Origin of the sequence: Nocardia jiangxiensis NBRC 101359 (assembly GCF_000308615.1) — a bacterium.
Taxonomy (GTDB): domain Bacteria; phylum Actinomycetota; class Actinomycetes; order Mycobacteriales; family Mycobacteriaceae; genus Nocardia; species Nocardia jiangxiensis.
Map to the genome: position 1 here is coordinate 1 of NZ_BAGB01000172.1, position 193,727 is coordinate 193,727.

The window sequence follows — 193,727 nt, forward strand, 5'->3', positions numbered from 1 at the left end:
AGACGACCTATCCGCTTGGGGACCATTTGGGGACCACACGTCATTCACGCCACCGAACATCCGCAGGGCACACGAACATCCAGCGACCTATCCGAACACGCATGACGTGCGCAAACGCCTGGTTTCCAGTCCTGGGGGTCAGGTGGTCGCAGGTTCAAATCCTGTCAGCCCGACATCGAAACCCCCCTTCCGGCCAGCGCCGGGAGGGGGTTTTCAGTTTGTTACGGTCGCTACCACGGCGGACCTGGAATACGGTCCCTGCTCGATACGGCTGATCGCGCCCATCACTCAGCATCGACGCCGCCCCACGAATATGCTTGGGCAACAACGCAACCGAGATCGTGGCCGTCGTCGCGAAGTACTCGTCGGCACCTCACGTGCCCCGCCGCCACCGCGAAACTCCCCTCGCCTCAGAGTTCGTCCCTGCTGTCCACTCGGGACGTCATCGTGGGCCGGATTCCGGGATAACGTTGTTGCACTTCACCATTGGGTCGGGGCACTCGTTTGCTCCGGTGTCCAGTGCGCGGAGTACCCATTGGTCTTTGCCTCTGGCCTTGGCGCGGTAGAGGGCACGGTCGGCGGCGTCCACGAGGGCTGCGGCGGGGGTGTCGGCCGGGGTTGTCACGGCTCCGATGCTGGCCGAGACCTGGAGTTCGTATTCGCCGATGACGATCGGGGTGGACAGTGCGGACAGCAACCGGTCGGCGACGGCGGTGACGCGCAGGTCCTGGGCCGGGGGTGCGAGGAGGACGACGAATTCGTCGCCGCCGATGCGCGCGATCATGTCCTGGCCGGCGGGCAGGCTGTCGCGCATGCGGGTGGCGGCAGCGGCGAGGACTCGGTCGCCGATGCCGTGACCGTAGCGGTCGTTGATCTGTTTGAAGCCGTCGAGGTCGACGAAGCACAGTCCGATCCGGTCGTGATCGGTGGCCGTGGCGGTGAGCGTCTCGAGTTGTTCGAGGAAGTGGCGGCGGTTGGGTAGGCCGGTGAGCACATCGTGTCGCACCTGTCGGTGCAGTTCGGCATGTAGTTGGTGCCGGTCGGTCACGTCCTCTCCGACGGCGAGGAGATAGTCGGCTTGGTCGGCGGATCCCTTCACGTAGGTGATGGCGAACGCGGCCCAGCCGGTGCTGCCGTCGGTGCGGGCGAATTGCTGCTCCAGTTTCACGGTGCCCTCGCGCGCCGGGACCAGGGTGTCGAAGACCAGTGTGCAGATCTCGCCGCGGGCATCGGGGTGGGCGAACCGATAGACCGATGTGCCGCGCAACTCCTCGGCCGAGACGCCGATCATGGCGGCCAAGCCGGGGTTGACCTCCAGGAGGGTGCCCGCGGTGTCTGCGATGGCGATCGCGATCGCGGCGTTGTCGAAGACGATCCGGAATCGTTCGTCACCTGCGCGCGACGACTGCCGCTGCGCGGTGTCGACCGCGTGCGGCCACAGACTGCCCATCGGGTGACGTGGCGCCTGACAGCCCCGGATGACAGCAGCGAGCGACCCGACCACCCGTTGGGCGGCGGCGATCGGCAACCGGCAGACAGTGGCGAGTGTCCGCCACCGCCGCGATGTCGATGCCGTCCGGTCGGGTCCTGTTATCGAGATCGGCCCGCCACCGTGGCCCGCAACCGCAGGCACTCGCTCGGGTGAGGGGGATCTCAGCATGTCGTCCGCCGCGTTCAACTTGCGTCGGGAAGTGCGGTCGCGGAAAGCCTGCCGGTGAGCACCTGCTGGTGGAACTGCCCGAGCGCATCGATCGCGGCGCGGGCATCGGACAGCAGATCCGATCCGGCGTGGTGGACGTGCGGCGCACGGTCCCAGATCTGCAGCAGCGTCGGCACCTGAGCTTCGGCGCAACGCCGGGCCAGGATCTGCGAGTCCGGCAGCAGGCATTCGGTGGAGCCGACCTGGATCAGCACCGGTGGCAGGCCGGTGAAGTCGCCGTTGACCGGCGACCATGCCGGGTCGAGTGGCCCGTCGGTGGCGAAACCTCGGCGTGCGATGACATCCAGAGCCTGGGCCGGGATGTAGGCGTCGAGTTGCCGGTTGGGGTGGGCGTCGCGCACGGTCGAGTCCAGATCGGCCCACGGTGCGATCGCGGAGATGCCACCGGGCATCGGCAGCCCCCGCTCACGGGTGGCCAGCGCGAGCCGGAAAGCGAGCCCGCCACCGGCGGAGTCGCCGGACACGATGATCCGCTCGGGCCGGAAACCCTGCTCGAGCAGATATCGGTACGAGTCGACCGCGTCGTCGAGCGTTTCGGTCAGATGCGCCTGCGGTAGCTGCCGGTAATCCACGCTGAACGCGGGCATCGCGCTGGCCTGGGCGATCTTGGCCACCATGCGCCGGTGGGTGTTCAAACCGCCGCAGATGAACCCGCCGCCGTGGAAATACAGCAGCACCGAGTCCTGCCGCTGCCGGGGATCACGATCGCCCTGCCACAACCATTCGGCCCGGAACTTCTCGAATCGCACCATCCGGCGCCTGGTGCCCTTCGGCGCTGCCAGGGCCGCGGCCGGAAGATCGAGCAAGCTGCCCAGGCGCACCAGTTGCCGAAACCGGCCGTGGTCGGCGACACGGGTCAACGTCGACAATCCGAGCCCGACCGTGCCACGCAGCAGCGGATGGGCGATTCTGGTGCCGATACCGGCCCGGTTCGGCCGCTGCACAGTCAGCGTCGACTGCGGGGCCGACTCGGCGACCCGCGACTCGCCTCCGGCCCGGACACCACTGTCCGAGCCCTGTGCACACCCCGAACAGCACTGGACGGGTGTACGACCACTATCTTCTACACGGCGCAACGTCGATCCTTCGTCAGACGATCTACAACATGGCGATGGCCAATCCTGACCGAGCAGGGACATGCGCACAGCGGCGGAAATACCTATAGAAGTACCTATCCGCACACAACTCGCCCGTCACGGCAAGGGCAGAATGTCACCGAATGCGCCACCCACCGGCCCGGCCGTCTGCCAGCAGACCCCGCGAACTTCCGAACTCCGTCCCTGTTCGACACGCCGCCGACCCTCGCCCGCCACGGCGCCGCTCGACGTTCGCGTCTGTCCGATTCCTCGACAGGAGGACGATGGTGCCCATGCAGAGCATGGTGATCGACGTGAAGACCGGGCGCGAGGAAGTCGTCCACGACCTCACACCGCATTGTGCGGCCTTCCTGCGCGAGGCAGCGGCAGGGCGCGACGGTCTACTGCACGTCTTCGTCCCCCACGCCACCGCGGGCATCGCCCTGATCGAACTCGGCGCAGGCAGCGACGACGACCTCCTCGCCGCCCTACGGGATCTGCTCCCCGCCGACGACAGCTGGCGGCATGCCCACGGCTCCCGCGGCCACGGACGCTCACACGTCATGCCCGCCCTGATCGCCCCCTACGCGAGCATCCCGGTTCTGAACGGCGAAATGGCGCTGGGCACGTGGCAATCGGTCGCAATGGTCGACCTCAACATCGACAACCCCGTCCGGCAGGTGCGGTTGTCGTACCTGGCCGGATGACCACGCGATCATCCGAACAGCGAACCGGCACTCGGCTCGAAGCAGTCGAACCGATCCTCGATCCGGCCGCTGCGCCCGATCGTGCGCTCAGTCCAGCCCGGTCACGATCGGCCGGACATCGGATCCCAGTCGCAGCGACTCGAGGAACAGCACGATGGTCGCCGCGACGGAGCGGTGTGCGACATCGTTGAGCACGTCGTGTCGGCCGCCCTGTACGAGGCGGACATCGGTGTGCGTGGCCTGCGCGTATGCGTCGAGCGCCGATGCGAGCGGGGTGATGCGGTCGTCGGTGCCGTGCAGGGCGAGCGTCGGGCGGTTCTGCGCTCCGATGGTTACGGTCTTCCACGGCAGCGGCGAGGTTATCGCGCCGCGGGCGAAGCTCTCGTCCGCCGATATCACGGCGCGGTGCACCGGGCACGCGGTGCGGGCGTCGACCTCGTCCGCCCAATCGGCACCCACTGTGTCACTTGGTTGCGCAGACGCCGGGAGCGCAATCGCCGCCAGCACAACACCTTCCACGGGTAGCTCCGACTCGAATCGGGCCGCGAGCGCGGCACCGCTGTCCGAGCCGAGCAGGACTCGGGGCGTCGGCAGGGACTCGTCCGCCAACAGTTCTTCGACGGCTGCGCGGGCCCCGGCGACGTCCCCGAGTTCCACCGGGACGAATCGCACCCGGTACCCGTCTGCGGACAGTCGCCGACCGAGGCGCGCGTACGACGCGGCGGTCTCACCGCGCCCGGGGAGCAGCACGATGGTGCCGCGCGGGGTGGCGCCCTCGGACTCGTCCCAGACGCCGGTGGTCGTGTGTGTCTGCGCCGTTGTCATTCGCTCGCTCCTGCCGCCCACGCGGAGGTGAACCAGTGCACCGCACCGGTTTCCGGGTTGTAGGACCGCCGGGGCAAGGTCCCGATGTCCGCGCCGTACACGTGGATTCCGATCACCGGCTCGTCGCCGCCGCAGCGCACCTGGTGCACGTCGTCGTCGGTGGTGCAGCACACCGTCACCTGGCCGGTGGTCCACTCCGAGGTGCCCGCCTCGACCAGGGGCACGTTCTCGGCCGAGGGCTTCCGGAACCGGGTCTCGACCTCGGTGCCGCGATGGATTCCCACGACACCCCACGTTTCGTGGCCGTGCACCGGAGTCCCCTGGCCGACGCTCCACACCGCGCTGGCGATGGAGAATGCCCCGTCCGGGGCGACGTGCAGCGGGTACATGACGTAGTGGTCTGGATCGGGTCGCGTCTTGTCTGCGGGCAGGTCGAAACCCGTGGCCAGTACGGCGGCGAGTTCGTCGCGGATGGCTGTGGTCAGCGCGCGCTCGTCGGTGATGTCGTCGATCAGCTGCGCGACGGTGTCGGCGAACGCTGCCAATTCGGGTACGTCGGTCTGCACCGCGACGATCGGGGGTCGGGTCATTCCAGCTCCTGGTTGTGGGATCGGGAGGCGTGCTCGGGACTGGACCGCGGCGCGGTCGGGACGAGTTGCCTTGCGGTGGGCCAGTTCCTGCCGCACCAGCGGCAGCAGGTCCCGGCCGTAGTCGATCGCATCCTGGAGTGGGTCGTACCCGCGGATCAGTACGGTGTCCACCCCGATCTCGATGTAGTCGAGCAGGGCCGCGGCCACCGTCTCGGGGGAACCCACCAGCGCTGTGGAGTTGCCGCCACCGCCCACCGCCTTCGCGGTCGGGGTCCACAGGCACCGGTCGTGCAACTCGCCCTTCTCGGCGACGGCCAGCAGCCGCTGCGAGCCCGCGTTCTGCGGGTCGGCGCCGCGCGGGTGGAGTTGGTTGGCGCGCAGGTTGTGCGCCCCGCCGACGCCGGTGGTGATGGTGTCCAGGATGCGGTGCGCCCGTTCCCAGGCGGCGTCGTCGGTGGGCCCGAGGATCGGCCGGAACGACACCGAGATCCGCGGGCGGCGATCACGGCCTGCCGCCACCGCACGGTCGGCGACGGTGGCGATCTGCTCGGCCGTCTCACGCAGCGGCTCACCCCAGAGCATGTAGGTGTCGGCGTGCCGGGCGCCGACCGAGTACGCCGCCAGGGAGCTGCCGCCGAAGAACAGCTCGAGGTGCCTGCCCTCGTGCGGCTGGACCTGCGGGTGGAATCCCTCGAATCGGTAGTACCCGCCCGAGAAGTCACGAGGTCCGGTGGTATCCCATGCGGCGCGCAGGATTTGCAGGTATTCGTCGGTCCGCGCGTAACGCTCGTCGTGCGGGAGGAAGTCCCCCTCGCGACGCTGCTCCACGTCGGTGCTTCCGGTGACGATGTTGAGGGCCACGCGCCCGCCGGAGAACTGGTCGAGCGTGGTGAACATGCGTGAGGCCAGCGTGGGGTGCACGACGCCGGGCCGGTGCGCCACGAGCAGGCCGAGTCGTTCGGTGTGCGCGGCCACGGCGGCCGCGACCTGGGAGCCCTCGGGCCAGCCGGAGCCGTATCCGATGAGCACCCGGTCGAATCCGCCGTCCTCGTGGGCGCGGGCGAACCGAATCGTGTAGTCGGGATCGATCACCGCTCCGTCGCCCGCCCGCGTCTCGGAGGCGTCGGCGGTGCCGATCATGCCCAGGATCTCGACATCGTCGTAGCTCATCGGTCGCCCTTCGTGAGTGTGCCGGTGTCACCCGGCCGGATGTGGGTGTTCTCGGATGGCTCGTCGGGCCACCGGGCTGCGATGTGGCAGGCGGCGGACCACCGCTCCCCCACCTCGAGCAGCGATGGCTGGGTTGCGCAGTCGGCGAACGCGAATCGGCATCGGTCGGCGAACACACAGCCGTCGGGGTCCGGCGCACCGGTAGCGCGGTCGACGCGGACGTCGTCGGGCCGGATCGCGGACTGTTCCCCGAGGCTCGGCGCGGACGCGACCAGCAGCGCGGTGTACGGGTGGGCCGGGCGCGTCAGGACTTCGTGCAGATTTCCCTGCTCGACCAGCCGGCTCCGGTAGAACACCGCCACCCGGTCGCCGATACCGGCCAGCGAGGACAGGTCGTGCGCGATGATCACGACCGCGAGGCCGAGGTCGCGCCGCAACCGGTCCAGGAGGTTCAGCACCAGGTTGCGGTTGGAGACGTCCAGCGCACTGACCGGCTCGTCGCAGATGAGCAGCTGGGGTTCGGTCACGATGGCGCGCGCGAGGGACACCCGCTGCCGCTGGCCTCCCGACAGGTCGCGTGGGCGGCGATCACGCACCACGTCGGGGTCCAGCCCGACCTCACGCAGCGCGCGATCGATCCGCTCGCCGCGGGTCGCGTCGCGGCCACCCGCCACCTCGAGCGGCTCGCCGACCAGACGCGCGACGGTGAGATCGGGGTCGAGCGAACGCAGGGGATCCTGGAACACCAACTGGATCCGGCCCTGCCGCCGGAATTTGCGCAGTTCGCGGCCGCGCAGACTGGTCAGATCCCGGCCGTCGAACTCGATGGTTCCGCCCGCCGGAGCGGTCAGCCCGACGGTTGCGCGAGCCAATGTCGTTTTGCCCGAACCGGTTTCGCCGATGATCCCGACGATCTCACCCGGGTACACCTCCAGGCTCGCGCCGCGCAACGCCGCGCCGGTGCCCAGGCCCACTCCCCTACGCGGCACGCCGTAGGTGACGGACAGGTCGGTGACCCGCAGCAGTGGTGCGGTGACCGCGGTACTCATGCGGCCACCCGATCCCGGACGCACCGCGCGAGATGTCCGGGGCGGACCTCACGGAACGGGATCACGCCTTCGGCGCAGCCGGGCCCGGAATGCGCGCACCGCGCGGCGAAACGGCAGCCGGTGATCTCCTCCCCCGCGGCCGGTGGTTGCCCATCGATCGTCTCCAGGGTGCGCCGCGACCAGTCGCCAAGCGACGCGACGCGCAGCAGGGCCTGCGTGTACGGGTGGCGCGGATCGCGCAGGACCTCCTCGGTGGGCCCGCTCTCGACGAGTTCACCCGCGTACATCACCATGACGCGGTGACTCGTCCGGGCGACCACGGCCAGGTCGTGCGTCACCAACAGCAGGCTGAGCCGGTGGCTGCGCTGCAGCCGGTCGAGCAGGTCCAGGATCTCGGCCTGGACGACGGTGTCGAGCGCGGTCGTGGCCTCGTCGGCGATCAGCAGTTCCGGGCCGAGCGAGATCGCGATGGCGATCAGAACCCGCTGCAACATGCCTCCCGAGAGTTGGAACGGATACAGCCGATCCACGCGCTCCGCATCGTGAATCCCCACCTCGCGCAACAACTCTCGGCTGCGTTCCCGGGCGGCGCGGCGGGCCAGGCCCCCGCGTACGCGCAGCTGTTCGGCGACCTGGTGGCCGATGGTCAGCGAGGGGTTGAGATACGAGCCGGGATCCTGGAAGACGGCAGCGATCCGGTTGCCGCGCAACCGTTTCCAGGTGGCAGGGCGAGCGCCGGTGAGCTCGACCGCGGACTCGCCCGAGCCCAGCGTGACGGCGCCGCCCTCGATCGTGACGCCGGGCGGCAGCAGCCCGAGGACAGCGCGGCAGGTCAGCGTCTTACCGGACCCCGATTCGCCGACCAGGGCGACGGTCTCACCCTGCCGGATCTCGAAGGACACGTCCCGCAGGGCCCGCCGGCCGTCGGCGATATCGACGTTCAGGCCGTCGACGCGCAGCACCGGCCGGTCGATACCGATGGTCGGATCATCAAGCAGTGACACGGTCGAGCTCCTTGGTGGGGAATGCGGGATTCGCCGCGACAGCCGGGGTCGACGGAGTGCGGCCGAGCAGCCGCGCGAACAGGCCGCGCCGCGCGCGCGGCGCATCGGAGCCCGCCTCGCGGACGCAGTCGGCCAGGATGTTGAGGGCGCCGACGGTGAGCATCATCGGCCCGCCCGGCAGCAGCGGGGCCCACGGCTGCAGTTCCAGGTAGCCGAGGTCCGAGGACAGCATGCCGCCCCAGGTCGGGGTCGGCGGCGTCACGCCGACGCCGAGGAAGGCGAGCGAGGCGATGATCAGCAGCGCGGCGCCGGTGGCCTGTGCCGCCGCGACCGCGACGTTCGGCAGCACCTTGCTCCACATGTGCGTGCGCAGGATCCACCAGGTGGACGCACCCATCAGCTCGGCGGACTCGACGTACTGGGTGCTGCGCAGCCCGAGGGTGACGGCGCGGCTGATCCGGAAAAAGGTCGGTGCGGACAGGATTCCCACCGCGATCATGGCCTGGCTCATACCGTTTCCGAGAGTCGCTGCCACCGCGATCGTGAAAACGGTGAACGGCAGCACGGTCAGTGTCTCGGACATGCGCAGCGCGAACCACTCGCCGGCCCGCCCCGCCCACACGGACGCGAGTCCGGTGGGCACGCCCAGGCACAGTCCGACCAGGACCACCTCCAGCGCGCCGACGACCGACAGCCGCGTCCCGGCCATCAGGCGGCTGAGGACGTCGCGGCCGACGTAGTCGGTGCCCAGCAGATGGGCGGTGCTGGGGCCCTGCAGGATCTCCGGGGATTGGCGCAGCGCGTCGTAGGGCGCCAGCGCCGTGCCGAAGACGGCGAGGAACAACACCGCCGCGAGGATCACCAGACAGACCCGTGCGCTGGGGATCGAGAAGAGTCTGCGCAACGTCGTCATCGTCGGCCTCCTGAGGCGGTGCCGCGGCGTGCGGCGGGGTCGAGCAGGATCTGCAGCGCTCCGAGCGCCAAGGTGCCGAGCAGCACGACGGCGGAGGTGACCAGCAGCGTGCCCAGGACGACGGGCACGTCGCCGCGCTGGGCGGACTGCAAGGCCAACTGGGCGACCCCGGGCAGGTTGAACAGCTTCTCGGTCATCACGGCGCCACCCATGATCAGCGGGAGCGCATTGGTCACTACGGCGAGCGTCGGCGCGACGGCATTGCGCAGCACGTGGCCGAAAAGCACTCGGCCCCTGCTGTATCCGCGCATGCGCGCGCCGATGGCGTAGTTCTCCCCCTGTGCGGTCACCAGGGAGGTGCGCAGTTGGCGCGCGATGTTCGCCGCGACCTCGAGTGCCAGGGCGAGTGCGGGCAGCGTGGCGTAGCGCAGCCAGTGCACCAGGTCGATGGCGTACGGCGAGTAGCCGCCGGCCGGGAAGAGCCGGGCCTTCACCGCCAGCAGCACGATCAGCGCGATGCCGATGACGAAGGGCGGCATCGTGGCCAGCACCGAGCAGACGACGGTGACGATCCGGTCGGCCACTCCGCCGGGTCGCGCGGCAGCGGCGACACCGGCGCCGAATCCTAGGACGAGCGCAAGTACCAACGCGTACAACGCGATCGACAGATCCACCGGAAACGCGAGTTGCACCGACCGCGCGACGGGGACCGTGGTGAACCACGACTGTCCGAGGTCCCCGTGCAGCGCGGCCCGGACCCAATCGACGTAGCGCACCACGAGCGGCCGGTCGAGCCCGAACTGATGGTTCAGCCGCGCGATGTCCTGCGGCGTCGCGGTCTCGCCGAGCACCACGGCGGCGGGGTTGTTCTTGCTCAACGCACCCAGCGCGAACGTGATCACCGACGCGAGGAACAGCACGGTGACCGAGGTGAGGAGCAGGCGCGCGAACCTGCGGACCGGGGCCAACAGCCTGAAGGGCGTGCGCCTCGATGCGACCGGCGGATCGCCGGGCACCGATGTCACTGCCGTCATGCGGGAACCCCTTCCCAGCGGAGCAGACTCGGGTGTTGTTTCAGCGGCGCAAGCGATTTGCGTCGAGCGAGGATGCTCGGCACCTCGTACAGAAACGTGTTGGGGAACCGGGTGACCGCGATGCGCGTCGCCTCTTGCAGGGTCGCGGGGTACGACGGGGCGTCGGTCGGGGTCGCGGCGACTTTCGCCAACTGCGCGACCAGCTCCGGGTCGCCCGAACGCGCCGGATTCATCAGCCCGGTGGAGCTGAACAGGACCTGGAACGCCTGCACCGGCGACTCCCGGCCCGCGAAGCCGTCGTAACCGAGCGCTTTGCCGCGATTGAGGTAGACGATCTGCGTCCACTGCGACGTCGGCACCGGGTCGATGGTGAGCTCGATCCCGATCTCCGCGAGTTGGGCCTGAATCTGTTCCACCGCAGCCGGAATCGGGGCCGCCGCCGACAACGTGGAGCGCACCTTGCCGGACAGCCCGGCATCGGCGAGGATCTTGCGCGCCTTGGCGGGGTCGTAGGCGAACGCACCCGTCAGCGCCGGGTTGAAACCGACGTATCCCTGCGGGAAGGGCTGGTAGTCGACGTCGCCGATGCCGAAGTTGGCGATCTTCCGGATCGTCTCGCGGTCGATGCCGTACTTCAACGCCTCGACGACCGCGGGGTTGTCGAACGGCGGCTTCGAGGTGTTGACATCGAGCACGGCGACGTACATCGAGTCCAGCACCTGCACTTCGAGCCCACTGGCCTGGGCCGCCTTGATGCCCGAGGGCGGAATTTTCGCCACGTCGTACTGCCCCGACGCCACCGATGCGACGACGGTCGCCGGGTCGGCGGCCGGATAGAGCAGGAACCGGTTGATCCCGATCTGATCCGCGAGGTGGAAATGCTGGTTCTTGCGCAGTTCCGCGTGGTCGTTGTCGACGTAGGAGGTGAGCGTGAACGGTCCGGACCCGGCGGGCCGGGTCGCGAGAGCATGCGCGTCCTTCTCGAACACCGCGGGGTTGACCACCATGCCCGTCTTCCCGGCGAGCAGCAGCGGGTACTGGTAGTTGGTCCCGGTCAGATCGATCACGACATCCAGGTCTCCCTGCGCCGCAACCCTTTTCAGGTCGGCGATCTGCGGGGCGATCAGGGAGCCCGGCGCGGATCGGCCGCGTTGGATGGACTTGGCCACCGCCGTGGCGTCCAGTGGCGAGCCGTCGGAGAACTTCAGCCCCGGACGCAGCGTGAAGGTGACCTGGGTGCCGTCCTGGTTGTAGGACCACTTCTCGGCGAGCCAGCCGACCGCGTTGCCGTCGCCGTCCAACGCGGTCAAGGCGTCGTAGGCGAGCGCGAGCATCGTGACGTCGGACCCGGCGGAGGAGGTCACCGGATCCCAGGTGGTCGGCAGCTGCCAGGCCCACGAGATGGTGCCCGGACCGCCGCCGCCGACGGAACCTGCGCCGGCATCGCTGCAGGCCCCGAGGGCGAAGAGGGCCCCGGCACCGAGGCCCAGCCGGAGCATTGCCCGGCGGCTGACGGTGACGGGAGCGGAGCGATCGGTCCGCTGAACGCTGAGAGACATGAACGGAGCTGGTTCCTTCTCGGGAGGGCGACGGGTGTACCCGGCGGCGTCAGACGGCCGCGCTGTAGCGGTTCGGCGGGACCGGTAGGCCGAGGTGACCGCGAAGGGTCTGCGCGGTGTACTCGGTGCGGAACACGCCGCGCTCCTGGAGGATCGGCACGACCTCCTCGACGACCCGGCGGAAGTTGGCGGGGTGGTCGACAGCGATGTTGAAGCCGTCGCACGCACGCGCCTGCCACCACTCGATGAGCTTGTCCGCGACTGTCTCCGGGGAGCCGACGAACTCGCTCTTGCGCCGCTCGCGAGTGGCCTCCACCGCCTGCCGCAGTGTCCATCCGTTGCGCTGGGCTCGCTCGGTGATCGCCTTGGCCTGGGTGTAGAAGGAGCGTTCGCCGTGTACCAGCGCCTCGACGGGGAACGGCGCGTCGAGGTCGTAGCCGGTGAAGTCGTGCCACCCGAAGGGTCGCCCGAACTCCTCGAGCGCCGCGGTGAACGTGTGGTCCGCGGCGTGGTTCGCGGCCTCGATCTCCCGTGCGTCCGCGTCGGTGTCACCCACCACGATCTTCACACCGGGCAGGATCAGCAGATGGTCCGGATCGCGGCCGAAACGCTGTGCCGTCCTGCCCTTGATGTCGTTGTAGAACGCCTGCCCGGCGGGGATGTCGGCGGCGTGGGTGAAGATGCCCTCGCCGACGCTCGCGCCGAGGTCTCGCCCCTGATCGGAGTCGCCCGCCTGGAAGATCACCGGGTGCCCCTGCGGCGAGCGGACCAGGTTGAGCGGACCCTGCACCCGGAAGAAGGCGCCGTCGTGGTCCAGCCGATGTTGTTTGGCGCGGTCGAGGAACCGCCCGGTTGCCCGGTCCCGCACGAAGGCGTCGTCCTCGTACGAATCCCACAGTGCCCGAGCGAGTTCGACGAATTCCTGCGCTCGCCCGTACCGGGTGTCGTAGTCGTAGTGCTCGTCGAGCCCGTAGTTGCGCGCGGTGCCCGCATCACCGGTCGTGACGACGTTCCACCCCGCGCGACCGCGCGAGATCAGGTCCAGCGATCCCAGCCTGCGCGTCAGGTTGAACGGGCTGTTGAAACTGGTCGTCGCCGTGCCGACCAGGCCGATCCGGCGGGTCTGCACCGCCAGCGCGCTCAGCAGCGTCAGCGGCTCCAGGCGGTTGAGGTAGTGCGGCGGCGAATACGGCGTGATGAACTGGCTGTCGACGATGAACACCAGATCGAACAGGCCGCGCTCGGCCAGTCGCGCCACATCGGTGAACCAGTCGATGTTCACGCTCGCGTCGCCGGGGATTTCCGGATCCAGCCAGAGAGTATGAGTGCCCGGACCGCCGGTCCCGTAGGGAACGGCGCCCAGATGAATCTGCCGTCTGCTTCGCACGCCGCTCCATCCCATTGATTTCCTACGTCATCGAAATTACGGGAATTCGCGCGGCCTATCCAACGAGCATTCATGATGAGAACCATCACGATTCGTAATGAGAGGGCATAATCGTGAGAATCATGCAAAAGAATCTCGACATCGCTCCGTTGCGAAGCTTCGTGGCAATCGCGGATTGCGGCGGTTTCCAGCGAGCGGCGACACATCTGCACCTGAGTCAGGGGGCAGTCAGCCAGCACATGCGCCGACTGGAGGATGCGGTCGGCCGCCGGCTGGTGCAGCGGCACGGCCGCGGCTCGCGGTTCACCCCGGACGGCGACGAGCTCCTCGTCGTGGCCCGGCAGATCCTCGACCTGCACGATGACGCGCTGCGCCGCTTCGGCACCGAGGCCGAGGGCACAATCACGATCGGGTCGACCGAACACGCCGCCGCGCAGCTGCTACCGGCCCTCGCGGCCGCGATCGAACGCGCGGCCCCGCGGTTGTCGTTCCGGTTCCGGATCGACCGCGGCATGGCTCTGCGGGAGGGCCTCGCGAGCCGCCGGATCGACCTCGCACTGCTGCTCAACAGCGACGATCCGAGCGCGATCCGCGTCGGCGAACTGGAGCTGACCTGGTACTCCGCCCCGGGCTGGCAGCTCCCGCCCCGGCCGCATCCGGTGCCGATCGTCGCCTTCGACAGCCCCTGCGCACTGCGCAGCCGCGCCTTGGAAACCCTGTCCGAGGTCGACCTCCCCGCGTCGATCCGCGCCGAGGCGCCGCAGCTGGGCGGCGTGCACGCGGCGGTCGCGACGGGCGTCGGAGTGGCACTGCTGGCCACACTCGGACAGACGCCAGAAGGACTCGTTCCGCGCTCCGACCTCCCCGCCGCCAAACCATTGCACCTGTCCGTGGGTGCACGTCCGGGCCTGCCCGCGGCGACGGCGAAGATTGCCGCGGACGCATTACGCCCACTGCTTTCACCGCACCTACGTTTGGCCGCGGGAGCATGAGCCCTGACGCACGACCACTGTTGCAATCATGACGATTCGAATAAATCCGTCCTCGGACAGGAATTCCCGGGGCCTGAATTCGTTCGAATCGTCGTGATTTTATTTATTCTCCGAGAGAACCTTCCCATGTTCGCCCCTGGGTCGAAAGCCGCGCGAAGTTCTCGGAGTCGACGAAATCCCCCGGCATCGCCGTTTATCTCGCGCACCACGGGGTACCGCGGTCGATGAGGCGAATCGCCACCACATCGGATCTCACCGACACCACCGGCCGATCACCGAGGAGGACGAGATGAACGACGGCACGAACGGAACACCGAACATCCTGGTCATCACCTCGAACACCGGTGTCGAAGGGGACGAGCTGCTGCTGCCGCTGCAACGCCTGCGCGAACGAGGAGCCCGAGCGGTGCACGCCGCCCCCGACAAGGCCAGGGTGCAGACCTTCGTGCACGACACGGACAAGGATGTGACCGTCGACCCGGACATCGACCTGAGCGCGGCCTCCGCCGACGACTACGACGCGGTCGTGATCCCCGGCGGCACCGTGAACGCGGACAAGCTCCGCGTGCGGCCCGAGGCCGTCGAGTTGGTGCGCGCGTTCGCCGCCGCGGGCAAACCCGTCGCGGCCATCTGCCACGGCCCCTGGCTCCTGGTCGAGGCGGGACTCGTGGACGGGCAGGCCCTCACGTCCTACTTCTCCCTGCGCACGGACATTCTCAACGCGGGCGGCCGGTGGACCGACCAGAAGGTCGTCCACTCCTGCGTGGACGGCCACACCCTGATCACCTCGCGTAACCCCGGAGATCTCGAAGCCTTCTCGGCAGCAGTCGCGGGCGCGACCTTCGGCACGGTGTCGATGCTCTGAAGCGTCGTTTTCCAGCGCGCCGAAGGCGGCAGTGCCGCAGACGTTCTCGCGGCGGACGGTGCTGTGAACGGATACCCGCCCTCCCGGAGCCGGGTCACCTCGGCAGGTACTCGTTGGTCCAGTTGGTCGACGGTAGCTCGGCGCCCCGAGGGACCGCGTTCGTCTTCTTGATGAAGTCCATGCTGGTGTTCCATCCGTCGACGCTCATCGCGCCGGTCTCGGGCCAGTCCACCTGCCGCAGGCTCGCGAGCAGGATCGGATCGGCCATGCTGGAGAACGTCGACTTCACGATGTCGACCACGTCGGACTCGTGCCCGCGGATGTACGCGCCGCCCTGCTGGACCGCCCGCACGAAACGGCGCACCAGCGCGGCGTTCTGGGTGGCATAGTCCTTCCGCACCGCGACGATCTGGCCGTACCCGGTCCGGGTCACCGACCATGCGGGCACGGTGTCCGGACCCGCCACCACGACCCCGTCACCGTCGTCCTGCACCGCCAGCGGAGTGGGTTCGGAGGTGACGAACCAGTCGATCTGATTTCTGGTCAGTGCTGCTTTGTCGGCCGCCGGACTCGGCAGGGACACGTAGCGAACGGTGCCCGGGGACACCCCGTACTCCCGCAGGAAAATGCCCGCCTGTCCCTGCGTGGTGGTCGAACTCGCGCCGCCGGTGGATCCCCGCAACGCCTCGGCCACCTGCGCGGGTGGCGTGCTGCCGGTGAGATGGTGCGCCCGCGAGAATTTCGTGCTGAAGATCAGACCGAGCGGCGCACCCGCACCGTCCATGGACACGGCGAGTTGCGGGATCCTCCGGTTGACCGCGTTGATGAAGGTCGTCGGGCTGGAGTTGAGGAATTGCACGGAGTTCGATTCCAGCGCAGCAGCATCCAGCGACGACGGCAGGTCGACGAACTCGACCTTCAGCCCTGCCGCGCGGAAGTACCCCTTCGCGTCGGCCACCCGTAACGGCGCGTCGAAGATCGTGTCGGCGACGCCGACGGTCACCTTCGTGGTGCCGTCGGCCTCGCCGGAACCGCAGGCCGCGAGCAGGCTCGAGCACAGTGCGAGTACCGCGGGGATCACGATGCCCAGCCGGACGCCTCCGCCGCCGAGGCGTCGTTGCCTGTTCGTGTCGATGATGCCCATGGGCCGGCCTTTCCGTTGTTGCACAAAATAATCAGCTGAACTCGCGCGCCCACTCGGCGGCCCGGACCGTATTGGCCATGAGCATCGCGATCGTCATGGGGCCGACTCCGCCCGGCACCGGAGTGAGCCGATCGGCGTGGCCGACGAGTTCGTCGGCACGCACGTCACCGGCCAATCCGTCGGGTGTGCGGTGGATGCAGATCGCGCATGCCCAGCGTGCGCACCGTCCGTCGTTTGCTCGCCACGTACACCGCACTCGCCGGGTCCTGCCCCACCAGAACCGTGGCCAGCCCCGGCGCCGTATCCGGCGTGAACGACATCGTGATCTCCCGCGCGACCCGCTCGCGGATCCGTCGCGCCGCGCCCGTGCCATCGATCCATCGCGTCACCCGAACCCCCTTCACGCGAAGACGATCGTGTGGTTGCCCTGCCGGAAAACCCGGTCCTGCGCATGCCAGGCCACGGCCCGGGACAGCACCGCGCGCTCCACGTCCGCCCCGCGACGCTGCAGTTCCGCGGCACTGTCCGCATGCGATACGCGCACCACGTCCTGCTCGATGATCGGCCCCTCGTCCAGGTCCTCGGTCACGTAGTGCGCCGTCGCGCCGACGAGCTTCACCCCGCGTTCCTTGGCCTTCAGGTAGGGCCCGGCGCCGACGAAGGCGGGCAGGAACGAATGGTGGATGTTGATGATCGGGACGCCGACGCGGTCGATGAAATCTCCCGACAGGATCTGCATGTACCTGGCCAGGACGACGAAGTCGACGTTTCCGCGCAGCAGGCGCAGGTGCTCGGCTTCCGCGGCGGACTTGTCCGGCCCGGCGGAGGGCACATGGAAGAACGGGATCCCGAAGGCACGCGCCTCGGCCGCGGTATCGGCGTGGTTCGACACGACCATCGCCACCGATACGGGCAGTTCACCGCGCCGGTGCCGCCAGAGCAGATCCAGCAGACAGTGCTCCGACTTCGACGCGAAGATCGCCACCCGCTTGCGCACCGCCAGGTCGCGCAGGGTGAACTCGAGGTCGAATCCCTCGCGCAGCACCGTGTCCAGATCCTGCCGGACCGCGGGCAGCACGTCGGGCAGATCCCGCGCGGAGAACACCGTCCGCTGAAAGAACGCGCCGCCGCTGGGATCATCGGAATACTGGTCCAGCGACACGATGTTCGCGCCGTGCTTGCTCAGCACATCGGTCACCGCCGCGACGATGCCCGGCCGATCGAGCCCCTGCACCGTGAGCGACGCCAAGGGTTCCCGCCTGGCGGTCGTCGCAGTTGCGGGCCGGAGATCCTGCACCGCCGTCACGACATCGCCTCCTCGCCGAGGCATGCGGTGAAGTCCGCGATCCACTCCACCGTGGCTTCCACTCCTCCGAAACTGTAGAAATGGATCCGCAGGTCGCCGTGCCGTTGTGGTTCCCACCGCCGAGCCAGATCCCGCAGGAACCGGTCCGGCCCCGCGGTACCCATGAGGTTGGTGATCGAGAACCCGTACTTGCGCACGATCCCGGCACTCGTACCCACCCCGAACCGGGTCGCGTACCGCACCAGGCGGCGGATGCCCGCCGGGCCCGGCACACCCACCCGGATCGGCAGCGTGATGCCTCGCGACCGGACCTGTTCGACCCAGTCCAGGACCGCGTCCGAGTCGAAGCCGAACTGGGTGACCACCGAGCCCGCCAGCCCCGTCTCCGTCAGCAGTGCGGCCTTGTCCTGCAGCGCCCGCCACAGCACGTCGGCCGGGATGTCGGGATGACCTTCCGGATATCCGGCGATGCCCGCCTCGGCCATGCCGAATCGCTGCGGCACAGCGCTTTTCAGCACCGACAACGCGTCCGGGTATGGTCCGAGCGGGACGGCCGGATCACCGCCGACCACGAACAACCGGTCGGCGGCGGACACGTCGGCGAGGCCCGCCAGGAACTCCTCGAGCTCGTCGGGTGACCGCAGCCGCCGGGCTGCGACGTGCGGCACCGGGATCAGTTCGAGGGCGCGGCACACACCGGCCGCCTTGACCCGCGTCTCCAGATCCTCGCTGTCCAGGTAGGTCAGGTGCACCCGCGTTCCCCGGGGGATGTGCGCCGCGGCCGCGGTCAGCCGGTCGATGTCCTTTCCGGTGATCTCCAGGGAGAAATCCGTCAGCAACGAGATCTCGCGCCCGCTCATGACTGCGCGCCGCGGTAACGGGTGCGGGCGAAGCTGTCCAGTGGGGCGGCCTCGACGGTGGCGCGAACCTCGACCTGGTCGTGCGGCTCCACGGAAGGCTTGTCCGACACCGGATCCTCACCCCACACCACGCGTACTTCCGTACCCGGACGCGCGAACTCCTCGTCGATGACCGCGAGCGATACGACGGCCTGATCACGCACGACGTATCCGCAGTCCATCGAAATACCCACCCGCCGACCGCCGACCAGCACCTCGTCCATCTGGAACTGGCCGTACCGCGCCTTGGGCAGGGAGAAGTACTTGTAGGTCGGCCCCGGAGTCCACAGCGAGGAGAAGATGCGCCCGGCGTCCTCGGGGTGCCACACCAGAGTCACCTTGTGCCGCTGCGGTCCCTCGGCCCGAGCACGCAGAGCGTCCATCCCCACGAACTCGTGGTCGAATTTGACGTGTCGTCCGTAGCCCAGGTCGTAGGGCGTGACGTAGTAATCGGCCACATTCTGCGAAAAGAGGCTGCCCGCAAGCGAACCCGCGCTGTTCGCGGGGAGCCACTCGCGGTAGCCGGTCAGGCTCGGGTCGGTGGGCCGTCGACGTGGTCGAGCTGATCGAACTGCTCGGCAACCTCAACGAGGGCATCGACCGGCACGGCCTCCGCCTGGAAACCCCGACGCATTTCGACATCGGCGTCCGCATCCGCGCGGTTCCCCGGCTCACCGCCGCCGACCGGACCCGTATCCGCCGCAAGATCGACGCCGGCGCGCACTTCATCGTGACGAGCCCGGTCTACCGTCCCGAAGCTCTCGAACCGCTGCTCGACGTGATCGACGGCGACGTCCCGGTCGTCGCGACCCTGCACGCGCTGGGCTCGGCCGCCGAGGCGAATCTGCTGCGGCACGAACTCGCGCCGGACTGCATCCCGGACAGACTCCTCCACCGCCTGGAACGCGCGGCGGACGGTGCGGCCCAGGAGGGCGGAAACATCGCCGTCGAGATGGCGGCCGAAATCGCCACCGCAACCCAGGGCCTGCTCCTGTCCCGCTCCGACCGGCCCGATCTGGTCTCGCGCGTCAAGAACGTCCTGCCGCGTCCGGTGGTCAACTCACAGTGAGAGTGGGGTTCACACCGCCTCGTCGCTGTCGGGCTCCTCGTCGTCTTCGGTTTTCCGTCTCCGTTCGCCGACGGTTTCGCCGGTGGCCAGGAAGACGATGCGGCGGCCGACCTCGACGGCATTGTCGGCGAACCGCTCGTAGTAACGTCCGATCAGGGTCATGTCGACCGCGGCGGTGATCCCGTGATCCCACGCCGGGCCCAGGACCGTGGCCAGCAGTTCTTCGTGCAGGTCGTCCATGAGATCGTCCTGCCCCTCGAGCGTGCTCGCGGTCTCGGGGGTCGGGGATTCGAGCACGGTCGCCGCGCTGGTAGCGATCTGCACGGCCACCCTGCCCATCCGAATGATCAACGGCCGCACCGGCTCCGGGACCGTGGGCTCGGGATGACGACGGCGCGCGGCGGTGGCGATATGGGTCGCGAGCACCGCCATCCGCTGCAGGTTGCCGGTCAGCTGGGCCGCGGTCACCACCTGCCGTAGCTCCCCGGTCGCGGGAGAATCCAACGCCAGCAGCCGGATCGCTTCGGCTTCGACGTCCCGCGCCATGGCCTCGACGCCACCGCCGAGATCGATCGCGGCCTGCGACTGTTCCAGATCACTCGCGACGAGCGCGTTCGTCGCGGTCGCGATCGCGGCGCGATCCCGCAGGCACATCTCGTGCAGCAACTCGGCCAGCCGCTGCAGATCGCGATATCGGATCCGGACATTCGACTCGCCCCCGCCCGACCGGTCGGCGTCGGCCGGAACATGCAGCGGCAGAACAGATTCGGCGGCTTCCCCGGACGAACCGACCTGCCAGTCCGCGCGCACCGGCCAGCCGCCCGCCCGAAGCCGATCACGCACGCGCGCCAGATCCGATTCGCTGGGCAACTCCTGGGTGTGCCGGGTGATCGCCACACCGGCGTCTACCCGCTCGGCCGGCAGCGCCCCATGCACGATCAACTGGTCCACGACCTGATCGATCTCCTCGTCGCTCAACCGCCGCCCCAGCACCGCCAGCAACGGCACATAGTCCTGCGCCGGCACCCCCTGCGGATATCCGGCCCGAAGCCACGCCACGATCCGGGCCAGAAAATCCGACCATTCCACCACTGACCTCCCGTACCGTGCCCGGTCGTCTCGACGACGCAACGTCTTCGACGAGAAGTCTGCCGCAGTCACCGCATCCAGTACACCGGAGCGGCCTACGACGAGCCGATCACATCGCTCCCCGCTCCCGAACGACGATCACCGGACAGCGCACCGATTGCACCAATGCGGTGCTCGTGGAACCGAGCAGCAATCCGGTGAAGCCGCCGCGGCCGTGGCTGCCCGCGACCAGCAGTTGAGCGGAGTCGGACTCGGTGAGCAGGGCTCGGGCGGGGGCGTCCCGGACCAGGATTCGGCGGACGGTGACATCCGGATACTGTTCGCCCCAGCCGGCCAGGCTCTCCGCCAGCGCCGCGTCCTCGGATTGTTTGGCCGATTCCCATGCCGGAAGGGGGACATACGGTCCCGTCGTGTCGCTCCAGGCGTGCAGCGCCACCAATTCCACTTTTCTTCGGGACGCTTCCTCGAAGGCGAGGTGGAGGGCGGGCTCGCTGTTGGCGGTGCCGTCCACGCCCACCAGGACCGGGTACTCGAGCAATACCGGATCGGTCGCCGAATTCTCGTGGACGACGGCGACTCGGCAGTGCGCGTGGTGCAGCACCGCCGAGGAGACCGATCCCAGCAGCATCCGGCGGATGGCGCCCAGACCGTGGCTGCCGACGGCCATCATCCAGGCCCGGCGGGACGATTCGAGCAGGAACGGAATCACCGGCTCGGACACCACCGCGCTGGTGATCTCGAGGTCTCCGGGAACGACGGTGCTCGCGACGCGACGAGCCTTCACGACCACACGTTCACCCTCGCGCTGCAACTCGTCCAGATCGATACCGGCGACAACGGGTGCGGGGCCGAAACCGGCGCGCACGGCGGTCGAGGTGACCACGTGCAGTCGGCGGCGATGCAGCGATGCCTCGGCCGCTGCCCAGGCCACAGCCTCGTACGACGCGGCCGAGCCGTCGACCGCCACCACCACGGGGTCGCTCGATCCCGCTGTGTACGAATTGGATTCGGTGGTCATCGCGTGATCTCGCACGGCTATTCGCCGGACTTGACGTCGACCCTGGTGACCTTCTCCTTCGATTCGCCCACGGGAACGCTGACGGTCAGGATGCCCTTGGCGTAGCTCGCCTCGATGCCCTCGTCCTTCGCGCCTTGGGGCAGGGAGACGGTGCGTTCGAACACGCCGTAGTTGAACTCCGAATGTCCCTTCTCCTCGTGGGTCTCGGTGCGCTCGGCCTTGATGGTCAGCAGCCCGGCGTGCACGGACACCTCCACGTCCTTGGCCGGGTCGATGCCGGGGATCTCGGCGCGGACCACATAGTGGTCGCCGGTCAGGGACTCCTCCACCCGCAACATGTGGTTGCCGAACACCGGCGCGAGACCTGGGGTGAACGCATTCCACCAATCGGTGAGATCGGGTAGCAGCGAACCCGGACGGTGACGGGCAGGTAGCAGGTTCATGATCACTCCTCGGATAGGTGGCGGTACCGGTTCCTACCTGGTCGATTCCACCGTTCCGGAGCTCCCGCTCCTAGGGCACCGCGTCGGCACACCACAGTGACCGAAGTCCTCGAGTCCGGCACAACCGACATCGGCACGACCGATCGCCCATGCAGAGGCCACATGATGCACGGTCAAGTGACTTTCGCCCATCACGAAAACGACGACGATCGGCGAAGCTGGTGACGATGGAACCCAATGTCGCCTTCGCCGCGCTCGCCGAAACCCATTCGGCCGTGGTCGTACTCTTCGGGGATCAGGCGTACAAGATCAAGAAGCCGGTTCTGACCGACTTCCTGGATTTTTCCACCCGCTCCGCGCGCGAGGTCGCCTGCGCTCGCGAGCTCGAGCTGAACCGTCGATTCGCCCCCGACGTCTATCTCGGCATCGCGCGGCTGACCGAACCCGCCGACAGCGCGGGCGAGCCGGTCCTGGTGATGCGGCGGCTACCGGAGGCCACCCGCCTGTCGGACCGTCTGGCCGACCCGGACGTCATCCGCGATACGCTGCCGACCCTGGTGCGGCAGGTGGCCGCCTGGCACGACCGCGCTCCCCAGGGGGTCGACGTCGACAACGCGGCAACCGTGGACGCGGTGCGCAGGCGTTGGCGGTGGCTGCTGTCCGGACTGCGCTGTCCCCCGATCGAGCCCGCGGTGGTGCGGAGTCTGGCCGACTCGGCCATGCGCTATCTCGACGGCCGCAAGGCGCTGTTCGACAAGCGAATAGCCGCCGGTCGCATCGTCGACGGCCACGGCGATCTGCGCGCCGAGGACATCTTCGTCACCGACGACGGTGTGCGGGTGATCGATTGCCTGGACTTCGACGACGAACTCCGCCACGTCGACCGGCTCGACGACGTCTGCTTTCTCGCGATGGATCTCGAGCTGCGCGGCCACCCCGAGCTCGCCGCGAAGTTCGTCGACGACTATCTCGAGCTCACCCACGATCCCGCGCCGGAGTCGCTGCGTCACCACTACATCGCCTACCGGGCGACCGTGCGCGCGAAGGTCGAGTGCGTGCGCCAGTGTCAGGGCGGCGCGACCGATTCGGCGGCGAAGGCCGTCGCGCACGCGGAGATCGCGCTGCGGCATCTCGCCGCCGGTGCGGTCCGGCTCGTGCTGATCGGCGGGCTGCCCGGCACCGGAAAGTCGACGGTCGCTCGCCGCCTGGCGGACGCCACCGGCGCGGTCCTGGTGTCCAGCGACCGCATTCGGGCCGATGCCCGCGCCCGCGGCGTGCTGGCGGGCGGAAGCGGCGAATACAACCAGGGTGCCTACACACCCGTCGCGCGGGAACATGTCTACGCGGTCATGCGCGCCGAAGCGCAGGCACTGCTCGAGACCGGACGCTCGGTCATCCTGGATGCCAGCTGGATCGATGGCGAACAACGCCGCCACGCCAGCCGCATCGCGACCGAGACGTCCGCCGATCTGATCGAGATATGTTGCAGTGCACCGCAATCGATCGCCCACGCACGAATCGCCGCCCGCACCGGATCCGCCTCCGAGGCGACCCCGGCGATCTCGGACGCGATGGCCGAGGATCACGCGGCGTGGCCCGACGCGGTCGTTCTGGACACCACCGCATCGCCGGAGAACACCACCGCCGCGGCCCTGTGCGCCTATCGCCGAGCGGAGCGGAGAGGACCGTCATGACCGCGAGAACGCCCACGCCCGTGACGGGGTCCACCTTCCGCGGACTCATGCCCAGCGACGTGCGGAGGTCCTGCCCACGAACTCGACAATGATGCAGCTCTCGAGGGAAATCAATATGCCGATCGGTGTTCGGCGCGCGGACGGTGTGGTCAGCGTCGTTCCGGAGTTCGGCCGTGTATGAGGAGCGTGACGATGAGTACCGGAGTGATCCTGCCGTCCGATCAGGGGCCGGGCGGTGGTGAACCCTTCGAGACAGGACCCGATGCCGATGAACGCCTCGCCGTACCCGCCATCGATGTTCGCCTCGGTGATCGAGTACCACTCATGTTCGGCGACCATGCGCGACAACGCATCCGCAGAGCGGTCGATCGAGCGCCGTCGCCGATAACGTCGATTCGCGTGCGACTGTCCGACCATCATGATTCGGCGGTGGCCAACCCCTTCGTCGCGCAGGCGGACATCGCGACCTCGCGGGCGATCCGCGTGCAGGTGACCGGCATGACGCTACCCGACGTGGTGGAGGCATTGCAGGCACGCACGCGCTCACGGCTGCGCAGCCTGGCCTGCTCCGGCGCACTGGGTTGGGAACGCTGCCGGCCGCAGGCCTCGACCCTGCTCTACGTGCGGCCGGTTCGCCAGCGAACCGTGGTGCGCACCAAGTCCTTTCATCTGTACCGACGCACCGCCGCGGACGCCGCGATCGATATGGCTCTGATGGACTACCCCTTCGAGATGTTCCACGAATCGGGTGTGCGGACCGAGAGCTTCCTGTACCAGACCGCGAAGGGCGACTATCGACTCACCCGGCTGGATCCGCGGCCGCCCTCCATCATCCCCGGCGATCTCCCGATCACCGTCGACAAGGCTCCCGCTCCGGAGCTGGACCGGTACGAGGCTCTGGACCGACTCGCGTTGAGCGGATCGCCGTTCCTGTTCTACCGCGACCGCGCTCTCGCACGCGGCTGCGTCCTGTACCACCGCTACGACGGGTACTACGGATTCATCACCTCACGCCGGTGATCGGCGCGGACGAGCCGGAACGCGGGCGAGTGGGCCATTTCGCCGCCCGTTCGTCCGACGTGCCGCAGCGACCGTCGAGCGGCAACCGCACCGTGGCTCCGGCGGCGAGCCGGTGCCGCCGACCGTCGAATTCGATGGTCAGGGCCGCGGCCGGGCCGGGCTCGGAAGCGACTTCCAGGACGTCGGTATCGATGCGCACGGTGAGCCGGTGGCCGCGACAGCTCATCGGAAAGCTCAGTTGCCCGAGCGCCCGGGGCCAGCGCGGGTTGAAGATCAGCCGACCGCCCCGGATCTCCAGCCCGGTGAAACAGCGTTGCAGCAGATCGATACTTCCGGCCATGGCGGCCAGGTGGATGCCTTCGGCCGTGGTGCCGCCCTGGATGTCGTGCACATCGGAGTTCAGCACCATGTCGAAGAAGGTCATCGCCTGATCGCGGTTGGCGCGGGCCAGGACCCAGGAATGTACGACGGCGCTCAGGGTCGAGCCGTGTGAGGTGCGCGCCAGATAGTAGTCGACCGTGCGCGGGATCGCCTCGGGTGCGAGCCGATACCCCATGTGCCCCAGCAGATCTCGTAGCTCATCGGCCGAGAGCAGATAGAACAGCATGAGGACGTCGGCCTGTTTCGCGGCGCGATACCGGTTCACGTCGTCGCCTTCGGCCTCCAGGATTCGGTCCAGGCGGCCGATATCGCCGTACCGCGCACGATAGGCGGGCCAATCCAGTTCGCGGAGCCGGTCGTAACCGGCGAACTGGCTGATCACCCCGTCGTGGAACGGGACGCACATCCGATCGGCGACCGCGCGCCACCGCTCGGGATCCTCCGGGGGGATGCGCAGCGACCGCAGGAGTTCGGCGCGGTTGCGCGCGGGCATCCGGTGCAGCGCATCGCGGGCGCGCCGAATCACCCACGCCGCCATGACATTGGTGTAGGCGTTGTCGTCGATGCCGGGTTCCGGCGCGTCGGGATAGCCGGAATGGAATTCGTCCGGGCCGATCACTCCGCGGATGTGGTATCGGTCGTCGCGATGATCGTAGGTCGCGGTGGCGGCCCAGAACCGCGCGATCTCGACCAGCAGTTCGGCGCCCATCCGGACGAGGAACTCCCGATCGCGGGTGAGTTCGTAGTACTGCCACACGTTGTATGCCACGGCGATTCCGGCATGGTGTGCGCGTCGGCTGGGGTCCGGGGTCCAGTGTTCCGAGCGCGGATTCAGATGCAGGCGCTGACTCTCCTCGCGGCCGTCGCTGCCGGACTGCCACGGGAAAAGCGCGCCCGCACAACCTATTTCGCGGGCCAGTCGACGCGCCTCGGGTAATCGGTGATACCGGTATTCGAGCAGCGACCTCGCCGCGGACGGAAATCGCAGATTCAGCACCGGCAGCACGAACAGCTCGTCCCAGAAGACGTGGCCGCGATACGCCTCCCCGTTCAGGCCGCGCGCCGGGACACCGGCGTCGAGGAACGCGGTGTGCGGGGACACCGTCTGCACCAGATGCAGCAGGTGCAGCCGTAACGTGCGGGCCGCGGATGCGCTGCTGTCCAGGTCGATCCGCAAGCGTGCCCACAGATGTTCCCAGGCCAGGGCGTGGCTATCGAACAGCGCGTCGAGGTCGTCGTCGGTCTCGAGGGCGCGTCGCGCCTGGTCGCCGGGGGCGGAGATCGCGTGATCGCGGCCGGTGTAGAGGGCGGCGATCTTGTCCACCGTCACCGACTCCCCCGCGCTCAACTCGACGTCGCCATCGCTTCCGGACAGCCCCGCTTCCGCGCACGGATGCCACACCACCGGCAGGTCGATCCCGTTCGCGCGCAATCGGGTTCGCGTCCCGGTGGCGATCGGGATGCCCGACTGACGCGTCCGCACGAGGGCCAGCACGGTATCGGGTGCGGGCCGGAACACCTCGGCAGCGTCGAGATGACGTCCGGACAGGTTCCGGTACCGATCGACCAGCCCGTTCTGCACGGCCGTGTCGATACCCGAACGAATCGTCAGGATGCCGCTCCAGTTCTCGGCGGTGATCCGGATCCGCAGACCGCACAGGTGCGGTGCGTGCATGGCCGCGAACCGGCGCTCCGACACCGAGGTGACCCGTCCGGCACCGTCGCGGAACCTCAGGCGCCGGGTCAGGACGGCGTACCGCAGATCGAATTCGGTTCGGTAGGAAAGTAATTCGACCGCATCGAGGTCGTACCGGGGGCCGTCGTCGATGCGCCAGGTGACCGGCAGCCAGTTCGGCAGATTCACCAGGCTCTCGTTATCGATCTCCTGTCCGGCGATCGTGTCGCGCACGCGGTCGTAGATCCCGGCGGCGTAGGTGCCGGGATAGTGGTGCGGGCCAGCCGTGGAGTCTGGCGTGGCCCCGCGGACGCCGAGGTACCCGTTGCCGACGCTGCACAGCGCCTCGCGCAACTTCTCCGTCGACGGGTCGTACCCGTCGAAGGCCAGAATCCACGACTCCGGCGCGGCGGAGGTGTTCGACTCGCTCAGCAAAGTGGTGAGCCGGGCGAGCAGATCACGCACGCGGGCGGGGCCCTGGACACCGAATTCGGCCGCGGTCCGCCGGTCACCGGCGTCATCGTCGCGGACGCACACGGTGATTCCGGCCGCACCGATTGCGTCGAAGGCGTCCTCGTCGGTCAGGTCGTCCCCGGCGTAGACCGGAATGCCCGGTGCGACAAGGTGTTCCAGAATCCAGCCGACCGCGCGGCCTTTGTCCCAGTCCACCGGTGGACGCAGTTCGGTGACCTTGCGTCCGGCGACCACCCGCAGGCCCGCCTCGTGGCCGACGCGGTGCACGGCGGCCAGCACATCCGCGACCTGCTGCTCGGGGACCGAGCGGTGATGCACGGCCACCACGAAGCGCTTGTATTCGACGACGACTCCGGGAATCCGCCGCAACTCGTGGTCGAGCCGATCCGCAGCGCCGCCGAGGGTGGCTTCGGCCGCAGCACCCGCCGCATGCCGATGCCGACGTCCCTGCGGCGACATGAGTTCGAAGCCGTGACATCCCGCGTACCAGATGCCGGGAATGCCGACGCGGGCGCGCAGATCGTCCAGCTCCCGACCGCTCACGATGGCGATCGGGCATCGTTCGGCCAGTTTCGCGAGCACCTCCGCCATCCCCGCGCGAAGCGTCGCGGCCGCCGGGTCGGGGACGATATCGGACAGCGTGCCGTCGAAATCCAGCAGTACGACCGGCTTCCCGGTCTGCAGCTGATCCGCGATCCGCGGCCAGAACTCCAGTGCGTCAGGGATTTCCGACATCCGGGGGAATCCGCTCCGCAGCCGCACCTGCGCCAGGTCGGTCACGATCTCGTCGGCGCCGCACGCGCGCAGGCGGTCGGCACGTCCGATCCGATCCACGCCGATGACCAGACCGAAACCGCCGCGGCGCCCCGCCGTCACACCCGCCTCGGCATCCTCGACGACCACGGTCCGTTCCGGTCGCGCGTGCAACCGATCGGCGGCCGCGAGCAGGACCGCCGGATCCGGTTTGCCGCGCAACCCGAGTTCGTCGGCGACCACGCCATCGATCCGAACGGGAAACAGCTCCGCCAGACCCGCCGCGGCCAGCACCTCGGCGCAGTTGCGGCTGGCGGTGAACACCGCGGTCGCGATCCCGGCATCGCGCAGGCATCGGACCAGCGCGACCGTGGAATCGAACGCGGGCACACCGTTTCTGTCGATACGCGCGAGGAACAGCTGGTCCTTCCGCTTGCCGAGACCACAGACGGTCGCGGCGCCCGGCGGATCCGACGGATCCCCGCGCGACAGAACCACCCCCCGCGCCGCGAGAAAGTCCACGACCCCGTCGGAGCGCGGCTTGCCGTCCACGAAACGCTCGTAGTCGCTCTCGATGAACGGTGACCGGTTCTCTCCCGGCAGTACCGGGCGGCTGCCCAGGAACGCGTCGAACAGCTCGCGCCAGGCCGCCTCGTGCATCGATGCGCTGTCGGTGACGACTCCGTCCATATCGAAGATCACCGCGTCGTAAACACGGGAGTCGATCAGCGGGCCCGCCGAATCCTGCTCGTGCACCAGTCCAGCCTGATCCGCGCGGGAGCTCCCGGCCAGGGCCACAGGTCGACAATCGATGCGGCGATCACGAGGCCGACACCGCGACGGATTCGGACAACGGGGACATTGGTCCTCGGTGCAGAGGCTGGCCGGCCCTGCCTTTCGCACGCGCGTTCGCACAGGCTGTGTCCATGGACACGACCGCATGCCGAATCGTCCCCATCCGCGTTCACCGATTCCGCCCCCCGGAGCGCTGACCCATGTTGCACGGAACCATCCCCGTCGGCCGCATCGCGGGCATCCGGATCGGCGTGCACTGGTCGCTGCTGATCACCGCGGCGTTGTTCGCAGGAATTCTGCGCACCGAACTCCCGCACCGGGGCAGTCCGGTGACGAGCTGGGCCGTGTCCGTGGCCGGCGCGGTCGTGCTGCTGGCCTGCCTCGTCGCGCACGAGCTGGCCCATTCGGTCGCGGCCCGGCGACGCGGCGTCCATGTCGACCGGATCGTGCTGTGGCTCCTGGGCGGAGTGTCGGAGTTCGCCGACGAGCCCGGCGACGCGCGCACCGAGCTGCGAGTGGCACTGGCCGGGCCCGCGACGAGCATGTTGATCGGGCTGCTCTGGTATGCCGCCGCGGTGGTGACCGCACCCGTGGCCCCGTCCGGCATTCTGGCCGAGGCGTTCGGCTGGCTCGCGGTCATGAACATCGCTTTGGCGGTGTTCAATCTGCTGCCGGGTGCGCCGCTGGACGGTGGGCGGGTGGTCCAGGCCCTGATCTGGGCCCGGACCGGCGACCGACTGCGTGCGGCGACCACGGCCGCGCGCTGTGGCCGGGTACTCGGGGCCCTCGTGATCGCGGCGGGAGCGGTCGAGGTGATCGTGGCCCGGCATCCGGCCGGGCTGTGGTTGATCCTGCTCGGCTGGTTCCTGCGCACCTCGGCCAATGCCGAGATGTCCGTCGCCGGACTTCGACATCGGCTGGGCGACATCATGATTCGTGATGTCATGACGAGCCCGCCGCTGGCGCTGCCGATCCGCTGGCCGGTCGCGGACGTGCTGCGCTCGCACGCCGCCGACAGCGGACACCGCGTCTTCCCGCTGATCGACCCGGCGGGCCACCCGGTCGCGCTGCTGGCCTGGTCCGATCTGTCTCGCATCTCCCCCGCAGCGCGCACGACAACCGAGCTGTCCGCGCTGGCCCGGCGGCTGCCACCCGCCGCCGTGGTGCACGAGGACGAACTACTCGCCGACGCCGCGACCCGGGTGCTGCCGCGCCCCGGACTGGATGCGCTCGTCGTGGTCGACGAATCCGGTCACCCGACCGGGATCGTCACCGCCACGGACCTCGTCGCCGCGTGCGACCGTTCGACGCTGGGACTTCCGCTGCAAACGTAACCAAAGACACTGCGCCAGTACAGCTTCGGAAGATCGGACCGCGGCCGTCGGCACGGTCCGGAGCCACCGAACCAAAGGACCAACGCCCCTTCGACAAGCGACCACCGGACCTGCCCCGCACGCCCGACGCGTCGCACCATGAAAACACCTGCGGGAAAACCGGTGGGGCCGACCTGCGAACATCAGGTTCATCCGCTACCGATTCGGGGTATTCACCCCCCGATGACCCCGGTTTCGTGCGTCGGCCCGTGGTTCCGGTGCGCGGCTCTCTGTGAAGGGCACCGCGTACCGGCGAAGAAGTCGAGTACGACGAGGTAGAGGAAAGAGACGGTGCGCCATGGTGACGTCCGGGATAGATGGTGACCGCCGCCCACACCGCCCGATGCCCATCAGCGATTCGGAGGCCATGCAACTGCTCGCCACCACGTCCTACGGACGGGTGGTCTTCACCAGAGATGCGCTGCCCGCGATCCGGCCGGTCAACCACCTGGTCGAGGACGGCATGATCATCGTCCGATCCCGGATCACCTCCCGGCTCACCGCGGCCGTGCGAGCGGATCAGAAGGTGGTCGTCGCGTACGAGGCCGACGATATCGACCCGATCCGGCATATCGGCTGGTCGGTCGTGGTGACCGGTATCGCGCGCACCGTCAGCGAACCGGACCGGATCGCCCGGTACGAGGATCTGCTCGTGTCCTGGGTCGACCGGATGATGGACGTGGTGGTGGAGATCGAGCCGTCCATCATCAGTGGGGTGCGGCTGGACGGAATCGGTAACGGCAACGGAATCGGCAACGGCAACGGATTCGGCAACGGCACCCGCATCGCTGAATCCGGTTGATCCTCAACGATTCTCGCTCGGCGCATCCCCGCGCCGCCACCCGGTCGCAGGATGCCCGAGGACCGCACATCCGGTGACCTTCGGCCGTGCCGCGCCGGAGCGGCCGAAACGACGATGGGTAATCAAGGCACACCCTCGTCGACGGGACTCAGGAGGCCGCGATGACAGGCATACCCGGCAAACACAGGACGGCCCGGCTCGACGACGACATTCATCAGCTGGTCTCGGCGAAGGTGGTCGTCGGCATCGACGAATCCTCCGGTTCGGACACCGCGCTGCGGTGGGCGGTGCACTACGCCGGTATTCACGGACGCGGGCTGCACATCGCGCACGGCATGAACACCGCGGGCGTGACGACCGTCGGCGCCTATGCGGTGAGCAGCCCGTGGGTGCTCGACGAAGCCCGCGCCAACGGCGAATCCGTCGTCGCCCGCGCCGCCCAACTGGCCCGGCTGCTGGCCCCCGACCTGCCGATCACCACCGAATTGGTGGCGGACAGCGCGTCCACCGTGCTCATCGACCGCAGCGACGCCGCCTTCGCGGTGGTGCTCGGCGCGACCGGGTCGACCGGGACGCTCGGCCACCTGGGTTCGACACTGCTCGCGGTCGTCGCCCATGCCCACGGGGCCGTCATCGTGGTCCGCACCGACCCCGACGCCGGTGACATCGTGCACTACTCCGGGCCGGTCGTGGTCGGCGTCGACGGTGGGCCGCTCAGCGACGCGGCAGTGGCGGCGGCCTTCGCCGAGGCCGCCCAGCGCGGCACCGACCTGGTCGCCGTGCACGTGTGGAACGACCAGAACTTCGGCCATTACGCGGGGTACGACACGGTCCGGCTGCCGGACGGCAACCCGGGCGAGGCCGAGAACGCCGTGCTGGCCGAGCGCGTCGCGGGATGGCAGGAGAAATTCCCGGACGTCCCGGTGATGCGGGCGTCCTATGCGTTCGCACCCACGGTCCATCTGCAGACGTGGTCACAATCCGCACAGCTGGTGGTCGTCGGTAGCCGGGGTCGCGGCGGCTTCGCCGGCCTGCTGTTCGGCTCCACGGCCAATTCCCTCGTCCAGCACGCACGGTGTCCGGTCATGGTCGTGCATCCGTGAGTCTTTCAGCCGATGGTTTCATCGGCCTTGCGCTGCAACCATTCCGACAGCGGCGGCGCCTTCGCCTGTCCCGGCGCGGGCGGCGACTCCGGAACGGTGTGCGCGTCTTCGACACCTTCCACGGTCATCGCCAGCGCGGAGACGGTGCGCTGCTCGTCGGCGTCGGCGAATCGACCGCGAATACTCACCCGGCCGTCGGCGACGGCGATGGTCCACTGCCTGCGGCTGCCGGTGTAATTGTCCAGGCGGGCGCGAACTTTCGATTCGATCGAGGCATCGTCACAGATCAAGGCGCGCAACAGATCTCGTCGAGCCACGATGCCCACGAGCACGCCAGCCTCCACCACCGGCATGGACCGCAGATGCAACGCCAGCATCCGCGCGGCGATCACGCCGGTGAGGGTACCGGGTTCGACCACCATGGCCGGACTGGTCATCACCGCCTCGACATTCGTTCCGGTGCGCGCACTCTCCGCGGCGAGAGCATCGGATTCCGAGAGCATGCCCACCACGTGCTCACCGTCGTCGACCACCGGAAGCGCCGCGAAACCGTGCTCGGCCAGCAGGGCGGTCGCCTCCCGCAGCGGGGTCTGCGGTCGCACCGTCACCACGGGACGGCTCAGGATATCGCGAGCGTACATGGTTTTCCTCCTGTTTGCTTATGCCACAATGGTTTTCGAGAACTCTCGGCGCTCACGGCATGACCGTCCCGTTCCGATCGACCAACCGCCACTCGGCTTCCCACCGGACGCTGCGCCGCCAATCCAGCAGCCGGTCGACGCCCCACGTCGCGAACACGACGGCCGTGACGACCACGGCCAGCAGGGCGACCCCGGAGCCGATGCCGCGGAAGGCGGCCGCGCTGGTGGGCAGTGGACCGGCGGACGGCCTGCCGTCCGACCCGAGCCACACCTGCACCTGGCCGCCGCGCCGCGCCGTGGCCGGCACCGTGACCGTCGCCGAATCCTGCTTCCCGTCACGGATCCACACGACCGGCGCATGCCAGTCCTCGTCGACCACGACCCCGGAGCCGCGCGCCGCGGTACTGCTGACCGCATCCGCCGGATCCGCCTCGAGCGTCCCGGTCACCGCGGTTTGCGCGGCATTGCCGGCCTTGATCTGCGCGACCCCCTGCGTGTACAGAGCTGTGCCGAACGAGCAGGACACCGGCACCGCCCCGAGAATCACGAGTGCCGCGAGTATCCGGAGGACAGCCTGTAGCCGATCCGAGGACCGCAGCAGCGGGTTCCGGCCCCACGGCCAGGTGATGCGGTGCAAGCGTGGTGCGGAGGGTGTCCCGGTCGGGTGGATGCTCCACATGACATATGTCCTCTGCTGTACTAAGGCTCCAGTCTCAGCATTGCCTGCGCAGGCGCCATCCGGCACGGCCGAATGTCACCGGAGCGGCGGTGAATGGGAAGGTATCGGCGGCCCTGCCACTCGAGGCCCTAAGACCCCTCCCGCACGACCCGGCGCGGCAATAGCGTGAATCCATGACCGTGCTCGCCGCCGACGTCGTCGCGAAGGTGGTTCGTTCCGCCGGGCAGGCCCCGTCGCTGCACAATTCGCAGCCGTGGCGCTGGGTGTTCGGCGGCGACCATCTGGACCTGTACGCCGTACCCGAAAGGATGCTGCCCACCACCGATCCGACCGGCCGCCAGATGCTCCTGAGCTGCGGTATCACCCTCGGCCATCTCCGTACCGCCCTGACCGCGGCGGGCTGGCGCACGACCGTCGCGTACTGTCCGGATCCGAATCGCCGCACCCATGCCGCCACGGTCCGATTCGCCCGGCACCCCTCGGTCACCGACGACGAACGCGATCGGGCCGAGGCCATTCGCGAGCGATACACCGACCGCCTGCCGATGCGGCCGCCGACCGGCTGGGCGGACTTCGAAAAGGTCCTGCGATCGACCTTCGATCCGGCCGACGCGGTGCTGGATGTGGTCCCCGAAGCCGGTCGCGCCGTGCTGGCGCACGCCAGCAGCCTCACCGCCGCGGTGCGTTACCGGGACGCGGAGTACCAGTCCGAACTCATGTGGTGGACCGGAATCGCCGACCCGGACGCCGGAATTCCCGAGTCAGCGCTGTTGTCGGCGGACGAGCGCGCCCGCGTGCCGCTGGGCCGCACCTTTCCGCTCACCGAACACCGTCCGCGTCGAACCGCGCTGCCCGATGCGGCGACCGTGCTCGTGCTCTCGACCGATTCCGACCGGCGGGCGGATCTGTTGCGGGGCGGTGAGGTGCTCTCGACGGTCCTGCTCGAATGCACCGTCGCCGGTTACGCCACGTGCGTGCTCACCCATTTGACCGAATATCCGCGCAGCCGCGATATCGTCCGAGATCTCATCGGTGACACGGCGCTGCCGCAGGCCCTGATCCGCGTCGGCAGAGCGGCCCCCGACAGCGACCGGGAGCCCCGCACGCCACGCCTGGCGCTGGGCCAAATTCTGCACATCACCGGGTGATCTTCCCTGCCCCGCAACGGCATCGGCCACCTGCGGGGCAGCCGCAAGCATCCGCTCACATGCCGACTGTCGCGGTCGGCCTTGTTGGCTAGACTGTGTGTGTTCTCCGAGATCATCTATTCCGCCCGAGACCACAGAATCGCCAGCAGAAGGGGCGGCATGCCACAGTCCTCGGATGCCTACTTCGTGCGCGACACACTCTCGCAGCTACGGTTGCGGGAACTACTCGACGAGGTCAAAGACCGCATCGAGCAGATCAGTAATGCCCGCGAGCGGATAGACGGCCTCGTCGAGGCCATGCTGACGGTCACCTCCGGACTCGATCTGGACGAGACGCTGCACACCGTCGTGGATACCGCGAGAACCCTGGTCGGCGCCCGCTACGGCGCGCTCGGCGTGCGCGGGCAGGGACATGAGCTGACCCAGTTCATCTATCAGGGCATCGACGACGCCCAACGCGCCCTGATCGGCGATCTTCCGCAGGGACGCGGTGTGCTCGGCGTTCTGATCGATGAGCCGAAACCGATTCGGCTGGACTGCATCTCGGATCACCCGTCGTCGGTCGGCTTCCCGCCGAACCATCCGCCGATGAACAGCTTCCTCGGCGTGCCGATTCGCATCCGCGACGAGGTGTTCGGCAATCTGTACCTCACCGAGAAGCTCAACGCCCAGCCCTTCACCGAAGACGACGAGATCGTGATGCAGGCGCTGGCGGCCTCGGCTGGTGTCGCCATCAGCAACGCCCATCTCTATGAGTCGGCCCGCAGGAGACACGCCTGGATTTCGGCGACCCGCGACCTGACCGCCGAATTCCTCGCCGGCGCCGGCTACCACGAGGTGCTGGGTCATCTGGTCGAGCATGCGCGACAGCTGACCTCCTCGGAGCGGGCGATACTGGCTGTCAGCCCCGACCCGGAGGCACCTGCCGACCGGATCACCCACCTCGACATCACCGGACTCACTCCCGTCGCGCCGGTCCCGTCCAGGGTGCCGACCCCCGATACCGATATCGGCCACGTCTTCCGCACCAGAACCGCACAGCAGCTCGCGACCGGTTCGGGCGATGCCCTGCTCGGCGACGGACCGGTGCTCCTGGTTCCGCTACACACCGGTGACGCCGCACTCGGGGTGCTGATCACCACACGCCCGAAAGGAGCGGCGGCGTACACCGACGAGATCATCGACCTGGCGGCGGGTTTCGCCGTTCAGGCAGCAGCGGCGATGCAGATGGCCGCCACCCGAGAGCGGGTGGAGGAACTGAGCGTGCTCAGCGACCGTGATCGCATCGCCCGAGATCTGCACGATCAGGTCATCCAGCGACTCTTCGCCGTCGGCCTGCTGCTCCAGGGCACGGTGCCGCGCAGCAACAATCCCGAAGTGCGGCAACGGATCAACGAGGCAGTCGAGGAGATGCAACAGGTGGTTCAGGATATCCGCACGACCATTTTCGATCTGCACAGCAACGATCCCGTATTCGGCCAGTTGCGGCGGCGTGTGGATGAGATGATCCGACAGTACACGGCGGATGTACCGATCACGACCTCCGTGCGCGTCACCGGCTCGCTGTCGACCCTGGGCAGCGAACTGGCCGATCACGCCGAGTCGGTGATCCGCGAGGCGATCAGCAACACCGTGCACCACTCCGGCGCCGACCACCTCACGGTCGAGATCCACATGGGCGAGGACCTGAGCATCATCGTGGAGGACGACGGCCGGGGCATATCGCCCGACCGGACTCCCAGCGGTCTGGCCAATCTGGCAAACCGCGCGAAGCAGTGCGGCGGCTCGTTCGACATCAGCCCGGCGGAGCATCCCGGCGTGCTGGGGCCCGGCACCCGCATCCGGTGGACCGCGCCACTGCGCTGAGGTCGGCGACAGATGGACCAAGGGCACTGCACAACAGACGAAAAGCCCTGTCCTGCGCACGCGGTTGCGCGTTGACTGACCATTGTGCGGACATCGGTCACGGCTCCGCCGTCACAGCCGGTGAGCGGACCAGCCCCGGAGGCGGCCATGGAATATCGAGTGAACGTGTGCGAGTCGACCCCGCAGACCATGTTGCGCCTGTCCTGGGAACTGCGCCCGGACCAGCTCGGCGCGGATATCGCGGCCGGGATGCGCGAGTTGACCGCGACCAAGGATCGCATCGGCCTGACCGCCTGCGGGGCCCCGACGATCACCTATCGCGAGGACCCGGACTCCGACGGGAGCATCGAGGTCGCCTTCGGGGTGCCGGTGGATCTGGGCACGAGTCTGGGCCCGTGGTCTCCCGCCGAGGTCGTCGCGGAGCCTGGCACCTTGGTGGCGCGCACCTGTCACCGTGGCGGATACGATCGCCTGGACACGGCGTATCGGGTGCTGGACGAATGGATACGCGAGTGCGGATATCGACCGGCCGGTCCCCCCACCGAGGTGTATCTGATCGGTCCCGAAGAGACGAACGACCCGCGGCGGCTGGTCACCGAAATCCGGATCCCGGTGACCAGGTCACCGGTCATCGCCATACACATGGACAGGCCGTTCGACGAAGCGGTCGAATTCACCCGGCAGGCACTGGCACGGCTGGGTTTCGAGGTCGTCGCGGAGACCGATCTGCAGGCGCTGCTGCGCAGTCGGCTCGGCAAACACATCGAGGACCATCTGGTCGTGCATGCCTGCCATCCACCGCTCACCGCACGGGTGCTGGGCACCGATCCGGAGGCAGCCTGGTTGTCCTCGGTACTGGTGGTGGTGCGGGCGGACGGCGTCCGCACGCTGGTCGAAGCCCGCGATCCCACCGCCCTGCCGGCCGCCTTCACGGGCACCGCCCTCGCGGAGATCGCCCGAGAACTCCACGACCTGCTCGCCGACGCACTCGGCACTCTGCGACTGTCCGGGACGGTGCGATGAGCTGACGATCGAGAGAGGACCATCGGCCCGCCACCTGGCCCGAAAGGCCGTATCAGCGGCTGCCGCCAGCGCGGAGGCTTGCCTTATGACTGCAAGCGATCACCTCACCACCACACCCGATGTCCGCACGATCGAGATCGTCGTAAGCCGGGCCGCCCGTGCTCCGTCGCTGCACAACTCCCAGCCGTGGCACTGGATCTTCGACGGCGCCCGCTTGCATCTGCGCTCGGATCCCGATCGCCGACTCCCCGCCGCCGACCCGCACGGCCGGCAACAGATCATCAGCTGCGGCACCACACTGCATCACGCGCGCACGATGTTCGCGGCGCTGGGCTGGCACACCGACACCACCCGGCTGCCCGATCCGGATCGCCCCGATCATCTCGCCGTCATCGACTTCCGGCCCTGGGCCGACCCACCCACCGGTATCGCGCGACGCGCGGCAGCGATCGAGCACCGGCACACCGACCGGCTGCCCATGCTGCCTCCCGCAGGGTGGACCGATCTGCTTCCGGCGCTGACCCGCCTGGTCACACCGCACGAGCTCAGCTTCGATGTGCTCGACGACGAGATCCGCCCCCGCCTCGCGGAGGTATCGGAGCAGTCCGCGGCGGCCCGCAGGTACGACATGTTCTATCAACAGGAATTACGTTGGTGGTCAGGACATTCCGGGCCGTCGGAGGGCGTGCCGACGACCTCGCTGACCTCCGATGCGGAGTTCGCCCGCGTCGACGTGGGGCGCTCCTTCCCGCGGGCCCCGCATTCCGAGCGGCGCGCCGACATCCGTGATCACTCCAGGCTCGTGGTGCTCAGCTCGTACGAGGATTCGATGCCGCAGTGGCTGCACACCGGCGAGGCGCTGTCGGCGGTGCTGCTCGAATGCACGGCGGCCGACCTGGCCACCTGCCCGCTGACGCACATCACCGAACTGCCCGCGGGACGTCAGGTCGTCGCCGCGCTGCTGCCGCACCCGGCGTCGCCGCAGGTGATCATCCGCATCGGCACCGCACCCGATACCCAGCCGCAACAGCCGACCCCGCGACGCCCGCTCGCCGAGATATTCGAGCTGGGGACACCACAATGACCACGGTGTTCCTGGTCGACGATCACGAGATCGTGCGGCGAGGATTGATCGATCTGCTCGAGCAGGATCCCGAACTCAGCATCGTCGGCGAGGCGGGCGATGTGACCCACGCGCTGGCCCGGATCCCGGCATTGCGTCCGGACGTCGCCGTACTGGATATGCGGTTGCCCGACGGCAACGGCATCGAACTGTGCCGGGAACTGCTGTCCAGAGTCGATGGGCTGCACTGCCTGATTCTGACCTCGTTCACCGACGAGCAGGCCATGCTGGACGCGATCCTGGCCGGCGCCAGCGGTTACGTCGTGAAGGACATCAAGGGTATGGAGCTCGCGGCGGCGATCAAGACGGTCGGGTCGGGGCGCTCACTGCTGGACAACCGGGCCGCGGCCGCGCTGATGGACAAGCTGCGCCGCAACACCCGCCCCGACGGCCCGCTGGCGGATCTCACCGAGAAGGAACGCACACTGCTGGATCTGCTCGGCGAGGGACTGACCAACCGGCAGATCGCCCAGCGCATGTACCTGGCCGAGAAGACGGTCAAGAACTACGTGTCGCGCCTGCTGTCCAAACTGGGCATGGAACGCCGCACCCAGGCCGCCGTTCTGGCGACGAAACTCCGTGCGGAGGAATCGGATTCGCGCTGAGCCTCAGCCCTCTTCCGCCCGGACCACCAGGATCGGGCAGCCGACCGAGTGAACCAGCGCATTGCTGGTGGCGCCCAGCAGCATTCCGGCGAAGCCGCCGCGCCCGTGACTGCCCACGACCACCAACTGCGCAGACTCCGCCTGCTCCAGTAACGCCCGAACGGGCCTGTCCTGCACCATGATCCGCCGAACGGACACGTCCGGATACTGTTCGGACCAACCGGCCATGCTCTCGGCCAGCACCATCTCCTCGCTGTCGCGCATCGCGGTTTCCCAGTCCGCCGACATCGGGCGGGTCACCGGGATATCGCTCCAGGCATGCACCGCGGTGAGACCGACCTTGCGCAGTGACGCCTCCCCGAAGGCCACCGCCAACGCGGGCCTGCTGTTACCGCTCCCGTCGACACCGACCAGCACCGGTCGGCTCGCGACCGTCGGATCCACCGTCTGCCGGTAGTGGATGACGCCGACCGGGCAGTGCGCGTGCCGGAGCACCGCGGTGGTGACCGAGCCGACCAGTCCGCGTCGCAGCGCGCCGAGTCCGTGGCTGCCCAGCACCAGCATCCGCACCGTGCGGGATCGCTCGAGCAGATCCGGAATGATGCGCGACCAGCTCACCTCCGTGCTGATCGGCGGCTCCTCGCCCGGTGCGGCGGTGCGTGCGGCTCGGGCCGCCTCGGTGAGTATCCGTTCTCCGTCGGACCGCATCCAGTCGGTGTCCGCATCGGTCAGCAGCGCTCCGGGCCCGTACTCCGCGGGCAGCGCGATCGAGGTCACCAGGTGCAGCCCGCAGCCGTGCAGAGCCGCGGCGTCGGCGGCCCAGGCGGCAGCCTGATACGACACCGCCGAGCCGTCCACCGCCGCCAGGATCGGCGGGTTCGGCTGATGCGGCCGCACGACCGGTCCACTCATGATGTTCTCCTCACGATGTCGGCGCCATGGCATCCGACGCGCCGCAGGGCCACTGCCAGTCCCGGATCTCGGGCGGATCCGTACCGAACCGGCGCGCGTAATCGTGTGCGCGGGAAGACCATTCGAGCAGTTGCTCACGCAGATGGCCGATCCGATCGGCGACCCGGGGCACCTGTTCCAGCGCCGCCAAGGCCAGGTGGTACCGATCGATCCCGTTCATCGCGCACATCTGGAACGGCGTGGTCGTGGCGCCGTTGTCGCGGAAACCGAACACGTGCAGGTCGTCGTGTCCCGGACGCCGGTAGGTGAGCTGATGGATCAGCCACGGATAGCCGTGATACGCGAAGATCACCGGCCGGTACTGCGGGAAGATCTCGGTGTAGGCGGTATCGGATATGCCGTGCGGGTGGCGATCGGGCGGGAACAACCTGGTCGGATCCACCACGTTGACCACGCGCACCCCCAGGGCCGGGGTCAGCTCCCGCAGCAGCGCCGCGGCGGCCAGGGTCTCGCGGGTCGGCACATCACCGGCGCAGGCGAGCACCACGTCGGGGCTGCCGTGCAGGTCCGAACTCGCCCAGCTCCACACGCCGAGCCCCTCGGCGCAGTGGCGTCCGGCCTGGTCGGCATCGAGGTACTGCAAGGCGGACCGGCCACTGCCGCCGACGACGACATTGACCCGGCCGCGGCTGCGCAGGCAGTGCTGGAGAACGTGCAGCAGACAGTTCGTATCCGGCGGCAGGTAGACCCGGCAGACCTCGGGCCGTTTGCTCAGCACGTGATCGATGAAACCCGGATCCTGATGGGCGGGGCCGTTGCGGTCCTGCTGCCACACATGCGGGGTCAACAGGTAGTTCAGGCTCGGAATCGGTTCACGCCAAGGGAATTGCGCGGACTGATGCAACCACTTCGCGTGCTGGACGACCATGGAATCGACCACGTGGGCGAAGGCCTCGGAGGTCGAGAGCACCCCGTGTCGTCCGGTGCGCAGATATCCCTCGAGCCAGCCCTGGCACAACTGCTGGGACAGCACGTCGAATACGCGGCCGTTCGTCTCCAGCCGGTCCTCGCTGTCGCGGGTCCCCGCCCGCCAACGGCGGCCGGTGACCTCGAGGATGGCCTCGAGCCGCTCGGACGGCTGTTCGTCCGGCGAAAAGTACAGCAGCTCATATGGATTGGCCACCAGCGCGTCCCGAAGGTATTCGCCGAGCGCCCGGGAGCCGTGCTCGGCCGGGCTGCCCGGTGCGCGCACCCGGACCGCGTGCTCGTGCACGGCCGGTAGCCGCAGATCCCGCTGTGTGCGGCCGTGCGCGACGGGAGCGGCACTCATCCGGAAATCACCCTCGGGGTGCAACTGCCGAATCTGTTGCGCGGGTGCGCCATCCGGCTCGAACAACTCCTGCGGCCGGTAGGAGCGCAACCAATCCTCCAGCAGCGCAAGATGTTCGGCATTGTCTCGCACCCCCGGCAAGGGCACCTCGTGCGCCCGGGCCGTACCTTCCACCGGAAGTTCGTCGACGGTCACCGGACCGGTCCAGCCTTTCGGCGTGGACAGCACGATCAGCGGCGGTCGGGCATTGCGCGCCCCGATGTGCAGCCTGGCATGTTCCCGGATCTCGTCCAGCCGATCGAAGACCTCGTCCAGCACCGACCGGTACCGCAGGTGGACCGAGCGCGGATCGTCGCCCTCGACATGGATCGGATCCCAGCCGTATCCGCTCAGCACCCCGTCCAGATCCCGCCGCGGGACCCGCGCCAGGAGTGCGGGACCGGCCGCCTTGTACCCGTTCAGATGCAGGATCGGCAGCACGACGCCGTCGTGGACCTGCCGCAGGAACAACGGTGCATTCCAGCTCGTCGCCAAGGTGCCGGTCTCGGCCTCCCCGTCGCCGATCACGCAGGCGGCCACCAGATCCGGATCGTCCAGCACCGCGCCGGTCGCGTGCGCCAGTGAGTAGCCCAGCTCGCCGCCCTCGTGGATCGAGCCCGGCAGGTGCGGCGAGGCGCATCCGGGTACTCCGCCGGGAAATGCGAACTGCCGGAACAACTCCCGCATACCGGCCGCATCCTCGGTGACCTCCGGATGACGTTCGCTGTAGCTGCCCTCCAGCCACGCGGCCGCATTCAGGCCCGCCGCACCGTGTCCCGGACCGCAGACGAACAACATCCGACGACGACGGTGCATGATCACCCGATTGAGGTGCGCGTAGGTCAGCGTGATGCCGGGCACGCTGCCCCAGTGCCCGATCAGCCGTGGCTTGATGTGTTGCGGCAGAAGCGGTTCGGTGAGCAACGGGTTGTCCAGCAGATAGATCTGCCCGGCCGCGAGGTAGTTCGCCGCCCGCCACCAGGCATCCAGATCCGCGACCGACCCGGTGGTTCCGGCTGTCGCGGAGGTCGGCGCCGCGGTCATGAGCGATCCCGATCATCGGGGTGCGCGACCATCACCGGGCACCGGGCATGCTGCACCAGCGCATTCGATGTCGAGCCCAGCAGCAGACTCGCGAGCCGGCCGCGCCCTCGGCTGCCGGACACCACCAACCGCGCGGACCGCGACCAGGCCAGCAGGGTCGCCGCCGCATCGGTGGGATAGACCCGGCTGTTCACCAGGACGTCGGGATATTTCTCCCGCCAACCGGCCAGCCGTTCGGCGACCAGCGCCTCCTCACGTATTTCGACGTTCGGCGGCGGATACAGCGAGTAGGACTCACCGGCGTACCGACCGAAATTCATCTCGTCCCAGACGTGCACCGCCACCAGCTCGGACCTTCGCTCGGCGGCCTCCTCGAACGCGACCGCCAGCGCGCGCTCCCCCGCCGGGCCACAGTCCAGGCCGACCACGACCGGTCCTTCCCGGCGGACGTGCCCACCGGCTTCGGGGTCACCGCGCACGACCACCGTGATGCCCTCGGCGTGCGAGGTCGCGGCCAGCATCGTCGAACCCGCGTGCGCGGCCAATCCGGTCGCCCCGGACGCGCCGATCACCACCAGATAGGCCATCCCGCCGTACCCGAGCAGCATCCGCACCGGATCCGACTTGGACACCTCGGTCCGCACCCGCAACCCCGGCGCGGTGTCCAGCGCACGCTGCGCGCAGCGCGTCACCAGTTCCGCGCCGCGGGCCCGCAGGGTGTCGAATACCGACGGTTCCAGGACGTCGTACGGCTCGAATATCCGCCGCATCTCCGCCAGATCCAGCCCGTGCACGATACGCAACTCTCGCCCGCGCTGCGCCGCTGTCTCCGCGGCCCAGGTCACGGCAGCGTCGGCGGCCTCGGAGCCGTCGACACCGACCACGACCGGCGCCGTCGCGAGGTGGCGCGTGTCATCCTCGAATCGAATGCTCATCACCGATACCCCGATCGATCACCGGACGATGTACCTGTTCCCAGCGTCACCCCCGACAGGCTCGCGCCCACAGGGCCGAAAGACCCGGCGCACCGGGCACACCAGCCCCGTGTCCGGCAAACCGGGCTCCGTCCGGGACGCTTCGGCAATTCGGTCGTTCGAGAAGCCGACAGGCGAGACCGCGCGGTCCGGCCACGCACGACGTCACGACCCGCGACCGCACGACCAGCAAGCACTCGAGCCGACCTCGGGCAGCGAAATTTCCTCGGCCACAACGCTTTCGAGCCACACGCGGATTCCGTGCGGTGTCGGACGGGCGATCGACATTCGTCCCCCGCCCGCGGCTATGCCATCGGCCCGGGGCGCGGGAGGTCACCTCACATGGACGGGTCGAGTTCGGTCCAGTCGAACGTGCCGTTGGTGATGTGCCGGGACAGGACCGAGATCGGCAGACCCTGCGCGCGGGCGTGGCCGTCCAGGATGGCCCCGGCACGGTCGGCATCGACATTCAACCGCCCGGATGTCAGTCCGAGAGCGTGCTCGTAACGGACCCGATCATCCAGGATGGCGAGCGTGCGCCGGGCCAGCAATTCCTGCCGGGTCTCGTCGCTCTCCTGGCACAGCGACAGAGTTGTCAGATCGGCGAGAGTTCGCACGAGTGCGCGGTGGTCGGCGTCGAGGGTGCGATGCTCGCGATAGAACAGGGCCAAACTACCGACCGGACTGTCGCCCAGCACCATCGGCGCCGCGTAGCACGCGCGATAGCCGATCGCGATGGCATCTCGGGTCAGGGCGGGCCACTGACCGTTGTCGCCGCCGCTCCCCGAACCGACGACGTCCATGGTGGCAACGCTGTCGTTCCAGGGGCCGCGCTGAGCGTGGTCCTCGAGCAGACGAACCACCCGCGACCGATCGTCCGCGGTGGACAGCACCTGCATCCCGCCACGCGGATCCATGATCATGACCGCCGAGGTGGCGGTATGCAGTGTCTGGGTGCATATCCGATCGACCAGTCGCAGTGCGCTCGCCAGATCGGCGTCGCGAACGAGGTTCGCGGTGATCTTCGAGAGCGGTTCCACCAACTGCTCCTGTGCACCCCGTTCTTCCGCCACACCAGCAAGCTTACGATTCCGCGTCGAATCGGTGTTGTCGTCGTTCACTCGGCAGCCCCATCCAGGTTTACGCGCCGTTCGAGGACGTCTCGCGCGACGTCCAGGAGTGGCCGTTCGGCGGCGAAAGCGAATGCTCGCAGACGCACGAAGGCCTCATCGATCGCGATACCCATCTGTGCGGCGATCATTCCCGTCGCGACGTTGATATCTCGACGAGTTGTCGCGAGCGGGGGAATGTCGAGCCCGGTGACGGCGCCGTCGTTCACGGCGGCGGCTTCTTCGATGAGGGCGTAACTGATCAACGCCGCGAGCAGCGCCGCATCGGTCGTCGATCTGGTCGACAGGGCGCCCGGTCGACGGCGGTAAAGATCCAGCACACCGAGCCGGATGCCACCGACCTGGAGCGGAAACACGAACATCGCGCCGATCCCGAGACGAGCGGCTTCGGGCACGAACACCGGCCACCGTTCGCCCTCCGCTTCGAGGTCCTCGACCATTGCGGTGGCGCCGGTGCTGAATGCCGTCCACCCGGGTCCTTCACCCACGACGACCTGAGTGTCCTCGATCAGTTCGGCGAACGCGTCACTCACCCCCAGCAGGTCCATGGACCTGTTCGCGTCGTACAGCACCAATGCCGCCGAATCGATGCCCGGTACGGCATCCCGACAGGCCGCACACACTTGGCGTGCCCAGTCGTGGTGTCGGCGTGAACGTCGGATCGCGGCTACCGCCGTACGCAGCCGCCCCCGTACTCGTTCGTCCACTGGTCCCTTCCTGGGTTCCCACGACACCGGCCGCAGAGTGTGGAGACCCGACAGCCACTTCGTTGCCCGGATATCACCATGAGGCTAACCGAATCGCCGCGCTGAGCTGCACCGACCACGCAACTTCGGCCGAACGGAAAACATGCGGCGACCGCCGACGCGTTCATCATCCCAACGCGAGCCCGTCGCCCATAAGGGCCGAAAGGCATCCCGCGGCCGGGCGATGACGCCGGGCGGCGGGCAACACGATGGCATACATGAATGCTCGTCGAAATTACCGAGCGGATGAATCATCGTCGCGAATTCACAGCCGATTCATAGTCACCGGAAGAATTCACAGCTGGAGCATATTCACGGCAACGGTGATGCACAGTCGAATCGGGCACGGTGAATTACCTACAGCATTTCCGTCGAGGCTTTCACATTCCGATATCGACGTGACCTCGGTCACGCTCCTCGCGGACTGCGAGGAACGAAACACGCAGGCGGGCGACCTGCGGAAATGTGCAGCCCGCCTGTTTCACAGCGTGCGCACAGGTGCGGGATAGCTGACGCAGAGGTTGCGTCCCCAGAATGTCCCGCGTGTACGCGACTGGCATCCCCTTCCCGACCGAACGCTCGGCTGCGCACGACGCCGAGCGTGATCCCGTGACGGTGCTACTCGTCGATGACGAAGCGATGCTGACCGAAATGATGGGGATGGTGTTGCGCTTCGCGGGGTGGGAGGTCGTGACGGCCGCCGACGGGCGCACCGCCGTCGCGAAGGCCCGCGAATTGCGACCCGACGTGGTGATCCTGGACGTGATGCTGCCGGATATGACAGGTCTCGAGGTGCTGACCCGGATGCGGGAGCACCAACCCCACCTACCGGTGCTGCTGCTCACCGCCAAGGCCACGGTCCAGGACCGCATCGCCGGTCTCACCGCCGGCGGCGACGACTACGTCACCAAACCGTTCAGTGTCGAAGAGGTGGTGCTGCGGGTGCGCGCGCTGCTGCGCCGTTCGGGAGGCGAATCCCCGGAGCCCGGCGCCCGGCTGCTGGTCGGTGATCTGATGCTCGACGAGCACAGCCGCGAGGTGCACCGCGACGGCGAGCCGGTCACGTTGACCGCCACCGAATTCGAGTTGCTGCGCCTGTTCATGCGCAACCCGCGACGGGTGCTGAGCAAGACCCACATCCTGGAACAGGTGTGGAGCTACGACTTCGGCGGCCGAGCCAATGTCGTCGAGCTGTACGTCTCGTATCTGCGCAAGAAGATCGATAACGGCCGTGCCCCGATGATCCACACCATGCGCGGCGCGGGCTATGTGCTCAAACCGGCGTGAGTCCCGGCCGCGCACACGCTGGTCGCTGCGTACGCGCCTGCTGACCGGACAGGGGCTGCTGCTGGTGGCCGTGGTGGTCGGCATCGGCGTGGCCAGCGAGATCGGGCTGCAGAGACTCGTGCTGGATCAGCTGGACGCGCAGGTGGTCGACCTACAGGATCGGGCGCTGCTGGAGCTGGGTGGCGGGCCTCGGCTGGGGCCGCCGCCCGCGCAGGCCACCCCCTCGACGTCGCCCGTCACCGCCGCACCGCCTGCGGTGACCGTGGCGCCCACCGCGCAGCAGATGCCTTCCAGCAGCGATGCTCCGGAGCCGAATACCGTTGCACCCGAACGCGAACCGAGACCGACGGCCCCGGGAGCGCCCGGTGGCCCTGGTCGGCATCCCGGCGATCCGGCGAGCGGACCGGTGTCGCCGGGCAACGCCCAGTCGGATCAGCCCTCGACCGACACTCCCGCCGCGCCCGGAGGGGGCGGGCACGACGGCGGGCCGCCACCCGGTCCGGGCGGTTCGCCGCAACATGCCGGACCAGCGGGCGGGGGTGGGACCTCGACACACTCGGCGCAGGTGTCCCCGCAGCCGGACACACCGGCCCCCGAACCGAGCCCGGTCTTCCTGGGCCGCGGCGGAATTCAACCGGGCGCCCTCGGCGCGATCATCGATCACGGCGAGGTCGTGGCCGCCGGGCGGATGGGATTCGACGGGACACCGAGAAACCTGTCGGATCGGGCCCGCAGCCGCCTCGCGTCGCTCGCGGTCATCGGTCACCCGACCACCGTGACCCTCGACGGTGTCGGGAACTACCGGGTGATGGTCGATCCGACGTGGCGGGGCACGACGGTGGTCACCGGACTGCCGATGGCGGCGGTCGACGCGACCCTGATGCGCGGGCTGATGATCTCCGGCGGCATCACCGTCGTCGCCCTGATCGTCTCGATCACGGTGGGGGTCTTCGTGATTCGACGGGCCCTGGTCCCCCTGGAACGAGTCGCCGGAACCGCCGCCCAGGTGGCCGATCTGCGATTGGACCACGGCGAGGTGGCCCTGCCGGTCCGGGTCCCGGCCGCCGACGCCGCCTCGAATACCGAAGTGGGCCAACTGGGTTCGGCGGTCAACAAGATGCTCGACCACATCGCGAACGCACTGTCCGCGCGCCACGCCAGTGAGACCCGGGTGCGGCAGTTCCTCGCCGATGCCGGCCACGAGTTGCGCACCCCGCTGGCCGCCATCCGCGGCTATGCCGAACTGGCGCAACGCAATCGCAGCCTGGTGCCCGCGTTCATCGGCACCGCGATGGTGCGGCTGGACGCCGCGGCCCGGCGAATGTCGGATCTGGTCGAGGACATGTTGCTGCTGGCCCAACTGGACGCCGGACGCCCGCTCGGACACGAACCGGTGGATCTGTCGCGGCTCACCGTGGACGCGGTCGCCGATGCGCACATCGCCGCCCCGGACAAGACCTGGGATCTGGACCTGCCGGAGGATCCGGTCGTGATCCACGGCGACAGCATGCGACTGCACCAGGTCCTGGCCAACCTGCTGACCAACGCCCGGGTGCACACCCCGCCCGGCACGATGGTCACCATCTCGCTGGGGACCGACGAACGGGCCGGTGCGGTGTGGTGTGTGTGCGACAACGGGCCCGGCATCCCCGACGATCTGCGACCGGAGATCTTCGAGCGGTTCGCCCGCGGCGATTCCTCCCGATCCCGGCACGCGGGCAGCACCGGACTCGGCTTGTCCATCGTCGCCGCGGTGGTCAAGGCGCACGACGGGACGATCACCGTCGACAGCGCCCCCGGATGCACGGCCTTCACCGTCCGCCTCCCGGTCGGCGATACTCATAGCTCAGCCATAGATCGGCCACAGCTCGCACCGAAATAGCACCGACAGGGTGACTGGCGTTCGAATGCTCAACCTGGAAGGTCACCACATATGTTTCCGCACGGTTCCCCGGTCCCGCCCCCGTTTCCTCCCTTCGGCACCGGCAGCGCCGTGATCAACGGGCTTCACGGTCTGCTCGGCTTGTTGTTCACCGGTTCGTTCGGGCACGGAGGCTCGTTCTGATCGCACCGGCACAGACCGGACGCCCGATCCGTGGACGGCGCTGTCCACGGATCGGGGAACCGGCGGAGATGCTCAGGTCGTACGCGTGTCCAGCATCGTCGCGCGAACCTCGCCCTTGAGGATCTTGCCGACTTTGGAACGCGGCAGCTCCGACCAGATCTCCACCTCCTTGGGGGCCTTCACACTGCCGATCCGCTGCTTGACGAAATCGATGATCTCCTCGCCCACGACCCGCTGACCGACGCGCAATTCGACTGCGGCGGTGACGCGTTCGCCCCATTTCGGATCGGGGAGCCCGACCACGGCCGAATCCTTCACCGCGGGATGGGCCAGCAGAGCCTGTTCCACCTCCGCCGAGTAGACGTTGAACCCGCCGGTGATGATCATGTCCTTCGCGCGGTCCACGACGAACAGCAATCCCTCGTCGTTCAGATAGCCGATATCGCCGGTGTGGTGCCACCCGAAGGCGCCGACTTCCGCTGTCGCCTTCGGATTTTCGTGATAACCGTCCATGACCAGCGGTCCGCGCACGACGATCTCACCGCGCTCGCCCCGGGGAAGCAGCACACCCTGCTCGCCCATGATGGCGACCGTGGTCAGCGGCGTCGGCCGCCCCGCCGAGGTGAGCCGCTCGGTCGCCACCGACCCGTCCGGGCGGAAGTGCTCGCCCGGCGCCAGTGTGGCGATCATGTTGGGCGCCTCGGTCTGTCCGAACAGCTGGCCCAGCACCGGTCCGATCCGCCGCAGCGCCTCCTCCAGCCGGGTCGGCGACATCGGAGCCGCCCCGTACCAGAGGCATCGCAGCGAACTCAGGTCCCGCTCGTCCAGATCCGGATGATCGAGGACGCCGTAGATCACCGTCGGCGGCAGGAAGGCGTGCGTGATGCGGTGCCGCTCGATCAATGCGAGGAACTCGCCGATATCGGGCGCGGACATGATCACGACCTCACCGCCGAGGCTCAGGATCGGAAAGGTCAGCACGCCCGCCGAATGGGTCAGCGGCGCGAGCGCCAGATACCTCGGCCGATCCCCGAACGGATAGCTCATCAGCGCCAGCGCCGTCGAGGTCATCATGTTGTCCTCGGTCAGGCGCACACCCTTCGGCCGTCCGGTGGTGCCGCCGGTGCCGGCCAGCATGCACAGACCGCCCTCGGGTCGGCGCGACTCGTCGGGTTCCGCGGGATGTGCGGCGACCCAATCCTCGAATCGCGTCGCCCACTCGACCTCACCGTCGAGGCAGACCAGCCATTCCAGGCGTGGCAGATCTCCGCGGATCCGGTCCACGAGCCCGGCGAACTTCTCCTGGAAGAACAGCAGCCGACAGCCGAACAGATCGAACAGCTGCCGGTTCTCGTCGGCCTCGTTGCGAGGATTGACCGGGCACCACACCGCACCTGCCCGGGATATGCCGAATACGCAGGTGAGTGCGAGGGGGTCGTTGGCCGCCAGCACCGCCACCCGATCGCCCGCCCCGACGCCGGTGTGCTGCAGCGCACCGGCGATGCGGACGGATCGATCCTGGACTTCGCCGTAGGTGGCGGTCACGCCGCCGGTCGTGAGGCAGGGTTCCGCACGACCGAGCGACGCGCCCTTGTCGAGATAATCCGCGAGACGCATCGTCGACCTCAGTGGTGAACGGTGACAATCGGATCCAGCACGAGCCCGAACGCCCGCAGCGTCCCGAGCAGTTCGCGGTGTCCGAAAGCCTGGCAGCTGGAAGCGAATCCGACGCGCCGCGGCGCAGCCTGCACCAGTGCGGCGGCGGCGTGTGCGTTGAGCAGGGCCGTCTGCTTGTAGTTGCAGTTGCCGTGAATCACGCAGTGCGCGCGTCCGAGCGGACCCGACGCGTACACCGAATCCAGCGAGGTGTTGATCCGCGGATTCTCCCGCGGCGGCATCTCGCTGCGGATCGCCGCGGACTGCTCGTCGATGATCCGGTACTTCTCCTCCTCCGACTTGCCCTCCATCTGCTGCAGCGCCGCGGCCACCAGCACCGGAACACCTTGCATCAGTGGACGATTGAACACACCGCCCAGCGCGCGGGCGTTGGCGACGCGCGGATCGTTCTTGAACCACACCGGGTGCGAGGTGCCGCCCCACGGCAGCGCCAGGCCGAGTTCGTGCTGTCCGGGCACGCTGACCGTGTACAGCCCCTCCTCGGGAGGCCACTCGACGTACTCGTTCTGCTCGAGGTAGTACGCCTTGGCGAAGGCTGCATTGGTGAGGATGGTGTTGGTCGAGGCCACGGTGGGGTGGCCCTTCCAGAACACCTGGATGTCGAGAGTGTCCAGGCCCGGATTCTCCAGACAGATGTTCGCGGCGATCTCACCGATCGAATACATCTGCGCCAGGCCCGGGGTGAGAAGCAGTCCGCGCGAGGCGAAGTCGGCGCCGTACCGAGCCTCCGCATCGATCATCCAGTTCTGCTCACCGTTGGTATCGGTGTAGTGGGCCCCGATCTCCAGACAGGCCTGCACGACCTCGTGGCCGTAGCGGGCGAAGGGGCCGACGGTGTTGAGCACGACGCCCGCGCCACGGAACGCCTCGGCCAACGCGGCGGTGGTGTGCTCGACCTCGACGATCTCGTGGTCGACGGTGTCGATGCCGGGGACGGCGTCGACCGCGGCCTTGACGCGCCCGTGGTCGCGCCCGGCGGCCAGGAACGGAATGTTGTACTCGCGCAGGTACTCACAGATCAGACGGCCGGTGTAGCCGGAGGCTCCGTAGACGACGACGGGCTTGTCGGTAGGCATGGCTGAACTCCTCGGAGAATTCTGGTGTCGGTGAAAGTTGTTGCAGTAAAAGGCAATTGCCGAGCTACATGCCCATCCCGCCGTCGACGGGCAGGCCCGCTCCGGTGATGAACTTCGCCGCGTCCGAGGCGAGGAAGACCACGGCGTCGGCCATATCGTCGATCTGGCCGAGGCGGCCGAGCGGGGTCAGCTCGGCGACCGCCTGCGCGGCGGCCTCGGGCGAGGGGAACAGACCGAGCTCGGCGCAGTCGACGGCGAGCTTGTTACCCATCGCGGTCGGGGTCAACGCCGGGTAGATGCAGTTGACCCGGACGCCGTACCCGAGCTTGCCGGATTCGGCTGCGGCGACCCTGGTCAGACGATCGATACCGGATTTGGTCGCCGAATACATGCTGATGCCGGGGAATGCGATCGTCGCGGCGACCGAGGCGATGTTGACCACCGCTCCGCCGTTCCCGGCCGCGCCGCCGGGACGCATCGCACGAAAGGCGTGCTTGATGCCCAGGGCCGTACCGAGCAGGTTGACCTCCAGCATCTTCGACGCCGCGACGGGATCCAGGTCGACCAGCAGATCCGTGACCTCGATACCGGCGTTGTTCACGACGATATCCAGCCCGCCCAGGGCCTGCACCGTCGTGCCGACCGCAGCCTCCCAGGCCGCGTCGTCGGTGACGTCGAAGGCGACGAACTCTGCCTTGACCCCGGTCTTACGGAGGGCCTCGACGGCCTGCTGACCACCGTCGACGTTGACATCGCCGATCGCCACCGAAGCGCCCGCCGCCGCCAGCGCCTGCGCCATACCCGCCCCCAGGCCCTGCGCCCCGCCGGTCACCAATGCGGTTCGTCCGGCCAGGTTGTAGCTCGTCATATCGATACCTCTTCATTGAGATCCGCAAGCGTCGCGGGCTTGCGAGTGCGATGTGAGACACAGTCACCGAGCAATGTGTCGCAGGCCACACTAGGTGGAAGTCTTGACAGTCGTCAAGACTTTCCTTGACAGTCGTCAAGAGTTTCTTGGACACTCGTCAAAAGGATGCCGCTCCGACACCGCTACACTCACAGGACAGATATGACGTGACCCGGCCGACAGGAATCGACGTGACGCAGGTCGCCGACCCCAAAGCCCGTGTGGAAGAACGCGCTCGCGACAAGTTCCAGGCACGGCGTACCGAGCTGGCCAGGGCAACCCTGCACACGCTGGCCGAACTCGGCTATGCCCGCACCAGCCTGCGGGAGATCGCGCAGAACTCCGAGTACTCACACGGCGTGCTGCACTACTACTTCTCGGACAAGCTCGACCTGATCGCCCACGCCGTGCGCGAATACGAGGCGGTCTGCGTCACGCGATACGACGAGGTCGTCGCCGCGGCCGACAGCGCCGATGAGTTGCGCACCGAATTCGCCGCGACCTTCTTCGGCACGCTGCAGGCCGACGCCGCCGTCCACCGCCTCTGGTACGACCTGCGCAACCAGAGCCTGTTCGACGACTCCTTCCGCGCCGACGTGCTCGACATCGACGCCCGCCGGGAACAGATGATCTGGCGAGTGGTCTCGCGCTACTGCGAATTCTCCAGTGCCGCACCCGCGTTGAGTTCGGCCACCGTCTACGTCACCATCGACGGGATCTTCCAGCGCGCGCTGCTGCACCACATCGCCGGGCGCACAGCGGAGATCGACCAGGCCCGCGATCAACTGGACGCGGTGTTCACCCTCTTGACCAGCGCTGCACCCGGATCCAGCGATACGTCGAGTTGAGTCATTCCTCGAGGTTGCGGGCGACCTGTTGGTCGGCTTGGTCGACGGTCGCGGCCCAGGAGGCCAGGAGCCGCAGGCCGTCGGCGGACGGAGTGCCCGCGGGCGCGGTGTAGACCAGCAGCGTCAGGCCCGGGTGCGCGGGGAATTCCATGGCTTCGAAGTCCAGCTCGAGGCGGCCCACTTCGGGGTGGCGGAGGTTCTTGTGGCCGGTGCGGTGGAAACGGACGTTGTGCGCGGCCCAGCGGGTCCGGAATTCCGCACTGCACGTGGACAATTCGCCGATCAGCTCGATCAGTTGCCGGTCGTGCGGGTTGTGTCCGGCCTCGGAGCGCAGCATCGCGGCGATATCGTCCGCGGCGCGATCCCAGTCGTCGAAGAACTCGTGCGAGGCGGGGTCGAGATAGATGAAGCGCGCGTTGTTGGCGGGGCGGCGCGGGTCCGCGAGCATCGGCGCGTAGAGCGCTCGGGCGAGGCGGTTGGCGGCGAGCATGTCGTGGCGCGCGTTGCGCACCCAGGCCGGGGCGTCGGTGATGGCGTCGAGGAGTTGCCGCAGGCCCGGGGTGATGCCGGTGGCGGGTTTCGAGCGCCGCTGCCGGGCCGGCGTGGGGGTCGCGGCGCGGGCGAGATCGAACAGGTGGGCGCGTTCGGCATCGTCGAGTTGCAGGGCTCGCGCGAGGTTGTCCAGGACGACATCGGAGGCTCCGGCGAGGTTGCCGCGTTCCATCCGCACGTAGTAATCGATGCTCACCCCGGCCAGCAGGGCGACTTCCTCGCGACGCAATCCGGCAACCCGGCGGTTTCCCCCGTAGGCGGGTAGTCCGGCCTGTTCGGGAGTGATGCGGGCACGACGGGAGGTCAGGAACTCCCGAACCTGCACTCGGTGATCGTCCATGGTCTCCACGGTAGGCGGCCCACGGCCGGTCGAGGGAGGTACTGCGATTACCTGGAAGATCCGTAACTCCCACGACCGTGGTTCAGGGCGTGTACTCGAAGTGTGATCACGACCGATGCGCCGACCTTCGCCCGGCAATGCCGCGGCGATCGGAGTGAACATCGGCTCGATCCTGCCGGACAGCTGCAACACTGAAGGTTGCTGACGTGTAGCTGCCCTCGGTGTCCGGATCACCGACCAGCAGCACAACCAGCCCAGAATCGCGGCCGCGAGATCCGCGCACGCCGCTGTTCACCACAGCGACAACGACATACATCCGAACACCATCAGGAGACTGATCATGCGAGCGACCTACATGTACGGCCCCGGCGACGTCCGGGTCATCGACGTCCCCGATCCGATCATCCAGAACCCGACCGATGCGGTCGTGCGCGTGGTGCGCAGCTGCATCTGCGGCTCGGACCTGCACCCCTATCACTCGATGCCGCCCACTCCCGAGGGCAGTTCCATGGGCCACGAATTCGTCGGCATCGTCGAAGACATCGGCAGCGATGTGCACACGGTGCGTAAGGGCGATTTCGTGATCGCACCGTTCGCGTGGTCGGACGGCACCTGCGACTTCTGCCGCGAGGGTCTGCAGACCTCGTGCCGACACGGCGGGTTCTGGAACGCCGGCGACGTCCACGGCGGCCAGGCCGAAGCGGTGCGCGTACCACTGGCCGACGGCACCCTGGTCCCGGTCCCGGTCGCCGAGGACTCACCGCTGATCCCGTCCCTGCTGACCCTGTCCGACGTCTACGGCACCGGCTACCACGCCGCGGTCAAGGGCCGCGTCGGTCCGGACACCTCGGTCACCGTGATCGGTGACGGCGCGGTCGGGCTGCTGGCCGTGCTGTCCGCCAAACAACTCGGCGCACAGCACATCATCCTCATGGGCCGCCACAAGGACCGCACCGACCTCGGACGGGAGTTCGGCGCCACCGACATCGTCGCCGAACGCGGCGAGGAGGGCATCGCCGCCGTCCGCGAACTCACCCGCGGCGACGGCACCCACGTGGTCATCGAGGCCGTCGGACATATGCCCGCCTACCAGCAGGCCATCGGCGTCGTCCGCCCCGGCGGCGTGATCAGCCGCGTCGGGGTCCCCCAATACTCCGACGCGCCGATCGGCTTCGGCACCCTGTTCGGTCCGAACATCACCCTGACCGGCGGTCCCGCGCCCGCCCGTGCCTACATCGACACCCTGCTGCCGGGCGTGCTCGACGGCAGCGTCCACCCGGGCAAGGTTTTCGATCGCGAGATCGACCTCGACACCGTCCCCGAGGGCTACCGCGCCATGGACGACCGCGAAGCCCTCAAAATCCTCGTCCGCGCCTGACCCGCACCGGCCGTCGTGAACGGGCGGCCGGTTCGATCCCCAAGTCCCCCAGTCGATTCGAAGGAGAGCCGCGATGACCGCATGGACCCGAGAGCAACTCGACACGATCACCCGCGTCGACGAGATCGAGATCTCCTCCCGCCGCGACGACGGAACACTCACCAAACCGCGGATCATCTGGGCGGTCCGCGACGGCGACGAGGTCTACATCCGATCGGTCAACGGACCGGCCGCGACCTGGTACCGGTCCACCCGTCCGCACCACGAGGGCCGTCTGCGGGCCGCCAACCTCGGCGTGGACGTCACGTTCGTCGACGCCGACGACACGGTCGGCGATCGAGTCGATGCCGCCTATCGCGACAAGTACCGCCGCTACGCCACCTCGATCGTCGACTCGATCAACAGCCCACTCGCCGCCGGCACCACCATGCGCGTGGTTCCCCGGTGAAGGAGAACTCACCCATGACCGAACGCACCTGGCTGATCACCGGCGTGAGCAGCGGCTTCGGCCGCCGCCTCACCGAACAGCTACTCGACCGCGGTGACCGAGTCGTCGGGACGGTCCGCAAACCCGACGCCGTGGCCGACCTGCGCACCGCACATCCCCACCGGTTCCACGCCGAACTCCTCGACGTCCGCGACACCACCGCACTGCGCGCAGCGGTCGACCGCACCGTCGAGGACTTCGGCCGCATCGACGTCGCGGTCAGCAATGCCGGTTACGGATTGTTCGGCGCCGCAGAGGAACTCGCCGATCAACAGATCGACGACATGATCGCCACCAACCTCACCGCCTCGATCCAGCTGATCCGCGCCGTCATCCCGCACATGCGCACCGCCGGAGGCGGACGGATCATCCAATTGTCCAGCTACGGCGGACAAGTCGCGTTCCCCGGCAACTCGCTCTACCACGCCACCAAATGGGGCATCGAGGGCTTCGCCGAAGCCGTCGCCCAGGAAGTCGCGCCCTTCGGCATCGGCGTCACCATCGTCGAACCCGGCGGCGCGCGCACCGAATTCCGTTACAAGGGAGCACAAATCGCCGATCCGCTGCCCGCGTACGACGACAACCCCGCTCACGCGTTCCACCGCATGCTCGACCCCGCCAACGGCCTGGCTCCCGGCGATCCCGCCCGCATGGCCGCCGCCATCATCGACAGCGTCGACACCACACCCGCACCCCAGCGCCTGGTACTCGGCTCCCAAGCTCTGACCAGCACACTCGAAACCCTCCGTCACCGCATCGCAGGCTTCGAAGCCCAGACCGACCTGGCCGCCGCCACCGACTACCCAGCCGGACAATGACATGCGACGGCGGCGATATCGAATTCCTCGCCGCCCGAGCGGATCGCCGATGCCGTTCGATGGTTGCTGACCGGGTATCGACCGCATCCACTCCTGGTGATTCCAACGATGGCCACCGTTACCGGCTCCGAGGACACTGCCCGATGTGCACGAGTGCGAGTCGCTCGTCGGGAGGTCGGCGCTTCGTCCGCTACCGTCCGATATGTTGCACTACAATCTATTTCGGGGAGGTCTACCAGTGCCGGACGACCAGGCGCCCATCGAGTTGCGGGTGGCGACGAGTCTCGACGACATCCGTTCGGCTGCGGCGATATTCCGCAGCGCGATGGTCGGCCTGCCGCCGCTGCCGCCGGATGCCGAGGACCTGAGCGAGCCGGGCCGCACGCTCACCGCCCGCCTGGACGGTCGGCTGGTCGGCGCGGCGGACTCCTATACGAGCGGACTCGTGGTGCCGGGCGGGCATCGGATCCCGCATGCCGCGGTGACTCATGTCGGCGTGCTGCCCACGCACACCCGCCGCGGTGTGGTCAGCGCATTGCTGCGTCGTCAGTTGGGCGATATCGCCGCGCACGGGGAGGCCGTCGCGACCCTGCGCGCCACCCAGGGCGGGATCTACGAGCGGTTCGGCTACGGCGTGGCCAGCTCGTACGCCACGGTCGAGGTGGATCGGCGGCGAGCCCGGTTGCGGGAGAGCGTGCCGGACGGTGGACCGGTGCGCTACCTCGACACGGACGAGCAATGGGAGCAGTTGGCGAAGATCTACGACTCCACCGCGGTCTCGTGGACCGGGGCGATCGACCGGCCCTCGTATTGGTGGCGGCTGCAGGAGCTGTGGACCCGCGATACGAGCTGGACCGTAGTGCACGGCGAGCCCGGCGCCGAGGACGGATTCGTGCGGTACCGCCCCCTCGACTCCGCGGGCTGGCCACGTAATCCGCAGCGCGCCATCGTCGTCGACGATTGGGTCGCCACCACCCCGGCCGCGTATCACGGCCTGCTGCGACATCTGCTCGCGCACGACATCGTCGATCGGATCGTGTTCACATTCACTCCGGTGGACAGCCCGCTGCGGCACATGTTCATCGACGAACGTGCCGTCACGGTGACGGGAATTCACGACGAAACCTGGCTGCGTCTGGTCGATGTGCACACCGCGCTGGCCCGGCGCGACTACCGACAGGGAGATGCGGTGACCCTCGCGATCACCGACCCGATCCTGCCCGCCAACACCGGCGCCTACCGCATCGGCCCCGAAGCAGTGTCGCGCGTCGACGCCCCCGCGGACCTCACCACCGACGTCGCGACACTGGCGACGATCCACCTCGGCGGATCCACCTGGCGGCAACTGGCACTGGCCGGTCGGGTCACCGAGAACCGCAGTGGGGCAATCGAAGACGCGGACACGCTGTTCACCACCGGAGTGCAACCATTCGCGGGAACATATTTCTGAGCACCGCGTCGACTCGGCTCACTGCGCGATCGCCGCGTCGGCCGCCACCCGGTACCGATTCTCCGGACGCGCCAGCCCGTAGTGTCCGCGCAGGGTGGACTCGGTGTACTCGGCCCGGAACAAGCCGCGCTCCTGCAGGATCGGCACCACCCGATCCACGAAGATGTCCAGCCCGGAGGGCAGCGCGGCCGGCATCACGTTGAATCCGTCGGCAGCACCGTCGGTGAACCACTCCGCGATGGTGTCGGCGACCTGTTCCGCGGTGCCCGCGAAGGTCCGGTGACCGCGGCCGCCGCCGAGACGGGCGATCAACTGCCGCACCGTGAGTCGCTCGCGGCGAGCAAGATCGACGATCAGCGTGAACCGGCTCTTGGCACCTTGGATCTCCTCCTCGGTGGGCAGGTCGGCGGGCAGCTCACTGTCGAGATCGAGTGCCTCGACGGGCAGGTTGAATCGCTCGGCGAGGGCGCGGCGCTGGAACTCCGGCCGGATCAGGTTGGTGAGCTGGTCGTCGAGCTCGCGCGCATGCGCCTCGGTATCACCGATGACGGGGACGATTCCGGGCAGAATCTTGACCGTGTCGGGGTCGCGGCCCAGTCGGCGAGCCCGGTCCTTCAAGTCGGCGTAGAACTGTCTGCCGTCCTCGAGGGTCCGCTGCGCGGTGAAGACCGCCTCGGCGTAGCGTGCCGCGAATCCCTTACCGTCATCGGACGAACCCGCCTGCACCAGAACGGGATACCCTTGCGGCGAACGCGGCACGTTGAGCGGCCCGGCCACCCGGAAGAACTCGCCGACATGGTTGATCTCGCGAACCTTGTCGGAGTCGGAGTGGATGCCCAGTTCCTTGTCGCCGATATAGGCGTCGTCGTCCCAGCTGTCCCAGAGTTTCGTTGCGACGTCGACGAATTCGGCGGCCTTCTCGTAGCGCAACCGGTGGTCGGGAACATCGTCGAGGCCGAAGTTTCGGGCGGCGTCGGCACCGGCGGTGGTGACGATGTTCCAGCCCACCCGGCCACCGGATACCCAGTCCACCGAGGCGAATCGACGGGCCAGGTTGTAGGGATCGTTGTAGCTGGTCGAGGCGGTGGCAACGAGTCCGATCCGGCTGGTGCGCAGCGCGATCGCGGTCAGCAGGATCGTCGGCTCCAGTTTCCCGACCGGCCGACGGCCCGGATCTCCTTGCAGCACCGGAGAATCCGCGAAGAAGATCGAGTCGAACCTGCCTCGTTCGGCGGTCTGCGCCAGCCGGATGTAGTGCTCGATATCCAAGTGCGCCAACGGGTCCGACTCGGGTAGCCGCCACGACGCCTCGTGGTGGCCGGTGGACATCAGGAACGCGTTCAAATGCAGGGTTCTGCTCATCGGGAGAGGAAATTCCTTCCGGTAGTGGGTGAATCGGCGCTCACGCCGCGATCGGATCGGCGCCCAGCGCGCTCAGCAGCGAACGCCGGAGCTGTTGGAACTGCCGCTGGGCCGGGTCGCGCGGGCCGTCGATATCGATGTCGATGTCGACGCCGATGCGCCCGCGGTCCAGGATCAGCACCCGCTCGGCCAGGGTGATGGCCTCGTCGACATCGTGGGTCACCAGCAGGACGGTCGGGCGATGGGCCGCGACCAGGCGATGCAACAGCGCGTGCATGCGCATGCGGGTCAGCGCGTCGAGGGCGCCGAAGGGTTCGTCGGCCAACAGCAATTCCGGCTCGCCGACCAGCGCGCGAGCGAGCGCGGCCCGCTGCTGCTCGCCACCGGAAAGTTCACCGGGCCAAGCTTTTTCACGTCCGGCCAGGCCCACTTCACCCAACAGCGCCGAGGCCGCTGCCCGGCGCGAACGAGGCTGGCCGAAAAGGATGTTCGGCAGCACCCGCTTCCAGGGCAGCAGCCGCGAGTCCTGGAACACCATCGATGTCCGCGAGGGCACCCGCAGCAGGCCCTCCCCCGCGACGCCGTGGTCGATGCCGGCCAGTGCCCGCAACAGCGTGGACTTACCGGACCCGCTCTTACCGAGCAGCGCCACGAACCGGCCCGCGGGAATCGTCAGATCGACGTTGTCGAGTACGGCCCGGCTACCGAACCTGCGGGTCAAACCGTCCAACTGCACACCCGCACCGACATCCGCAGGTCGTTCGGCCGATATCAGTCGGCCAGAGTCTGCCGCCACGACAACACCTTTCGCTCCAGGATCCGGATTCCCGAATCGCACAGCAGGCCGAAGATCCCGTAGACCGCCAGGGCGACGAGGATGACGTCGGCCTGACCGTAGTTCTGGGCGTCCTGCATCATCTTTCCCAGACCGTCGGTCGCATTGACCGACTCGACCACCACGAGCACCAGCCAGGACGTATTCACCGCCAGCCGCAATCCGAGGAAGAATCCCGGTAGCGATCCGGGAATCACCACCTGCCGGATGAAGTCGAATCGGGAAACACTCTGAATCTCCGACAATTCGACGAGCCGCCGATCGATGCCGATCAATGCCGAATGCGTCGGCACGTAGAGGGTGACCGCGGCGGCGAGCATGATCAGCACGACCTTGAAGCCGTCGCCGATGCCCAGCCACAGGATCATCAACGGCACCAATCCCAGGGTGGGGATCGAGCGTTTGAGCTGGACGACACCGTCCACCAGGGACTCTCCGACGCGCGAGAGTCCGGCGATGAGGGCGAGGGTCGTACCGATCAGCACGCCCAGCACCACCCCGGTGGCCACCCGCTGCACGGACACCGCGATATTGCTCAGCAGCTGACCGTCGGTGACCAACTCCCATGCGGTCGCCACGACCGTCCACGGCGCGGACAATTTCCGCGGGTCGAGCAACCCGAGGTATGCCCCTGCCGACCAGGCCGCGAGCAACAGCACCACGCCGAGCAACCTGGCGAACGGGACCTGCCGACGCAGGCCGAGGCGGCGGCGGGCAGGTCGCGCGGTGAAACCGGCTGCGGGCGCGGGCAGCGCGGATAGATGTGCGGAGACGACGGTCATCAGGTCACCCCTGTGCCTCGGTGCGATACTGCGGAGCCACCGCTTGCGCGGCGATCTTCTCGAATCGCCGGTCGAACAGCTGGTGAGCGTCGAAGGATTTCCCGAACGCACCCGAGCCGGTGATCAAGTCGATCGTCTTCTGCTCCCAGTCGATCGATCCGTCCCAGCTCTCCGGAAAATACGGGCGTTCGGTCGTGGCCATGATGCGGCGGCCGTCGGACTCGCTGACGCCCTGATTCCGGACGTAATAGTCGGCGATCCACCGGTCCTGGTTCTCCCATTCCCAGACCTTCGCGCGAGCCCAGAACTTGACGAATTGCGTTACGGCCGCCAGCTTCTCGTCATCGCCGAGCACCGAGGTCGGCGCCCACAGCACGCTCAGTGCGTCGACCGCGTCGGACTGCACCGTGGTAGCGCCCGCGGACCGGTACTGCGCGAGGTATTTCGTCAGCGATGGTTCGGCCAGCGGCGCCACATCGACCTGTTTGCCCTGTAGCGCGGTGAGGAACTGCGGGCTGTTGAGTCGAACGAGCGTGACGTCTTTCGTGCCGAGCCCGGCCTGTTGCAGACTCCGCAGCACCACACCACCCTGGGCCTGGCCGGGTGAGAAGGCGATCTTCTTACCGCGCAGATCCTGCAAGGTGTGGACAGCGCTGCCCGGGGCGGTCGCCAGGCCGTAGTTGGGGGTGCTGCGCCAGAGCACGGCGACGATACGGGTGTCCAGACCCTGTGCGTGCGCTTGGATGGAGGGAATTCCGGCGTTACTTGCCAATTCCACCGCGCCGCCCTTGAATGCCTGGATCACATCCGGCCCGGCCGAAACATTCGGCCAATCCGACACGGTGAACGGCAGTCTGCCGATCTGACCGCTACTGGTCAGGGCGACCTGCATATCGGTCGCCGAGATCTTCAGCGACGTACCGGGCGGGACGCCGGCCGGGAGCGGCTTGCTCAGGTCGGACGACCCGCCGGAAGTTGCACAGGCCGAAGTGGCACAGGCTGCGATCGACACCACGAACAACGCCGAGCCGACCCTGCGGATCAGGCGTGTCCTGCGCGTCGACCGTCGCGGTTCGATGAGCTTTCTCATCTGTCGATCGTCGCGAATTATGTTGCGGCCCACAATATTCGACCGACTTAAAATTACCGGGACTCGAACTGCGGCGCCGTCGCCGCCACTCGGTGCGTACCGAAACCGTCCGCTGCGACGGCGAGCGGATCGGTGTAGAGGCGATGCAGCAGTACCGTCGCGGCAGCAGTCTCCAATGAGCGTCCCGGGAACGATGTGCCCGTGATGCGGTGCCGGGCGGACGAACGCATCTGCGCCCGTGCGGCGATGGCGTCCAAGTAGGTGGCGCGCACCGCGGGCAGGCCGGTGAAGGCCCGGTCGGTGATGATGAGCGTCTCCGGATTCAGCACGTCGAGCAGGGCGGCGGCCACCGCGGCGAGCCCGCGAGCACGTTCCTCGAACAGGGCATGCGCCCGCGGGTCGGTTTCGGCCGCGGCGATCAGCGCCGGAATCGTCGGGCTTTCGACGAGTCGCAGTGCGGCAGCGCGTCTTTCGAGCGACCGATCAGAGTAGGCGTCGAGCAGGCCCGTCCCCTCGGATCCGACGCCGGACGGTACGAGGGTGGCCAGCGACCCTGCGGAGGAGCCGGGGCCGTAATGGACTCGGCCGTCGACGGCGAAGGCGGCATCGATGACATTGCCGACGAACAGCACCGCCGCCGAGGCATCCGAGCCCAGGACGCCGAACAGCTGTTCCGCGTGCACCATCGCGCGAGCATGGCTGTCGAGTTCGACCGGTAGTCCGGTCAGCCGCACCAGCAGGTCCCGAATGGGCGTGTCCTGCAAACGCAGCAGCGGATGCGACAGCACCACACCGGCTTCCGGGTCGACCCAGCCGCCGGTCGCGACGCCGACGCCGAACAGTCGGATGGCGCCGGGGAGTTCGCGGCGCAGCGCAGCGAGCGCGGTGGCCGCATCCTCGACCAGATCGTCGCCCTCGAGCGTGCGGTGCGGAACCATCGCGTCGGCCACGATCGTCCCGGCGATGTCGATCACCGCGACCCGGGTCTGACTGGCCGCGAAATGGATGGCCGCCACCGCATTTCGCCGGTCGAGCTCCAGGGGCGAATGCGGCCGTCCCACTCGCTGCGAGCGGTCCGCCGGGGGCGATTCGCGCAGCAGACCCGCATCGAGCAGCGCCCGGGTCCGACTCGTCACCGTCGCCGGGGACAGGCCCGCGTGCGCGGCGATCACCGAACGCGATGCGCTGCCCGATTTCAACAGCGCGCGTAGCACCGCGCCCGCGGCCGTCGGCCACTGCATCGCCGGTCTCATAGGCCTCCGGTTCCGTCCGGTCCCCACTCGTCTCGGCCCGACCATACGAGACCGGGCGGCATTCGGGACCGTTCCGCCTCAGCGTGATCCGAACTCGGGCGAATCGGGCGATCGACGGCCGCCCGGCCGTCCGGGATGCCATTTCGGAACCGGTCCGAATTAATTTGCCGAGAAAAATAAATATCGCGGATATTTGAAATCACAGCGAAGGCAACGAGTGCGGTTCAGGAGTGGGCGGAATTAATATCCATTGCACTGCGGAGGTCGAACAAGCTGTCCCCCAAGGTATTCCGGCACAGGTCGCGACGGTCGACCGGATGCATCCCGAATGGAGCACAGAGATATGACAGAAACCATCGAACATGTGGATACCCTCACCGTGCGGCGGGTTGCCGGACATATCGGTGCGGAAATTTCCGGTGTCGACCTGAGCCGCCCCCTCGACGACGAGACCGTCGCGCGGCTGCGCCGCAAACTGCTGAAGTACAAGGTGCTGTTCTTCCGCGATCAGCATCTGGGCCACGCCGAGCAGATCGAGTTCGGCCGTCGCTTCGGTGAACTCACCCACGCCCACCCGCATGAGGACGCGCCGCCGAGTGACGCTCCGCAGATCCTGACCATCGACCCGAAGAACTACGAGAAGCGGTACGGCAAGCCGCAGGCGGAATACCAGCAGCGCCAGTACACCTACTACGGCGGCTGGCATACCGATGTCACCGCAGCGGTGAACCCGCCGGCCATCTCCATCCTGCGCGCGGAGGTGGTACCGGACTTCGGCGGTGACACCACGTGGACGAATCTCGTTGCGGCGTACGAAGGTTTGTCGGAGCCGCTGCGCACCTTCGTCGACGGACTGCGCGCGGTGCACCGATTCGGCGCGAGCCGCACAGCGACCGACGACGACGCCCAGTCGCGCCGGATCCGGGACAATCTGCTGATCTCCGAGCACCCGGTGGTGCGGGTCCACCCCGAAACGGGTGAGCGGGCCCTATTCGTCAACCCCGGCTTCACCGATCACCTCGTGGGGCTGTCCCCCGCCGAGAGTCGCAAAATCCTCGAGCTGCTGTTCGAGCACCTCAGCAGTGCCCAATACACGGTGCGGTTCCGCTGGGATCCGACCAGCCTCGCCGTCTGGGACAACCGCGCCACTGCCCACCTCGGCCCTCAGGACCTCGGCCACCTGGACGTGCCCCGGACCCTGCACCGGGTGACGGTGGTCGGCGACCGCCCGGTGGGACCGGACGGATTCGTCTCGCAGATCATCGCGGGCGAGGAATTCAAGACCGAAGCGAACGTCAGAGTCTCGTGAGCGATCGAGTCTCGTGAGCAATCGGCGGCCCACCGCCCCGGGGCCGCCGCTTTCTCATACCACCACTCGTACCGGGGCCGCGGTGGCGGCGAGTACCTCGTCGACGGTGATACCGGGCGCGGTCTCGACGAGTTCCAGACCCTCCGGGGTCACGTCCAGTACGGCGAGATCGGTGATGATGCGCTGTACGCAGTGCTGACCGGTGAGGGGCAGGGTGCAGTGGGACACGATCTTGGGATCGCCCTTGCGGGTGCGGTGCTCCATCATGACGATCACCCGGCGCGCGCCGTGCACCAGATCCATCGCCCCGCCCATACCCTTCACCATCTGTCCGGGGATCATCCAGTTCGCGAGGTCGCCCGCGGCGCTGACCTGCATGGCGCCCAGGATCGCCACATCGACCCGCCCGCCGCGGATCATCCCGAAGGAATCCGCGGAATCGAAGAAGGACGCGCCGGGAACGACGGTGATCGTCTCCTTACCGGCGTTGATCAGTTCCGGGTCGACATCCTCGTCCAGCGGATAGGGGCCCACGCCGAGCACGCCGTTCTCGGAATGCAGTACGACGGTGATGTCCTCGGGCAGGTAGTTCGGCACCAGGGTGGGCATGCCGATGCCGAGATTCACGTATTCGCCGTCGTGCAACTCCCGCGCGACCCGCGCGGCCAACTGGTCGCGGGTCAGCCCGGCCTGTGCCCGGTCTACAGAACTCTGAGTCATGCTCGCACCGTTCGGTTTTCGATACCCACCTGCACCGGTCCGACGGGGACGACGCGGTGCACGTGGATACCGGGGGTATGGATGGCTTCCGGATCCAGTTCGCCGGGTTCGACGAGATGTTCCACCTGGGCGATGGTGATCCGGCCCGAGGCCGCGGCCGCCGGGTTGAAGTTGCGCGCGCTGCGGCGGTAGACGAGATTGCCGTGCCGGTCGCCCTTCCAGGCGTGTACCAGCGCGAAATCCGCGACGATGGCGCGCTCGAGCACGTGGGCCACACCGTCGAATTCGCGGGTCTCCTTCGGCTGGGTCGCCACCGCGATGCCGCCGGCGCCGTCGTAGCGCAGCGGCAGACCGCCCTCGGCGACCGGAGTGCCGACACCGGCCGGGGTGAAGAAGGCGGGGATACCGGCGCCGCCGGCGCGCAACCGCTCGGCCAGGGTGCCCTGCGGGGTCAGTTCCACCTCCAGCTCACCGGCCAGGAATTGGCGCGCGAACTCCTTGTTCGCGCCGATATAGGAGCTGATGGTGCGGCGGATGCGGTGTTCGGCGAGGAGGACGCCGAGGCCGAATCCGTCGGTACCGCAGTTGTTGCTCACCACCTCGAGCTCCTTGGCGCCCTGCCGTAGCAACGCGTCGATGAGTATCTCGGGCACTCCGACGAGACCGAATCCGCCGACGGCCAGGGTGGCGCCGTCGGGCACGTCGGCCACCGCCGCATCCGGGGAGGAGATGACTTTGTCCAGCACGCCGTCCACCCTACAGTGGTTCGTGCGTATTGTGAACACCTATCCGCATGGCGAACATTTCCGGGCCTGAACTGTTGCCCGGGGCACATCGCCGGATTATCGTGTTCACATAGCGATCAATCGTCCACATACCGAACAAGAGGTCGTGATGCTTCACCTCCCCCCGGGCTATCGACGGCCGGACGCCGCCGAGTCGACACCCGCCGACTTTCCCGATTACCGGACCACCGGATTGCGCTCGCCGCGCCGCCCGCTGACCGTGCTGCCGCACCGGCTCACCGAGCTCACCGGCCCGGTGTTCGGCGAGGACCGGGTGCGGCCCGGCGATGCCGATCTGACCCTCGCCAACGGCGGCGAGGCGGTCGGCCAGCGGATCATCGTGCACGGGCGGGTGCTGGACACCGACGGAAAGCCCGTGCCGAATACACTGCTCGAGGTGTGGCAGGCCAATGCCGGCGGTCGCTACCGCCACACGGTCGACAACTGGCCCGCGCCGCTGGACCCGCACTTCAACGGCGCCGGTCGCTGCGTCACCGACGCCGACGGGCACTACCGGTTCACCACCATCAAGCCCGGCGCCTACCCCTGGCGCAACCACGACAACGCCTGGCGGCCCGCGCACATCCACTTCTCGCTGTTCGGACGCAGTTTCACCCAGCGACTGATCACCCAGATGTACTTCCCGGACGATCCGATGTTCTTCCAGGATCCGATCTACAACTCCGCGCCCGCCGCGGTGCGCCACCGCATGGTGAGCGTGTACGACCACGAGGTCACCACCGACCACTGGGCGATGGGGTTCCGCTTCGACATCGTGCTGCGCGGGCGCGAGGCCACCCTGTTCGAGACCGAGGAGGACGACGATGACGAGTAGCGCCACCCCCGGAATCGGTTCCGGCACCGACACTTTCACCTATCCGGTCACGCCGGGCGATTTCACGACCGCCTCGTTCGGCCCGACGCCGTCGCAGACCGTGGGACCGTACTGGCATATCGGGCTGCCCTGGTCAGACGGCCCCGACGCCGCCCCGGAGGGCACGCCGGGCCGGATCACTGTGCGATTCACCGTGCTGGACGGTGCGCGCGAGCCGGTCGCCGACGTCATGGTCGAGACCTGGCAGGCCGATGCGGAGGGGCGCTTCACACATCCCGACGATCCGCGCGGCGCGGTGCCGCCGGTACCCGAGGGCTTCCGCGGATTCACCCGTGCCGCAGGCGATTCCACCGGCACGGCCACCATCCACACGGTCAAGCCGGGCGCACTGCCCGCCGAGCAGGATCGGGTCGAGGCGCCGCACATCGACGTGTCGATCTTCTCCCGTGGCATGCTCGATCGCGCGGTGACAAGGCTGTATTTTCCGGAGGACACCGCAGCGCACGCCGGCGACCCGGTGCTCTCGGCGCTGCCGGAGACACAGCGGCGCAAGCTGATCGCCGAACGTACCGACGACGGCTACGCCATGACGATCCATCTGCAGGACAGCGACCCCGACGGCGTCGAGACGCCGTTCTTCCTGGTGTGAGGTTTCCTGGCATGAGGCTCTGTGAACGAAGTACGCATGGGTGAGCATCGCGGCACTCGCGGGGACCTGTTCGATCCGCTGTTCGGAGCGGCACGTTCCGGCGAGGCGGTGTCGGATCGAGCGTTCGTGGCGGCACTGCTGGAGGTCGAGGCGGCGCTGGCCGTGGCGGCGGCCGAATGCGGCGTCATTCCCGCCGATCAGGCCCCGGTGATCGCCTCGACCGCACGGTCCCTGGGCGAGGACATCGATCTCGCCGCCCTCGGGACCGCGGCGATCGCGGGGGGTAATCCGGTGATACCGCTGGTGCGCCTGCTGCGCGACCGCTGTGCCGCCGCGGGCATCCCCGCGTCGTCGGTGCACACCGGGGCGACCAGCCAGGACATCACCGATACCGCGCTCATGCTGCTCGCCGGGCGTGCGGGCCGGATCGTCGTGGCCGATGCCCGCGCGGCCGCCGAGGCTGCCGCCGGGCTGGCCCGCACCCATCGCGACACGCTCATGGTCGCGCGGACGCTCGGGCAGCAGGCCCTGCCCTCGACCTTCGGCCTGCTGGCCACCACCTGGTTCACCACTCTCGATGCCGCCGCCGACCGACTGGAGACGGTACTGACCGGCCTGACCGTCCAATTCGGCGGCGCGGCAGGCACTCTCGCCGCCCTGTACCCGCGCGGGACGGCGGTCGCCGACACTCTCGCGGACGAGCTGGGCCTGGCGCGCCACCCGATCCCCTGGCACACCGACCGCACGCCGATCGCCGAATTGGCCTGTGCACTGGGTGTTCTCGCCGGGGCGGTGTCGAAACCCGCGACCGATGTCGTGGCGATGTCGGCGATCGAGCTCGGCGAGGTCACCGAGGGAACGCCGGGCGGGTCCTCGGCCATGCCGCACAAGCAGAATCCGGTCGCGGCCATCACCGCGCGCGCGGCGGCCCGACGCGTACCCGGACTGGTGTCGACCGTGTTGTCGTCGATGGACCACGAATTCATGCGGGCGGCGGGCGGCTGGCACGCGGAATGGGAGACCATCACCGATCTGCTGCGACTGACCGGCGGGGCGGCGCACCGGCTGGCCGACAGTCTGCGCGGGCTGCGAGTGCACCCGGAGGCGTTGCGGCACAACCTCGATCGCACCGGCGGTCTGCTTCTGGCCGAGCGGGTCACCCTCGCCCTCGCCGAACACACCGACGACGCGCGAGCCATCGTCACCGCGGCCGCGACCTCGGGCAAACCGCTCGCGGACGACGAGACGATCGCGGCATACCTCTCCCCTGAACAACTGCGCGAACTACTGGATCCGGCCAATTACCTCGGCCACGCCGGTGAATTGGTGGACCGCGCGCTATCCGGCAGGAACATCGCGCCGACCGGCCACTCCCCGTCCACCCCTAGCACCGGAGGTCCGCGATGACGGCCGATCTCGCCTACCGCGAATACGGCGATCCGGCGAACCCTGCGGTGGTATTCCTCGGATCCATCGGCTCCGATGCCACCATGTGGGCCCCGCAGGCACATGCGCTCTCGAATCGTTACCGCGTGGTGTGCGCGGACCACCGCGGGCACGGCGGTTCGCCCGCCCCGCAGGGGCCGTACACCGTCGCCGAGCTCGGCGGCGATGTCCTGGCGCTGCTGGACCGCCTCGAACTCGGCGCGGTTCATCTGGTCGGCCTGTCGCTCGGGGGCGCAGTGGCGCAATGGCTCGCCGCACGGCACCCGTCGCGGGTGCGTACGCTCACCCTGCTGTGCACTTCCCCCGCGTTCACACCCGCGCAGGGCTGGATCGATCGCGCGGAAACCGTTCGCACGCAAGGTCTTTCGTCCATCGCCGAACCGATCGTGGAGCGCTGGTTCACCGCGGGCCTGGCCGAGCGCGATCCCGAGCTGATCCACCGTCACCTGGAGATGGTCCGCGGCGTCTCCGACGAGGGCTACGCGGGCTGCTGCGAGGCCCTGGCCGACTGGGACGGCCGCGGCGATCTCGCGCGAATCGTGGCCCCCACCCTCGCGATCGCCGGAGAGCAGGATCCCGCCACTCCCCCGGCCACACTGCGCACGATCGCCGAGGGCGTCGCCGACGCACGACTGGAGGTGCTGGATCCCGGCGCGCATCTGGTCAGTGTCGAGCAGGCAGGCCCGGTCACCGCCCTGATCGCCCGCCATATCGCCGCCACGTCCACCTCCGGATACACCGCCGCGACGGTCCCTGCCGTGCCCGCACCCACCGACCGCGCCGACGCCCACGCCGCCGGAATGCTGGTCCGCCGCACGGTGCTCGGCGACGCGCACGTGGACCGCTCGATCGCCGCGACCACCGAGTTCACCGCTCCCTTCCAGGATTTCATCACCCGCACCGCGTGGGGAGATGTCTGGAACAGGCCGGGGATGGATCACCACACCCGGCGATTGCTGACCCTCGCCGTCCTCACCGCCCTCGGCACCGAGCACGAACTGGATATGCACATCCGCGCGGCCCTACGGGCGGGGACGGACCCCGGCGAACTCGTGGAAGTATTCCTGCACACCGCGATCTACGCGGGAGTACCCCGAAGCAACCGGGCCTTCGCCCTCGGGCAACAGGCCCTGGCCGACCTAGGAGAGCCATGAGCCGAGCGAACGATCGGGTGCGGCCGAGCCGCGCACTCACGCCGGAACCGACCACCGGTGAGGTGACGGCATGAGTGAGCCCGACTTCGTGCGTGTCCCGCCGGTGGAGGTCACCCCGTCCTCGGATTACGTCCAATCGCTGGCGCGTGGACTGGCGGTGATCCGGGCCTTCGACGCCGACCATCCCCGCCGCACCCTCAGCGAGGTCGCCAAACACACCGACCTCACCCGCGCCACCGCGCGCCGATTCCTGCTGACGCTCGCCGAACTCGGCTACGTCCGCACCGATGGATCGGTGTTCTGGCTGACCCCGCGCGTGCTCGAGCTCGGCTACAGCTACCTGTCCAGCCTCTCGCTACCCGAACTGGCCGGACCGCACCTCGAAGCCCTGGCGGAGCAGGTGCGCGAATCGTCGTCGGTGTCGATCCTGGACGACGGCGACGTCCTCTACGTCGCCCGAGTTCCGGTGCGGCGCATCATGACCGTCTCGATCAACATCGGCACCCGCTTCCCCGCGTACGCCACCTCGATGGGTCGTGTGCTGCTGGCCGGGCTGCCGCCGCACGAGCTCGACGCCTACCTCGACCAGGTGCACCTGAACATGCTCACCGAGCACACCGTGCTCACCGCGGAGCAACTTCGCGCCGAACTCGACCGGGTGCGCGAGGCCGGGTACAGCATCGTCGACCAGGAGCTCGAGGCCGGGCTCCGATCACTGGCCGCACCCATTCGCGACGAGTCCGGCGCGGTCATCGCCGCAGTGAACATCTCCACCCAATCCGCGCGCTACACCGCCGCGCAGATCGAGGCCGATCTGGTGCCCGCGGTGCGGGCCACCGCCGACGCGATCACCGCCGATCTGACCCGAACCCGATCCCAATCCCCAACGCACCCAGGACGTTCCCTTGTCTGATGTAGTCATCTGCGAACCGTTGCGCACGCCCGTCGGCCGATTCGGCGGCGTATTCCGCGATATTCCGCCGGAGACGCTCGCCGCCACGGTCATCACCGAAATCATCTCCCGCACCGGCATTTCCGGCACCGACGTGGACGATGTCATTCTCGGACAGGCCGGTCCGAACGGCGAGGCGCCCGCCATCGGCCGGGTCGCCGCGCTCGACGCGGGCCTGGGCATCGACGTCCCCGGCCAGCAGGTGGATCGGCGGTGCGGCTCCGGATTACAGGCGGTGATCACCGCGGTGGGCCAGGTGCAGTCCGGCGGTAGCGATCTCGTACTCGCCGGCGGCGTGGAGAGCATGAGCCGGACCGAGTTCTACACCACCGGTATCCGCTACGGCGTGCGCGGTGACGACGCCGGTCTGGTGGACCGGCTCGCCCGCGCCCGGATCACCGCGGGCGGGCACGACTTCCCCGTACCGGGCGGGATGATCGAGACCGCGGAGAATCTGCGCGCCGAATTCGGCATCAGCCGCACCGATCAGGACGCACTGGCGGTCCAGTCCCATCAGCGCGCGGTGGCCGCGCAACGCGACGGCAGGTTCGCCGAGGAGATCGTCCCGGTCCCCGTCCCGCAGCGTCGCGCCGAACCGATCCTGGTCGACACCGACGAACATCCGCGCGCGGACACCGATCTTGCAGCGCTGGCCAAGCTGAAAGCCATTCGCGCACAGCTGGATCCGGAGTCCACGGTGACCGCGGGCAATGCCAGCGGGCAGAACGACGGCGCCGCGCTGTGCATCGTCGCGACCGCCGAGAAGGCTCGCGCGCTCGGACTGAAACCGCTTGCGCGCCTGGTGAGCTGGTCCGCGGCCGGGGTGCCGCCGCGCACCATGGGTATCGGCCCGGTTCCCACCACCGAACGCGCCCTGAAGCGCGCCGGGCTGACGCTGAGCGATATGGGCGTCATCGAACTGAACGAGGCATTCGCCGCCCAGGCGCTCGCGGTCACCCGAACCTGGGGTCTGGCAGCCGATGACGCGCGACTCAACCCGAACGGTTCGGGCATCTCGCTCGGGCACCCCGTCGGCGCGACCGGCGCTCGCATCCTGACCACGCTGCTGCGCGAGATGCATCGCCGCGAAGCCCGGTACGGGCTCGAGACGATGTGCATCGGCGGCGGGCAGGGTCTGGCGGCGGTCTTCGAACGTATCGGCTGACTCAGCAGCCTGCCCGCAGGTGTGCGGCCACCCGCACCGCGGAATTCAGCTCGCCCTGGCCGCGGTAGTCCCCGACGCGCTGGACGATCTCGAAGAACAGGTCCGCACCGACGGTCTCGGTGAACAGCTGAAAGTACTCCCCACCGCCGTCGGCATCGTAGAGGATGCCGAATTCACGCATCTGCCAAAGGATTTGGGGATCCAGGTCGAAGCGGGTGACCAGGTCGTCGTAGTAGTTCGCGGAGATCGCCGGACGGCGATGCCCGAGCGTGACGAGTTCGGCGGCGGTGGCGAAGATATCGGCGCAGGTGAACGCGACATGGCTGACACCGCCCCGGCGGATCGCGGTCGGGTGCTCCGGCCCGGCCGGGCAACCGGGCACCATGTTCAACGAGATGCGCAGCGGCGACGCGGATCCGGTGCCGGTCATGGTGAGCGACTGGCTGCGCAACTGCCCGACCGAGTCGGGAATGTCCACCCCCTCGTTCGGCTGCATACCGAACACCGACCGCAGCCGGAGCATGATGCCGTCCCAATCGTCGGGCCGCACCGCCAGGGCCACATGATCGACGCCGGTCAGCAGGGACGGCAGCGCGAGCGGCTGTGACTGCGGCTCGAATGCCTCCCGCCAGGCGGCCCGGCTCGCCGGTCCGCGCAGATCGATCGAAGTGGCCTCGGTCACCCGCAGCCGCACCACATCGGCGGCTGGGTCAGCGGATTCAATGACCGCACCGGGCAATTCGACCTCGTGCGCAGGCACCTCGAGGGCCAGCGCCCGCGCTTCCCAGGCATCCGGATCGGCGGAGCGGATGCCGATCTGCGAGAGCACCGGCAGCGGCGTCCCCGCCGCGGGCGCGGTCCACGCCGTGTCCGAGGTGGCGTCCACGGCGACGGTCAGCTCGCCGTGCCGCCACAGTTCCAGCTCGTGTTCGCGATGCCGCCCGGCGTATCCGAAACCGATACTGCCCAACATCGTGCGCAGTTGCGCGGCGCGGTCGGGACCGGCGGCGATGCGCAGCGACACGACCCCGTCGATATCGGGACGGGCGGGAGGCACGAAAAGTCCTGCGCTGCCCGGCATCCGGGTGGCGACCTGTTCCTGCAGATGTCGCAGCGAGCGGTGTGCGTCGGCGGCGGTGCGTCCGGTCGAGGACTGCCGGAACACGTCGTTGAAGATCTCCAGCGACCAGGGCCCGGCATAGCCGGTGGCGTGCACGTGCGCGCCGAATGCGGCCAGATCGAAGGTGCCCTGCCCGGGGAACTTGCGGTAGTGCCTGCTCCACTGCAGCACATCCATCGCCATCGCCGGGGCGTCGGCGAGTTGCAGGAAGAAGATCTTCTCCCCCGGGATGTCGCGAATCCCCGCGGGATCGTCGCCGCGCGAGAGGATGTGGAAGCTGTCCAGGCAGGTACCCAGCGCCGGATGATCCACCGCCGCAACGATATTCCAGGCATGCCGGTAGGTGTTCACATGCGCGCCCCAGGCCAGCGCCTCGTACGCGACGCGGATTCCGCGCCGGTGCGCACGTTCGGCGAGGCCGTGCAGCTGGGCGGCGAGACGGTCGTCGTCGCGCACCGCGCTCGGCAGCGGCGACGAGCAGACCAGGATGGTGTCGCAGCCGAGCTGTTCCATCAGGTCGAATTTGTGTTCCGCGCGAACGAGATTGCGCGCGTACTGGGCCTCGTCGGTCGAGTCGAGGTCCCGGAACGGCTGGTACAGGTCGATGCTCAGGCCCAGATCAGCGGCACGGGACGCCAGCGCGGCCGGGGTGAGCGCGGAGCCGATGAAATCGGGTTCGAAGATCTCGAATCCGTCGAATCCGGCCGCGGCGATCGCGGTCAGCTTCTGCTCGAGCGTTCCGCTCAACGACACGGTGGCAATGCTGGTGCGGATCATTTCGCGGCCATCGCTTCCCGCGACAACAGCGCGTCCATGTGTGTGGCCATCCGGTCGGCGTCCGGCGCGATGCCGGTGAAGATCTCGAAGGCGTCGGCGGCCTGATACACCGCCATCCCCGCACCGGTCAGCGTGCGCGCCCCGGACGCGCGGGCCGTGCGCACCAGTTCGGTCTCGACCGGGCGGTACACCACCTCGGCCACCCACAGATCCGCGCGCAGCAGTTCGGCGGGCAGTGCCATTCCCGGATGCTCGGCCATGCCCATCGGCGTCGCGTGCACCAGTCCGTCCGCATGCTCGAGCACCTGGGCGAGCCGATCGGGTGCGGCGACGGACAATCGGCGGTCCGGAAAGTGCGTGCCGAGCGTCTCGGCCAGTTCACCGGCCCGGCCGGGATCGGCGTCCACGAGAGTGAGCTCCCGCGCACCGCGGTCCAGCGTGGCGTAGCCGACCGCTGCACCCGCGCCGCCCGCACCCAGCTGCACCACCTGCTCGAACCGCGCGTCGGGCAGGCCCCGGTCCAGCGAGCGCCGGAATCCGGACCAGTCGGTGTTGTGCCCGATCGCCCGATCCCCTTCGAACAGCACGGTATTCACCGCGCCGAGCCGCGCGGCCTCCGGCGACAGCTCGTCGAGCAGTTCGATGACGCGCTGTTTGCACGGGTGGGTGATGTTCAGGCCCCGGCATCCCGCACCCCGCACACGTTCGAACAGCTCGGGCAGATCGTCGACGCCCAGCCCGAGCTCGGCCAGATCCAGGATCCGGTACTCGTAGTCCAGACCATGGTGAGCGCCCTCGGTCATATGCAGCGACGGCGTCAGCGATGCGCCGATTCCGGTTCCGATCAACCCACAGAGCAGCGAAGACATCCACACCTTCTTATGTACGGAATAGTTAGTTAATTGGAGCGTACTACGTCACGCCGGTTCGCGACAGTGCCGCGGCCGGACCGGGCCGACGCCGGATACAGTGACGGAATGTCGCCGAACCGGACGGAAACCGCGCCCGCACCGAAGCGGCGGCGCAACAAGGACCTCACCCGCGAGGACATCCTCGACATCGCCACCGCCGAATTCGCCGACAAGGGCTATTCCGGTGCGCGCGTGGACGATATCGCGCAGCGCACGCACACCACCAAGCGGATGATCTACTACTACTTCACCGACAAGGAAACGCTCTACCGTGCCGTCCTGGAGCGCTCGTACCGGCTGATCCGCGAGCTGGAACAGACGCTGGACATCACCGGACTCGAACCGATCGCCGCGATCCGCGCCCTGGCCGAACTCACCTTCGACCACCACGAGCAGCACCCGGAGTTCATCCGGATGGTGGCGAACGAGAACATGTTGCGCGGCGAGCACATCCAGCGCTCACCGGCGCTGGCCGGACTCGGCGCACCGGCGGTCGATCTGCTCACCCACATCCTGCGCCAGGGTCAGGACTCGGGCCTGTTCCGCACCGACGTCGACGCCCTCGACATCCACATGCTGATCAGCAGCTACTGCGTGTTCCGAGTGGCCAACCGATACACCTTCCAGGCGCTGTTCGACCGCGACCTGACCGCACCCGACCTGCGCGAACACCTGCGCACCATGCTCGGCGACGTCGTGGTCAGCTTCCTGCTGACCCGGCCCGACTGAACTCACCCCGCCGACGCCGCGAGCCCCATCGACCCGTCCCCTGTGGGGCTCGAACCGGTGAACAACCGACCCGCCTCTACCCGTTATGAACTATTTAGTTAATACTATTGCAGAACCCGAGTGACGGTGGTTACAGTGCTTACGATCGCATGACGAACATGTGTTTGCATTGCGAACACATGCGCCCACGCGGCACCCCGCAGAGTGCATGTGCGACAACCCCGGACCCGAACGGCCGGGCCGAGCAATACCCGGCCGGACACTGCCGAACATCGCACCGCCCACGCCGTACCGAGTCCGCACAGCACCGAGCCCCAGCAGCGCAGTGCACCGCACAGCGCAACAGCGCTACACAACCGAAGTGCAGCGCAGATAGATCAGGAGTCAGATATGTCCGCCAGCGTCGACGCGCACCGCCCAGCACCCACGCCGCCCGACACCCGGCGCGTCACCCGGGCCGCGATCGCGAGTTTCCTTGGCAGCACGCTCGAGTACTACGACTTCTACATCTACGCCTCGGCGTCGGCGCTGGTCTTCGGCAAGGTGTTCTTCCCGGCGGCGAATCCGGCCACGGGCACGCTGCTGTCTCTGGCGACCTTCGGCGTCGCCTACATCGCCCGCCCGGTCGGCGCGGTGATCCTCGGACATTTCGGCGATCGCGTCGGTCGCAAGCGGATCATGCTGCTGACCGTGACCGCGATGGGATCGGCCACCTTCCTGATCGGCTGCCTGCCGTCCTATCGGACCGCCGGTGTGCTCGCGCCGATTCTGCTGGTGATATTGCGTGTGCTGCAAGGTATTTCCGCGGCCGGGGAGCAGAGCGGCGCCGGATCGCTGACCCTGGAACACGCACCTGCGGGCCGCCGCGCCTTCTTCACCAGCTGGACGCTCACCGGCACGCAGGCCGGATTCATCCTCGCGACGATGGTGTTCCTGGTCGTCGCGGATCTGCCCGACCGGCAGCTGATCAGCTGGGGTTGGCGAATTCCGTTCTGGTGCAGCGTCGTCGTGGTGGTCCTGGCCTATGTCGTGCGCAGACGACTCGAGGAGCCCGAGGTGTTCCGGGCCGAGCAGCGTAGTGACGCGATCGCGAAATTTCCTGTCGCACAGTTGCTTCGGACCCAACCGGCCGATCTGCTGCGCGTCGTGCTGTGTTCGTTCATCGCGGTGGTCAGCACGGTGTTCGCGGTGTTCGGCCTGGCCTTCGCCACCGGACACGCGGTAGGGGTGTCCAAGACCACCATGCTGCTGGTCGCGGTGGCGGCCAACGTACTCGCGCTGATCATGCAGCCGTTGCTGGCGATACTGGCCGACCGGATCGGACGTCGCCCGGTGTTCATCAGCGGTGTGATCGGTTGCGGCATCATGATTTTCGTCTACTTCACCGCGATCATGTCCGGTGACACCCTGCTGATCTACCTGGCCGCGCTGATTCTGATCGGTGTGTGCTACAGCGCGCCGAATGCCGTGTGGCCCACGTTCTACGCCGAGATGTTCGCCACCCGCGTCCGCTTCTCCGGCATGGCGATCGGCACCCAGATCGGTTTCGCCCTGGCCGGATTCGCCCCGACGATCGCCTGGACGCTGGTCGGCAACAGCCGCACCCACTGGCTGCCGGTGGCGATACTGGTCGCGGTCGCCTGCGCCCTGTCCGCCGCAGCGGCGTTCACCGCCCGGGAGACCTACCGCACCCCGCTCACCGAACTCGGCACGCCGAGCGCTCGCGGCGAATAGCCCGCAACGGGTCGAATTCACTTCTTCCACTGTGCGATGTGCCGTTCGGGATATCCTGGGTGAGCCTCTGGCAAACCGATATTCCTTGGTGAGGCTGATGGGCTCGGACAGTGGAATGCAGAACAACGACCCGTTGACGACTCAGCGGGCGATCATTCCGAAGGTCGCCGATGAGTTGCGAGCGGCCGGATTCGACGACGCCGAAGAGATCGGACGGGGTGGGTTCGGCGTCGTGTACCGCTGCACCGAGATCAGCCTGGACCGCACCGTTGCCGTGAAGATCCTGACGACCGACTTCGACGAGATCGACCGGGCGCGGTTTCTTCGCGAGCAGCGGGCGATGGCCCAGCTCACAGCCCATCCGAACATCGTCGGTGTACTACAGGCCGGGGTGACCGAAGGCGGACTCCCCTATCTGGTGATGCCGTATCACTCCCACGGCTCGCTCGAGTCGCAGATCCGGCAACGCGGCGCGCTGCCGGTCGCGGCGGGGCTGCGGCTCGGGGTGAAGATCGCGCGCGCTGGAAACCGCGCATCGGGCGGGCATCGTGCATCGCGACGTGAAACCGGCGAACATCCTGTGGACCGATTACGGTGAGCCGGCCCTGGCCGATTTCGGTATCGCGCATATCGCGGGCGGTTTCCGGACGACCTCCGGCGCCGTCACCGGCTCCCCCGCCTACACCGCGCCCGAGGTGTTGTCCGGCGATCCGCCGAGTCCGGTATCCGATGTCTACGGCCTCGGCGCGACGCTGTTCACCGTGCTGTCGGGGTACGCCGCATTCGAACGGCACAGCGGCGAACAGGTGGTCGCCCAATTCATCCGGATCACCGGTCAACCGGCGCCCGACCTGCGCGGGCACGGTATGCCGGAGGAGGTCGCCGCAGCGGTCGAGGCGGCCATGTCCGCCGACCCGCGCGACCGCCCGACGGCCGAGGCGTTCGGCGAGCGGCTTCGAGATATCCAGTCGCTGCACGGCATTGCGACCGATGCGATGGCCCTGCGGGCAGATCCACCGGCCGGGAATGCACTGTCGCCGCTGCCGTTCGCGGCGCGGCGGTCCGGACCGGTGGCTCGCCACGGCGACGAAGCGCTCCCGGTCGAGCTGACCAGTTTCATCAACCGCCGCAGCGAACTGTCCGAGCTGAAGAACCTGCTGTCCGCATCGCGGCTGGTGACGCTGACCGGCACGGGCGGTGTCGGTAAGACGCGGCTGGCGTTGCGGGCGACTTCGAGTATGCGACGGGAATTCGCCGATGGAACCTGGCTCGTCGAGTTGGGTGAGCTGCGAGACGCCTCCCTCCTGATGAATGTGGTGGCGACTGGAACGCCCAACCGATGCAGGATGTCCTGCTCGGCTTCTTCGGCGAACGAAAGAGCCTGCTGATCCTGGACAACTGTGAACACGTCGTCGCGGCCGCGGCCGACCTGGCGACGACACTGTTGCGCGCCTGCCCCGAGTTGCGGATCGTGGCGACCAGCCGCGAGCCGCTGGACATCCGCGGCGAAGCCGTGCTGCGCGTGCCGCCGCTGACGGTCCCGGCCGAGGACCGGGAGGCATCGCTGCGCGGGCTACCCCGATACGATGCCGTGTCGTTGTTCGCCGAACGCGCCGCCGAGACCGTGCCGGGCTTCGAGATCACCGAATCGAACAAGGCCGACATAGCCGGGATCTGCGCCCGTCTCGAAGGGCTGCCACTGGCGATCGAACTCGCCGCGGCTCGACTGCGGGCGATGTCGCCGGCCCAGATTCTCGAGCGATTGACCGACCGCTACGCACTGCTCACCCGAAGCAGCCGGGATGCGCCCGTGCGGCAACAGACCCTGCGGTGGAGCATCGACTGGAGTTACGAGCTGTGCACCGAGGCCGAACAGCTTCTCTGGCAACGACTCTCGGTATTCGCCGGTGGCTTCGAACTCGACGCGGCCGAGCAGGTGTGTGGGCGCGACCCCGCCGCGCAGAGCACCCTCGACACGCTGAGTTCCCTGGTGGACAAGTCGATCGTGATCCGCGAGGAGACGAGCGGTGTCGTGCGATTCCGGCTGCTGGACACGCTTCGCGAATACGGCACGGACAGGTTGCGGCACGGCGGGCACTATCCACGCCTGCGAAGCGCCCACCGGGACTGGTACGCGCGGATGGCGTTCGACGCGGAAGCCGGGTGGCTCAGTGATCGGGAACTCGACTGGATCGAACGCATCGACCGAGAGCAGTCGAATCTCCGCGAGGCGCTCGAGTGGTGTCTGACCGATCGCGGCGAAGAGGCGGCCGATATCGGATTGCGCATGGTCAACGCGCTGATCCTGTATTGGCAGGCGCGGGGCCGCTACGACGAGTGTGGACGGTGGATCAGCCGCATGCTGAACCACCCCGGACCGCAGTCCCCGCCGGACCGGGTCGAAGCCCTGTTCTCCGCGAGTTCGATGGCCGCACTGCAGGGCGACCTCGACTCGGCAGCAACCCTGATCGCGCAGGCTCGAACGATCGGCGACCGGACATCGAACCCGATGTCCCGCGCCTTGGCCGATATGGGCGAGACGCTGTGTGCCCTGCTGCGAGGTGAGTTCACCGATGCCTGCCTGACATTGGAGTCGGCCGCCGAGGTATTCTCCTCGCTCGGCAAACGCCGTCTCCAGGTTTCCGCCGCGATCATTCGCGGACTCGCGTACCAGGCAAGCGGCGATTCCGAGCGAGCGATAGCGACACTGCGCGAGGTGATCGCCGTCACCGCGGCCTGCGAAGAAACGGTTCAGCAGTCGTACGCACTGCTGCTCATGGGCCAGGTCGCCTGGCAACGCGGCGACGCGGACCACTCGAGACGATCGCTTGAGCAGGCGCTGCGGCTCGACTCCAGAATGCACAGCCCGGTCACCGCTACCACTGGTATCGAATTCCTGGCCTGGATCGATGCCGGTCAGGGTCGCGCCGAGCGTGCGGCGACGCTGTTGGGAGCCGCCGAACACCTGGGCCGATCGGCGGGCATCGGTTGGATCAACACCCCCGAGATGGTGTCCTGCCACGAGCAATGTGTGCAATCGGCGCGGCACGACCTCGGAGATCGCGGATTCGACCGGGCCGTCCGCGCCGGGCACGCGATGACCAGGGACGCAGCAGTCGGTCTCGCGCTCGGCGATCCGCCCTCCCCCGGCGGTACTCCCGCACCGGTCTCCACCGCGCTGACCAGACGTGAGGAGCAGGTTGCGCAACTGGTCGCCCAGGGCATGACGAACAAACAGATCGCCGCGAAGCTGGTGATCTCGCAGCGCACCGCGCAGGGCCACGTCGAGCACATCCTGACCAAGCTCGGATACACCTCACGCGCGCAGATCGCGGCCTGGGTCGTCGGGCAGAACGACAACGGCTGACCATTACGTCCTCCCCGGCGCGTGATCCGAACATACGCATGCTCCAGAAGCAGGTATGTAACCGGTAGTTCTACCGATGTGCGGATGTGTTCTGGATCGCATTCTTTTTCTGGATATTTTGTCGCCGCGCTCACTGCAGGACCCCTGATGGAACATCACGAACCGAACCAGCCACGATCCACCGATGATGCTGCCGTTCGGCACCGTGACGGAGCATTGCTGATCCGGCACTGTCTCACCTGCGGATTGCGGCTCGCTCCGATGATCGTCACCTGCACGGGGTGCCGGTCCACCGCGCTGGAATGGGTGATCTCATCCGGCGAGGGCTCGATCGTGTCGTGGAAGGTCGTGCACCGGCCGCGCAACCACGCCGATTCCGACGAGTGGGAGACATCCACGATGGCCATCATCGAACTCGACGACGGTCCGTGGATGTACACGACGATCGACGGCGAAGTCCCCGCGCCGTCGGAGGGGCCGGTGCGAGTGCAGTTCACGCCCGATGCGGCCCGCGACCGATTCCCGGTGTTCACGATCCGTTCGACCGACCCGGCCGTGCCGGACGAGCCCGATGAACCACCGATCCGACATACCGACGTTCGAAAGGGAAACACACCGATGACCGAGATGACCGGCGAGAGACCCTGCGACCCGATCTGGGTCCGATCCTGCCTGCACCAGTGCGATTTCCTGGCGAAGTCCAGATCGCTCGACGCCGATGCGAAGGCATTGATCCGCTTCGCGATCCAGTGGGCACCGTTCGGCGGAGCGAGCGCCGATGAGCTGCTGGTGAACTTCGGCATCACCCGCTGGCGATTCGTGCAGGTGATTCGGGAAAACCTGCGACCCCGCGCCGGCGACAGCCGCACCGCGCGCACGTTCAAACGGAATCTGCTGGACGCGTTGTCTTTGGGGTGGCAGATCTTCCCGGACTCCGCGACTGCCCTTCCGTAACGTCGGCGCTCGACGCGCGCTGGAAGCGATCGGCCCAATTCTGTACGTGCGCAATCAGTTCCGGGGGATGCAGGATACGGAACTCGGCGTCGACCACACCCAGGGCCATGGTCGCCCAGTCCAGCGAGTCGGCGGTTATCGAGATCCGGCAGTGCTCGGGATCGAGTTCTTCGATGGTGCACCAGCGGCCGATCCGTTCGCGGATCGTGTCGGCGGGGGCATCCACCAGCGCCTCGACCCGATGGAGTCCGGGCAGATTGTCCATGCCGGACCGGACGAACTCGGCGGCGTCGGCCGCCGGGAGATCGCGGGGCAGGAAACGGGAACCGTCGGTTTCGGAATCGGCGACCCGGTCCACCCGGAAACTGCGCCAGTCGTGGCGGGTCAGGTCGTAGGCCACGAAATACCACCGCCGACCCAACGAAACCAGCCGATGTGGTTCCACGTGCCGATCGGTCCGGCGGCCATCGGCGGCGGTGTAGCCGAAACGGAGCCGTTCGGTGTCGCGGCAGGCCAGGGCGATCGTGGTGAGCACACCGGTATCGACGGCCGGACCGGGCTGACCGCTCCAACCGCCCGCGATGGTCATCGCCCGGACGGCCTGCACCCGGCGGCGCAGCCGCGGCGGCATCACCTGCACCAGCTTGGCCAGCGCGCGCACCGACGCCTCCGCCACGCCGGGCGCGGTCGTCCCCGTGGCGGCCTGCAGACCGACCACCAGCGCGACCGCCTCTTCGTCGTCGACCATCAACGGCGGCAGCGCGGCGCCCGCGGCGAGCTGATAGCCGCCGTCCGACCCGCGGCGCGCCTCCACCGGATAACCCAGCGCCCGTAGCCGATCCACGTCCCGGCGCAGGGTTCGCGCCGACACCTCGAGCCGCTCGGCCAGTTCGAGGCCGGGCCAGTACTTGTGCGTCTGCAACAGGGACAGCAGGCGGAGCGTCCGCGTGCTCGTATTCGCCATATTTCGATTATGGGTTTCCTTTAGGTCAAAAAGTGACCGCTATGGGTCATAGCGTTGTCCTCGAACCGAACAACACCGATCACACGGAGGACGAACACCATGGCCGACCACGCCACCCTGAGCACCCCGAAGACCGGCAACGCACTCACCGGCGAGCGCGTGGACCTGCTCGCGGAGCTCGCCCAGGCTCGGTACTTCCTGCGTTTCACCGTTCGCGAGCTGTCGGACGAGCAGCTCGCGCTGCGCCCGACGTCCAGCGAGTTGTGCCTGGGCGGCCTGATCAAGCACGTGTCCGCGGTGGAACGCGGCTGGGCGGACTTCATCGTGCAGGGCAGGTCGGCGATGAAGGATTTCGAGGATATGACCGAGGAGGACTTCGCCCGGCGCGCCGACGAGTTCCGGATGCTACCGGGTGACACCCTGGCCGATATTCTCGCCGCCTACGCGGAGGCCGCCGCGCACACCGACCAAATCGTCGCCACCGCACCCGATCTGGACGCCGTCCACGAACTGCCCGCGGCGCCGTGGTCCCAGGAGACCCATTGGACGGTCCGGCGGGTGCTGCTGCACATCATCGCCGAGACCGCCCAGCACGCCGGCCATGCCGACATCATTCGCGAGGCCATCGACGGCGCCAAGACGATGGGCTGACGCGGGCACCTGGACCTTCCGGTCGAGACCGAGCGCCGGGGCCGTCATCGGCCCCGGATCACCTCACGGTCGAACCGGCTGGGTCTTCCAGCAGGTCGCGAGGAAACGGCGGATCTCCCGGGTGCGTTCGTCGTCCTCCGGGGCGCGGCCCAGGAAACCGCCGTGTCCCGCGGCTTCCCAGACGTGCAGGTCGGCGGGGATGTCGGCGGCGCGCAGGGCACGATGCAGGCGGACGGTGTCGGACAGCAGCACGTCGCGGGTGCCCGACAGCAGGAGGGTCGGCGAGAAGCCCCGGTGGAAGTCGGCGAATACCGGCGACAGATACGGGTCGCGCAGGTCCTGACCGGCGGCGTACAGCTGTAGAGGCATGGCCGAGCCGAGCAGATTATCCAACCCCAGGTTGGTCTGCCAGGTGTCACCGGATCCGCTCAGATCCGATGGGGGCGTTGCCAATACGACTCCCGCGGGCCTCGGCAGTCCCTCGTCGCGGGCGCGCAGCACCGTCGCGGCGGCCAGGTTCGCGCCCGCGGAGACGCCGCCGACCACGATCTCCTCCGGCGACCGCTGCGCCAGCAGGGCACGGTAGGCAGCCAGGCAGTCGTCCAATGCCGCGGGGAAGGGATGATCCGGCGGCATCCGGTAATCCACCGACCACGAACGAACACCCACCCGATACGCGTTGTCGATGCCACGGATCCGGCAGATCTCACCGCCGCCCTGGACGAATCCGCCACCGTGGATTTCCAGGTAGACGCGACGGTCGTCCGGTGCGATGCCGTCCGGGGTGATCGCGTACACCCGGGCCTGCCCGACCGTGATCTGCTCGACCTCGGCGGTCGCACCCGACCCGGGCGCCATCCGCAGTGTGGCGCCCTCGAGTTCGGCGATCAGTGCCCGCCAGGCATCCGGATCGTCCAGTGGCGGCCACTGCGGTTCGGGTGCGATCCGGCCGAGCGCCAGCACCGCCTGCGCCTGCGCGCTGACCGACTCCGGCACCGGGATCTCCCGGGCCGGCAGCCGCAGCACCGGCCGGGTATCACCAGCGGTCATCATCGAACTCCTCGGTAGCGACGATCTTCGAGCCCCGTCATGCGCCGGTCCACCGGTCAGCGCCGGATTCGAACTCATTCATGGTGCGGCACTTCGATACCCGCCACGATGACCGCATTGCAATCGGCCGCGGCCTGCCGCAGCGGCTTGGCCTGCCGATAGCTCTCCGAGTCGTACCAGGCGTGCGCGGCCTCCACCGAGGCGAACTCCAACACGACCGTCCGGGTGCCGTGCCACGAGCCCTCCAGGACCTCCGGATTCGAATCGACCGACAGCACCGAGACACCGCCATCCATCATCGATGCTCCCGCTGCCCGCTCGTACGCGGTCATGCCCGCCTCGTCATGCACGTCTTCGGTCACGATCACATACGCCTTGGCCACCGAGCCATCCTTCCTTCGACCCTCCGCGCGATGAGCGGAGATTCATGATCCTGATTCTGGATGATTTCGGAGCCGAACACCAGAGATCAAGCATTTATCGAAGAGGTGGGCGACTGCAGGCTCGACAACCCAACACAATCAGAGTACTGATCTACAGAAAATGGCAGACCATAGCAGCGGTCGACAGGCGAATCCACCCTTGCACCTATGCATGATACATGTAGCGTGCATATGACACACCGGTTCGGATCGGCCGACGGACGACCCGTCCGACCCGACACCGCCTCGTCAGCAGCCACAGACCTCCGAACCATCGAACAGATGAGGACCGACATGGACGATTTCGCACACCGCTACGGACCGGTCGCGGTGATCACCGGCGCATCCTCGGGCATCGGCCGCTCGTTCGCGACCCAATTGGCAACGCGCAAGCTGGATCTCGTGCTGGTCGCTCGCCGCCTGGACAGATTGCAGCAGCTCGCCGAGGAACTGAGCAGCGCGCACGGCGTCCGGGTCACGGCGCAGCAGGCCGACCTGGCCGATCCGACGGCCGCGGCCGGGATCGTGGACGCAGTCGCCACCCTCGACGTCGGACTGCTGGTCAGCAACGCCGGATTCGGAGTGAAGGGCGCGTTCGAACTCGGCGAGGCCGGAACCCTCACGGACATGATGACCGTGAACTGCCACACTCCCACCCAACTCGCGCACGGGCTCATCCCGCACCTGAAACAGCGCGGACGCGGCGGAATCCTGTTCACCAGTTCGGTCGAGGGATTCCTCGGATGCCCGTTCTCCGCAGGCTATTCGGCGAGCAAGGCGTATATGACCGCGCTCGGCGAAGCCCTGTGGGGTGAGCTGACTCCGCTGGGTCTGGACGTCCTGACGCTGTGCCCCGGCGCGACCGACACCGAGGCTCCGCGACTGCAGGGCATCGATCCCGCCGACCTGCACGATCTGATGTCCCCCGACGACGTCGCCGCCTCGGCACTGGAACACCTGCGGCACGGGCCGACGCACGTGCCCAGCGAGCACTACCGGCGACAGTTCGAACAACTCCTGGCCATGCCGCGCGACCAGGCGCTCACGGCCATGGCCAAGGCCGTGAGCAGTGTATGAAACACGCTGCCGGGGTGAATGATTCGATCATCACCCCGGCAACGTGGCGAGTCACCCGAGTACGATGGCGCGCTCCGGACAGCCGCGCTCGGCCTCGCGAACCGCATCCTCGAACCCGGCGTCGACCTCCGCGGTTGGGCTCCCTGGTGGGCCGCCGGATGGCCGACGGCGAGGGCGGCTCGATCATCAACATCTCCTCCTCGGGTGCCCTGTTCCCCCAGCCCAGATTCGGCCCGTACGTCGGCGCCAAGGCCGCACTCAACGCCCTGACAACGGTTTTCGCCATGGAGTACGGCCCGAAGGTCCGCGTCAACACCATCTCCGCCGGACCGTTTCTCACCGATATCTCCAAGGCATCGGCCCCGAGAAGCGGCAAATCACCCGCAGCGCCCTGGGACGCCCAGGTGATCCCTCCGAAATAGTCGGCACCGCACTGCATTTGGCGAGCCCGGCCTCCAGTTACACGACCGGATCGCTGATCCGGGTGGACGGCGGGCTCTACTGGTCCGTTCGTCATTCGTTGTGCCGGTTGGGCAGCGGTAGCCCAGCTACCGAGATCGGGCCCGGCCGGTACTTCGATCCTCGGCAATTCCCACTACCGGGAAGCGTATTCCCACTGTCGGCGATGATCCCCTCGGCCGACTGTACGGTATGTCCCCAATGCACAATTTCACGACCAGTTGTTGGGGAGTATGTCGAGATTCACGAAGCTACTGACGGTTGCGGCCGCGGCCGCGGCTCTGTCGCTGGTGGTGGCGCCGGTACAGGCCCAAGAGGATAAATCCGGATACGCGCCGACGATGCTCGTGCTGGACGCGTCCGGCTCCATGCAGGCGGCCGACCCCGGTGGTGGCACCAAGATGGATGCCGCCAAGGCGGCCGTGCACACATTCGTGAGCGCGGCGCCGGCCGAGGCGAAGGTCGGCCTGACCGTGTACGGGACCGGAACCGGATCCTCGGATGCGGAGAAGTCGGCCGGTTGCGCGGATGTGCGGACGCTGCGCGACGCCGACACCATCGACAAAGCCGCATTGAATTCCGCGGTCGACCAGATCCACGCCAGCGGATACACCCCCATCGGGACCTCGCTGCGCAAGGCGGCCGAGGCGCTGCCGAAATCGGGTCCGCGTTCGATCGTGCTGGTGTCCGATGGCGAAGACACCTGCGCCCCACCGGATCCGTGCGAGGTCGCCCAGGAGCTGAATCGCCAAGGCGCGACAATCGTCGTGCACGCCATCGGATTCGGTGTCGACGCGGCATCGCGCGACCAGCTGACCTGTATCGCCCAGAAGACCGGCGGTACCTACACCGACGCGATCGACGGCAAATCTCTCGAACGGATACTTCCGCGCGTCACCCAGACGGCCTTGCGCACCTACAAACCGATCGGCACGCCGATTTCCGGCACCGCGACCTATCGGGACGCACCGACCGCGACACCCGGTCAGTATCTGGACACGATCGGCCAGCGCGAGACCAGGTTCTACGCCATGGATGTCCCGCAGGGCGCAATGGCGTATTTCAGTGCGACGACGGCGTTCCCCCATGTTCGGCAGCCGAGCGGCGCCAACGACAACAGCGTGCTGTATCTGCGGGTCTACGGCGCCGATGGCCAGGACTGCAACGTATTCCAGTTCGAGCAGGTGGTGAACACCGGCAACGGAGTGGCTCTCACCGTCACCAAGGCTTGGGACGGCGCAACGAAGACGAAGTCGGCGACCGGCGGTTCGGCGGACCAGTGCCGTGGCGGCGGGCGCTACTACTTCGCGCCCGAGTGGCACGGCGTCGCGGACAACATGCCCCAGCGGGTGCCGATCGAGCTGCTGTTCGGAATCGAGCCGGCCGTCACCGATGCGGGCGCGGCGTCCTCGACGACACCCACGGTCTTCACCGCGCCCACCGGAACGCCCGCGCCGGTCTCAGGCGGTGGATCATTCAATGCCGCAACGATATTGAACGGTTCCGGCAGCTACACCGATACCGTGCAGCGCGGGGAGTTCGTGTTCTATCGAGTCGAGCTGGATTGGGGGCAGGGCCTGGCGTACCGGGTGAACTTCCTCGACTCGGGCAGGCACGGGCTCGATGGCGTATCCAATATCACCTCCACGCTGTACACACCTGTACGCGAGAAGATCGACCACGATTTCGGCTCCTTCGACGGTGACCCGGACAGTCTGCCGACAGTTCATCCCGCTTTCGCAACCCTGCCCGTGCGCTACCGCAACCGCGACGCAAGGCCCACGGCCGGCAAGGAGCAGAGCCTGGCCGGCTGGTACTACATAGCCGTCTCCGTCGGCCCGTCCCGAACCGAAGGAGTCGGCGGGCCCGTGCCGATTCGCTTGGACCTGACCGTGGCAGGGCAGCCCGAACCGGGACCGCATTACGAATCATCCACGGCAAACGGCACTTTCGGCGAGAATGCGACGCACTCGTCGACCGATCCCGCCAAGTCGGGCGGCGGGAGCGGGCAGTCGACGGTGTCGGCGTCGCCGGAGTCCGACGACGGAATATCGCCGGTGATCCTCGCTGTCCTCATCGCGGTCCCGGTGGTGTTGCTGGCACTGATCATCGGCGCGGTATTCGTGCTGCGCAGCCGTAAGTCCCGGCGCAATCCGGGGAACTCGCGGTGAACCCGAACAGCGCACTGAGGCGGTTCCAAGCTCTGTACGAGCGGTAGAAGGATTCGGTGTGGCGGCCACCTGCCGCCACACCGATGTCGTCAGGACTTGCCTGCCTCGATCGTCTTGGCGGAATCCCCGGCTCCGGTGATGCTGATCCGGCGGGGTTGGGCTTTCTCGGCGATCGGCAGGGTCACCGACAGGACCCCGTCGTTGTAGGTGGCGCTGATGTTGTCGGTGTCGATACCGTCGCTGAGCGACAGTTGCCGCATGTAGCTGCCGGCGAAACGCTCCGATGCCACCCATTGCACATGTTCGTCACTGGGCAGACTGCGTCGGGCCTGCAACGTCAGCGTGCCGTTGTCGACATTGACATCGATCGAACCCGGGTCCACACCCGGCAGGTCGGCGTTGAGCACATAATGATCCCCCGCTTTGAACAGGTCCATCGGCATGAATCGTGGAGCACGCGTGGATCCGACGGTTTCGCCGAGAAGTTGACGAGCGACGGTGTCGATGTCGTGGAATGGATCGAACCTCAGCACAGAAATCACCTCCGTGGCGACGATGGCGCCCACCACGGCGGTGAGCGCCGTGAGCTGTGCACCACCCAAGTTAGCACTCACCACAGTCGAGTGCCAGACCGATCGGGCCCGGGCAGCGCATCGCCCTGGAAGCCAAGTCCGGCGAGCACTTTCTCGCTCTCGATCCACAGTTGGGCCGCGGCGGCATCATCCTGCGCGGCGGGAGCAGGTGTCTCCTCGGCCTCGTTGTGGAAGTACCGCCCGCCCGCGCGGCCGCCCTCGTCCGAGGTGGCCAGCCACACCAGCGTGCGCGCCGGCTCGTCGGGCGAGACGGTATCGGCCGCGGCCATGTGCGCCTGCATTCCCGCATTCCCGTGCGCGGCGAAATTGCTCGCTACCACGCCGGGATGCATTGCCTGCGCGACGATTCCGGCCGCCCGCTCGCGACGGGCCAGCTCGCGGGTGAACAGGATGTTGGCGAGTTCGGCCCGGCACAGCGTCCCGGATCACGGCCGACGCCGATCACCTGCCAGCCGAGTGCGGCCAGCCGCCCTGCGGTGGACCTGCCGATCCCGGAGCTGGCACCGGTGACGACCGCGACGGGAAGAGTCGAATCGATGGGCAAGATGTTGTCTCCCAAATACTTTCAGCACGATCTCGGGCATCGCGCACAGTGACGAAGCAGGTTAATGATACGCTTCAGTCGTCATTTTTGGCACGCTTCACTCGCCTCGTCGAGGCGCCCCCGCCGAGTGGATTGCCGAGCGCGCCGATGGGCGTGCCGCCCATGTGCAGGAAGGTCACATCGGTGCCGCAGATTCCGATCCCATGTCGCGGTCATGGAGACGGTCGGCGAGGGCATCAACCAGATCCAACGAAATATCATCGCGCGCAACATCCTTCGCGCCGTCCCGCACCGGGCGTAGTGCGGATCAGGCCGGGCGGGCCCGGCGCAGCCACAGCGCCGACCCCGCGCCCAGCGCGACCGCACCCATGCCCGCGCAGGTGACCACCTGCTGGATCCCGGCCGCACCGACGGCCTCGGCGACCGGGGCGAACCCGACGGCCAGGGCGACCGCGGCGTTGAACAGGAACAGGAACCAGAGCGTGGACTTCTTGGCGAGCAGCGATTTCATGACGGGTCCTTCGGAATCGAGGGTGGTGAATGTCTGCGGTGAACGATTCCGTTTCTCGCCTCGCGCGACGAGGGAGCGCGATCCCGAGTCCGTGGTGTAGCGGGCTACACCTCCGGTCGGTACCGGACTTCACCGGATTGCGGCTCGCGCTCGCATAGCCTGAGCTCATGCGAAGGACAGTGCGACAGGCGGCGCGGGCAACCCTGCAGCTGGCCGATGCCGCCGCGCTGGCGATCGGCAATTATCTGTTCATCACCGTCCTGCTGCTCACGGTGGCCGGCGCGGTGGTGATCGTCGGCATCGGCATATTGCCGGTGACCGTCACTCTGGTGCGGCGGTTCGCGGGCGCCAAACGACGGCAGGTCACGGCGTGGACCGGCACTCCGGTTCCGGAGGCGTATCAGCCGATCGAGGGCTCGCTGCGGGAGAGCCTGCGCGCGGTCCGCCACGACTCCACCGCGTTCTCGGATCTGCGGTGGATGGTGGCGTACTACGTCTACGGGCTGCTGGCCGTCGTGGTGATTCCGCTCTGGATAGCCGGGATCCTCGTCGACGGCGTGTGGTGTGGACTACTCGGCCGGACGGCTGTCGTTCTGCCGCTGATCAGCCGGGTGGCAGATCTGGATGCCGAATGGTCGCGGCGGCTGCTCCAGCCACCGCCCAAAGCGCTGCTGGCCGCACGGGTGGCCGAACTGACCCAGACGCGAGCGGGCGCGATCGCCGCCCACGAGGCGGAGCTGCGGCGCATCGAACGCGATCTGCACGACGGCACCCAGGCCCGGCTGGTCTCCCTCGGCATGCGGATCGGCCTGGCCGGACGCGCCCTCGACAACGACCCGGTCGCCGCGCGAACCATGCTCGATCACGCACAGCAGCAGGTCGAACAGGCATTGGCGGAACTGCGCCACATCGTGCGCGGCATCCACCCGCCGATCCTCACCGATCGCGGTCTACCCGGCGCGGTCCGGGCGCTGGCAGCCGACAACGGACTGGAGGTCACCGTGGACGCCGATCGCGCACTCGACACCGCACGCGCACCCGCGGCACTCGAAGCTGCCGCGTATTTCGTTGTCGCAGAAGCGTTGACGAACGCGGCCAAACACAGCGGGGCCAGGCATGCCGAAGTGACCCTTACGCACGTGCCGCGCGGATTGCAGGTGTCGGTGCGCGACGACGGCGTCGGCGGCGCGCAGGAGAGGCCGCCGGACACCGGCAGCACGCCGGGCGGCTCCGGCCTGGCCGGGATGCGCCGTCGCATCGCCGCGCTGGACGGCACGTTTTCGCTCACCAGCCCCGACGGGGGCCCGACCGTGATCGAGGTGGAGTTGCCGTGCGTGTGGTGATCGCCGAGGACAACGCGCTGTTACGTGAAGGTCTGGTGTTGCTGCTGACCTCCGCCGGACACGAGGTGGCGGCTGTCGCGGGTAGCGGTCCGGAGATCCTGCCCGCGCTGCGCGAACATCGGCCCGATATCGCGGTTCTCGATGTGCGCATGCCGCCCGACTTCCGAGACGAGGGGCTGCGCGCCGCACTCGCCGCCCGATCCGAACTGCCGGAGCTGCCGGTGCTCGTGCTGTCCCAGTACGTCGAACACGCTTATGCCACAGAGCTTCTCGGTGGCGGCGCGGCCGGGATCGGCTATCTGCTCAAGGACCGGGTCGGCCGGGTCGACGAATTCCTGGACGCGCTCGAACGGGTCGCGGCCGGGGGCACCGCGCTGGATCCGGAGGTGGTGAGCCAGTTGCTCACCCGACGCAAGAACTCGCCTTTGGACTCGCTGACGCCGCGCGAACGCGAAGTGCTCGAACTGATGGCCGCCGGACACGACAATACGACCATCGCGACAACCCTGGTGGTCACCGAGCGTGCGGTCAGCAAACACATCGGCAACGTCTTCCAGAAGCTGGGACTGCCACCGACCGACAGTGGGCACCGCCGCGTCCTGGCGGTGCTGGCCTATCTCGAGAACGCCTGAACTCAGGCCGTCGCGGAGGTCTGCTCGAGCAGGGCGAGGATCTCCTCGGTAGTCCCGGTTTCGCCGAGGGACGGGAAGATCCGGCTGACGCTGCCCTCGTGCGCCTCGACGCTGAAATCCGTCATCGCATCGGTGGCCAGGGTGACGTGGTAGCCGTGCTCGTACGCCTGGCGCGCCGTGGACTCGACGCCGAAACTCGTCGCGATACCGATCACCACGACCTGGGTGACCTCCAGTTCCCGCAGCAGCCGGTCCAGTTCCGGGTTCATGAATGCGCCCCAAGCCTGCTTGACCAGCTCGTAGTCGGAGTCCTGCCGATTCAACTCCGGGATGAGGTCCGCCGCATCGGCCGGTGGGCGCGGACCGTCGGGCCTGCTCAGCGATCGTTCGGTGCGTCCCGGAGCCATGCCGGTGGCGCGGACCAGGATCACCGGCAGCTTCCGCGACCGGAACGCCTCGGCCAGCCGAGCCGCATTGCCCGCCACCTCGGCGACCGGATGTGCCAGGGGCAACGCCGCGACGCCCTTCTGTAGATCGATGACGATCAGGGCCGAATGCGGATCCAGTACAGTCAGCGACACGGTGACTTCCTCTGCGGGACTTGGGAAAAGACTGATCCGACGGTCACTCTACGGCAATCGCCCGCTCGGGACGTGCCAACAAAGTCCTCCCGGGCCGCGCCGGCCAGCTCAGCGGGGACCTCGCCGTCGTAGGCGAACGCGTGGCCGTCGTCGAGTTCGACCCGAACAGTCATCTCGGCCCGGCGAAACAGTGGCCCGTAATCCAACTCGTCTCACCAGCGGACCACACGTCACGCCCGCCTCGGTCGCTCCGCTGACTACACTGAGCATCCGCAAACCACCCCGAGGAGTGTCCATGGCGACTGCCATCGAGACCGAGCCCGCAGACGGCGAGCCGCGTGTCGAGACCGAAGCCGTGGGCGGCAAGCTGGCCGCCCAGATCGCGCACCGCATCGAGGAAACCGTCATCCGGCAGGGCTGGCCGGTCGGCGAGACGCTGGGTTCGGAAGTCGGGTTGCGCGAGCAGTTCGGGGTGAGCCGGTCGGTGCTGCGCGAGGCGGTGCGGCTGGTCGAACACCATCAGGTCGCCCGGATGCGGCGCGGACCCAACGGCGGCCTGTTCATCTGCGCACCCGACGCCGGTCCCGCCACCCGGGCCATCGTCATCTACCTGGAATACGTCGGCACCAGCGTCGCGGATCTGCTCGAGGCCCGGCTGCTGCTGGAGCCCATCGCGGCGGGCCTGGCGGCCGAGCGGATCACCGAGGAGAGCATCGAAACCCTGCGCGCGATCCTCGCGCAGGAGTCCGCACGCCGGGAGGATCCGGGGGTCTCCTCCGAGGACCCGCTGCATCTCATGCTGGGCACATTGTCCGGAAATGCGGTGCTGCAGTTGTTCATCGACGTGCTCACCCGCCTGACCGCCCGCTACGCGCACACCTCCCGCAGGCTGTCGAAGGCGGAGGTCGCGGAGTCCAAGACGGTGGCGCACGAGGCGCACCGCGCCGTCGCCGACGCGGTGATCGCGGGAGACGGCGCACGCGCCCAGACCGAGCTGACCGCGCACCTGGAATCGGTGGCCGCGTGGATCGAGAAGCATCGCGTGCGACGCACCTCCCGGATCAAGGGCGCGGTGGTCGAACCCCAGGTGGTGGAGGGGCCCGGGGCCAAGCTCGCGGAAATCGTCGCGGGCCGGATCCATGAGGACATCGCCGCGCGCGGCTGGCAGGTCGGCATGGTGCTGGGCTCCGAGGCCGATCTGCTGGCCCGCTACGGCGTCAGCCGCGCGGTGCTGCGGGAGGCGGTGCGGCTGCTGGAGTACCACTCGGTGGCCCGGATGCGCCGCGGACCGGGGGGCGGGCTGATCGTCGCGGAACCCGAAGCGCAGGCCAGCGTGGACACGATGGCGCTGTACCTGGAGTATCAGGGCGTCACCGCCGCGGATCTGCAGACCGTGCGCAACGCCATCGAACTCGGCGTCGTCGCCCGGGTGACCGAGCGCCTGGCCGAGGGCGATCCGGAGGCCGCCGAGCGGCTCGGCCGGGCCGTGCGCTGGCCGTCGGAGGGACCGCCGGAGGATCCGCGCAAGGCCGATCGGTTCCACACCGAACTGGCCGCGCTGGCGGGCAATCCGGTGCTGTCGCTGTTCCTGGCGATCCTCACCGAACTGTTCCGACGGCACGCGGCCGGAAACGAACAACCGCTGCCCGGTGCGCGGGCCGCCGACGAGGTCGAACAGGCGCACGGCCGCATCCTCGACGCGATCCTGCAGGGCGACGCCGGGATGGCGCGGCACCGCATGCGCCGTCACCTCGACGCCCTCACTCCCTGGTGGCACTGAAAATCCTTGTGGCACAAACATTGGCGAACCATCACCGAATCCGATCGGCCGACCATACCTGAGCTGCGTCGCGGATCCGTCCGGAAATCCGGCAGGGTTCCGGCCACGCCCTACCGCTGGATCGGCATATCCAAGCGGCCGAACGCTTCTCGCACGATGTGTTCGGCGATGGCCAGCGCGGACGTCGCGCCGGGCGACGGGGCGTTGCGCACGTGCACGGTTCGGGCGGTGCCGCTGATGGCGAAATCGTCTTCCAGACTGCCGTCGCGGTTCATCGCCTGGGCCCGGACTCCTCGCGGTCCGCGGTGCACATCCGACGTCGTGATGGCCGGGACGTAGGCCCGGGCCTGTTCCACGAAGGATCGGGTGCTGAACGCGGTGCGCGTCTCGCGGATCGCGGCGGGGATGTTGCTCGCCGCGAATCGCCAGAATCCGGGAAATCCGATGGCACTCACGGTGTCCGGGAACGAAATCCGGCCACGGCGGTACGCCTCGCGACCGAAGGACAGGAACGCGTTGGGGCCCAGCACGACGGTGTCGTCCACAGTGCGGGTGAGGTGTACGCCAAGGAACGGGTACTTCGGGTCGGGGACCGGATAGATGAGCCCGTTCACCAGATCCGTCTTCGCGGCATCGAGCACGAAATAGTCACCGTAGAACGGCACGATCCGCGGATAGGCGGCTTCACCGGAGGACACCGCCAACCGGTCGGATTGCAGTCCGGCACAAGCGATCACGAGATCGAACGATTCCGCCGAGCCGTCGCTGTGCACCAGAACCTCACCGGAGCGCTCCTGAATCCGGGTCACCCGACGACCGAGCCGGACGGTACCGCCGGGCGTCTCGATCTCGGTGGCAAGGGCCCTCGCCACCGCCGGGTAATCCACGATGGCCGTCTCGGGTGAGTGCAGTGCCGCGAGGCCGCGTGCGTTCGGTTCGATGTCCCGGATTTCCTCCCCCGAGATCATCCGGATCCCCGGAACACCGTTGGCCACAGCACGTTCGTGGATGCCCCCCAGCCGCACCTGCTCCTCGGTACTCTGGGCGACCACGAGTTTCCCGCACTTGTCGTACCGGATGTCGTGGCGGTGTGTGAATTCCTCGAGGAGTCCTACCCCGCGACGGCACAGCGCGGCCTTGAGACTCCCCGGCTCGTAGTACAGACCCGCGTGGACCACACCACTGTTGTGACCGGTCTGATGCGTGCCCACCGCCGTCTCCTTCTCGAAAACGGTGACCTCGGCGTCGGGAGCGTTGCGGACGATCTCACGTGCCACGGCCAGACCGATGATGCCCCCGCCGACGATCGCGGTCTTGTGCACGGACATGCAGCTGCTCCTTTCTCTCCGAGCCGGAGGAGTCTCAACGGTATCTCCTGTTTCCCCCTGCCGTATCCGCACCCGGCGAGCACCGCACCGCCGCCCTGCGGGAACACGTGATCTGGTCAGCTCCGGACCCGGGCGTCGACCACTCCGGGCTGATTGTCGTTGTGTCCGACCGGATTCGGTTGGGCGGGCGGCCGAACTCGGTGCAGGACCCCATAGCCCGGTGTGGCGATGACCAAGGCGACGAGAATCCCGAGGTCGCTGTTGCCCAGACTTCCGGCGCGAGCCGTCGGGGTGAACAGATAGCCGAGCAGCGGGCCGATCTGCGGGTCGGGAGAGGAGTACAGGCCGATGATGGAGCCGGACACGAAGCCGACCAGTGCCAGGATCAGGTACGGCACGAGAAACCAGGTCGGCAGATGGGTCGACAGTGCGGCGATCGGATCGGTTTCGGCCATGGCCGCGATCTTCGGGTCACCGGAGGCGAGCAGTGTTCCGAATCCCATCGACACGACGGCGGGTGCGGTGCCTCCGAAGGTGGTCCAGCCGACCAGTGCACGCTTGCCGGATTCGCGTGGCAGGTATCGGGTGTAGTCGGCCGCGGTGTTGACCCAGCTCAGGCCGAGCAGGCTGGCGATCAGCAGGACTCCGCCCGCGAACGCGCCCACGCCGGCTCGACCATGGGTCTCGAACGAGATATTCGGCATCGTCAGCGCCATGTAGACGACGGTCAGTGCGGTGAACGTCAGCGCGAACCACTTCCGGATCCGCAGGATCACGTGGCAGCCGTACATTCCGACCACCGCACTGGCGAGGATGACCGTCACGAGGATGGCCACCATCAGCGGCGTGGTGGACATGTTCGGATCGAGCCGCCGCGCCACTGTCGCGCGCCGCGAGGGTTCACGTACGTGCCGCCAGTCCCATTATGCGCTCTTGTTCATCGTGCTGTTAAACAACGACTCATTATATGACGGCCTATGCACCGTTGACATGATCGTTGACGTAACATCGTTGCGCCACAACGAATCCGGCAATGCTCGAAAACGCCGAGATCGGTGTAATGGCAGCGGCACTCGTCGCTGCCGTCGCCTCGGCCGTAGCTCTGACACCGACCGATCGCCATATCAGGATCTGAACCGTCACGGACGTCGCCACATCCGGTCGCGAGGACGAGGATGGACGGATGTCGCAAACCACGAATCCACTGCCCCGAGAGGTCGCCGACGCCCATGTCGACGAGCTCATCGTCCTCGATCCGGTGACCGGCACTTACCTTGGCGTACAGGAGAGTTCGAGCAGACTGCCCGATCTGTCGCCCGCGGGTCAGGAAAAGCTCGCCGACCTGGCGCGGCGGACGCTGGCCCGGCTCGACGAAGCCGAGCGAGCGCCCGGCGCCGACAGTGACATCGAACGCCGGTGCGGTCGTCTGCTGCGGGAGCGGCTGACCGCGGAGTTGGCCGTGTACGAGGCCGGAGAGGGCCTGCGGCAGGTGGGCAATATGGCCACGCCCGCACATTCGGTGCGCGAGGTGTTCACCGTGACGCCGACCGAGACCGACCAGGACTGGGTCGCCATCGCCGAACGGCTGCGTGCCGTACCCGACGCGTTCGCGGGCTATCGCGAATCCCTCGCACTCGGCTTGGAGCGCAACCTGTTCGCGGCACCGCGCCCGACCGCCACCTTCGTTCAGCAGCTCACCGAGTGGTCGGATCCGGACGGCACCGGCCGCGGCTGGTTCGAGGACTTCGCCTCGGCGGGCCCGGAATCGCTGCGCGCGGACCTGGACGCCGCGGCCCGCACCGCGACCGCCGCCGTCGTCGAGCTGCGCGACTGGATGCGCGATGTGTACGCACCGGCGATCGAGGGCGCGCCGAACACCGTGGGCCGCGAACGCTATGCGCGCTGGGCGCGCTTCTTCAACGGCGCGGACCTCGACCTGGACGAGGCGTATGCGTACGGCTGGTCCGAATTCCATCGCCTGCTCGACGAGATGAAGCGCGAGGCGGAGAAGATCCTGCCCGGCGCCGAAACCCCGTGGGTCGCACTGGCATACCTGGACGAACACGGTAAGCACATCGAGGGCGTGGACGAGGTCCGCACCTGGCTCCAAGGTTTGATGGATCAGGCCATCGACGAGCTCGACGGCACGCACTTCGACCTCGCCGAACGAGTGCGGAAGGTCGAGTCGTGCATCGCGCCTCCCGGCGGAGCCGCGGCGCCCTACTACACCCAGCCCTCGGAGGACTTCTCCCGGCCGGGCCGCACCTGGCTGCCGACCATGGGGCAGACCCGTTTCCCGGTCTACGACCTCGTCTCGACCTGGTATCACGAGGGCGTCCCGGGACATCATCTGCAGCTCGGGCAGTGGGTGCACGTCGCCGAGAACCTGTCCCGCTACCAGGCCACCATCGGCGGCGTCAGCGCGAACCTCGAAGGCTGGGCGCTGTACGCCGAACGACTGATGGACGAACTCGGCTACCTCACCGACGCCGAACAGCGACTGGGCTATCTCGACGCCCAGATGATGCGCGCCGCCCGGGTCATCGTGGACATCGGCATGCACCTGGAACTGCCGATCCCCGCGGACTCCCCCTTCCACCCGGGCGAACGCTGGACCCCCGATCTGGCCCAGGAATTCTTCGGCGCACACAGCAGCCGCCCGGCCGACTTCGTGGAAAGCGAACTGACCCGCTACCTGACCATGCCGGGCCAGGCGATCGGCTACAAACTCGGCGAACGCGCCTGGCTCACCGGCCGGAACAACGCCCGCACCCGACACGGCGAGGACTTCGACCTCAAAGCCTGGCACATGGCCGCCCTCTCCCAGGGGTCCCTGGGCCTGGACGATCTGGTGGACGAGCTCTCCAAGCTCTGAGTCCGCAGTGCCTGCGCACCTCGATCACTCGAGGTGCGCAGGTCCGCCTCGTCCGGGCGGCGAGGCGAATCACCTTGCGCCGCTACGGTTCCGCGGTCAGTCGATCGTCCGTTGCCAGTTCGGTCAATTCGTCACGAAGCCGATCGGCACCCGGTGAGCCCAGCACCGCGACGACGCGGTCCTGGGCGGAGCGCCACAGCTCGAGTGCTCGCTCGAACTGCCGCCGCCCCTCCTCGGTGAGCGTGACGTTGACGCTGCGCCGATCCGCGGCGTCCTTGTCCAACCGCACCAGACCGTCGCGCTGCAACGGGCGCAACGAGTGCCCCAGACCCGAGCGGTCGAGTACGAGAGTCCGCGCCAGTTCGTTGATCGTGACCGGCTCGCCGTCGGCGAGTTCGGCGAGGATGGCGTACTGCGTCGAACGCAACCCCGCCGGGGCCAGCACCTCGTCGTAGAGCGAGGTCAACCGGCGCGATGCCTTGCGCAGCGCCGTGGCATAGCACTCGCGCGTCACCGAAGCTCGCGGATCCACCATCTGCACACCTCCGGTCCGTCGCGGATCCGCTGCGGATCCGGTCCTCGCGTACCAGGTCAACGTCGCGTATCCCAGCCGCATGCCCAAAGTACGGGCATGTGCCCCTGATAACAACGGGCATATGCCCCTATCTCCCGGCGTTACACGAGTCGGTTGCTCAGTCATCCACTCTCGGAAGGGACTCCGTCATGACCGGCCACATCCTCATCACCGGCGCCACCGGCAAGACCGGCGCGTACGCCGCGACCACACTCCTGGACCAGGGACAGCACGTTCGTGCCCTGGTACACCGCGCCGACACCCGGGCCGACCGGCTCGCCGACGCCGGCGCCGAGATCGTGGTCGCCGATCTGCTCGACATCGATGCCGTCAGCGCGGCCGCCGCAGGCATGGACGCGGCCTACCTCACCTACCCGATCGCGCCGGGCCTGCTCGAGGCCACCGCCACCCTGTTGCAGGCCGCCGAGGAGAACGACCTGCACGCCATCGTCAACATGTCCCAGATCTCCGCCCGACGCGATGCCGTCAGCAATGCCGCCCGCCAGCACTGGCTCGCCGAACGCATCCTCGACCACTTCAGCGGTGCGGTGACGCACATCCGGCCCACCTTCTTCGCCGAATGGCTCACCACCTTCTACGACCCGAAGACCGCACAACTGCGCCTGCCGTTCGCCGACGCCCACCACGCCCCCATCGCGGCCGAGGATCAGGGGCGCGTCATCGCGGCCATCCTCACCGACCCCGAACCCCACGCCGGGAAGACCTATCCCCTCTACGGCCCCGTCGAACTCGACCACCACCGGATCGCCGCCGCCATGAGCCGCACCGTGGGTCGCGAAATCACCTACGTGCCAATCGAACTCGACGAATTCCGAGCCGAACTCGAACAGCGGGGCATGCATCCCCATCTGGTGCAGCACCTGGTGAACGTCGCGGTCGACTACCGCAACGGCATCTTCTCGGGCACCGACGACACCGTCCGCAAGATAACCGGCATCGATCCGCTCACCGTCGAAGCGTTCACCGAACGAAACAAGCAGCACTTCGAGCAGACGTGAAGGCCGGTCAGCTCCCCGAAGTTCGGTTGCGGGACGAGCGAACCGCTCGCCCGTCCCGCAACGTGATCTACCGCTCCTCGACTCCGTCCTCGTGCGCCATCCAGTGCACGAACCGATGTAGCGGATACATCGCGTCGTGCGGGTTGCCGATGGTGCTGGGGCCCGCTTCGCCCAGGTGGACGATGCGTTGCGCACCGCCGCTGGCCAGCCGGTCGCGGTAGTCGGACATGCGGTCGAACGGGTAGAACCCGACCGTCTGCGTGGCCACGTCGACGTACCGCATCGCATCGTCGAGCGAGTCGACCCGAACCACGTTGGAGATCTTGTTGATCGGATGGAAGTCGACCGGTTCGTCCGAACGGATCACCAGACCGGTGCCGTCGGTCTTGCCGAACACCCGGAACTCGTCCAGCATGGTGAGCATGTCGACCTGATCCCGCAGTTCGCCGTCCAGCGGACGGGCGTCGCCGGAGGCCGCGGCCTTGGCCACGATGCGCGCGTGCAGCCGCTGCCCGAACCGGTCCACCTCGTCCGCGCCCGCCTCGACGAATACGAAACGGCTTGCCACACAGGCCTCTTGGTTGAGCACCATGACGTCGGAGGCGGCGAGTTCGGCGGCGATGTCCAGCGACTCCTCGGACTCGAACGCCTCTCGCCCCACCATCGAGATCGAGGTCTTCGGGTCGAAGGACACCAGCTGGAAACCGGGGCCCAGGTACTTGATCACGTTGTCGATGGCGTCGCCGCCGCCCCACGCCACGATCTTGTCGAAGTACTGCGGACGGTACAGCGCCCGCTCCACGGTATCGTCCCCGCCGCGCCAGTAGGCCGCCGACATCGATTGCACCACAGCGTGATCCGGATCGATATCGGCCATCGTGCGCAGGATCGCGACGGTGGTGAACGGGTCACTGGAGGACATCTTGAACAGGTTGACCGCCTTGACCAGCGCCCCCTGCGCGATCGACTTCACCGCGGTGCCGGGCGAATTGCCGGGCAGCACGTGCACCAGCCGCGGGGCGAAGGCCCGCACGAAACTCTTGCGGCCGGTGAAATCCCGCTTCGGAATCCACTCGTCCAGCGCCCGCGGATCGGGGAAGTTCTGCTCCACAACGGTTTCCAGCAGCCGCTTGTCCAGATAGTAGGCGGCGCCGGTGACCTGCGCCTGTAGCACCGAGCGCGGCAGTACATGGGTCGAGGTCATCCGGTCGATGCAGTCCTGCACGAACGGATTGTTCGGGTCGCGCAGGCGATCACCGGTCGCGACCAGGAAATCGATGATCTCCGCCAGCGGCACGTTCAGCAGCGGCGGCACCTCGGTGCGCGGGTGCACAACCTTGTTCAGATCGATGGCCGGGGTGGCGAAGGTGACGCCCAGATCGCGCGAACGATGCCGCGCAGCACCGCCCTCGACCAGCTCGCCGCGCAGGAAGAACGGTGCGGAAACAACGGGCTCGGAAGCGGTTTCGCGAATATCGGCAGTGGTCACGACAGTCCTCGCACATAGGCATCGACGGTTCCGGCGCAACCGATCTTGTCGTCACCGGCGATGTCCGCGTAGCGGACGATATTGTTGCGCACCGACGGACCCTTTGCCCCACAGGCACATTGATCGAAATCCAGCGAGATCTTGTCCCCGGTGATGACTCCGCCCCAGCGTCCGTCCAGGGACAGATCGAAGAATCCGGCCCGGCCCTCGACCTCGCCGGAGGCGTGCGGCACCAGGGCATCACCGGACTCGTCCAGGATGATCGGCACCACCCACGGCGGCACGTGGTACCGATCGCCCTTCTGGCACTTGGGCATTCCGGAGTTGAGCTCCTGCATCGAGTAGTTCTGGAAGTCCCGGTTGTGCGGGATGTTGAACGTCTCGTGCACGAACTGCTGGTAGTCCGGCGGCAGCTGAGCACGTTTGAGACCGCCGCCGACGTAGATGCAGTTGTCCGGATGGAAATCCGCTGCCGCATAACCACGTTCGCGCACCAGCTTGGCGACCTGGTACAGCGCGTTCCACATCCCGCCGATGTAGAGCTTGTCCGCGCGGTATTCGATGAACGCCTCGGCGGCCGCGACCAGCGCGTTGTCCAGCGACTCCTGACGCTCCTTCGAGGTGCGTTCGAACGCCACCAACTCGGCGGGCGTGGCGGTGCCGTCGGCCATCTTCTTGCGCAGCACCACCATCATGGTGAGCGCGCCGACGGTCAGCGGCGAGATCGGCAGCCGGAACCGCTTCTTGTCCGGATCACCGAACGCCGCTTCCTGGGCCTCGCCGCTGATCAGATTCTTCGGCACCGCGGCAGTCGGCGCGACGCCCATCATCCGGCGGTCCCGGCCCGGCTGCACGCCCGAACCCCAGGAGAAGACATTGACGGTGTCCTTGCGGGACCACGCCATATCGCGCTCGGAGGCCAGCAGCATCGCGGATTTGCCGGTGGTGCCGCTGGAGCAGGAGACGTAGTGACCCGCGGCCTGCAAGCGCGCGATCCACTCATCGATGTCGCCGATATCGGAGGTCTCGATCGGCGCGATCGGATACGGGGAGATGGTGCCGAGCCATTTACCCAGCCGGTCCCACCGCTCATCGATCAGGAAGCTCTCCGGATAGCTCTTGTAGGCGGTGTGCGGAAACAATAGCGGCACAACATCTTCGAAGGCGTCGACCGCGGTGACACCGGCTTCGGCGGCCCGGTGGCCGAGGAGCCTGATCCGGTCCTTGCGGTCCTGGAACCGCTCGTCGATCGCCTCGATCTGCGTCTCGCGCAGATCGGCGTGCGAGTGGTCGAACCGGTCCTCGGCATCGACGAGTCGCGTCAGTTTTTCTATAGCTGAGCCCACAGGGAGCGTCCTTCCTCTGTTGCCGTCGGTACGCGTCACACCAGGTTCAGTAAATGGCATCTCATGCGTATCATTATTCGCGCAAACTGGGTTTCGGCGCAAGAGGCAGCGCGAAAGGGCTGTGCCGGAACGGATCTCGTCGACGACGGTGTCAGGCAGGCAGATTCGCGAGGAGGCTCCGCGCTGCTCGCACACACGGCGCGAGTCGTTCCTCCGGTCCCATCCCGGCCGTCATCCGACTACGCAGGGGGACCTCGAGTCCGAACACCCGGTCTGCGGGCAACGCCGCCAAGACCTCCGACAGACCCAGCTCCCCTTCGCCGGGCACCATCCGCTCGCACATCGCCTCTTCGAAGTAGTCCTCGATCCGGGGCGTCCACAGCGCGTCGGACACCTGGACGTAGCCGATCAGGGCGGGGTCCAGGGCCGCGAGGTCCTTCGGGCCCGCCCCGGAGCGGACCAGATGCATGGTGTCCACGAGCAACCGGAACCGAGGGTCATCGACGTGCTCGATCGCGGCCAGCGCGATGGGCAGATCACACACGGCCAGGCACGGCGCGAATTCGAGTGTCGTTTCCAGATCTCGCCGGGCGGCCATCGCGTGCAGCGCGGCGAACTGGTCGAAGCTGCGCACCAGATCGTCGTCCATGCTCACGACATTGATGCGGGGCGCGCCCAGCTCGCAGACGATGTCCAGATCCTTGTCGTACCGGACGGCATCCACCCCCGGCCGCACGACGAATCCCTCCGCCAGCGATATCGACACCCCTGCCGCGTCCATCGCATCGATCATCCGCCGCCGCAGCGCACGATCCTCGCGCAGCGAATACTCCGGGTAGTAGCGCTGCCCGTACGGGAACGACGCCAGTCCGGCCGAGATGTGCCGACATCCGAGTCGTGCGGCCAGTTCCACGAATTCGACCGGCGGCAGGTTGAATACGCTCGCCTTCTCGATCCCCAGCTCGGCCATCGGGCCTCCTCCAGCACGGGCGCGCTCACGCGCCCAGCAACTGCAACCCTCCGTTGACCGCCAGCAGCTGCCCGGTCATGAAACGCGCGCCGGAACCGGCCAGGAAGACCATCACCGGCCCGAGATCCGCACGCGGATCACCGAGTTCGCCGCGCAGCGGCATGGTCTGCCGCAGGCGGTCCCGGAACGCAGTCGCGGCGTCCGGGCCCAGGTGCTCCCACAGCCGTTCCGCACCCGGGGTCGCCATCGCGGGCGCAAGCGCGTTGACCGTCACACCGTGCGGACCCCAGGCGGTGGCCGCCGATCGGGTCCACGCCTGCACACCCGCCTTCGCCGCCGCGTAGTGCGGAGCCATCGGATTGCCCCGGATCGCCTCGCCCGAACCGAGATTCACGATCTGACCGCCGCCGCCCCGCATACGCGCGAATGCGGCTTGATTCGTCAGGACGGTCGTGCGCAGGTTCGCGTCCAGGACGAGCGTCAGCTCGTCCTCGGTGAGCGTTTCCGGTGTACTGGGCCGCCACACCCCCGCCGCATGCAGCAGCACGTCGAGCCCGCCGAGGATCTGCACGGCCGCATCGAAGGCGTCCTCGACCGAACCGCGATCCCGGGCGTCGCACTGCACCCACGCGCACGAGCGCTCCAGCTCGTCGGACGGACGCGTGTGGTGGAACAAGCCGACGACCCGCGCTCCGGCTTCGGTGAAACACGCCACCGCCGCCGCACCGATCCCGGTCGCGGCTCCCGACACGATGATCCGCCGACCGGCCAGCGGCCCGTCCGGGCTCGCGGGCAACCCCTCGTCCACCACTGACCGGCTCCCTTCGACATCCTGCCGACATATTGCCGCGCGAAGTCTCACGGCCAATTCATTGCACTATATCAGTGCGTCATCGAGGGTAGATCGATCAAAATCGACACCAGAGCCATATTAGGTGCCCTTTATATCCTCCACTGTCGCGGAGTTGAACTCACGCCACTCGACACCGGTCGCAACGCCCCACACCCCTCCGGTTGCGGGCTCGCGGCCGTGACACACGAATAACAGTCGTCTGGAGGCCACCTGTGCCGCGGACGCGGCTGGGTCACCAGTGACGGCGGTCGCGAAACCTGCCCGGACTGCCATGCGCAGGCTCTACCCGGAACTCGGAACTACCCCGAACAGCTCGCGCGCTGGTGACTATCGCGGGTGTTCGATCTGCTCGCGCAGGATGTCGGCGTGGCCGCAGTGTCGCGCGAGGTCCTCGATCACGAACAGGTAGATGAACCGCAGGTTGACCTCGCCGAGGCCGGGGTGCGTCCGGATCTCGTCGAGCTCGAATTCGGCGGCGATCGCGCGCGAACGCTCGTTGACCCGCTCGAATTCCGCGATCACGTCGGCCACGGTCTCGTCCTCGCCGACGACGAAACTCGCATCCCCCGACGTCGTGCCGCCGTCGCAGTCCGGCTTGGGGATTCCGGCCAGAATGTGCTGAAACCAGATCCGCTGGGCGACCGCCGCATGTTTGACCAGTCCGATCGGCGTGGTCACCGACGCGACCAGCCGACGACGGGCATCCGCCTCGGACAGCCCGCGCAGCGTGTTCGCCAATTCGGCCCGATTGCGATCGAGTACCCCCTCCAGCAATCGACGCTCACCACCGATGGTGACCACCGGTCTCGTCCAGGTCATATCCACTCGATTCTCTCGGCGTCGTGGATCGGCAGGGGCGGAGGCGAATTCACCGCGGCCGAACCGGACCGTCCTTCGTGTGCACATGATCGCAGATCCGATTCCGGGACAGGGCGCTGACCGGGGCGAATGCCACTCGGCGGGAATGTGTCGGTGCTCGGGCCTATGCTCGGTCCCGCACACGGATATCGGCCCGCGCACGAGCATCGTGTTCGGTCGCCGAGATCGGGCTTGCGGCAACAGCTTTCGCCGAGCCATGGGTATGTCGTCGTGCCGCCGTGGACTTCGTTTCGGCGTCCGGATGTGATGAGGAGGATCGGTGGGGTCGGTGTCGGATGAGGTGTCCGCGTTCGCATTTCGGATGTGGCGGCGTGCCCGGGGGTCCACGCGATGGGAGCCCGCGGCACGGCTGCTGGTGTGGGTGGGCGACGACGATCGCGCGGTGCCCGCACGGCTGTCCTGGGTCACTCGGGACGGGGCCCGCTCCGCGCTGGGTTTCACGCCGGACATGGCGAGCTGCTACGGGCATCGACAGGACGGCGGCGAGGTGCAGGAGTTGCGGGGCGAACTCGACGACCGGCCCGCACCGGCTACCTTTGCCGCGCGTGGGTACGAGTTCGACACCGAGACAACGGATCTCGACAATGCAGACGCGGCCGGGCGGTTACGGATCCTGATCGACGACGGCAGCGCGGCCGAGCCGGGCTCGGTGGAGTGGTCGAGCGGATCGGGTCACGCTTGTTCGATCGTGCTGTTGTCGCGGGATGTCGGCGACCTCGTCTCGGGCGTTCGGGCCAGTGCCGAACATCGTGACGCCGACGAGGTGGCCGCGAATCTCCTTCGCGACTCGACCGACAAATGGTTCGCCGGGCAGCGCCGGGCGACCCTCGAGTTCCAGCTGTCCGAGCCGATCGCGGTCGATCACTACATGCTCACCTCCGCCAACGACGCACCCGACCGCGACCCGTCGGCGTGGACGCTGCGCGGTTCGGCGGACGGGCGGCGCTGGCGCATCCTCGATACCCGCTCCGGCCAATCGTTCCCCGAGCGGCACCACTCCAGGACCTACCGGATCGCCGAGCCGTGGTCCTGCACGCACTATCGCCTGGACATCACCGGCAATCACGGCTCACCACACCTCCAGTTGGAGACCGTGCGATTCCTGGTCGACGACGGTTTCGTGGGCTTTCGGCACCCCACCGGGCACATCCCTGCCCCCTACCGCGGCACCGCCAGGGCGCGAGCGTCGTCGGCGGCATCTGCTGCGACGCTGCTCGGCGGGTCGGCGGCAGCGAAATCCGGCGGCACGGCGGCATCCACGCTGAACAACGCGACAGCAGCACTGGCGGGCGATGCGACGGGATCCACGCTCAGCCGCGCGGCAACCCCCTTCGCCACACGGGTGCTGCAGCCGCTCTCCCAGCGATCGGAGCAGGAGCACACACCGATGCAGGTGCAGGAGAGCCTGCCGACAACGCACGGCTCAGCACCGTCGACACCCGCTCAGCTGCACTCGGCCCCGGCGACACCGGCTCAGCTGGACTCGTCACCGTCAACTCCCGCTCGGGCGGACGCCGCACCCGAGATCCGGCCGGGCGAGTCGTCGCAATGGCAGCAGGGAGACTCGTGGCTGCCGTTGGGGGGCGGCCTGTCGATGCAGTCACTGACCTCCCCGTCGGGGCGATTCACCGCACTGCACTCACCGTATGAACCGTCGTTCGCGGTGCGGGACAACCACACTCGCGATCGGGTGTGGATCAGCGATTCACCGTCGTCGAGCTTGCTGTGCCTGGGGCCCGACGGCGACCTGGTGGCCTGGGACCACCACGGCAACCACGTGTGGAGCACCGGCACGGCGTGGCTGGGGGTACAGCGGCTGGAGCTGCGCGACAGCGGTGAGCTGGCCCTGATCGATGCGGACGGTGCGGTGGTGTGGAGTTCGGGAATTCCGGACGTACCCGCGGGCTACGCACCCCGCCCGGCGCCCCGGGGATCGACGTTGCGCCGCGGCGAGAGCCTGTACGGCCAGTCACTGACCAGCGACGACGGGTCGACCGTACTGTTTCACGACGGTCGCGTGGCACGGATCATCGTGCACGGACGCACCTCGCACTGGGACGAGTTCCCCGGCACCGAGAACGTCCTGATCCTCGACGACGACGGGTTCCTGTACCTGCGCGATCTGAACGGCACTGTGCTGCACCAGATTTCCGGGCCCGGCACCGAGCTCGTGGTCGAACGCGGCGCGGCCGAGCTGCGCGACGACACGGGGAACCTCGTGTGGACCTCGTGCCCTCGCTCGCAGCGACCGGGCCCGGTCCGGGCGCCGGGGCTGGCGCAGGAGGCGGCCCTGACAGCCTGGTTCAGCGCGCTGATCGGCGACGGTCACTGCATAGCGGTGGCACGGGACACCGCACCACAGGAGATCCTCGGGCAGCTCGGTGTCACCCCGGTGACGGGAACCTGGACCGATCTCCAACGGCACAGGGACGCAACGTATCCGGACGGCGGAACCATCGTGGCGGCCCTCGCGGTGGACTCGCACGTTCTGCTGCTGGCCGACGATCCGGATCTGCCGGTGACGGCACTGGCGCCGTGGGTGGCAACCGTGCGACAGCAGGACGAGGACTGCGGTTTCGCGGCGTTCAGCGTCCATCAGGACGGTGAACTCGTCACCGAACTTAGGGAATTCCCGCATCGCCGCAAGGGAATCCGGACGCCGGAGGTCGCCACCGCACTGACGGAGCTCGTGCACGATCTGGACCTGCGCACGCTGCTGTTCCGCACGGCCGGAATCGTCCCTGACGCAGCCGAATTGGGCGGCGAGCTGCTCGGCGGCGTCCTGTCCCCGAAGCCCGAGCCCGAGTCCACGAGCGCCGCGCCGCTGTTGGTGATCGACGGATGGGAGAGTATGACCCCGTTGGTGATCCGCACCGACTTCACCGACGACGATGCCTGGAATCGCGTGATCGAGCAGATGCGCTCGCCGTGGATGGACAACGATCCGGTGGACCCGCACCCGATCACCGATCCCCGATTGGCCGGAGCCCCCGCCGAACAGGTGCTGCACGAGGTGTGCGAAGCACTACCCCAACCGGCTACGCCGGGAGCGATATTCATCGCCGACGAGGTCACCATGCGCGAGCCCGGACACCCCCTGCTGGCCGTGACGACCGAGTGGGACGGCCGGCCCTTCGAGGACGATGACGAGGAGTTCATCACCCAGTTCCGCCTGTTCCCCGACGCCGCGATCGAGATCAGCACGAACCTGGACCTGGCCAATATGGACTTCGAGGACTTCGCCGACGAGGGGGTGTACGAGCGCATGACGTGAGCGCGGGGTCACCTGGCGTCTGATGTCGAACTCAATTGGTGGGCATCGTGATTCCCCCGTCTGCGACCATGCGCTCACTGAGTTCCCAGAGCCGCCGGGCCGACTCGTCGTCGGTCGCGGCCGCGGATGCGGTGGCGGGCTTGCCGTTCGCCCAGTAGCCGCCATTGGTCGATACGACGTCGCCGCTGGTGGCAACCTGGATCACCGTCTCCGCGCCCTGTTCGGGCGACCTGCCGAAAATCCGTGCGATCGGAATCGTGAGGATGCTCATCACGCCGCCCATATGACTGTTGTGGTAGAAGTTCGACGCGACGAAGCCGGGATGCACCGCGGAGGCGTGCAGCCCGGATTCGCCGAAGCGGTGCGCGAGTTCGCGAGTGAACAGGATCTGCGCGAGTTTGGCGTTCGCGTAGGCGGGCAGGCCGCTGTACCCGTGCTCGAAAGTCGGGTCCTCCCAACGGATTCCCTTGGTGTACTTGTGCCCGTTGGAGCTGACGTTCACCACCCGGGCCGGCGGATCGCGCCGCAGGTGAGCCAGCAGCAAGCGAGTCAGCGCGTAGTGCCCGAGGTAGTTGGACGCGAAGGTCTCCTCCACTCCCTGCGCGGTGAGCCTGCGTTCGGGCACCGCACCACCGGCGTTGTTGACCAGCACATCGATGCCGTCCGTACTCGCGATCAGCTCACCCGCACACCGCTCGACGCTGCGCAGATCGGCCAGGTCGAGTTCCACCGACCGCACCGAATCGTTACCGCTGAGCCGCCGCAGTTCGGTCACCGCATCGCGCGCCTTGACCGGGTTGCGGCAGGCGAGAATCGTCGTCGCGCCCCGGCCCGCCAGATCCGCAGCCACCGCCCGCCCGATACCGCTGTTGGCCCCGGTAACCACCACGACCCGACCTGCCCAGCCCTGTTCGTCCGCCATCATCACCCTCCTACGCGCCCACATCGTTCGGCTGCGAACGCCCTGCCGACCGACGCAGGATAGCGCAACACCGAATCGCACGCAGACCCCGAAGACAGATCATCTGCACTCGAATTACTTAGCAGCCCAACAGATCTGGATGCCCTGGAACAACACTTCCGCCCCAGCGCCCGACGCCCCCGCTCACCAGCGACCCCGGCCGCACGCGACGAGCACACCTCGACGCACCACCCCGTGACGAATCCGGACCACCGTCGAGCAGGTGGCGAGCAGCACCGGGACTCCCTACCTTGGTCGGTGGCGCCGCACCTTCCCACGGATGACAAGGATCCCGATATGAGCAATACCCTCACGAGTTCCCCCGCCGCCGACGTACTCGCACGGCTGTACACGAACGCCGAACGCAGCCATCGCGAGCATCAGGAACGCCTCGCCGCCGTGCCGCCCGAGCAGCGGCCGCAGACCACCAACTCCCGCGAATTCTTCGCCGCCGCAAAAGATCTGTACATGGCGGTGCGTCCCGACACCAGTCGGCTGCTGTACATCCTGACCCGCACCCGCCGAGCCCGCACGATCGTGGAATTCGGCACCTCGTTCGGGGTGTCCACACTCTGCCTGGCCGCCGGGCTGCGCGACAACGGCGGCGGCCGGGTGATCGGCACCGAATACGAGCCGACCAAGGCCGCCGCCGCTCGGGCGTCCCTGGCCGAGGCTGGCCTGGTGGACCTGGTGGAGATTCGCGAGGGCGACGCGCTCGAGACCCTCGCCGGCGATCTGCCCGATCAGGTCGACATCCTTTTCCTGGACGGGGCGAAGGAGATGTACCTGGATGTCGTGAAGCTCGTGGAACCGAACCTGTCCCCCGGCGCACTGCTCGTCGTGGACAACTCCAACCGCAGCCCGGAATTGCTCGCCTACCTGCGCGACAGCGAGGACTACCTGCCCACCGCCGTCGCCGACGACGTCACCGTGGCACTGCGCACCACACCGTAATCCCCCGTGCACCTCGATGACCCGGCAGCAGATTTACGTCAAACGTTTGACTTAGAACGAGCCCGACACGTTTACTGGTTGTAGGGACAACCTGGAGGAATCCGATGCCGGGTATCGAGGCGCGGACGACACGAGCCGACAGGACGCGGGAGTCGATCCTCACCGCCGCCGAGCGGCTGCTCGCCGAGCAGGGAGTGGCGGCGGTATCGAGCCGCCGGGTCAGTGAGGCTGCGCGACAAGGGAACAACGCGGCCGTGGGCTACCACTTCGGCAGTAAGGCCGACCTGCTGCGGGCGATCGTGCGCAAGCACACCACGGCGATCGAGCAGATCCGATCGGACCTGCTCGCCGCTGCCGCGGACTCCACCGAACTGCGCGACTGGGTGGCGTGCCTGGTCCGCCCGTACACCGAACACCTTGCGGCACTGGGTAATCCTACCTGGTACGCCCGCTTCGCCGTACAGGCGATGACCGACCCGACGTATCGGGAGATCATGACCGACGAGGCGTTCAGCGCACCGTCGTTCCAGCAGACCGTCGAAGGCTTGAACCGGTGCCTGCCCACGTTGCCGTTGCCGGTGCGCCTCGAACGTCAGGAGATGGCGAGCCATCTGCTGCTTCAAGTTTGCGCCGAACGCGAACGATCGCTCGCGCGCGGCGTGCCGCCGACCCGCCGCAGTTGGGCGGACGCGGCGACAGGTTTGATCGACGTGCTCGTGGCACTCTGGTCGGCGCCGATCACCGAATTTTCCATTGAATAAAAATTGCTGGGAGACAACAGAATCCGGGAGACTAAAGCATGACGAGCACCATCAACTCGGTCGAGGACGGCACGCCGGAACTGTCGATGTTCCCGATGCCGCGCGCGGCATCGGCCCCGTTCGATCCACCACCCGAACTCCGCACCTTCCAGCAGGCAGGTCCGCTCCGCAAGGTCAGGCTGTGGAACGGCGAGTCCGCATGGCTGGTGACCCGGCACGCCGAACAGCGACAGCTGCTGGCCGATCCACGGGTCAGTGCGGACATCAACAGCCCCGGCTACCCCCACCAGACTCGGCTCGACACGACCGCCGGGCCGCGCAGGGGGCTCAGCTTCATCTCCATGGACGACCCCGAACATATGCGCCTGCGGCGCATGGTCACCGCGCCGTTCATGATCAAACGGGTGGCGGCGATGCGTCCCGCGGTACAGCAGATCGTGAACGAACTGATCGATGACCTGTCGGCGAGCCCGCACCCGGTCGACCTGGTCGACGCGTTCGCGCTGCCGGTGCCCTCGCTGGTGATCTGCCGACTGCTGGGCGTGCCCTACGCGGACCACGATTTCTTCCAGACCAACACCAAGATCGTGATCAAACGCGACACGCCCCCGGAGGAACGGTCCGCGGCCACCCTGCGGCTCCAGGAGTACCTCGATGACCTGATGGGTAGGAAGATCGCCGACCCGGCCGACGATCTGTTGTCGGAGTTGGCCATCGAGCGGGTCCGCACCGGCGAGTTGTCCCGCGAACAGGCCGCCGACATCGCACGCCTGCTGCTCATCGCCGGCCACGAGACGACCGCGAACATGATCGCGCTCGGCACGCTGGCGTTGCTGCAGCACCCCGACCAACTCGCGCTGTTGCGCAACACCGACGATCCCGCCACGGTCGCCGACGCGGCCGAGGAATTGTTGCGCTACTTGAACATCGCGCACACCGGGCGACGCCGCGCGGTGACGGCGGATATCGAGATCGCCGGTACGGTCATCCGCGCGGGCGAAGGAATCATCCTGGTCAACGAGATCGCCAACCGCGATCCCGCGGTGTTCACCGATCCGGACCGTCTCGACATCCGACGTAAGTCCAAGCAGCACGTGGCCTTCGGCTTCGGCGTCCACCAGTGCCTCGGACAACCGTTGGCGCGCATGGAATTACAGGTCGTCTACGGCACCCTGTATCGCCGCCTGCCCGGCCTGCGGCTGGCGGTCGATTTCGATCGCATCCGGTTCAAGCACGACGGATTCGTCTACGGCGTCTACGAACTCCCCGTCACCTGGTGAGATGATTGCGCGGCGGAATGCGGGGTAGCCGCCGACCATGACTCGCCCGTTGCCACCGACTCCCGACCCCGCGCCGCCACAGCCCGTCCCGGACCCGCCCCCGGAGCCGCCGATCCCGGCCCCGCCGCCCCCGGACCCGTACCCGTCGCGGCCCGAACCCGAACCGCGCCCGGTGCTACCGCCGGTGCCCGACCCGGCCCCACCCGCCTGGTCACGGCGCACCGACCCGCCCTGCTTCCACCAGCGTCGGATACCCCAACCGACGTAGCGCGGGTCCAGGCCGTGTGATCGGTCGTGGCATGTGTCGATCGCCGATGAGCGGGTAGGCGGGCGGTAGTACCCCGGCGGACCCGATCCGCGGGTCCTGCCACGACAGGAGGTGTGTCATGCCCAAAGCCTGGACCGACAAGCAGGAACGCGAGTACGAGCACATCCGCGACTCGGAGCAATCCCGGGGCGCGAGCACCCGGCGGGCGAAGGAGATCGCCGCGCGAACGGTCAACAAGAACCGCGCGCAATCCGGCCGGACGCGCACCGCAAGCCGCTCCACGATCCAGGACATGTCGCCACAACGCCGCGGCGGACAGCGCTCCCACTCGGGCGCACAGGGGCCCACCCGCGACCAGCTCTACAACGAAGCACGACAGCGCAAGATCCAGGGCCGCTCCAAGATGAACAAATCTCAGCTCGCGCACGCCCTGGACCGCGACTGACCTGCTACGGCGGCGATGTGCCGGACCGGATCACCGCGACCGGGCCAGCCGCGGGATCAGCCCACCGGCCAGCACATCGCCCACTTGACAAGCCGACCAGCGATGACCGACGCGGAACGAACGCCCCTTTCGGCAGGTTGCGCACCGCCAGTGTGTCCCGGGCGGGCAGTGCCAGGACACCGAAGTTGGCCAGGTTCTGCCAGTGGATGCGGGCGAAGGGTACCGCGATCACAGCTTCACCCGGATCGATGCGTCGTATCCGGAACGGGCACAACAGATCACGGATTCGGGCCATATCGTCGTCCCCGATCGTCGTCCTTGGCCGAACACCATTGGCCGAACACCATTGCGGCAGTTCACCTTCCAGCCGCACACCTCACACACGAGGCATCCGCCGCCGGAGCGGGTGGCCCGAAATCGCCAGCGCCACTTCCAATCCGCCCACACCGATCGCGAGCATTCCCAGTGCACCGGCGGCGGGCGTGTGGGAATCCGAGCCCGCCATGGTCTTTCCCGGCACACCGAACCGTTGCATGTGGGTCGGTTGCCCGATCAAGGTCGAGCGCCTCCAACTCCTGCATCACCACTGTGCCGCTTGCGTCCTGGGTCAGCGCTTGATCGGTGCGGATCGCGATCTCCGCACCCGGCGTCATCTCACCGGACACCAGGTGCGATCCGATCAGCTCGTGCGCGCGAGTGTGGCGCCCATGACCGCGGCTCCTTCCCTTCCCGGGTGGGCTGTCAGCGGGCGCCGTGGCTGTGTCTGCCACCCTTGGACTTGGCTTCGGCGGGCTGCGCCTGGGCACCCTTGCGACCTGCCTCGTGCGGGTCGGCGCCATTGCGCTGACCGAAACTCCCGCTGCTCGCCCGGCCGCCGCGGCGGGCCTGTTCCTCGGTATCCGAACGGTTCCCGAACTGACCGGGATTGTTCTGGTCTGCCATTACGGAACCTCCTTCAAGGTCGGAATGCGACGCGGTGACGAACACCGCGCCCGTGGCTCCGATTGCCACAACCACGCGCTACCCGACCGCTCCCGAAGTTATGCACCCGAATACCGACCCGAATCAGTCGAGCTGTTCATGGCTGGCTGGGACATCCGGCGTCGTCACCCGAATATCGTTGTGCACCAGCAGTTTCGGTGCATGCTCCCGCACGATGTCCTCGAGTTGCCGACATCGTCGCGAACTGGCCACCTCACCGCACAGCACCACCGCGTTGTCCCGAACGCTCACCCGGACACCGAGTTCGGCCGTTCGGGGGTCCTCCGCGAGGGCTCGGCGAAGGTTGGCCGCCGAGTACTGGGGCGAGAGGTCGTCGGTGGTGACATCGCCACCGTGGCCGATGTGCAGATCGTCGAGCAGGCCCAGGAACGCTCGCGCACACGGCGACATCCCGGCCCGCTCGGCCACCCGCGACCAGTCCACCTGCTCTCGCAATTCGCGGGCGGTCCGCAACAGTCCGGTGTGTTCGAGCCGGGCCGCGCACCCCCGCGCGACAGCGAACGGAATCTTCGCACTCAGCAGGGTCTTCGCGACCCGGGTGGCCGAGTGCAGGAGCCGATCGATCCCTGTGTGCATACCCGCCTCCTACCCTTCGGGGACCGGGTTGTTCGCCGGGACGCACAGCCCGCTATCCGCGATTGACCTCCCGGCTCAGACCACGCCACTCGCGAGTCCAATCGGCGCGGCGGCGGATTTCGAGCAGTGAGTACAGCACGGCCAGCACCGCGCCCACGACGAGGGCGACGCTGCCGAAGACCTTCATGGCCCGGTCCACGCCGTCGCCCAACGCCAGATCCGTCGGTGACAGATCGTGCAGCGGACGGCCGTCTCCGCCTACTCGCACCGGAAACCGATCGCCGGGCCTGGCAGTCGAGGGGACGTCGATCGTGGCCGTGTGGGTGTGCCCGGCCCGAGTCCACACGACCTGTGTCTGCCATGTCCTGACGGCGGCGACACTGTCCTGGCCGACCACCGTGGGACGTTCGGTGACGGTTCCGGCGACCGTGACCGCCGAGGCGATCACCGCGCGTTCGTGCACGAGAGCTTCATCGTAGCGAGCCGTTCCCGCGTGCACAGCGAATGGGATGGCGGCGAGCAGCAGCACGACCGCGACGATGCGGGCCCCCGCCTCCCAGCGGTCCGAGGCCCGCATCAACGGGTTGGCGCTCCAGGGTGCGGTGCGCCATAGTCTGCGTGGCAGAGATGGGCGGTTCGTCACGTCGATTCCCATCTATTCGGATTTTCAGTTCATGCTGGGTGGCCCCCGAAACCACCCGCCGACACGCCCCCGGGGCCTCGCCATTGAGCACCTTCGTCATCATCGACGATAGCGACGGCGCATTCGGCCTCGGCACCCGCATACCCCGGCCGACGATGCGAACACAGCGCGACATCACTCCGTCGGCACCCGCTCGTGCGCTGTGAGCAACCGGCGGGCGAACCGGGTGCGCGACTGCACGGTGACCCGTTGCTCGATGTAGCGCCCGTCACAGCCGGGCTGACGTAGCGGGCGCTTTCGGCCATACTGGAGGCCGCGACGTTCTGATGTGGTGACGTTCAAACCAACAGCGCTCCGAACCGCAAGCGACCTCGTCGCCCTGGAGGTACACCATGACCTCACACCTTCCGACCAGCTCAGCGCGCTCCCACCGGGGAAACGACCCGTACGACGGTATCGAGCCGTGGCTGGAGAAAATGGCCGCCCTGCCCGATGACGATCCCGAACGTGCCCGGCTGCGCGGCGAGATCATCGACCGGTGCCTGCCGCTGGCCGAGCACATCGCCCGCCGCTACATCCGACGCGGGGAAACCTACGAAGACCTCTATCAAGTGGCAGCGCTGGGACTGATCCTCGCCGTCGACCGCTACGACCCGGCGAAGGCCGCGACGTTCGTATCCTTCGCGGTGCCCACGATCATGGGTGAGGTGCGTCGCCACTTCCGCGACCGCACCTGGGCCGTGCGCGTGCCACGCCCCGCCAAGGAATTGCAGGCCGATATCGGGCCTGCCGTGGAACGCCTGGCACACCGGCTGCACCGCATGCCCACCAATTCGGAACTGTCCACCGAACTCGGTGTCGATCGCCTGGACATGACCCAGGCGCTGCTGGCAGCCAACGCCTATTCCGCCGACACGATCGACACCTCACCCACCGACGCCGACCGCGCCACCACCCGCATCACCGACGAACTCGGCAGCGAGGACACCGGGTACCGGATCACCGACGAAGCACTCACCGTCGCCCCGCTCCTGGCCGATCTACCGTTCCGGGAACGCGAGGTCCTGCGGCTGCGGTTCTTCGAGAACCGGACCCAGACGCAGATCGGCGAACAGATCGGCCTGTCCCAGATGCAGGTGTGCCGCATCCTCACCCACACCCTCACCAGGCTGCGAGAACAAGCAGTCCCGAGTTGAGTCCGGACGCGCACCGCCGCAACAGATTTCACCGATGTCGCCGCTGCCACCACGGATACACCACCCACAGACCGGTGAACAACGCCGCGAATCCCACACCGGCGATCACCCCGGCGACCGGTCCGACGACCGTGTCGAAGATCAGCACCGCCACCCCGGTCAGCGCGACCCCCAGCAACAACAGACCGGTCAACGCGTAGTAATGGGCGGCGGCGACCACACTCTCGAGCCGATGCCTGCGGAACAACAGCCGATGCGCGGCCACCGGAGCGGTCAGGAAAACCGTGGCCGCGATCGAGGCCACCACGACGACCAGATACACCACCCGCATCGCAACCGACACGGATTCGAATCGCGCCTGGAACGGCAGCGTGAGCAGAAAGCCGGTAAGTAGCTGAACACCGGTCTGGACGACACGCAATTCCTGGAGCAGCCCGGTCAGATTCCGATCCAGCTGCTCGGGTCCGGTCTCGCCGCGAACCCGCCGATCCCACTGTGAATCGGGTGCGGCCTCGTCGTAATCATCCCGTGCCATCGATATCCTCAACCTGTCGAGGGAATACGAGCCACCATGGGAAACAATTCATTTCACGGTTTACCCAGTAGTTGCCACAGTATTATGGAACTGGTTTTTCCCACGTATCCACACCGTAATGCGGGGCACGACGGCACCCCGCAAACGCACTGAGCCGAGGGAGAAAAACAATGTCGGACCAGGGAACACCCACCGCGCAGGTACCACCGGTGGACCCGAATGCCGGAACCGAGCCCGCCGCCCCGCGAGGCCGCCACGAGGGCGGCGCCTCGAACCTGCAGCAGGGCGCCGCGGCCGTGGGCACGATGGCCGCGGTGGTGTTGATGCTCGTCGCCGGAGCGCTGCAGATTCTGGAGGGGATCTCGGCGATCGAATACGACGACATCATCGTGGTCGGCCCCCGGTACACCTACCAGTGGAACGCCACCGGCTGGGGCGTGGTCCACATCGTCATCGGCGCACTGCTGGTACTCGCCGCGCTCGCGCTGTTCACCGGCAGGCTCTGGGCACGAACCCTGGCGATCGTGCTGGCCGCGGCATCGATCGTGGCGAACTTCCTCTGGCTGCCGCACAACCCGTGGTGGTCGATCCTGCTCATCGCCCTGGATGCATTCCTGATCTGGGCAATCGCGACCTGGCACCATCCCGGACAGGGCGCGGCCACACACAGCGCGTCCTGAGGCGGGATCGCGACAGGACCCGGCACGGAGGTGTGAGAATCAGCCGCCGAAGGGCCACCATGCCCGTTTCGAGCTATCGGCGGCACACGCACAGCGCTGGGCCGGGGGCACATCGCCGAGCACTTGCTCGACGTGCTCGCCACAGCCGGTGTAACCGGGTTTGCCGCATTTGCGGCAGACGATGCGTTGGCACATTGCGTCGATTTCCTCGTCTCTGGAAGGGGTCAGGGGTGCGGCGCTGCGGTGGCCGCACACCAGGTCAGATATCCGCCGTCGAGATTGACCGCATCGTGGCCGAGCTGGGTCAGCAGACGCGTGGCACTGTTGCCGCGCTGGCCGACCCGGCAGAAGACCAGCACCGGGCCGGCAGGTATTTCGGCGGCCCGATCGCGCAATTCGTCGAGGGGAATGTTGACCGCGCCCGGTATCGAGCCCTCGGCGTACTCCTCGGGTGAACGCACATCGAGCAGACAGGTTCCGGCCACGATCGCATCATCCACCTCGGACCACTGCGCCGTGCGCAGCACCCCGGTACGCAGATTGTCGGCCATATAACCGAGCATGTTCACCGGATCCTTGGCGGAGCCGAACTGCGGAGCATAGGCCAGTTCCAGATCCATCAGCCGCGAGGCCGTGATGCCACCGGCCATGGCCGTGGCCAGCACATCGATGCGTTTGTCCACGCCGTCCGCACCGACGGCCTGCGCGCCGAGAATCTCATCGGTGTCCGGGTCGACCAGCAGTTTCAGGGAGATCCCCCGTGCGCCGGGGTAGTAACCGGCGTGCGCGAGCGGATGCGAATGCAGCGCGCGGAATCGGCGCCCCGCGGCACGCAGTCGCTTCTCGCTCCATCCGGTCATCGCCGCGGTGAGACCGAAGACGCCCAGGATCGCGGTCCCGGAGGCGGGCGGGTCCACGGCCGGGAGCCCGGCGATGACGTCGGCGACCAACCGCCCCTGCCGATTCGCGGCATTGGCCAACGGGACCGGCATCGGCTCCCCGGACAACGCGTCGGTCTTCTCCACCACATCGCCGACGGCGTACACGTGCGGCGCCGAGGTTCGCAGCCGGTCGTCGACCACGACTCCCCCGGCCGAACCGATGTCGAGACCGGCTCCACGAGCGAGGGCGCTCTCGGGGCGCACGCCGATCGCCATGATCACCAGATCCGCCGGGACCACGCGCCGATCGGCCAGGGTCGCGGTGTCGGCACCGATGCGCACCAGCTCGGCGCCCAGCTCCAACTGGATCCCGTGCTCGCGCAGTTCGGCGGCGACGGGCGCGGCCATCTCGGTGTCCAGAGGCGCGAGCACCTGCGGGCCGCGTTCCACCACCGTGGTCGAAATCCCGCGCCGCACAAGGTTTTCGGCCATTTCCACCCCGATGAACCCGGCCCCGACGACGACCGCCGAGCCGACCTCGGAAACAGCGGCGGACATGCGGTCCACATCCGCGACGTCCCGCAGCACCAGAGCGCGGTCCGCACCCGGCAGCGGCGGCACGATCGCGCTCGCTCCGGTGCTGAGCACCAGTTCGTCGAAGGATTCGAGATACTCCCGACCGGAATCCAGTTCGCGCACCACAACGGTCCGGCTTTCCGGGTCGAGGGTGATCGCTTCGCTGCGCACCCGCACATCGAGCCGGAACCGCGCCGCCAGCGATTCCGGCGTCTGCAGCAAGAGCGATTCCCGTTTCGGGATCACACCGCCGACGTAGTAGGGCAGCCCGCAGTTCGCGAACGACACGTGATCGCCTCGTTCGAGGACGATGATCTCGGCCGTTTCACTCAGCCGCCGCAGACGCGTCGCGGCCGACATGCCACCGGCGACTCCACCGACGATCACAACCTTCATTCCACACCTCCCGACAAGCCAGATACCCATGGGGGTATCTTGGATTCGAGTACGAATATACCCCATGGGGTATCTAAACCGCCCTGTCGACCGGCTCACACACGGAAATTCACACGCGTCCACCAGGTGTGTCGATCTTCACAAAAGATCTCGACTGTGATAGTTCAGGCGACCGAAATGGTTCCACGCAGTACATTCAGAGACGTTCTATCGTGAAAAGACCGCTGGGTCGCTCTCGGAGCGGGGTTGTCCGCGAGCAACCCGACTGCCGAGGGGATTGTGGGTGAACGACGTCGCGGAAGTACTCGCCAGGGCGTGGTTGAACGCCCTGGCTCCTACTACTGCGGTGTCCGAGTCCACTACACAGGCCCGGTATCTGCTGCGCGGTCTGATCATGGATCTGCTCGCCGCCGTGCGCACCGATCCCTTCGACGTATCGGCGGGCATGCAGATCGGGCGGGCGCTGGTCGCGGCACACTGGGTCGACGAGCAGGTTCCGTCGGTATCCGCGCAGGTGTTGCATCGACTCGGCGAGCATTGCGACCACCCCGACGCGGCTGCCCGGTCGGCGGCATTGCTCGCGGCGCTCGGACAGGGCCACCAGGCCGGGCTGGACGATCTGCGGGACCGGGATCGCCAGCACACCACGGCCCCGCACGAGTCCAGCAACGATCATGATTCCCGGTTCCGGATGGTGTTCGACAACATCGCCGCCGCGGTCGCCATCGGCGATACCGAAGGCAGGCTGCTCGAGGCGAACAATGCGCTGGCGGACATGATCGGCGTCCCGGTCTCCTCACTGCAGGGGATTTCGGTCTACGACTTCGCACACCCCGACGACCGGGAACATATCCGCAAACTGCTCTACGACGAGCTGGTTCCGGCCAGATCCGGCACGGTCGCTCTGGAGCGCAGACTCGTGCGCGCCGACGGCACGATCGGGTGGATGTCCTTCGCCATCACCTACGTGCAGGGAATCAACGACCACCAGTCCGACTACCTGCTGGCGGTGGGCGCGGACGTGACCGAAATACATCAGCGGCACGAGGAACTGCACCGCGAGGCCCGGCACGACCCGCTGACCGGGCTACCCAATCGCCGCCTGCTCACCGAACGGGTCGACGAACTGATCGCTACCGCGCACCCCGACGATCGGGCCGGATTCTGTTTCGTCGATCTGGATCATTTCAAGGCGATCAACGACCGTTACGGCCACAATGCCGGGGACAAGGCCCTGTCCGAGGTCGCGGCCCGGCTGCGCAACAGTGTGCGTGACTACCACTGCCTCCTCGCCCGCATCGGCGGCGACGAATTCGTCGTACTCATCCCGCCGCCGGCCGGTATGTCCCGCACCACGGTCATCGCCGACCGGTTGCTGTCGGCGCTGGCCGATCCGATCATCATCGATGGGCGTCCGCTGCGGATATCGGCCAGCATCGGCGTGATCGTGACCCCCATCGCCGACGCCGACACCGAATCCCTCCTGGCCGCCGCCGACACCAGCCTCTACAACGCCAAATCCAACGGCAAGGGCCACTGGGTCCTGCAGATCCTCGGCGCACCCGTCTGACCGACGTTCGCCACGTCGACCACGAGCCGGAGCGATCAGGGACCGAGGAACAATCGCTCGTTCGGCAGACGGGTCTCCGGCAGACATCCTTCACTGGTGTGCGCGATCAATTCGATTGCGCACCAGCGCTTTCGATGCCAATCGCGGATCAGGTTGCGCGCCACGCCCTGTGCGGCGCGATAGTCGAAGGCCATTCCGTTCACCCAGACCCGCACGTGCATATCTTCGCGGGTCAGGACTGCGACCCCGGCTCCGGCTGTCATAGGACCGGGGCGGTCGGGGGCGCCTCGTCGAACCGCCATGCCGACCTCAACGCGTTCAACAGTGTCCGCTTGCGCAACCGGATTTCCGGGGTGTCGGTTCGGCGCGGCTCCAGACCGGTGCTCAGCATCTCGACGAACCGGCGGCGTCCGACACCGAAGACGACGAGCAGTTCGCCGGTGCTGGCGCCGCCGAACGGCGCCCAGCGGATGGCAAATGCGATCACCTGCGACGCGTCGATGTCGACCGCGTGGGACCTGCGGAAAGAGTCCAATTGACGCAGCGACGACCGGACCCACGACGAGCCGTAGTCCACCCGGGCCGCCGCGGGGTCCGGCCCTGTCCTCGCGGTCACCTCTCGCCCCGGCAGCAGCGGCTGCGGTCTCCCCCGGGCCTCGCGAACCACGCGGGACCAGCCCCGTTGTCGATCGTGTCGATCCATGAGTGTCCTTGCACGAGAGTTCTGGACTATCGCGCAAAGTATTCGTTGCGCGCGCACGATCCGGCGACCGGAAAACTACCTACTCGTATACCTGTTCCGCCCGGCACCGCGGCGGCGGTGACACCGATACGACCGAGGGGTCGGCGAGGGGCCTCGACCTCCACACCGCCGCGACGGCGATATCCTGTAGCCACATGGTAACGAGGTGACTCAACAGATGGCCGTCCGCGATCCATTCCAGGAGACCCAGCGTGATGTCTCACCGACGGTCGCGGCGGAACTGCACGCGGCCGGGTTCGACGACGCGCAGGAAATCGGGCGCGGCGGGTTCGGGGTGGTGTACCGCTGCGTGCAGCCGGAGTTGGGCCGCAGTGTCGCGGTGAAGGTGCTCACCGAGGATTTCGACGACGACAACCGGTCGCGATTCCTGCGCGAGCAGCAGGCGATGGGTCGGCTGACCGGGCACCCGAACATCGTCGGCGTCCTGCAGGTGGGCACCACCGAGAGCGGCCGGCCGTACATCGTGATGCAGTTCCACCCGCAGAATTCCCTGGAAGCGCTGATTCACCGGGACGGACCACTCGACGCGGCCGGAACGCTCCGGCTCGGCGTGAAGATGGCCGGCGCGCTGGAAACCGCGCATCGCGCCGGCATCATTCATCGCGACGTCAAACCCGGGAACATTCTGATCACCGATTACGGCGAGCCGGCGCTCACGGACTTCGGTATCGCCCACATCGACGGCGGATTCCGGACCAGCACCGGCACTGTCGCCGGATCTCCGGCATACACCGCACCCGAAGTGCTGGAAGGTAACCCGCCGAGTCCGGCCGCCGACATCTACGGCCTGGGCGCCACACTCTTCTGCGCGCTCACCGGTCACGCCGCTTTCGAACGGCGAAGCGGTGAGCAGGTCGTCGCCCAATTTCTGCGAATCACCACGCAGCCGGTCCCGGACTTGCGCGGGAAGGGAGTGCCCGCGAACGTGAGCGCCGCCATCGCCTGGGCGATGTCGCCCGATCCGAAGGATCGCCCCGCCTCCGCCGCGGAGTTCGGCGCCGAACTGCGGCGGCTGCAATCCGTCAGCGGGCTTCCCGCCGACGAGATGGCAGTGCTGGCAGTGCCCGCGGCAACTCCTCCTGCGGACGATGCGTCGCACTCACCTAGCTCGATGACGGGGCCCGCCATGGCCGAGGCGCTCTCCGGACCCCTGCCGACCACGGTGGGCATGCTCCCGCTCGAACTCACCAGTTTCGTGGGACGACGCCGCGAACTGGCCGAGCTCAAGGAGCTGCTGTCCTCGTCGAGACTGGTGACCTTGACCGGGTTCGGCGGGGTCGGGAAGACGCGTCTGGCCTTGCGTGCGGCCGCGGAAATGCAAAAGCGGTTCAGTGGCGGGGTGCGACTGGTCGAGCTGGGCGAGTTGTGGGATCAGGCCGTGGTCGTCGATGTGGTGGCCACCGCCCTGGGCGTGCGCAATCGACTCGTGCCATTGACCGAGGGCGCCGAGACGTCGGTGGAGCAGGTGGCGACGAGCCTGGCCAACCGGCATCTGCTGCTCGTGCTGGACAACTGTGAGCATGTGGTCGACGCGGTCGCCGCACTCGTCGAGACATTGCTGCACCACTGCGTGAAGCTGCAGGTCCTGACCACCAGCCGCGAGCCGCTGGGCATCGGCGGCGAGGTGGTGCTGCAGGTCCCGCCGCTGACCGTCGCCGACGCGGAACCGCGATCCGGGCGGCACGACGAGCCGCTCGACGACGCCGTCTCCTTGTTCGCGCAGCGGGCCGCGGCGATCGTGCCGGGATTCGCGATCACCGAGTCGAACCGGGAAACGATCGAACAGATCTGCCGACGACTCGACGGGCTGCCGCTGCCGATCGAATTGGCCGCCGCGCGCTTACGCGTCATGTCCGCCGAGCAGATTCTCAAACGGCTCACCGACCGGTACCAACTGCTCACCCTCGGCCCGCGCGGCGTGCCTCCGCGGCAACAGACCCTGCGCCTGTCCGTCGACTGGAGTTACGAACTGTGCGAGCCGCGCGAACAGCAGCTGTGGGCTCGGTTGTCGGTCTTCGCTGGAAGTTTCGAACTGGACGCGGCCGAAACCATCTGTGCCGGAGATCTGACGGCCGACGAACTACTGGACACCCTCACCTCCCTGATCGACAAATCCATCCTGCTCCGGGAGCAGGTGGACTCGGCCGTACGCTTCCGAATGCTGGAAACCCTGCGTGACTACGGCCGGGAGAAGGCCGAACAGGCCGGAGAGTACGCGGCCCTGCGCGCGAAGCACCGCGACTGGTATCTCGCGATGGCTCTGCGGGCGGACGCCGAGTGGATCGGGCCCGACCAGGTGGAGTGGATCGCGCGGCTCGGGCGGGAGCAGCCGAACTTCCGGGAGGCGATGACGTCCTGCCTGGCCGTCGCCGGCAGTGCCGACATCTCGGCCTGCCTGCAGATGGCCGCCGCCCTGTACCCCTACTGGCTCTCCCACGGACAATTGCGCGAGGGGCGGAGCTGGCTCGACCGCGCGCTGGCCCAGCAACCTCGCTCGGACACCAACGCTCGCGTCAAAGCGCTGGTCGCCGCGACCTTGCTCGCCGGTACCCAGGGAGACCTGCCCGCGGCGACCGCCCTGCTCACCGAGGGACAGGCCCTGGTCCGGAACATGACCGACCCCGACGCCCACGCTCGGATCGGACTCGTCACGGGACTGCTGGGCCTGCTGTCCGGCGACGTCGGTCCGGCCTGCACCCAACTGCAGGAGGCCCTGGCCGTCCTGGATACGCAGGACGACACCTCCCAGATCCGGATGGGAATCCTGCAAACGCTCGGCTGGGCCTACGAACTGCAGGGACTCACCGAACAGGCGACCGCCTACAACGAGCAGGTCCTCGCGATAGCGGAAGCGCACGGGGAGGCGGTACACCGGTCGTACACGGTCTGGGCGATGGGAGTCACCGAGTGGCAGCAGGGTCATCTCGACCGAGCCGTCGAACTCATCCAACAGGGCCTGCACCTCACCCGGCTGGTGGACGACCCGTTCATGACGGCCGTGGATCTGGAGGCCCTGGCCTGGATCGCGCGCGAGCAGCAGGATGCCGAACGAGCCGCCACGCTGCTGGGCGCCGCCGCATCGCTGCGCGGTGTCACCGGCGGCACCACGGTGTTGTTCCCCCACTTGCTCGTTCACCACGAGACCTGTGAGCGCCTCACCCGGGAGATGCTCGGCAAGCGGGCCTTCACCGCGGCGCGGCGCAAGGGCCAGGCCCTGCAGTTCGACGAAGCGATCGCGTACGCCCTCGGCGAGACGACGACACCGGCCGCGGATGCCGCACCGACGCTCACCACACGTGAGATGGAGGTCGCCGCCCTGGTAGCCGAGGGATTGACGGACAAGGCCATCGCCACCCAACTGGTGATTTCACAGCGAACCGCGCAAGGCCACGTCGCGCACATCCTGACCAAACTCGGTTTCACCTCACGCGCCCGAATCGCGTCCTGGGTCATCGAACAACGGAACTCCGAGCCCGGTTGACAGCGGCGGGCCGACCTCGACCGGCCACCGCTGCTTGTTTCGGCTCCCCTTCCGTAGCACTGTCCGTACAGTTGTCCGACATGACCGACAACCTCGTACTCGTCGAGAGACCGCGGCCGCACACGGCGCTCATCACATTGAATCGGCCGGAGCGAATGAACTCGATGGCTTTCGATCTGATGCTGCCGCTGAAATCGGCGATCGAGGAGATCCGGCACGACAATTCGGTACGAGCGGTGGTGCTGACCGGCGCCGGGCGAGGATTCTGTTCCGGCGCGGATCAGAAGGCCGCCGGCGCCATCCCGCATCTGGAGGGGCTGACAGCGCCGACCATCGCGTTGCGTTCGATGGAAATGCTCGACGAGGTCATATCGGCGTTCTGCCGCCTCCATCAGCCCGTCATCGCCGCGGTCAACGGCCCCGCCATCGGCGGCGGCCTGTGCCTGGCCCTGGCGGCCGACATCCGTATCGCCGGTGACGAAGCGTATTTCCGCGCCGCCGGGATCAACAACGGACTCACCGCCAGCGAACTGGGCCTGTCCTACCTGCTCCCCCGATGCATCGGAACATCCAGAGCGTTCGAAATGATGCTCACCGGCTGCGATGTCGACGCGCACCAGGCCGAACGCATCGGCCTCGTCTCGCACTGCGTCCCCGGTGCCGAGCTCCTCGACTACTGCTACGACATGGCGGACCGGATCGCCGCCTTCTCCCGGCCCGGAATCGAACTGACGAAGCGAACCTTGTGGAGCGGGCTCGACGCCTCCTCGCTCGAGGGACACATGCAGGCAGAAGGCTTGGGACAGCTGTTCATTCGCCTCCTGACCGACAACTTCGAAGAGGCCGTCGCCGCGCGCGCGGAAGGGCGCCCGGCGGTGTTCCGCGACAAGAAGTAGTTGTAGAATAGTCGTTAACTTAACAGGTACGATCGGTCACCATGAACGATCCAACGAACATCCCGTAAGAGAGAACACCCGATAACTTACAGATGACTCCGAGACCGGTGAGTCCGCAGGCAGAGAGCACGATATGCGCACGACGACCGACCACCGATTCATCACCGACGTGGCACCCGACCGAATACTGCAAGCGCTCCTGGCGGTCGAGCGAATCCCGGATTGGTCTCCCGCACACCGCGACGTGCGCGTGGCCACCCGCGACGAACTACATCGCCCTCGCCGCGTGTATGCGACGGTGACGCCGCTGAACAATTCCGACCGACAGGTCCTCGAATACACCTGGGCCCCGGACCATATCGCATGGGAGGTCGTGGAGAGCGCGGCAGGCGGCGGAGGCAAGGGGTGGTTCGACATCGAGGAGATCGACGAGGGCACGGAGGTCCGATACCACTCGGAGGTCTACCTCCCCATCCCGGTGCCCGGCCTGCTACTCAAACGCACCGTCTCACGAGTCAACCACCGAGCGATGCAGAACCTCATCGAATACCTCGGGGAATTCCGCTCCGAACAACAGCCCGACCCGACCTGAGTGGGCTGGTCCCGGCATCGACCAGCGCTCTCACCACGGCCCCGGCGTCGACCGAGCCTGTCAGGCGCCTGCCGATACCAGCTGAATGGGGGAACGGGTGTGTGCCGGATCGGGTATCGGCACCGCGTCGAGCAGCCGGCGGGTGTACTCCGTGCCGGGATGCGCGAATACCGCTGCCGCCGGACCGGTTTCGATCATCTCGCCGCCGCGCAGCACGACGACGCGGTCGGCGACCTGATGGACCACCGCCAGATCGTGGCTGATGAACAGGCAGGCGAAGCCGTACTCCTCACGCAGATCGGTGAACAGATTCAGGATCTCGGCCTGCACCGAGACATCCAGGGCGCTGGTGGGTTCGTCGGCCACCAGCAGGCGCGGTGCGAGCACGAGAGCGCGGGCCAGGGCGACGCGCTGCCGCTGTCCGCCCGACAACTCGGCGGGGCGACGCGTGGCGTAATCCCTTGGTAGACCAACTGATTCGAGCAGTTGCCCCACTCGGGCACGCATCAGCGAGCCGGTGGCGACGCGGTGCACCAGCAGTGGTTCGCCGACGGACTGTTCGATCGTGCGGCGCGGATCGAGGGATGCGGTGACATCCTGATGCACCAGGGCCACGTTCTTGCGGACCGCGCGCAACTCCCGGGCGTTCAGGCCCCGCAACGAGGTGCCATGCAACTCGACACTTCCCGCGGACACCGGCACCAGGCCGAGCGCTGCCCGGCCGAGAGTGCTCTTGCCGGAGCCGGATTCGCCGACCACACCGATCACTTCCCGGGGCGCGACCGCCAGTGACACCTCGTGCAGGGCGCGAAAGCGCTTGCCGCGCGCGCGATAGACGACCGTGAGACCGCCCACCCGCAGAACCGGGTCCGATTGTCTCGGCACATCCGGCCCGGAGTCCACGGTCGAATTCGAACGCGGATCATCCACCGAGACAGTGGGATCCGGATCCCCCGACGGCTCGGGCAACCGTGGCACGGCCGCCAACAGCGTCCGCGTGTAGCTCTCTCCTGGCGTGTGGAACAGCTCGCGCACCGGCTGCTGTTCGACGACGCGACCCGCGCACATCACCACGACCCGGTCGGCCAACTCGGCGACCACCCCCAGATTGTGACTGATGAACAGAATCGCAGTTCCCCTGCGCTGCTGCAGGTTTCGCAGCAGATCCAGGATCTCGGCCTGCACCGTGACGTCGAGGGCGGTGGTCGGCTCGTCGGCGATCAGCAGATCGGGGTCACCCGAGAGCGCCAGTGCGATGACCACACGCTGCTTCTGGCCGCCGGACAGCTGATGCGGATACCAGTCCAGGCGGTGCCGCGGCTGGGGAATATCGACCAGCTCGAGCAGTTCCACGGCACGGTCACGGGCATCGGCATGCGAGATCGGACCATGTGCCCGCAATGCCCGCACGAGCTGAGTGCCGATCTTCTGCACCGGATTCAGCGCGGTCTGCGGATCCTGGAACACCACGGCCGCACCGGTACCGCGCAGCGCGCGGAGCCGAGCTTCCTCGGCCCCGACGACTTCGACGCCACCGAGCAGGACCGAACCGGATGCCCGCGCACCCTCGGGCAGCAGTCCCAGAACGGCCCGAGCGGTCAGCGATTTGCCGGAGCCGGATTCACCGACCAGGGCGACGATCTCACCGCGCCGGATATCGAAGCTGACCTCGTCGACCACCGTGCGGCACCCGAAAGTCACCGAGAGCGAATGGATATCGAGAACAGTCGAGGCGGGCTCGGGCCCCCGGGCGGACGATGGCGCAGCGGCGGAACTCATCCGATTCTCCTCGCTCGGCCCAGCGCCTGGGCGATCAGCAGGAATCCGAGGGTCAATCCGCCGACGACGACCAGCGGCCCGACAGCCAGGGCCCAGTTGGCGTCCATATTCGACATGGATTCCGAGAGGATGGATCCCAGCGACGGATCGGGCGGGCGCACGCCGATGCCGATGAAGCTCATGGCGCCTTCGATGAACACCGCCAGCGACATCGACAGGGCCAGCTGCACGGCGAGCGGTTCGATCACGTTGGGCAGCACGTGCTTTCGCAACGTCCACCAGGTCCCCGCCCCGATCACCGCGGCCGCCTCCACGTACGGTTGCTCACGCACCTGTAGGACCGCGGTACGGATCTGGCGGCCGAACACCGGCACCTCCGCCGCCACGACGACGATGAAGACCGCATGGACACCCGGGCCGGTGATCGCGGTCAGCGCGATACCGAAGATCAGGGCCGGGAAGGCGAGAATCAGATCGAACACCCGCTGTGCCAGCACATCCGCGACCGCGTTCGTACTCGCGAGCAACCCGGCCAGCGACCCGATCAGCGCCGCGAGCGGCACCGCGCCGAAGACGATGAACGCGTCGATGCGGATGCCGTGGAGCACACGCGAGAACACGTCCCGGTTCAGATCGTCGGTGCCGAACCAGTGCCCGGCACCGGGACCCACCAGATTCGCGCCCGGAATCTGTTCCAGCGGACCGTATTTCGTCAACCACCCGGCCAGTCCGCCCGCGACCACTATGACGACGACGAGCAGCAGCCCGGCAAGTCCCTGCCCGCTGCGGAACGCACGCGTGACCGTGGAACGTTGTCCTGCTTCGGCTTCGGGCGCGTCCTGATCGGCGGCACGGGCCTGCTGCTCGGCCGCAACGGCGAGGTCGGTCATCAGCGTCCTCCGATCCGGAGACGTGGATCCAGCCACGCGTGTCCGACATCGGTGAGCAGTTGGATCGCCACGAACGCCGCCACCGACAGCAGCAGCACCACCTGCACGACCGGATAGTCCCGGCGACTGATGCCCTGCTCGATCAGCTGTCCCAGGCCGGGCCAGGCGAAGATGGCCTCCACCAGTACCGCACCGCCGAGCAGCTGCCCGGTCTGAATCCCGAGTGCGGTCAGCACCGAGGGCAGCGCGTTGCGCAGTGCACCACGAATCACGATCTGCCGGTGCGATATTCCCAGGGCGGTCATCGTGAGGATGTAGGGCTTGCCCAGTTCGGTGCGCAGGGCCTCGGTCAGGAACCGCGTGAGCGCCGCCGAGACGGGCAGTGCCAGACACACCGCGGGAAGTATCAGGTATTGCACCGCGATATCGGGCCGGGCGATGAACCCGGCGGGCGGCACACCACCGGCGGGCAGGATCGGCCACGCAATGGCGAACACCAGCACCAGCAGTACCCCCGTCACGAAGGTCGGCACTGCCACCGCCACCGTATTCGTTGCCGCCACAACAACATTCAGCCATCTGTTCCGCAACGTCACCGAGGCGACGCCGACGACCAGGCTCACCACCACCGCCAGCGACAATGCCGCCACGGTCAACACCGCGGTATTGGCCAGACCGTCGCCGACGAGTTCGGTGATCTGCCCGCCGATGATGTAGGAACGGCCCAGATGGAAGGTGAACAGACCACCGAGCCAGCTCACATACTGCGCGGGAATCGAACGGTCCAGACCCAGCTGATGACGGATGGCGGCGACGGTATCGGGCGTCGCGTCCGCACCGGCCAGGGTGGTCGCCGGATCCCCGGGAACCAGCCGTAGCAGCAGAAAAATCAGTATCGATGCGGCGAACAGGATCAGCACAGCGGAAGGCAAGCGGCGCAACAGGTATCGGATCATGCCAGGAATGCCTCGCTGAGTAGGGTTTCGCGGCTCTTGGTCCAGGCGTAGCCGTGCACTCGCTTGGTGGCCGCGTACTGCTGTATGTGAGCACCGATTTCGATGAGGAACAGCCCGTCGAGCAACTGGTCGCTGAGCTCGAGATAGGCACGCTGCGCGTCGGGGCCGATGCCCTGCTTCACCTGCCACGCCGCATCAGCGGCGGCGACATACCCACCGGATTCGAAGTGCGAGGCATTCTTTCGCGCATTGAACGGATACGCGCTCACGGTGAGCGTGGACGGCACGAATTGCGCCCACGAATGGTCGAGGATCCACAGACCCGGATATCGGCCGCCGATCAGTTTCTTCACCGCGGTGGCGGGATCGTTCGGATCGAGGATCACCTCGATGCCCGCCTCGGCGAGGTTGGCCTGCACGATCTGGGCGACAGCCTGGTAGGAGGGGATGTCGGTGCCATAGGACAACGTCAGCTTCGGCGGTTTCCCGGTCTGCGCCACCAACTCTCGCGCCTTGCCGAGATCACGTGCGTAGCGGGTGTTGCGGACGCTGTCATAGGCCGGAGAGTTCCTGGGCCACGGCAGATTCAGCGGGTAGCCGGTACCGCGGTACACCTCGGTGATGATGCGATCCCGGTCTATCGCATGGGCGATCGCCTGACGCAGCCGCACATCGGCGAGTTCGGGGTTCGTCACGTTCACGCCGACGTAGATCTGCAGTTCCGCCCCGTCGAAATCAACGGTCTTGAATGCCGATGAGCGGGCGAGACTTTCGTTGTCGCGATAGGTCAGGCTCGTGGCGACCTCGATCCGCCCGGAGCGCAGCGCGTTCAGCTGGGCCTGACTGTCGGGAATGATCGACAGCTCGACCCGGTCCAGGTACGGGCGGTCCGGGATTCGATAGTGCCGATTGCGTTCGAACACGATGCGAATGTTGGGGTCTCGCTGCGTCAGTCGGAACGGGCCGGTGCCGACGAAGGTGTTCTCGGTCGTCACGGCGCCGAGCGTCTCGCTGTCCAGGATCGGCACGGTGTCGAGCAGATCGAAGATATTGCCCAGCGGGTGTGCGAAGTGCAACACGATCTGATGCGGTGTGCTGGTGTCGAATCCGGTCACCGCCGCGGCCGTGCTCTTCATCTGCGCGGACCACTTCGGGTCGGCGTAGGTGCGCAGCGAGAACTCCACATCCGCGGCGGTGAACGCGCGGCCGGTGTGGAAGACGACATCGTCGCGCAACTGCAGCGTGATCGACAAACCGTCGTCGGCGAGCGTCCACGACTTCGCAAGCAGCGGTGCGGGTTCCAGGCTGTCGTGCGGATATCGCACCAGCGTCTCGTACACCAGCCCGATGACGAATGGCACGGCGCCGGTATTGGTGAGCAGCCCCGCGGGCGACAGGTCGACCGGAGCGCCGATCTTCAGCGTGCCGCCACGCACTGGTTTCGCATTCTCGTCCGCGGCTGCCCGCTGCTCCCCGACCGCCGAGGTGCACGCCGCGAGCGTGCCGGCGCCGAGAATCGCCAGCGCGGTAACGCTCGCGGCGCGCAGGAGATGCCGACGATCGAAGCCGGGAGGTGAAGTCATCGAACAGTCCTTGTGACAACGAACCGCTCGGAGCGGAACAATCGGATGCGGGCGCAGAAATAGCGTCAGCGACAGCGCATACCTGCCCGGCAGGGCAGACGGAAGCCACCGGTGATCATGCCGTCGACGTTATCCACGGCGGCGTTCCACGACATCTGTTGCGCGCACCGTGCGTGAAACCCTGGCGATCGGGGCGCGCCGCCGGATTGGGTGGGCGCATGCCTGTGCCCGAGTACGCCCGCGGATACGAACACTTCACCGGTTCGGTCGGCCGCACCACCGCCGATTCCACCCCGCAGTGGACCTACCCGCCGACCGCGCCCGCTGGTGCGCCGAACATTATCGTGGTGCTGGTCGACGACATGGGCTACAGCGACATCGGACCGTTCGGATCCGAGATCGAGACGCCCACGCTGGATCGGCTGGCCGCGCGGGGCATCCGGCTCACCAACTACCACACCACTCCCCTGTGCTCGCCCTCACGCGCCGCGCTGTTGACCGGAATCAATTCCCACCGTGCGGGTTTCGGGTTCGTCGCGAATGCCGATCCTGGCTATCCCGGGCTCCGGCTGGAACTGGCCGACGATGTGGCTACTCTCCCGGAGATCCTGCGCGACAACGGATACGCCACCTACGCGGTCGGCAAGTGGCATCTGGTGCGCGATGCCACCATGAACCCTGCCGCACACCGGGATTCGTGGCCGACGCAGCGCGGTTTCGACCGCTACTACGGCTCGTTGGAGGGCTTCAACTCCTACTTCCATCCGAATCAGATCATCTCCGACAACTCGGTGGCCGACGTCGAGGAGTATCCCGAGGGCTACTACGTCACCGATGATCTCACCGACAAGGCGATCTCCTATCTGAGGGATCTTCGCGCGCACGACGCCACCAAACCGTTCTTCCTGTACTTCGCCCACGTCGCGCTGCACGGCCCGCTACAGGCCAAGGAGGTCGACCTGGCGAAGTACCGCGGCCGCTATGCCGAGGGCTGGGATCGGGTGCGGCAGCGGCGTTTCGACTCGCAGATCGCACAGGGCCTGTTCCCCGCGGGCACCCGGCAGAAGCCACGCAACACCGAGCCGGGATACGAAGCGCAGGAATGGGATTCGCTCACCGACGCCGAACAACGCCGGTTCGCCCGGTACATGGAGGTGTACGCGGCGATGGTCGACAACATCGACCAGAGCCTGGGTCGACTGCTCGATGTGCTGGAACAACTCGGCGAGTTGGACGACACCATCGTGGTGTTCACCTCCGACAACGGTGGCACCGCGGAGGGCGGCCCGGTCGGAACCCGCAGTTACCTGGCGGAATTCGCGCACGTCGACGATCCGGACTGGGTCGGTGACGTGCCACACGACGAGGAGTTGATCGGCACCGCGCGGCTCGGCGTGCACTACCCGCGCGGCTGGGGGCAGGCATCGAACACGCCGTTCCGGTTCTACAAGGGACAGACCTTCGCCGGTGGAGTGCGGGTGCCGTTCGTGGTGTCCTGGCCGAGGGGGCTGCCCGCCGGGGAGATCCGCACCGAATACACCTACGTCACCGATCTCGCACCGACGTTGCTGGAGCTGGCCGGCCTGAACCGATCCGGCACGCGAAACGGTCTGCCCGCCAAGGAATTCGATGGCGTGTCGGCAGCAGAGGTGTTGCGGGATCCACAGGTGCGCTCGCACCACGTCGAACAGTATTCGGAGATGACCGGGCACCGCGGCTTCTATCGTGACGGCTGGAAGCTGCTGGCTCTGCACGAACCCGGCGCCGATGTGGACGATCCACGCTGGCAATTGTTCGACGTGCGCACGGATCCGACGGAGTTGCACGATGTTTCGGCGGCCTTCCCGGACAAGGTGGCCGAACTGGCCCGCGCCTGGGACGAATCGGCCTGGAAGAACACCGTTTTCCCACTGATCACCCGCAAGGATCTGGCACAGCGGCGGCCGGAGGAGGCTCGCCTGTCCGAACCGGTGCGTATTCTGCCCGGGACGCCGACCCTGGAACGCTATCGCTCGCAACGGTTGATCGCGTACCGCGATTTCACGATCACCGCCGAACTCGGCGAGTACGAGCCCGGGAACGAGGGAGTACTTGTCGCACACGGTGATCCGCAAGGCGGCTACCTGTTGTACATCGAAGATGGCCGAGTAATGTTCGGTTTCAACAGCTATGGGCGGTACGCCGCTGTCGAGACACCCATTTCATCTGGCGCACAGCGGATCACCGTGTCGGCACTGGTACGTCCGCGACTGCGGTGGGACTTCACCGTCGGCATCGACGGCGACACCGCCGCGCAACTGCCCGATCAGGTGCAGCTGGCCGGAATGTCGCCGTGGACAGGCATTTCGGTCGGCGTGGACGCACGCGGCCCGGTCTCCTGGGATCTGCGCACGCGCCGGGGACCGTTCCGCTACACCGGTGACCTGCGGGCCGTCGTCTACACCCCGGGCCGCCGGCGGGTTCCCGAACAGACCGCGCACGCGCTGGAAGCCGCCGCCGAACTCGTCGCCGAGTAGGTTTCAGCCTCCTGCCGGAAACGGTCGATTCGGCCGAGCGAGGAACAAAACGGAGGTCTGGCCCCCTTGCACCGAATACATCGACCAGAAGGAGTCCTGTTGTGACCGAGCTGCTTCCGCTCACCCCGGACGAGTTGCTGACCACCACCCGCGCCGTGCGCCGCAGACTCGATCTGACCCGGCCGGTGCCGCTGGAGGTGATCCGCGAGGCGCTGGAGGTGGCCCTGCAGGCTCCCTCGGGAGGTAACCAGCAGCGATGGCACTGGATCGTGCTGACCGATCCGGCGATCAAGGCGAAGGTCGCGGAGCACTATCGGCGCTCGCATCTGGCCTACCGCGAGGCGGGGGGCGAGCCGGCCGACGAGAGCGCCGCACGGATCGCCACCAGCTCGGACTATCTGCGCGAGGTGATGGCCGAGGTGCCGGTGCTGGTGATCGGCGCGATCGACACCGGAAGCACCGCCGAACTCAGCGGCAATCAGGCCGGACTGTGGGGTTCGCTGCTCCCGGCCGCGTGGAGCCTGGCGCTGGCGCTGCGCGCGCGGGGCCTCGGGACCACCTGGACCACACTGCATCTGCAGTACGAGCGTGAGGTCGCCGAAATCCTCGGCATCCCCGACAACGTGCGTCAAGGGGTGCTGCTGCCGGTCGCCTACACCAAGGGCACCGACTTCCGGCCGGGCCCGCGCGTCGACCTCGACTCGGTGCTGCACATCGACCGCTGGTGAGGCTCACCCGTGCCCGGTGGCCGACGAGGTGGTCGGCCACCGGCGCGGAGTGCGCCCCGCGCTATTCGGTCCCGGTGTGACGCCGAGTGATCACGACCGGTTTGATCTCGTCGGGGATCTGGTCGAACGCCGATACCGACACGCCGAACGACGCGGCGAGCACCGAGCGGGGCAGGCTGTTGAGCGTGCCGACGATCCCGATGTCGTCATTGGGCTCCTGGGTGCTGGTGTTGAACACCACCAGCACATCCAAACCCTCTGTATCGCTGGCATTTTCGAAGTAGTGGAAGAATCCACGCGGAGCGAACACCAGGTCGCGCGGGCCGGCTTCGAACAGGTCGTTGTGGTAGGTGCCGTCCGGATGCGTACCGAGCATGGTCCATCGGGCGAGCCCGGAGATCACGAAGTTCAGCTCCCAGGCCGAGGGGTGCCAGTGCGGTTCGCGGATTCCGCCGGGCTCAAGATGGATCAGATACACCGATCCTTCCTGATCCCGCAGAACGGGAAAGTTCTGCTCGTGCGCGCCCTGCAACTCGCCGCCGTCGAATCTGTTCGGCTCGGACGCCGAGAAACGGAAGACATAGGGGTGATCGGTTGTCATGCCAGGCTCCTTGAATGTCGAAACCGCATGGGGGCAATAGCTTTCGCAGTCACGCGCCCGAGGTCACCGACCGCGGATGCTCAGAGTGCGGCCTTCTCCGGTTGGGTGGTCACCACGATGACGGTGGTGGCGCCGGATTCCAGCGCGAGCCGGAACTCCTTCTCGAGGTCGCCGGCGGAGCTGACGTCGACCGAATGGCAGCCCAATCCTCTTGCCACCGAAGCGATATCGAGACCGGGCAGGTCGAGTCCGGGCACGCCCGGCGTCTGTTCCAGATCGGCGAAGGATTTGAGGATGGAGTACTCGTGGTTGCGCATCACCACGTACACGATCGGCACCTCGTGTTGTACCGCCGTCCACAGCGCCTGGACCGAATACTGGAAGGAACCGTCCCCGATCAGGCCGATCACCGGGCGCGAGACACCGCGGTCACGATCACCCAGCGCGACCCCGACCGCCGCCGGCGCGGCCCAGCCGATACCGCCACTGGCAGTGGCGAACATCGAATCCGGCTCCACGGTGGGCAGCCACTCGGCATGCTGGGTCATCGTCGAGGTGGACTCGTTCACGAACACGGCATGTTCGGGACGGACTTCGCTCAGAGCCGCGTAGACCTCGTCAGGGGTCAGCGTCCCGTTCGACGCTTCCGGCAGGCTCCGCCGGCGCGGCATCGGCTTCGGCATCTCACGGCCTGCCCCGTCGCCCACCAGTCCGGTGAGCAGCTCGATCGACAGTCGCGCGTCACCGAGGAGGCTGTCACCGGCACGGGCGGCCGCGGCAACCGCCGGGTCGTCGGTGATCTGCAGCAATTCGGTTCCGGCAGAAAGGATCTCGCCGGGCACGTAAGGGTAGTAGCGGAAGACCTCGGCCCCGATCACCACGACGAGGTCGTGTCCGGCCAGGCGCTCGCCGATGGCCTTGACCGACATACCGACCGAGCCCTGGAACAACGGGTGGTCCTCGGGGAAGGCGGCACGATCCGGGAGCGGAGGTGCGTACACCGCGGCCCGCATCTTCTCCGCCAACGCAATCCCGGCGTCCCATCCGCGGGCACGGTCCACATCCGGCCCGAGAATCAGGGCCGGCCGCCGACTCATCGCGATGCGCTCGGCGAAGATTCGCAGCCGCTCCGGATCGGGCGCATACCTCGTACTGACATCCCGCACCACCGCCGGGCCTTCCAACGGCTGATCCCAGTCATCGAGCGGAACCGACAGGAACACCGGCCCGGCGGGAGGCTGCACGGCCATCGCATAGGCCCGCATGAACGCCTCGGGCACGGCCTCGGCACGTGCGGGCTCGTAGGACCACTTCACCCACGGCCGCGGCATCGCCACCGCGTCGCGGTTACTCAGGTACGGGTCGCCGATCAACAGTTCGCGATGCTGCTGACCGGCCACGATGATCAGCGGCGTGTGCCCGTGATAGGCCGCGACCAGGTTGCCGATGCTGTTGCCCAGCCCCGCCGAGGAGTGCAGGTTCACCAGCGCCGGACGCCGCGTGGTCTGAGCGAAGGCATCGGCCATGGCGATGACGGACGCTTCCTGCAGCCCCAGGACATACGTGAAATCATCCGGGAAGTTCTTGAGGAACGTCTCCTCGGTCGACCCCGGATTCCCGAAGATCGTGGTCAGACGTAACGACCTCAGCAAATCGTATGTAACGCTCTGCACGGACGATTTCGCGGTCATCATGATCGGTCAACTCCCTTCGCCGGTGGGAGTCGGCAATCGAGCGAGGAGTGTCCGTGTGCGCACGGAAATGATGCCAACGACCTTGTCGGCCAGGAATGCCACACAATCCACTACAGACTGCCGACTGCGGGGTGTAGCGCTATGACGAAGATCGATGATACCCACTCCGAGCGCAATTCTGAACAATTCCAACCATTGTCAGCAACCATCCAGCGACAGTTCTGCACACCTCGCTGCGCGACAGCTACCATCGGCGAGGACGCGCTGCGCGATCACACGGCGACGGTCCGGCAACGGCTCGGGACGTGATCGAATGCGACAGAGGAGTCGACTTCCATGTTCGATGACACCATCGGAATTCTCGGAGCGGGAAATATCGGCCAGGCGGTCGCGGACAAGGCCGTACGTCATGGCCACGAGGTACTCATCGGCAACAGCCGGGGCCCGGACACGCTCCGGGCCGTGGTGGAGCAGTTGGGGCCGAAGGCCCGCGCGGTGACAGCTCAGGAGGCAGCGCAGCCGGATCTCGTATTCCTCGCGGTGCCGTTCTTCGCCGTGCCGGATCTGACCGGCCTGACCGATTGGTCCGGGAAGATCGTCGTCGACACGACGAATCAGTTCGCCACGGCGAACCCCTGGCAGGGCCGCTACGACGTCGGTGATCGTACGGGCAGCGAGTGGGTCGCCGAGCACCTTGCGGGCGCGCGGATCGTGAAGGCGTTCAACACGTTGTTCGCCGCGTTCATCGCCGCGGACCCCCGGCATGCCGAGGGGCGGCAGGTGGTCTTCTATGCGGGCGACGATGCCGATGCGAAAACCGAAGTGGCCGCGCTGTTGGACGAATTCGGGTTCGCCGCGCTGGATCTCGGTGGTCTGCGGGCGGGCGGACAGCTCATGCAGCTGGACGGTCCGCTCAATGCGAAGCACTTGCTGCTTCAGGATGTCGGTTGACGCCCTGGCCATCTCGGTCGACTCGACAGGTCGCGAGGCGCCTGCCCGAATGCACTGATGTCGACCACTCCGCACGGAAGGACTCGTTATGACCAGCTCCCCCGCCGAGCTCATGCGAAGCAACTTGCTCGAAGTCTTCGACGAGCCCGATGCGAACCGCCGGGCCGCGGTCATAGCCGCGAACTATTCCGACGATGTGCTGTGGCACGAACCGGATCGAATTATCCACGGGCGCAAGGAATTCGAGATTCGCGCCGCGGAGTTGCGGGCCGAGCACCCGGACTGGGTCTTCCGGCCCGCGGGCCCGGCGTCCGAGCTGGACGACATCGGCCACCTCGGATTCCGGTACGGTCCTCCCGATCAACCGCCGGTCGTCAGCGGGATGGACATCGCCCGGACCAGGGACGGCGTCATCATCGAGCTCTACACCATCGTCACCGACATCCGTCAGCTGTCCTAGCTGGTCTGCCGAGCTGCCCGGACCGAACACGGTTGTTCTCCGGTCGGCATACGCGACCATCCGGATGCACTGCCGCGCCGTCGGTCAGGCAGCGGGCAGCCTGACCGACCGAGGTGCGCGCTGGCGCCCGTTCAGCCGGGCGGCGGCGGGATCGTGCCGTGGATGCGGCCGATGAAGGTGGCGAAATCCGCCATGAACCCGGTGAGGAACCGTTTGGTCGAGTCGTCGAGGACATCGCCGTCCGGGGTGAAGACGTCCGGGTGGAACTGGATGTAGGCCTCAGGGGAGGTCATCTGCGGGGAATTGCAGTAGCCCAGGACACTGCGCAGACTGAGCTGAGCGATCGCGGTGCCGAGCTTGCCCGGCGAGGCGCCGATGACCGCGGACGGCTTGAGTGTGAACGAGTTGTCGCCCCACGGGCGGCTGCCCCAGTCGATGGCGTTCTTCAGCGCGCCCGGGATCGACCGGTTGTATTCCGGCGTCACGAACAGCACGGCGTCGACCGAGGTGATGGCCGCTTTGAGCGCCCGGCCCTCCGGCGGGTAGTCGGTGTCGTAGTCGTGGTTGTACAGCGGCAGATCCTTGATCGGAATCTCGGTGAACGTCAACTGCGGTGGCGCCAACCGGATCAGGGCCTTGGACAAGGTCCGGTTGATGGATCGGGTGGACAGACTGCCGATGATGTAGCCGACCGTGTAGGTACTCACGCGATGCCTCCTGAACAGCGGGTTTCCGGTGCTTCACGGAGCGTGCGGCGCCGTCGACGCGCGGCGGTTCGCCGGGAGTGCCTCGTCAACGTAGCACGTCCCAGCGGTCGCATGGCCCGGTCTGCCAGCAGGCGACGTCGTCACCGGCTCCCATCAGTCGGCGGGGAGAGCGACCGGATAGTTCTGGTCGAAGTCGGCGGATCGGCTCACCGCCGCCCACTCGGCCGCTTCCTCGAGCTGGCCGCGCGAATACGCCTGCGCCATGTCCACGGCACCGGCTCCGAGTAGCAGGTGGGCGGGCGGATTCTGGCTCTGGACCACCCGCACCAGGATCTCGGCGGCGCGTTCCGGGTCACCGGCCGCTGCGCTGTTGCGGAACCGCCGCACCATCGCGGCGACGGTCTGGTCGTACTCCGCGGGGATCTGATGAATCTGCATCGACGAGCCGGCCCAGTCGGTGGCGAATCCGCCGGGCTCGACGACGAGGTTCCGGATGCCCAGCGGTGCGGTTTCGGCCTGAAGTACCCGGGTGAAGCCGTCGACTGCGAACTTCGCCGCCTGATAGGACCCCAGGCCCGGGGTCGCGCCGACGCGGCCCCCGATGGAGGAGAACTGGACGATGGTGCCCGCGCCCTGGGCTTTGAGGACCGGCAGGGCTGCGGTCGAGACGTTGTAGACGCCCCAGAAGTTGGTGTCGAACTGTCGACGGAAATCGTCCTCGGACATGGTCTCCACCGGCGCCACGTTGGCGTACCCAGCGTTGTTGACCACGACGTCGATCCGGCCGAAGGCGGCGACACCCGCCTCGACAGCGGCGACCGCCGCGGTTCGATCGGTGACATCGAGCGCCACCGGCAGCACCCGATCGCCGTAGCGGCGGACCAGTTCGTCGAGTTGCTCGGGTTTTCGTGCCGTGGCGACGACTTGGTCGCCGGCCTGCAGGGCCGCGACCGCGAGAGCGTGACCGAAGCCGCGCGAGGAGCCGGTGATGAGCCAGGTTCGTGTTGTCATGCTTTTAGCAAAACACTGTTTCGCTATTAACGCAACCGCGTTGCACTACACTGTGGAGTATGAGTTCGACCTCACCTCAGCGGGCACGCAGTACAGAAGCCAAGCAGCAGCGCGAGCAGACGATCCTGGCTGCCGCCCGGTCGTTGGGCGCCCAGCACAGCGTGCGCGAGGTCACCCTCACCGACATCGCCACCGCTGTCGGCATGCACAAGTCCGCCATGCTGCGCTATTTCGAGACCCGCGAGCAGATTTTCCTGATGCTGACCGCCGAAGGCTGGCGAGAATGGGTGCAGGCGTTGCGCATACGGCTGTCCGCACTCACCGATGTCGAGCCGGAGACGATCGCCGGAGCTCTCGCACAATCGCTCACGGCCCGGCCCCTGTTCTGCGACCTACTCGCCCAGGCGCCGATGAACCTGGAACGCAACGTGTCCCTCGAGGCCGCATACGCGTTCAAGATGGCCGTGCTCGCCGAGGTCGACACCCTGAACACCGCACTGCGACAACAGATCCGCATCACCGAGTCCGCGGCCGTCGACGTGATCTCCACGGCGACGGGCATGGCCGGAGCGCTGTGGCAGATGGCCGCACCCGGCACCGGTCTGCGCACGCTCTACGAATCCCACCCTGAACTGGCGCATGCGGTCGTCGACGTCGAACCGAGACTGACGCGCATCCTCACCGCCCTGCTGACGGGAATGGCACCGACCTGACCGAATCACCAAGGCCGCCCAGGGAATCCGGACCGGAGGTGGCGACCTCCCGGTCGCCCGCCCGAGACTCGGCCTTCGGCAGTAGCGCCAGGAAGTTGCGAACGAGAGCTCGATCGTCATCGGCCCGGTGAGCCACATAAACCGTTGTCGTGGAGTCTGTTTCGGTGAGTGGCACGATGCGGACGGTCGGCGGCGCGGTGAACGTCGCGCTGCGCGGTGCGATGGTGACGCCCAGCCCCTCACCCACCAGATACAGGACGGTGGTCCAGTTGTTGCCTTCCTGGACGATGCGGGGCCGGTGACCGGCTTCTACCAGGGGTTGCAGGTTCTTGTCGTGGGCGTGGGCCCCGGCAGCCCGGGGGAAGAACACCAGCGGGTCGTCGGCGAGGTCGGGGCCGGTGAGGGCGGGGCGGTCCGCCAGCGGGTGATCGACCGGCAGCACCGCCATGAAGGGCTCGGTGACCAGCGGGAATACCACGGTGTCGGGCTGTTCGTCGGGGTCGCGCACGATCGCCATGTCCAGCGCACCGTGGCCGAGCCGCGCCATCATGTGGCTGGTGTAGCCCTCGATCAGGTCGATCTGCACCAGCGGGTAGCGGTCCCGGAACTGCCGCACACTCCGCAACGGCTCGAGCGGCAGCACCGATGGGACGAAGCCCAGGTAGAGCCGCCCCTGGCTACCCTGGCCGATGCGCGCGACCTCGTCCAGATCGCGGGTCGCGTGCGCGAGGATCGCCGCGGCCCGCTCACGCAGCACCTCACCCGCCGGAGTCAGCGCGACACTGCGCGAGGTGCGGTCGAACACACGGGTTCCCAGAAGCGTTTCCAGCCGCTGGATCTGCTGGGTCAGCGCGGGTTGAGCGATGTGCAGCCGCCCGGCCGCCCGGCCGAAATGCAGCTCCTCGGCCACGGCCAGGAAGTATCGCAGATGCCGTAGTTCGACCCCATCAGCCATAAGTTCAACGTATCAATCGGACCCGTCAAGTATTGGACGTGATCATTCGCCACCGGGCATGCTGACGAGGTGACACCGCAGACCGCATCCGTTACCGCCGAACAGATCAACACCATCGTCGTCGAGCCGATGTCGGGCCCGGCCGACGCACGCGCGTTCAAGGACCTCAACGAGGAATGGATCGTCGAGCTGTTCACCCTCGAACCCGCCGACTCGGTCAAACTGGACGATCCGGAACGCGAAATCGTCGCCAAGGGCGGACACGTACTCATCGCCCGCGACGGCGAGGACATCGTCGGATGTGTGGCACTGGTGGCGGAGGGCGACGGCGTGTTCGAGCTGTCGAAGATGGCCGTGGCACGCAACCGGCGCGGTAACGGCCTGGGCCGGATCATCCTGCGCGCAGCCATCGACTACGCCCGACGCCAGAACGCCACCACGCTGTTCCTCGGCAGTAGCACCAAACTGGCCGACGCTGTGCACCTCTACGAATCGATCGGCTTCGTACACGTCCCCAGCGACCAGATCGGCCCCGTGCCCTACGAGCGCGCGGATGTGTTCATGCGCTACGAGCTGCACTGACAGCTACACCTTACGCGGCTGGGACGACCGGATAGCCAAGTGCGCGAAGATGTTCCACGTCGCGGCGCGTGACATCGGCCGGCCGATTCACGAGATCTGTTGCGCCCGTTGGATCAGGAGTGTGCGTACGGCCTGTACCGCGGGCCGGAACCCGGCCTCCTCGCACCAGGGCGTAAGCAGATGGGTCACCGTCTCGCCCGCGATCCACTGCTCGTCGCGCAGGTCGGCGATGTCGATCGGACTTTTCGGTGCCGGATCCGATGATGTTCGGGCAGAACGAGTTTCGAGTGGTCGGTGTACAGCCGCTCATGATGTGGTTCGGGCGGCCGCGGTGCGGCGACACGATCCCGGCGACCGCGCGAAGACGGTCAGCCCCGGCTAAAGCCGGGGCTGACCGGTATTTCTGTGTTCCGCCAGCTCCGGGACCTACTTGGCCGGGTTGACCGGGGGCTGATTGATGGTGGTGAAGTACTGGACCGCGGCAGCGATCGCCGCCGGGGCGGTGATCAGGATCTGGCCCGCGAGGGTACCCAGCGCGCCGACGGCGACGATGCCGCCGAGGCAGCCGATGGCCGCCGCCGGAATGAATGCGCCGAACAGACCGACGATCGTCGCTGCGGCCACGGTCGCACCGGCGATACCGCCGAGCACACAGCCGACGGCGCCGCCACCGAGGCCGCCGACCAGGGTGCCCAGCGTGGCGCCCATGGTGATCGTGCTCGTCAACCGCGACCAGGCGGCCTGCTCACGGTCGTACGGGGTCTTCCACGGCGCAGTGTTCTCGTACGGCAGGGAGACCGGTTTGTAGGTCGCGTGCGCCCTGTCGAACTTCGGCGTCAGGGTGGCCGTGCGACCGGCGATGTCGGCCGCGATCGGGAACTCGAAGTCATCGACCCGGAAAGTCAGCGGCATGCCGGCGACCACGGTGCCGTTGGCGGCCTTGACCTTGAAAATGCCGTTCTGCACGACCATCGATCCGGCATCGGTTGTGACGATCGACTGGGTGTCGGTGGCGTGGGCGGTGAAGCCGACCGCGTGCTGCGCCGGGGGCGCAGCGCCGGCGGAACCGGACGCGATCCCGACCGCGGCCACCAAACCCGCGGTCACGGTGACGATTTTCCTCATCTTTTTTCTTTCCTCTCGGCTGCTCTCTTGGACGACGCGCCGAGTGCGCCGGATGCCCGGCGCGAGAGCGCCGGGCGGATCTGTCCATCGATGCGCTGTCCGGTCTCCGTGAGACCCACATCACTTCCGGGTAGGAAGTGCTGGAACGGTGCCCCACCGCGTCGCGCGATGTCAATGGATCGGGTCCGCTCAGCTGACCGGCCGACTTCAGGGGCTGGTCGACTTCGCCTCCGGTTTGCTCAGCGGACCTCATTCGTTTTCAGAACCGGGCGGCTGCTCGATACTCACTCCTCGACCGTTCCCGCACATCGAGATAGGCACCGAATGCCCGAGAAGACCGGACAGGTCACCGGATTCCTCCGACCGGAGATATCGGACGGGGTTGGGACCGTCACGATCGACCGCCCGCCGGCGAACGCTTTCGATCCCGCGTTGATCGCGGAATTCCTGGCGGTGCTCGCGCCGCTCGTGCAGGACCCCGACGTGCGGTGCATCGTCCTGCGAGGTACCGGCAGGTTCTTCGTCGCGGGCGCCGACATCACGGTCATGCGTGAACTCACCGAAGCCACCCAGCGTGCGATGCGTCCGTGGGTCGAGGTGCAGCGGATGCTGGAAACCGCACCGAAGCCCGTCCTGGCGGCCCTCAACGGGCATGCGCTGGGCGGCGGAGCCGAACTGGCTCTGGCGTGCGACATGCGGGTGATGACGGAGTCCGCGACCATCGGCTTTCCCGAGATCTCGCTCGGCTTGTTTCCCGGCGCGGGCGGCAGCCAGCGCTTGCCCCGGCTGCTGGGCGCGCATCGAGCCAAACTGCTCATGATCGAAGGCGCCCGGCTCACCGCCACGGACGCGCTGCACATCGGGCTGGTGGACCGGGTGGTTCCCGACGCCGAATTCGACGACTGCGTCCGCTCGACCGCACATGCTTTGGCGGCCAAGCCGACTCGCACGATCGGTCTGCTCAAACGCGTTGTGCGCGAGGGCGCTTCGTTACCGCTCGAGCAGGCACTCGACGTCGAGTTCGCGGCGGTGCTCGAGCTGATCCGGACAGCCGATGCCGCGGAGGGCCTGCAGGCGTTCCTCGACAAACGTCCGCCCACTTTCACCGGTCGCTGACCCGAGAATCCGAAGGGATCCCACACATGATCAGAGTTCTCCGGCGATACGGGGTCGCCGTTGTGGCGACAGTCGCGGCGATCACGATCGCCGCCACCGCCTGCACCCGGCCGGCCACGCAGGCTGTCGGCAACGCGGGCGACCTGGTTCGCATCTCGGTCGGCGTCGACCCCTCGTACGCGCCGATCTTCCTTGCCGACAGCGAGGGCATGTTCGCCGAGGCAGGGCTGCATGTACAGGTCATCCAGACCGAGGGCGGCGCGGCCGGGGCGCAGAACGTGGTGGCGGGCACCTCGGAACTGTCCGGGAACGCGGACTCCACCGCGCTCACCGTCATGGCCGGCAATCCCGGACTCCGGGCGCTCGGTGTGTACGAGGATTCCGATCGATACTTCCGAGTGGTGCTGCGCAACGGCGTCACGCCGAAGTCCATCCGGAAGATGGGCGTCTTCCCGGGTATCGGGCTGTACTTCACCGATCGCTACCTGCGCAGCGTGGGTCTGGATCCGGCGTCGGTGGCCCTCGTGACGACCAGTCCTCCCGAGCAGCCCGCCTTGCTGGCACGCGGCGATATCGACGGGTTCATCTCCTTCGATCCCTGGGTCTCCCGAGCAGTGGCCTCGGACGGGCAGATCGCCGGGACGACAGGCAACTTCGGCGCGAAATACTCGCAGTGGCTGCTGGCGTCACAGAGCTGGCTCTCGGGCCACGAGAAACTCGCCGGACAGGTGTTCCGCGTGATCGCGCAGGCCGCGGACATCATCGCGGCGGATCCCGACCGGGCGGCGAAAGCGGTGGCGAATGCCATCCACATGGCTCCGGCCGAAGCGCGCGGCCAGCTGACCCAGATCGATTTCAAGGGACGCGATTTCACGTCCGCCGATATCGAGCAAGCACGAGAACTCGTGAACTTCTTCCGCGGTCAGGGAAAGCTGAGCGGGCAGATCGATCCGCAGGGGGTCATGCTCAGCGGCTGGTTCCCCCGGAACGCGCAGTAGGCCCCGGGCGAGGCCCGGCCGGCAGCACACAATCATGACCCTCCACCGGCCCCGGCCGTCGCGCCCGGTGCAGCGCCGCGGGAGGCTCGCACACCATACGGATTGGAGTACCAGTGGCCGAATCCACTGTCCGCGTCGTGGAACTGTCGAGCCCGTTCACTCGATTCGCCGGGCGAATACTCGTCGGTCTGGGCTACGAGGTCATCCTGGTCGAGCCCCCGGATGGCGACCCGGCCCGCCGTGAACTCGACGGATACGCGTTCGCCCACTGGCACGCGGGTAAGCGGTCGGTCGTGCTGGATCTGGCCGCCCAGGACGATCGGGACGCGCTCGAGCGTCTGGTCGCGGGCGCGGACATCCTGCTCGACGGCACCGATGCTCGATCGGAAACTCCTGCCGCCCAGCATGATTCACCGGTACACGTGCGCGTGACGCCATTCGGCGTGTCCGGCCCGCACAGCTCCTGGGCGGCAACGAATCTCACGGTCGCCGCGATGGGCGGCATGATGGCGCAGGTCGGTACGCCCGACGCTCCGCCGCTGTGCTTGCCCGAAGGACAGGCCGAGCAACTGGCCGGGGTCAACGCGGCGATCGGCGCGCTGCTCGGCCTGCGCGCCCGGCGTTTCGGCCCAGCGCCGTTCGTCGACATCTCGGCGCAGGAGTGCGTCGCGGCGAGCCTGGAAGCGGGCGCCCTGGCATACCTGCACGAGGATCGTGTTCCCGGTCGGCCGGGACGGGTGCATCCACTGGTGCCACACGGATTGTTCACCGCCGCAGACGGTTTCCTCGGCGGCGGACTCGGCGGCAGCCCACGGATGTGGGACGAAACGCTGCGCTGGCTGATCGAAGAGGGAGCGCAGGAGGACCTGGACGACCCGCGCTGGCGCGATCCGGTGGAACGGAAAATCCACCAGGATCACATTTTCGCTGTCCTGCAACGCTTTCTGGCGAAATGGCCGAAAGAGGAGTTCGCCGTCCGCGCACAGGAGCGCAAACTGCCCTGGGCCGCGGTGGACGGTCCCGCCGAACTGCTCGTCAATCCGCAATTGAACGACCGCGACTTCTTCCTGGATGTGGTCTCCGGCGACGAGGTGACTCGTGATCTGGGCTTCGGCTTCGCGTTCCCGGAAGGGCGCCGGGTCCGTGAACTCGTGGTACCCCGGCTCGGCGCCGACCAATCGCTGATATCCGAAAAACGCACTGTCACAGGTTCATTCCCGAAACAAGAGGCACAGTCCGGCAGACGCAGCCTCGACGGCATCCGGGTGCTCGACCTGACCTGGGTCCTGGCCGGCCCCTACTGCACCAGAATTCTCGCTGATCACGGCGCCGAGGTCATCAAGGTCGAATCGCTGGGCCGCCCGGACCCGACGCGCTTCTCCCCCGCCATGCACCTGTCCCGCGGCCCGCACGACGATCCCGACACCAGCGGCTATTTCAACGACGTCAACCGCAACAAGCGCAGTATCACCCTCGATACCCGTACACCCGAGGGCCTGGCGGTACTCGCCGACCTGATCGCCGCCAGCGATGTCGTGATCGAGAACTTCAGCTCGTCGGTGCTGAAGAAGATGGGGCTGGGCTACCAGCGGCTTCGCGAACTACGCCCCGACATCGTGTACGTCTCGATGTCGGGCATGGGCCACACCGGGCCGCGCAGCAGCTGGGTGTCGTACGCGGACATCGTCTCGGCCAGTACCGGTCTGACGGCGTTGACCGGTTGGGATGCCGATGACGTGGTCGGCGTCATCTACGGCCACGGCGACATCGTGGCCGGACTGCAGGCCGCGACGGCCACCCTGGCCGCGCTGGAACACCGCGACCGCACCGGCCGCGGCCAGCATGTGGACCTCTCGCAGCTCGAGGCGATGGCCGCACACATGGGCACCGCGGTGATCCGGTCGACCGGGACCGGGCAGGTTCCCGAACCCAAGGGGAACACCGAGGACGCGTGGTCACCACACGGCGTGTTCCGCTGTCTGGGCTCCGATCGCTGGGTGACGATCGCGGTGCGCCACGAGGCCGACTGGCTTGCTCTGTGCGAGCTGATCGAACGCCCCGAATGGGCGGATGCCGACGAGTTCCGCACCGCCGAGCAACGGCGGGCGCGTGACTCGGAGATCACCGCGGCGATCACCGCGTGGACCAGAACGCTGCCCGTCCAGACGGTCACCGAGGCCCTGCAAGGCGCGGGCGTGCCGGCGGGCTCGGTGCAGGACGGCCGGGATCTGGTCGAAAGCGATGTCCATCTGCGCGCTCGCGGCTTCTATGTGCGGCGCGCACACCCTCGCGCGGGCACCTTCCTGCACGAGGGCGCACCCGTCCGGATGAACCGTACGGTCAGTGAAATCCGTACCGCCGCACCACTTCTGGGTGCCGATACCGATGCGGTACTGCACGACGTGCTGCGGTACCCACCTGACCGGATCGCGCAGCTGCGTGCGGCGTCGATCCTCTCCTGAACCACTCACCCGCACACGAAGGAGATATATGCGCGCCGCGCGGCTACACAGTTTCGGTGAGGCACCGGTCCTCGACGACATCGACATCCCCGCTCGGAAGGCGGGCCAGACGCTGGTGCGGATCGACGCGGCGGCGCTCGGCCACCTCGACATGACCGTGGCGAGCGGCACATTCGACATCAAGCCACCGCTGCCGCACATCGGCGGCACCGACGGCGCCGCGACGGTCGTCGAGTCGGACACCTTCGCGGCGGGAACGCGGGTGCTGGTGCGGGGCGGCGGCATCGGGCTGACCAAGAACGGTTGCTGGGCAGAGTATCTCGTCGCGGCGGACCGAGCATTCACGCCGTTCGACTCCGATCTGCCGCCCGAGGTGGCGGCGACCTTCTTCCTGCCCAGCACCACCGGGTACGTCGCCGTACACGACGTCGCGGAGGTCCGTGCCGGAGAACGCGTGATCGTGTCCGGCGCATCGGGCGCGGTCGGCTCGATGGCCGCCCAATTCGCCCTGCTCGCCGGTGCTGCGGAAGTGATCGGCGTGGTACCCCGGCAGGATCAGGTGGAGTTGCTGCCCGACGGGGTACGCCCGGTCGTCGGCCGGGGCTCCGTACTGGCCGAGCAACTGGGTGAGAAGCCCGTCGCCGAGGTCCTGATCGACACCCTCGGGGGCGATGTGCTGTCCCCGCTGCTCGGCCGCGTCGTGCCGGGGGGACGAGCCGCGCTGATCGGCTACACACTGGGCACCGAACTGGCTCTCGATCTGCCCAACTGGCTGCTGAGCGACGTGAAGATCCTGCCGGTCAACATGATTCGCAAGGGAGCCCGGCAGGCCGAACTCGCTCCCGAGCTGATCGGCAAGCTCGCCGCGGGTGAGGTGCGGCTGGCGGTGCAGCAGTTCCCGCTCGATCGGATCGCCGACGCCCTGCAACTGATGCGCGAAGGCAAGGTGGCCGGGCGCGCCGTCGTCGTGCCATGACCAGCGAGGCGCTGCACGCCGAACCGGGACTTCCCGCGGCGATGACCATTCCCGCACTGCTCGTTCTGCGGGCCGAGGAGTGCGGGGAGCAGATCGCGGTGCGTGCCGGGCCGGTCGCGGTGAGCTATCGCGAGCTTCTGGTCCGGGCAGCGTCCATGGCGGAAGCCCTGCACGCGCAAGGAGTTCGAGCCGGAGACCGGGTCGCGGCACTGCTGGACAATCGCGTGGAGCTCGTCGACCTGTTCCTCGGCTGCTCCTGGCTGGGAGCCGTCGTGGTGCCGTTGAATGTGGCTTTGCGGGGCGAGGGTCTGCGCCACGTGCTCGTCGAGTCGGGGGCGCGTCGGCTGCTGACCGAGCCACGGTATGCCGCACAGGTCGAGGCGACGCGGTTCGCGGGCGTGTGCTGGCTGGTCGGCTCGGATACGGCCCCCCGGGTCGATTCGGCGATGACCGATCCGCCCCGCGACCCGGCATCGGTGACCGATCTCGATCTCGCCGCGGTGCTGTTCACCTCGGGCACCACCGGCCTGCCCAAGGGTGTTCGCTGCCCGCACGCCCAATTCCTCTGGTGGGGTGGGGGAGTCGGGCGCTCGCTGGGTCTGCGTGCGGGCGACGTCCTGTACAACTGCCTGCCGCTGTTCCACACCAACGCCCTGGGCACGCTGTTCCAGGCGCTGGTCTGGCGTGGCACTTTCATACTGGGAGAACGATTTTCGGCAAGCGGCTACTGGTCTGCGGTGCAGGAGTCCGGTGCCACCGTGACCTATCTGCTCGGCGCCATGGTGCCCATGCTGATGAACCGCCCGCCGTCCCCGAGCGAGCGGGCCCACCGGGTCACCCGGGCGCTGTCGCCCGCCACGCCGGCGCACCTGTACGAACCGTTCCGCAAACGCTTCGGTATCGACCTCATCGACGGATTCGGTACCACCGAAACGAATCTCGTCCTCGGGTCGCTGCCGGGACGGCGTCGGGACGGCTTCATCGGCACCGTGATGGACGGCTACGAAGCCGGGGTCGTCGACCAGGACCGTCCCGTCGCCGACGGCGTTCCTGGCGAATTGCTGGTCCGGAGCCTGCGCCGCGGTGGATTCGCGGCCGGGTATCTCGGTGACGCCGTCCCGGCGGAAGGCGCCTGGCTGCGCACCGGAGACCGGGTGATCCGCGGCCCGGACGGCTGGTTCCGGTATGTGGACCGGCTCAAGGACGTGATTCGTCGGCGCGGGGAGAACATCTCCGCGACCGAGGTGGAGTCGGTACTGTCCCGGCACCCGCACGTCGCGCAGGTCGCGGTCTTCCCGGTGCCGTCCGAACTCGCGGAGGACGAGGTGATGGCCGCCATCGTGCCGCGCGAGGCCGCCGTGCTCGACCCCGCGGACCTGTTGCGCTTCGCCGAGGCCGACCTCGCCTACTTCGCGCTCCCCCGCTACGTCGACCTGGTGACGAGACTTCCGCTCACCGAAACCGGCAAGGTGCGCAAGCAGGAATTACGCGCTCGCGGGGTCGGGCCGGACACCTGGGACGCGCAGCGCCAGGGCTTCCGGCCGACCCGGACGCGATGAGCGGAGTCAGCGCCCGCACCCGTTGAACGAACACATCGCGGCACTGCACGCACTCTCGCGCGGCGTCGTCTCACCCGCGGTATGTGTGCAGCGCATCGCCTGCAAGGTCCGCGTGATACCCACGCCCGCGGTCCGCAGGGCGCCGGTGATGCGGCTGACGTTGAGCCGGGCGGTGGGCGCGGTCACCGACAAGGCGCCCGCGAGCACGCGCGGGCCGCTGAACACCGGCACGGCGACGCTCATGTAGCCGAGCCGGGTCTCCTCGACCTCGACCGCCAGTTGCTCCTTGCGCATCCGCTCGAGCTGGGTGCGCAGCACGCCCACGGACATCGTGGTGCGGCGGGTGAGCGCAGTGAACCCCTGCTCGACGACCTCGTCGAACACCGACGGGGGCGAGAACGCCAGGATGATCTTGCCGGTGGCCGTGCAGTACAGCGGCAACCGGCCCGCCACCCGCGACTGCTGGTTGAGCCCGCGGTGACCGACGATCTTCTCGATGTAGAGCACGTCGATACCGTCCCGAACCGCGAAATGCACCGTTTCCTGCGTGGCCAGCAGTAGATCCTCCATATACGGCAGCGCCGCGTCGCGCAGGATCCGCTGCCGGGGCACGAGCTGACCGAGTTCGAACAACCGCAGACCCAGCCGGTACTTGGTGCCCGCTCGTTCGAGCAGGCCCCACTCCACCAACTCGCCGGCCAGCCGATAGACCGACGCTTTCGCCACGCCGCTGCGGCGGGTCAGTTCGGTCAGGGACAGATCGCTGCATTCGCTGTCGAACGTGTCGAGAATCAGCCGGGCTTTGCCGAGCACGGTGGGCATGTCGGCGCCGGACTGCTGGGCTTGCGCAATCGGCACCACCGGTCCGATTCCACCGGGTCCTCGAGTAGCTGTCGTCAAGGGATACCTCCTGGTGGGCCGTGGCGAGCGGAACTTGTCGATTCGGCCGACCACGGCGGCACGCTCACCTGATGTCGTCACGCTACGGGCCGGATGCCATGAGAGGCACGTCACACGGTTCGCTCAGTGGACCCGTTTCACAGTGTTTACATCGGCCCTGGTGACCTCGGTCGATGCCAGGAACTCTCGCGTCACCGCGGCTATGGCCGCGGCCTCGCGCTCGATGAGCGCGACCGTACCGTTCTCGATCGTCGCGCTACGGACCGAGCGGGCCGCGGTGAGGTGGGCGCTCAGCACCGGGAGGTTGGGCATGGAGAACGGATCCTCGCCCGCGCCGATCAGGAGTACGGGGGCGGTCACCGAACCGATCCGGTCCTCCATCCGGTAGCGGGCGCACGCGCGGTGCCCCTCGGCCGGGTCGACGCCGGGGGCGAGGGCGTCGCGGACGAACCGGTCCAGCAAACCCGCGACCGGCGCCGGATAGTACGGTCTGCGCAGTTCCCAGAGAGTCCGCAGATGCGCCCCGTCCTCACTCTGCTGCGCGCGGTCCACACCGGCTCCGGTGGCGTGGTCGGTACGGTAGCGCTCGTCGGTCCACGGACAGGACGACAGCACCACCGCGGCGATCCGTTCGCTGCCGGTGGCAGCCAGCTCGAGCGCCACCGCGGCGCCGGTGTGATGCCCGAGAACCGCGGCATGGTCGACGCCGATCGCGTCGAGCAGTTCCCACGCACCCTGGGCGTAGAGCTCGATGGTCTGCGGCGCAAGGAGTTTCGCGCTCGCGCCGAAACCCACCATGTCCATCGCGATCACGCGGTGCTCGTCGGCGAGCAGCGGGATCAATTCCCGGAATTCGTCCCAGGAGCGAGGCGTCTGGTGCAGCAGGAGCAGTACCGGGCCGTCCCCTTGCTCGGCGTAGTGCAGCTGACCGAAAGACGTGTCCGCGTAGGCGAATCGGAGATTCGCGCCCATCAGTACGCCGCCACCATCGGTGTGTCGACGCCGACCGCATCGATCTTCGCCGCGCCGCCCGGATTGCCCACCGGCTCGGTCCGGGTCGGCAGGATGTCCAGGAAGAACCTCTTGTTGTCCTCCTTGAATTCCGGTGCGGCCTTGCGGTCCACGGTGATCGCCTCCACCGGGCACGCCAATTCGCATGCGCCGCAGTCGATGCACTCGTTCGGGTTGATGTACAGCTTGCGCTCGCCCTCGTAGATGCAATCGACCGGGCATTCCTCCATGCACGAGCGGTCGGTGTAGTCGATGCAGGCCTCGCCTATCACGAATGCCATCTGTCAGTCCTCCTGTTCGGTGGAATGCCCCGGGAAGATCTCCGCGTCCGGATCCAGGACGGCCGCCGCGTTGTTCACCGCGGTGGCGGCCTCCCCGAAACCGACCGCGATGAGACGAACCTTCCCGGGATAGTCGGTGATGTCGCCGGCCGCGTACACGCGCGCGAGATTGGTTTCCATGCGGGTGTTCACGACGATGTGCCGAGAATCGATGTCGAGTCCCCATTCGGTCAGCGGACCCAGATCCGCGGTGAAACCCAATGCGGCGATGACGGATTGGGCCGGCAGAGTGGTCATCGAGCGGTCGAGTTTGTGCGCGACGTCGACCTCGGCGATCCAGCCGTTGCCGCGCACGGCCGCGACGTCGGCGTTGACCAGCACCCGCACCGAGCTGTCGGACACCTTGGCCACGGTCGATCTGTGCGCCCGGAACCTGTCGCGTCGATGGACCAGGGTGACCGAGTTGGCGATCGGCTCGAGATGGACGGCCCAGTCGAACGCGCTGTCGCCGCCGCCGACGATCACCACGTCCTTCCCCTCGTGCACCGACGGGTCGGGAACGAAGTAACTCAGTCCCCGATCGAGGAAGTCCAGGCCCTTCGTCAACGGCCGGGGTGTGAAGGTGCCGATACCGCCGGTGACGACGACCGCGCCCGCGGTGATGGTGCGTCCCTTGCTCGTCGCGACGACCGCATTGCCGGACGCGTCGTGGGACAGGCTCAGCGCCTGCTCCCCGAGCAGGTAGATCGGGTCGAACGATGCGGCCTGCGCGAGCAACCCGTCGATCAGGTCACGACCTCTGACGGACGGGAATCCCGCGATATCGAGAATGGACTTCTCCGGGTACATCGCGCTCACCTGCCCGCCCGGCTCGGCGAGCGCGTCCAGCACGGCAACGCGCAGCCCGCGGAAACCCGCGTAGTACGCGCCGTAGAGTCCCGCCGGGCCCGCGCCGACGACAAGGATGTCGACGTCGAGTTCGGTGGTGGTCGAGAGGAGGGGCGATTCGTTCACAGCGCGAACGCTAATCAGCTTACGGCCCTTGATAAATGAACTCGGTCCGGTCAGCAGACTCCGTCCGGATCGAGTTCGGCGCACGAAACGGGCCCGGCAGCCACACGACGTGGCCGCCGGGCCCGGCGGATGGAAATGACGGATCGCGATTCAGGCGGCGAACAGTTCCGGTTCCTCCGCCGCGATCTTCTGGATGATGGTCGAGTACGCGAACCAGCCGACCTTCTCGGTGCCCACCGCCTCATAGGTCCGAGCCGCGATCTTGTCGTGCAGGACAACGGGTTCCCCGGCCGCGCGAGCGGTCAGTTCGGCCTGCATCGAGCGTTCCATCGACACGTACCACCACACGGCGCTCTCCACCGAGGTGCCGACGGTCAGATGTCCGTGGTTGGTGAGTATCACGGCCTTGTTGGCGCCGAGCGCCTGCGCGATACGGCGACCTTCCTCCTCGTCGAGTGCGACGCCGTGGTACTCCTCGTACATCGAGTGGTCGTCGTGAAATGCGCAGGCGTCCTGCGTGATCGGGGACAGCAAGCGGTGCAGCGAGGAGAACGCCTTGCCCTGCAATCCGTGGGCGTGCACGGCGCCGATGACCTCCGGCCTGGCCTCGTGCACTTTCGAGTGGATCACGAACGCCGCCCGGTTCAACGGGCCTCGGCCGGACAGGATCGTGCCGTCCGAGGCGACGTGCAGCAGTTCGTCGGGCATCACCGTGGAGAAATGCCGGCCGAAGGGCGCGGTCCAGAAAGTGTCCGGGCGTTCGGGGTCGCGTGCTGTGATGTGCCCGGAGATGCCTTCGTCGAGCCCGAACCGCGACAGGATGCGATAGCCGCCGATCACCGCGGTTTTGCGGCGGCGCCGTTCCTCGTCGAGATCATCCGATTCCGGGCGGCCCGGAATCCCGGCCAGCTCGGTGATTGTGGGAGGCTGATCCATTGTGGCCCTTTCTATTTGACGCCGTACCGGGACAGGAATTTCGCCGAGAGCAACCGCAGTACGCGGTCGAAGACGAACCCCATGATGCCGAGCACGATGATCCCGACGAACGTCCAGTCGATCCGGCCGTAGTTGCGGGCCTGCCAGATCATCGAGCCGATACCGCGATCGGCGGCCACGATCTCGGCGGAGACGATGGTCAGGAAGCTGTTGCCCATCGCCAGCCGGGCTCCGGTGACGATGCCCGGGACCGCCGAGGGCAACACCACGGTCTTCATCAGTTGCAGCCGGTTCGCGCCCAGATTCGTCGCGGCTTGGAGTTTGTTCTCGCTGATCGCCACCGTGGCCGCGATGGTACTCACGGTCACGATGAACACCGAGGTGTAGAAGATCAGCACGATCTTGGAGGTTTCGCCGATGCCGAACCACACCACCGCCAGCGTGACGAAGGCGATCGGCGGGATGAAGCGGAAGAACTCGATATAGGGATCCAGCAACTGACGCACCAGGTTGACGCGCCCCATCAGGATGCCGATCGGGGCGCCGATCACGACGCCGAGGCTCCAACCGAGCAGGATTCGCTGCGCGGACGCCGAGACGGACGCCCACAGCACGCCGCGCTGCGTGAGTTCGACCGCCGCCGACCACACCTCCCCCGGAGAGGCGATGGTCGTCGGCCCGTACCACCACGCGAGGAAGGACCACACCGCGAGCCCGAGCACCCCCGAGGCCACCCACAGCAGCGCGGTGCGGGTCACCCGCCCTGCCGCCGCGAGCGATTTGCGCTGTGTCCGTTTGGCATTCGCATTTCCAGCCGACGCTGCGGGGCTCTGCACGATGGCGGTCACAGCTCGTCCTCCTCGATACCTTGGTTCCGCAACGACGCCACGACCTCGGCGCGGATGTCGTCGCGCAGTTGCTCGTACAGATCGATCACGTCGGGATGGGCGCGATCGCGCGGGCGGGGCGCGTCGACCTGGTAGATGCTCTTGATGCGGGCCCGCGGTCCGGCTGACATGACCACCACGCGGTCGGCGAGCGTGAGCGCCTCGTCGATGTCGTGGGTGACGAACACGACGGTGCAGCCGGTGTGCCGCCAGATCTTGTCCAATTCGATCTGCAGGACCTGCCGGGTCTGCGCGTCGAGAGCGCCGAACGGCTCGTCCATCAGGACCAGCGAGGGCTGATTGGCCAGCACACGGGCGATCTGAACGCGTTGGCGCATACCGCCCGAGAGCTGCGAGGGAAATTTGTCACCCGAGTGCGGCAGGCCCACCATGGCCAGGTATTCCGCCGCGATCCGTACCTGTTCGGCCTTGCTCGCCCCGTGCATGCGCGGTCCGTAGGAGACGTTCCCGCTGACGGTCATCCATTCGAAGAGCGCCTCCGAACTCTGGAAGACCATGCCCGCGTGCGGGTTGCTTCGCCTGACTGTCGTACCGTCACAGCGGATTTCCCCGACGGTGGGTTCGATGAAGCCCGCCATCGACGACAACAGGGTCGACTTCCCGCATCCGCTCGGGCCGAGGAGACAGACGAATTCGCCCTCCCGCACCTGTAGATCAATTCCCGAGACGATATCCGCGGCACCGAAACTTATTCCGAGGTTTTCGATTTCGACGGGAACGCCCTTGATTGCTGTCACACTCATTACGCACTCTTCCTGTACCAGTCGGTGAGCATCGCCGACTGCAGGTCCGGTTGGTCGCGCAGGGCGCCGATCTTCTTGTAGAAATCGACGACCGACTGTGCCGACACGATGTCCTGCGCGGTCAGATTGTGGACACCGAAGTCGATTTCCTTGATCGCGGTGATGGTCTGGTCCTCGGCCACGTTCACCGCGGATTTCGTCGCCGCCGCGGCAGCCGGCGGATCGGATTCGACGAGCTGCGTGGCCTTGTCGAGAACCTGGGCGACCTTGCGCGCGGTGTCCTCGTGCGCGGCCAGCCACGGCTGTGTCGTGATCGCCCAGTGGTGGTAGAGCCAGTTGTAGTCGCCGGTCCGGGCGACGACATGTCCGGTGTGCTGGCTCAGCGCCGCGGCGGGCCACGGCTCCCACAGCACGTACCCGTCGATGTCGCCGCGGCTCAGTAGCGCGGGCATGTCGGTCGGGGTGGCCGTGATCATCTTGACCGAGTCCGGCCGCACACCGTGCGCTTCGAGATACTTCTCCGTGGAGATCTGGCTCAGGCCGGGAACGATGCCCATTTTCTGCCCCGCGGCCGGCGCATCGATCCCGTTGCGCAACACGACTTTGATGTAGTCGCCGGAGGACTCGTAGGAGTACATCGCCCGCAGCGAGGGATTCTCCCGCAGCTGCGCGATGGTGGTGGTGTCGGAGCTGCCCGCGATCTGGACCTGTCCTGTCGAGAGGGCGTCGACAGCCTCACCGCCCCGACCGAACTGCACCAGCTGCACATCCAGACCTGCCTGCTTGAACAGTCCCTCGTGGTCGGCGACGAAGAATGGCGCGTAGGAGGCATCGATGCCCACCGCGATCCGGATCGAACCGCCCGCCGAATCGGCGGTGCTGTGCGTGGCCGGGCGGCTGCACGCGGCGGCCGCCATCGTGGCAAGGACTACCGCTGCGAGGGCAGCGCTACGGAATTGAGATCGCCAGGCCATATACCGACACCTTCGTTCTGTGATCTGGGCCGCATTCGTGCGGTGGTGTGAAGCAACTTAGCCATGTACGTCAGGGCTGGAAATCATCTCGGTCCGCCGAATGAACCCGCAGCGACAGCCTTACCCCGACGCAACATCCAGCGCGTCACGGGCACCGGTTCCGGAAACATCGCCGCAATATTCCATTGCGGCCGAAGTATTTTCACAGGGTCCAGTGCATGTGCCGCAGCCGTGAACGGGCGGTGGCCGGTCATGCACCACCATGCGTGACCGGCCACCGATATCGGCATCGCCCTGTCTCAGGCCGGTGCCGTGGCTTTCGCGGACGCCTCGGCCAGGAAGTCCAGACTCAGCGGGTTGTACTGCTCGGCCTGCTCGTGCTGCGGCCAGTGGCCGCACTCGGGGTAGAGCTGCAGCCGCGCGCCGGGGATGTCCTCGGCCATCTTCTTGGCCTCCGGGACGTCACCGAATGGATTCTCGTGGCCCCAGACCACCAGCGTCGGCGCCTGGATACGCGCGAGCCGGTCCGGTCGCAGCAGGTTGCGCTGCCGAGTCTCCATCTCCTGCAAGGACAGCAGGTTGTGGATGTTCGCGACGAAATCGGGCTGGTGATAGATCCGGTGCCGGACTTCGACGAGTTCCTCGGTGGCATCGGCCGGATCGTGCATCAGCAGCCGCAGCCGCTCCCGCGTCAGTTGAATGTCATTGCTGCGCACTGCTTTCGTGGTCGATGTCTTGATGCGATCCATGACGGCGGGGTTCGCGACCGTGCCACCCGCGGCGAGCAGTTGCAGCGACAGCACGCGCTCGGGCAGCTCGCTCGCGAGATGGGCCGCCACCCAGCCGCCGAGCGACTCACCCACCAGATGTGCCCGCTGGATTCCGACCGCGTCGAGGTAGTCGACCAGATGCTCGACGTAGCGCGGGATTTCGTAGGGATAGTCCGGTTTGCCGGTGTAGCCGTGTCCCAGCATGTCGATGGCGTGGCATTGGTACAGCGGCGCGTGCGCCGGGATGTTGCGCGCGAACGCCTCGAGATGGCCGCTGGTGCCGTGCAGGAACACCACCGATTCCTCACCCGTTCCGGCGCGCAGCGCGCGGGTGGGAATGCCGTTCGCATCGACGGTCGTCAGGCTGAAGTCGAGCCCGGCCAGTTCGTTCCAGATTGTCATGATCGTGTCCTTCGTGATGACGAGTTGCGATGAGAGGGGTCGAGAACGGCGACGCCCATTCCGGTGAGCCATTCCGGAATGGCCTCGTAGGCAAGGCGTTCCGCCGGGATGTAGTCCAGGATGGCGGCCATCATGAGCCAGGTGCGCAGCTCCTGCGCGCCGTTCCCGGCCGCCTGCTGGACGTAGGTCGTGGTGTACTCGGCGAGTTCGGCCGCCTTGCCCGCCGCGAAGAGGTCGAGCAGGTGATCGTCGAACTCGGGCGTGATGGCCGCCTGCGCGGCGCGGATGATCTCGCGGCGGCGCACGTCGTAGTCCGACCAGTTCTCCCGGCCGTCCAGCCACGCTCGGACCATGAAATCCTCGTCCTCACCGTGCGGGTCGCGCCAGTCCGGCCAGGGCAGCCGGTGCGAGAGCCCGCCCGACGCGATGACGACGACTCGCTTGTCCGCCGGGAAACTCGCGATCGCCGCGCGAATCGCGGCGGCGAGTTCCGCGGACCGCGCGAAGGTGGGCAGGGGTGGCGCGAAAACGTTGACCACCAGCGGCACGATCGGCACATCGAGTCCGTCGAGCAGGTACTGGATCGCGTGGGACTGCCCGTGATCGATCTGCAGCCGCGCCGAGTACGCCAGATCGAAACGGCCACTTTCGATCACGGTGTTCGCCAGGTAGCGGGCGAACTCGACATCGACCGGCTGCGGCCCCTTCGGGGTTCCGGATTCGCCGCTCGAAACACATTCCCCCACACCGAGAGTGAAGGCCGGAATGAGGTCCAGCCAGAATCCGCGGAAGTGGTTGGAGCCGATGATCAGCGCGACGTCCGGTGCGGCGGCCGCGATCCGTTCCCGCGCGGTGTACAGGGCGTTGCGGAAACGCTCGGCTTCCGCCTTGTGCGTGGTCTGCTCCCAGTGCGTGTTCATCAGAGTGCTGTGCGAGGCTCCGACCCCCAGCACGATCGTCGCCATCAGACCATCCCTACTTCCTCGAGGCTGCGGGTGACCGTGTCGAGTGCGACACGGACCAGATACTTGGTGAGCTTCTCCGCGTCCCGCAGGTCCACCGTGTTCATGCCCATCGCGAAGTCGACCTCGAACGGGGCATCCACGACCTTCGGCATGCCGACCCGCACGGTGGGAATCCCGCGGCCGCGCAGGATGTTCGCGTCGGTCGCGCCACTCGCGTCGCGGAACTCCCGGTGCGGAACGCCTTCGGCCGCTTCCCACGCCTCGACGGCCTTGCGGCACAGCCACATCCGGGGATCCGAACCCTCACCCGGGATCGCCAGTATCTGCTCCACGTCGAGGCGGATGTCCAGTTCGGCGGCGATCCGCCGCACGGCCGCGACCAATTCGCGTTTGGCCGCGGTGGGCGTGGTGCGCGGGCTGAGTCGCAGATCGACCATCATGCGCACGCAGGCCGGTGTGAACGACGCGGTGCGCTCCCAGCCGCCGCGGATGTTCGCCACCATGCCCTGTGGCTCGACGAGCCCGTCGTCGTGCGCTCGCGAGTACTGCGGAAACCACTCCTCGAGCCGGATGGCCACCGCCCCGGCCAGGGCCACCGGGTTCCGGTACGGCAACCGGTGCCGCGAGCCCACGTACGTGTGACTGCCGTGCACCGTGATCTCGAACCAGGCGAGCCCGACCTCCTCCCACGAGACGGTCCACCCCGGTTTGGCGATGAGGGCGTAATCCGCCCACACCCCCTGTTCGAGCAGGAAGGAGCAGCCGACGCCCTGACCGGTGTTCCGCCGCGGATTGCCCACGCCGGGACGGGCATTGGTCGGCATCCCACCGGCCCCGAAACCCAACAGCAGGTCTCCGGTGAGCGGCACGCCGGCCGCCCGGATCGCCTCGCCCGCGGCCAGCACGCAGGCGGCGTGACCCTTCGGATTGGAGGCGCCCAGCCCGATGACGTAGTCCTGGACCGTCGTGGCTCGCGCGACCATGTCGGCGCGCAGCGATTCACCGACCCACGGCAGATCCTCGTCGGGGTCGCCCGTGGTCACGGTGTCGATCGGTGCGTACAGTAGCAGGTCCGGTCCGGTGCCGTCGCCGCGCACCCGGCCCCACGAATTGGCTTGGCGGTCATCGAGATACATCGTCTGCGATTCGATGTCCGCCCCGGCCAGGGTGGTGGTGATGTGCCGGGCCAGCGGCGCCTCGTCACCGGTGGGACTCGCGATGTCGACGAGGCCGGTCAGCAAATCGCGCAACCGGTTCCGGTCCACCCGTGCGCAAGCCGCCTCGACCCAGCGACGTCGGCGGGGATCCAACCCGGCCAGCGCATCCGCTCCCGCGACGGTCATCGACGAACCTGGTGTACCTGGGTATTGCTGTGCCGCGCGAGGATCCGCCACGCGGCGGGCGCGCCCACGACGGCCGCGCCACCCGCGACGAAGGCGATCAGTGTCTTGAGCATGTACTTCCCCTATTCACTGGACGGGACGGATTGTGCGGAGGCCGCCTCGCCGGTGCCGTTCTGTTTCGCCGATGCCCGGCGCGCACGCGTATGCGCCACCGGTTGCTTGACGAATTCGACAGCGGCCGTGAGCTTTTCGGCGTACTCCTCTTCGGCGAGATTGCGCCAGGCGGTCAGGGAGACATCCGGCCGGTACAGTTTTTCCGGCGGCGCGTCGGTGACCTCGACCATCCACGCGTCCTGCCCGGAGAACTGGCCGTGGAACAACCAGCGGATCGCCCCGAGGTACTTCGCGTAGAAGCCGAGCTTGTGCACCCCGGTCACGAAATTCACCATCAGACCGACATATCGGTGATTGTCGTCGTCGACCGGCACGTAGAACTCGTAGTGGATGAAGTTGGGGTAGGAGATGCGCAGCACGCCGGGCATGGACAGGGACGCGAAGCCCGGGAAGTTCTGCGCCGCGATGACCGGATTCACCTCCAGTCCGGCGCCGACGTTGCCGATCTGCGAGACCTTCGTCTCGTCCGGCCGCTTCTTCCACCACCGCTTGTTGGTCCACTTCCCGACGCCGGGGAATTCCGCCTCCCAATACACCTCGTCCTGGACGCGGTAGATCCATCGGCCCTCGCGCACGATGCGGGTGATGTTCCAGGTCGGCATCGGCTTGAACAGCCGCCACAGCGAGGTGCGGTGCAGATATTTCGCGTGTCCCTCGTCGAAGCCGTTCTCACAGGCGAAACGCCAGTTACCCGCACGCGGCTGAATACGACCGCCGACGATGCCCTCGTTCTCGACGAGTTCGCGCGGCAACTGCTCGTCCAGCGGCGGGGCGGGCTCGCGGGTGATCGGGATGTAGACCCAGACCAACCCCAGTCGCTCCTGCGCCGCGTACGTCTGCACCTCGACCTTGCCGCAGATCTTCGAATCCGGGCCGTCGGTGATGACTGCGACGAGCTTGCCGTCGGTCAGGCGATAGGTCCAGCCGTGGTAGGGGCAGCTGACCGTGCCGGGAAACTGCTGGTCGCCTTCCGACAGCGGCACCCCACGGTGCGGGCAGCGGTCGTGCAGCGCATACACCTTCCCCGCGTCCCGGATGAGTGCGAGCTTCTCGCCGCAGATCGTGTAGCTCTGCGGGGTCCCGGTGATGTGGCTGGACCAGGTGACGGGATACCAGTAGCCGCGGTACCCGCTGCCGGCCGCGTTGTACTTGGGCCAGGCCGTCCAGTCCTGCCTTCCGGCCGCACGCGGACGCTCAGGCACCTCCTGCGCGGCGTTCGGCGCCTCGACACCAGTCATGTGAAGTCCTCCCGAGACGAGATGAGTGATAGTGCGAATACTCGGCGAGTCCTGGCCGGACGCCAACGGATTCGGTTTGCTCAGCAGACCCGTTCCGCGTTTGCGACCACCACGGCCTCGCCTTCGGCGCACAGCACGCCGTCCTCGGTGTGCTCCCGCAATTCGAGCGTGACGAGCCCGTCGGCGATCTCGCGGACGACGCCGGTCACGACGAGCTCACACCCCACGTACGCGGGCGCGCGGTTGCGCCATCCCACGGAGACCACGCCGCTCGGCCCGCCGGCGAACTCGGCCGCCGCTCGGAACAACAACGCACCGTGTAGCTGGGCCATCACCACGGGCGCGTCCAGGCCCTCGCTCGCGGCGTGGACCGGGTCGTAGTGGATGCGGTGCGCGTTGTGCGTGACAGCGCCGAAGCGCAGCAGGCGCACCGGGTCGGTCCGCAGCACGACAGGGTCGATCTCCTGGCCTGTGACGGCGTGCGCACTGTGCGGGGCCGTCATCGGACGATGAACCTTTCGGTGACGGTGGCCAGTGCTCCGGCCCGCGCGGCTCGAAAGACCTTCGACACCGTCATCAGGAGAAACTCCGAGCCAGGCCGACCTTTGCACGCCACGTCATCGAGCGTGCGCCGCACCGCGATCGGATCCCCGAGCGGCGTCTGCCGGTGGAAGGCGATGCTCTGCCCACCCGCCATCAGGCGCACATCCAGTCCATCGGTGCCGGGGACCTCGTCACGGAACATGCCGTCTTCGCGGTAGTCACCGTCGACGCCGCCGTCGGGCCCGCGCAACAGGCTGGGCAGGTACAGAGGATGTACCTGGAAGCCCGTCGATTCGGGGTCCAGCAGGCGGGGGTCGCGTTCGCCGCACGCGCGCGCGAAGGCCACCGCCTCGGTAACTCGCAACGGGCCGAGATCGCGGTGCTCGACGGCGCCGAGGAGGGCGCGAGCCCGATCCTGGGCCGTTCGCAGATCTGATCGCATGCGCCGCAAGCTAACCGCGCGCACAGGGCGCGGCCACAGACTGGGACCGCCCAGCGGACCCTGATCCTTCACACCGCTCGCGAAATGACGTCAAGTGTGCGCATGGCTCAACTACCGAACAGCTTGTACGCCGATGCGGCGGGCGTGAAGTTCCACTACCACGACCTCGGCGCCGGGAACCCCACGATCTTCCTGCACGGCGGCGGACCGGGCTGCACCGCGTGGTCCGACTTCGGTCCTGTCGCACCGCTTTTCGCGCGTGACCGCCGGGCGATACTGGTCGACATCCTGCAGTACGGCCGGTCGGAGAAGTGCACGATCACCGGGCCGATGTGGGATTTCCACGCGGCGAAGATCGTCGCGCTGCTCGACGAGTTGGCCATCGACCGAGCCGACTTCGTCTGCAACTCGTGGGGCGGGACGATCGCGCTCAACCTCGCGGCCAAGTACCCCGACCGGGTGCGCGCGCTCGTGATCACGGGCAGCATGCCGGTGTTCCACGGCCCGCTCGCTCCGCTACCGGAGAACGGTCACCGCGGCCGGACGGCCCGGGACGTCTACTACGGCGGAGAGGGTCCCACCCGGGAGAAGATGCGTCAGCTGATCACCCGCCTCGAGTGGTTCGACGGCGACAAGCTCCCGCGCGAGACCCTCGACATGCGCTACGAACAGAGCCTCGACCCGGAGGAAATGGCTCTCGCGGCAGCGTCGGACAACCCCCGGGGTGACTGGCAGGATCTCACCGCCGAACTCGGGATGATCACCGCGCCGGTGTTGTTCGCCTGGGGAATGTACGACGCCTTCCTCACGCCGGATTACCCGTTGATGCTGGCCAGAATGATCGAGCACGGGCACCTGTACGTGATGGACAAGGCGTCGCATCACCTCCAGGAGGAACGGCCGCACGACTACTACTCCGTGGTGACCGGCTTCCTCGACCAGCAACATTCGTGACGACCAGCAACATTCGCGACGCGGTTCCGGTGAGCCCGCCCGAAGGCGCGAACCGGATTCGACTCGTGCTCGTCCTCGGGATGCTCACCGCGCTCGGGCCGTTCACCGTGGATATGTATCTGCCTGCGCTGCCGACGATTTCGGCACATTTCCGCACGACCGACACCGCCGTGCAGCTCACCTTGACGGGCACGTTGGCGGGACTGGCGATCGGCCAGCTCGTCGTGGGCCCGTTGTCGGACAGCTATGGGCGGCGCAGACCACTGCTCATCGGCACCGCTGTGCACGTCTCGGCCTCGGTGGCATGCTTCTTCGCACCTTCGGTCGCGGCGCTCGGTGCCCTGCGTGCCCTCCAGGGTTTCGGGGCCGCCGCGACGGGGGTGATCGCGATGGCGGTCGTGCGTGACCTGTTCGCCGGTCGCGCCGCGGCGGTCGTGCTGTCCCGGTTGATGCTCGTGATGGGCGTCGCGCCCATTCTCGCGCCGTCGGTCGGCGGGCTGGTGCTCAGCGCGGTCTCGTGGCAGGGAGTGTTCCTCGTACTGGCCGGGCTCGGTGCGGGCATGATGCTGCTCGGCACCTGCGCCCTTTCCGAGACACTGCCGCCCGACGCACGAGCCGAACGCGGAATCTCACACGGGCTCAACGGATATCGCACCCTGATCGGCGATCCGCGGTTCCTCGTCCTGGTACTGGTGTGCGGCTTGGGCCGCTCGGTCCTGTGGGCCTACATCGCCGGGTCGTCCTTCGTGATGCAAGGCCAGTTCGGGCTCACGTCGCAGACCTACGGTTTCGCCTTCGCGGCGGGAGCGGTGGTGTTGATCGGCGCGTCCCAGCTGAACGTCGTGCTACTGAAGCGATGGTCCCCGCTGCGGATCAGCCTGGTCTCGCTGCTGGTGAGCACGACGGTCGGTGTGGCGTTCATCGTTCTCGCGGCAACCGCGACCGGCGGGTTCGCCGGTTTCGCCCTGCCGGTCCTGGCCCTGCTCGGCGCCACCGGATTCGTGATGCCGAACGCGCCCGCACTGGCGTTGTCGCGGCACGGCGCGATCGCGGGCACGGCCGCCGCGATGGTCGGCTTCGCACAGTTCGGCGCGGCGGCCGTCGTCGCACCGATCGTCGGGCTGCTGGGAAATACCAGTCTCGCGGTGGCGATCGTGACGACCGCATCGGCTGGGCTCGGTTTCGCCGCCCTGGGCGCGGTGAGCAGACGGCGTCCGCCCGTCCCGGGCGCTACGCCGAGCGCGCGAGCGAGCCCAGTGTCCGGGTGATACCGGCGCCGGCGGTCTTCAGCGGGCCGGACATCCGCTCGAGTCTCATCCGTGCGGTGGTGGTGGACATGCCGACCGCTCCCACCAGCACCGAGTGCGACCCGAACACGGGCACCGCAGCGCTCACCACACCGGGGGCTACTTCCTCGGCCTCCACCGCAAGCATGTTCCGCCGGATCGTGACGAGTTGGCGGTGCAGATGCGCCGCCGACGCAACCGTCCGCCGCGTGAAGGCCGGCAGCCCGTTCTCGACCACCCCGGTGACCACATCGGCGGCGGACAACGCGAGGATCGCCTTGCCCGTCGCGGTCGCGTACAGCGGCAGCCGTCCCGCGACCCGAGACGGCATCTCGATCGCGCCATGGCCGACGATCTTGTCGATATAGAGCACGTCGAAACCGGCCCGAATCGCGAAATGCACCGTCGCACCGGTCGCGGCATGCAGTTCCTGCAGGTACGGCAGGGCGGCATCGCGCAGCACCCGTTGCGTGGGCACCAGCTGGCCGAGCTCGAACAGACGCAGGCCGAGACGGTAGCTCGTCCCGGATCGTTCGAGAACACCCCACTCGACCAGCGCGGTCGCCAGCCGGAACGTCGTAGCCTTGGCGACCCCGCTGCGCCGGGACAGTTCGGTCAGTGACAGCTCCCCCGCCTCGGCATCGAATGCCTCGAGCAGCAATTGCGCCTTACCCAGTACCGTTTGCATGATCGCCTCCACGAACCCGGGCGGTCCACTCTCCAGACCAGGTCTGCACACCATACCGTTTGCCCGCATTGCGATCCATGGGGGATTTCGCCGGACAAAAGTAAGGACAGGCTGCGTGGAAAGTCAGCGCGGCGAAAATTGCTGACGGATTCCCGGGTGTCCGGTCGCCACCGCCCTGCCGCTGTGGCCGCACCAGGATGCTCCTACACGGGGTGCGATCGAAGGTGTCTCGGCCCGCTCCGAGGGCGGTACCCCCGACCTCGGACGGTCTCGCCGCTCGCAACCGAAAGGGCAGGTCCGATATGCGGAACCTGGCCATCGACACCCGCGACGTCGGCTGGACAGTACACCCGGGGCTCCCATGGCCATATCCGTCCCGGTCAGCTACTCGGCAGCCGCTACCCCGTCCTCATGCGCCATCCAGTGCACGAAACGGTGTAGCGGATACATCGCGTCGTGCGGGTTTCCGATCGTGCTCGGGCCTGCCTCGCCCAGATGGACGATGCGCTGGGCACCGCCGCTGGCCAGCCGATCACGGTAGTCCGGCATACGTTCGAAGGGGTAGAAGCCGACGGTCTGCGTAGCCACGTTGACGTATCGCATCGCGTCGTCGAGTGAGTCCACGCGAACCACGTTGGAGGTCTTGTTGATCGGATGGAAGTCCACCGGCTCCTCCGAACGGATCACCAGACCTGTCCCGTCGGTCCTGCCCCAGACACGGAACTCGTCGTCGAGCATTGCGAGTGCGTCGATCTCCTCGCGCAGGTCCAGGTCGAGCGGCCGGGAGTCGCCCGAGGCGGCCGCCTTCGCGACGATGCGCGCGTGTACTCGCTCGCAGAACCGGTCGGCCTCTTCCTGATTCGCCTCCAGGAAGGTGAATCGGCTTGCCACACAAGCCTCTTGATTCAGCACCATCACATCGGTGGCGGCCAGTTCCGCGGCGGTGTCCAGCGCCTCCTCGGAGGCGAACGCCTCCCTGCCGACCATCGAGATCGAGGTCTTGGGGTCGAACGACACCAACTGGAAGCCTGGACCGAGGTACTTGACGACGTTGTTGATCGCGTCGCCACCGCCCCAGGCGATGATCTTGTCGAAGTACTGCGGCCGGTACAGCACCTGCTCGACCGCATCGTCGCCGCCGCGCCAGTAGACCGCCGACATCGATTGCACGATGGGATGATTCGGATCCATATCGGCCATGGTCCGCAGAATCGCGACGGTCGTGAACGGATCGCTCGACGACATCTTGAACAGGTTGATAGCCTTCACCAGCGCGCCCTGTGCGATCGACTTGATCGCCACACCCGGCGAATTGCCGGGCAGCACATGGACCAGCCGCGGCGCGAACGCACGCACGAAACTCTTGCGACCGGTGTAGTCCTGTTTGGGCAGCCACTGGTCCAGCGCCCGGGGATCCGGAAAGTTCTGCTCGACGACGGTCTGCAACAGCCGCTTGTCCAGATACGATGTCGCGCCGTGGACCTGCGCTTCCAGCACCGCGGGCGGCAGCACATGCGTCGAGGACATCCGATCGATGCACTCCTGGACGAACGGGTTCTTCGGGTCGCGGATCCGATCGCCGGTCTCGACCAGGAAGTCGATGATCTCCGCGAGGGGAACGTTCAGCAGCGGCGGCACCTCGGTTCGCGGATGTACCGCGCGATCCAGGTCGATGGACGGCGTCGCGAATACGACACCGAGGTCGCGTGAGCGGTGCGTGACCGACTGCTCTTCCACCAACTGACCGCGCAGGAAGAACGGCGCGGAGACAACGGATTCGGTCATGGTCACGACAGGCCCCTCACGTACGCGTCGACCGTACCGGCGCAGCCGATCTTGTCGTCGCCCTTGATGTCCGCGTAGCGAACGATGTTGTTGCGCACCGACGGTCCCGCGCAGCCGCAGGCACAGGGATCGAAGTCGAGCGAGATCTTGTCGCCGGTGATGACACCACCCCACCGGCCGTCCAGGGAAAGGTCGAAAAACGCTGCGCGCCCCTCGATCTCACCGGATTCGTGCGGCAGCAGAGCCTCGCCCGCCTCATCGAGAGCGAAGGGCACGATCCACGGTGGCACGTGATATCGGTCGCCCGCTTGACATTTGGGCATCCCGGAATTGAGCTCCTGCATGGAGTAGTTCTGGAAGTCGCGGTTGGCCGGGATGTTGAACGTCTCGTGCACGAATTCCCGGTAGTCCGACGGCAGTTGGGCACGCTTGAGTCCACCGCCCACATATATGCAGTTGTCGGGGTGGAAGTCCGTGGCCGAGTAACCTCGATCGCGAACGATCTTCGCCACCTGGTACAGCGCATTCCACATGCCCGAGATGAACAGTTTGTCGGCGCGGTGCTCGATGAGCTCGTCGGCGGCCAGCACCATCGCCTTGTCCAGGGCCTCCTGCCGCTCGGCCGAGGTCCGATCGAAGTCGGCCAGTTCCTCGGGACGCGCGGTACCGTCGGCGATCTTCTTGCGCAGCACGACCATCTTCGTCAGCGAGCCCACTGTGATCGGTGGAATCGGCAGGCGGAAGTCGGCTTTGGTGGGATCGCCGAACGCCGCGGCCTGTGCCTGGCCGATGATGATGTTCTTGGGCACCGCGGCGACGGGCGCGACGCCGATCCTGCGCCGATCCTGCGCCGGAGAGACGCCCGAACCCCAGGCGAAGACCTTGACCGTGTCCTGGCGGGACCAGTCCATATCCTTGTCCGAGGCCAACAGCATCGCCGACTTGCCGGTCGTGCCGCTGGAGCAGGACACGTAATGCCCCTTGGCCTGTAGCCGCGCGATCCACTCGTCGATATCGGTGATGTCCGAGGTTTCGATCGGGCTGATCGGATAGGGCGACACGGTCCCCAGCCACTTACCGAGCCGGTCCCAGCGCTGCTCGGTAAGGAGGCTTTCGGGGTAACTCTTATAGGCGGTGTGCGGGAACAGCAGTGGCACCATATCCGCGCGGTCGCGTATCTCGGTGGCACCTGCCTCCCGAGCCCGATGGCTCAGCAGTTTGATCCGGTCCCTGCGCTCCTGGAAGCGCTCGTTCAGCGCGGCGACCTGCGTCTCGCGCAGCTCTGCGTGGGAGTAGCGGAAGCGATCCTCAGTGGTGATCAGCCGAGTCAGCTGCTCCGTGGGTGAGTTCACCGGGTGTCCCTTCGGTTCGATGCAGGCAATAATGGCGTCTCATAGGTATCATTAATTAAGTACCCTCATAATGAACGAAGGATCGGTGCCGTGCAAGAGGAACTTCCGAGAGGCCGACGTGACGAACGCGACTTCGCCCCGCCACAGGGCCGGGCGACCTACCCGCGAGCAGGCCGAGGCGCGCCACGGTGAACTGCTCGACACCGCACTGGAGCTGTTCCTGCAGAACGGCTTTCAGATGACAACCGTCGAGATGATCGCCACTCGCCTCGGCATGACCAAGCGCACGGTCTACGCGCGATACCCGGACAAGGCCGCCCTATTCCTCACCGCGGTACAACGTGCTATCGAACACAGAATCGTGCCCCGAAAGGTGCTCGAGAGCCTGGACCGGGGCGATCTGGCCGAGACACTGGAAGCGATCGCCCGGCTGCGCATCAACGAGGTGATGACGCCCGAGGGACTACGTCTGCAGCACATCATCAACATCGAAAGCCACCGCTTCCCAGACATATTCAGCGCCAACTACGAGCAGAGCGCCAAGCCCGTGCTCGAGTTCGTCGCCGACCTGCTCGATCGGGCCGTCGCGGCCGGTCGGATTGCACCGACCGATACCGAATCGGCCGCCACCGCGTTCATGAGCATGGTCGTCGGCGGCCAGGTGCGCTCGATCGTGAGTGGCGAAACCCCCACTGCGGAAGAGGTGGACCGAAAGGTGCATTTCACCGTTCATCTACTGCTCGACGGCCTCCAGCCGCGCTGAACAACCAGGAGTAAACCTTGCACTTCGATACGAACAAGCCCGTCGCGGTAGTCACCGGAGCCAGCTCGGGCATCGGCCGATCGACCGCCCGCGAACTCGTGACGCGCGGCTGGCAGGTGGTCGGCGTCGGCCGCGACCCCCAGCGCAGCGCCGCCGCCGCCGTGCAGATCACCGAGGCGGCCCGCGCAGGCGGTGAATTCACCATGGTGCGTGGCGATTTCACGCTGATGTCGGAAGTCGACCGGGTGGCCGGGGAGATCGCGGCGCTGACCCCGCGCGTGGATGTGCTGATCAACAACGCGGGCGGGGTGCGGGATCGGCAGGTGGTCACGGCCGAGGGCACCGAGGCGACCTTCGCCGTCAACCACCTCGCCCCATTTCTGCTGACGCGCCGGTTGTCACCGCAGCTGAGCAAGGCCGCGGCCGATCGGCCGGACGGCGCCGCGCGGGTGATCGCCGTATCGTCGAACGCGCACCGGATGATTCCCGAACTCGACTGGGCGGATCTGCAGAGCCTGGGCGAGGTCGAGTCGATCGTCGCCTACGGCCGCGCGAAACTGGCCAACATCCTGTACACCCGCGAGCTGGCGCGACGTGGCCGCGTCGACGGAATCATCGCCCAGGCAATGCATCCCGGCGTGGTGGCCACCAACTTCGCCTCACACGGAACCGAATCGCTGCAGACCTACATGAGCACCGCGGACACCGTCTCCCCCGACGAGCCCGCGCAGACCCTGGTTTGGCTGGCAACCGATCCCGAGGGCGGACGCGAGAGCGGACGCTTCTTCCACGCCAAGGCCGAGCAGGAACCCGCGCAGCCCGCACAAGACGACGCGGCCGCAGGTCGCCTGTGGGCCGAGAGCGAGCAACTGCTGGCGAAACTCGGCTTCTGACACCAGCTCTCAACGCTCGCGGCGCGGCCGTAACCGACGGCCGCGCCGAGTTTCTCGCCGCCATAAGGTATTCCGAGCGGCCAACCCCTTCTCCGCAGACCGTCCCGGCGGCAAATCCCCGGTCCCCCGGCTGTTCCCGAAGGCTCGACCGGACACGAGCGCACAGCCGGGCCGCTGTGGCCGCGCACGGCCGCCCCATCGATCACGTTGCGGTCATGCGCCGTTCGCGCCGCGACCCGGCCGCCGGAGACCACCTCGACGGCAGGACTTCCGCACTCCAACCGGCCCTGCCATCGAGAGCTCGGCAGTGCACCGACGCACGGCGGCCGAGCAGCGTCCTCGAATTTCCAACTGCCGCTTCGGTTACCGCTCCGGCCGGGGCAGGACTTCGCGGGCGACCTGGCCGGCGGCGGCGGCGGCCGGGAAACCCGCGTAGGCGGTGAGGTGGTAGACGACCTCCTCGAGTTCTTCGATCGTCAGGCCGTTGCGCAGGGCGATCGGGAAATGGAATTTCAGCTCCGAGTCGGCGCGCAGGGCGATCAGAGCACCGAGGGTGACCAGGCTGCGGGAGCGGCGGTCCAGGCCCGGGCGGGTCCACAGTGCGCCGAAGACGTGGTCGATGCTCAACTCGGCCAGCTCCTGGCCGAATTCGCCATTGCGCAGTTCGGCGGGATCCTGCGAGATCAGGTCGGGGATCAGCTCTTTGAGTACCTCGATGCCCTCGGTGCGTGGGTCGGTCATGGGTGTGGTCCTTTCAGCGTCCTGCCGGTTCTGAAGTCGATCGTCTGCACTTTAAGACACTTGACTCTAACTCCTCGGCATGTTGTCATCACTCTCGGGCATGACTTGCAGCCCGCGGTCGAAGGGACGAAATGGTGAGTACGCATCTTGCGGACACGGTGGCCGTCATCACCGGCGGTGGCAGCGGGATCGGCCGGGCCACGGCACACGCGCTGGCCGCGCGGGGCGCTCGAATCGTGGTGACGGACATCGACCTTCAGCGCGCCGAGACCGTCGCGGGCGAACTCGGCGATCAGGCTGTCGCAGCCGCAGCGGACGTGACCGATATCGCGGATCTCGAGCAGGTTCGCGATCTTGCCCTGGCACGGTTCGGGCACATCGATGTGGTGATGAACAACGTCGGCGTGCTCGCGGTCGGCACGGTCGAGGATATTCCGCTCGAGGCGTGGCAGCGGGTGATCGACCTCAATCTGCTCAGCGTGGTGCGCAGCAACCTGGTATTCCTGCCGACCCTGCTGGAACAGGGTTCCGGGCATATCGTCAACACCGCTTCGACCGCGGGATTGCTGCCGTACGGCTTCGATCGGCTGCCCTATACCGCCACCAAGCACGCCCTGGTCGGGCTGTCCGAATCGCTCGCGCTGTATCTGCGGCCGCGCGGTATCCGGGTATCGTGCCTGTGCCCGGCGGGGGTGGCCACCAATATCTCCGAGCAGATCACCTTCTACGGCGAACCCACCACGCCCATCGGACCGAAGCTGCCGATCGTGGCCGCCGAGGAGGTCGGCGAATCGGTGGCCGAGGCCATCGGCACGGACCGGTTCCTGATTCTCACCGCGCCCGAGGTCATCGACGAATTGCGCGAGCGCGCAGCCGATCTCGACGGCTACCTGGCCCGTATCGCGGCCGACTACCAGAAGTAGTGATGTCGCCGATCGTCCCGCCCTCGACGAAGGAGGCGATCGTGCTCGCGGCCGAGCGACTGTTCGCCGAGCACGGTATCGAGGGAGTTTCGTTGCGCCAGATCGGATCCGCGGCCGGAAACGCCAACAATTCGGCGGTGCGGTATCACTTCGGTTCCAAGGACGCGCTGATCCGGGCCATCCTCGGTTACCGGCTGCCTGGGCTGCACCAGCGCCGCATCCAGCTGATCGAGCGGCGGCCGCCCGAGGATCTGCGCGCCTGGGTGAGCTGCCAGCTGACCACGATCATGGAGCAGAGCGAGCAGCCCGGCAGCCACTATCTCGGCTTCATCGCGATGCTGCACCGGCACGGCCGTCGCGACGTATTCGAGGATCTGCCAGCGGATTTGCGCGAATCAACCCGCGCGTTCCACAACCGGCTCGACACCCTGTTGGACCAACTGCCCGACACACTGCGCGCCCGCCGGGCCGCCCAGGCCAATATCTTCATTCTGCACGCGGCCGCCGATCGCGAACGAGCCCACGCGCACGGCACACCGCTGCTGCCGTTCGACACCGAGGTCGCCGAACTCACCGACGCGATGACCGGATTCCTCCAGGCCCCCGCCTCACCGCAGTCGCGCACCGCACCGGAGCGAGCCGGGCTCGCACTCTGGCCGCCGCTGCTGTGAACGCGTCGCTGCCGGAGCGAAAGCTCCGGCAGCGCAACGAGTTACCGATCACACCAGGACGACGCCGCCCTCGACCTGATGCACCTGCCCGGTGACGAACGCCGCATGATCGGAGGCGAGATACACTGCCGCAGCGCCGATCTCGGACGGATAGGCATGTTGGCGCGGCAATGCGGTCGGCCGCCCGATGGAGAGCATCTCGTCCGGGCGATCGCGCCGGGCGGTGAAGAACACTCCGGACTCCGGATTGAATCTGCTGCCCGAGCTGAACTCCTCGGTCGGATCCTGCGGCCGGGTCCCGTACGGCGCAACGGCATTGACGGTGATGCCGGTCTCGCCGAGCTCCAGGGCCAGCACCCGGGTGAAGGAGTGCACCGCGCCCTTGGCCGCGGAGTAGACCGCCAACAACCTGTCACCGATGATCGCGGCCATGGACCCGATGTTGATGATCCGCCCACTGCCTCGCTCGAGCATGTTGGGGAGTACCGCGTGCGTGCAGTAGAGGGTACTCATCAGATTCACGTCCAAATCGAAACGCCAATCGTCCGGCTTGGTGAACGCGAACGGCCTGATATCGCAGTTGCCGCCCACGTTGTTCACCAGGACATCGATCCGCCCGAAATGCTCCAGGACCACCGCCACCATTGCGCCCACCTGATCCTGGTCGGTCACATCGGCGGCGCACCAGAGCACATCGGCCGCACCGCGCTCGCGCACGAGCTCGCACACCCGCTGCCCGGCCCGCTCATCGCGGCCGACCACGACGACCTGCGCACCCTCCTCGGCGAACGCCATCGCAATACCGCGACCGATATTCGCCGTGGCGCCGGTGACGATGACGACCTTGCCTGCCAATCCGGTTTCCATCGGCTCCGCCTACCAGCCCGTCAGCGATTCGTCCGGCCGAGATCCACCGGCAGCTGGATGCCCGTGACGTGCCTGGCCTCGTTCGAGGCCAGCCAGGCGATCGCCGCGGCGATGTCCTCGACCTGACTGACCTGATCGGGCAGCGTGGGCAAGAAGTGCGCGCCCAGGGCCGGATCGGCCTCGATGATCGAACGCATCCCGGGAGCCAGATCCGTGTCGACGCCGTGCGGGTGCACCGTGTTCACCCGGATCCGGTACTCACCCAGCTCGTTGGCCAGCGACTTGGCCAGCCCGGTCACACCGTGCTTGGCCGCGACGTAATCGGCGATCAACGGCAGACCCCGAAGTCCGGCAACCGAACTGGTGAAGATGATCGCACCGCCCTGAGCCTGTTCGATCATGATCGGGATGGCGGCCTTGGCGGTGTGGAACGCGCCGGTGAGGTTGATGTCGAGGGTGGCCTGCCAGTGCTCGGCATCGATCTCCCACGCCCGGCCCGATGTCGTCATGCCGGCGTTGGCGACGACCACATCCAGGCGTCCCAGCTCCGCGACGCTGGCGTCCAGCGCCTGCTCGAGCCCCTCGTAGTCGCGGGTGTCGACCTTGTGCGTCAGGATCTTTCGACCTTGCTTCTCGACCAGGCGCGCGGTCTCGGCCAGATCCTCCTCGGTCGCACCCGGATACACCGTGGTCGGCAGGTCCTCGCAGATGTCGAGCGCGATGATGTCCGCGCCCTCCGCGGCGAACCGCACGGCCTCGGCACGGCCCTGTCCCCGGGCCGCGCCGGTGATGAAGACGACCTTGCCCTGGAAGCGCCGGGCCTCCGGATGGGCGGGCAGCGGCGCTTCGGGAATCGCGCTGGTCATCAGTTCTCCCGTCGTAGTGGAACACGGTGGCGCACCTTCGAAGTCCTGGCCACCAACCTTGCTAAGAGTGGACTCTATACACAAAGCTAGAGCATAAAGGCGCTTCATCAATACCCATATGCGAAAAATTGGTACACTTATTCCTGCTTCCACCCGCTCGAACGAGCTGCGCTGCACCGGTTCACGCAGACAGGCCGGAGACATCGATGTCCGAAACCCTTCCCACCTCCCCTGCGATCACACAGATCGCCGCCGCAGGCCAGAGGCCCCGGCAGGTCGCCATCGCTGGGCTGCTCGGCACATTCATCGAGTTCTACGACTTCACCTCCTACGGTTTCCTGGTCGTCTATCTCGCGCCGCTGTTCTTCCCCGCGCGCAACCCGACCACCGGAATCCTCGCCACGCTGGGCGTTTTCGGAGCCGGATATCTGGCAAGACCGTTGGGCGCGTTGTTCTTCGGCCGCCTAGGCGACCGGCGCGGACGCCGCTTCGCACTGCTGGCGACCATCATCGGAATGGGTACCGCGACAACGGTTCTGGGGGTGCTGCCCACCTACGCCACCATCGGCGTCACCGCGCCGATCGCGTTGACCCTGGTCCGGATGGTGCAGGGCTTCTGCGCGGGCGGCGAGATCAGCGGGGCGTCGACCTTCGTCGCCGAATCCGACGGCGGACGCAATCGCGGCAGGTTGCAGGCCCTGATTCCGCTCGGCTCCAGCCTCGGCGTCGCCATCGCACCCGCGGTGGTCGGGCTCGCGGTCGTCCTGGTGGGCACCCACACGATGGGCACCTGGGGATGGCGGCTGCCGCTGCTGCTGTCCGCGGTGATGACGCTGCTCGTGGTGATCTACCGGGTCCGGATCGATGACTCCACCGAATTCCGCTCCATCGCGGAGGCCGAGACGATCGAACGCTCGCCGGTGCGCGTCGCGATCCTGGGCCACTGGCGGATGATCCTGGCCACCGCGGCGCTGAACCTGGTCGGCACGATGATCCTGGGCGTGCTGGTCAACTACATGAGCGTCTACCTGATCACGGTGCTACACCTCCCGGCCAAGACCGTGTACTGGCTCTCCGCGATCTGCCTGCTGCTGGGCTCGTCGACCTTCCTGGCCGGTGGCTGGCTGACCGACCGATTCGGCAGGCGCGCAACGGCATTCGTCGGCTGGGCACTGTGCGCCGCACTGATCTTCCCGGTGCTGTACGGGATGGCCGCGATCGGCTCCGGCGGAGTCTGGGCGCTGCTGGGCGTCGGTGTGCTGTACGTGCTGGCACTGACCTTCAGTTATCTGCCCATGCCCGCGATCTTCGTGACGATGTCCCAGAGCTTCCCGACGCAGGTGCGATTCACCTGTACCTCACTCGGCTACAACATCGGCGCGGTCCTCGGCGGCGGCGTGACCCCGTATCTGGCGGCCCAGCTCAGCGATTCCTTCGGCACCAGAGCGGCCGGTTGGCTCGCGGTCGCCGCGGCCATCGTCGGCATCCTGGTCATGGCCCGACTCACGACCAAATCCGGTAAGGCACAACAGGTCTGAGGCCGACACTCGTGCCCGCGGCATCGGCCGCCGCGGGCACGAGCACTCAGTCGAGCGTCTCATCGGGATCGGCCGGGGGCTCCCGGTACGGTCCGGCGAGATGACCCCCGTCGACCGTGAATTGCGCTCCGGTGCAATAGGATGCCTCGTCCGAAGCGAGGAACAACGCCATCGCCGCGATCTCCTGCGGCTCCCCCATCCGGCCCAGCGGCTGGCGACCTACTGTGCGCTGCAACCGTGCGATCCGCGCCGGGCCCACCGTCTGCACGAGCGGGGTGGAGATGATCCCGGGATGAATGGAATTCACCCGGATTCCCAACGGCCCCAGATCGATTGCGATCGAGCGGGTCAGCCCGGTCAGGGCGTGCTTGGACGCCACATAGCTGGCCATCGAGCCGACTCCGGCCAAACCGTCGATCGATGACACGTTGATCACCGAGGCGCCGTGCCCCAACTCGAGCAACGGCAGCATCGCGCGAATCCCGTAGAACGCGCCGTGCACGTTGACATCGAACAACCGCAGATGTGCGGCCAGGTCGATCTCGTCGAACCGGGCCGGCCGGGGTGGGGCGATCCCGGCATTGTTGACCAGAATATCCAAGCGGCCGAACGACTCTCGCACGAACGCCGCCGCCTGCTCCCAGTCCGCAGGCGCGGAGACGTCCAGATGGAGGTACTCCCCGCCCACCGCACGCGCGGTCTCCCTGCCCGGATCGTCCAGGATGTCGGCCACGACCACGCGAGCGCCCTCGGCGGCGAACAGTTCGGCCTCGCTCGCCCCCTGCCCTCGCGCGGCCCCGGTGATCAGTGCCACCTTGTCGGCAAGTCTATTCATCTCACTCCAGTCCCTCCCGCGGCACGAGCCGCGAGCGTGCCGTCGAACGACGAAAACCGCCCTCGCAGAGGGCGGTTCACGTACTCAGTTGGTGTTCACTTCAGGGCGATGGGTGTAATCGGAGAACCGACCGCGCCCGTCACCTTCAGACCCGTGGCGTTGAGCATGAATTCCCACACGCCGTCCTGCTCGCAGTCGGCGGCCAGTTCCTCGAAGTTGAACATCTCGCCCAGGGTCAGGCCCATATCGCGGATGACGACCTGGTGGAACGGGATGACCGAGCCCTCGATCGGGCACGGCCACGCCTCGCCGGTGGAGTTGTCCACGGCCAGCGCCGCGACCTCGCGCTCGTGCAGCCAGCGGCACATGTCCAGGTACGGGCCGGGGTTGTTACCGAGGAACCGCTCCCGGTCGCCCTCGAGGAACCACTTGTAGGTGCCGGTGCGCAGACATACGATATCGCCGGATTCGACGCGCACGCCCTGGCGTTCCTCGGCGGCGAGCACGTCAGCCTCGGTGATCTCGTACGAATCCTCCAGGCGGTCGACGCCTTTCACGGCAGCGATGTCCAGCAGCACGCCACGCGAGATCAGCCTGTCCACGACCTGGGGGAAGTCGTTGCGGGCGGCGCCGGCGAAGTTGTTCACCGCGGCGGAGGGCATGTTGTTGTAGAACTTGTGGCCGTAGCCGACATGGGCCAGGCCGTCCCACTGGGTCGCGGACTGCAGACCGGTGATGATCATGTCGTCGGCCGAGATCTGGCCGTCGGCCACCATCGCGGTGTCCGAGGGCAGCAGCGTCATGACGTGGATCGGGTTGTTGCGGAATCCACCGGCCTTGAACGGGCCGTCGCTGCCGAACGCCATACCCAGATCGAACGCCTTACCGGTGCGGACGAGCTTCGCCGCCGCGACACGCTTTTCCGGCGTCACGAAGTTGAGCGTGCCGACCTGGTCGTCATCGCCCCAGCGGCCCCAGTTGCTGAGTTCCTTGCCGAGTTCGTGATGCGGCCAGATCTTGTCGTCACTCATTGTTCTCTCCTGCTCGATGTGCCATGTAGTGCCCCACGCAATCCAGCAGGCTGGTGGGGACGTAGAACCCGGAGCGGTCCTTGATACGATCCAAATTCGCGACGACGTCCTCGACGGTCGCGGAATACGGGTCGGGAGGCAGATATCCGTCGGTCACGCCGACGAACAGATGGGCAAAACGCCCACCGCCGGCGAGATACGCCTCCCCGCTGACATCGCATACCTCGTTCGCGAGATATCCGACCATGGGGGCCACCAATTCCGGATCCATGATGTCCGTGGTATTGCGGCCCTCTTCGCGCAGCGTATCCATGCCCTCGGATTCGCCGCCCGCCATTCTCGTCATCGCATTCGGCAGGATGACATTGATCTTGATGTCCTTGTCACCCGCCGATTGCGTCATACTGCGCGCCATGCCCAGCACGGCCGATTTGGCCGTGGCGTAGGCCAGGTTGTCCGGCAGGCCGAACATACCGATGGAGCTGGTGATCACGATGCGGCCGTAATTCTGCTCGAGCATGTGCGGCCACGCGGCGCGAATCGTATTGAACGCGCCCTTGACGTGCACCGAGAGCAGGCTCTCCATGATGTCCACGTCGATTTCGGGCAGTCCGGCGAACCGCACGTTCCCGGCATTGTTGACCACCACATCGATGCGCCCGAAATGCTCGAGCGCCGCCTCGACCGGCGCACTGCCACCGGCGACGGTCGAGATGTCACTGGTATCGGCGATCGCGGTGCCACCGGCCTCGTTGATCTCCGTGGCGACCAGCTGCGCGGGTCTGCTGTCCGCGCCGGACCCGTCCATGGCCCCACCCAGGTCGTTCACGACGACCTTCGCACCGAGTTGACCGAGCAGCTTGGCGTAGGCCCGCCCGATCCCCCGGCCCGCGCCGGTCACGATCGCGACGCGATCGTCGAATCTGTATTTCTCCACTGTCTTCGTCACCTCACGCCAGGAAGCCCTGGTATTTGTTTTCCAGGACCGCGCCGATCATTTCGCGCAGCATCGGCCGACCGGCGGGATTCAACAGGAAAGCCTTGGGCTTTCCGGCGATATTTGCGCCGTAGAAATAGCTGTGCTCACCGAACGAGGAATATGCGGCCATCTCCGCGACCATCCGATTCCACTTGTCCTCGACATCCTCGGGGACCTCGATCACCCGATAATCCCGTTCCCGTGAGTACTGGATCAGATCGTCGATGAATTCGACCTGGTCGCCGCCGTAGCGCGGGTTGTTTCCGGCTGCGCCGTGCGGACCCGCGGGGAAGAAGAAGTTCGGGAAACCATGCGCCATGACACCGGCGAAGGTGTGCGGGCCATCGGACCAGTAATCCTCCAGGGCCAGGCCGTTGCGACCGCGGATACCCATCCGGTTCAACGCACCGGTGCCGAAGTCGAATCCGGACGCCCAGACGATGATGTCGAATTCGCGCAGGCCCTCCGAGGTCTCGATACCCGTTTCGGTCACCCGGGTGATCGGCGTCTCGCGCAGATCGACCAGCGAAACCTTCGGATCGTTGTAGACCTCGAAATAGTTGGTCACGAACGGCGGGCGCTTTCCGGCCCACCCGTGATCGCGCGGAATCAGCTTCTCGGCGGTCGCGGGATCCTTCACGATGCCGCGGATCTTCTCGGCCATGAACTTGCACCAGTCGGCATTGGCCGCCGGGTCGGTCATCATGTCCCCGTAGTGGCTGATCACCTTCGAGAATCCGGGGCTGACCCACATCTTCTCGTAGAATTCGCGGCGCTGTTCCTCGGTGGCATCGAAGGTTTTCTCTTCCCGCAACTGATGCAGGAACCCGCTCACGGACTCATTCAGGGTTTCGCGCATCTGCTCGAAGCCGGCCTTGAGCTCGAGCTGCTGCTCGGCGGTGATCGGCTCGTTGCCCAGCGGCGTGCACCAGTTGGGCGAGCGCTGATACACCGTCAGCGAGGCAATCTCACCGGCCACGGCCGGAATCACCTGCACGCCACTGGATCCGGTGCCGATCACGGCCACGCGCTTGCCCCGGAAGTCGACCGGCTCGTCCGGCCACAGGCCGGTGTGGTGCGCGATGCCCTTGAAATCCGTGCGGCCGGGCACGTCCGGGAAGACCGGAATCGACAGCACGCCGGTGGCCGCGATCAGGAAGTGCGTCCGCAGCTCGGTCCCGTCACCGGCCTTGACCAGCCACGTCGCTGACGGCTCGTCGTAGACCGCGGAGGTCACCCGCGCGCCGAACGTGATGTACGGCCGCAGCCCCATCTTGTCGACCGCGTAGTTGAAGTAGCGCTCGTTCTCGGGCTGGCCCGCGAACCGTTCCTGCCACTCCCAGCCCTCGAACAATTCCTTCGAGTCCAGGTAACCATAGGTGTAGCTCTCCGAGTCCAGGCGCGCGCCCGGGTACCGGTTCCAGAACCACACGCCGCCGACGCCGTCTCCGGCCTCCAGCAGTCGCGCGGAGAATCCCGCCTTCAGTGCGCGGTGCAGCTGTTCGATGCCCGTAACACCGGCCCCCACCACCAACACATCAACGTCGATGTCCTTGGCAGCTTCTGTCATTTCGCGCTCCGGGGGTCGCCGGCGGTCAGCCGGGTGGTGAAGCCCCAGGGGATGCCGAGGCTGGTCTCGGGGTCGGTGACGATCGTGTCGTCGGTCCGCTTGGCGATCGCGACGCTCTGCGATTCCAGATGCCGGGCGACGCGATCGAGATCGACCACCTTGAAGGTGATCGAGTGGTAGGTGTCGTTCGGCGCGGTGGCGCTCCAGTCGGCGTGCGCCGCGGTGCCCGCATCCGGGACGGCGTATTCGTAGACGGCGTCGGCGAGGTGCACATACGTGCTGCTCGCACCGAGCACCTCGTTACGGCCTTCATGAATCACCTTGCCGCCCAGCGCATCCACCACCAGGCGCAGGGCACGCGCGGGCTGATCGGTCAGGATGCTGTGGTGCGAGGCCTGCTCGATGCCCAGCGGGTCGTCGTCGGAGACCGGCGGCAGCTGCCAGCCCTCCACGAGCCGGTGATCGAGCGGGAACGGAATCTGCGGCAGGAATTCGTACCGCAGTCCGGCACTCTCGGGGGTGGTGAAGAAGATCGGCATCGGCGAGCCGGGGGCGGTAGGCGGATCGTCGCTGTCGGCGACCTCGTCCTGCTGTCCGACCATCTCGATATTGTGCCGCCGCAGCGACCGGTACGCCGCGACCGCGCCCTCGAGGTACCAGCCCAGGCCCTTCAGGTGCGGCTTGTCGACGGTGGCGTAACGCTGAATCCCGTTGAGCACGTACAGCTTCGGGTCGATCGTGTCGAACAGGACGTCGTTGATCGGGGTGAACTGCGAATAGTTCGTCGGATAGCCGGGGCTGGCCGGCTGATCCTTGGTCATCTCGGCCATCGGCCGGGTGGCCCGGCCGAACACCCGCTGGAAGAAGGCGTCGGCCTCGCCGAGGTCGGTCACGTGATGGCTCGGGTGATACAGCCGCGTCACGTGGAAATCTTGATCGGACACAGAATTCTCCAATTCCTCACTGGCGCATGCTGCCGGACAGCCATTGAATGTACCGACCGATAGGTCGAAACAACCGGATATATGCGCCCACTTCATTTGCGGCACAACCGATGCCGGAATCCGATGCCGGTCCGGCAGCGCGCGCCGCGACTACCAGGTAACCGGGAGCTCGTAGATGCCGTAGGCCTGCGAGTCCTCCTTGAACTTCAGATCCTTGACATCCGCCGCCAGCGCCAGGGTCGGAATCCGCCGGAACAGCGTGCCGAACACGACGTGCATCTCGATCCGCGCCAACTGCTGCCCGACGCACTGGTGCGCGCCCCAGCCGAACGCGTGATGATGTGCCGCGGGACGAGTCAGGTCGAGCACACCCGGCTGCGGGAACGCCTCGGGATCCCAGTTCGCCGCCGGCAACGAGGCGATGATGCCCTCGCCGGCCTTGACACTCTCGCCACCGAACTCGAAATCCTCCGCGACCGCGCGCCGCGCCAGCAGATGCGGCAGGGTCAGATACCGCAGCAGCTCCTCGACCGCGTTGACCACGAACTTCGGATACTCGGAGTTCTCCCGCAACTGGGCGAGCTTGTCCGGATGCTGCAGCAGCAGCGCGGTGCCGAGGGTGATCATGTTCGCGCTGGTGTCATGCCCGGCGACGAGCAGGATGAAGCCCAGCGGCGCGGCCTCCTCCATGCTGAGCACGCCCTCCTTGACGCGCGCGCCCAGGTCCGAGAGCACATCCTCGTCCGGCTCGTCCATCTTCTTCTCGATGAGCTCGGCGATGTACTTGCGCAGCGTGGCGTTGGTGGCGGCGGCCTCCTCCGGAGTCTTGTTCACCGCGTTGACCACACCGGCGTGCTCCTGGAAGAAGTCGTGGTCCTCGTAGGGCACGCCGAGCAGCGCGCAGATCATCAACGACGGCAGCGGCAGCGACAGCGCTTCGTTCAGATCGACCGGCTTGGGACCGGCCAGCATCTTGTCGATCAGGTCGTCGGTGATCTTCTGGATCTCCGGGCGCAGCTTCTCCATCCGGTGCCGGGTGAACGAGCTGGTCAGCATCCGCCGCCAGCGCGCATGCTCGGTGCCGTCGGTGTTGTTGATCGAAGGCTGCATCTCGTTGGCATGCGCCTTCATCGCCTCGGTTGTGTGCGGATAGCCGGGCTTCCAGATGCCGGCGCTCAGGCGCGGATCGGTCAGCAGCTTGCGCTGGGCGGCGTGGCTGGTGATCAGCCACGGCGTAGTGCCGTCCCAGATCCGCACGCGCCGGATCTCTTTGCCGTCCTGGGCCACCTCGAGCAGTCCCGGCGGCGGCTCGAACGGCCGTTCCTTGGATCTGGGCGCGGGGAAGTCGGGAATCGCGGCCTCGGTCGCGGTTTCGGTCATTTTCATCACCTCTGCGGGTTCAGTACACGATGCAAGAATGTCATATTCAGTACAATCAGTACAATAATTTCATGATGAGCGACGGTCGTTTCCGAACTCTGCTCCGATGGAGCGGATCAGACGAAATACCGTCCGCCGTTGACGCTGAGCGTCTGTCCCGTGACGTAACCGGCCTCGTCCGAAGCCAGGTAGTTGACCGCGTACGCGATGTCCTCGGGACGGCCGACACGCTTCATCGGCATCGCGGCGGCGAGTTGCTCGGGGTCGTAACCCTCGCGCAGCAGCGGAGTGTCCACCGTCCCCGGCGGGACGTTGTTGACGGTAATTCCCGTCGCGACGAACTCCGTCGCGAGCGCCTTGGTGAAGCCGATGACCCCGCCCTTGGATGCGGCGTAGTGAGCCACCGCCGGACCGCCGGTCTGCGCGGAGGAGGACGAGATGTTGACGATCCGACCCCATCCCGCCTCGAGCATATCGGGCACGAAAGCCTGCGTGACCAGGAACGGACCCTTGAGGTTCACCTCGATGATGTTGTCCCAGTTCTCCTCGGTCAGATCCATGAAGGCCGAGTATTTGGTGATTCCGGCATTGTTCACCAGAATCGTCACCGGACCGAGTTCCGCGCGCGTGCGAGCCGCAGCCTCCTTCACCGCAGTCGTCTCGGCCGCATTCCCGACGACGGCGATCGCCTTACCGCCCGCCTCGCGAATCTGTGCGACGGTCTCCTCGGCATTGGCCGCGTTGAGATCCCAGACCGCTACCGCCGCACCGTTCGCCGCGAGTACCGTCGCGATGGCGCGGCCGATCCCGCGACCACCGCCGGTGACGACGGCGTTCCTGCCTTCGTGTGTCATAGCAGTTCCTCTCTCTTCGAAAAGTGCACTCAATCAGCCAAGGCTGATGCTCTCGCCCAGTGCCCCCCGGGCCGCCTTCCTGGCGGCCATCGCCCGGGGGTACCCCGCGTAACCGCTGGAGTGATAGATGACCTCGGCGATCTCGTCCTTGGTCAGGCCGTTGTTCAGACCGATCCGCACATGGCTGCCGAATTCGTCCTCCGCGCCCAGCGCGATCAGGATGCCCATCGTCACCAGGCTGCGCTCGCGCCGGGTCAAACCCTCGCGAGCCCAGAGCTGAGCCCACACGCCCACCAGGCCCATCTCGACGATTTCGTCGGCGAACAGACCGTCCCGCAGTTGAGCGGGCCCGCCGGGGAACTCAACGCCTATGACCGACCCCATCGTCGCCAGCCCCAGGGCGGGCAGGTCGGCGGTATCGACGGCGGCTCCGGACTTGTTGTCGGTCATGATGCAAGACTCCTGTCGCAGACCGCCGCCCGCGCCCGAGCGGCGATGCCCTGGTCATTATTGTACTGATCGGTCAGAATAACTATTGCCACAGTACACCGCGGCGCCGCTGATAGGTATCAATCAGTGTACTTTTTTTGCCAAAAAATCACGGCGCGGAGATCTTGAACCGCCGGACCTTGCCGACACTGGTTCGCGGCAAACTGTCGATGACATGCCAGCGGCGGGGACGCGCCTGCGGCGTCAAGTGCGAAACCGCCCATTCGGCAAGCAATTCGGCCTCCGGCGGCGCGGCCGGGTCGCGGGGCACGACGTAGGCGATGAGCACCCGATCGCGGATCGGATCGGGTTCGGCCAGGACCGCCGCCTCGAGTACCCCAGGAGCCTGCGCGAGCACCGACTCGATCTCGGTGAGGCTGACGTTCTCCCCCGCCACCTTCACCACATCGTCGGCGCGGCCGACGAACCGCAACACACCCTCGCGGTCGATGGTCACGAGATCCCCTGTGGCAAACCATGTTTCACAGCCGTCGTCAGCGAAGGACGCGGCGGTGACCTCGGGATCGTCGAGATATTCCGAGAACAGGTCCACACCCCGGGTGCCACGCACCAGCAGCAGTCCCGGACCATCGATGACAGTGCCGGTGCGGGTGCGGGCATCGACGACCGCAACAGCCCGCCCGTTGAACGGCCTTCCGATGACATCGTGGCGCAGCGGCTCGCTGACATCGGCGGTCACCGCGGCGACGGTCTCGGTCATGCCGTACAGCTGGCGCGGTCGGCAGCCGACGAGCCGGGTGAACTCCTCGTGGTGTTCGACGCCGAGGCTCTGGGCGAACCAGACGTGCTCCAGCGCGAGGGCCGGGATACGAGCGGGGGTCCGGGCCAGGATCATCCGGATCGGTGCGGCGAACAGGCTCGCGTGGGTGGCCCGCAGGTCGGCGGCCTGCCGAACCCATTGCGATGCCGAGAATTTCGCGGTCAGGGCCACACTCGCCCCGACCGCGATGGCCGGGGCGAAGCAGTAGTACTGCGCGTTGGCATGGAACAACGGCAGCGTGACCAGCCAGCGATGTTCGGCCCGGAGTGCGATCACAGAGCTCATGTCCTGCGCGACGCGCACGTAGTTGTTCTGTGTCAGCACAACACCTTTGGGCTGCGATGTGGTGCCCGAGGTGAACATCACCGCCAGACGATCGCCGGGCGACACCCTCGCCCGCGGCGGGGATGCGAGATTCCGGGCAGCCGCGGTCAGTGGGCCGTTGCCGAGATCCGCTGCGGTTTCGGACAATTCGATGATCGGGAACTCTCCGGCCGGTGCGCCACTGCGATAGGTCTGGGCGCGTGCGGCCGCGCAGATCCCCAGCGCCGGGCGAGTGCGCTGGACCTGATTGGCGATGTCGCGAGCGGATGACGCCGGGTCCGCGGGCACGAACCACGCACCGAGACGGGCGGCGGCGAGCCAGACGGCGAGGAAGGCGGGACAGTTGCGCAATGCCAGGTGGATCGCGGTACCGGCCCGCACGCCGTGGTCGGCCAGCGCGCACGATGCGCGTTCGACGACCGCATCGAATTCACGGTAGGTCCACTGCGAGGTCGTTCCGTCCTCATCTTCGAACACGAGGAAGTTTCGGTTCGAATGATTGCTGACCGTGGCGTCCCACAGCGCGCTGAAGGTGTCCGAATGTTGTTCCATATCAATACTTCTCACGGTCGGCGGGATCAGTCCCGGTACGACGGATCGAGCCGGTCGAGCCTGCGGACCAGGTGGGGCCATTCCCGGTCGTTCGAGACGCCCAGGTCAGCGATCCACTGTCGAGCGGTCAGCGCGACGACCGCAGCGTCGGGGATCCGCAGCGGACGTCCGGTTGCCAGCGCCTGAAGCTGGGTGCGGGCCGACTTCTCCAGATAGAACATCTCCGTGAACGCGTGTCCGACGCTGCGGCCGACCGTGATGGTGCCGTGGTTGCGCATGACCAGCGCGGCGTTGTCGCCGAGGTCGGCGATGATGCGCTGCTGTTCGTCCAGGGTCAGCGCGATCCCCTCGTAGTCGTGATATCCGATGCGCCCGTGAAACCGCATCGCGTGCTGCGTCAGCGGCAGCAGACCCTCTTCGAGGATGCTCAGGGCCATCCCGGCTTCGGTGTGCAGGTGCATGACGCACTGCGCGTCCTCGCGGACGCCGTGAATCGCCCCGTGGATGACGAACCCCGCGGCGTTCGGCCGATACGGACTGTCGCCGACGATGGCGCCGTCGAGATCGATCTTCACCAGACTCGATGCGGTGATCTCGTCGAATCCCAAGCCGAGCGGGTTGACCAGAAAATGATGCTGCGGACCAGGGATGCGGGCGGAGATGTGCGTGTAAATGAGGTCGTCCCAACCGAATTCGGCACACAGCCGATACGCCGCGGCCAGCTCCCGGCGCAGGGTGAGCTCCTCCTCGGTCAGGGGACAGGTGTCCGCGACCCGCTCGGCCGGCATATCGAAGCTGGTGAAGTCGGATGTCGTCGTGCTCATGGTTGTCTCCCGAGACTCCGGTAGCGATGTAATCCGAGTCATATACTGAACACATAGTTCACTTAATGTCAATGCTAATCTGAACCGATCGTTCACGTCATGAAGGAGTAGGCGGTGTCGGCCGTGGATGAGGCGCGACCCAAGCGCGGTGCACCCAAACGAGGCACGCCTCGATCCGAACGGGCCATCCTCGACGCGGCGTACGAACTCCTCACACAGGAGGGCCTGGAGGCCACCACGGTCGAAGCGATCGCCGCGCGCGCGGGCGTCAGCAAGGTGACCATCTACAAGTGGTGGCCCAACCGCGCCGCCGTCATCACCAGCGCATTCCTGAGCAGATCCGAGGACACGCTCCCCTACCCCGAACGGATGACTCGGGACGAGATCGGTGCGGCACTGCTCCGGATGGCGGACTCGTTTCGCGGCACGACGGGTGCGGTGATTCGCGCCCTCATCGCCGAGGCGCAGGTCGATCCCGGTGTGGCGCAAGCATTCCGCGACGGATACCTGAACGCACGGCGCGAACACGGAAGACAGATCATCCGTACCGCCATCGCTGCCGGTGTCATCCGGCAGGCCGATCCCGATGTCATCCTCGACCTGCTCTACGCGCCGTTGTACTTCCGGCTCATGGTCGGCCACCAGCCCTTGACCGACGAGGCGGTCCGCGCCCACGTCGAACTCGCACTCGACGGACTGCTCACCGAATGATCGCAGGCGCTAGCTCTCGCCATGCTCGGCGAGCCAGCGTTCGGCATCGATCGCCGCGCGACAACCGGTGCCCGCGGCCGTGATGGCCTGGCGATAGGTGTGATCGACCAGGTCACCTGCGGCGAATACGCCGGGAACCGAGGTATGGGTTCCCTGTCCATCGACGAGCACGTAACCCGCATCGTCCAGGTCGACTTGGCCGCGCACCAGTTCGCTGCGCGGATCGTGGCCGATGGCGACGAACAGTCCGGTGGCGGTCTGCTGCGCGGTCTCGCCGGTGCGGGTGTCGCGTAGCGTCAAGCTCGTGACGCTCGAATCCCCCTTCACCGCAACGACTTCCGAGTTCAGCAGGAAGCGGATCCGGGCGTTGCTCTTGGCCCGCTCCAGCATGATGCGTGACGCGCGAAACTCCTCACGGCGGTGGACGACTGTAACGCTGGAGGCGAATTTGGTGAGGAAGGTGGCCTCTTCCATCGCCGAATCACCACCACCGACCACCACGATGTCCTGGCCCTTGAAGAAGAACCCGTCGCAGGTCGCGCAGGCGCTGACGCCGCGGCCGAGCAGGTCTTGCTCACCCGGCACGTTCAGATAGCGCGCTGCCGAGCCCATCGCCAGGATCACCGCGCGCGCATCGAAGGTCCGGCCACCCACGATCACCGTCTTCACCGGACCCGTCAGATCGACGGCTTCGACGTCCTCGGTGCGGATGTCGGCGCCGAAACGCTTGGCCTGCTCACGCATTTCATCCATCAACTCCGGGCCCATGATGCCGCCGCGGAAACCGGGGAAGTTCTCCACCTCCGTCGTGGTCATCAGCGCGCCGCCGAACTGGGTGCCCTCGAAGATCAGCGGCTGCAATTCCGCGCGTGCCGCGTAGACGGCCGCGGTGTAGCCGGAGGGACCGGAGCCGATAATGATCAGGTCGTGCACGGATGTGGTCATGGTGTCCTTCGTCGGTCGAGGGGAAATTCGGCCGGGATACGATCCCGGCCACGGCGCAGGCAGGGCCGGTTGCGCGGATGGCCTGGGCGACAAGGCGACTCGGCCCGGTCGGTGGATGCGGCACGCGGCCGCCGGCGGGTACCGACCCGCAGTCTCGATTACAGCAGTGAATACCCACCGTCGACCGTTATCGTGGCACCGGTCACATATGCCGCCCCCGCGCCCGACAGGAACAGGTAGACGCCCGGAAGATCCTCGGCGACACCCCAACGGCCCAACGCCGTATGCCCGACGATGTCACTCTCACGCTCGGTATCTCGATGCCAGTGCGCACCCATCCCGGTGTCGAACCAGCCGAGCGCGACGGCATTGACCGTGATCGCCCGTGGCCCGAGTTCCTGTGCCAACGTCTGTACGAGCGCCTGGACTCCGCCCTTGGAGGCGGCGTACGCGGCCAGACCGGGACGCGGCCGCTGACCGATCACCGAACCCGTCACGATGATCCGGCCGCCCTCCCCCAGCACCGCGGCCGCCGCCCGCGCCCCGAGGAACGCACCGGTCAGGTTCACATCGATGATGTCGCGCCACACTTCGGGATCGGTCTGCTCGACGGTGGAAACCTGGGGAGACACACCAGCATTGGCGATCCAGACGTCGACGCCGCCGAACCGTTCGCGCATGTTCTCGGCAACCGACTCGTTGAACCCCGCCGCGCGCACATCCCCGGGGCATACCAGCGGATCACCGTGTAGCGAGTCGGCGACCTCGCGCAGCGATCGCTCCGAACGCGCCACGAGCCCCAGGCGCGCACCCGCCGCGTCGAATGCCGTCGCCAGCACGCGCCCCAGGCCACGGCCCGCGCCGGTGATGACGACTCGCCGTCCCGATATGCCGGGATATCCCAGATCCATCCGACCACTCCATGATTCATCGACTGTTCGAGCCCGTCTTCGCCGAGCCGGAGCGGCACACCGCCCGCCATTGATTGTACCGACCGATTGTTCTAATATTGAGACCCGGCCCGGACAGCCCGTGATCCGTACATGTCGCACACCCCCGGCGGAGATCACCTGATCCGATTCCCCGTAGTGATGAGGGCGGCCGGATGGACTCGCCTCCGGGCGAGCGTGCACGCACGCTCTCACCCCGGCAACGGCGCCGCCGGTGGTCCCCGACGATGTGGAGCCGGAGGCGAGTCCGGGGCCGCTGAGCACGAGCGTGAAGGAAATAATGAGGATCGGAATCGTCACCGAGTCGGTGCCCGAGGAAACGCGGGTCGCCGCAACGCCTGCCACCGTCGGCCAACTCGCGAAGTTGGGATACGACATCGCGGTCGAATCCGGTGCGGGCGCTCGGTCGAGCTTCCCCGACGAAGCCTACATCGCCGCGGGCGCCGAGATGGTCTCGGCCGGACAAGCCTGGGACTGCGACATCGTCCTCAAGGTGGACGCACCGACCGATAGCGAAATCGCCCGGCTGCGTGCCGGTTCCACGATCGCCGGATTGCTGAGCCCGGCCCAGCGCCCCGAACTGCTCGACGCGCTCGCCGCGCAGTCGGTCACCGCCCTGGCCATGGACGCGGTGCCGCGCATCTCGCGAGCCCAGTCGCTGGACGTGCTCAGCTCGATGACCAATATCGCGGGTTACCGCGCCGTCATCGAGGCCGCGCACGAATTCGGCCGATTCTTCACCGGACAGGTCACCGCGGCAGGGAAGGTGCCGCCTGCCAAGGTGCTGGTGGCGGGCGCGGGCGTCGCGGGCCTGGCCGCGGTCGGGGCCGCGAGCAGGCTGGGCGCGATCGTGCGCGCCACCGACCCGCGGCCCGAGGTGGCAGAGCAGGTCGAATCCGTCGGCGGCACATATCTTCCCGTCGAGGTAGCCGAACGCATGGACTCCGCCGACGGGTACGCCAAGGCCACCAGTGAAGCGTACGACCGCCGCGCCGCGGAACTCTACACCGAGCAGGCGCGCGAGGTCGACATCATCATCACCACGGCCCTGATTCCGGGACGGGCCGCACCGCGCCTGATCACCGCCGCCGATATCGCCGTCATGCGGCCCGGCAGCGTGGTCGTGGATATGGCTGCCGCACAAGGCGGTAACGTCGAGGGCACGGTCCCCGGGCGCAAGATCGTCACCGACAACGGCGTGACCATCATCGGATACACCGACCTCGCCGGGCGCCTGCCCGCGCAGGCATCGCAGCTGTACGGGACCAATCTGGTGAACCTGATGAAGCTGCTCACCCCGGGACAGGACGGCCTGCTGGTTCTGGATCTCGAGGACCCCGTACAACGCGGCATCACCGTCACACACAGCGGCGAAAAGTTGTGGCCGCCACCGCCGGTGCAGGTGTCGGCGACACCGCAGGCCGCACCGGCCGCGGTCGCCGCACCCGAGCCGGAACAGGCGAGCACCGCCCTGGGCACGCGGGCGAAGTACGCGCTCGGCGTGGTCGGCGTCGCCGTGCTTTTCGCCATCATCGCCCTCGCCCCCGCACCGCTCCCCCAGCACTTCACCGTGCTCATGCTCGCGATCGTGATCGGCTACTACGTGATCGGCAAGGTGCACCACGCGCTGCACACCCCGCTCATGTCGGTGACCAATGCGATCAGCGGCATCATCATCGTCGGAGCCATGCTCCAACTCGCCACCGACAACGTGGCGATCCGGGTCCTGGCGTTCGCCGCCGTGCTCGTGGCAAGTATCAACGTCTTCGGCGGATTCGCCGTGACCCGGCGCATGCTCGGCATGTTCTCGAAGGGCTGATCGGCATATGACCACCTCGGATGCGGCCACCGCCGCGTACATCATCGCCGCCCTGCTGTTCATTCTCAGCCTGGCGGGCCTGTCCAAGCACGAAACCGCGCGGCGCGGACTGACATTCGGCATCGTGGGCATGATCATCGCCCTCGCTCACCCTCGTGCTGGTCATCGATGCCTCCGGCGCGCTGGCCGTCTCCCTGCTGATCGTCGCGATGGCCCTGGGCGCGGTCGTCGGGCTGGTGCGCGCGGCGCGCGTGGAGATGACCGGCATGCCGCAGCTGATCGCGCTGCTGCACAGTTTCGTCGGCCTGGGCGCGGTCCTGGTCGGCTGGAACGGCTATCTCGACAAGGGCGGCGTCGCGGCGAATCTCGTGCGGATCCACCACGCGGAGGTGTTCATCGGCGTCTTCATCGGCGCGGTGACCGTCACCGGATCGATCGTGGCATTCCTGAAGCTGTCGGCGCGGATCGGCTCCGCGCCGCTGACGCTGCCCGGTAAGAGCGCGCTCAGTCTCGGTGCACTCGTGGTGTTCGTGGCGCTCACGGCGTGGTTCGTGGCTAGCCC

Annotated in this window: 178 protein-coding genes and 5 pseudogenes; 75 read left to right on the top strand and 108 right to left on the bottom strand. The window is 67.4% G+C overall.

The genetic code is table 11. The features are described 5' to 3' along the window. Window positions 1-442: 442 nt before the first annotated feature. The gene (locus ON40_RS44545; RefSeq protein WP_051194551.1) at window positions 443-1,450 is read right to left on the bottom strand and encodes a sensor domain-containing diguanylate cyclase; all 1,008 of its coding nucleotides are present in this window, start codon (window positions 1,448-1,450) and stop codon (window positions 443-445) included. A 224-nt stretch (window positions 1,451-1,674) separates the two neighbouring features. Then, window positions 1,675-2,664 (bottom strand): alpha/beta hydrolase, encoded by a 990-nt coding sequence (locus ON40_RS44550; protein ID WP_245568269.1) that lies wholly within the window; start codon window positions 2,662-2,664, stop codon window positions 1,675-1,677. A gap of 425 nt (window positions 2,665-3,089) precedes the next feature. Here ON40_RS44550 and ON40_RS44555 point away from each other — a divergent pair, with 425 nt between their 5' ends. After that, complete coding sequence (locus ON40_RS44555; protein ID WP_040832061.1) at window positions 3,090-3,503, top strand: secondary thiamine-phosphate synthase enzyme YjbQ; 414 nt, start codon at window positions 3,090-3,092, stop codon at window positions 3,501-3,503. An 87-nt stretch (window positions 3,504-3,590) separates the two neighbouring features. Here the strand turns inward: ON40_RS44555 and ON40_RS44560 are convergent, their stop codons facing one another. From ON40_RS44560 to ON40_RS44595, 8 genes are read right to left on the bottom strand one after another with little or no spacing between them, the layout of a single operon-like run. Continuing rightward, entirely contained in the window at window positions 3,591-4,328 is a 738-nt protein-coding gene (locus ON40_RS44560; protein ID WP_040832062.1) for an alpha/beta hydrolase, read from the bottom strand. Then, a complete protein-coding gene (locus ON40_RS54185; protein ID WP_063713229.1) occupies window positions 4,325-6,088 on the bottom strand; it encodes an LLM class flavin-dependent oxidoreductase in 1,764 nt (587 codons plus the stop codon). The genes ON40_RS44560 and ON40_RS54185 overlap by 4 nt, the downstream gene beginning before the upstream one ends. Continuing rightward, the gene (locus ON40_RS44570; protein ID WP_063713230.1) at window positions 6,085-7,137 is read right to left on the bottom strand and encodes an ABC transporter ATP-binding protein; all 1,053 of its coding nucleotides are present in this window, start codon (window positions 7,135-7,137) and stop codon (window positions 6,085-6,087) included. Before ON40_RS44570 ends, ON40_RS54185 begins: the two co-directional genes overlap by 4 nt. Beyond that, window positions 7,134-8,141: an ABC transporter ATP-binding protein gene (locus ON40_RS44575; RefSeq protein ID WP_245568270.1), complete on the bottom strand. Its 1,008-nt coding sequence runs from the start codon at window positions 8,139-8,141 to the stop codon at window positions 7,134-7,136. Before ON40_RS44575 ends, ON40_RS44570 begins: the two co-directional genes overlap by 4 nt. Beyond that, window positions 8,128-9,054: an ABC transporter permease gene (locus tag ON40_RS44580; protein WP_040831872.1), complete on the bottom strand. Its 927-nt coding sequence runs from the start codon at window positions 9,052-9,054 to the stop codon at window positions 8,128-8,130. The genes ON40_RS44575 and ON40_RS44580 overlap by 14 nt, the downstream gene beginning before the upstream one ends. Further along, window positions 9,051-10,088 carry an ABC transporter permease gene (locus ON40_RS44585; RefSeq protein WP_040831874.1) on the bottom strand — a complete coding sequence of 346 codons (1,038 nt, stop codon included), beginning with the start codon at window positions 10,086-10,088 and terminating at the stop codon, window positions 9,051-9,053. The genes ON40_RS44580 and ON40_RS44585 overlap by 4 nt, the downstream gene beginning before the upstream one ends. Further along, window positions 10,085-11,647 carry an ABC transporter substrate-binding protein gene (locus ON40_RS44590; protein WP_051194552.1) on the bottom strand — a complete coding sequence of 521 codons (1,563 nt, stop codon included), beginning with the start codon at window positions 11,645-11,647 and terminating at the stop codon, window positions 10,085-10,087. The genes ON40_RS44585 and ON40_RS44590 overlap by 4 nt, the downstream gene beginning before the upstream one ends. Window positions 11,648-11,696: 49 nt before the next feature. After that, window positions 11,697-13,034 (bottom strand): LLM class flavin-dependent oxidoreductase, encoded by a 1,338-nt coding sequence (locus tag ON40_RS44595; RefSeq protein WP_245568271.1) that lies wholly within the window; start codon window positions 13,032-13,034, stop codon window positions 11,697-11,699. Window positions 13,035-13,156: 122 nt separating this feature from the next. On the opposite strand from ON40_RS44595, the gene ON40_RS44600 reads away from it, so the two are divergent. Further along, window positions 13,157-14,026, top strand: a complete 870-nt coding sequence (locus tag ON40_RS44600; protein WP_040831877.1) for a LysR family transcriptional regulator — start codon at window positions 13,157-13,159, stop codon at window positions 14,024-14,026. 289 nt (window positions 14,027-14,315) lie between these two features. Continuing rightward, window positions 14,316-14,891, top strand: a complete 576-nt coding sequence (locus ON40_RS44605) for a type 1 glutamine amidotransferase domain-containing protein (protein ID WP_040831878.1) — start codon at window positions 14,316-14,318, stop codon at window positions 14,889-14,891. Between the two features lie 94 nt (window positions 14,892-14,985). Here ON40_RS44605 and ON40_RS44610 read toward each other — a convergent pair whose 3' ends face one another. The 6 genes from ON40_RS44610 to ON40_RS44630 are packed head-to-tail and all read right to left on the bottom strand — an operon-like array spanning window position 14,986 to window position 18,698. Then, on the bottom strand, window positions 14,986-16,035 hold the full coding sequence (locus tag ON40_RS44610) for an ABC transporter substrate-binding protein (protein WP_083896416.1): 1,050 nt from the start codon (window positions 16,033-16,035) through the stop codon (window positions 14,986-14,988). 31 nt (window positions 16,036-16,066) lie between these two features. Beyond that, the gene (locus ON40_RS53620) at window positions 16,067-16,198 is read right to left on the bottom strand and encodes a hypothetical protein (protein WP_245568272.1); all 132 of its coding nucleotides are present in this window, start codon (window positions 16,196-16,198) and stop codon (window positions 16,067-16,069) included. Between the two features lies 1 nt (window position 16,199). Further along, complete coding sequence (locus ON40_RS53625; RefSeq protein WP_040831879.1) at window positions 16,200-16,424, bottom strand: tetrahydrofolate dehydrogenase/cyclohydrolase catalytic domain-containing protein; 225 nt, start codon at window positions 16,422-16,424, stop codon at window positions 16,200-16,202. 11 nt (window positions 16,425-16,435) lie between these two features. After that, the gene (gene purU, locus ON40_RS44620; protein ID WP_040831880.1) at window positions 16,436-17,341 is read right to left on the bottom strand and encodes a formyltetrahydrofolate deformylase; all 906 of its coding nucleotides are present in this window, start codon (window positions 17,339-17,341) and stop codon (window positions 16,436-16,438) included. Beyond that, complete coding sequence (locus ON40_RS44625) at window positions 17,338-18,201, bottom strand: methylenetetrahydrofolate reductase (protein ID WP_040831881.1); 864 nt, start codon at window positions 18,199-18,201, stop codon at window positions 17,338-17,340. The genes purU and ON40_RS44625 overlap by 4 nt, the downstream gene beginning before the upstream one ends. Continuing rightward, window positions 18,198-18,698, bottom strand: coding sequence for a hypothetical protein (locus ON40_RS44630; RefSeq protein ID WP_051194553.1), 501 nt, complete (start codon window positions 18,696-18,698; stop codon window positions 18,198-18,200). The genes ON40_RS44625 and ON40_RS44630 overlap by 4 nt, the downstream gene beginning before the upstream one ends. A gap of 95 nt (window positions 18,699-18,793) precedes the next feature. Between ON40_RS44630 and ON40_RS44635 the strand changes: the two genes are divergently transcribed. Continuing rightward, window positions 18,794-19,309, top strand: coding sequence for a methylenetetrahydrofolate reductase (locus ON40_RS44635; RefSeq protein WP_040831882.1), 516 nt, complete (start codon window positions 18,794-18,796; stop codon window positions 19,307-19,309). A gap of 9 nt (window positions 19,310-19,318) precedes the next feature. Here the strand turns inward: ON40_RS44635 and ON40_RS49020 are convergent, their stop codons facing one another. The 3 genes from ON40_RS49020 to ON40_RS44650 all read right to left on the bottom strand — a co-directional run bounded on the left by ON40_RS49020 (window position 19,319) and on the right by ON40_RS44650 (window position 21,859). Beyond that, window positions 19,319-20,398 carry a DUF3349 domain-containing protein gene (locus ON40_RS49020; RefSeq protein ID WP_157186819.1) on the bottom strand — a complete coding sequence of 360 codons (1,080 nt, stop codon included), beginning with the start codon at window positions 20,396-20,398 and terminating at the stop codon, window positions 19,319-19,321. A gap of 109 nt (window positions 20,399-20,507) precedes the next feature. Beyond that, complete coding sequence (locus ON40_RS44645; RefSeq protein ID WP_051194578.1) at window positions 20,508-21,416, bottom strand: universal stress protein; 909 nt, start codon at window positions 21,414-21,416, stop codon at window positions 20,508-20,510. Between the two features lie 17 nt (window positions 21,417-21,433). Then, a complete protein-coding gene (locus tag ON40_RS44650) occupies window positions 21,434-21,859 on the bottom strand; it encodes an Hsp20/alpha crystallin family protein (RefSeq protein WP_040832074.1) in 426 nt (141 codons plus the stop codon). 227 nt (window positions 21,860-22,086) lie between these two features. On the opposite strand from ON40_RS44650, the gene ON40_RS44655 reads away from it, so the two are divergent. Further along, entirely contained in the window at window positions 22,087-23,553 is a 1,467-nt protein-coding gene (locus ON40_RS44655; RefSeq protein WP_040831883.1) for a bifunctional aminoglycoside phosphotransferase/ATP-binding protein, read from the top strand. Between the two features lie 192 nt (window positions 23,554-23,745). Continuing rightward, entirely contained in the window at window positions 23,746-24,573 is an 828-nt protein-coding gene (locus ON40_RS44665) for a sigma 54 modulation/S30EA ribosomal C-terminal domain-containing protein (RefSeq protein WP_169542016.1), read from the top strand. On the opposite strand, the gene otsB is transcribed toward ON40_RS44665, so the two are convergent. Next, window positions 24,557-28,654, bottom strand: coding sequence for a trehalose-phosphatase (gene otsB, locus ON40_RS44670; RefSeq protein WP_281033127.1), 4,098 nt, complete (start codon window positions 28,652-28,654; stop codon window positions 24,557-24,559). The two genes, ON40_RS44665 and otsB, sit on opposite strands and share 17 nt — an antisense overlap. 197 nt (window positions 28,655-28,851) lie before the next feature. Here otsB and ON40_RS44675 point away from each other — a divergent pair, with 197 nt between their 5' ends. From ON40_RS44675 to ON40_RS44685, 3 genes are all read left to right on the top strand, one after another. After that, window positions 28,852-29,985, top strand: a complete 1,134-nt coding sequence (locus ON40_RS44675) for a site-2 protease family protein (protein ID WP_040831887.1) — start codon at window positions 28,852-28,854, stop codon at window positions 29,983-29,985. 382 nt (window positions 29,986-30,367) lie between these two features. Beyond that, window positions 30,368-30,826 (top strand): pyridoxamine 5'-phosphate oxidase family protein, encoded by a 459-nt coding sequence (locus ON40_RS44680; RefSeq protein ID WP_063713231.1) that lies wholly within the window; start codon window positions 30,368-30,370, stop codon window positions 30,824-30,826. A gap of 161 nt (window positions 30,827-30,987) precedes the next feature. Next, on the top strand, window positions 30,988-31,929 hold the full coding sequence (locus ON40_RS44685) for a universal stress protein (RefSeq protein WP_051194555.1): 942 nt from the start codon (window positions 30,988-30,990) through the stop codon (window positions 31,927-31,929). A 5-nt stretch (window positions 31,930-31,934) separates the two neighbouring features. Here the strand turns inward: ON40_RS44685 and ON40_RS44690 are convergent, their stop codons facing one another. Both ON40_RS44690 and ON40_RS44695 read right to left on the bottom strand, forming a co-directional pair. Then, the gene (locus tag ON40_RS44690; RefSeq protein WP_063713232.1) at window positions 31,935-32,570 is read right to left on the bottom strand and encodes a CBS domain-containing protein; all 636 of its coding nucleotides are present in this window, start codon (window positions 32,568-32,570) and stop codon (window positions 31,935-31,937) included. A gap of 52 nt (window positions 32,571-32,622) precedes the next feature. Next, complete coding sequence (locus tag ON40_RS44695) at window positions 32,623-33,249, bottom strand: Rv1733c family protein (protein ID WP_157186820.1); 627 nt, start codon at window positions 33,247-33,249, stop codon at window positions 32,623-32,625. A 173-nt stretch (window positions 33,250-33,422) separates the two neighbouring features. On the opposite strand from ON40_RS44695, the gene ON40_RS44700 reads away from it, so the two are divergent. The 5 genes from ON40_RS44700 (at window position 33,423) to ON40_RS44725 (ending at window position 39,014) form a co-directional block, all read left to right on the top strand. Further along, window positions 33,423-34,397 carry an Acg family FMN-binding oxidoreductase gene (locus tag ON40_RS44700; RefSeq protein ID WP_040831889.1) on the top strand — a complete coding sequence of 325 codons (975 nt, stop codon included), beginning with the start codon at window positions 33,423-33,425 and terminating at the stop codon, window positions 34,395-34,397. A gap of 159 nt (window positions 34,398-34,556) precedes the next feature. Next, window positions 34,557-36,263, top strand: a complete 1,707-nt coding sequence (locus ON40_RS44705) for a GAF domain-containing sensor histidine kinase (protein ID WP_040831891.1) — start codon at window positions 34,557-34,559, stop codon at window positions 36,261-36,263. Window positions 36,264-36,410: 147 nt separating this feature from the next. Next, window positions 36,411-37,286, top strand: coding sequence for a DUF302 domain-containing protein (locus ON40_RS50955; protein WP_051194556.1), 876 nt, complete (start codon window positions 36,411-36,413; stop codon window positions 37,284-37,286). Between the two features lie 85 nt (window positions 37,287-37,371). Beyond that, a complete protein-coding gene (locus ON40_RS44720; RefSeq protein ID WP_040831893.1) occupies window positions 37,372-38,370 on the top strand; it encodes an Acg family FMN-binding oxidoreductase in 999 nt (332 codons plus the stop codon). Beyond that, on the top strand, window positions 38,367-39,014 hold the full coding sequence (locus ON40_RS44725) for a response regulator (protein ID WP_040831894.1): 648 nt from the start codon (window positions 38,367-38,369) through the stop codon (window positions 39,012-39,014). The genes ON40_RS44720 and ON40_RS44725 overlap by 4 nt, the downstream gene beginning before the upstream one ends. A 3-nt stretch (window positions 39,015-39,017) precedes the next feature. Here the strand turns inward: ON40_RS44725 and ON40_RS44730 are convergent, their stop codons facing one another. The 5 genes from ON40_RS44730 to ON40_RS44750 all read right to left on the bottom strand — a co-directional run bounded on the left by ON40_RS44730 (window position 39,018) and on the right by ON40_RS44750 (window position 45,150). Next, a complete protein-coding gene (locus ON40_RS44730; protein ID WP_040831896.1) occupies window positions 39,018-39,926 on the bottom strand; it encodes a universal stress protein in 909 nt (302 codons plus the stop codon). Between the two features lie 10 nt (window positions 39,927-39,936). After that, window positions 39,937-42,339 (bottom strand): phosphoketolase family protein, encoded by a 2,403-nt coding sequence (locus ON40_RS44735; RefSeq protein ID WP_051194557.1) that lies wholly within the window; start codon window positions 42,337-42,339, stop codon window positions 39,937-39,939. After that, entirely contained in the window at window positions 42,336-43,274 is a 939-nt protein-coding gene (locus ON40_RS44740; RefSeq protein WP_040831898.1) for a universal stress protein, read from the bottom strand. The genes ON40_RS44735 and ON40_RS44740 overlap by 4 nt, the downstream gene beginning before the upstream one ends. 377 nt (window positions 43,275-43,651) lie before the next feature. Further along, entirely contained in the window at window positions 43,652-44,386 is a 735-nt protein-coding gene (locus ON40_RS44745) for a GAF domain-containing protein (RefSeq protein ID WP_169542017.1), read from the bottom strand. Between the two features lie 44 nt (window positions 44,387-44,430). Further along, entirely contained in the window at window positions 44,431-45,150 is a 720-nt protein-coding gene (locus ON40_RS44750) for a GAF and ANTAR domain-containing protein (RefSeq protein WP_157186822.1), read from the bottom strand. Window positions 45,151-45,723: 573 nt separating this feature from the next. Between ON40_RS44750 and ON40_RS44755 the strand changes: the two genes are divergently transcribed. After that, on the top strand, window positions 45,724-46,476 hold the full coding sequence (locus ON40_RS44755; protein WP_051194559.1) for a response regulator transcription factor: 753 nt from the start codon (window positions 45,724-45,726) through the stop codon (window positions 46,474-46,476). Between the two features lie 541 nt (window positions 46,477-47,017). After that, a pseudogene (locus ON40_RS44760) lies at window positions 47,018-48,358 on the top strand (sensor histidine kinase); the annotation flags it as partial. 255 nt (window positions 48,359-48,613) lie between these two features. On the opposite strand, the gene ON40_RS44765 reads toward ON40_RS44760, so the two are convergent. From ON40_RS44765 to ON40_RS44775, 3 genes are all read right to left on the bottom strand, one after another. Beyond that, complete coding sequence (locus ON40_RS44765) at window positions 48,614-50,158, bottom strand: AMP-binding protein (RefSeq protein WP_040831902.1); 1,545 nt, start codon at window positions 50,156-50,158, stop codon at window positions 48,614-48,616. A gap of 8 nt (window positions 50,159-50,166) precedes the next feature. Further along, the gene (locus ON40_RS44770; protein ID WP_040831903.1) at window positions 50,167-51,294 is read right to left on the bottom strand and encodes a DUF5938 domain-containing protein; all 1,128 of its coding nucleotides are present in this window, start codon (window positions 51,292-51,294) and stop codon (window positions 50,167-50,169) included. 64 nt (window positions 51,295-51,358) lie between these two features. Next, window positions 51,359-52,162, bottom strand: coding sequence for an SDR family NAD(P)-dependent oxidoreductase (locus ON40_RS44775; protein WP_040831905.1), 804 nt, complete (start codon window positions 52,160-52,162; stop codon window positions 51,359-51,361). Between the two features lie 230 nt (window positions 52,163-52,392). On the opposite strand from ON40_RS44775, the gene ON40_RS44780 reads away from it, so the two are divergent. Beyond that, window positions 52,393-53,049 (top strand): TetR/AcrR family transcriptional regulator, encoded by a 657-nt coding sequence (locus tag ON40_RS44780; RefSeq protein ID WP_040832092.1) that lies wholly within the window; start codon window positions 52,393-52,395, stop codon window positions 53,047-53,049. Between the two features lies 1 nt (window position 53,050). On the opposite strand, the gene ON40_RS44785 is transcribed toward ON40_RS44780, so the two are convergent. Then, window positions 53,051-53,941 (bottom strand): helix-turn-helix transcriptional regulator, encoded by an 891-nt coding sequence (locus ON40_RS44785; protein WP_040832094.1) that lies wholly within the window; start codon window positions 53,939-53,941, stop codon window positions 53,051-53,053. A gap of 340 nt (window positions 53,942-54,281) precedes the next feature. Between ON40_RS44785 and ON40_RS44790 the strand changes: the two genes are divergently transcribed. From ON40_RS44790 to ON40_RS44805, 4 genes are all read left to right on the top strand, one after another. Further along, window positions 54,282-55,319 (top strand): zinc-dependent alcohol dehydrogenase family protein, encoded by a 1,038-nt coding sequence (locus ON40_RS44790; RefSeq protein WP_040831907.1) that lies wholly within the window; start codon window positions 54,282-54,284, stop codon window positions 55,317-55,319. Between the two features lie 73 nt (window positions 55,320-55,392). Further along, the gene (locus ON40_RS44795; protein WP_040831909.1) at window positions 55,393-55,767 is read left to right on the top strand and encodes a DUF2255 family protein; all 375 of its coding nucleotides are present in this window, start codon (window positions 55,393-55,395) and stop codon (window positions 55,765-55,767) included. Window positions 55,768-55,781: 14 nt separating this feature from the next. Further along, window positions 55,782-56,624, top strand: a complete 843-nt coding sequence (locus ON40_RS44800) for an SDR family oxidoreductase (protein WP_040831910.1) — start codon at window positions 55,782-55,784, stop codon at window positions 56,622-56,624. A gap of 238 nt (window positions 56,625-56,862) precedes the next feature. Further along, the gene (locus ON40_RS44805) at window positions 56,863-58,074 is read left to right on the top strand and encodes a GNAT family N-acetyltransferase (RefSeq protein WP_245568273.1); all 1,212 of its coding nucleotides are present in this window, start codon (window positions 56,863-56,865) and stop codon (window positions 58,072-58,074) included. Between the two features lie 18 nt (window positions 58,075-58,092). On the opposite strand, the gene ON40_RS44810 is transcribed toward ON40_RS44805, so the two are convergent. Genes ON40_RS44810 through ON40_RS44830 form a run of 5 tightly spaced genes read right to left on the bottom strand, consistent with a single transcriptional unit; the run spans window position 58,093 to window position 63,384 of the window. Next, window positions 58,093-59,436 (bottom strand): LLM class flavin-dependent oxidoreductase, encoded by a 1,344-nt coding sequence (locus tag ON40_RS44810; protein WP_040831911.1) that lies wholly within the window; start codon window positions 59,434-59,436, stop codon window positions 58,093-58,095. Between the two features lie 40 nt (window positions 59,437-59,476). After that, complete coding sequence (locus ON40_RS55315) at window positions 59,477-60,232, bottom strand: ABC transporter ATP-binding protein (RefSeq protein ID WP_040831912.1); 756 nt, start codon at window positions 60,230-60,232, stop codon at window positions 59,477-59,479. After that, a complete protein-coding gene (locus tag ON40_RS55320) occupies window positions 60,208-61,053 on the bottom strand; it encodes an ABC transporter permease (protein WP_040831914.1) in 846 nt (281 codons plus the stop codon). Before ON40_RS55320 ends, ON40_RS55315 begins: the two co-directional genes overlap by 25 nt. A 4-nt stretch (window positions 61,054-61,057) precedes the next feature. Continuing rightward, window positions 61,058-62,143 (bottom strand): ABC transporter substrate-binding protein, encoded by a 1,086-nt coding sequence (locus ON40_RS44825; RefSeq protein ID WP_051194562.1) that lies wholly within the window; start codon window positions 62,141-62,143, stop codon window positions 61,058-61,060. 53 nt (window positions 62,144-62,196) lie between these two features. Then, window positions 62,197-63,384, bottom strand: coding sequence for an ROK family transcriptional regulator (locus tag ON40_RS44830; protein ID WP_051194563.1), 1,188 nt, complete (start codon window positions 63,382-63,384; stop codon window positions 62,197-62,199). Between the two features lie 355 nt (window positions 63,385-63,739). Here ON40_RS44830 and ON40_RS44835 point away from each other — a divergent pair, with 355 nt between their 5' ends. Next, the gene (locus tag ON40_RS44835) at window positions 63,740-64,705 is read left to right on the top strand and encodes a TauD/TfdA dioxygenase family protein (RefSeq protein ID WP_040831916.1); all 966 of its coding nucleotides are present in this window, start codon (window positions 63,740-63,742) and stop codon (window positions 64,703-64,705) included. A 54-nt stretch (window positions 64,706-64,759) separates the two neighbouring features. Here ON40_RS44835 and ON40_RS44840 read toward each other — a convergent pair whose 3' ends face one another. Further along, window positions 64,760-65,425: a CoA transferase subunit B gene (locus tag ON40_RS44840; RefSeq protein WP_040831919.1), complete on the bottom strand. Its 666-nt coding sequence runs from the start codon at window positions 65,423-65,425 to the stop codon at window positions 64,760-64,762. Further along, window positions 65,422-66,168, bottom strand: a complete 747-nt coding sequence (locus ON40_RS44845) for a CoA transferase subunit A (protein ID WP_040832101.1) — start codon at window positions 66,166-66,168, stop codon at window positions 65,422-65,424. The genes ON40_RS44840 and ON40_RS44845 overlap by 4 nt, the downstream gene beginning before the upstream one ends. 151 nt (window positions 66,169-66,319) lie before the next feature. Here ON40_RS44845 and pcaH point away from each other — a divergent pair, with 151 nt between their 5' ends. The 6 genes from pcaH (at window position 66,320) to ON40_RS44875 (ending at window position 72,411) form a co-directional block, all read left to right on the top strand. Then, the gene (pcaH, locus tag ON40_RS44850) at window positions 66,320-67,045 is read left to right on the top strand and encodes a protocatechuate 3,4-dioxygenase subunit beta (protein WP_040831921.1); all 726 of its coding nucleotides are present in this window, start codon (window positions 66,320-66,322) and stop codon (window positions 67,043-67,045) included. Continuing rightward, a complete protein-coding gene (pcaG, locus tag ON40_RS44855; RefSeq protein ID WP_051194564.1) occupies window positions 67,035-67,694 on the top strand; it encodes a protocatechuate 3,4-dioxygenase subunit alpha in 660 nt (219 codons plus the stop codon). Before pcaH ends, pcaG begins: the two co-directional genes overlap by 11 nt. Window positions 67,695-67,730: 36 nt before the next feature. Beyond that, the gene (gene pcaB, locus ON40_RS44860) at window positions 67,731-69,101 is read left to right on the top strand and encodes a 3-carboxy-cis,cis-muconate cycloisomerase (RefSeq protein WP_040831922.1); all 1,371 of its coding nucleotides are present in this window, start codon (window positions 67,731-67,733) and stop codon (window positions 69,099-69,101) included. Continuing rightward, complete coding sequence (gene pcaDC / locus ON40_RS44865; protein ID WP_040831923.1) at window positions 69,098-70,294, top strand: bifunctional 3-oxoadipate enol-lactonase/4-carboxymuconolactone decarboxylase PcaDC; 1,197 nt, start codon at window positions 69,098-69,100, stop codon at window positions 70,292-70,294. The genes pcaB and pcaDC overlap by 4 nt, the downstream gene beginning before the upstream one ends. Window positions 70,295-70,364: 70 nt before the next feature. After that, entirely contained in the window at window positions 70,365-71,207 is an 843-nt protein-coding gene (locus ON40_RS44870; RefSeq protein ID WP_040831924.1) for an IclR family transcriptional regulator domain-containing protein, read from the top strand. Continuing rightward, window positions 71,200-72,411, top strand: a complete 1,212-nt coding sequence (locus tag ON40_RS44875) for an acetyl-CoA C-acetyltransferase (protein ID WP_040831925.1) — start codon at window positions 71,200-71,202, stop codon at window positions 72,409-72,411. The genes ON40_RS44870 and ON40_RS44875 overlap by 8 nt, the downstream gene beginning before the upstream one ends. Window position 72,412: 1 nt before the next feature. On the opposite strand, the gene ON40_RS44880 is transcribed toward ON40_RS44875, so the two are convergent. Then, window positions 72,413-74,308: a sugar phosphate isomerase/epimerase and 4-hydroxyphenylpyruvate domain-containing protein gene (locus ON40_RS44880; protein WP_040831926.1), complete on the bottom strand. Its 1,896-nt coding sequence runs from the start codon at window positions 74,306-74,308 to the stop codon at window positions 72,413-72,415. Then, window positions 74,305-75,177: a shikimate dehydrogenase gene (locus ON40_RS44885; protein WP_040831927.1), complete on the bottom strand. Its 873-nt coding sequence runs from the start codon at window positions 75,175-75,177 to the stop codon at window positions 74,305-74,307. The genes ON40_RS44880 and ON40_RS44885 overlap by 4 nt, the downstream gene beginning before the upstream one ends. A gap of 108 nt (window positions 75,178-75,285) precedes the next feature. Between ON40_RS44885 and ON40_RS44890 the strand changes: the two genes are divergently transcribed. The 4 genes and pseudogenes from ON40_RS44890 (at window position 75,286) to ON40_RS55330 (ending at window position 82,003) form a co-directional block, all read left to right on the top strand. Continuing rightward, window positions 75,286-75,948: a TetR/AcrR family transcriptional regulator gene (locus tag ON40_RS44890; protein WP_040832104.1), complete on the top strand. Its 663-nt coding sequence runs from the start codon at window positions 75,286-75,288 to the stop codon at window positions 75,946-75,948. Between the two features lie 390 nt (window positions 75,949-76,338). Further along, entirely contained in the window at window positions 76,339-77,682 is a 1,344-nt protein-coding gene (locus ON40_RS44895) for an MFS transporter (protein WP_040831928.1), read from the top strand. Window positions 77,683-77,797: 115 nt separating this feature from the next. Continuing rightward, a pseudogene (locus ON40_RS55325) lies at window positions 77,798-81,049 on the top strand (protein kinase domain-containing protein). Window positions 81,050-81,196: 147 nt separating this feature from the next. Continuing rightward, window positions 81,197-82,003: a Zn-ribbon domain-containing OB-fold protein gene (locus tag ON40_RS55330; RefSeq protein ID WP_245568274.1), complete on the top strand. Its 807-nt coding sequence runs from the start codon at window positions 81,197-81,199 to the stop codon at window positions 82,001-82,003. Here the strand turns inward: ON40_RS55330 and ON40_RS44915 are convergent. Next, on the bottom strand, window positions 81,930-82,967 hold the full coding sequence (locus ON40_RS44915) for a helix-turn-helix transcriptional regulator (protein ID WP_083896423.1): 1,038 nt from the start codon (window positions 82,965-82,967) through the stop codon (window positions 81,930-81,932). The genes ON40_RS55330 and ON40_RS44915 overlap by 74 nt on opposite strands. Before the next feature lie 99 nt (window positions 82,968-83,066). Here ON40_RS44915 and ON40_RS44920 point away from each other — a divergent pair, with 99 nt between their 5' ends. After that, entirely contained in the window at window positions 83,067-83,618 is a 552-nt protein-coding gene (locus ON40_RS44920; RefSeq protein WP_051194565.1) for a DinB family protein, read from the top strand. 63 nt (window positions 83,619-83,681) lie between these two features. On the opposite strand, the gene ON40_RS44925 is transcribed toward ON40_RS44920, so the two are convergent. Beyond that, window positions 83,682-84,668, bottom strand: coding sequence for an alpha/beta hydrolase (locus ON40_RS44925; protein WP_040831930.1), 987 nt, complete (start codon window positions 84,666-84,668; stop codon window positions 83,682-83,684). A 74-nt stretch (window positions 84,669-84,742) separates the two neighbouring features. Continuing rightward, window positions 84,743-85,051 (bottom strand): DUF1330 domain-containing protein, encoded by a 309-nt coding sequence (locus tag ON40_RS44930; RefSeq protein WP_040831931.1) that lies wholly within the window; start codon window positions 85,049-85,051, stop codon window positions 84,743-84,745. Window positions 85,052-85,372: 321 nt separating this feature from the next. On the opposite strand from ON40_RS44930, the gene ON40_RS44935 reads away from it, so the two are divergent. The 4 genes from ON40_RS44935 to ON40_RS44945 all read left to right on the top strand — a co-directional run bounded on the left by ON40_RS44935 (window position 85,373) and on the right by ON40_RS44945 (window position 88,797). Further along, window positions 85,373-86,167, top strand: coding sequence for an SDR family NAD(P)-dependent oxidoreductase (locus ON40_RS44935; protein WP_040831932.1), 795 nt, complete (start codon window positions 85,373-85,375; stop codon window positions 86,165-86,167). A 134-nt stretch (window positions 86,168-86,301) separates the two neighbouring features. Further along, on the top strand, window positions 86,302-86,589 hold the full coding sequence (locus ON40_RS55675) for an SDR family NAD(P)-dependent oxidoreductase (RefSeq protein ID WP_281033131.1): 288 nt from the start codon (window positions 86,302-86,304) through the stop codon (window positions 86,587-86,589). After that, window positions 86,586-86,948 (top strand): hypothetical protein, encoded by a 363-nt coding sequence (locus ON40_RS55680; RefSeq protein ID WP_281033134.1) that lies wholly within the window; start codon window positions 86,586-86,588, stop codon window positions 86,946-86,948. Before ON40_RS55675 ends, ON40_RS55680 begins: the two co-directional genes overlap by 4 nt. Then, complete coding sequence (locus tag ON40_RS44945) at window positions 86,860-88,797, top strand: vWA domain-containing protein (protein WP_040831933.1); 1,938 nt, start codon at window positions 86,860-86,862, stop codon at window positions 88,795-88,797. The genes ON40_RS55680 and ON40_RS44945 overlap by 89 nt, the downstream gene beginning before the upstream one ends. An 89-nt stretch (window positions 88,798-88,886) precedes the next feature. Here the strand turns inward: ON40_RS44945 and ON40_RS44950 are convergent, their stop codons facing one another. The 4 genes and pseudogenes from ON40_RS44950 to ON40_RS44965 all read right to left on the bottom strand — a co-directional run bounded on the left by ON40_RS44950 (window position 88,887) and on the right by ON40_RS44965 (window position 90,445). Beyond that, window positions 88,887-89,330, bottom strand: coding sequence for an Hsp20/alpha crystallin family protein (locus tag ON40_RS44950; RefSeq protein WP_040832112.1), 444 nt, complete (start codon window positions 89,328-89,330; stop codon window positions 88,887-88,889). 77 nt (window positions 89,331-89,407) lie between these two features. Further along, complete coding sequence (locus ON40_RS54195; protein ID WP_218008990.1) at window positions 89,408-89,710, bottom strand: hypothetical protein; 303 nt, start codon at window positions 89,708-89,710, stop codon at window positions 89,408-89,410. 89 nt (window positions 89,711-89,799) lie between these two features. Further along, a pseudogene (locus ON40_RS56455) lies at window positions 89,800-89,928 on the bottom strand (SDR family NAD(P)-dependent oxidoreductase); the annotation flags it as partial. A gap of 313 nt (window positions 89,929-90,241) precedes the next feature. After that, the gene (locus tag ON40_RS44965) at window positions 90,242-90,445 is read right to left on the bottom strand and encodes a hypothetical protein (protein ID WP_040831936.1); all 204 of its coding nucleotides are present in this window, start codon (window positions 90,443-90,445) and stop codon (window positions 90,242-90,244) included. A gap of 167 nt (window positions 90,446-90,612) precedes the next feature. Between ON40_RS44965 and ON40_RS44970 the strand changes: the two genes are divergently transcribed. Together ON40_RS44970 and ON40_RS44975 are read left to right on the top strand one after the other, a co-directional pair. Next, window positions 90,613-91,788 (top strand): sensor histidine kinase, encoded by a 1,176-nt coding sequence (locus ON40_RS44970; RefSeq protein ID WP_040831937.1) that lies wholly within the window; start codon window positions 90,613-90,615, stop codon window positions 91,786-91,788. Further along, window positions 91,776-92,420 carry a response regulator transcription factor gene (locus tag ON40_RS44975; RefSeq protein ID WP_040831939.1) on the top strand — a complete coding sequence of 215 codons (645 nt, stop codon included), beginning with the start codon at window positions 91,776-91,778 and terminating at the stop codon, window positions 92,418-92,420. The genes ON40_RS44970 and ON40_RS44975 overlap by 13 nt, the downstream gene beginning before the upstream one ends. A 2-nt stretch (window positions 92,421-92,422) precedes the next feature. Here the strand turns inward: ON40_RS44975 and ON40_RS44980 are convergent, their stop codons facing one another. Beyond that, window positions 92,423-93,001: an isochorismatase family protein gene (locus tag ON40_RS44980; RefSeq protein ID WP_040831940.1), complete on the bottom strand. Its 579-nt coding sequence runs from the start codon at window positions 92,999-93,001 to the stop codon at window positions 92,423-92,425. A 295-nt stretch (window positions 93,002-93,296) separates the two neighbouring features. Between ON40_RS44980 and ON40_RS44985 the strand changes: the two genes are divergently transcribed. Further along, window positions 93,297-94,781: a FadR/GntR family transcriptional regulator gene (locus ON40_RS44985; RefSeq protein ID WP_040831942.1), complete on the top strand. Its 1,485-nt coding sequence runs from the start codon at window positions 93,297-93,299 to the stop codon at window positions 94,779-94,781. Window positions 94,782-94,891: 110 nt separating this feature from the next. On the opposite strand, the gene lhgD is transcribed toward ON40_RS44985, so the two are convergent. Continuing rightward, window positions 94,892-96,109 carry an L-2-hydroxyglutarate dehydrogenase gene (lhgD, locus tag ON40_RS44990; RefSeq protein ID WP_040831943.1) on the bottom strand — a complete coding sequence of 406 codons (1,218 nt, stop codon included), beginning with the start codon at window positions 96,107-96,109 and terminating at the stop codon, window positions 94,892-94,894. A gap of 116 nt (window positions 96,110-96,225) precedes the next feature. After that, window positions 96,226-96,966, bottom strand: a complete 741-nt coding sequence (locus tag ON40_RS49030; RefSeq protein WP_051194567.1) for a cytosine permease — start codon at window positions 96,964-96,966, stop codon at window positions 96,226-96,228. 326 nt (window positions 96,967-97,292) lie between these two features. Between ON40_RS49030 and ON40_RS45000 the strand changes: the two genes are divergently transcribed. Beyond that, entirely contained in the window at window positions 97,293-98,984 is a 1,692-nt protein-coding gene (locus ON40_RS45000) for a DUF885 domain-containing protein (RefSeq protein WP_040831945.1), read from the top strand. 82 nt (window positions 98,985-99,066) lie between these two features. Here ON40_RS45000 and ON40_RS45005 read toward each other — a convergent pair whose 3' ends face one another. Next, complete coding sequence (locus ON40_RS45005; protein ID WP_040832116.1) at window positions 99,067-99,519, bottom strand: MarR family winged helix-turn-helix transcriptional regulator; 453 nt, start codon at window positions 99,517-99,519, stop codon at window positions 99,067-99,069. 188 nt (window positions 99,520-99,707) lie between these two features. Between ON40_RS45005 and ON40_RS45010 the strand changes: the two genes are divergently transcribed. Beyond that, window positions 99,708-100,577 carry an NmrA family NAD(P)-binding protein gene (locus tag ON40_RS45010; protein WP_040831946.1) on the top strand — a complete coding sequence of 290 codons (870 nt, stop codon included), beginning with the start codon at window positions 99,708-99,710 and terminating at the stop codon, window positions 100,575-100,577. 67 nt (window positions 100,578-100,644) lie between these two features. Here the strand turns inward: ON40_RS45010 and ON40_RS45015 are convergent, their stop codons facing one another. The 5 genes from ON40_RS45015 to ON40_RS45035 form a co-directional block, all read right to left on the bottom strand. Continuing rightward, complete coding sequence (locus ON40_RS45015; RefSeq protein ID WP_040831948.1) at window positions 100,645-102,066, bottom strand: acyl-CoA reductase; 1,422 nt, start codon at window positions 102,064-102,066, stop codon at window positions 100,645-100,647. Then, window positions 102,063-103,412: a hypothetical protein gene (locus tag ON40_RS45020; protein WP_040831949.1), complete on the bottom strand. Its 1,350-nt coding sequence runs from the start codon at window positions 103,410-103,412 to the stop codon at window positions 102,063-102,065. Before ON40_RS45020 ends, ON40_RS45015 begins: the two co-directional genes overlap by 4 nt. 151 nt (window positions 103,413-103,563) lie before the next feature. Continuing rightward, window positions 103,564-104,382 carry a sugar phosphate isomerase/epimerase family protein gene (locus tag ON40_RS45025; protein ID WP_040831950.1) on the bottom strand — a complete coding sequence of 273 codons (819 nt, stop codon included), beginning with the start codon at window positions 104,380-104,382 and terminating at the stop codon, window positions 103,564-103,566. 25 nt (window positions 104,383-104,407) lie between these two features. Further along, complete coding sequence (locus ON40_RS45030) at window positions 104,408-105,190, bottom strand: SDR family NAD(P)-dependent oxidoreductase (RefSeq protein ID WP_245568276.1); 783 nt, start codon at window positions 105,188-105,190, stop codon at window positions 104,408-104,410. Between the two features lie 372 nt (window positions 105,191-105,562). After that, on the bottom strand, window positions 105,563-106,054 hold the full coding sequence (locus ON40_RS45035; RefSeq protein WP_040831952.1) for a DinB family protein: 492 nt from the start codon (window positions 106,052-106,054) through the stop codon (window positions 105,563-105,565). 319 nt (window positions 106,055-106,373) lie between these two features. On the opposite strand from ON40_RS45035, the gene ON40_RS49035 reads away from it, so the two are divergent. Further along, a complete protein-coding gene (locus ON40_RS49035; protein WP_051194568.1) occupies window positions 106,374-109,388 on the top strand; it encodes a DUF6924 domain-containing protein in 3,015 nt (1,004 codons plus the stop codon). A 31-nt stretch (window positions 109,389-109,419) separates the two neighbouring features. On the opposite strand, the gene ON40_RS45045 is transcribed toward ON40_RS49035, so the two are convergent. Beyond that, window positions 109,420-110,310, bottom strand: a complete 891-nt coding sequence (locus ON40_RS45045) for an SDR family oxidoreductase (RefSeq protein WP_157186823.1) — start codon at window positions 110,308-110,310, stop codon at window positions 109,420-109,422. 336 nt (window positions 110,311-110,646) lie between these two features. Here ON40_RS45045 and ON40_RS45050 point away from each other — a divergent pair, with 336 nt between their 5' ends. The 4 genes from ON40_RS45050 (at window position 110,647) to ON40_RS45065 (ending at window position 114,057) form a co-directional block, all read left to right on the top strand. After that, window positions 110,647-111,303, top strand: a complete 657-nt coding sequence (locus tag ON40_RS45050; protein WP_040831955.1) for an O-methyltransferase — start codon at window positions 110,647-110,649, stop codon at window positions 111,301-111,303. Window positions 111,304-111,407: 104 nt separating this feature from the next. Next, window positions 111,408-112,064 carry a TetR/AcrR family transcriptional regulator gene (locus tag ON40_RS45055; RefSeq protein ID WP_040831957.1) on the top strand — a complete coding sequence of 219 codons (657 nt, stop codon included), beginning with the start codon at window positions 111,408-111,410 and terminating at the stop codon, window positions 112,062-112,064. A 38-nt stretch (window positions 112,065-112,102) separates the two neighbouring features. After that, the gene (locus ON40_RS45060; protein WP_040831958.1) at window positions 112,103-113,344 is read left to right on the top strand and encodes a cytochrome P450; all 1,242 of its coding nucleotides are present in this window, start codon (window positions 112,103-112,105) and stop codon (window positions 113,342-113,344) included. A 386-nt stretch (window positions 113,345-113,730) separates the two neighbouring features. After that, window positions 113,731-114,057, top strand: a complete 327-nt coding sequence (locus tag ON40_RS45065; protein ID WP_040831960.1) for a hypothetical protein — start codon at window positions 113,731-113,733, stop codon at window positions 114,055-114,057. A gap of 379 nt (window positions 114,058-114,436) precedes the next feature. Here the strand turns inward: ON40_RS45065 and ON40_RS50975 are convergent. The 4 genes and pseudogenes from ON40_RS50975 to ON40_RS45085 all read right to left on the bottom strand — a co-directional run. Beyond that, a pseudogene (locus ON40_RS50975) lies at window positions 114,437-114,710 on the bottom strand (aconitase family protein); the annotation flags it as partial. An 88-nt stretch (window positions 114,711-114,798) separates the two neighbouring features. Next, window positions 114,799-114,999, bottom strand: a complete 201-nt coding sequence (locus ON40_RS45075; RefSeq protein WP_040831963.1) for a hypothetical protein — start codon at window positions 114,997-114,999, stop codon at window positions 114,799-114,801. A gap of 123 nt (window positions 115,000-115,122) precedes the next feature. Continuing rightward, window positions 115,123-115,635, bottom strand: a complete 513-nt coding sequence (locus tag ON40_RS55335; protein ID WP_245568277.1) for a BON domain-containing protein — start codon at window positions 115,633-115,635, stop codon at window positions 115,123-115,125. 52 nt (window positions 115,636-115,687) lie between these two features. Next, the gene (locus tag ON40_RS45085; RefSeq protein WP_169542019.1) at window positions 115,688-116,290 is read right to left on the bottom strand and encodes an Rv1733c family protein; all 603 of its coding nucleotides are present in this window, start codon (window positions 116,288-116,290) and stop codon (window positions 115,688-115,690) included. A gap of 380 nt (window positions 116,291-116,670) precedes the next feature. Between ON40_RS45085 and ON40_RS45090 the strand changes: the two genes are divergently transcribed. Continuing rightward, window positions 116,671-117,474, top strand: coding sequence for a SigB/SigF/SigG family RNA polymerase sigma factor (locus ON40_RS45090; RefSeq protein WP_040831966.1), 804 nt, complete (start codon window positions 116,671-116,673; stop codon window positions 117,472-117,474). 28 nt (window positions 117,475-117,502) lie between these two features. On the opposite strand, the gene ON40_RS45095 is transcribed toward ON40_RS45090, so the two are convergent. Beyond that, window positions 117,503-118,009, bottom strand: coding sequence for a DUF6328 family protein (locus ON40_RS45095; RefSeq protein ID WP_040831968.1), 507 nt, complete (start codon window positions 118,007-118,009; stop codon window positions 117,503-117,505). Between the two features lie 170 nt (window positions 118,010-118,179). Here ON40_RS45095 and ON40_RS45100 point away from each other — a divergent pair, with 170 nt between their 5' ends. After that, window positions 118,180-118,689, top strand: coding sequence for a DUF7144 family membrane protein (locus ON40_RS45100; RefSeq protein WP_306305418.1), 510 nt, complete (start codon window positions 118,180-118,182; stop codon window positions 118,687-118,689). A 39-nt stretch (window positions 118,690-118,728) separates the two neighbouring features. Here ON40_RS45100 and ON40_RS56605 read toward each other — a convergent pair whose 3' ends face one another. Both ON40_RS56605 and ON40_RS45105 read right to left on the bottom strand, forming a co-directional pair. Further along, the gene (locus ON40_RS56605; RefSeq protein WP_505790240.1) at window positions 118,729-118,884 is read right to left on the bottom strand and encodes a DUF8730 family Cys-rich protein; all 156 of its coding nucleotides are present in this window, start codon (window positions 118,882-118,884) and stop codon (window positions 118,729-118,731) included. Window positions 118,885-118,913: 29 nt separating this feature from the next. Beyond that, window positions 118,914-120,542 carry an FAD-dependent oxidoreductase gene (locus ON40_RS45105; protein WP_040831969.1) on the bottom strand — a complete coding sequence of 543 codons (1,629 nt, stop codon included), beginning with the start codon at window positions 120,540-120,542 and terminating at the stop codon, window positions 118,914-118,916. 283 nt (window positions 120,543-120,825) lie between these two features. Between ON40_RS45105 and ON40_RS45110 the strand changes: the two genes are divergently transcribed. Then, entirely contained in the window at window positions 120,826-122,112 is a 1,287-nt protein-coding gene (locus tag ON40_RS45110; protein WP_245568278.1) for a sensor domain-containing diguanylate cyclase, read from the top strand. A 35-nt stretch (window positions 122,113-122,147) separates the two neighbouring features. Here ON40_RS45110 and ON40_RS45115 read toward each other — a convergent pair whose 3' ends face one another. Beyond that, window positions 122,148-122,375 carry a hypothetical protein gene (locus ON40_RS45115; RefSeq protein WP_040831971.1) on the bottom strand — a complete coding sequence of 76 codons (228 nt, stop codon included), beginning with the start codon at window positions 122,373-122,375 and terminating at the stop codon, window positions 122,148-122,150. Continuing rightward, window positions 122,372-122,728 carry a hypothetical protein gene (locus tag ON40_RS45120; protein ID WP_063713236.1) on the bottom strand — a complete coding sequence of 119 codons (357 nt, stop codon included), beginning with the start codon at window positions 122,726-122,728 and terminating at the stop codon, window positions 122,372-122,374. The genes ON40_RS45115 and ON40_RS45120 overlap by 4 nt, the downstream gene beginning before the upstream one ends. 304 nt (window positions 122,729-123,032) lie before the next feature. Here ON40_RS45120 and ON40_RS45125 point away from each other — a divergent pair, with 304 nt between their 5' ends. The 3 genes from ON40_RS45125 (at window position 123,033) to ON40_RS45135 (ending at window position 127,844) form a co-directional block, all read left to right on the top strand. Then, the gene (locus ON40_RS45125; protein WP_040831972.1) at window positions 123,033-126,356 is read left to right on the top strand and encodes a protein kinase domain-containing protein; all 3,324 of its coding nucleotides are present in this window, start codon (window positions 123,033-123,035) and stop codon (window positions 126,354-126,356) included. Between the two features lie 80 nt (window positions 126,357-126,436). After that, entirely contained in the window at window positions 126,437-127,252 is an 816-nt protein-coding gene (locus ON40_RS45130) for an enoyl-CoA hydratase (RefSeq protein WP_040831974.1), read from the top strand. A 133-nt stretch (window positions 127,253-127,385) separates the two neighbouring features. After that, window positions 127,386-127,844 (top strand): SRPBCC family protein, encoded by a 459-nt coding sequence (locus ON40_RS45135; protein WP_040831976.1) that lies wholly within the window; start codon window positions 127,386-127,388, stop codon window positions 127,842-127,844. A 60-nt stretch (window positions 127,845-127,904) separates the two neighbouring features. On the opposite strand, the gene ON40_RS45140 is transcribed toward ON40_RS45135, so the two are convergent. From ON40_RS45140 to ON40_RS45155, 4 genes are read right to left on the bottom strand one after another with little or no spacing between them, the layout of a single operon-like run. Continuing rightward, the gene (locus ON40_RS45140; protein ID WP_051194571.1) at window positions 127,905-129,623 is read right to left on the bottom strand and encodes a dipeptide ABC transporter ATP-binding protein; all 1,719 of its coding nucleotides are present in this window, start codon (window positions 129,621-129,623) and stop codon (window positions 127,905-127,907) included. Then, a complete protein-coding gene (locus ON40_RS45145) occupies window positions 129,620-130,513 on the bottom strand; it encodes an ABC transporter permease (RefSeq protein WP_040831978.1) in 894 nt (297 codons plus the stop codon). Before ON40_RS45145 ends, ON40_RS45140 begins: the two co-directional genes overlap by 4 nt. Further along, window positions 130,513-131,469, bottom strand: a complete 957-nt coding sequence (locus tag ON40_RS45150) for an ABC transporter permease (protein ID WP_040831980.1) — start codon at window positions 131,467-131,469, stop codon at window positions 130,513-130,515. The genes ON40_RS45145 and ON40_RS45150 overlap by 1 nt, the downstream gene beginning before the upstream one ends. Beyond that, window positions 131,466-133,052, bottom strand: a complete 1,587-nt coding sequence (locus tag ON40_RS45155) for an ABC transporter substrate-binding protein (RefSeq protein ID WP_040831982.1) — start codon at window positions 133,050-133,052, stop codon at window positions 131,466-131,468. Before ON40_RS45155 ends, ON40_RS45150 begins: the two co-directional genes overlap by 4 nt. 218 nt (window positions 133,053-133,270) lie before the next feature. On the opposite strand from ON40_RS45155, the gene ON40_RS45160 reads away from it, so the two are divergent. Beyond that, window positions 133,271-135,568, top strand: coding sequence for an arylsulfatase (locus ON40_RS45160; protein ID WP_040831984.1), 2,298 nt, complete (start codon window positions 133,271-133,273; stop codon window positions 135,566-135,568). 101 nt (window positions 135,569-135,669) lie between these two features. After that, window positions 135,670-136,296 (top strand): nitroreductase family protein, encoded by a 627-nt coding sequence (locus ON40_RS45165; protein ID WP_040831986.1) that lies wholly within the window; start codon window positions 135,670-135,672, stop codon window positions 136,294-136,296. A 61-nt stretch (window positions 136,297-136,357) separates the two neighbouring features. Here the strand turns inward: ON40_RS45165 and ON40_RS45170 are convergent, their stop codons facing one another. Together ON40_RS45170 and mdlC are read right to left on the bottom strand one after the other, a co-directional pair. Then, window positions 136,358-136,897 carry a cupin domain-containing protein gene (locus tag ON40_RS45170; protein ID WP_040831988.1) on the bottom strand — a complete coding sequence of 180 codons (540 nt, stop codon included), beginning with the start codon at window positions 136,895-136,897 and terminating at the stop codon, window positions 136,358-136,360. An 80-nt stretch (window positions 136,898-136,977) separates the two neighbouring features. Next, window positions 136,978-138,588, bottom strand: coding sequence for a benzoylformate decarboxylase (mdlC, locus tag ON40_RS45175; protein WP_040832128.1), 1,611 nt, complete (start codon window positions 138,586-138,588; stop codon window positions 136,978-136,980). Between the two features lie 144 nt (window positions 138,589-138,732). Between mdlC and ON40_RS53640 the strand changes: the two genes are divergently transcribed. The 3 genes from ON40_RS53640 to ON40_RS45185 all read left to right on the top strand — a co-directional run bounded on the left by ON40_RS53640 (window position 138,733) and on the right by ON40_RS45185 (window position 140,002). Next, entirely contained in the window at window positions 138,733-138,900 is a 168-nt protein-coding gene (locus ON40_RS53640; protein ID WP_169542020.1) for a hypothetical protein, read from the top strand. Between the two features lie 27 nt (window positions 138,901-138,927). Beyond that, complete coding sequence (locus ON40_RS45180) at window positions 138,928-139,542, top strand: NADPH-dependent F420 reductase (RefSeq protein WP_040831990.1); 615 nt, start codon at window positions 138,928-138,930, stop codon at window positions 139,540-139,542. An 88-nt stretch (window positions 139,543-139,630) separates the two neighbouring features. Continuing rightward, window positions 139,631-140,002, top strand: coding sequence for a nuclear transport factor 2 family protein (locus tag ON40_RS45185; protein ID WP_040831991.1), 372 nt, complete (start codon window positions 139,631-139,633; stop codon window positions 140,000-140,002). Between the two features lie 131 nt (window positions 140,003-140,133). Here ON40_RS45185 and ON40_RS45190 read toward each other — a convergent pair whose 3' ends face one another. Together ON40_RS45190 and ON40_RS45195 are read right to left on the bottom strand one after the other, a co-directional pair. Next, the gene (locus ON40_RS45190; RefSeq protein WP_040831993.1) at window positions 140,134-140,709 is read right to left on the bottom strand and encodes an NADPH-dependent FMN reductase; all 576 of its coding nucleotides are present in this window, start codon (window positions 140,707-140,709) and stop codon (window positions 140,134-140,136) included. A 153-nt stretch (window positions 140,710-140,862) separates the two neighbouring features. Then, on the bottom strand, window positions 140,863-141,720 hold the full coding sequence (locus tag ON40_RS45195) for an SDR family NAD(P)-dependent oxidoreductase (RefSeq protein WP_040831995.1): 858 nt from the start codon (window positions 141,718-141,720) through the stop codon (window positions 140,863-140,865). Between the two features lie 59 nt (window positions 141,721-141,779). Here ON40_RS45195 and ON40_RS45200 point away from each other — a divergent pair, with 59 nt between their 5' ends. Continuing rightward, complete coding sequence (locus tag ON40_RS45200; protein ID WP_040831997.1) at window positions 141,780-142,433, top strand: TetR/AcrR family transcriptional regulator; 654 nt, start codon at window positions 141,780-141,782, stop codon at window positions 142,431-142,433. On the opposite strand, the gene ON40_RS45205 is transcribed toward ON40_RS45200, so the two are convergent. Next, on the bottom strand, window positions 142,399-143,388 hold the full coding sequence (locus tag ON40_RS45205) for a LysR family transcriptional regulator (RefSeq protein ID WP_063713233.1): 990 nt from the start codon (window positions 143,386-143,388) through the stop codon (window positions 142,399-142,401). The genes ON40_RS45200 and ON40_RS45205 overlap by 35 nt on opposite strands. Window positions 143,389-143,457: 69 nt before the next feature. On the opposite strand from ON40_RS45205, the gene ON40_RS45210 reads away from it, so the two are divergent. Then, entirely contained in the window at window positions 143,458-143,970 is a 513-nt protein-coding gene (locus ON40_RS45210) for a GNAT family N-acetyltransferase (protein ID WP_218008991.1), read from the top strand. 426 nt (window positions 143,971-144,396) lie between these two features. Here the strand turns inward: ON40_RS45210 and ON40_RS45215 are convergent, their stop codons facing one another. Then, on the bottom strand, window positions 144,397-145,095 hold the full coding sequence (locus ON40_RS45215) for a DUF8020 domain-containing protein (protein WP_040832000.1): 699 nt from the start codon (window positions 145,093-145,095) through the stop codon (window positions 144,397-144,399). Between the two features lie 324 nt (window positions 145,096-145,419). On the opposite strand from ON40_RS45215, the gene ON40_RS45220 reads away from it, so the two are divergent. From ON40_RS45220 to ON40_RS45240, 5 genes are all read left to right on the top strand, one after another. Beyond that, the gene (locus ON40_RS45220; protein ID WP_040832002.1) at window positions 145,420-146,211 is read left to right on the top strand and encodes an enoyl-CoA hydratase/isomerase family protein; all 792 of its coding nucleotides are present in this window, start codon (window positions 145,420-145,422) and stop codon (window positions 146,209-146,211) included. Window positions 146,212-146,237: 26 nt separating this feature from the next. Further along, entirely contained in the window at window positions 146,238-147,209 is a 972-nt protein-coding gene (locus ON40_RS45225; protein ID WP_040832003.1) for an ABC transporter substrate-binding protein, read from the top strand. 113 nt (window positions 147,210-147,322) lie between these two features. Then, window positions 147,323-149,671: a CaiB/BaiF CoA-transferase family protein gene (locus ON40_RS45230; protein ID WP_040832005.1), complete on the top strand. Its 2,349-nt coding sequence runs from the start codon at window positions 147,323-147,325 to the stop codon at window positions 149,669-149,671. A gap of 28 nt (window positions 149,672-149,699) precedes the next feature. After that, a complete protein-coding gene (locus ON40_RS45235; protein WP_040832007.1) occupies window positions 149,700-150,647 on the top strand; it encodes a quinone oxidoreductase family protein in 948 nt (315 codons plus the stop codon). Further along, the gene (locus ON40_RS45240; RefSeq protein ID WP_040832009.1) at window positions 150,644-152,206 is read left to right on the top strand and encodes an AMP-binding protein; all 1,563 of its coding nucleotides are present in this window, start codon (window positions 150,644-150,646) and stop codon (window positions 152,204-152,206) included. Before ON40_RS45235 ends, ON40_RS45240 begins: the two co-directional genes overlap by 4 nt. 6 nt (window positions 152,207-152,212) lie before the next feature. Here ON40_RS45240 and ON40_RS45245 read toward each other — a convergent pair whose 3' ends face one another. From ON40_RS45245 to ON40_RS45310, 14 genes are all read right to left on the bottom strand, one after another. Next, window positions 152,213-153,028 carry an IclR family transcriptional regulator gene (locus tag ON40_RS45245; RefSeq protein WP_083896430.1) on the bottom strand — a complete coding sequence of 272 codons (816 nt, stop codon included), beginning with the start codon at window positions 153,026-153,028 and terminating at the stop codon, window positions 152,213-152,215. Window positions 153,029-153,229: 201 nt separating this feature from the next. Continuing rightward, window positions 153,230-154,078: an alpha/beta fold hydrolase gene (locus ON40_RS45250; protein ID WP_040832013.1), complete on the bottom strand. Its 849-nt coding sequence runs from the start codon at window positions 154,076-154,078 to the stop codon at window positions 153,230-153,232. Next, window positions 154,078-154,398, bottom strand: a complete 321-nt coding sequence (fdxA, locus tag ON40_RS45255) for a ferredoxin (RefSeq protein WP_040832015.1) — start codon at window positions 154,396-154,398, stop codon at window positions 154,078-154,080. The genes ON40_RS45250 and fdxA overlap by 1 nt, the downstream gene beginning before the upstream one ends. A gap of 3 nt (window positions 154,399-154,401) precedes the next feature. Continuing rightward, window positions 154,402-155,412: an NAD(P)/FAD-dependent oxidoreductase gene (locus ON40_RS45260; protein WP_040832016.1), complete on the bottom strand. Its 1,011-nt coding sequence runs from the start codon at window positions 155,410-155,412 to the stop codon at window positions 154,402-154,404. 150 nt (window positions 155,413-155,562) lie between these two features. Beyond that, window positions 155,563-156,348: a class II aldolase/adducin family protein gene (locus tag ON40_RS45265; RefSeq protein ID WP_040832018.1), complete on the bottom strand. Its 786-nt coding sequence runs from the start codon at window positions 156,346-156,348 to the stop codon at window positions 155,563-155,565. Between the two features lie 11 nt (window positions 156,349-156,359). Continuing rightward, window positions 156,360-157,196, bottom strand: coding sequence for an ABC transporter permease (locus tag ON40_RS45270; RefSeq protein ID WP_040832021.1), 837 nt, complete (start codon window positions 157,194-157,196; stop codon window positions 156,360-156,362). Continuing rightward, entirely contained in the window at window positions 157,193-157,999 is an 807-nt protein-coding gene (locus tag ON40_RS45275) for an ABC transporter ATP-binding protein (protein WP_040832023.1), read from the bottom strand. Before ON40_RS45275 ends, ON40_RS45270 begins: the two co-directional genes overlap by 4 nt. Then, a complete protein-coding gene (locus ON40_RS45280; protein WP_040832025.1) occupies window positions 157,999-158,973 on the bottom strand; it encodes an ABC transporter substrate-binding protein in 975 nt (324 codons plus the stop codon). The genes ON40_RS45275 and ON40_RS45280 overlap by 1 nt, the downstream gene beginning before the upstream one ends. A 299-nt stretch (window positions 158,974-159,272) precedes the next feature. After that, window positions 159,273-160,145, bottom strand: a complete 873-nt coding sequence (locus ON40_RS45285; protein ID WP_040832027.1) for an alpha/beta fold hydrolase — start codon at window positions 160,143-160,145, stop codon at window positions 159,273-159,275. Then, complete coding sequence (locus ON40_RS45290) at window positions 160,142-161,110, bottom strand: DODA-type extradiol aromatic ring-opening family dioxygenase (protein WP_040832030.1); 969 nt, start codon at window positions 161,108-161,110, stop codon at window positions 160,142-160,144. The genes ON40_RS45285 and ON40_RS45290 overlap by 4 nt, the downstream gene beginning before the upstream one ends. Further along, on the bottom strand, window positions 161,110-162,453 hold the full coding sequence (locus ON40_RS45295; RefSeq protein WP_040832032.1) for a M20 family metallopeptidase: 1,344 nt from the start codon (window positions 162,451-162,453) through the stop codon (window positions 161,110-161,112). The genes ON40_RS45290 and ON40_RS45295 overlap by 1 nt, the downstream gene beginning before the upstream one ends. 122 nt (window positions 162,454-162,575) lie before the next feature. Further along, window positions 162,576-163,865 carry a Rieske 2Fe-2S domain-containing protein gene (locus ON40_RS45300; RefSeq protein ID WP_040832034.1) on the bottom strand — a complete coding sequence of 430 codons (1,290 nt, stop codon included), beginning with the start codon at window positions 163,863-163,865 and terminating at the stop codon, window positions 162,576-162,578. 80 nt (window positions 163,866-163,945) lie between these two features. Further along, window positions 163,946-164,368: a hotdog family protein gene (locus ON40_RS45305; protein ID WP_040832036.1), complete on the bottom strand. Its 423-nt coding sequence runs from the start codon at window positions 164,366-164,368 to the stop codon at window positions 163,946-163,948. Further along, window positions 164,365-164,850, bottom strand: coding sequence for an FAS1-like dehydratase domain-containing protein (locus tag ON40_RS45310; protein ID WP_040832038.1), 486 nt, complete (start codon window positions 164,848-164,850; stop codon window positions 164,365-164,367). Before ON40_RS45310 ends, ON40_RS45305 begins: the two co-directional genes overlap by 4 nt. A 102-nt stretch (window positions 164,851-164,952) precedes the next feature. Here ON40_RS45310 and ON40_RS45315 point away from each other — a divergent pair, with 102 nt between their 5' ends. Then, window positions 164,953-165,804 (top strand): alpha/beta fold hydrolase, encoded by an 852-nt coding sequence (locus ON40_RS45315; RefSeq protein ID WP_174435123.1) that lies wholly within the window; start codon window positions 164,953-164,955, stop codon window positions 165,802-165,804. Beyond that, complete coding sequence (locus ON40_RS45320) at window positions 165,801-167,072, top strand: multidrug effflux MFS transporter (RefSeq protein WP_051194572.1); 1,272 nt, start codon at window positions 165,801-165,803, stop codon at window positions 167,070-167,072. The genes ON40_RS45315 and ON40_RS45320 overlap by 4 nt, the downstream gene beginning before the upstream one ends. Here ON40_RS45320 and ON40_RS45325 read toward each other — a convergent pair. From ON40_RS45325 to ON40_RS45335, 3 genes are all read right to left on the bottom strand, one after another. Further along, on the bottom strand, window positions 167,035-167,778 hold the full coding sequence (locus ON40_RS45325; RefSeq protein ID WP_040832135.1) for an IclR family transcriptional regulator: 744 nt from the start codon (window positions 167,776-167,778) through the stop codon (window positions 167,035-167,037). The two genes, ON40_RS45320 and ON40_RS45325, sit on opposite strands and share 38 nt — an antisense overlap. A gap of 384 nt (window positions 167,779-168,162) precedes the next feature. Continuing rightward, window positions 168,163-169,563: an acyl-CoA reductase gene (locus tag ON40_RS45330; RefSeq protein ID WP_040832041.1), complete on the bottom strand. Its 1,401-nt coding sequence runs from the start codon at window positions 169,561-169,563 to the stop codon at window positions 168,163-168,165. A 2-nt stretch (window positions 169,564-169,565) separates the two neighbouring features. Further along, window positions 169,566-170,915 carry a long-chain-fatty-acid--protein ligase gene (locus ON40_RS45335; protein WP_040832042.1) on the bottom strand — a complete coding sequence of 450 codons (1,350 nt, stop codon included), beginning with the start codon at window positions 170,913-170,915 and terminating at the stop codon, window positions 169,566-169,568. 118 nt (window positions 170,916-171,033) lie between these two features. Between ON40_RS45335 and ON40_RS45340 the strand changes: the two genes are divergently transcribed. Beyond that, window positions 171,034-171,678 carry a TetR/AcrR family transcriptional regulator gene (locus ON40_RS45340; RefSeq protein WP_040832043.1) on the top strand — a complete coding sequence of 215 codons (645 nt, stop codon included), beginning with the start codon at window positions 171,034-171,036 and terminating at the stop codon, window positions 171,676-171,678. A gap of 17 nt (window positions 171,679-171,695) precedes the next feature. Beyond that, window positions 171,696-172,571 (top strand): SDR family NAD(P)-dependent oxidoreductase, encoded by an 876-nt coding sequence (locus ON40_RS45345; protein ID WP_040832044.1) that lies wholly within the window; start codon window positions 171,696-171,698, stop codon window positions 172,569-172,571. Window positions 172,572-172,934: 363 nt separating this feature from the next. Here the strand turns inward: ON40_RS45345 and ON40_RS45350 are convergent, their stop codons facing one another. After that, complete coding sequence (locus ON40_RS45350; protein WP_040832045.1) at window positions 172,935-173,312, bottom strand: carboxymuconolactone decarboxylase family protein; 378 nt, start codon at window positions 173,310-173,312, stop codon at window positions 172,935-172,937. A 131-nt stretch (window positions 173,313-173,443) separates the two neighbouring features. On the opposite strand from ON40_RS45350, the gene ON40_RS45355 reads away from it, so the two are divergent. Next, window positions 173,444-174,235 (top strand): SDR family oxidoreductase, encoded by a 792-nt coding sequence (locus tag ON40_RS45355; RefSeq protein WP_040832046.1) that lies wholly within the window; start codon window positions 173,444-173,446, stop codon window positions 174,233-174,235. 2 nt (window positions 174,236-174,237) lie between these two features. After that, the gene (locus ON40_RS55685; protein ID WP_040832047.1) at window positions 174,238-174,906 is read left to right on the top strand and encodes a TetR/AcrR family transcriptional regulator; all 669 of its coding nucleotides are present in this window, start codon (window positions 174,238-174,240) and stop codon (window positions 174,904-174,906) included. A gap of 48 nt (window positions 174,907-174,954) precedes the next feature. Here ON40_RS55685 and ON40_RS45365 read toward each other — a convergent pair whose 3' ends face one another. Both ON40_RS45365 and ON40_RS45370 read right to left on the bottom strand, forming a co-directional pair. Then, on the bottom strand, window positions 174,955-175,773 hold the full coding sequence (locus ON40_RS45365; protein WP_040832048.1) for an SDR family NAD(P)-dependent oxidoreductase: 819 nt from the start codon (window positions 175,771-175,773) through the stop codon (window positions 174,955-174,957). A 20-nt stretch (window positions 175,774-175,793) separates the two neighbouring features. Continuing rightward, complete coding sequence (locus tag ON40_RS45370; protein WP_051194573.1) at window positions 175,794-176,639, bottom strand: mycofactocin-coupled SDR family oxidoreductase; 846 nt, start codon at window positions 176,637-176,639, stop codon at window positions 175,794-175,796. Window positions 176,640-176,845: 206 nt separating this feature from the next. On the opposite strand from ON40_RS45370, the gene ON40_RS45375 reads away from it, so the two are divergent. Beyond that, complete coding sequence (locus tag ON40_RS45375) at window positions 176,846-178,177, top strand: MFS transporter (protein ID WP_040832049.1); 1,332 nt, start codon at window positions 176,846-176,848, stop codon at window positions 178,175-178,177. A 46-nt stretch (window positions 178,178-178,223) separates the two neighbouring features. On the opposite strand, the gene ON40_RS45380 is transcribed toward ON40_RS45375, so the two are convergent. From ON40_RS45380 to ON40_RS45425, 10 genes are all read right to left on the bottom strand, one after another. Further along, entirely contained in the window at window positions 178,224-179,012 is a 789-nt protein-coding gene (locus tag ON40_RS45380) for an SDR family NAD(P)-dependent oxidoreductase (RefSeq protein ID WP_063713234.1), read from the bottom strand. A 95-nt stretch (window positions 179,013-179,107) separates the two neighbouring features. Then, on the bottom strand, window positions 179,108-180,043 hold the full coding sequence (locus tag ON40_RS45385) for a cyclase family protein (RefSeq protein ID WP_040832050.1): 936 nt from the start codon (window positions 180,041-180,043) through the stop codon (window positions 179,108-179,110). After that, the gene (locus ON40_RS45390; protein WP_040832051.1) at window positions 180,036-180,980 is read right to left on the bottom strand and encodes an SDR family NAD(P)-dependent oxidoreductase; all 945 of its coding nucleotides are present in this window, start codon (window positions 180,978-180,980) and stop codon (window positions 180,036-180,038) included. The genes ON40_RS45385 and ON40_RS45390 overlap by 8 nt, the downstream gene beginning before the upstream one ends. A 13-nt stretch (window positions 180,981-180,993) precedes the next feature. Beyond that, on the bottom strand, window positions 180,994-182,592 hold the full coding sequence (locus tag ON40_RS45395; RefSeq protein WP_040832052.1) for a flavin-containing monooxygenase: 1,599 nt from the start codon (window positions 182,590-182,592) through the stop codon (window positions 180,994-180,996). Next, a complete protein-coding gene (locus tag ON40_RS45400; protein ID WP_218008992.1) occupies window positions 182,589-183,536 on the bottom strand; it encodes a hypothetical protein in 948 nt (315 codons plus the stop codon). Before ON40_RS45400 ends, ON40_RS45395 begins: the two co-directional genes overlap by 4 nt. A gap of 150 nt (window positions 183,537-183,686) precedes the next feature. Then, on the bottom strand, window positions 183,687-184,916 hold the full coding sequence (locus ON40_RS45405; protein WP_040832053.1) for a cytochrome P450: 1,230 nt from the start codon (window positions 184,914-184,916) through the stop codon (window positions 183,687-183,689). Between the two features lie 116 nt (window positions 184,917-185,032). Continuing rightward, a complete protein-coding gene (locus ON40_RS50980) occupies window positions 185,033-185,770 on the bottom strand; it encodes a 3-oxoacyl-ACP reductase family protein (protein ID WP_040832054.1) in 738 nt (245 codons plus the stop codon). 33 nt (window positions 185,771-185,803) lie between these two features. Beyond that, window positions 185,804-186,154: a carboxymuconolactone decarboxylase family protein gene (locus tag ON40_RS54205; protein ID WP_218008995.1), complete on the bottom strand. Its 351-nt coding sequence runs from the start codon at window positions 186,152-186,154 to the stop codon at window positions 185,804-185,806. 214 nt (window positions 186,155-186,368) lie between these two features. Next, the gene (locus ON40_RS45420; protein ID WP_040832057.1) at window positions 186,369-187,916 is read right to left on the bottom strand and encodes a class I adenylate-forming enzyme family protein; all 1,548 of its coding nucleotides are present in this window, start codon (window positions 187,914-187,916) and stop codon (window positions 186,369-186,371) included. Window positions 187,917-187,942: 26 nt separating this feature from the next. Further along, window positions 187,943-188,704 carry a class II aldolase/adducin family protein gene (locus ON40_RS45425; protein WP_063713238.1) on the bottom strand — a complete coding sequence of 254 codons (762 nt, stop codon included), beginning with the start codon at window positions 188,702-188,704 and terminating at the stop codon, window positions 187,943-187,945. 150 nt (window positions 188,705-188,854) lie between these two features. On the opposite strand from ON40_RS45425, the gene ON40_RS45430 reads away from it, so the two are divergent. Then, complete coding sequence (locus tag ON40_RS45430; protein ID WP_051194575.1) at window positions 188,855-189,451, top strand: TetR/AcrR family transcriptional regulator; 597 nt, start codon at window positions 188,855-188,857, stop codon at window positions 189,449-189,451. 9 nt (window positions 189,452-189,460) lie between these two features. Here ON40_RS45430 and trxB read toward each other — a convergent pair whose 3' ends face one another. Both trxB and ON40_RS45440 read right to left on the bottom strand, forming a co-directional pair. Beyond that, window positions 189,461-190,396: a thioredoxin-disulfide reductase gene (trxB, locus tag ON40_RS45435; protein ID WP_040832058.1), complete on the bottom strand. Its 936-nt coding sequence runs from the start codon at window positions 190,394-190,396 to the stop codon at window positions 189,461-189,463. Window positions 190,397-190,554: 158 nt separating this feature from the next. Further along, on the bottom strand, window positions 190,555-191,307 hold the full coding sequence (locus tag ON40_RS45440; protein WP_051194576.1) for an SDR family NAD(P)-dependent oxidoreductase: 753 nt from the start codon (window positions 191,305-191,307) through the stop codon (window positions 190,555-190,557). 319 nt (window positions 191,308-191,626) lie between these two features. Between ON40_RS45440 and ON40_RS45445 the strand changes: the two genes are divergently transcribed. Together ON40_RS45445 and ON40_RS45450 are read left to right on the top strand one after the other, a co-directional pair. Continuing rightward, window positions 191,627-193,165, top strand: coding sequence for a Re/Si-specific NAD(P)(+) transhydrogenase subunit alpha (locus tag ON40_RS45445; protein WP_040832059.1), 1,539 nt, complete (start codon window positions 191,627-191,629; stop codon window positions 193,163-193,165). Window positions 193,166-193,172: 7 nt separating this feature from the next. After that, window positions 193,173-193,727, top strand: a pseudogene (locus ON40_RS45450) (NAD(P)(+) transhydrogenase (Re/Si-specific) subunit beta); the annotation flags it as partial.

Excerpts from the sequence above, each read along its gene's own strand:
- ON40_RS44920 (WP_051194565.1), top strand. The coding sequence starts at position 83,067 with ATGGCCGACCACGCCACCCTGAGCACCCCGAAGACCGGCAACGCACTC.
- ON40_RS45290 (WP_040832030.1), bottom strand. The coding sequence starts at position 161,110 with ATGGCGACGATCGTGCTGGGGGTCGGAGCCTCGCACAGCACTCTGATG.
- ON40_RS44830 (WP_051194563.1), bottom strand. The coding sequence starts at position 63,384 with ATGCAGTGGCCGACGGCCGCGGGCGCGGTGCTACGCGCGCTGTTGAAA.
- ON40_RS44925 (WP_040831930.1), bottom strand. The coding sequence starts at position 84,668 with ATGACCGCTGGTGATACCCGGCCGGTGCTGCGGCTGCCGGCCCGGGAG.
- ON40_RS44735 (WP_051194557.1), bottom strand. The coding sequence starts at position 42,339 with ATGACCGCGGCGCCGACCTCCGCGACAGCCGGAACCACCGGGTCGGTC.
- ON40_RS45050 (WP_040831955.1), top strand. The coding sequence starts at position 110,647 with ATGAGCAATACCCTCACGAGTTCCCCCGCCGCCGACGTACTCGCACGG.
- ON40_RS45005 (WP_040832116.1), bottom strand. The coding sequence starts at position 99,519 with ATGGTGGATCCGCGAGCTTCGGTGACGCGCGAGTGCTATGCCACGGCG.
- ON40_RS44985 (WP_040831942.1), top strand. The coding sequence starts at position 93,297 with ATGGCGACTGCCATCGAGACCGAGCCCGCAGACGGCGAGCCGCGTGTC.
- ON40_RS45315 (WP_174435123.1), top strand. The coding sequence starts at position 164,953 with ATGGCTCAACTACCGAACAGCTTGTACGCCGATGCGGCGGGCGTGAAG.
- ON40_RS45235 (WP_040832007.1), top strand. The coding sequence starts at position 149,700 with ATGCGCGCCGCGCGGCTACACAGTTTCGGTGAGGCACCGGTCCTCGAC.
- ON40_RS44810 (WP_040831911.1), bottom strand. The coding sequence starts at position 59,436 with ATGAGCAGAACCCTGCATTTGAACGCGTTCCTGATGTCCACCGGCCAC.
- ON40_RS44610 (WP_083896416.1), bottom strand. The coding sequence starts at position 16,035 with ATGGGCATCATCGACACGAACAGGCAACGACGCCTCGGCGGCGGAGGC.
- ON40_RS44605 (WP_040831878.1), top strand. The coding sequence starts at position 14,316 with ATGAACGACGGCACGAACGGAACACCGAACATCCTGGTCATCACCTCG.
- pcaB (WP_040831922.1), top strand. The coding sequence starts at position 67,731 with ATGGGTGAGCATCGCGGCACTCGCGGGGACCTGTTCGATCCGCTGTTC.
- ON40_RS44755 (WP_051194559.1), top strand. The coding sequence starts at position 45,724 with ATGTCCCGCGTGTACGCGACTGGCATCCCCTTCCCGACCGAACGCTCG.
- ON40_RS53640 (WP_169542020.1), top strand. The coding sequence starts at position 138,733 with ATGACGAAGATCGATGATACCCACTCCGAGCGCAATTCTGAACAATTC.
- pcaH (WP_040831921.1), top strand. The coding sequence starts at position 66,320 with ATGCTTCACCTCCCCCCGGGCTATCGACGGCCGGACGCCGCCGAGTCG.
- ON40_RS45090 (WP_040831966.1), top strand. The coding sequence starts at position 116,671 with ATGACCTCACACCTTCCGACCAGCTCAGCGCGCTCCCACCGGGGAAAC.
- ON40_RS45265 (WP_040832018.1), bottom strand. The coding sequence starts at position 156,348 with ATGGATCAGCCTCCCACAATCACCGAGCTGGCCGGGATTCCGGGCCGC.
- ON40_RS45330 (WP_040832041.1), bottom strand. The coding sequence starts at position 169,563 with ATGACCGAATCCGTTGTCTCCGCGCCGTTCTTCCTGCGCGGTCAGTTG.
- ON40_RS44685 (WP_051194555.1), top strand. The coding sequence starts at position 30,988 with ATGACAGGCATACCCGGCAAACACAGGACGGCCCGGCTCGACGACGAC.
- ON40_RS44825 (WP_051194562.1), bottom strand. The coding sequence starts at position 62,143 with ATGAGAAAGCTCATCGAACCGCGACGGTCGACGCGCAGGACACGCCTG.
- ON40_RS45245 (WP_083896430.1), bottom strand. The coding sequence starts at position 153,028 with ATGCCCACCGTGCTCGGCAAAGCCCGGCTGATTCTCGACACGTTCGAC.
- ON40_RS45440 (WP_051194576.1), bottom strand. The coding sequence starts at position 191,307 with ATGGATCTGGGATATCCCGGCATATCGGGACGGCGAGTCGTCATCACC.
- lhgD (WP_040831943.1), bottom strand. The coding sequence starts at position 96,109 with ATGTCCGTGCACAAGACCGCGATCGTCGGCGGGGGCATCATCGGTCTG.
- ON40_RS45025 (WP_040831950.1), bottom strand. The coding sequence starts at position 104,382 with ATGGCCGAGCTGGGGATCGAGAAGGCGAGCGTATTCAACCTGCCGCCG.
- ON40_RS55330 (WP_245568274.1), top strand. The coding sequence starts at position 81,197 with ATGGAACATCACGAACCGAACCAGCCACGATCCACCGATGATGCTGCC.
- ON40_RS56605 (WP_505790240.1), bottom strand. The coding sequence starts at position 118,884 with ATGTGCCAACGCATCGTCTGCCGCAAATGCGGCAAACCCGGTTACACC.
- ON40_RS45060 (WP_040831958.1), top strand. The coding sequence starts at position 112,103 with ATGACGAGCACCATCAACTCGGTCGAGGACGGCACGCCGGAACTGTCG.
- ON40_RS44840 (WP_040831919.1), bottom strand. The coding sequence starts at position 65,425 with ATGACTCAGAGTTCTGTAGACCGGGCACAGGCCGGGCTGACCCGCGAC.
- ON40_RS45160 (WP_040831984.1), top strand. The coding sequence starts at position 133,271 with ATGCCTGTGCCCGAGTACGCCCGCGGATACGAACACTTCACCGGTTCG.
- ON40_RS44835 (WP_040831916.1), top strand. The coding sequence starts at position 63,740 with ATGACAGAAACCATCGAACATGTGGATACCCTCACCGTGCGGCGGGTT.
- ON40_RS44785 (WP_040832094.1), bottom strand. The coding sequence starts at position 53,941 with ATGGACGATCACCGAGTGCAGGTTCGGGAGTTCCTGACCTCCCGTCGT.
- ON40_RS45100 (WP_306305418.1), top strand. The coding sequence starts at position 118,180 with ATGTCGGACCAGGGAACACCCACCGCGCAGGTACCACCGGTGGACCCG.
- ON40_RS45215 (WP_040832000.1), bottom strand. The coding sequence starts at position 145,095 with ATGAGGAAAATCGTCACCGTGACCGCGGGTTTGGTGGCCGCGGTCGGG.
- ON40_RS44700 (WP_040831889.1), top strand. The coding sequence starts at position 33,423 with ATGACCGTGCTCGCCGCCGACGTCGTCGCGAAGGTGGTTCGTTCCGCC.
- ON40_RS44890 (WP_040832104.1), top strand. The coding sequence starts at position 75,286 with ATGTCGCCGAACCGGACGGAAACCGCGCCCGCACCGAAGCGGCGGCGC.
- ON40_RS44690 (WP_063713232.1), bottom strand. The coding sequence starts at position 32,570 with ATGTACGCTCGCGATATCCTGAGCCGTCCCGTGGTGACGGTGCGACCG.
- ON40_RS45285 (WP_040832027.1), bottom strand. The coding sequence starts at position 160,145 with ATGACAATCTGGAACGAACTGGCCGGGCTCGACTTCAGCCTGACGACC.
- mdlC (WP_040832128.1), bottom strand. The coding sequence starts at position 138,588 with ATGACCGCGAAATCGTCCGTGCAGAGCGTTACATACGATTTGCTGAGG.
- ON40_RS45310 (WP_040832038.1), bottom strand. The coding sequence starts at position 164,850 with ATGCGATCAGATCTGCGAACGGCCCAGGATCGGGCTCGCGCCCTCCTC.
- ON40_RS44720 (WP_040831893.1), top strand. The coding sequence starts at position 37,372 with ATGACTGCAAGCGATCACCTCACCACCACACCCGATGTCCGCACGATC.
- ON40_RS44705 (WP_040831891.1), top strand. The coding sequence starts at position 34,557 with ATGCCACAGTCCTCGGATGCCTACTTCGTGCGCGACACACTCTCGCAG.
- ON40_RS50980 (WP_040832054.1), bottom strand. The coding sequence starts at position 185,770 with ATGACACACGAAGGCAGGAACGCCGTCGTCACCGGCGGTGGTCGCGGG.
- ON40_RS44625 (WP_040831881.1), bottom strand. The coding sequence starts at position 18,201 with ATGAGCGGGCGCGAGATCTCGTTGCTGACGGATTTCTCCCTGGAGATC.
- pcaG (WP_051194564.1), top strand. The coding sequence starts at position 67,035 with ATGACGAGTAGCGCCACCCCCGGAATCGGTTCCGGCACCGACACTTTC.
- ON40_RS45045 (WP_157186823.1), bottom strand. The coding sequence starts at position 110,310 with ATGGCGGACGAACAGGGCTGGGCAGGTCGGGTCGTGGTGGTTACCGGG.
- ON40_RS45240 (WP_040832009.1), top strand. The coding sequence starts at position 150,644 with ATGACCAGCGAGGCGCTGCACGCCGAACCGGGACTTCCCGCGGCGATG.
- ON40_RS45200 (WP_040831997.1), top strand. The coding sequence starts at position 141,780 with ATGAGTTCGACCTCACCTCAGCGGGCACGCAGTACAGAAGCCAAGCAG.
- ON40_RS45325 (WP_040832135.1), bottom strand. The coding sequence starts at position 167,778 with ATGCAAACGGTACTGGGTAAGGCGCAATTGCTGCTCGAGGCATTCGAT.
- ON40_RS49030 (WP_051194567.1), bottom strand. The coding sequence starts at position 96,966 with ATGTCCACCACGCCGCTGATGGTGGCCATCCTCGTGACGGTCATCCTC.
- ON40_RS45075 (WP_040831963.1), bottom strand. The coding sequence starts at position 114,999 with ATGGCAGACCAGAACAATCCCGGTCAGTTCGGGAACCGTTCGGATACC.
- ON40_RS45095 (WP_040831968.1), bottom strand. The coding sequence starts at position 118,009 with ATGGCACGGGATGATTACGACGAGGCCGCACCCGATTCACAGTGGGAT.
- ON40_RS45275 (WP_040832023.1), bottom strand. The coding sequence starts at position 157,999 with ATGAGTGTGACAGCAATCAAGGGCGTTCCCGTCGAAATCGAAAACCTC.
- ON40_RS45355 (WP_040832046.1), top strand. The coding sequence starts at position 173,444 with ATGGTGAGTACGCATCTTGCGGACACGGTGGCCGTCATCACCGGCGGT.
- ON40_RS44585 (WP_040831874.1), bottom strand. The coding sequence starts at position 10,088 with ATGACGGCAGTGACATCGGTGCCCGGCGATCCGCCGGTCGCATCGAGG.
- ON40_RS45115 (WP_040831971.1), bottom strand. The coding sequence starts at position 122,375 with ATGACAGCCGGAGCCGGGGTCGCAGTCCTGACCCGCGAAGATATGCAC.
- ON40_RS44800 (WP_040831910.1), top strand. The coding sequence starts at position 55,782 with ATGACCGAACGCACCTGGCTGATCACCGGCGTGAGCAGCGGCTTCGGC.
- ON40_RS44645 (WP_051194578.1), bottom strand. The coding sequence starts at position 21,416 with ATGACCACCGAATCCAATTCGTACACAGCGGGATCGAGCGACCCCGTG.
- ON40_RS45380 (WP_063713234.1), bottom strand. The coding sequence starts at position 179,012 with ATGAATAGACTTGCCGACAAGGTGGCACTGATCACCGGGGCCGCGCGA.
- ON40_RS45155 (WP_040831982.1), bottom strand. The coding sequence starts at position 133,052 with ATGACTTCACCTCCCGGCTTCGATCGTCGGCATCTCCTGCGCGCCGCG.
- ON40_RS45180 (WP_040831990.1), top strand. The coding sequence starts at position 138,928 with ATGTTCGATGACACCATCGGAATTCTCGGAGCGGGAAATATCGGCCAG.
- ON40_RS45420 (WP_040832057.1), bottom strand. The coding sequence starts at position 187,916 with ATGGAACAACATTCGGACACCTTCAGCGCGCTGTGGGACGCCACGGTC.
- ON40_RS45010 (WP_040831946.1), top strand. The coding sequence starts at position 99,708 with ATGACCGGCCACATCCTCATCACCGGCGCCACCGGCAAGACCGGCGCG.
- ON40_RS44935 (WP_040831932.1), top strand. The coding sequence starts at position 85,373 with ATGAGGACCGACATGGACGATTTCGCACACCGCTACGGACCGGTCGCG.
- ON40_RS44600 (WP_040831877.1), top strand. The coding sequence starts at position 13,157 with ATGCAAAAGAATCTCGACATCGCTCCGTTGCGAAGCTTCGTGGCAATC.
- ON40_RS44880 (WP_040831926.1), bottom strand. The coding sequence starts at position 74,308 with ATGATCCGCACCAGCATTGCCACCGTGTCGTTGAGCGGAACGCTCGAG.
- ON40_RS45170 (WP_040831988.1), bottom strand. The coding sequence starts at position 136,897 with ATGACAACCGATCACCCCTATGTCTTCCGTTTCTCGGCGTCCGAGCCG.
- ON40_RS45225 (WP_040832003.1), top strand. The coding sequence starts at position 146,238 with ATGATCAGAGTTCTCCGGCGATACGGGGTCGCCGTTGTGGCGACAGTC.
- ON40_RS44655 (WP_040831883.1), top strand. The coding sequence starts at position 22,087 with ATGGAACCCAATGTCGCCTTCGCCGCGCTCGCCGAAACCCATTCGGCC.
- ON40_RS45305 (WP_040832036.1), bottom strand. The coding sequence starts at position 164,368 with ATGACGGCCCCGCACAGTGCGCACGCCGTCACAGGCCAGGAGATCGAC.
- ON40_RS45385 (WP_040832050.1), bottom strand. The coding sequence starts at position 180,043 with ATGAGTGACGACAAGATCTGGCCGCATCACGAACTCGGCAAGGAACTC.
- ON40_RS45145 (WP_040831978.1), bottom strand. The coding sequence starts at position 130,513 with ATGACCGACCTCGCCGTTGCGGCCGAGCAGCAGGCCCGTGCCGCCGAT.
- ON40_RS45205 (WP_063713233.1), bottom strand. The coding sequence starts at position 143,388 with ATGGCTGATGGGGTCGAACTACGGCATCTGCGATACTTCCTGGCCGTG.
- ON40_RS44665 (WP_169542016.1), top strand. The coding sequence starts at position 23,746 with ATGAGTACCGGAGTGATCCTGCCGTCCGATCAGGGGCCGGGCGGTGGT.
- ON40_RS45405 (WP_040832053.1), bottom strand. The coding sequence starts at position 184,916 with ATGACCGAAACCGCGACCGAGGCCGCGATTCCCGACTTCCCCGCGCCC.
- ON40_RS45135 (WP_040831976.1), top strand. The coding sequence starts at position 127,386 with ATGCGCACGACGACCGACCACCGATTCATCACCGACGTGGCACCCGAC.
- ON40_RS44730 (WP_040831896.1), bottom strand. The coding sequence starts at position 39,926 with ATGAGTGGACCGGTCGTGCGGCCGCATCAGCCGAACCCGCCGATCCTG.
- ON40_RS45185 (WP_040831991.1), top strand. The coding sequence starts at position 139,631 with ATGACCAGCTCCCCCGCCGAGCTCATGCGAAGCAACTTGCTCGAAGTC.
- ON40_RS45280 (WP_040832025.1), bottom strand. The coding sequence starts at position 158,973 with ATGGCCTGGCGATCTCAATTCCGTAGCGCTGCCCTCGCAGCGGTAGTC.
- ON40_RS44945 (WP_040831933.1), top strand. The coding sequence starts at position 86,860 with ATGTCGAGATTCACGAAGCTACTGACGGTTGCGGCCGCGGCCGCGGCT.
- ON40_RS44555 (WP_040832061.1), top strand. The coding sequence starts at position 3,090 with ATGCAGAGCATGGTGATCGACGTGAAGACCGGGCGCGAGGAAGTCGTC.
- ON40_RS44570 (WP_063713230.1), bottom strand. The coding sequence starts at position 7,137 with ATGAGTACCGCGGTCACCGCACCACTGCTGCGGGTCACCGACCTGTCC.
- ON40_RS45130 (WP_040831974.1), top strand. The coding sequence starts at position 126,437 with ATGACCGACAACCTCGTACTCGTCGAGAGACCGCGGCCGCACACGGCG.
- ON40_RS45055 (WP_040831957.1), top strand. The coding sequence starts at position 111,408 with ATGCCGGGTATCGAGGCGCGGACGACACGAGCCGACAGGACGCGGGAG.
- ON40_RS44870 (WP_040831924.1), top strand. The coding sequence starts at position 70,365 with ATGAGTGAGCCCGACTTCGTGCGTGTCCCGCCGGTGGAGGTCACCCCG.
- ON40_RS45150 (WP_040831980.1), bottom strand. The coding sequence starts at position 131,469 with ATGATCCGATACCTGTTGCGCCGCTTGCCTTCCGCTGTGCTGATCCTG.
- ON40_RS44560 (WP_040832062.1), bottom strand. The coding sequence starts at position 4,328 with ATGACAACGGCGCAGACACACACGACCACCGGCGTCTGGGACGAGTCC.
- ON40_RS45365 (WP_040832048.1), bottom strand. The coding sequence starts at position 175,773 with ATGGAAACCGGATTGGCAGGCAAGGTCGTCATCGTCACCGGCGCCACG.
- ON40_RS45035 (WP_040831952.1), bottom strand. The coding sequence starts at position 106,054 with ATGACCTGGACGAGACCGGTGGTCACCATCGGTGGTGAGCGTCGATTG.
- ON40_RS45000 (WP_040831945.1), top strand. The coding sequence starts at position 97,293 with ATGTCGCAAACCACGAATCCACTGCCCCGAGAGGTCGCCGACGCCCAT.
- ON40_RS45085 (WP_169542019.1), bottom strand. The coding sequence starts at position 116,290 with ATGGGAATCGACGTGACGAACCGCCCATCTCTGCCACGCAGACTATGG.
- ON40_RS44740 (WP_040831898.1), bottom strand. The coding sequence starts at position 43,274 with ATGAGCATTCGATTCGAGGATGACACGCGCCACCTCGCGACGGCGCCG.
- ON40_RS54185 (WP_063713229.1), bottom strand. The coding sequence starts at position 6,088 with ATGAGCTACGACGATGTCGAGATCCTGGGCATGATCGGCACCGCCGAC.
- ON40_RS44770 (WP_040831903.1), bottom strand. The coding sequence starts at position 51,294 with ATGCCTACCGACAAGCCCGTCGTCGTCTACGGAGCCTCCGGCTACACC.
- ON40_RS55685 (WP_040832047.1), top strand. The coding sequence starts at position 174,238 with ATGTCGCCGATCGTCCCGCCCTCGACGAAGGAGGCGATCGTGCTCGCG.
- ON40_RS45350 (WP_040832045.1), bottom strand. The coding sequence starts at position 173,312 with ATGACCGACCCACGCACCGAGGGCATCGAGGTACTCAAAGAGCTGATC.
- ON40_RS45250 (WP_040832013.1), bottom strand. The coding sequence starts at position 154,078 with ATGGGCGCGAATCTCCGATTCGCCTACGCGGACACGTCTTTCGGTCAG.
- ON40_RS45370 (WP_051194573.1), bottom strand. The coding sequence starts at position 176,639 with ATGACCAGCGCGATTCCCGAAGCGCCGCTGCCCGCCCATCCGGAGGCC.
- ON40_RS45375 (WP_040832049.1), top strand. The coding sequence starts at position 176,846 with ATGTCCGAAACCCTTCCCACCTCCCCTGCGATCACACAGATCGCCGCC.
- ON40_RS45105 (WP_040831969.1), bottom strand. The coding sequence starts at position 120,542 with ATGAAGGTTGTGATCGTCGGTGGAGTCGCCGGTGGCATGTCGGCCGCG.
- ON40_RS45300 (WP_040832034.1), bottom strand. The coding sequence starts at position 163,865 with ATGACTGGTGTCGAGGCGCCGAACGCCGCGCAGGAGGTGCCTGAGCGT.
- ON40_RS44895 (WP_040831928.1), top strand. The coding sequence starts at position 76,339 with ATGTCCGCCAGCGTCGACGCGCACCGCCCAGCACCCACGCCGCCCGAC.
- pcaDC (WP_040831923.1), top strand. The coding sequence starts at position 69,098 with ATGACGGCCGATCTCGCCTACCGCGAATACGGCGATCCGGCGAACCCT.
- ON40_RS45445 (WP_040832059.1), top strand. The coding sequence starts at position 191,627 with ATGAGGATCGGAATCGTCACCGAGTCGGTGCCCGAGGAAACGCGGGTC.
- ON40_RS45065 (WP_040831960.1), top strand. The coding sequence starts at position 113,731 with ATGCCCAAAGCCTGGACCGACAAGCAGGAACGCGAGTACGAGCACATC.
- fdxA (WP_040832015.1), bottom strand. The coding sequence starts at position 154,398 with ATGGCATTCGTGATAGGCGAGGCCTGCATCGACTACACCGACCGCTCG.
- ON40_RS45125 (WP_040831972.1), top strand. The coding sequence starts at position 123,033 with ATGGCCGTCCGCGATCCATTCCAGGAGACCCAGCGTGATGTCTCACCG.
- ON40_RS44970 (WP_040831937.1), top strand. The coding sequence starts at position 90,613 with ATGCGAAGGACAGTGCGACAGGCGGCGCGGGCAACCCTGCAGCTGGCC.
- ON40_RS44795 (WP_040831909.1), top strand. The coding sequence starts at position 55,393 with ATGACCGCATGGACCCGAGAGCAACTCGACACGATCACCCGCGTCGAC.
- ON40_RS44775 (WP_040831905.1), bottom strand. The coding sequence starts at position 52,162 with ATGACGAGCTACAACCTGGCCGGACGAACCGCATTGGTGACCGGCGGG.
- ON40_RS44725 (WP_040831894.1), top strand. The coding sequence starts at position 38,367 with ATGACCACGGTGTTCCTGGTCGACGATCACGAGATCGTGCGGCGAGGA.
- ON40_RS44545 (WP_051194551.1), bottom strand. The coding sequence starts at position 1,450 with ATGGGCAGTCTGTGGCCGCACGCGGTCGACACCGCGCAGCGGCAGTCG.
- ON40_RS55335 (WP_245568277.1), bottom strand. The coding sequence starts at position 115,635 with ATGCACACAGGGATCGATCGGCTCCTGCACTCGGCCACCCGGGTCGCG.
- ON40_RS44790 (WP_040831907.1), top strand. The coding sequence starts at position 54,282 with ATGCGAGCGACCTACATGTACGGCCCCGGCGACGTCCGGGTCATCGAC.
- ON40_RS44885 (WP_040831927.1), bottom strand. The coding sequence starts at position 75,177 with ATGTCTTCGCTGCTCTGTGGGTTGATCGGAACCGGAATCGGCGCATCG.
- ON40_RS45295 (WP_040832032.1), bottom strand. The coding sequence starts at position 162,453 with ATGACCGTCGCGGGAGCGGATGCGCTGGCCGGGTTGGATCCCCGCCGA.
- ON40_RS44915 (WP_083896423.1), bottom strand. The coding sequence starts at position 82,967 with ATGGCGAATACGAGCACGCGGACGCTCCGCCTGCTGTCCCTGTTGCAG.
- trxB (WP_040832058.1), bottom strand. The coding sequence starts at position 190,396 with ATGACCACATCCGTGCACGACCTGATCATTATCGGCTCCGGTCCCTCC.
- ON40_RS44965 (WP_040831936.1), bottom strand. The coding sequence starts at position 90,445 with ATGAAATCGCTGCTCGCCAAGAAGTCCACGCTCTGGTTCCTGTTCCTG.
- ON40_RS44695 (WP_157186820.1), bottom strand. The coding sequence starts at position 33,249 with ATGTGGAGCATCCACCCGACCGGGACACCCTCCGCACCACGCTTGCAC.
- ON40_RS44765 (WP_040831902.1), bottom strand. The coding sequence starts at position 50,158 with ATGCGTCTCGCGGATTATCTCGACAAGGGCGCGTCGCTCGGTCGTGCG.
- ON40_RS45425 (WP_063713238.1), bottom strand. The coding sequence starts at position 188,704 with ATGCCGGCCGAGCGGGTCGCGGACACCTGTCCCCTGACCGAGGAGGAG.
- ON40_RS44675 (WP_040831887.1), top strand. The coding sequence starts at position 28,852 with ATGTTGCACGGAACCATCCCCGTCGGCCGCATCGCGGGCATCCGGATC.
- ON40_RS45140 (WP_051194571.1), bottom strand. The coding sequence starts at position 129,623 with ATGAGTTCCGCCGCTGCGCCATCGTCCGCCCGGGGGCCCGAGCCCGCC.
- ON40_RS44580 (WP_040831872.1), bottom strand. The coding sequence starts at position 9,054 with ATGACGACGTTGCGCAGACTCTTCTCGATCCCCAGCGCACGGGTCTGT.
- ON40_RS55320 (WP_040831914.1), bottom strand. The coding sequence starts at position 61,053 with ATGACCGTCGTCTCCGCACATCTATCCGCGCTGCCCGCGCCCGCAGCC.
- ON40_RS44650 (WP_040832074.1), bottom strand. The coding sequence starts at position 21,859 with ATGAACCTGCTACCTGCCCGTCACCGTCCGGGTTCGCTGCTACCCGAT.
- ON40_RS45195 (WP_040831995.1), bottom strand. The coding sequence starts at position 141,720 with ATGACAACACGAACCTGGCTCATCACCGGCTCCTCGCGCGGCTTCGGT.
- ON40_RS44590 (WP_051194552.1), bottom strand. The coding sequence starts at position 11,647 with ATGTCTCTCAGCGTTCAGCGGACCGATCGCTCCGCTCCCGTCACCGTC.
- ON40_RS44680 (WP_063713231.1), top strand. The coding sequence starts at position 30,368 with ATGCCCATCAGCGATTCGGAGGCCATGCAACTGCTCGCCACCACGTCC.
- ON40_RS50955 (WP_051194556.1), top strand. The coding sequence starts at position 36,411 with ATGGAATATCGAGTGAACGTGTGCGAGTCGACCCCGCAGACCATGTTG.
- ON40_RS45220 (WP_040832002.1), top strand. The coding sequence starts at position 145,420 with ATGCCCGAGAAGACCGGACAGGTCACCGGATTCCTCCGACCGGAGATA.
- ON40_RS54205 (WP_218008995.1), bottom strand. The coding sequence starts at position 186,154 with ATGGGGTCGGTCATAGGCGTTGAGTTCCCCGGCGGGCCCGCTCAACTG.
- ON40_RS45395 (WP_040832052.1), bottom strand. The coding sequence starts at position 182,592 with ATGACAGAAGCTGCCAAGGACATCGACGTTGATGTGTTGGTGGTGGGG.